227 protein-coding genes and 2 tRNA genes (2 of these 229 running past the window's edge) are annotated in these 224,258 nt (G+C 60.6%); 144 read left to right on the forward strand and 85 right to left on the reverse strand.

The window, feature by feature from the left end; translation table 11 throughout:
* The 22 genes from tsf to ispD all read left to right on the forward strand — a co-directional run.
* Window positions 1–357, forward strand: partial view of a translation elongation factor Ts gene (gene tsf, locus AC1RMX_RS09800; protein WP_096819628.1) — the 3' portion only. It extends 507 nt beyond the left edge of the window; the window shows 357 of its 864 coding nt (coding positions 508–864); the start codon falls outside the window, past its left edge; the stop codon is at window positions 355–357.
* Between the two features lie 210 nt (window positions 358–567).
* Complete coding sequence (pyrH, locus tag AC1RMX_RS09805) at window positions 568–1,311, forward strand: UMP kinase (protein ID WP_003222124.1); 744 nt, start codon at window positions 568–570, stop codon at window positions 1,309–1,311.
* Window positions 1,308–1,865 (forward strand): ribosome recycling factor, encoded by a 558-nt coding sequence (gene frr / locus AC1RMX_RS09810; RefSeq protein WP_096819627.1) that lies wholly within the window; start codon window positions 1,308–1,310, stop codon window positions 1,863–1,865. Before pyrH ends, frr begins: the two co-directional genes overlap by 4 nt.
* Before the next feature lie 14 nt (window positions 1,866–1,879).
* Complete coding sequence (gene uppS / locus AC1RMX_RS09815; protein ID WP_096819626.1) at window positions 1,880–2,635, forward strand: polyprenyl diphosphate synthase; 756 nt, start codon at window positions 1,880–1,882, stop codon at window positions 2,633–2,635.
* A complete protein-coding gene (locus AC1RMX_RS09820) occupies window positions 2,635–3,441 on the forward strand; it encodes a phosphatidate cytidylyltransferase (RefSeq protein ID WP_493071669.1) in 807 nt (268 codons plus the stop codon). The genes uppS and AC1RMX_RS09820 overlap by 1 nt, the downstream gene beginning before the upstream one ends.
* Window positions 3,438–4,628 carry a 1-deoxy-D-xylulose-5-phosphate reductoisomerase gene (gene ispC, locus AC1RMX_RS09825; protein ID WP_096819624.1) on the forward strand — a complete coding sequence of 397 codons (1,191 nt, stop codon included), beginning with the start codon at window positions 3,438–3,440 and terminating at the stop codon, window positions 4,626–4,628. Before AC1RMX_RS09820 ends, ispC begins: the two co-directional genes overlap by 4 nt.
* A 52-nt stretch (window positions 4,629–4,680) precedes the next feature.
* A complete protein-coding gene (gene rseP, locus AC1RMX_RS09830; protein WP_493071671.1) occupies window positions 4,681–6,033 on the forward strand; it encodes a sigma E protease regulator RseP in 1,353 nt (450 codons plus the stop codon).
* 74 nt (window positions 6,034–6,107) lie between these two features.
* Complete coding sequence (bamA, locus tag AC1RMX_RS09835) at window positions 6,108–8,483, forward strand: outer membrane protein assembly factor BamA (protein WP_096819622.1); 2,376 nt, start codon at window positions 6,108–6,110, stop codon at window positions 8,481–8,483.
* 45 nt (window positions 8,484–8,528) lie between these two features.
* Window positions 8,529–9,032, forward strand: a complete 504-nt coding sequence (locus AC1RMX_RS09840; RefSeq protein ID WP_003222140.1) for an OmpH/Skp family outer membrane protein — start codon at window positions 8,529–8,531, stop codon at window positions 9,030–9,032.
* A gap of 3 nt (window positions 9,033–9,035) precedes the next feature.
* Entirely contained in the window at window positions 9,036–10,091 is a 1,056-nt protein-coding gene (gene lpxD / locus AC1RMX_RS09845; RefSeq protein WP_096819621.1) for a UDP-3-O-(3-hydroxymyristoyl)glucosamine N-acyltransferase, read from the forward strand.
* Between the two features lie 106 nt (window positions 10,092–10,197).
* On the forward strand, window positions 10,198–10,638 hold the full coding sequence (gene fabZ, locus AC1RMX_RS09850) for a 3-hydroxyacyl-ACP dehydratase FabZ (protein ID WP_042557884.1): 441 nt from the start codon (window positions 10,198–10,200) through the stop codon (window positions 10,636–10,638).
* Window positions 10,635–11,411, forward strand: coding sequence for an acyl-ACP--UDP-N-acetylglucosamine O-acyltransferase (gene lpxA, locus AC1RMX_RS09855; RefSeq protein WP_085712845.1), 777 nt, complete (start codon window positions 10,635–10,637; stop codon window positions 11,409–11,411). Before fabZ ends, lpxA begins: the two co-directional genes overlap by 4 nt.
* A gap of 2 nt (window positions 11,412–11,413) precedes the next feature.
* Entirely contained in the window at window positions 11,414–12,544 is a 1,131-nt protein-coding gene (gene lpxB / locus AC1RMX_RS09860) for a lipid-A-disaccharide synthase (RefSeq protein WP_096819620.1), read from the forward strand.
* Between the two features lie 11 nt (window positions 12,545–12,555).
* Window positions 12,556–13,182: a ribonuclease HII gene (rnhB, locus tag AC1RMX_RS09865; RefSeq protein WP_085712847.1), complete on the forward strand. Its 627-nt coding sequence runs from the start codon at window positions 12,556–12,558 to the stop codon at window positions 13,180–13,182.
* A gap of 76 nt (window positions 13,183–13,258) precedes the next feature.
* Window positions 13,259–16,780: a DNA polymerase III subunit alpha gene (gene dnaE, locus AC1RMX_RS09870; RefSeq protein ID WP_096819619.1), complete on the forward strand. Its 3,522-nt coding sequence runs from the start codon at window positions 13,259–13,261 to the stop codon at window positions 16,778–16,780.
* Between the two features lie 139 nt (window positions 16,781–16,919).
* Window positions 16,920–17,867 (forward strand): acetyl-CoA carboxylase carboxyltransferase subunit alpha, encoded by a 948-nt coding sequence (locus AC1RMX_RS09875; protein ID WP_085748116.1) that lies wholly within the window; start codon window positions 16,920–16,922, stop codon window positions 17,865–17,867.
* 133 nt (window positions 17,868–18,000) lie between these two features.
* Entirely contained in the window at window positions 18,001–19,329 is a 1,329-nt protein-coding gene (gene tilS, locus AC1RMX_RS09880; protein WP_493071675.1) for a tRNA lysidine(34) synthetase TilS, read from the forward strand.
* Window positions 19,330–19,603: 274 nt separating this feature from the next.
* Window positions 19,604–21,235 carry a CTP synthase gene (gene pyrG, locus AC1RMX_RS09885; RefSeq protein ID WP_096819617.1) on the forward strand — a complete coding sequence of 544 codons (1,632 nt, stop codon included), beginning with the start codon at window positions 19,604–19,606 and terminating at the stop codon, window positions 21,233–21,235.
* A gap of 5 nt (window positions 21,236–21,240) precedes the next feature.
* The gene (gene kdsA, locus AC1RMX_RS09890) at window positions 21,241–22,086 is read left to right on the forward strand and encodes a 3-deoxy-8-phosphooctulonate synthase (RefSeq protein ID WP_007954807.1); all 846 of its coding nucleotides are present in this window, start codon (window positions 21,241–21,243) and stop codon (window positions 22,084–22,086) included.
* A gap of 156 nt (window positions 22,087–22,242) precedes the next feature.
* Window positions 22,243–23,532 carry a phosphopyruvate hydratase gene (eno, locus tag AC1RMX_RS09895; RefSeq protein WP_007954808.1) on the forward strand — a complete coding sequence of 430 codons (1,290 nt, stop codon included), beginning with the start codon at window positions 22,243–22,245 and terminating at the stop codon, window positions 23,530–23,532.
* Between the two features lie 171 nt (window positions 23,533–23,703).
* On the forward strand, window positions 23,704–23,982 hold the full coding sequence (gene ftsB / locus AC1RMX_RS09900) for a cell division protein FtsB (protein WP_003222158.1): 279 nt from the start codon (window positions 23,704–23,706) through the stop codon (window positions 23,980–23,982).
* Window positions 23,979–24,686 carry a 2-C-methyl-D-erythritol 4-phosphate cytidylyltransferase gene (gene ispD / locus AC1RMX_RS09905; protein WP_102621421.1) on the forward strand — a complete coding sequence of 236 codons (708 nt, stop codon included), beginning with the start codon at window positions 23,979–23,981 and terminating at the stop codon, window positions 24,684–24,686. Before ftsB ends, ispD begins: the two co-directional genes overlap by 4 nt.
* Here the strand turns inward: ispD and AC1RMX_RS09910 are convergent.
* Window positions 24,683–25,579, reverse strand: coding sequence for a LysR substrate-binding domain-containing protein (locus AC1RMX_RS09910; RefSeq protein WP_102621420.1), 897 nt, complete (start codon window positions 25,577–25,579; stop codon window positions 24,683–24,685). The two genes, ispD and AC1RMX_RS09910, sit on opposite strands and share 4 nt — an antisense overlap.
* Before the next feature lie 115 nt (window positions 25,580–25,694).
* Here AC1RMX_RS09910 and AC1RMX_RS09915 point away from each other — a divergent pair, with 115 nt between their 5' ends.
* From AC1RMX_RS09915 to rpoS, 8 genes are all read left to right on the forward strand, one after another.
* Window positions 25,695–26,807 carry an S-(hydroxymethyl)glutathione dehydrogenase/class III alcohol dehydrogenase gene (locus AC1RMX_RS09915; protein ID WP_065259207.1) on the forward strand — a complete coding sequence of 371 codons (1,113 nt, stop codon included), beginning with the start codon at window positions 25,695–25,697 and terminating at the stop codon, window positions 26,805–26,807.
* 55 nt (window positions 26,808–26,862) lie between these two features.
* Window positions 26,863–27,708 carry an S-formylglutathione hydrolase gene (fghA, locus tag AC1RMX_RS09920; protein WP_493071677.1) on the forward strand — a complete coding sequence of 282 codons (846 nt, stop codon included), beginning with the start codon at window positions 26,863–26,865 and terminating at the stop codon, window positions 27,706–27,708.
* Window positions 27,709–27,751: 43 nt separating this feature from the next.
* A complete protein-coding gene (gene ispF, locus AC1RMX_RS09925; RefSeq protein WP_007954821.1) occupies window positions 27,752–28,225 on the forward strand; it encodes a 2-C-methyl-D-erythritol 2,4-cyclodiphosphate synthase in 474 nt (157 codons plus the stop codon).
* A complete protein-coding gene (gene truD, locus AC1RMX_RS09930) occupies window positions 28,222–29,280 on the forward strand; it encodes a tRNA pseudouridine(13) synthase TruD (RefSeq protein ID WP_102621418.1) in 1,059 nt (352 codons plus the stop codon). The genes ispF and truD overlap by 4 nt, the downstream gene beginning before the upstream one ends.
* Complete coding sequence (surE, locus tag AC1RMX_RS09935) at window positions 29,268–30,017, forward strand: 5'/3'-nucleotidase SurE (protein ID WP_096819612.1); 750 nt, start codon at window positions 29,268–29,270, stop codon at window positions 30,015–30,017. Before truD ends, surE begins: the two co-directional genes overlap by 13 nt.
* A 41-nt stretch (window positions 30,018–30,058) precedes the next feature.
* A complete protein-coding gene (locus AC1RMX_RS09940) occupies window positions 30,059–30,694 on the forward strand; it encodes a protein-L-isoaspartate(D-aspartate) O-methyltransferase (protein ID WP_173861377.1) in 636 nt (211 codons plus the stop codon).
* A gap of 211 nt (window positions 30,695–30,905) precedes the next feature.
* Window positions 30,906–31,787, forward strand: coding sequence for a peptidoglycan DD-metalloendopeptidase family protein (locus AC1RMX_RS09945; protein ID WP_096819610.1), 882 nt, complete (start codon window positions 30,906–30,908; stop codon window positions 31,785–31,787).
* A gap of 106 nt (window positions 31,788–31,893) precedes the next feature.
* Window positions 31,894–32,901 carry an RNA polymerase sigma factor RpoS gene (gene rpoS, locus AC1RMX_RS09950; protein ID WP_007954831.1) on the forward strand — a complete coding sequence of 336 codons (1,008 nt, stop codon included), beginning with the start codon at window positions 31,894–31,896 and terminating at the stop codon, window positions 32,899–32,901.
* A 488-nt stretch (window positions 32,902–33,389) separates the two neighbouring features.
* Here the strand turns inward: rpoS and fdxA are convergent, their stop codons facing one another.
* Both fdxA and mutS read right to left on the reverse strand, forming a co-directional pair.
* A complete protein-coding gene (fdxA, locus tag AC1RMX_RS09955) occupies window positions 33,390–33,713 on the reverse strand; it encodes a ferredoxin FdxA (protein ID WP_007908827.1) in 324 nt (107 codons plus the stop codon).
* Window positions 33,714–33,876: 163 nt separating this feature from the next.
* A complete protein-coding gene (gene mutS / locus AC1RMX_RS09960) occupies window positions 33,877–36,459 on the reverse strand; it encodes a DNA mismatch repair protein MutS (protein ID WP_096819609.1) in 2,583 nt (860 codons plus the stop codon).
* A 210-nt stretch (window positions 36,460–36,669) separates the two neighbouring features.
* Here mutS and AC1RMX_RS09965 point away from each other — a divergent pair, with 210 nt between their 5' ends.
* The 49 genes from AC1RMX_RS09965 to recX all read left to right on the forward strand — a co-directional run bounded on the left by AC1RMX_RS09965 (window position 36,670) and on the right by recX (window position 75,142).
* Window positions 36,670–37,404: a LexA family transcriptional regulator gene (locus AC1RMX_RS09965; RefSeq protein WP_085729827.1), complete on the forward strand. Its 735-nt coding sequence runs from the start codon at window positions 36,670–36,672 to the stop codon at window positions 37,402–37,404.
* Window positions 37,405–37,552: 148 nt separating this feature from the next.
* A complete protein-coding gene (locus AC1RMX_RS09970) occupies window positions 37,553–37,741 on the forward strand; it encodes a hypothetical protein (RefSeq protein WP_134825654.1) in 189 nt (62 codons plus the stop codon).
* Between the two features lie 194 nt (window positions 37,742–37,935).
* Window positions 37,936–38,367, forward strand: coding sequence for a tail fiber assembly protein (locus AC1RMX_RS09975; RefSeq protein WP_096819608.1), 432 nt, complete (start codon window positions 37,936–37,938; stop codon window positions 38,365–38,367).
* A gap of 153 nt (window positions 38,368–38,520) precedes the next feature.
* Complete coding sequence (locus AC1RMX_RS09980) at window positions 38,521–38,922, forward strand: tail fiber assembly protein (RefSeq protein WP_096819607.1); 402 nt, start codon at window positions 38,521–38,523, stop codon at window positions 38,920–38,922.
* Between the two features lie 141 nt (window positions 38,923–39,063).
* Window positions 39,064–39,483 (forward strand): tail fiber assembly protein, encoded by a 420-nt coding sequence (locus tag AC1RMX_RS09985; RefSeq protein WP_493071681.1) that lies wholly within the window; start codon window positions 39,064–39,066, stop codon window positions 39,481–39,483.
* Window positions 39,484–39,635: 152 nt separating this feature from the next.
* Window positions 39,636–40,070, forward strand: a complete 435-nt coding sequence (locus AC1RMX_RS09990) for a tail fiber assembly protein (protein ID WP_096819605.1) — start codon at window positions 39,636–39,638, stop codon at window positions 40,068–40,070.
* 123 nt (window positions 40,071–40,193) lie between these two features.
* Window positions 40,194–40,532 (forward strand): phage holin family protein, encoded by a 339-nt coding sequence (locus AC1RMX_RS09995; RefSeq protein ID WP_493071684.1) that lies wholly within the window; start codon window positions 40,194–40,196, stop codon window positions 40,530–40,532.
* A gap of 73 nt (window positions 40,533–40,605) precedes the next feature.
* A complete protein-coding gene (locus tag AC1RMX_RS10000) occupies window positions 40,606–41,127 on the forward strand; it encodes a hypothetical protein (protein ID WP_096819603.1) in 522 nt (173 codons plus the stop codon).
* 3 nt (window positions 41,128–41,130) lie between these two features.
* Window positions 41,131–41,739: a phage baseplate assembly protein V gene (locus AC1RMX_RS10005; RefSeq protein ID WP_493071686.1), complete on the forward strand. Its 609-nt coding sequence runs from the start codon at window positions 41,131–41,133 to the stop codon at window positions 41,737–41,739.
* A 14-nt stretch (window positions 41,740–41,753) separates the two neighbouring features.
* Window positions 41,754–42,086, forward strand: coding sequence for a phage baseplate protein (locus AC1RMX_RS10010; RefSeq protein ID WP_102621413.1), 333 nt, complete (start codon window positions 41,754–41,756; stop codon window positions 42,084–42,086).
* The gene (locus AC1RMX_RS10015) at window positions 42,083–43,078 is read left to right on the forward strand and encodes a baseplate J/gp47 family protein (protein WP_493071688.1); all 996 of its coding nucleotides are present in this window, start codon (window positions 42,083–42,085) and stop codon (window positions 43,076–43,078) included. Before AC1RMX_RS10010 ends, AC1RMX_RS10015 begins: the two co-directional genes overlap by 4 nt.
* The gene (locus tag AC1RMX_RS10020; protein ID WP_273539884.1) at window positions 43,075–43,710 is read left to right on the forward strand and encodes a phage tail protein I; all 636 of its coding nucleotides are present in this window, start codon (window positions 43,075–43,077) and stop codon (window positions 43,708–43,710) included. The genes AC1RMX_RS10015 and AC1RMX_RS10020 overlap by 4 nt, the downstream gene beginning before the upstream one ends.
* Window positions 43,711–47,046, forward strand: coding sequence for a tail fiber protein (locus AC1RMX_RS10025; RefSeq protein WP_493071690.1), 3,336 nt, complete (start codon window positions 43,711–43,713; stop codon window positions 47,044–47,046).
* A 10-nt stretch (window positions 47,047–47,056) separates the two neighbouring features.
* Entirely contained in the window at window positions 47,057–47,566 is a 510-nt protein-coding gene (locus tag AC1RMX_RS10030) for a DUF4376 domain-containing protein (protein ID WP_493071692.1), read from the forward strand.
* A gap of 100 nt (window positions 47,567–47,666) precedes the next feature.
* The gene (locus tag AC1RMX_RS10035; RefSeq protein ID WP_039771239.1) at window positions 47,667–47,852 is read left to right on the forward strand and encodes a hypothetical protein; all 186 of its coding nucleotides are present in this window, start codon (window positions 47,667–47,669) and stop codon (window positions 47,850–47,852) included.
* 2 nt (window positions 47,853–47,854) lie between these two features.
* Window positions 47,855–49,021 carry a phage tail sheath protein gene (locus tag AC1RMX_RS10040; RefSeq protein ID WP_096819597.1) on the forward strand — a complete coding sequence of 389 codons (1,167 nt, stop codon included), beginning with the start codon at window positions 47,855–47,857 and terminating at the stop codon, window positions 49,019–49,021.
* Window positions 49,021–49,527 (forward strand): phage major tail tube protein, encoded by a 507-nt coding sequence (locus tag AC1RMX_RS10045; protein ID WP_085712871.1) that lies wholly within the window; start codon window positions 49,021–49,023, stop codon window positions 49,525–49,527. The genes AC1RMX_RS10040 and AC1RMX_RS10045 overlap by 1 nt, the downstream gene beginning before the upstream one ends.
* Window positions 49,528–49,608: 81 nt before the next feature.
* Window positions 49,609–50,190 (forward strand): phage tail assembly protein, encoded by a 582-nt coding sequence (locus AC1RMX_RS10050; RefSeq protein ID WP_493071695.1) that lies wholly within the window; start codon window positions 49,609–49,611, stop codon window positions 50,188–50,190.
* Window positions 50,191–50,318: 128 nt separating this feature from the next.
* Window positions 50,319–52,616 (forward strand): phage tail tape measure protein, encoded by a 2,298-nt coding sequence (locus tag AC1RMX_RS10055; protein WP_493065371.1) that lies wholly within the window; start codon window positions 50,319–50,321, stop codon window positions 52,614–52,616.
* On the forward strand, window positions 52,613–52,996 hold the full coding sequence (locus AC1RMX_RS10060; RefSeq protein ID WP_493071697.1) for a phage tail protein: 384 nt from the start codon (window positions 52,613–52,615) through the stop codon (window positions 52,994–52,996). Before AC1RMX_RS10055 ends, AC1RMX_RS10060 begins: the two co-directional genes overlap by 4 nt.
* The gene (locus tag AC1RMX_RS10065) at window positions 52,989–53,201 is read left to right on the forward strand and encodes a tail protein X (protein WP_493071700.1); all 213 of its coding nucleotides are present in this window, start codon (window positions 52,989–52,991) and stop codon (window positions 53,199–53,201) included. Before AC1RMX_RS10060 ends, AC1RMX_RS10065 begins: the two co-directional genes overlap by 8 nt.
* Window positions 53,202–53,210: 9 nt before the next feature.
* Window positions 53,211–54,239, forward strand: coding sequence for a phage late control D family protein (locus tag AC1RMX_RS10070; protein ID WP_493071704.1), 1,029 nt, complete (start codon window positions 53,211–53,213; stop codon window positions 54,237–54,239).
* Window positions 54,240–54,301: 62 nt separating this feature from the next.
* Window positions 54,302–54,886: a phage tail terminator protein gene (locus AC1RMX_RS10075; RefSeq protein ID WP_493071707.1), complete on the forward strand. Its 585-nt coding sequence runs from the start codon at window positions 54,302–54,304 to the stop codon at window positions 54,884–54,886.
* Entirely contained in the window at window positions 54,883–55,062 is a 180-nt protein-coding gene (locus AC1RMX_RS10080) for a DUF2635 domain-containing protein (protein ID WP_007954893.1), read from the forward strand. The genes AC1RMX_RS10075 and AC1RMX_RS10080 overlap by 4 nt, the downstream gene beginning before the upstream one ends.
* Entirely contained in the window at window positions 55,062–56,558 is a 1,497-nt protein-coding gene (locus tag AC1RMX_RS10085) for a phage tail sheath subtilisin-like domain-containing protein (RefSeq protein WP_096819589.1), read from the forward strand. The genes AC1RMX_RS10080 and AC1RMX_RS10085 overlap by 1 nt, the downstream gene beginning before the upstream one ends.
* Window positions 56,559–56,625: 67 nt before the next feature.
* Entirely contained in the window at window positions 56,626–56,973 is a 348-nt protein-coding gene (locus tag AC1RMX_RS10090; RefSeq protein WP_007908779.1) for a phage tail tube protein, read from the forward strand.
* The gene (locus AC1RMX_RS10095; RefSeq protein WP_003222226.1) at window positions 56,970–57,266 is read left to right on the forward strand and encodes a phage tail assembly protein; all 297 of its coding nucleotides are present in this window, start codon (window positions 56,970–56,972) and stop codon (window positions 57,264–57,266) included. Before AC1RMX_RS10090 ends, AC1RMX_RS10095 begins: the two co-directional genes overlap by 4 nt.
* 130 nt (window positions 57,267–57,396) lie before the next feature.
* Window positions 57,397–59,295, forward strand: coding sequence for a phage tail protein (locus AC1RMX_RS10100; RefSeq protein ID WP_493071709.1), 1,899 nt, complete (start codon window positions 57,397–57,399; stop codon window positions 59,293–59,295).
* On the forward strand, window positions 59,282–60,517 hold the full coding sequence (locus tag AC1RMX_RS10105) for a DNA circularization protein (protein WP_096819587.1): 1,236 nt from the start codon (window positions 59,282–59,284) through the stop codon (window positions 60,515–60,517). The genes AC1RMX_RS10100 and AC1RMX_RS10105 overlap by 14 nt, the downstream gene beginning before the upstream one ends.
* 3 nt (window positions 60,518–60,520) lie before the next feature.
* Complete coding sequence (locus tag AC1RMX_RS10110) at window positions 60,521–61,564, forward strand: phage baseplate assembly protein (RefSeq protein ID WP_273541158.1); 1,044 nt, start codon at window positions 60,521–60,523, stop codon at window positions 61,562–61,564.
* Window positions 61,565–61,592: 28 nt separating this feature from the next.
* The gene (locus AC1RMX_RS10115; RefSeq protein WP_096819585.1) at window positions 61,593–62,102 is read left to right on the forward strand and encodes a phage baseplate assembly protein V; all 510 of its coding nucleotides are present in this window, start codon (window positions 61,593–61,595) and stop codon (window positions 62,100–62,102) included.
* Window positions 62,102–62,500: a phage GP46 family protein gene (locus AC1RMX_RS10120; RefSeq protein WP_096819584.1), complete on the forward strand. Its 399-nt coding sequence runs from the start codon at window positions 62,102–62,104 to the stop codon at window positions 62,498–62,500. The genes AC1RMX_RS10115 and AC1RMX_RS10120 overlap by 1 nt, the downstream gene beginning before the upstream one ends.
* Window positions 62,490–63,533: a baseplate J/gp47 family protein gene (locus AC1RMX_RS10125; RefSeq protein WP_096819583.1), complete on the forward strand. Its 1,044-nt coding sequence runs from the start codon at window positions 62,490–62,492 to the stop codon at window positions 63,531–63,533. The genes AC1RMX_RS10120 and AC1RMX_RS10125 overlap by 11 nt, the downstream gene beginning before the upstream one ends.
* Window positions 63,521–64,120, forward strand: a complete 600-nt coding sequence (locus AC1RMX_RS10130) for a YmfQ family protein (protein ID WP_096819582.1) — start codon at window positions 63,521–63,523, stop codon at window positions 64,118–64,120. Before AC1RMX_RS10125 ends, AC1RMX_RS10130 begins: the two co-directional genes overlap by 13 nt.
* 11 nt (window positions 64,121–64,131) lie before the next feature.
* The gene (locus tag AC1RMX_RS10135; protein ID WP_096819581.1) at window positions 64,132–65,283 is read left to right on the forward strand and encodes a phage tail protein; all 1,152 of its coding nucleotides are present in this window, start codon (window positions 64,132–64,134) and stop codon (window positions 65,281–65,283) included.
* Window positions 65,280–65,795, forward strand: coding sequence for a phage tail protein (locus tag AC1RMX_RS10140; RefSeq protein ID WP_493071713.1), 516 nt, complete (start codon window positions 65,280–65,282; stop codon window positions 65,793–65,795). The genes AC1RMX_RS10135 and AC1RMX_RS10140 overlap by 4 nt, the downstream gene beginning before the upstream one ends.
* Before the next feature lie 140 nt (window positions 65,796–65,935).
* Complete coding sequence (locus AC1RMX_RS10145; protein WP_192559928.1) at window positions 65,936–67,015, forward strand: phage tail protein; 1,080 nt, start codon at window positions 65,936–65,938, stop codon at window positions 67,013–67,015.
* A 7-nt stretch (window positions 67,016–67,022) separates the two neighbouring features.
* Complete coding sequence (locus AC1RMX_RS10150) at window positions 67,023–67,589, forward strand: tail fiber assembly protein (RefSeq protein ID WP_192559929.1); 567 nt, start codon at window positions 67,023–67,025, stop codon at window positions 67,587–67,589.
* 22 nt (window positions 67,590–67,611) lie between these two features.
* Window positions 67,612–68,535 carry a hypothetical protein gene (locus AC1RMX_RS10155; RefSeq protein ID WP_493071716.1) on the forward strand — a complete coding sequence of 308 codons (924 nt, stop codon included), beginning with the start codon at window positions 67,612–67,614 and terminating at the stop codon, window positions 68,533–68,535.
* Window positions 68,535–69,002 (forward strand): phage tail assembly chaperone, encoded by a 468-nt coding sequence (locus AC1RMX_RS10160; protein ID WP_493071718.1) that lies wholly within the window; start codon window positions 68,535–68,537, stop codon window positions 69,000–69,002. Before AC1RMX_RS10155 ends, AC1RMX_RS10160 begins: the two co-directional genes overlap by 1 nt.
* A 41-nt stretch (window positions 69,003–69,043) precedes the next feature.
* Entirely contained in the window at window positions 69,044–69,964 is a 921-nt protein-coding gene (locus AC1RMX_RS10165) for a gp53-like domain-containing protein (RefSeq protein ID WP_493071720.1), read from the forward strand.
* Between the two features lie 2 nt (window positions 69,965–69,966).
* Window positions 69,967–70,407 (forward strand): phage tail assembly chaperone, encoded by a 441-nt coding sequence (locus AC1RMX_RS10170; protein ID WP_096819574.1) that lies wholly within the window; start codon window positions 69,967–69,969, stop codon window positions 70,405–70,407.
* A gap of 12 nt (window positions 70,408–70,419) precedes the next feature.
* A complete protein-coding gene (locus AC1RMX_RS10175; RefSeq protein ID WP_493071722.1) occupies window positions 70,420–71,589 on the forward strand; it encodes a glycine-rich domain-containing protein in 1,170 nt (389 codons plus the stop codon).
* Window positions 71,589–71,843: a hypothetical protein gene (locus AC1RMX_RS10180; protein ID WP_493071724.1), complete on the forward strand. Its 255-nt coding sequence runs from the start codon at window positions 71,589–71,591 to the stop codon at window positions 71,841–71,843. The genes AC1RMX_RS10175 and AC1RMX_RS10180 overlap by 1 nt, the downstream gene beginning before the upstream one ends.
* A gap of 33 nt (window positions 71,844–71,876) precedes the next feature.
* The gene (locus tag AC1RMX_RS10185; protein ID WP_102621389.1) at window positions 71,877–72,440 is read left to right on the forward strand and encodes a glycoside hydrolase family 19 protein; all 564 of its coding nucleotides are present in this window, start codon (window positions 71,877–71,879) and stop codon (window positions 72,438–72,440) included.
* A complete protein-coding gene (locus tag AC1RMX_RS10190) occupies window positions 72,422–72,952 on the forward strand; it encodes a lysis system i-spanin subunit Rz (RefSeq protein WP_493071726.1) in 531 nt (176 codons plus the stop codon). Before AC1RMX_RS10185 ends, AC1RMX_RS10190 begins: the two co-directional genes overlap by 19 nt.
* 68 nt (window positions 72,953–73,020) lie before the next feature.
* A complete protein-coding gene (locus tag AC1RMX_RS10195) occupies window positions 73,021–73,521 on the forward strand; it encodes a CinA family protein (protein WP_096819569.1) in 501 nt (166 codons plus the stop codon).
* Window positions 73,522–73,604: 83 nt separating this feature from the next.
* Complete coding sequence (gene recA / locus AC1RMX_RS10200; RefSeq protein WP_003222269.1) at window positions 73,605–74,663, forward strand: recombinase RecA; 1,059 nt, start codon at window positions 73,605–73,607, stop codon at window positions 74,661–74,663.
* An 8-nt stretch (window positions 74,664–74,671) separates the two neighbouring features.
* Window positions 74,672–75,142: a recombination regulator RecX gene (recX, locus tag AC1RMX_RS10205; RefSeq protein ID WP_493071729.1), complete on the forward strand. Its 471-nt coding sequence runs from the start codon at window positions 74,672–74,674 to the stop codon at window positions 75,140–75,142.
* Between the two features lie 64 nt (window positions 75,143–75,206).
* Here recX and AC1RMX_RS10210 read toward each other — a convergent pair whose 3' ends face one another.
* Window positions 75,207–76,325 carry an LOG family protein gene (locus tag AC1RMX_RS10210; RefSeq protein ID WP_096819567.1) on the reverse strand — a complete coding sequence of 373 codons (1,119 nt, stop codon included), beginning with the start codon at window positions 76,323–76,325 and terminating at the stop codon, window positions 75,207–75,209.
* 353 nt (window positions 76,326–76,678) lie between these two features.
* Between AC1RMX_RS10210 and AC1RMX_RS10215 the strand changes: the two genes are divergently transcribed.
* Complete coding sequence (locus AC1RMX_RS10215; protein WP_096819566.1) at window positions 76,679–76,873, forward strand: hypothetical protein; 195 nt, start codon at window positions 76,679–76,681, stop codon at window positions 76,871–76,873.
* Window positions 76,874–76,889: 16 nt separating this feature from the next.
* On the opposite strand, the gene AC1RMX_RS10220 is transcribed toward AC1RMX_RS10215, so the two are convergent.
* Complete coding sequence (locus AC1RMX_RS10220) at window positions 76,890–77,315, reverse strand: PA3611 family quorum-sensing-regulated virulence factor (RefSeq protein WP_096819565.1); 426 nt, start codon at window positions 77,313–77,315, stop codon at window positions 76,890–76,892.
* 189 nt (window positions 77,316–77,504) lie between these two features.
* Here AC1RMX_RS10220 and AC1RMX_RS10225 point away from each other — a divergent pair, with 189 nt between their 5' ends.
* The 3 genes from AC1RMX_RS10225 to AC1RMX_RS10235 all read left to right on the forward strand — a co-directional run bounded on the left by AC1RMX_RS10225 (window position 77,505) and on the right by AC1RMX_RS10235 (window position 79,566).
* Window positions 77,505–78,248, forward strand: coding sequence for a tRNA-uridine aminocarboxypropyltransferase (locus AC1RMX_RS10225; RefSeq protein WP_273539933.1), 744 nt, complete (start codon window positions 77,505–77,507; stop codon window positions 78,246–78,248).
* A 229-nt stretch (window positions 78,249–78,477) separates the two neighbouring features.
* The gene (gene erdR / locus AC1RMX_RS10230) at window positions 78,478–79,128 is read left to right on the forward strand and encodes a response regulator transcription factor ErdR (RefSeq protein WP_085647827.1); all 651 of its coding nucleotides are present in this window, start codon (window positions 78,478–78,480) and stop codon (window positions 79,126–79,128) included.
* Window positions 79,129–79,203: 75 nt separating this feature from the next.
* The gene (locus tag AC1RMX_RS10235; RefSeq protein ID WP_003222276.1) at window positions 79,204–79,566 is read left to right on the forward strand and encodes a diacylglycerol kinase; all 363 of its coding nucleotides are present in this window, start codon (window positions 79,204–79,206) and stop codon (window positions 79,564–79,566) included.
* Here AC1RMX_RS10235 and AC1RMX_RS10240 read toward each other — a convergent pair.
* Window positions 79,563–80,489 (reverse strand): LysR family transcriptional regulator, encoded by a 927-nt coding sequence (locus AC1RMX_RS10240; protein WP_085729869.1) that lies wholly within the window; start codon window positions 80,487–80,489, stop codon window positions 79,563–79,565. The genes AC1RMX_RS10235 and AC1RMX_RS10240 overlap by 4 nt on opposite strands.
* A 144-nt stretch (window positions 80,490–80,633) precedes the next feature.
* On the opposite strand from AC1RMX_RS10240, the gene fpr reads away from it, so the two are divergent.
* Complete coding sequence (gene fpr, locus AC1RMX_RS10245; protein WP_007908723.1) at window positions 80,634–81,413, forward strand: ferredoxin-NADP reductase; 780 nt, start codon at window positions 80,634–80,636, stop codon at window positions 81,411–81,413.
* A 68-nt stretch (window positions 81,414–81,481) separates the two neighbouring features.
* Here the strand turns inward: fpr and tsaA are convergent, their stop codons facing one another.
* The 6 genes from tsaA to rimO all read right to left on the reverse strand — a co-directional run bounded on the left by tsaA (window position 81,482) and on the right by rimO (window position 86,395).
* Complete coding sequence (tsaA, locus tag AC1RMX_RS10250) at window positions 81,482–82,180, reverse strand: tRNA (N6-threonylcarbamoyladenosine(37)-N6)-methyltransferase TrmO (protein ID WP_176504827.1); 699 nt, start codon at window positions 82,178–82,180, stop codon at window positions 81,482–81,484.
* Window positions 82,181–82,239: 59 nt separating this feature from the next.
* The gene (locus AC1RMX_RS10255) at window positions 82,240–83,010 is read right to left on the reverse strand and encodes an SDR family oxidoreductase (protein WP_096819562.1); all 771 of its coding nucleotides are present in this window, start codon (window positions 83,008–83,010) and stop codon (window positions 82,240–82,242) included.
* A 127-nt stretch (window positions 83,011–83,137) separates the two neighbouring features.
* Entirely contained in the window at window positions 83,138–83,605 is a 468-nt protein-coding gene (locus AC1RMX_RS10260) for a YehS family protein (RefSeq protein ID WP_096819561.1), read from the reverse strand.
* Window positions 83,606–83,678: 73 nt separating this feature from the next.
* Entirely contained in the window at window positions 83,679–84,389 is a 711-nt protein-coding gene (locus tag AC1RMX_RS10265; RefSeq protein ID WP_096819560.1) for an rRNA pseudouridine synthase, read from the reverse strand.
* A gap of 82 nt (window positions 84,390–84,471) precedes the next feature.
* Window positions 84,472–84,945, reverse strand: a complete 474-nt coding sequence (locus AC1RMX_RS10270) for a GNAT family N-acetyltransferase (RefSeq protein ID WP_096819559.1) — start codon at window positions 84,943–84,945, stop codon at window positions 84,472–84,474.
* A gap of 112 nt (window positions 84,946–85,057) precedes the next feature.
* On the reverse strand, window positions 85,058–86,395 hold the full coding sequence (rimO, locus tag AC1RMX_RS10275) for a 30S ribosomal protein S12 methylthiotransferase RimO (RefSeq protein ID WP_096819558.1): 1,338 nt from the start codon (window positions 86,393–86,395) through the stop codon (window positions 85,058–85,060).
* A gap of 350 nt (window positions 86,396–86,745) precedes the next feature.
* On the opposite strand from rimO, the gene AC1RMX_RS10280 reads away from it, so the two are divergent.
* Entirely contained in the window at window positions 86,746–88,587 is a 1,842-nt protein-coding gene (locus AC1RMX_RS10280) for a potassium transporter Kup (RefSeq protein WP_371858323.1), read from the forward strand.
* A 260-nt stretch (window positions 88,588–88,847) separates the two neighbouring features.
* Here AC1RMX_RS10280 and AC1RMX_RS10285 read toward each other — a convergent pair whose 3' ends face one another.
* The 4 genes from AC1RMX_RS10285 to AC1RMX_RS10300 form a co-directional block, all read right to left on the reverse strand.
* Window positions 88,848–90,140, reverse strand: a complete 1,293-nt coding sequence (locus tag AC1RMX_RS10285; RefSeq protein ID WP_096819556.1) for a virulence factor family protein — start codon at window positions 90,138–90,140, stop codon at window positions 88,848–88,850.
* Window positions 90,140–92,779, reverse strand: a complete 2,640-nt coding sequence (gene mprF, locus AC1RMX_RS10290; RefSeq protein WP_096819555.1) for a bifunctional lysylphosphatidylglycerol flippase/synthetase MprF — start codon at window positions 92,777–92,779, stop codon at window positions 90,140–90,142. The genes AC1RMX_RS10285 and mprF overlap by 1 nt, the downstream gene beginning before the upstream one ends.
* Before the next feature lie 287 nt (window positions 92,780–93,066).
* Window positions 93,067–93,140: transfer RNA gene (locus tag AC1RMX_RS10295), tRNA-Met, on the reverse strand.
* Between the two features lie 210 nt (window positions 93,141–93,350).
* Window positions 93,351–93,427, reverse strand: a tRNA-Met gene (locus AC1RMX_RS10300).
* A 280-nt stretch (window positions 93,428–93,707) separates the two neighbouring features.
* On the opposite strand from AC1RMX_RS10300, the gene dinB reads away from it, so the two are divergent.
* Window positions 93,708–94,769 carry a DNA polymerase IV gene (dinB, locus tag AC1RMX_RS10305; RefSeq protein ID WP_096819554.1) on the forward strand — a complete coding sequence of 354 codons (1,062 nt, stop codon included), beginning with the start codon at window positions 93,708–93,710 and terminating at the stop codon, window positions 94,767–94,769.
* A gap of 48 nt (window positions 94,770–94,817) precedes the next feature.
* On the opposite strand, the gene AC1RMX_RS10310 is transcribed toward dinB, so the two are convergent.
* The 4 genes from AC1RMX_RS10310 to AC1RMX_RS10325 form a co-directional block, all read right to left on the reverse strand.
* A complete protein-coding gene (locus AC1RMX_RS10310; RefSeq protein WP_096819553.1) occupies window positions 94,818–95,771 on the reverse strand; it encodes a hypothetical protein in 954 nt (317 codons plus the stop codon).
* A gap of 17 nt (window positions 95,772–95,788) precedes the next feature.
* Entirely contained in the window at window positions 95,789–97,504 is a 1,716-nt protein-coding gene (locus AC1RMX_RS10315; protein WP_102621515.1) for a proline--tRNA ligase, read from the reverse strand.
* A 115-nt stretch (window positions 97,505–97,619) separates the two neighbouring features.
* On the reverse strand, window positions 97,620–99,179 hold the full coding sequence (locus AC1RMX_RS10320) for an AmpG family muropeptide MFS transporter (RefSeq protein WP_096819551.1): 1,560 nt from the start codon (window positions 99,177–99,179) through the stop codon (window positions 97,620–97,622).
* Between the two features lie 43 nt (window positions 99,180–99,222).
* Entirely contained in the window at window positions 99,223–99,606 is a 384-nt protein-coding gene (locus tag AC1RMX_RS10325; protein WP_170929612.1) for an MGMT family protein, read from the reverse strand.
* 135 nt (window positions 99,607–99,741) lie between these two features.
* Here AC1RMX_RS10325 and AC1RMX_RS10330 point away from each other — a divergent pair, with 135 nt between their 5' ends.
* A complete protein-coding gene (locus tag AC1RMX_RS10330; protein WP_096819550.1) occupies window positions 99,742–100,749 on the forward strand; it encodes a DUF481 domain-containing protein in 1,008 nt (335 codons plus the stop codon).
* 60 nt (window positions 100,750–100,809) lie between these two features.
* On the opposite strand, the gene AC1RMX_RS10335 is transcribed toward AC1RMX_RS10330, so the two are convergent.
* Window positions 100,810–102,270, reverse strand: a complete 1,461-nt coding sequence (locus AC1RMX_RS10335; RefSeq protein ID WP_493071733.1) for a toxin-antitoxin system YwqK family antitoxin — start codon at window positions 102,268–102,270, stop codon at window positions 100,810–100,812.
* A 131-nt stretch (window positions 102,271–102,401) separates the two neighbouring features.
* On the reverse strand, window positions 102,402–102,611 hold the full coding sequence (locus AC1RMX_RS10340; RefSeq protein WP_002554837.1) for a cold-shock protein: 210 nt from the start codon (window positions 102,609–102,611) through the stop codon (window positions 102,402–102,404).
* A gap of 354 nt (window positions 102,612–102,965) precedes the next feature.
* On the opposite strand from AC1RMX_RS10340, the gene dcd reads away from it, so the two are divergent.
* Window positions 102,966–103,532, forward strand: a complete 567-nt coding sequence (dcd, locus tag AC1RMX_RS10345) for a dCTP deaminase (protein ID WP_096819549.1) — start codon at window positions 102,966–102,968, stop codon at window positions 103,530–103,532.
* A gap of 106 nt (window positions 103,533–103,638) precedes the next feature.
* A complete protein-coding gene (locus AC1RMX_RS10350; RefSeq protein ID WP_096819548.1) occupies window positions 103,639–103,848 on the forward strand; it encodes a hypothetical protein in 210 nt (69 codons plus the stop codon).
* 98 nt (window positions 103,849–103,946) lie between these two features.
* Here the strand turns inward: AC1RMX_RS10350 and AC1RMX_RS10355 are convergent, their stop codons facing one another.
* The 9 genes from AC1RMX_RS10355 to AC1RMX_RS10395 all read right to left on the reverse strand — a co-directional run bounded on the left by AC1RMX_RS10355 (window position 103,947) and on the right by AC1RMX_RS10395 (window position 114,437).
* Window positions 103,947–104,711, reverse strand: a complete 765-nt coding sequence (locus AC1RMX_RS10355) for an ABC transporter ATP-binding protein (RefSeq protein WP_096819547.1) — start codon at window positions 104,709–104,711, stop codon at window positions 103,947–103,949.
* A gap of 13 nt (window positions 104,712–104,724) precedes the next feature.
* Window positions 104,725–105,843 carry a succinylglutamate desuccinylase/aspartoacylase family protein gene (locus AC1RMX_RS10360; RefSeq protein ID WP_493071735.1) on the reverse strand — a complete coding sequence of 373 codons (1,119 nt, stop codon included), beginning with the start codon at window positions 105,841–105,843 and terminating at the stop codon, window positions 104,725–104,727.
* A gap of 12 nt (window positions 105,844–105,855) precedes the next feature.
* Window positions 105,856–106,566 (reverse strand): ABC transporter permease, encoded by a 711-nt coding sequence (locus tag AC1RMX_RS10365; protein WP_096819545.1) that lies wholly within the window; start codon window positions 106,564–106,566, stop codon window positions 105,856–105,858.
* Window positions 106,563–107,291: an ABC transporter permease gene (locus AC1RMX_RS10370; RefSeq protein ID WP_096819544.1), complete on the reverse strand. Its 729-nt coding sequence runs from the start codon at window positions 107,289–107,291 to the stop codon at window positions 106,563–106,565. The genes AC1RMX_RS10365 and AC1RMX_RS10370 overlap by 4 nt, the downstream gene beginning before the upstream one ends.
* Before the next feature lie 56 nt (window positions 107,292–107,347).
* Window positions 107,348–108,130: a transporter substrate-binding domain-containing protein gene (locus AC1RMX_RS10375; protein WP_096819543.1), complete on the reverse strand. Its 783-nt coding sequence runs from the start codon at window positions 108,128–108,130 to the stop codon at window positions 107,348–107,350.
* Between the two features lie 219 nt (window positions 108,131–108,349).
* The gene (locus AC1RMX_RS10380; protein ID WP_493071738.1) at window positions 108,350–110,038 is read right to left on the reverse strand and encodes an ATP-dependent DNA ligase; all 1,689 of its coding nucleotides are present in this window, start codon (window positions 110,036–110,038) and stop codon (window positions 108,350–108,352) included.
* On the reverse strand, window positions 110,035–111,069 hold the full coding sequence (locus AC1RMX_RS10385) for a ligase-associated DNA damage response exonuclease (RefSeq protein WP_493071740.1): 1,035 nt from the start codon (window positions 111,067–111,069) through the stop codon (window positions 110,035–110,037). Before AC1RMX_RS10385 ends, AC1RMX_RS10380 begins: the two co-directional genes overlap by 4 nt.
* 128 nt (window positions 111,070–111,197) lie before the next feature.
* The gene (locus tag AC1RMX_RS10390; RefSeq protein WP_096819540.1) at window positions 111,198–113,648 is read right to left on the reverse strand and encodes a penicillin acylase family protein; all 2,451 of its coding nucleotides are present in this window, start codon (window positions 113,646–113,648) and stop codon (window positions 111,198–111,200) included.
* Window positions 113,649–113,792: 144 nt separating this feature from the next.
* Window positions 113,793–114,437, reverse strand: a complete 645-nt coding sequence (locus AC1RMX_RS10395; protein ID WP_192559946.1) for a glutathione binding-like protein — start codon at window positions 114,435–114,437, stop codon at window positions 113,793–113,795.
* 147 nt (window positions 114,438–114,584) lie between these two features.
* On the opposite strand from AC1RMX_RS10395, the gene AC1RMX_RS10400 reads away from it, so the two are divergent.
* Window positions 114,585–115,142 (forward strand): cysteine hydrolase family protein, encoded by a 558-nt coding sequence (locus AC1RMX_RS10400; RefSeq protein WP_102621508.1) that lies wholly within the window; start codon window positions 114,585–114,587, stop codon window positions 115,140–115,142.
* A 78-nt stretch (window positions 115,143–115,220) separates the two neighbouring features.
* Here the strand turns inward: AC1RMX_RS10400 and AC1RMX_RS10405 are convergent, their stop codons facing one another.
* Genes AC1RMX_RS10405 through AC1RMX_RS10420 form a run of 4 tightly spaced genes read right to left on the reverse strand, consistent with a single transcriptional unit; the run spans window position 115,221 to window position 116,940 of the window.
* Entirely contained in the window at window positions 115,221–115,424 is a 204-nt protein-coding gene (locus tag AC1RMX_RS10405; protein WP_003198420.1) for an SEC-C metal-binding domain-containing protein, read from the reverse strand.
* A 5-nt stretch (window positions 115,425–115,429) separates the two neighbouring features.
* Complete coding sequence (locus AC1RMX_RS10410; RefSeq protein WP_192559948.1) at window positions 115,430–115,930, reverse strand: LEA/WHy family protein; 501 nt, start codon at window positions 115,928–115,930, stop codon at window positions 115,430–115,432.
* Window positions 115,931–115,961: 31 nt separating this feature from the next.
* Entirely contained in the window at window positions 115,962–116,438 is a 477-nt protein-coding gene (locus AC1RMX_RS10415; protein ID WP_096819536.1) for a YchJ family protein, read from the reverse strand.
* 4 nt (window positions 116,439–116,442) lie between these two features.
* Entirely contained in the window at window positions 116,443–116,940 is a 498-nt protein-coding gene (locus AC1RMX_RS10420; protein ID WP_096819535.1) for a DUF6231 family protein, read from the reverse strand.
* A 199-nt stretch (window positions 116,941–117,139) separates the two neighbouring features.
* Between AC1RMX_RS10420 and AC1RMX_RS10425 the strand changes: the two genes are divergently transcribed.
* From AC1RMX_RS10425 to AC1RMX_RS10440, 4 genes are all read left to right on the forward strand, one after another.
* Window positions 117,140–117,835: a PA1041 family peptidoglycan-binding anchor lipoprotein gene (locus tag AC1RMX_RS10425; RefSeq protein WP_096819534.1), complete on the forward strand. Its 696-nt coding sequence runs from the start codon at window positions 117,140–117,142 to the stop codon at window positions 117,833–117,835.
* Window positions 117,836–117,925: 90 nt separating this feature from the next.
* Complete coding sequence (locus tag AC1RMX_RS10430; protein WP_096819533.1) at window positions 117,926–118,648, forward strand: PA1041 family peptidoglycan-binding anchor lipoprotein; 723 nt, start codon at window positions 117,926–117,928, stop codon at window positions 118,646–118,648.
* Window positions 118,649–118,811: 163 nt separating this feature from the next.
* On the forward strand, window positions 118,812–119,090 hold the full coding sequence (locus tag AC1RMX_RS10435) for a DUF1145 domain-containing protein (RefSeq protein WP_096819532.1): 279 nt from the start codon (window positions 118,812–118,814) through the stop codon (window positions 119,088–119,090).
* Window positions 119,083–119,841, forward strand: coding sequence for a collagen-like protein (locus tag AC1RMX_RS10440; RefSeq protein WP_493071744.1), 759 nt, complete (start codon window positions 119,083–119,085; stop codon window positions 119,839–119,841). Before AC1RMX_RS10435 ends, AC1RMX_RS10440 begins: the two co-directional genes overlap by 8 nt.
* Window positions 119,842–119,891: 50 nt before the next feature.
* On the opposite strand, the gene AC1RMX_RS10445 is transcribed toward AC1RMX_RS10440, so the two are convergent.
* A complete protein-coding gene (locus tag AC1RMX_RS10445; RefSeq protein WP_102621504.1) occupies window positions 119,892–120,356 on the reverse strand; it encodes a CopD family protein in 465 nt (154 codons plus the stop codon).
* Window positions 120,357–120,455: 99 nt separating this feature from the next.
* Between AC1RMX_RS10445 and dinG the strand changes: the two genes are divergently transcribed.
* From dinG to pdxH, 5 genes are all read left to right on the forward strand, one after another.
* Entirely contained in the window at window positions 120,456–122,600 is a 2,145-nt protein-coding gene (gene dinG / locus AC1RMX_RS10450) for an ATP-dependent DNA helicase DinG (protein ID WP_493071746.1), read from the forward strand.
* 95 nt (window positions 122,601–122,695) lie between these two features.
* The gene (locus AC1RMX_RS10455; protein WP_493071748.1) at window positions 122,696–125,050 is read left to right on the forward strand and encodes a beta-agarase; all 2,355 of its coding nucleotides are present in this window, start codon (window positions 122,696–122,698) and stop codon (window positions 125,048–125,050) included.
* Between the two features lie 94 nt (window positions 125,051–125,144).
* Complete coding sequence (locus tag AC1RMX_RS10460; protein WP_493071750.1) at window positions 125,145–126,290, forward strand: serine hydrolase domain-containing protein; 1,146 nt, start codon at window positions 125,145–125,147, stop codon at window positions 126,288–126,290.
* Between the two features lie 112 nt (window positions 126,291–126,402).
* Window positions 126,403–127,512: an OmpA family protein gene (locus tag AC1RMX_RS10465; protein WP_493071752.1), complete on the forward strand. Its 1,110-nt coding sequence runs from the start codon at window positions 126,403–126,405 to the stop codon at window positions 127,510–127,512.
* 24 nt (window positions 127,513–127,536) lie between these two features.
* Window positions 127,537–128,184, forward strand: coding sequence for a pyridoxamine 5'-phosphate oxidase (pdxH, locus tag AC1RMX_RS10470; RefSeq protein WP_096819525.1), 648 nt, complete (start codon window positions 127,537–127,539; stop codon window positions 128,182–128,184).
* 5 nt (window positions 128,185–128,189) lie between these two features.
* Here pdxH and AC1RMX_RS10475 read toward each other — a convergent pair whose 3' ends face one another.
* Window positions 128,190–128,426, reverse strand: coding sequence for a hypothetical protein (locus AC1RMX_RS10475; protein ID WP_096819524.1), 237 nt, complete (start codon window positions 128,424–128,426; stop codon window positions 128,190–128,192).
* Window positions 128,427–128,594: 168 nt separating this feature from the next.
* On the opposite strand from AC1RMX_RS10475, the gene AC1RMX_RS10480 reads away from it, so the two are divergent.
* Window positions 128,595–129,059, forward strand: coding sequence for an outer membrane lipoprotein (locus AC1RMX_RS10480; RefSeq protein ID WP_007918566.1), 465 nt, complete (start codon window positions 128,595–128,597; stop codon window positions 129,057–129,059).
* Window positions 129,060–129,122: 63 nt separating this feature from the next.
* Here the strand turns inward: AC1RMX_RS10480 and AC1RMX_RS10485 are convergent, their stop codons facing one another.
* The 5 genes from AC1RMX_RS10485 to nhaA all read right to left on the reverse strand — a co-directional run bounded on the left by AC1RMX_RS10485 (window position 129,123) and on the right by nhaA (window position 132,406).
* On the reverse strand, window positions 129,123–129,377 hold the full coding sequence (locus AC1RMX_RS10485; RefSeq protein ID WP_096819523.1) for a colicin E3-like toxin immunity protein: 255 nt from the start codon (window positions 129,375–129,377) through the stop codon (window positions 129,123–129,125).
* A gap of 35 nt (window positions 129,378–129,412) precedes the next feature.
* Complete coding sequence (locus AC1RMX_RS10490) at window positions 129,413–129,643, reverse strand: DUF7683 domain-containing protein (RefSeq protein ID WP_096819522.1); 231 nt, start codon at window positions 129,641–129,643, stop codon at window positions 129,413–129,415.
* Window positions 129,644–129,646: 3 nt separating this feature from the next.
* Window positions 129,647–129,895 (reverse strand): pyocin S6 family toxin immunity protein, encoded by a 249-nt coding sequence (locus AC1RMX_RS10495; protein ID WP_096819521.1) that lies wholly within the window; start codon window positions 129,893–129,895, stop codon window positions 129,647–129,649.
* Between the two features lie 17 nt (window positions 129,896–129,912).
* The gene (locus AC1RMX_RS10500; RefSeq protein WP_493071756.1) at window positions 129,913–131,085 is read right to left on the reverse strand and encodes an S-type pyocin domain-containing protein; all 1,173 of its coding nucleotides are present in this window, start codon (window positions 131,083–131,085) and stop codon (window positions 129,913–129,915) included.
* Between the two features lie 133 nt (window positions 131,086–131,218).
* Window positions 131,219–132,406, reverse strand: a complete 1,188-nt coding sequence (gene nhaA / locus AC1RMX_RS10505) for a Na+/H+ antiporter NhaA (RefSeq protein WP_096819519.1) — start codon at window positions 132,404–132,406, stop codon at window positions 131,219–131,221.
* A gap of 246 nt (window positions 132,407–132,652) precedes the next feature.
* Between nhaA and AC1RMX_RS10510 the strand changes: the two genes are divergently transcribed.
* Window positions 132,653–133,747, forward strand: coding sequence for a PLP-dependent cysteine synthase family protein (locus tag AC1RMX_RS10510; protein WP_096819518.1), 1,095 nt, complete (start codon window positions 132,653–132,655; stop codon window positions 133,745–133,747).
* A gap of 66 nt (window positions 133,748–133,813) precedes the next feature.
* Here the strand turns inward: AC1RMX_RS10510 and AC1RMX_RS10515 are convergent, their stop codons facing one another.
* Together AC1RMX_RS10515 and AC1RMX_RS10520 are read right to left on the reverse strand one after the other, a co-directional pair.
* Window positions 133,814–135,427, reverse strand: coding sequence for an NAD(P)/FAD-dependent oxidoreductase (locus tag AC1RMX_RS10515; RefSeq protein ID WP_493071758.1), 1,614 nt, complete (start codon window positions 135,425–135,427; stop codon window positions 133,814–133,816).
* A gap of 95 nt (window positions 135,428–135,522) precedes the next feature.
* The gene (locus AC1RMX_RS10520; RefSeq protein WP_493071760.1) at window positions 135,523–136,176 is read right to left on the reverse strand and encodes a COG3650 family protein; all 654 of its coding nucleotides are present in this window, start codon (window positions 136,174–136,176) and stop codon (window positions 135,523–135,525) included.
* A 162-nt stretch (window positions 136,177–136,338) separates the two neighbouring features.
* On the opposite strand from AC1RMX_RS10520, the gene AC1RMX_RS10525 reads away from it, so the two are divergent.
* Window positions 136,339–136,707 (forward strand): hypothetical protein, encoded by a 369-nt coding sequence (locus AC1RMX_RS10525; RefSeq protein WP_493071762.1) that lies wholly within the window; start codon window positions 136,339–136,341, stop codon window positions 136,705–136,707.
* Window positions 136,708–136,741: 34 nt separating this feature from the next.
* Here AC1RMX_RS10525 and AC1RMX_RS10530 read toward each other — a convergent pair whose 3' ends face one another.
* Window positions 136,742–137,341: a short chain dehydrogenase gene (locus AC1RMX_RS10530; RefSeq protein WP_096819514.1), complete on the reverse strand. Its 600-nt coding sequence runs from the start codon at window positions 137,339–137,341 to the stop codon at window positions 136,742–136,744.
* Window positions 137,342–137,444: 103 nt separating this feature from the next.
* Here AC1RMX_RS10530 and AC1RMX_RS10535 point away from each other — a divergent pair, with 103 nt between their 5' ends.
* Window positions 137,445–138,359, forward strand: a complete 915-nt coding sequence (locus tag AC1RMX_RS10535; RefSeq protein WP_102621490.1) for a LysR family transcriptional regulator — start codon at window positions 137,445–137,447, stop codon at window positions 138,357–138,359.
* On the opposite strand, the gene AC1RMX_RS10540 is transcribed toward AC1RMX_RS10535, so the two are convergent.
* From AC1RMX_RS10540 to AC1RMX_RS10585, 10 genes are all read right to left on the reverse strand, one after another.
* Window positions 138,350–138,823 carry a DoxX family protein gene (locus AC1RMX_RS10540; RefSeq protein ID WP_493071764.1) on the reverse strand — a complete coding sequence of 158 codons (474 nt, stop codon included), beginning with the start codon at window positions 138,821–138,823 and terminating at the stop codon, window positions 138,350–138,352. The two genes, AC1RMX_RS10535 and AC1RMX_RS10540, sit on opposite strands and share 10 nt — an antisense overlap.
* Window positions 138,820–139,578, reverse strand: coding sequence for an HvfC/BufC N-terminal domain-containing protein (locus tag AC1RMX_RS10545; RefSeq protein WP_493071766.1), 759 nt, complete (start codon window positions 139,576–139,578; stop codon window positions 138,820–138,822). The genes AC1RMX_RS10540 and AC1RMX_RS10545 overlap by 4 nt, the downstream gene beginning before the upstream one ends.
* The gene (gene bufB / locus AC1RMX_RS10550) at window positions 139,575–140,462 is read right to left on the reverse strand and encodes an MNIO family bufferin maturase (RefSeq protein ID WP_493071768.1); all 888 of its coding nucleotides are present in this window, start codon (window positions 140,460–140,462) and stop codon (window positions 139,575–139,577) included. The genes AC1RMX_RS10545 and bufB overlap by 4 nt, the downstream gene beginning before the upstream one ends.
* A 25-nt stretch (window positions 140,463–140,487) precedes the next feature.
* On the reverse strand, window positions 140,488–140,796 hold the full coding sequence (locus tag AC1RMX_RS10555) for a BufA1 family periplasmic bufferin-type metallophore (RefSeq protein ID WP_096819509.1): 309 nt from the start codon (window positions 140,794–140,796) through the stop codon (window positions 140,488–140,490).
* Between the two features lie 243 nt (window positions 140,797–141,039).
* Window positions 141,040–141,438 carry a hypothetical protein gene (locus AC1RMX_RS10560; protein ID WP_493071770.1) on the reverse strand — a complete coding sequence of 133 codons (399 nt, stop codon included), beginning with the start codon at window positions 141,436–141,438 and terminating at the stop codon, window positions 141,040–141,042.
* Between the two features lie 180 nt (window positions 141,439–141,618).
* Window positions 141,619–142,320: an ABC transporter ATP-binding protein gene (locus AC1RMX_RS10565; RefSeq protein WP_096819507.1), complete on the reverse strand. Its 702-nt coding sequence runs from the start codon at window positions 142,318–142,320 to the stop codon at window positions 141,619–141,621.
* Window positions 142,321–143,088 (reverse strand): high-affinity branched-chain amino acid ABC transporter ATP-binding protein LivG, encoded by a 768-nt coding sequence (gene livG, locus AC1RMX_RS10570; protein ID WP_096819506.1) that lies wholly within the window; start codon window positions 143,086–143,088, stop codon window positions 142,321–142,323.
* The gene (locus tag AC1RMX_RS10575; RefSeq protein ID WP_096819505.1) at window positions 143,085–144,341 is read right to left on the reverse strand and encodes a high-affinity branched-chain amino acid ABC transporter permease LivM; all 1,257 of its coding nucleotides are present in this window, start codon (window positions 144,339–144,341) and stop codon (window positions 143,085–143,087) included. Before AC1RMX_RS10575 ends, livG begins: the two co-directional genes overlap by 4 nt.
* Window positions 144,338–145,261, reverse strand: a complete 924-nt coding sequence (livH, locus tag AC1RMX_RS10580; RefSeq protein ID WP_085729918.1) for a high-affinity branched-chain amino acid ABC transporter permease LivH — start codon at window positions 145,259–145,261, stop codon at window positions 144,338–144,340. Before livH ends, AC1RMX_RS10575 begins: the two co-directional genes overlap by 4 nt.
* Before the next feature lie 231 nt (window positions 145,262–145,492).
* Window positions 145,493–146,620, reverse strand: coding sequence for a branched-chain amino acid ABC transporter substrate-binding protein (locus AC1RMX_RS10585; protein WP_096819504.1), 1,128 nt, complete (start codon window positions 146,618–146,620; stop codon window positions 145,493–145,495).
* Between the two features lie 352 nt (window positions 146,621–146,972).
* On the opposite strand from AC1RMX_RS10585, the gene AC1RMX_RS10590 reads away from it, so the two are divergent.
* Window positions 146,973–147,278: a DUF2288 domain-containing protein gene (locus AC1RMX_RS10590; protein ID WP_096819503.1), complete on the forward strand. Its 306-nt coding sequence runs from the start codon at window positions 146,973–146,975 to the stop codon at window positions 147,276–147,278.
* Window positions 147,279–147,528: 250 nt separating this feature from the next.
* Here the strand turns inward: AC1RMX_RS10590 and AC1RMX_RS10595 are convergent, their stop codons facing one another.
* Window positions 147,529–149,730 (reverse strand): hypothetical protein, encoded by a 2,202-nt coding sequence (locus AC1RMX_RS10595; RefSeq protein ID WP_493071773.1) that lies wholly within the window; start codon window positions 149,728–149,730, stop codon window positions 147,529–147,531.
* 197 nt (window positions 149,731–149,927) lie between these two features.
* On the opposite strand from AC1RMX_RS10595, the gene AC1RMX_RS10600 reads away from it, so the two are divergent.
* Window positions 149,928–150,824, forward strand: coding sequence for an NAD(P)-dependent oxidoreductase (locus AC1RMX_RS10600; RefSeq protein WP_493071775.1), 897 nt, complete (start codon window positions 149,928–149,930; stop codon window positions 150,822–150,824).
* On the opposite strand, the gene AC1RMX_RS10605 is transcribed toward AC1RMX_RS10600, so the two are convergent.
* Entirely contained in the window at window positions 150,715–152,997 is a 2,283-nt protein-coding gene (locus AC1RMX_RS10605) for a putative bifunctional diguanylate cyclase/phosphodiesterase (protein WP_493071777.1), read from the reverse strand. The two genes, AC1RMX_RS10600 and AC1RMX_RS10605, sit on opposite strands and share 110 nt — an antisense overlap.
* A 164-nt stretch (window positions 152,998–153,161) precedes the next feature.
* Window positions 153,162–153,515 carry a YkgJ family cysteine cluster protein gene (locus AC1RMX_RS10610; RefSeq protein WP_096819500.1) on the reverse strand — a complete coding sequence of 118 codons (354 nt, stop codon included), beginning with the start codon at window positions 153,513–153,515 and terminating at the stop codon, window positions 153,162–153,164.
* Window positions 153,516–153,817: 302 nt separating this feature from the next.
* Between AC1RMX_RS10610 and AC1RMX_RS10615 the strand changes: the two genes are divergently transcribed.
* Complete coding sequence (locus tag AC1RMX_RS10615) at window positions 153,818–155,167, forward strand: spinster family MFS transporter (protein ID WP_493071779.1); 1,350 nt, start codon at window positions 153,818–153,820, stop codon at window positions 155,165–155,167.
* Window positions 155,168–155,268: 101 nt separating this feature from the next.
* Here AC1RMX_RS10615 and rapA read toward each other — a convergent pair whose 3' ends face one another.
* Complete coding sequence (gene rapA / locus AC1RMX_RS10620; protein WP_096819498.1) at window positions 155,269–158,115, reverse strand: RNA polymerase-associated protein RapA; 2,847 nt, start codon at window positions 158,113–158,115, stop codon at window positions 155,269–155,271.
* 241 nt (window positions 158,116–158,356) lie between these two features.
* Between rapA and AC1RMX_RS10625 the strand changes: the two genes are divergently transcribed.
* Window positions 158,357–158,698, forward strand: a complete 342-nt coding sequence (locus tag AC1RMX_RS10625) for an aspartate-semialdehyde dehydrogenase (RefSeq protein ID WP_096819497.1) — start codon at window positions 158,357–158,359, stop codon at window positions 158,696–158,698.
* On the opposite strand, the gene AC1RMX_RS10630 is transcribed toward AC1RMX_RS10625, so the two are convergent.
* From AC1RMX_RS10630 to AC1RMX_RS10640, 3 genes are all read right to left on the reverse strand, one after another.
* A complete protein-coding gene (locus AC1RMX_RS10630; RefSeq protein WP_493071782.1) occupies window positions 158,668–159,879 on the reverse strand; it encodes an aminotransferase class V-fold PLP-dependent enzyme in 1,212 nt (403 codons plus the stop codon). The two genes, AC1RMX_RS10625 and AC1RMX_RS10630, sit on opposite strands and share 31 nt — an antisense overlap.
* On the reverse strand, window positions 159,876–160,346 hold the full coding sequence (locus tag AC1RMX_RS10635; RefSeq protein WP_096819495.1) for a RidA family protein: 471 nt from the start codon (window positions 160,344–160,346) through the stop codon (window positions 159,876–159,878). Before AC1RMX_RS10635 ends, AC1RMX_RS10630 begins: the two co-directional genes overlap by 4 nt.
* 89 nt (window positions 160,347–160,435) lie before the next feature.
* Window positions 160,436–161,302 carry a LysR substrate-binding domain-containing protein gene (locus tag AC1RMX_RS10640; protein WP_096819494.1) on the reverse strand — a complete coding sequence of 289 codons (867 nt, stop codon included), beginning with the start codon at window positions 161,300–161,302 and terminating at the stop codon, window positions 160,436–160,438.
* Between the two features lie 183 nt (window positions 161,303–161,485).
* On the opposite strand from AC1RMX_RS10640, the gene AC1RMX_RS10645 reads away from it, so the two are divergent.
* Together AC1RMX_RS10645 and ccoM are read left to right on the forward strand one after the other, a co-directional pair.
* Window positions 161,486–161,647 carry a hypothetical protein gene (locus tag AC1RMX_RS10645; RefSeq protein ID WP_096819493.1) on the forward strand — a complete coding sequence of 54 codons (162 nt, stop codon included), beginning with the start codon at window positions 161,486–161,488 and terminating at the stop codon, window positions 161,645–161,647.
* 145 nt (window positions 161,648–161,792) lie between these two features.
* Window positions 161,793–161,906 carry a cytochrome c oxidase subunit CcoM gene (gene ccoM, locus AC1RMX_RS10650; RefSeq protein WP_003222396.1) on the forward strand — a complete coding sequence of 38 codons (114 nt, stop codon included), beginning with the start codon at window positions 161,793–161,795 and terminating at the stop codon, window positions 161,904–161,906.
* 566 nt (window positions 161,907–162,472) lie between these two features.
* Here the strand turns inward: ccoM and AC1RMX_RS10655 are convergent.
* Together AC1RMX_RS10655 and AC1RMX_RS10660 are read right to left on the reverse strand one after the other, a co-directional pair.
* Window positions 162,473–163,948: an inorganic phosphate transporter gene (locus AC1RMX_RS10655; RefSeq protein ID WP_096819492.1), complete on the reverse strand. Its 1,476-nt coding sequence runs from the start codon at window positions 163,946–163,948 to the stop codon at window positions 162,473–162,475.
* A gap of 375 nt (window positions 163,949–164,323) precedes the next feature.
* Window positions 164,324–164,524, reverse strand: a complete 201-nt coding sequence (locus tag AC1RMX_RS10660) for a hypothetical protein (protein ID WP_007957826.1) — start codon at window positions 164,522–164,524, stop codon at window positions 164,324–164,326.
* A 642-nt stretch (window positions 164,525–165,166) separates the two neighbouring features.
* On the opposite strand from AC1RMX_RS10660, the gene pcaR reads away from it, so the two are divergent.
* The 11 genes from pcaR to pcaC all read left to right on the forward strand — a co-directional run bounded on the left by pcaR (window position 165,167) and on the right by pcaC (window position 176,016).
* Window positions 165,167–166,009, forward strand: a complete 843-nt coding sequence (gene pcaR / locus AC1RMX_RS10665) for a pca regulon transcriptional regulator PcaR (RefSeq protein WP_096819491.1) — start codon at window positions 165,167–165,169, stop codon at window positions 166,007–166,009.
* Window positions 166,010–166,303: 294 nt separating this feature from the next.
* Window positions 166,304–167,650, forward strand: coding sequence for a 4-hydroxybenzoate transporter PcaK (gene pcaK / locus AC1RMX_RS10670; protein ID WP_096819490.1), 1,347 nt, complete (start codon window positions 166,304–166,306; stop codon window positions 167,648–167,650).
* Window positions 167,651–167,844: 194 nt separating this feature from the next.
* Window positions 167,845–168,702 carry a CoA transferase subunit A gene (locus AC1RMX_RS10675; RefSeq protein WP_003222404.1) on the forward strand — a complete coding sequence of 286 codons (858 nt, stop codon included), beginning with the start codon at window positions 167,845–167,847 and terminating at the stop codon, window positions 168,700–168,702.
* A complete protein-coding gene (locus tag AC1RMX_RS10680; RefSeq protein WP_096819489.1) occupies window positions 168,702–169,481 on the forward strand; it encodes a CoA-transferase subunit beta in 780 nt (259 codons plus the stop codon). The genes AC1RMX_RS10675 and AC1RMX_RS10680 overlap by 1 nt, the downstream gene beginning before the upstream one ends.
* Window positions 169,478–170,683, forward strand: coding sequence for a 3-oxoadipyl-CoA thiolase (gene pcaF / locus AC1RMX_RS10685; RefSeq protein WP_493071785.1), 1,206 nt, complete (start codon window positions 169,478–169,480; stop codon window positions 170,681–170,683). Before AC1RMX_RS10680 ends, pcaF begins: the two co-directional genes overlap by 4 nt.
* Window positions 170,684–170,719: 36 nt before the next feature.
* Window positions 170,720–171,424 (forward strand): protocatechuate 3,4-dioxygenase subunit beta, encoded by a 705-nt coding sequence (gene pcaH, locus AC1RMX_RS10690; RefSeq protein WP_007957831.1) that lies wholly within the window; start codon window positions 170,720–170,722, stop codon window positions 171,422–171,424.
* A gap of 1 nt (window position 171,425) precedes the next feature.
* Window positions 171,426–171,992, forward strand: a complete 567-nt coding sequence (pcaG, locus tag AC1RMX_RS10695) for a protocatechuate 3,4-dioxygenase subunit alpha (protein ID WP_007957832.1) — start codon at window positions 171,426–171,428, stop codon at window positions 171,990–171,992.
* Window positions 171,993–172,103: 111 nt separating this feature from the next.
* On the forward strand, window positions 172,104–173,399 hold the full coding sequence (locus AC1RMX_RS10700; protein ID WP_096819486.1) for an MFS family transporter: 1,296 nt from the start codon (window positions 172,104–172,106) through the stop codon (window positions 173,397–173,399).
* Between the two features lie 46 nt (window positions 173,400–173,445).
* Window positions 173,446–174,810 (forward strand): 3-carboxy-cis,cis-muconate cycloisomerase, encoded by a 1,365-nt coding sequence (locus AC1RMX_RS10705; protein ID WP_493071787.1) that lies wholly within the window; start codon window positions 173,446–173,448, stop codon window positions 174,808–174,810.
* 11 nt (window positions 174,811–174,821) lie between these two features.
* Window positions 174,822–175,613: a 3-oxoadipate enol-lactonase gene (pcaD, locus tag AC1RMX_RS10710; RefSeq protein WP_493071789.1), complete on the forward strand. Its 792-nt coding sequence runs from the start codon at window positions 174,822–174,824 to the stop codon at window positions 175,611–175,613.
* 10 nt (window positions 175,614–175,623) lie between these two features.
* Window positions 175,624–176,016 carry a 4-carboxymuconolactone decarboxylase gene (gene pcaC, locus AC1RMX_RS10715; protein WP_025110738.1) on the forward strand — a complete coding sequence of 131 codons (393 nt, stop codon included), beginning with the start codon at window positions 175,624–175,626 and terminating at the stop codon, window positions 176,014–176,016.
* A 168-nt stretch (window positions 176,017–176,184) separates the two neighbouring features.
* Here pcaC and AC1RMX_RS10720 read toward each other — a convergent pair whose 3' ends face one another.
* The gene (locus AC1RMX_RS10720) at window positions 176,185–177,441 is read right to left on the reverse strand and encodes an OprD family porin (protein ID WP_192559972.1); all 1,257 of its coding nucleotides are present in this window, start codon (window positions 177,439–177,441) and stop codon (window positions 176,185–176,187) included.
* A 586-nt stretch (window positions 177,442–178,027) separates the two neighbouring features.
* On the opposite strand from AC1RMX_RS10720, the gene AC1RMX_RS10725 reads away from it, so the two are divergent.
* The 4 genes from AC1RMX_RS10725 to AC1RMX_RS10740 all read left to right on the forward strand — a co-directional run bounded on the left by AC1RMX_RS10725 (window position 178,028) and on the right by AC1RMX_RS10740 (window position 182,005).
* The gene (locus AC1RMX_RS10725) at window positions 178,028–178,288 is read left to right on the forward strand and encodes an Os1348 family RiPP precursor (protein WP_096819482.1); all 261 of its coding nucleotides are present in this window, start codon (window positions 178,028–178,030) and stop codon (window positions 178,286–178,288) included.
* A 99-nt stretch (window positions 178,289–178,387) separates the two neighbouring features.
* Complete coding sequence (locus AC1RMX_RS10730; protein ID WP_493071792.1) at window positions 178,388–178,864, forward strand: GNAT family N-acetyltransferase; 477 nt, start codon at window positions 178,388–178,390, stop codon at window positions 178,862–178,864.
* 15 nt (window positions 178,865–178,879) lie between these two features.
* A complete protein-coding gene (locus tag AC1RMX_RS10735) occupies window positions 178,880–180,040 on the forward strand; it encodes an aKG-HExxH-type peptide beta-hydroxylase (protein WP_493071794.1) in 1,161 nt (386 codons plus the stop codon).
* Window positions 180,041–180,055: 15 nt separating this feature from the next.
* Complete coding sequence (locus AC1RMX_RS10740) at window positions 180,056–182,005, forward strand: multinuclear nonheme iron-dependent oxidase (RefSeq protein WP_493071796.1); 1,950 nt, start codon at window positions 180,056–180,058, stop codon at window positions 182,003–182,005.
* A gap of 62 nt (window positions 182,006–182,067) precedes the next feature.
* On the opposite strand, the gene emhC is transcribed toward AC1RMX_RS10740, so the two are convergent.
* The 3 genes from emhC to emhA are packed head-to-tail and all read right to left on the reverse strand — an operon-like array spanning window position 182,068 to window position 187,832.
* Window positions 182,068–183,528, reverse strand: coding sequence for an efflux RND transporter outer membrane subunit EmhC (gene emhC, locus AC1RMX_RS10745; protein ID WP_102621469.1), 1,461 nt, complete (start codon window positions 183,526–183,528; stop codon window positions 182,068–182,070).
* Complete coding sequence (emhB, locus tag AC1RMX_RS10750; RefSeq protein ID WP_096819477.1) at window positions 183,525–186,674, reverse strand: efflux RND transporter permease subunit EmhB; 3,150 nt, start codon at window positions 186,672–186,674, stop codon at window positions 183,525–183,527. Before emhB ends, emhC begins: the two co-directional genes overlap by 4 nt.
* 3 nt (window positions 186,675–186,677) lie before the next feature.
* Window positions 186,678–187,832 carry an efflux RND transporter periplasmic adaptor subunit EmhA gene (gene emhA / locus AC1RMX_RS10755; RefSeq protein WP_085712979.1) on the reverse strand — a complete coding sequence of 385 codons (1,155 nt, stop codon included), beginning with the start codon at window positions 187,830–187,832 and terminating at the stop codon, window positions 186,678–186,680.
* A 267-nt stretch (window positions 187,833–188,099) separates the two neighbouring features.
* Between emhA and emhR the strand changes: the two genes are divergently transcribed.
* Complete coding sequence (gene emhR, locus AC1RMX_RS10760) at window positions 188,100–188,732, forward strand: efflux system transcriptional repressor EmhR (RefSeq protein WP_096819476.1); 633 nt, start codon at window positions 188,100–188,102, stop codon at window positions 188,730–188,732.
* Between the two features lie 314 nt (window positions 188,733–189,046).
* Here emhR and AC1RMX_RS10765 read toward each other — a convergent pair whose 3' ends face one another.
* The 4 genes from AC1RMX_RS10765 to AC1RMX_RS10780 form a co-directional block, all read right to left on the reverse strand.
* On the reverse strand, window positions 189,047–189,502 hold the full coding sequence (locus AC1RMX_RS10765; protein ID WP_493071799.1) for a hypothetical protein: 456 nt from the start codon (window positions 189,500–189,502) through the stop codon (window positions 189,047–189,049).
* Between the two features lie 225 nt (window positions 189,503–189,727).
* Window positions 189,728–190,777 carry an alkene reductase gene (locus tag AC1RMX_RS10770; protein WP_192559976.1) on the reverse strand — a complete coding sequence of 350 codons (1,050 nt, stop codon included), beginning with the start codon at window positions 190,775–190,777 and terminating at the stop codon, window positions 189,728–189,730.
* Window positions 190,778–190,809: 32 nt separating this feature from the next.
* Window positions 190,810–191,973: an MFS transporter gene (locus AC1RMX_RS10775; protein WP_096819473.1), complete on the reverse strand. Its 1,164-nt coding sequence runs from the start codon at window positions 191,971–191,973 to the stop codon at window positions 190,810–190,812.
* Window positions 191,974–192,006: 33 nt separating this feature from the next.
* Complete coding sequence (locus AC1RMX_RS10780) at window positions 192,007–192,309, reverse strand: ArsR/SmtB family transcription factor (protein ID WP_007957866.1); 303 nt, start codon at window positions 192,307–192,309, stop codon at window positions 192,007–192,009.
* A gap of 171 nt (window positions 192,310–192,480) precedes the next feature.
* Between AC1RMX_RS10780 and AC1RMX_RS10785 the strand changes: the two genes are divergently transcribed.
* Window positions 192,481–193,053, forward strand: a complete 573-nt coding sequence (locus tag AC1RMX_RS10785; RefSeq protein WP_096819472.1) for an acyl carrier protein phosphodiesterase — start codon at window positions 192,481–192,483, stop codon at window positions 193,051–193,053.
* Between the two features lie 15 nt (window positions 193,054–193,068).
* Here the strand turns inward: AC1RMX_RS10785 and AC1RMX_RS10790 are convergent, their stop codons facing one another.
* Together AC1RMX_RS10790 and olsB are read right to left on the reverse strand one after the other, a co-directional pair.
* Window positions 193,069–193,863 (reverse strand): lysophospholipid acyltransferase family protein, encoded by a 795-nt coding sequence (locus tag AC1RMX_RS10790; RefSeq protein WP_102621465.1) that lies wholly within the window; start codon window positions 193,861–193,863, stop codon window positions 193,069–193,071.
* Window positions 193,863–194,618 (reverse strand): L-ornithine N(alpha)-acyltransferase, encoded by a 756-nt coding sequence (gene olsB, locus AC1RMX_RS10795; protein ID WP_096819470.1) that lies wholly within the window; start codon window positions 194,616–194,618, stop codon window positions 193,863–193,865. The genes AC1RMX_RS10790 and olsB overlap by 1 nt, the downstream gene beginning before the upstream one ends.
* A gap of 153 nt (window positions 194,619–194,771) precedes the next feature.
* Between olsB and AC1RMX_RS10800 the strand changes: the two genes are divergently transcribed.
* The 9 genes from AC1RMX_RS10800 (at window position 194,772) to AC1RMX_RS10840 (ending at window position 203,912) form a co-directional block, all read left to right on the forward strand.
* On the forward strand, window positions 194,772–195,677 hold the full coding sequence (locus tag AC1RMX_RS10800; RefSeq protein WP_493071802.1) for an acyl-CoA dehydrogenase middle domain-containing protein: 906 nt from the start codon (window positions 194,772–194,774) through the stop codon (window positions 195,675–195,677).
* Between the two features lie 31 nt (window positions 195,678–195,708).
* On the forward strand, window positions 195,709–196,788 hold the full coding sequence (locus AC1RMX_RS10805; RefSeq protein ID WP_493071804.1) for a serine hydrolase domain-containing protein: 1,080 nt from the start codon (window positions 195,709–195,711) through the stop codon (window positions 196,786–196,788).
* A complete protein-coding gene (locus tag AC1RMX_RS10810; protein ID WP_096819467.1) occupies window positions 196,785–197,087 on the forward strand; it encodes an amidase in 303 nt (100 codons plus the stop codon). The genes AC1RMX_RS10805 and AC1RMX_RS10810 overlap by 4 nt, the downstream gene beginning before the upstream one ends.
* A gap of 144 nt (window positions 197,088–197,231) precedes the next feature.
* Window positions 197,232–198,407 carry a M20 aminoacylase family protein gene (locus AC1RMX_RS10815; protein ID WP_493071806.1) on the forward strand — a complete coding sequence of 392 codons (1,176 nt, stop codon included), beginning with the start codon at window positions 197,232–197,234 and terminating at the stop codon, window positions 198,405–198,407.
* A gap of 79 nt (window positions 198,408–198,486) precedes the next feature.
* A complete protein-coding gene (locus tag AC1RMX_RS10820; RefSeq protein ID WP_096819465.1) occupies window positions 198,487–199,797 on the forward strand; it encodes a citrate-proton symporter in 1,311 nt (436 codons plus the stop codon).
* Window positions 199,794–201,251 carry an amidase gene (locus tag AC1RMX_RS10825; RefSeq protein ID WP_493071808.1) on the forward strand — a complete coding sequence of 486 codons (1,458 nt, stop codon included), beginning with the start codon at window positions 199,794–199,796 and terminating at the stop codon, window positions 201,249–201,251. Before AC1RMX_RS10820 ends, AC1RMX_RS10825 begins: the two co-directional genes overlap by 4 nt.
* 59 nt (window positions 201,252–201,310) lie before the next feature.
* Window positions 201,311–202,081, forward strand: a complete 771-nt coding sequence (locus AC1RMX_RS10830; RefSeq protein WP_192559984.1) for an IclR family transcriptional regulator — start codon at window positions 201,311–201,313, stop codon at window positions 202,079–202,081.
* An 81-nt stretch (window positions 202,082–202,162) separates the two neighbouring features.
* Entirely contained in the window at window positions 202,163–202,753 is a 591-nt protein-coding gene (locus AC1RMX_RS10835) for a YceI family protein (protein ID WP_493071810.1), read from the forward strand.
* Between the two features lies 1 nt (window position 202,754).
* Window positions 202,755–203,912, forward strand: a complete 1,158-nt coding sequence (locus AC1RMX_RS10840; RefSeq protein ID WP_096819461.1) for a phospholipase D-like domain-containing protein — start codon at window positions 202,755–202,757, stop codon at window positions 203,910–203,912.
* A 69-nt stretch (window positions 203,913–203,981) separates the two neighbouring features.
* Here AC1RMX_RS10840 and bglX read toward each other — a convergent pair whose 3' ends face one another.
* Window positions 203,982–206,273, reverse strand: a complete 2,292-nt coding sequence (gene bglX, locus AC1RMX_RS10845; protein WP_493071813.1) for a beta-glucosidase BglX — start codon at window positions 206,271–206,273, stop codon at window positions 203,982–203,984.
* A gap of 260 nt (window positions 206,274–206,533) precedes the next feature.
* On the opposite strand from bglX, the gene AC1RMX_RS10850 reads away from it, so the two are divergent.
* The 4 genes from AC1RMX_RS10850 to AC1RMX_RS10865 all read left to right on the forward strand — a co-directional run bounded on the left by AC1RMX_RS10850 (window position 206,534) and on the right by AC1RMX_RS10865 (window position 209,871).
* On the forward strand, window positions 206,534–207,142 hold the full coding sequence (locus tag AC1RMX_RS10850) for a LemA family protein (protein WP_096819459.1): 609 nt from the start codon (window positions 206,534–206,536) through the stop codon (window positions 207,140–207,142).
* A 13-nt stretch (window positions 207,143–207,155) separates the two neighbouring features.
* Window positions 207,156–207,908 (forward strand): TPM domain-containing protein, encoded by a 753-nt coding sequence (locus tag AC1RMX_RS10855; protein ID WP_493071815.1) that lies wholly within the window; start codon window positions 207,156–207,158, stop codon window positions 207,906–207,908.
* Window positions 207,909–207,936: 28 nt separating this feature from the next.
* On the forward strand, window positions 207,937–208,554 hold the full coding sequence (locus tag AC1RMX_RS10860) for a TPM domain-containing protein (RefSeq protein WP_096819457.1): 618 nt from the start codon (window positions 207,937–207,939) through the stop codon (window positions 208,552–208,554).
* 90 nt (window positions 208,555–208,644) lie between these two features.
* Window positions 208,645–209,871, forward strand: coding sequence for a class I SAM-dependent methyltransferase (locus AC1RMX_RS10865; protein ID WP_493071817.1), 1,227 nt, complete (start codon window positions 208,645–208,647; stop codon window positions 209,869–209,871).
* Here AC1RMX_RS10865 and AC1RMX_RS10870 read toward each other — a convergent pair.
* The gene (locus tag AC1RMX_RS10870; protein WP_493071819.1) at window positions 209,861–210,775 is read right to left on the reverse strand and encodes a DMT family transporter; all 915 of its coding nucleotides are present in this window, start codon (window positions 210,773–210,775) and stop codon (window positions 209,861–209,863) included. The genes AC1RMX_RS10865 and AC1RMX_RS10870 overlap by 11 nt on opposite strands.
* Window positions 210,776–210,944: 169 nt before the next feature.
* On the opposite strand from AC1RMX_RS10870, the gene AC1RMX_RS10875 reads away from it, so the two are divergent.
* Window positions 210,945–211,526 (forward strand): DJ-1/PfpI family protein, encoded by a 582-nt coding sequence (locus AC1RMX_RS10875; protein ID WP_096819454.1) that lies wholly within the window; start codon window positions 210,945–210,947, stop codon window positions 211,524–211,526.
* A 48-nt stretch (window positions 211,527–211,574) separates the two neighbouring features.
* Here AC1RMX_RS10875 and AC1RMX_RS10880 read toward each other — a convergent pair whose 3' ends face one another.
* The 3 genes from AC1RMX_RS10880 to AC1RMX_RS10890 all read right to left on the reverse strand — a co-directional run bounded on the left by AC1RMX_RS10880 (window position 211,575) and on the right by AC1RMX_RS10890 (window position 215,748).
* Window positions 211,575–214,133 carry a TonB-dependent receptor gene (locus AC1RMX_RS10880; RefSeq protein WP_096819453.1) on the reverse strand — a complete coding sequence of 853 codons (2,559 nt, stop codon included), beginning with the start codon at window positions 214,131–214,133 and terminating at the stop codon, window positions 211,575–211,577.
* A gap of 122 nt (window positions 214,134–214,255) precedes the next feature.
* Complete coding sequence (locus AC1RMX_RS10885; RefSeq protein ID WP_493071821.1) at window positions 214,256–215,215, reverse strand: FecR family protein; 960 nt, start codon at window positions 215,213–215,215, stop codon at window positions 214,256–214,258.
* Window positions 215,212–215,748: an RNA polymerase sigma factor gene (locus AC1RMX_RS10890; RefSeq protein WP_096819451.1), complete on the reverse strand. Its 537-nt coding sequence runs from the start codon at window positions 215,746–215,748 to the stop codon at window positions 215,212–215,214. The genes AC1RMX_RS10885 and AC1RMX_RS10890 overlap by 4 nt, the downstream gene beginning before the upstream one ends.
* Before the next feature lie 157 nt (window positions 215,749–215,905).
* Here AC1RMX_RS10890 and AC1RMX_RS10895 point away from each other — a divergent pair, with 157 nt between their 5' ends.
* A complete protein-coding gene (locus AC1RMX_RS10895; RefSeq protein ID WP_096819450.1) occupies window positions 215,906–216,250 on the forward strand; it encodes a YegP family protein in 345 nt (114 codons plus the stop codon).
* 73 nt (window positions 216,251–216,323) lie between these two features.
* Here the strand turns inward: AC1RMX_RS10895 and AC1RMX_RS10900 are convergent, their stop codons facing one another.
* Complete coding sequence (locus AC1RMX_RS10900) at window positions 216,324–217,205, reverse strand: dihydrodipicolinate synthase family protein (protein ID WP_096819449.1); 882 nt, start codon at window positions 217,203–217,205, stop codon at window positions 216,324–216,326.
* A gap of 26 nt (window positions 217,206–217,231) precedes the next feature.
* Window positions 217,232–218,014 carry an aldolase gene (locus AC1RMX_RS10905; protein ID WP_007957912.1) on the reverse strand — a complete coding sequence of 261 codons (783 nt, stop codon included), beginning with the start codon at window positions 218,012–218,014 and terminating at the stop codon, window positions 217,232–217,234.
* 108 nt (window positions 218,015–218,122) lie between these two features.
* Here AC1RMX_RS10905 and AC1RMX_RS10910 point away from each other — a divergent pair, with 108 nt between their 5' ends.
* Window positions 218,123–218,665, forward strand: coding sequence for a helix-turn-helix domain-containing protein (locus AC1RMX_RS10910; protein WP_085747256.1), 543 nt, complete (start codon window positions 218,123–218,125; stop codon window positions 218,663–218,665).
* Here AC1RMX_RS10910 and AC1RMX_RS10915 read toward each other — a convergent pair whose 3' ends face one another.
* The gene (locus tag AC1RMX_RS10915; RefSeq protein ID WP_493071824.1) at window positions 218,666–219,685 is read right to left on the reverse strand and encodes a DUF4917 family protein; all 1,020 of its coding nucleotides are present in this window, start codon (window positions 219,683–219,685) and stop codon (window positions 218,666–218,668) included.
* A gap of 155 nt (window positions 219,686–219,840) precedes the next feature.
* Between AC1RMX_RS10915 and yiaY the strand changes: the two genes are divergently transcribed.
* Window positions 219,841–220,989, forward strand: coding sequence for an L-threonine dehydrogenase (gene yiaY / locus AC1RMX_RS10920; RefSeq protein ID WP_096819447.1), 1,149 nt, complete (start codon window positions 219,841–219,843; stop codon window positions 220,987–220,989).
* Here the strand turns inward: yiaY and AC1RMX_RS10925 are convergent.
* From AC1RMX_RS10925 to AC1RMX_RS10935, 3 genes are all read right to left on the reverse strand, one after another.
* Window positions 220,986–222,152, reverse strand: a complete 1,167-nt coding sequence (locus AC1RMX_RS10925; RefSeq protein ID WP_493071825.1) for an MFS transporter — start codon at window positions 222,150–222,152, stop codon at window positions 220,986–220,988. The two genes, yiaY and AC1RMX_RS10925, sit on opposite strands and share 4 nt — an antisense overlap.
* Window positions 222,153–222,169: 17 nt before the next feature.
* Entirely contained in the window at window positions 222,170–223,405 is a 1,236-nt protein-coding gene (locus AC1RMX_RS10930) for an aminotransferase class I/II-fold pyridoxal phosphate-dependent enzyme (protein ID WP_493071826.1), read from the reverse strand.
* 209 nt (window positions 223,406–223,614) lie between these two features.
* On the reverse strand, window positions 223,615–224,103 hold the full coding sequence (locus tag AC1RMX_RS10935) for a DMT family transporter (RefSeq protein WP_493071828.1): 489 nt from the start codon (window positions 224,101–224,103) through the stop codon (window positions 223,615–223,617).
* Window positions 224,104–224,181: 78 nt separating this feature from the next.
* On the opposite strand from AC1RMX_RS10935, the gene AC1RMX_RS10940 reads away from it, so the two are divergent.
* Window positions 224,182–224,258, forward strand: the beginning of a protein-coding gene (locus AC1RMX_RS10940; RefSeq protein WP_493071830.1) for a LysR family transcriptional regulator. The gene runs 835 nt beyond the window's last position; the window shows 77 of its 912 coding nt (coding positions 1–77); it begins with the start codon at window positions 224,182–224,184; its stop codon lies off the right edge, out of view.

The following is a 224,258-nucleotide window of genomic DNA, read 5'->3' on the forward strand; positions in this document are numbered from 1 at the left end:
GCGATGCACGTTGCTGCAAGCAACCCTGAGTTCCTGCTGCCTTCGCAAGTCTCCGACGAAGCGATCGAGCGTGAGAAGGCTGTGTTCCTGCAGCTGAACGAAGAGAAGATCAAAGGCAAGCCAGAAAACATTGTTGAGAACATGGTCAAAGGCCGTATCAGCAAGTTCCTGGCGGAAGCGAGCCTGGTTGAGCAGGCGTTCGTCAAGAACCCTGAAGTCAAGGTTGGCGATCTGGCCAAGAAAGCCGGTGCTGAAATCGTTTCCTTCACCTACTTCAAAGTAGGCGAAGGCATCGAGAAGCCGGTCGACAACTTCGCTGAAGAAGTTGCTGCCCAGCTGGCTGCCGCCAAGCAATAAGACGGTTTTTCAACTGTCGCCCGAAAGAGGCTGCCCGCTCACGCGCGCAGCCTCTTTTCAGATAGGGTTACCAATTTTTAATTGGTTTCCCCTTGGAACTGACTTACAAAGCCATGTTCCGATGGCGCTGAAGCAGCGCCAAGCTAGAGTGAACGCCAGCTGTAAACAGCTCGCAAAGAATTTTTAAATACGCCGCAGGAGAGATTCGCAATGGCTCAGCAGGGCAGTGGTTATCAGGCTCGCTATAAACGCATTCTACTCAAGCTTAGCGGCGAGGCCCTGATGGGCTCGGAAGAGTTCGGGATCGATCCGAAAGTGCTGGATCGCATGGCGCTGGAAGTCGGTCAGTTGGTCGGTATCGGCGTGCAGGTCGGTCTGGTGATCGGTGGCGGCAACCTGTTCCGCGGTGAAGCGCTGAGCAAGGCCGGCATGGATCGGGTCACGGGCGACCACATGGGCATGCTGGCCACTGTGATGAACGCCCTGGCCATGCGCGATGCGCTGGAACGTGCCAATATCTCGGCCATCGTGATGTCGGCCATTTCCATGGTGGGTGTGACCGATCACTATGATCGTCGCAAGGCCATGCGTCACCTGAACTCCAAGGACGTGGTGATTTTCGCGGCCGGTACCGGCAATCCGTTCTTTACCACGGATTCGGCAGCCTGCCTGCGCGCAATCGAAATCGATGCGGACGTCGTGCTCAAGGCGACCAAGGTCGACGGCGTCTACACTGCCGACCCGTTCAAAGACCCGCATGCCGAGAAGTTCGATCATCTGACTTATGATGAAGTACTGGATCGCAAGCTGGGTGTAATGGATCTGACGGCCATCTGCCTGTGCCGCGACCACAAGATGCCGCTGCGCGTATTCAACATGAACAAGCCTGGTGCCCTGCTGAACATCGTCCATGGCGGCGCTGAAGGCACCCTGATCGAGGAAGGTCAACAATGATCAACGAAATCAAGAAAGACGCTAAAGAGCGCATGACGAAGTCCGTCGAGTCTCTGGCTCACAACTTCGGCCGCATTCGTACCGGTCAAGCGCACCCAAGCATCCTGGAGGGCGTAATGGTTCCGTACTACGGTTCCGATACCCCGATCAAGCAAGTGGCCAACATCACCGTCAAGGACGCCCGTACCCTGCAAGTGGTTGCGTTCGAGCGCAACATGCTCGGTGCTGTCGACAAGGCGATTGGTAGCGCGGGTCTGAACCTGAACCCGACCAACCTCGGTGAACTGCTGCTGATCAGCATGCCGGCCCTGACTGAAGAAACCCGTCGTGGTTTCACCAAGCAGGCGCGTGACGTGGCTGAAGACGCTCGTGTTGCCGTGCGCAACATTCGTCGCGATGCCAACAGCTCGCTGAAGGATCTGGTTAAAGAGAAAGAAATCAGTGAAGACGAAGAACGTCGTGCCACTGGCGAAATCGACGACCTGACCAAGAAGTTCGTGGCTGAAATCGACGCGAAGCTGGCAGAGAAAGAAAAAGACCTGATGGCCGTATAAGGGTCGAGCTTTAAATGGATAAGACCAAGCAGACTGCGCCGTCCGCGGTGCCGCGCCATGTCGCGATCATCATGGATGGCAACAATCGCTGGGCGAAAAAACGCTTTATGCCGGGTGTCGCCGGGCATAAAGCGGGCGTGGACGCTGTTCGGGCGGTGATCGAGGTGTGTGCCGAGGCGGGGGTCGAGGTGCTGACCCTGTTCGCCTTTTCCAGTGAGAACTGGCAGCGCCCGGCCGATGAGGTCAGTGCCTTGATGGACCTGTTCTTCAAGGCATTGCGTCGTGAGGCCAAGCGCCTCAACGACAACAACATCAGTCTGCGCATCATTGGCGACCGCTCGCGTTTCCATCCCGAGCTTCAAGCTGCCATGCGCGAAGCCGAGGCCATGACCGCGGGCGCCAATCGTTTTGTCCTGCAGATCGCTGCCAACTACGGCGGTCAGTGGGATATCGCGCAAGCGGCGCAGCGTCTGGCTCGTGAGGTTCAGGCCGGGCATCTGCGTCCGGAAGACATCACGCCGGATCTGTTGCAAACCTGTCTGGCGACCGGTGACCTGCCGCTGCCGGATCTGTGCATCCGCACTGGCGGCGAGCACCGCATCAGCAACTTCCTGCTGTGGCAACTGGCCTATGCCGAGTTGTACTTCTCCGACCTGTTCTGGCCGGACTTCAAACACGATGCCATGCGTATTGCGCTGGCCGATTTCGCTTCGCGTCAGCGTCGTTTCGGTAAAACGAGCGAGCAGATCGAAGCTGGAGCCCGGGTTTAATGCTTAAACAACGAATCATCACTGCGCTGATCCTGCTGCCGATCGCCTTGGGCGGGTTTTTCCTGCTCGAGGGTTCCGGTTTTGCGCTGTTCATCGGGCTGGTCGTGAGTCTGGGTGCCTGGGAATGGGCGCGCCTGGCCGGTTTTACTGCGCAATCGTTCCGCGTCGGTTATGCGGCAGTGGTCGCGCTGATGTTGTTCGTCATGTACATCCTGCCGGGGCTGGCGCCTTGGGTGCTCGGCGCCTCGGTGATCTGGTGGGCGGTGGCGACCTGGCTGGTGCTGACCTATCCGCGCTCCAGTGAGCGCTGGGCCAGCGCCGCCAGCAAACTGGTGATCGGTTTGTTGATTCTGCTGCCGGCCTGGCAAGGGCTGGTCCAGATCAAGCAATACCCGCTGGGCAACTGGCTGATCATGGCGGTGATGGTGCTGGTCTGGGGCGCCGATATCGGTGCCTATTTCTCCGGCCGCGCTTTCGGCAAGCGCAAGCTGGCCCCGCAAGTCAGCCCGGGTAAAAGCTGGGAAGGCGTGTATGGCGGTCTGGCGCTGAGCCTGGTGATTACCACGCTGGTCGCCCTGTTTCGTGACTGGGCGGTGGCGCAGTTGTTCAAGGGCCTGATCGGCGCTGCGCTGATCGTGTTCATCTCGGTGGTGGGCGATCTGACTGAAAGCATGTTCAAGCGCCAGTCCGGCATCAAGGACAGCAGTAATCTGCTGCCTGGTCATGGCGGCGTACTGGATCGCATTGACAGTCTGACAGCGGCGATCCCGGTATTCGCGGTGTTGCTGTGGATGGCTGCGCCGTGAGTCGCCCGCAGCAGATTACCGTACTGGGGGCAACCGGCTCGATCGGTCTGAGCACCCTCGATGTCATTGCTCGTCACCCTGAGCGATATCAGGTTTTTGCACTGAGCGGCTTTACTCGTCTCAGTGAGCTGTTTGCCTTGTGCGTGCGCCATGTCCCTCAGTTTGCTGTAGTGCCGGAAGTCGGCGCCGCTCGTGGCTTGCAGGACGACTTGCGTGCCGCGGGGCTGTCGACTCGGGTGCTGGTGGGGGAGGAGGGCCTGTGTCAGGTCGCGGCTGCCCCTGAAGTGGATGCTGTAATGGCTGCCATCGTCGGCGCCGCCGGTCTGCGCCCGACCCTTGCGGCGGTCGAGGCAGGCAAGAAGATCCTCCTGGCCAACAAGGAGGCGCTGGTGATGTCCGGCGCCTTGTTCATGGACGCTGTGCGCAAGAGCGGTTCGGTCCTGCTGCCAATCGACAGCGAGCACAATGCGATTTTCCAGTGCATGCCGCAGGATTTTGCCCGTGGCTTGAGTACTGTTGGCGTACGTCGGATTTTGCTGACAGCCTCCGGCGGTCCTTTCCGGCAGACGCCGATGGCCGAACTGGCGCATGTTTCACCCGACCAGGCCTGTGCTCATCCGAACTGGTCCATGGGGCGCAAGATTTCCGTGGATTCGGCCAGCATGATGAACAAGGGCCTCGAATTGATCGAGGCCTGCTGGTTGTTCGATGCCAGGCCGTCGCAAGTCGAAGTGGTGATCCATCCACAGAGCGTGATTCATTCTCTGGTTGATTATGTGGACGGCTCGGTGCTGGCGCAGTTGGGCAACCCCGACATGCGCACCCCGATCGCCAATGCGCTGGCCTGGCCTGAGCGCATCGATTCCGGCGTGGCGCCATTGGACCTGTTTGCCATCGCGCGCCTGGACTTCGAAGCGCCCGATGAAGAGCGCTTCCCGTGTCTGCGACTTGCGCGTCAGGCGGCTGAGGCCGGCAACAGTGCTCCGGCCATGCTCAATGCCGCGAATGAAGTGGCAGTGGCAGCGTTTCTCGACGGGCGGGTTCGCTACCTGGAAATCGCGAGTATCATCGAGGAAGTGTTGAATCTCGAGCCAGTGGTTGCTCTGAATGATCTCGATGCGGTGTTCACGGCGGACGCGGCAGCACGCGCTCTGGCCGGGCAATGGTTGACCCGTCACGGTCGATAGACCCTGCGGTACAGGCTCCACGCGGCATAGGACAGGATTGCGGAGAAAGTAGATGAGTGCGCTCTATATGATTGCCGGCACCCTGATCGCCTTGGGTGTGCTGGTCACCTTTCACGAATTCGGCCACTTCTGGGTCGCGCGTCGCTGTGGCGTCAAGGTTCTGCGTTTTTCCGTAGGCTTCGGCATGCCATTGCTGCGCTGGCATGACAAGCAGGGGACTGAATTTGTAGTCGCGGCCATTCCGCTGGGTGGCTACGTCAAGATGCTCGACGAGCGTGAAGGCGAAGTGCCCGCTGATCAGCTTCATCAATCCTTCAATCGCAAGTCCGTTCGTCAGCGTATTGCCATCGTTGCAGCCGGTCCGGTCGCCAACTTCCTGCTGGCCATGGTGTTCTTCTGGGTGCTGGCCATGCTGGGCAGCGAACAGGTGCGTCCGGTCATCGGTGCGGTCGAGTCCGGCAGTCTCGCGGCAAAGGCCGGGCTGAGTGCGGGCCAGGAAATCATTGCCATCGATGGCGAGCCGACTTCTGGCTGGGCTGCGGTCAATCTGCAATTGGTGCGTCGTCTGGGGGAAAGTGGTTCCTTGCAGGTGCTGGTGCGCGAGCAGGGCTCCACGGCCGATTCGCCACGTGAACTTGCACTCGATCACTGGCTGAAGGGTGCCGACGAGCCGGATCCGATTCGCTCCTTGGGTATTCGCCCGTGGCGTCCGGCTCTGCCGCCGATTCTCGCTGAGCTCGATCCAAAGGGCCCGGCACAGGCAGCCGGGCTGAAAACCGGCGACCGTCTGCTGGCGCTGGATGGCAAGGCGCTGGATGACTGGCAGCAAGTGGTCGACACCGTTCGTACGCGTCCTGATACCAAAATCATGCTGCACATTGAGCGCGACGGTGCTCAAATCGACGTCCCTGTGATCTTGGCTGCGCGCGGCGAGAGCAAATCGCCAAGTGGTTATCTGGGGGCGGGAGTGAAAGCTGTCGACTGGCCGCCGGAGATGATCCGCGAGGTCAGTTATGGTCCTTTGGCCGCGATTGGCGAGGGTGCCCGCCGTACCTGGACCATGAGTGTCCTGACGCTGGATTCACTGAAGAAAATGCTGTTCGGCGAGCTCTCGGTAAAAAACTTGAGTGGACCGATAACCATTGCTAAAGTGGCGGGCGCTTCTGCCCAGTCGGGTGTCGCTGATTTCCTGAATTTCCTTGCTTATCTGAGTATTAGCCTGGGGGTTCTGAATTTGCTGCCCATTCCTGTACTGGATGGGGGGCATTTGTTGTTTTATCTGATCGAGTGGGCGCGTGGTCGTCCCTTGTCGGATCGGGTGCAAGGTTGGGGGATACAGATCGGTATCAGTTTGGTGGTCGGGGTGATGTTGCTTGCTCTGGTCAACGATCTGGGTCGACTGTAACGCTTCGCTGAATTGCGAATCTGCCGCATTTTGCGGCAGTTTGTTTATTGCCAGTTGGAATAAGAAAGGACTTCATGAAACGTCTGCTGCTAACTGCGGTTCTCACCGTATTGATGATCGCCGAAGTTCACGCCGAGTCCTTCACTATCTCTGATATTCGCGTCAATGGCCTCCAGCGGGTCTCCGCGGGTAGCGTCTTTGGTGCCTTGCCGTTGAACGTCGGCGAGCAGGCGGATGATCGTCGCCTGGTGGAATCCACTCGTGCGTTGTTCAAAACCGGTTTCTTTCAAGATATCCAGCTGGGCCGCGAAGGCAACGTTCTGGTGATCACTGTCGTCGAACGTCCATCGGTCGCCAGCATCGAGATCGAAGGCAACAAGGCGATCTCCACCGAAGACCTGATGAAAGGCCTCAAGCAATCCGGTCTGTCCGAAGGCGAGATCTTCCAGCGCGCGACCCTCGAAGGCGTGCGCAACGAGTTGCAACGTCAATACGTTGCACAAGGTCGTTACTCGGCCACGGTTGATACCGAAGTGGTATCGCAGCCGCGTAACCGTGTCGGCCTGAAAGTGAAGATCAACGAAGGCACCGTCGCTGCCATTCAGCACATCAACGTGGTGGGCAACACGGTTTTCCCTGAAGAAGACCTGACCGACCTGTTCGAACTGAAAACCACCAACTGGCTGTCGTTCTTCAAGAACGACGACAAGTACGCCCGTGAAAAGCTTTCCGGTGACCTGGAGCGTCTGCGTTCCTACTACCTGGACCGCGGCTATATCAACATGGATATCGCTTCGACCCAGGTGTCCATCACTCCGGACAAGAAACACGTCTACATCACCGTCAACGTGACCGAAGGCGAGAAGTACACCGTTCGTGACGTCAAGCTCAGCGGTGACCTGAAAGTCCCTGAGGATCAGGTCAAGTCGCTGTTGCTGGTGCAGAAAGGCCAGGTGTTCTCGCGCAAGCTGATGACCACCACCTCGGAACTGATCACTCGTCGTCTGGGTAACGAGGGCTACACCTTCGCCAACGTCAACGGTGTTCCGCAGCCGCACGATGATGACCACACCGTGGACATCCTGTTCGCTGTCGATCCGGGCAAGCGTGCCTACGTCAACCGCATCAACTTCCGTGGCAACACCAAGTCCGAAGACGAAGTGCTGCGCCGTGAAATGCGTCAGATGGAAGGTGGCTGGGCTTCGACCTACCTGATCGACCAGTCCAAGACCCGTCTGGAGCGTCTGGGTTTCTTCAAAGAGGTCAACGTTGAAACCCCGGCCGTTCCGGGTGTCGACGACCAGGTTGACGTGAACTACAGCGTTGAAGAGCAGGCTTCCGGCTCGATCACCGCCAGCGTCGGTTTCGCCCAGAGCGCCGGTCTGATCCTCGGTGGCTCGATCACCCAGAACAACTTCCTGGGTACCGGTAACCGCGTCAGCGTCGGCCTGACCCGAAGCGAATACCAGAGCCGTTACAACTTCGGCTACGTTGACCCCTACTGGACCGCCGATGGCGTGAGCCTGGGCTACAACGCGTTCTATCGCACCACCGACTACAAAGACCTCGATGTCGACGTAGCAAGCTATGCGGTAGACAGCCTGGGTGCCGGTGTGAACGTTGGCTACCCGATCAGCGAGACTTCGCGTCTGACCTTCGGTCTGTCCGCTCAGCAGGACAAGATCAAGACCGGTACTTACACCGTTGACGAGATTTTCGACTTCGTCAAGAAGGAAGGCGACCAATACCTGAACTTCAAGGCGTCGGCCGGCTGGTCCGAATCCACCCTGAACAAAGGCGTGTTGCCAACCCGTGGCCGTTCCCAGAGCCTGACCCTGGAATCGACCATTCCTGGCAGCGACCTGTCGTTCTACAAGCTTGATTACCGTGGCCAGCTGTTCCAGCCGATCACCGAGAACTACACACTGCGTCTGCATACCGAACTGGGTTACGGCGACGGTTATGGTTCGACTGATGGCTTGCCATTCTACGAAAACTACTATGCTGGTGGTTTCAACTCGGTACGTGGCTTCAAGGACAGCACTCTCGGTCCACGCAGTACGCCAAGCAAGGGTACCAACCCTGGCACCTTGGCAGACCCGGACCAGGATCCGCTTCCGTTCGGTGGTAACGTCCTGATTCAGGGCGGTGTCGAGGTTCTGTTCCCGCTGCCATTCGTCAAGGATCAGCGCTCCCTGCGTACTTCGGTATTCTGGGATGTGGGTAACGTGTTTGACTCGCAGTGCAAGGATACTGTGAACGCCGATGGCTCGAAGTCCAGCACCAAGTGCAACGACATCAGCCTGAGCAACATGGCCAGTTCCGTCGGTGTCGGCGTGACTTGGGTTACCGCACTGGGTCCTTTGAGCTTCGCGTTGGCCACACCGATCAAGAAACCGGATAACGCTGAAACTCAAGTGTTCCAATTCTCCCTCGGCCAGACGTTCTAAGCGTCTGACCCAAGATAACGACAATGGATTTTGTAGGAGTGCATCGTGCGTAAGTTGACTCAATTGGTTCTCCTGGCCTCCGTACTGGTGGCAGGCCCGGCATTTGCCGACATGAAAATCGCTGTTCTGAACTATCAGATGGCACTGCTGGAATCCGACGCAGCCAAGAAATACGCTGTGGATGCCGAGAAGAAGTTCGGCCCTCAACTGACCAAGCTCAAGACGCTGGAAAGCAGCGCCAAGGGCATTCAGGATCGTTTGATGGCGGGTGGCGACAAGATGCAGCAGGGCGAGCGTGAGCGTCTGGAGCTGGAATTCAAGCAAAAGGCCCGTGACTTCCAGTTCCAGTCCAAGGAACTGAACGAAGCCAAAGCCGTTGCTGACCGCGAAATGCTCAAGCAGCTCAAGCCGAAACTGGATAGCGCAGTGGAAGAAGTCATCAAGAAAGGTGGTTTTGACCTGGTGTTCGAGCGTGGCGCAGTGATCGATGTCAAACCTCAATATGACATCACGCGCCAGGTTATCGAGCGCATGAATCAGCTGAAGTAACCCATGACCGTGACTATCAAACTCGGCCAGTTGGCCGAGTTCCTCGGTGCCACCCTGAGTGGCGACCCCGAGAAGCAAATTACTGGGCTAGCCACCTTGCAGGAGGCTGGCCCAGCTCAGTTGAGCTTTCTGGCAAACCCTCAATACCGCAAATACCTCGCTGGCTCGCAGGCGGCGGCACTGCTGCTCAAAGCGGCTGATGCCGAAGGTTATGCCGGTAATGCGTTGGTGGTGCCGGATCCTTATCTGGCTTACGCACGCATTTCCCACCTATTCGATCCGAAGCCGAAATCTGCAGCCGGTATCCATCCGACTGCAGTGATTGCTTCGGACGCCGTGGTCGATTCGACTGCCAGCATCGGTCCCTTTGTGGTGATCGAGGCCGGCGCCCGGATCGGTGCAGGCGTGACACTCGGCGCGCATTGCGTTGTCGGTGCCCGCAGCGAAATCGGCGAGGGTGGCTGGCTGGCCCCGCGGGTGACGCTGTATCACGATGTGCGTATCGGCAAGCGGGTGGTGATCCAGTCCGGTGCAGTGCTCGGCGGTGAAGGCTTCGGCTTTGCCAACGAGAAAGGCATCTGGCAGAAAATCGCCCAGATCGGCGGCGTGACCATTGGCGACGATGTGGAGATCGGCGTGAATACCGCCATCGACCGCGGTGCGTTGGCCGATACCGTGATCGGCAACGGTGTGAAGCTCGACAACCAGATTCAGATCGCCCACAACGTTCAGGTCGGTGATCACACCGCCATGGCGGCGTGCGTGGGGATTTCCGGCAGCACAAAGATCGGCAAGCACTGCATGCTCGCCGGCGGTGTTGGCCTGGTGGGGCACATCGATATTTGCGACAACGTTTTCCTGACCGGGATGACCATGGTGACTCACTCGATTACCGAGCCGGGTGCCTATTCTTCCGGTACAGCCATGCAGCCGGCTGCCGAATGGCGCAAAAGCGCGGCACGCATCCGTCAGCTCGATGACCTCGCGCGACGGTTGAAACAGCTGGAAAAGCGGGCAGGGGAAGTGACCCCTGGCGGTAATGCTTCATCTGAAGGCTGATACCATTTCCATATCAAGAGTGCACAGCCTCTGGACTGCCTCCTTGATTTGCTAGAGGAGTGCGCGTCAGTCGCGCTCCCAATCTTTACATAGGCTTCCCCCCGAAATGATGGACATCAACGAGATTCGCGAATACCTGCCTCACCGTTACCCGTTCCTGCTGGTGGACCGGGTGGTGGACCTGGATACTGAAGGCAAGCGAATTCGCGCCTACAAGAATGTCAGCATCAACGAACCGTTCTTCAATGGTCACTTCCCTGCGCATCCGATCATGCCGGGCGTCCTGATTATCGAAGCGATGGCTCAGGCAGCCGGGATTCTCGGTTTCAAGATGCTCGACGTGAAGCCCGCTGATGGCACGCTTTACTACTTTGTCGGCTCCGACAAACTGCGTTTCCGCCAGCCGGTCAAGCCTGGCGATCAGTTGATTCTTGAGGCCACGTTCATTAGCTGCAAGCGCAAGATCTGGAAGTTTGAATGCCAGGCGTCGGTTGATGGCAAGCCGGTCTGCTCCGCCGAGATCATCTGCGCGGAACAAAAAGTATGAGTTTGATTGACCCTCGCGCAATCATCGATCCTTCGGCCGTACTGGCTGAAGGTGTCGAGGTCGGCCCGTGGTCGATCATCGGCGCAGGTGTGGAAATCGGCGAGGGGACAGTGATCGGGCCACACGTGATCCTCAAAGGCCCGACCCGAATCGGCAAGCACAATCGCATCTACCAGTTTTCCTCGGTAGGCGAAGACACGCCTGATCTCAAGTACAAGGGTGAAGAAACCCGCCTGGTGATCGGTGACCATAACGTTATCCGTGAAGGCGTGACGATTCACCGTGGTACCGTTCAGGATCGCTCGGAAACCACCCTGGGCGATCACAACCTGATCATGGCTTACGCCCACATCGGTCACGACAGCGTCATCGGCAACCACTGCATTCTGGTCAACAACACCGCGTTGGCCGGGCATGTGCACGTCGAGGACTGGGCGATCCTGTCCGGTTTCACCTTGGTGCACCAGTATTGCCACATTGGCGCCCACAGCTTTTCCGGCATGGGCACCGCCATCGGCAAGGACGTTCCGGCGTTCGTCACGGTGTTCGGCAACCCGGCCGAAGCGCGCAGCATGAACTTCGAAGGCATGCGCCGTCGTGGTTTCAGCGAGGATGCCATCCATGCCTTGCGACGCGCCTATAAAACCGTCTACCGCCAGGGACTGACTGTCGAGCAAGCCCTGGCCGAACTGGCCGAGCCTGCCGCCCAGTTCCCGGAAGTCGCGGTGTTTCGTGACTCCATCCAGTCGTCGTCTCGCGGCATCACCCGCTGATCATGGCCAATCTGCGTATTGCGCTGGTGGCGGGTGAGGCTTCCGGTGACATTCTGGGCGCCGGTCTGATGCGTGCCCTCAAGGCACAGCATCCCGCTGTCGAGTTCATCGGCGTCGGCGGCCCGTTGATGCAGGCCGAAGGCCTGAGCTCCTACTTCCCCATGGAACGGCTGTCGGTCATGGGGCTGGTGGAAGTCCTCGGGCGACTGCGTGAACTGCTCAAGCGCCGCAAGGACCTGATCGCCACGCTGATCGCTGAAAAACCGGATGTGTTCATCGGCATCGATGCGCCGGATTTCAACCTCAATATCGAACTCAAGCTGCGTCAGGCCGGGATCAAGACCGTGCACTACGTCAGCCCTTCGGTATGGGCGTGGCGGCAGAAGCGAGTGCTGAAGATCCGCGAAGGCTGCGACCTGATGCTCACGCTGCTGCCGTTCGAAGCCAGATTCTACGAAGAGAAAGGCGTGCCGGTGCGGTTCGTCGGCCATACGCTGGCCGATACCATTCCACTGGAAGCCGATCGCACTGCTGCGCGCGCCGAACTGGGGCTGCCGGACGGCCCGCTGGTGGCTTTGATGCCGGGCAGTCGCGGCGGCGAAGTCAGTCGTCTGGGTGCGCTGTTCCTCGATACCGCCGAACGCCTGCGCGCCATGCGCCCGGGTTTGCGCTTCGTCATACCGTGCGCCAATCCCGAGCGTCGGGCCCAGCTTGAAGAGCTGCTGGCCGGTCGCGACTTGCCGGTGACCTTGCTCGATGGCAAATCCCATCTGGCGCTGGCGGCCTGCAACGCGGTCCTGATCGCGTCCGGCACTGCCACGCTGGAAGCGCTGCTGTACAAGCGCCCGATGGTCGTGGCTTACCGTCTTGCACCACTGACGTTCTGGATTCTCAAGCGCATGGTCAAGAGTCCGTACGTCTCCCTGCCGAACCTGCTGGCCCAGCGACTGCTGGTGCCGGAATTGTTGCAGGACGATGCGACGGTCGAAGCGCTCGCCCAGACCTTGTCGCCGCTGATCGACGGTGGCGAAGAGCAGACACGCGGCTTCGACGAGATCCACCGCACCCTGCGTCTGGACGCCTCCAATCAGGCGGCTGACGCCGTTCTGAACCTGATCGGTCAAACACGATGAGCAAGACAAGCATGCAGATGGGCCTGGATTTCACCCTGGTTGCCGAAGTCGAAGAGTTGGTGGCCGGCGTTGATGAAGTCGGTCGTGGCCCGTTGTGCGGTGCGGTCGTCACGGCGGCGGTGATCCTCGATCCGAACCGTCCGATTCTTGGTCTCAACGACTCGAAGAAACTCACCGAAGCCAAGCGTGAAAAGCTCTACGACGAAATCTGCGAGAAGGCACTGAGCTGGTGCATCGCCCGTGCCGAAGTCGAAGAGATCGACGAGCTGAACATCCTCCACGCCACCATGTTGGCGATGCAGCGCGCGGTGGCGGGTCTGCATATCCAGCCGAAGCTGGCGATGATCGACGGCAACCGCTGCCCGAAACTGCCGATGCGTTCCGAAGCGGTGGTCAAGGGCGACAGCAAGGTGCCGGCCATCGCCGCCGCGTCGATTCTGGCCAAGGTCAGCCGCGACCGCGAGATGGCGGCGTTCGAATTGATCTATCCGGGTTACGGCATCGGTGGCCATAAAGGCTACCCGACGCCCGTTCATCTGGAAGCGTTGGTGCGCCTCGGGCCGACGCCGATTCACCGGCGTTCGTTTGCCCCGGTGCGGCAGGCTTATGAAGCGCTGGAAGGCCTCACGCAGGTTTAGCGGCGAGGCTGATGTTTTGTTCAGGGCCCGGTACAATCCGGGCCTTGTTGTCTCTATGTAACTGGACAGGATCACTATGCCGGCTTCATTCGTTCATCTACGCCTGCACACTGAATACTCCCTGGTCGACGGGCTGGTGCGGATCAAGCCGCTGGTCAAGGCCCTGACCGGCATGGGCATGCCGGCCGTTGCGGTTACCGACCAGAACAACATGTGTTCGCTGGTCAAATTCTATAAAAACACCATGGGCGCCGGGATCAAGCCGATCTGCGGCGCCGACCTGTGGCTGTCGAACAAGGACCCGGAGGGTCCGCTGAGCCGGATCAGCCTGCTGGTCATGAATGCCCTGGGTTATCGCAACCTGACCGAGCTGATTTCCCGTGGCTTCATCGAAGGTCAGCGCAACGGCATGATCATCATCGAGCGCGAATGGGTCGCCGAGGCCAACGAAGGCCTGATTATGCTGTCCGCCGCGAAAGAAGGCGAAATCGGCATGGCCATGATCGGCGGCAACCCCGCTGAGGCCGAGGTCCTGACGCGCGAATGGATGGCGGTGTTCCCGGATCGTTTCTACCTGGAGATTCAGCGTACCAACCGTCCGAATGACGAAGAACAATTGCACGGCGCCGTGGCCCTGGCCGACAAGCTCGGTGCGCCGCTGGTCGCGACCAACGATGTGCGTTTCATCAAGCAGGAAGACTTCGCCGCCCACGAAACCCGCGTCTGCATCGGTGAGGGCCGGGCCCTTGACGATCCGCGTCGTTCGAAGAACTACAGCGATCAGCAATACCTGAAAAGCGCCGAGGAAATGGCCGAGCTGTTCAGCGACCTGCCGGATGCGGTGGAAAACTCCGTCGAGATCGCCAAGCGCTGCAACATTGAAGTGAAGCTGGGCACGCACTTCTTGCCCAACTTCCCGATCCCCGATGGCATGACCATCGATGAGTATTTCCGCAAGGTGTCCTTCGAAGGTCTGGAAGAGCGGTTAACCGTTCTGCTGCCAAGGGACACGACTGAAGACTACGAAGCCAAGCGGCAGGTCTATGTAGACCGACTGAATTTCGAGCTGGATATCATTATCCAGATGGGGTTCCCCGGTTACTTCCTGATCGTGATGGACTTCATCCAGTGGGCCAAGAACAACGGCGTGCCGGTGGGCCCGGGCCGGGGGTCGGGTGCCGGATCGCTGGTGGCCTACGTGCAGAAGATCACCGACCTCGACCCGCTGGAATACGACCTGCTGTTCGAACGTTTCCTTAACCCGGAACGGGTATCCATGCCCGACTTCGACGTCGACTTCTGCATGGACGGTCGCGACCGCGTGATCGACTACGTGGCCGAAAAGTACGGCCGTAACGCTGTGAGCCAGATCATCACCTTCGGTTCCATGGCGGCGAAAGCTGTGGTGCGCGACGTGGCGCGGGCGCAGGGCAAGTCGTTCGGCCTGGCGGATCGCCTGTCGAAGATGATTCCGTTCGAAGTCGGCATGACCCTGGAAAAAGCCTACGAGCAGGAAGAAATCCTGCGCGATTTCATCAAGGTCGATGAAGAGGCGGCGGAAATCTGGGAGATGGCGCGTAAGCTCGAAGGCGTTGTGCGTAACGTCGGCAAGCATGCCGGTGGTGTGGTGATCGCACCGACCAAGCTGACCGACTTCTCGCCGATCTATTGCGACGAGGCCGGTGACGGCCTGGTAACCCAGTTCGACAAGGATGACGTCGAGGCGGCCGGTCTGGTGAAGTTCGACTTCCTGGGCCTGCGAACGCTGACGATCATCGACTGGGCGCTGAAAACGATCAATCGCGACCGCGCCAAGGTCAACGAACCGCCGCTGGATATCGCGTTCATCCCGCTGGATGACAAACCGACGTATCAGCTGCTGCAAAAAGCTGAAACCACCGCGGTGTTCCAGCTTGAATCCCGCGGCATGAAAGAGCTGATCAAAAAGCTCAAGCCCGACTGCCTGGAAGACTTGATCGCACTGGTGGCCCTGTTCCGTCCGGGCCCGCTGCAATCGGGCATGGTGGATGACTTCATCAACCGTAAGCACGGTCGCGCCGAACTGGCCTATCCGCACTCGGATTACCAGTACGAGGGCCTCAAGCCCGTCCTGGCACCTACTTACGGCATCATCCTGTATCAGGAACAGGTGATGCAGATTGCCCAGGTCATGGCCGGTTACACCCTCGGTGGTGCGGACATGCTGCGGCGGGCCATGGGTAAGAAAAAGCCCGAGGAAATGGCCAAGCAGCGCGGCGGCTTCATTGAAGGTTGCGCCACCAACAATATTGACGCGGACCTGGCCGGTAACATTTTCGACCTGGTAGAGAAATTCGCCGGTTACGGCTTCAACAAATCCCACTCCGCCGCCTACGGCCTGGTGTCATACCAGACCGCCTGGCTGAAGGCTCACTACCCGGCGCCGTTCATGGCCGCGGTACTGTCGGCGGATATGCACAACACCGACAAGGTCGTGACCTTGATCGAAGAAGTGCGCACGATGAAGCTGCGCCTCGACGCGCCGGACGTGAATACCTCGGAGTTCAAGTTCACGGTGAACGACGAAGGTCGCATCGTGTATGGCCTGGGCGCGATCAAAGGCGTCGGCGAAGGCCCGGTGGAAGCGATCACCGAGGCACGTCAGGCAGGCCCGTTCAAGGACCTGTTCGACTTCTGTGCCCGGGTCGACCTCAAACGCATCAACAAGCGCACGCTGGACGGCTTGATCCGTAGCGGCGCGCTGGATCGCCTCGGCCCGTACTTCCATGACGAGCAAAAGGCTTATCAGGCCAACATCGACCGCAACCGTGCCGTACTGCTGGCGGCGATGGAGGAGGCGATCAAGTCGGCCGAGCAGACTGCGCGCACCCGCGACAGTGGCCATGCCGACCTGTTCGGCGGGCTGTTCGTCGAGGAAGATGCGGACGTTTACGCGCTGCATCGCAAGGCCAAGGAACTGACCCTCAAGGAACGACTCAAGGGTGAAAAAGACACCCTTGGCCTGTACCTGACCGGCCACCCGATCGACGAATACGAAGGTGAAATCCGCCGTTTCGCCCGCCAGCGCATCATCGACCTGAAACCGGCCCGGGATACCCAGACCGTGGCGGGGATGATCATTGCCCTGCGTGTGATGAAGAACAAAAAAGGCGACAAGATGGGCTTCATCACCCTCGACGACCGCTCCGGGCGGATCGAGGCGTCGCTGTTCGCCGAGGCGTTCCACTCCGCGCAATCGCTGCTGCAGACCGATGCGATGGTGGTGGTCGAAGGCGAGGTCAGCAACGATGACTTCTCCGGCGGCTTGCGCCTGCGGGTCAAGCGGGTGATGAGCATGGAAGATGCGCGCACCAACCTGGCCGAGAGCCTGCGCCTGAAGTTGCAGACCCAGGACCTGAAAGGCGATCAACTACGCTGGTTGGGTGATTTGCTCAAGCGTCACCGCGGGGCGTGCCCGATCACCATGGAATACACCAGCCCTGATGCGAAGACCTTGCTGCAGTTTGGCGAGACCTGGCGGATCGACCCGGCGGATGCCTTGATTCAAGCCCTGCGTGACCAGTTCGGGCGAGACAACGTCTTCCTCCAATACCGTTGACCGGCAGGTGATATCAAACCGCCTGCCCGCAACCTGAATTTTTAATCTCGACCTTAGCGCGCCTCTCCCTTAAGGTAGGGCGCGAATAGACAACCGGCCGGCCCAAGCTCACTTGGGACACGACCCTAGACGGACGCCTATGAACCCGAATTTTCTAGATTTCGAACAGCCGATCGCCGACCTGCAAGCCAAGATCGAAGAGTTGCGCTTGGTCGGTAATGACAATTCGCTGAATATCGGCGATGAGATCTCCCGCCTGCAGGACAAGAGCAAAACGCTCACCGAAGACATTTTCGGCAAGCTGACCAGCTGGCAGATCGCACGTCTGGCGCGTCACCCGAAACGTCCATACACCCTGGACTACATCGAGCACATCTTCACCGAGTTCGACGAACTGCACGGTGATCGTCACTTCTCCGACGACGCGGCCATTGTGGGCGGCGTGGCACGTCTGGAAGACCAGCCAGTGATGGTGATCGGTCACCAGAAGGGCCGTGAAGTGCGCGAAAAGGTACGCCGCAACTTCGGCATGCCGCGCCCGGAAGGCTACCGCAAGGCTTGCCGCCTGATGGAAATGGCCGAGCGTTTCAAGATGCCGATCCTGACCTTCATCGACACCCCGGGTGCCTACCCTGGCATCGACGCTGAAGAGCGCAACCAGAGCGAAGCGATTGCCTGGAACCTGCGCGTCATGGCTCGCCTGAAAACCCCGATCATCGCCACCGTGATTGGTGAGGGTGGTTCCGGCGGTGCACTGGCGATCGGTGTCTGCGATCAGTTGAACATGCTGCAGTACTCGACCTACGCGGTGATCTCGCCGGAAGGTTGCGCTTCGATTCTGTGGAAAACCGCAGAAAAGGCCCCGGATGCCGCTGAAGCGATGGGCATCACCGCCGAGCGTCTGAAAGGCCTGGGCATCGTCGACAAAGTGATTGGCGAGCCTCTGGGCGGCGCCCACCGTGATCCGGCGGCTGCCGCGGCCTCGATCCGTGCCGAGCTGAGCTCGCAACTGGCGATGCTGAAGAAGTTCGACAACGAAGCGCTGCTCAAGCGTCGCTACGATCGTCTGATGAGCTACGGCCTCTAAGTCGACCGCGCAATACCCGATGTGGGGGCGAGCCTGCTCGCGATGAGGGGTAACATTCAACCAGTGCGTTGGCTGTTGCACCATTATCGCAAGCAGGCTCGCTCCCACATTTGATTTGTGCCAAGGGAAAAAAATGGATCAGTCGACGATTGATTTGCCTTCCAGGCTTTTGCGCCATCTCAAGCCCTGGCTCGGTGCTTCCCATTGGCGGATCGCCTACTCGGGTGGGCTCGATTCCACCGTCCTGCTGCACCTTCTGGCCAGTCTCGCCAAAACTGAATCCCTTCCGGCGCTAGGCGCCATCCATGTCCATCACGGCCTTCAGGCTGCGGCCGACGCGTGGCCGGCGCATTGCCAGGTGGTCTGCGATGGGCTGGCGGTGTCGTTGCAAGTGGTGCGTGTGCAGGTGCAGCCGGGGGCGAGTCTGGAGCGGGCGGCGCGGGATGCGCGTTATGCGGCGTTCAGTGCGGCGATTCAGGCCAACGATGTGTTATTGACCGGGCAACACCGCGATGATCAGGCTGAAACACTGCTGTTCCGTCTGTTGCGCGGCGCCGGGGTCCGAGGTCTGTCCGGCATGCCGGCGCAACGAGCGTTGGGGCAGGGCAGTCTGGTTCGGCCCTTGCTCGACGTCACGCGGGCCGAGCTGGAAGTCTATGCGCGGGACCATGGCCTGCGCTGGGTAGAGGATCCGTCGAATCAGGATCGACAGTTCTCGCGCAATTACCTGCGCCATCAGGTCATGCCGCTGCTGACCGGTCGCTGGCCGCAGGCTCACGCCAGCATGGCCCGCAGTGCGGCACATTTGCGTGAGGCGCAAGGTTTGCTCGATGAGCTGGCGCAGATTGATCTGGCTCAAGCGACCTTGTCCGATGATTTCGAGTGGCTGGGTTTGGCATCGCTGGCGTTTGCAGCCATCGCCGGGTTGTCCGATGCCCGCCAGAGAAATGCACTCAGTCATTGGCTGGAACCGCTCACCCGACTGCCGGATGCCGACCATTGGTCGGGTTGGGCGGATCTGCGCGATGCCGGCATTGATGCTTCTCCGGTCTGGCGTCTGGCGGATGGCGAGCTGCACCGCAGCGCCGGTCGTCTGTGGTGGCTCAGCGGGCAATGGTTGCGCGCGCCAGTGGTCAGCAGCGACTGGCATGAGCCGTCGCTGGCGCTACGCTTGCCCGATAACGGGCGTGTCATGTTCAGCGGTCAGACTCCCGCAGGGCCGCTGCGCATCCGCTATCGGCTGGGCGGCGAGGTGATGCATCTGGCGGATCGTGGTCATCGCGATCTCAAGCGCTTGCTCAATGAGCGCGCGGTGCCGGGCTTCGTGCGTGGCAGATTGCCGCTGCTGTTTCGCGGTGAAGAATTGCTCGCCGTGGCGAACCTGCCGGGGCTTGATGGCAACGTGCAGGAAGGCTGGCAATTGCATTGGGTGCCTTTTGATGAAGATCAAGGTTTGAGCTGAAGGGGGCATTCCGGTAGACTACGCTCCCTTCTTGATACAACTTCTGTGGATTCGCCTGAATTGCAGGAGTTGCCGATTACCAAGCAGTCTTTGCTGGGCGATTCCAAAAAATGTGTAGCGAGCAACGTACCGGTGTTTTCACTTCCGGTCTGTCCCAACGCGGCGGTTTTTTTGAAAGGTGCACTGTGATTAATGCAGGTGATCGGGGGCTTCGGCCTTCCTTCGCTTTCCCCGGCGGCTCGGACCGCTTTAACGCAGACTTCTAGGGTTTTTCATGACGCGCTACATATTCGTCACGGGCGGTGTTGTTTCTTCTTTGGGGAAAGGCATTGCATCGGCTTCATTGGCGGCCATCCTGGAGGCGCGGGGGCTTAAGGTCACCATGCTGAAGCTGGATCCGTACATCAACGTCGACCCGGGCACCATGAGCCCGTTCCAGCACGGTGAAGTGTTCGTCACCCACGACGGCGCCGAGACCGACCTGGACCTGGGCCACTACGAGCGGTTCATCCGCACGACCATGACCCAGAACAACAACTTCACCACCGGCCGTGTTTACGAGCACGTGCTGCGCAAAGAGCGCCGTGGTGACTACCTGGGTGCAACCATCCAGGTGATTCCGCACATCACCGACGAAATCAAGCGTCGCATCATCAAGGGCGCCGGCGATGCCGACGTGGCCCTGGTGGAAATCGGCGGTACCGTTGGCGATATCGAATCGCAACCGTTCCTCGAAGCCATCCGCCAGCTGCGTGTGGAAGTCGGTTCCAAGCGCGCGATGCTGATGCACCTGACTCTGGTTCCGTACATCGCCACCGCTGGCGAGACCAAGACCAAGCCGACCCAGCACTCCGTAAAAGAGCTGCGTTCGATCGGCCTGCAGCCAGACGTGCTGATCTGCCGCTCCGACCATCCGGTAGATGTGTCGTCGCGTCGCAAGATCGCGCTGTTCACCAACGTTGAAGAGCGTGCGGTGATCTCCCTGGAAGACGTCGACACCATCTACAAGATCCCGGCCGTGCTGCACGCCCAGGGTCTGGACGATTTCGTCGTCGAGCGTTTCGGCCTGCAATGCAATGGCGCCGACCTGTCCGAGTGGGAAAAGGTCGTCGATGCCAAGCTCAATCCAGAGCACGAAGTCACCATCGCGATGGTCGGCAAGTACATGGAACTGCTGGACGCCTACAAGTCGCTGATCGAAGCGATGAGTCACGCCGGCATCACCAACCGTACCAAGGTCAACCTGCGCTACATCGATTCCGAAGACATCGAGAACCAGGGCACCGCGCTGCTGGAAGGCGTCGACGCGATCCTCGTACCGGGCGGCTTCGGTCTGCGTGGCGTGGAAGGCAAGATCACTGCCGTTCAATACGCTCGCGAAAACAAGGTTCCATACCTGGGTATCTGCCTGGGCATGCAAGTGGCGGTCATCGAGTTCGCCCGTAATGTGATGGGCTGGAAAGATGCCAACTCCACCGAGTTCGATCGTGCCAGCGGCCATCCGGTTGTCGGTCTGATCACCGAGTGGGAAGACGCCACCGGTGCAGTCGAAACCCGTACCGAATCGTCCGATCTGGGCGGCACCATGCGTCTCGGCGCTCAGGAATGCCTGCTCGAAGCGGGTTCCAAGGTGCACGACTGCTACGGCAAGGATGTAATTGTCGAGCGTCACCGTCACCGTTACGAAGTGAACAACAACCTGCTGCCGCAAATCATCGAGGCCGGCCTGAAGATTTCCGGTCGCTCCGCTGATGCTGCGCTGGTTGAAGTGGTCGAAGCACCGGATCATCCATGGTTCGTCGCTTGCCAGTTCCACCCAGAGTTCACCTCGACGCCTCGCGATGGCCATCCGCTGTTCAGCGGCTTCGTCAAAGCGGCATTGGCTCAACACCAGAAGAAGGCGTAACCCCGATGGCACAGAAGATCATCCGCGTCGGCGACATCGAGATTGCCAACGACAAACCCATGGTGCTGTTCGGCGGCATGAACGTGCTGGAAAGCCGTGACATGGCCATGCAGGTTTGCGAAGAGTACGTGAAGGTCACCGAAAAACTCGGTATCCCTTACGTGTTCAAGGCCAGTTTCGACAAGGCCAACCGTTCTTCTGTGACCTCTTATCGCGGTCCTGGCCTGGAAGAGGGCATGCGCATCTTCCAGGACATCAAACAAGCCTTCGGCGTGCCGATCATCACCGACGTCCACGAGCCTGACCAGGCCGCGGTCGTCGCTGAGGTCTGCGACATCATCCAGCTGCCGGCCTTCCTGTCGCGCCAGACCGACCTCGTGGTCGCCATGGCCAAGACCAATGCCGTCATCAACATCAAGAAAGCCCAGTTCCTCGCGCCTCAGGAAATGAAACACATCCTGAACAAGTGCGTGGAAGCGGGCAACGATCAATTGATCCTCTGCGAGCGCGGTTCGAGCTTCGGCTACAACAACCTCGTGGTCGACATGCTCGGCTTCGGCATCATGAAGCAGTTCGAGTACCCGGTATTCTTCGACGTGACCCATTCGCTGCAAATGCCTGGCGGTCGTTCCGACTCCGCCGGCGGTCGCCGCGCCCAGGTCACCGACCTGGCCAAGGCTGGCATGAGCCAGTCGCTGGCGGGCCTGTTCCTCGAAGCGCACCCGGATCCGGACAACGCCAAATGCGACGGCCCTTGCGCCTTGCGTCTGGACAAACTGGAGCCATTCCTGGCCCAGCTCAAAGCCCTGGACGAACTGGTGAAGAGTTTTCCGACGGTAGAAACCGCGTAAACCTCAATTCTCCGGTAAAGTACCGCACGATTTGTCGCTCATGCCCTCGGGTATGAGCGTTGTCGTCTGCAAGCTGCCCGCTGCACACCACTTGCCGACGGTAAAAAGATTTCCTCTAGCTGCGTCGTTTTCGTCAACTTTGGAGTGTTTACAACAATGGCAAAAATCGTCGACATCAAAGGTCGTGAAGTTCTCGACTCCCGTGGCAATCCCACCGTGGAAGCGGACGTGCTTCTCGACAACGGCATCATCGGCAGCGCTTGCGCGCCGTCCGGTGCATCCACTGGCTCGCGTGAAGCGCTCGAGCTGCGTGATGGCGACAAGAGCCGTTACCTGGGCAAGGGCGTGCTCAAGGCGGTAGCCAACATCAACGGTCCGATCCGCGATCTGCTGCTGGGCACCGACCCAAGCGACCAGAAAGCCCTGGATCACGCGATGATCAAGCTTGACGGTACTGAAAACAAAGCGACCCTGGGCGCCAACGCCATCCTCGCCGTCTCCCTGGCTGCGGCCAAGGCTGCTGCGCAGGATCAAGACCTGCCGCTGTACGCACACATCGCCAACCTGAACGGCACTCCGGGTGTGTACTCGATGCCGGTTCCGATGATGAACATCATCAACGGTGGCGAACACGCCGACAACAACGTCGACATCCAGGAATTCATGGTTCAGCCGGTTGGCGCCAAGTCTTTCTCGGAAGGTCTGCGCATGGGCACCGAGATTTTCCATCACCTGAAAGCTGTTCTGAAGGCCCGTGGCCTGAGCACTGCTGTCGGTGACGAAGGCGGTTTCGCGCCGAACCTGGCGTCCAACGAAGACGCACTGAAAGTGATCTCCGAAGCTGTTGCCAACGCCGGTTACAAGCTGGGCACCGACGTGACCCTGGCTCTGGACTGCGCAGCCAGCGAATTCTTCGAAGACGGCAAGTACAACCTGTCCGGCGAAGGCCAGGTGTTCACCGCTGAAGGTTTCGCCGACTACCTGAAAGGTCTGACCGAGCGTTACCCGATCATCTCGATCGAAGACGGTCTGGACGAGTCCGACTGGGCTGGCTGGAAGATCCTCACCGACAAGATCGGCGAGAAGACCCAACTGGTCGGCGACGACCTGTTCGTGACCAACACCAAGATCCTGAAAGAAGGCATCGATAAAAAGATCGCCAACTCGATCCTGATCAAGTTCAACCAGATCGGCACCCTGACCGAAACCCTGGAAGCCATCCAGATGGCCAAGGCTGCCGGTTACACCGCCGTGATCTCGCACCGTTCGGGCGAAACCGAAGATTCGACCATCGCCGACCTGGCGGTGGGTACTTCGGCTGGCCAGATCAAGACCGGTTCGCTGTGCCGTTCCGACCGCGTTTCCAAGTACAACCAACTGCTGCGTATCGAAGAGCAGTTGAATGGCAAAGCCAAGTACAACGGTCGCTCCGAGTTTCGCGGTTAAGTTGTAGATGGTAAAAAGACACCGGATTGTGTCGGAAAAGTCGTGACAGCGATGGATTTGCCACTAATCTGATGCCTTATATGCACAAGCCTGGATATTCCAGGCTTCGTGCTATCAGATGCTTCAAAGTTTTGGCGTGGCTGTCTTTTTTCACTGGATACCTGATATTCGATGCGCAGTCCTTACTGGTTGTTTCTCGTCTTGCTCTTGCTGCTGGCCGGTCTGCAGTACCGCCTGTGGGTGGGCAATGGCAGTCTGGCGCAAGTTGCCGAACTGAATCAGCAGATTGCTGATCAGCACGCCGAGAACGAAGCCTTGCTGGAGCGCAACCGGGTGATGGACGCTGAAGTCAGCGAGTTGAAGAAAGGCATGGAGACCGTTGAAGAGCGGGCTCGTCACGAACTGGGCATGGTCAAGGACGGCGAAACCCTTTACCAGTTGGCCCAATGATCGATTCCCTGCCGGCCTTCTGGGCCGTGATTCCTGCCGCGGGCGTCGGTGCCCGTATGGCCGCGGACCGTCCCAAGCAATACCTGCAACTGGGCGGGCGCACAATTCTTGAACACAGCCTCGGCTGTTTCCTCGATCACCCGAGCCTCAAGGGCCTGGTGGTCAGTCTTGCTGTCGATGATCCTTATTGGCCGAACCTGGCTTGCGTCAGTGATCCGCGGATTCAGCGGGTCGAGGGTGGCGCCGAGCGTTCAGGTTCGGTGCTCAACGCTTTGCTTCATCTGCACGCCCAAGGTGCCGACGATGAGGATTGGGTGCTGGTGCACGATGCGGCACGGCCCAATCTGAGCCGTGACGATCTCGATAAACTGCTGGCTGAGCTGGCGAGCGATCCGGTCGGTGGCTTGCTGGCCGTGCCGGCGCGCGACACCCTGAAACGGGTCGACAAGCACGGTCGAGTGGTCGAAACCGTGGATCGCAGCGTGATCTGGCAGGCCTACACGCCGCAGATGTTCCGCCTCGGAGCATTGCACCGCGCACTGGCGGACAGTCTGGTGGCCGATGCACTGATCACCGATGAAGCTTCGGCGATGGAGTGGGCCGGCATGGCGCCGCGCCTGATCGAGGGTCGCGCGGACAACCTGAAAGTCACCCGCCCGGAAGACCTCGAATGGTTGCGCCAGCGCTGGGCCAACCGTCGTTAAATCCGATACTCCGGCCGTTCGGCCAAGCCTTCCTTGAGAAAATCCACCAGTTTGCGCACCTTCGGCGACAAGTGCCGTTGTTGCGGATACAACGCCCACACCGCCGTATTCGGCGGTTGATGCGCCTCCAGCAGCGAAATCAACGCGCCGCTGTGCAGATGCTCCAACACGTAATAGTCCGGCAACTGACACAGGCCGACGCCCTGTAACGCCGCATCCAGCACCGCTTGCCCACTGTTGCAGCGCCAGTTTCCCTGTACCCGCTGGGAAAATTCCCGCCCGTTCTGTTCCAGTTGCCAGATATCCGAGCTGCCGATCAGGCAGTTGTGCCGGCTCAGTTCCGACAAACTGTGTGGCCGACCGTACCGTTCGAGGTAGGACGGCGACGCGCAGAGGTACATGCGCCGCGGTGCCAGCCGGGTCGCCACCAACCGAGAATCCTGAAGACGCCCGAGGCGGATCGCCAGATCCAGGCCTTCGTGCACCAGATCGAGCTGCCGGTTGGTCAGCTCTATATCGATGCGCAGTTGCGGATAGTGCCCCATGAACCGCGTCACCAGCGGCACGATGAAGCGCTCCCCGTAGGCCACGGCGCAGGTCATGCGCAGCATGCCTTTGGGTTCGCTGGTCAGGTCGCCGACCGCACGCAGTGCTTCTTCGCGACCATCCTGCAGACGCTGGCAATGTTGCAGGAAGGTCTGGCCGGCTTCGGTCAAGGTGACACGCCGGGTGCTGCGATACAGCAGTCGCGTCTGCAAACGCTCTTCCAGTCGTACGATTTGTCGACTGACATGCGAGGAAGAAACACCCAGGCGTTCGGCGGCGGCGGTGAACTGGCTGCACTCGGCAACGGCGACGAACTCGTCGATACCTTCCCAGCGGTTTTCGGACATGGGGATTATCCCTGTATGGCAATAATGTTTTGCTTTTGTCCGGATTATTCATCAGTCAGCGCTGGACTACACTCCCTGTCTGGTTTTTATTCAATGGATTCACTGGAGAGTCAGCATGATCAAGTCGCGCGCCGCCGTTGCCTTCGAGGCCAAGAAGCCGCTGGAAATCGTAGAAGTCGATGTCGCCATGCCCAAGGCCGGTGAAGTGTTGCTGCGCGTGGTGGCTTCGGGGGTTTGCCACACCGACGCCTACACCCTGTCCGGTGCTGACCCGGAAGGTATCTTCCCGTCGATCCTCGGCCACGAAGGTGGTGCCATCGTTGAAGCGATCGGCGAGGGCGTGACCTCGGTGGCCGTTGGCGACCACGTGATTCCGCTGTACACCCCGGAATGCGGCCAGTGCAAGTTCTGCAAATCGGGCAAGACCAACCTGTGTCAGGCGATTCGCGCCACTCAGGGCAAGGGGCTGATGCCGGATGGCACTTCGCGCTTTTCCTACAAGGGCCAAACGATTTTCCACTACATGGGTACCTCGACCTTCTCCGAGTACACCGTGCTGCCGGAAATCTCCGTGGCCAAGATCTCCAAGGATGCTCCGCTGGAAAAGGTCTGCCTGCTTGGTTGCGGCGTGACCACCGGTATCGGTGCAGTGATCAACACTGCCAAGGTCAAACCGGGTGACACCGTGGCCATCTTCGGTCTCGGCGGCATCGGTCTGTCGGCCGTGATTGGTGCAGTGAAGGCCAAGGCCTCGCGCATCATTGCCATCGACATCAACCCGGCCAAGTTCGAAATCGCCAGGCAACTGGGCGCTACCGACTGCGTGAACCCGAAAGATTTCGATCGTCCGATCCAGGAAGTGATCGTCGACATGACCGACGGCGGCGTCGACTTCTCCTTCGAATGCATCGGCAACGTGCAACTGATGCGCGCAGCCCTCGAGTGCTGCCATAAAGGTTGGGGCGAGTCGGTGATCATCGGTGTTGCCGGTGCCGGCCAGGAAATCGCCACCCGTCCGTTCCAGCTGGTGACCGGTCGCGTCTGGCGCGGCTCGGCGTTCGGCGGCGTGCGTGGCCGTACCGAGCTGCCAAGCTACGTCGACATGGCGCAAAGCGGCGAGATCCCGCTGGATACTTTCATCACCCATACCATGGGCCTGGAAGACATCAACAAGGCGTTCGATCTGATGCACGAAGGCAAGAGCATCCGCACCGTCATTCATTTCTGATCAATCGCGATGCCACGGTAGCCAATGTGCAGCCGTGGTTGCGTAGGAGTCGTACATGAGTCTGGAAAACATCTCCTGTCAGAAGAGTTTCGGCGGTTGGCACAAGCGCTATCGCCATCGTTCCGATGTGTTGGGCTGCGACATGGTGTTCGCTGTGTATCTGCCACCGCAGGCAGAGCAGGGCGGCAAGCTGCCGGTGCTGTACTGGTTGTCGGGCCTGACGTGCACGGACGAGAACTTCATGCAGAAGGCCGGCGCCATGCGCATGGCGGCTGAACTGGGATTGATCATCGTGGCGCCGGACACCAGTCCCCGTGGCGCCGATGTACCGGGTGATCCGGATGGCGCGTGGGATTTTGGTCTCGGTGCCGGGTTCTATCTGAATGCCACGCAGGAGCCGTGGTCGCGGCACTATCGGATGCATGACTATGTCGTGCAGGAATTGCCTTCACTGGTTGAAGCGCATTTCCCGGCTGCGGACAAGCGCAGCATCAGTGGCCATTCCATGGGCGGTCACGGTGCATTGGTCTGTGCATTGCGCAACCCTGGGCGTTACCAATCGGTGTCGGCGTTTTCGCCGATCAACAATCCGATGGATTGCCCGTGGGGCCAGAAGGCGTTCTCCCGTTATCTGGGCGAAGACCGTTCGAAGTGGCGCGAGTGGGATGCCTGTGCGCTGATCGCCGAGGCGGACGAGAAACTGCCGTTGCTGGTCGATCAGGGTGACCGCGACGATTTCCTCGCCGCGCAGCTCAAGCCGGAGGCGCTGCAACAAGCGGCAAAACAGGCGGGTCATCCCCTGACGTTGCGCCTGCAACCGGGCTACGACCACAGCTATTTCTTCATTGCGAGCTTCATTGACGACCACTTGCAGCATCACGCACGCGCCCTCAAGGGCTAATGCAGGTAGAATCACGCCCTGACAAAATTCGGGGCGTTTTTTTATGCGTATTGGCCACGGCTATGATGTGCACCGTTTCGCTGAAGGCGATTTCATTACTCTGGGCGGCGTGCGAATCGCACACGGCTTCGGGCTGCTCGCTCACTCCGACGGTGACGTCCTGCTGCATGCCTTGAGCGACGCCTTGCTCGGCGCGGCTGCGCTGGGTGATATCGGCAAGCACTTCCCGGACACCGACCCGCAATTCAAGGGCGCCGACAGCCGAGTGCTGTTGCGTCATGTGGTCAGCCTGATCCACGCCAAAGGCTGGAAAGTCGGCAACGTCGACAACACCATCGTTGCCCAGGCACCGAAAATGGCCCCCCATATCGAATCGATGCGCGCGCTGATTGCCGCGGATCTGCAAGTAGAACTGGATCAAGTGAACGTGAAAGCCACCACCACCGAGAAGCTCGGCTTCGTCGGTCGCGAAGAAGGCATCGCCGTGCATTCCGTTGCCTTGTTGCTGCGCGCATGAACGAACTGCAATTGCTCGGCCCACGGGCCTATGGCGACGCGCTCGGCACCGCGGTACTGAAAGCCATCGCCGAAGATTTCCAGGTCGATGAAGTCCTCGACATTCCGTTCAGCGGTGACGGCGAGCACCTGTGGATCTGGGTGGAAAAGCGCGGTCTGAACACCGAAGAAGCGGCGCGCCGCATTGCCAAGGCGGCCGGTGTGCCATTGCGCACGGTCAGCTATGCCGGCCTCAAGGACCGTCAGGCGCTGACGCGCCAGTGGTTCAGCGTGCAACTGCCGGGCAAGGCCGATCCGGATCTGTCGGCGGCGGAAAACGACACGCTGAAGATCCTCAAGACCACGCGCCACAAGCGCAAGCTGCAACGCGGCGCGCATTCGGCCAATGGTTTCACCTTGCGCCTGACCCAGTTCAATGGCGACAAGGCTGCCATCGACGAGCGCCTGCAACTGATTGCCAAGCAAGGTATCCCGAACTACTTCGGCGCCCAGCGTTTTGGCCATGACGGTGGTAACGTCGTCGACGCTCGGTCATGGGCGGCGCGCAAGGCCCTGCCGGAGCAGCGCAATGTGCGTTCGCGCCTGCTGTCGACTGCACGCAGCTTTCTGTTCAACCAGGTGCTGGCGGCACGGGTGGCTGATGGCACCTGGCAGCGCGCCCAGGTCGGCGATCTACTGGCGTTCACCGACAGCCGCAGCTTTTTCCCGGCGGGTGAAGCCGAGTGCAGCGACCCGCGCCTGGCGATTCTCGACCTGCATCCGACAGGGCCGCAGTGGGGCGAAGGTGACTCACCGGCCGCCGGCGCTGTCCATGATCTGGAGCAGGCAATTGCCGCAGGCGAGGCGGATCTGCGCGATTGGTTGATTAATGCCGGTATGAGCCACGAACGTCGCATCCTTCGACTGCCCATTGGCGGGTTGACGTGGCATTATCCCGAGCCTGACATTCTGCAACTGGAATTCGTCCTCCCGGCCGGATGCTTCGCCACCGTATTGGTGCGCGAACTCGTTGATCTGGTGCCGGTGGGGCAGACGGACAGCCCATGCGTATTCTGATTTCTAACGACGATGGGGTAACCGCACCCGGTCTTGCCGCGCTTTATGCTGCGCTGGCGGATTACACCGAATGCGTGGTTATCGCCCCGGAACAGGACAAGAGCGGTGCCAGCAGTTCGCTGACGCTGGATCGTCCGCTGCACCCGCAATACCTGGCCAACGGTTTCATCAGTCTCAATGGCACGCCGACCGACTGTGTGCACCTGGGGCTCAATGGTTTGCTGGAGCGCGAGCCGGACATGGTGGTTTCGGGCATCAACCTCGGCGCCAACCTGGGCGACGACGTGTTGTATTCCGGGACAGTGGCGGCGGCCCTTGAAGGCCGCTTTCTCGAACGCCCATCGTTTGCCTTCTCGCTGGCCTCCCGGCAGGTGGACAATCTGCCCACCGCTGCCTACTTTGCGCGCAAACTGGTCGAGGCCCACGCCGGGCTCGATCTGCCACCGCGCACGGTACTGAACGTGAACATTCCCAATCTGCCCATCGATCATATTCGCGGCATCCAGCTGACTCGCCTGGGGCATCGCGCCCGTGCGGCAGCGCCGATGAAAGTGGTCGATCCCCGTGGCAAGGCCGGTTACTGGATTGCCGCCGCCGGCGATGCGGAAGACGGCGGGCCGGGCACTGATTTCCATGCGGTGATGCAGGGCTACGTTTCCATCACTCCGTTGCAGCTTGATCGCACCTTCAATGATGCCTTCAGAAATCTCGACGGCTGGCTGGAGGGGCTCAACTGATGGCTCGTGAACAAGACGACCGGTTGCGCAGCGGCATCGGGATGACTTCCCAGCGCACCCGTGAACGCCTGATTCAGCGGTTATATGAAGAAGGCTTGTCCAACGCCAATGTGCTGGAAGTGATCCGCCGTACGCCGCGTCATCTGTTTGTCGATGAAGCGCTGGCGCACCGGGCCTATGAAGACACCGCGCTGCCGATCGGCCACAACCAGACCATCTCCCAGCCTTATATGGTCGCGCGCATGAGCGAGTTGCTGCTCGAGGCGGGGCCGCTGGACAAGGTGCTGGAGATCGGTACCGGTTCCGGTTACCAGACGGCGGTGTTGTCGCAACTGGTCGAACGGGTGTTCTCTGTCGAGCGGATCAAGGTACTGCAGGATCGGGCCAAGGAGCGTCTGGTCGAACTCAACCTGCGCAACGTGGTGTTCCGCTGGGGCGATGGCTGGGAAGGCTGGCCGGCGCTGGCGCCGTACAACGGCATCATCGTCACGGCCGTGGCGACCGACGTACCGCAGGCCTTGCTCGATCAACTGGCGCCCGGCGGTCGGCTGGTGATTCCGGTCGGTTCCGGAGAAGTGCAGCAATTGATGCTGATCGTGCGCGAAGAAAACGGCTTCTCCCGACACGTTCTCGGGGCGGTTCGCTTCGTGCCATTGCTCAACGGGCCGCTGGCCTGAGCATTTGTTTGCCGGCGCTGAATTCCTTGCGAGAGCGCCTGTCTTACAGCGGCATCGATTGTTTAAACAGGATTTATCGTCCATGAGCAAACGTGTGCGTCGAGCGATATCGCTTCATTAAAGGTAAAGCCTGTTTCGCCCGTTATACTTGCGAAGTTACATGCCGGAATCGGCATTCCACATTTTTCAGCCACCACAAAGGGAGCGGCGGGTGAGTCTCACAGTCATTGCGCAGCGTATGGGTAACACGAGCTTTCAGCGCCTGGTGACTGGCCTTGTCTTGAGCACCTTGCTGGTCGGTTGCTCCAGCACCAAATCGAGCAACGTGCGGGTCGTCGATCGCAACAATGCGGTGGCCCAGCGTCCTACAGTGACGACCGGGCAGTATGTAGTCCGTCCGGGCGACACAATGTTTTCGATCGCGTTTCGCTACGGCTGGGACTACAAAGCCCTCGCTGCCCGGAACAATATTCCTACGCCGTACACGATCCATCCGGGTCAGACGATTCGCTTCGATGGCCGCCCTGGTTCAACGTCGACCGCGGTGGTGAGCAACAGCGGTTCTGCGCCGTCTTCGTCGAGCAAAACCACGATAATCCGGCGCCAGGCGAATGGCACGACGACCACCACAACCACCGGTTCCGGGGCGACTTCTGCGGCCGTTGTACCGTCCGTCGCCAACAAGCCGGCACCGGCTCCATTGCCTCCACCGGGCCCGGCCCCGACCGGCTGGGGATGGCCATCTAATGGCATTCTGATTGGTAAATTCTCTTCAAACGGTAGTTTGAATAAAGGAATTGATATCGCCGGGGATTTGGGACAGCCTGTTTTAGCTGCGTCTGATGGGACGGTGGTTTACGCCGGGAGTGGCTTAAGGGGCTACGGCGAATTAGTCATCATCAAACACAGTGAAACCTACGTCAGTGCTTACGGACACAACCGTCGGCTGTTGGTACGGGAGGGGCAGCAGGTCAAAGTCGGACAGACAATTGCCGAAATGGGGTCAACGGGTACAGACCGGGTGAAACTGCATTTTGAGATTCGCCGACAAGGTAAACCTGTAGATCCGCTGCAGTTCCTGCCAAGACGTTGATTTGCAGACCAGCCTGTTCCGTCGCGTAGAGGGGACAGGCTCCAGCGTTGCCAAGGATAAAGGCGTCGCTTGAGCTTGGGGTCGAACTCACCAAAGGACTATAACAATGGCTCTCAGTAAAGAAGTGCCGGAGTTTGACATCGACGATGAGGTTCTCCTGATGGAGACCGGCATCGATTCGGATTCGATGTCGAATGATGAAGGGGCTGCTCCACCTTCCGTTCGTGCCAAATCCAAACACTCCGCTTCACTTAAGCAACACAAGTACATCGACTACACCCGGGCACTCGATGCCACGCAGCTGTACCTCAACGAAATCGGCTTTTCCCCATTGCTCTCCCCGGAAGAGGAGGTTCATTTTGCGCGCTTGTCGCAAAGTGGCGATCCCGCCGGGCGCAAGCGCATGATTGAAAGTAACCTGCGGCTGGTGGTCAAAATCGCCCGGCGTTACGTCAATCGGGGGCTGTCGCTGCTGGATCTTATCGAAGAGGGCAACCTCGGGCTGATCCGGGCGGTGGAAAAGTTCGATCCCGAGCGCGGCTTCCGCTTCTCGACCTACGCGACCTGGTGGATCCGTCAGACCATCGAGCGCGCGATCATGAATCAGACCCGGACCATCCGGCTGCCGATCCATGTGGTCAAGGAGCTCAACGTGTACCTGCGGGCTGCACGGGAGCTGACGCAAAAACTCGATCACGAACCTTCACCCGAAGAAATCGCCAACCTGCTGGAAAAACCGGTGGGCGAGGTCAAGCGCATGCTGGGCCTGAACGAGCGGGTTTCTTCGGTCGACGTCTCGCTGGGTCCGGATTCGGATAAAACCCTGCTGGACACCCTCACGGATGACCGTCCGACCGATCCATGCGAACTGCTGCAGGACGACGATCTGTCGCAGAGCATCGATCAATGGCTCTCGGAGCTGACCGACAAGCAACGCGAGGTGGTGGTACGCCGCTTCGGCCTGCGCGGTCACGAGAGCAGCACGCTGGAAGATGTAGGCCTGGAGATCGGTCTGACCCGGGAACGGGTGAGACAGATCCAGGTGGAAGGCCTCAAGCGCCTGCGTGAAATCCTCGAGAAAAACGGCCTGTCGAGCGAGTCGCTGTTTCAATAAGCGCCTTGCGTGATCGCCACAAAAAGCCCCGACTGGTTCGGGGCTTTTTGTTTTCTGCGGCAAAGCGGTTTGCTTCCCCGGGTTTGTAGTCTCGCGTTGTAAGCCCTGGCTTACTCTTTCGTAAGTGTTCGCTATTTTTACACTGCGGCAGACGTCCATTGAGCTTGCTGAAGATATTCAACTTATTGTTTTACATGGTTATTTTTAAATATTAAGTGCATATGACAGTGTGTTTTAGCTGAGCAGGCCGGTTGCGGCTGTCAGGGAAATCTCTAGTATCTGGGTTGTGTCGACGGACAGACACGCCCTTCAAGGAAGAGGGGAAAGGACATCGCAGGACGCGATTCATCAGGACGATGAAAAGGAACACAGGGAATAGGGAAAAAATGTGGGCGGGTCAAACCGCCCCTTTTTTTTGCCTGAAGAAAAGCAAAACCCGGAAAAGCAAAAAGGCCCGCAAGGGGCCTTTTCTTCAAACGCGGGACAGATCAGCGTTCGAGGTCTTTGATCTTGCCTTTGACGCCATCCCACTCTTCGGCATCCGGCAGTGATTCTTTCTTCTCGGTGATGTTCGGCCAGATCTCCGCCAGCTCGACGTTCAGTTGAATGAACTCTTGCATCTCTTCCGGGACTTCATCCTCGGAGAAAATGGCTACGGCCGGGCATTCTGGTTCGCACAGGGCGCAGTCGATGCACTCATCCGGGTGAATCACCAGGAAGTTCGGGCCTTCGTAAAAGCAGTCCACCGGACAGACTTCTACGCAGTCGGTGTACTTGCACTTGATGCAGTTGTCGGTGACGACGAAGGTCATTTCTAATTTTCTCCTCAGGCGGCGGCAGCGTTGCCCCTTCACGGTTGGGGTCGCCAGGTTCGGGAGCGATGTCTGCCAGCCAGGCTATTAGCCAGCAGCATCCCAAACCGCGCGAGATTCTAACAGCTTGAAGCCTTTTGCGTTATATCCGGTTCGTCGGTGCTTAGATCCGGTTCTTTAGTGCATAGAGCATTTCGAGCGCACGGCGCGGTGTCATGTCGTCTATGTCCAGTTTAGCCAACTCATCCAGCACCGGATGCGGAAGGCTGGCGAACATGTCGCTTTGTTGCGGCGTCGCCGGTTTGCCCTTGGCGGCCGGTTTAGGCGCTTCATGCGGCAAAGCAGTGTCTTCCAGGCGGCTCAGGTGTTCACGGGCGCGCACGATCACTTCGCTCGGCACACCCGCCAGTTGCGCCACGGCCAGACCATAACTCTGGCTGGCCGGCCCTGGCAGCACGTGGTGCAGGAACACGATGCGTTCGTTGTGCTCGGTTGCATTGAGGTGCACGTTGGCCACCAAGGGCTCGGCTTCCGGCAGCACGGTCAGTTCGAAATAGTGCGTGGCAAACAGCGTGTAGGCGCGCAGGTGCGCCAGTCGCTCGGCTGCCGCCCAGGCCAGGGACAGACCGTCGAACGTGCTGGTGCCGCGCCCCACTTCGTCCATCAGCACCAGGCTGCGCTCGGTGGCGTTGTGCAGAATGTTGGCGGTTTCGCTCATTTCCACCATGAAGGTCGAGCGCCCGCCGGCCAGGTCGTCGCTGGAACCGATCCGGGTGAAGATCCGGTCCACCAGCGACAGTTCGCAGCTGGCCGCCGGCACGAAGCTGCCGATATGGGCCAGCAACACGATCAGTGCAGTCTGGCGCATATAGGTGGATTTACCACCCATGTTCGGGCCGGTAATCACCAGCATGCGGGTGTTGTCATCCAGGCTCAGGTCGTTGGCCACGAACGGCGTGGTCAGTACCTGCTCGACCACCGGGTGACGACCCTGAGTAATGCGCATGCACGGTTCACTGACGAAGGTCGGGCAATTCAGGTCGAGATTCAGTGCTCGTTCGGCAAGGTTGCTCAGCACATCCAGTTCAGCCAGCGCGCCAGCGGTGTCCTGCAATGGTGGCAACTGACTGATCAGATCTTCCAGCAGCGCTTCGTAGAGCATTTTTTCGCGAGCCAGGGCGCGGCTCTTGGCCGACAGCGCCTTGTCTTCAAATTCTTTCAGCTCAGGCGTGATGAAGCGCTCGGCACCCTTGAGGGTCTGACGACGAATGTAATCCGCCGGTGCCGATTCAGCCTGCTTGCTCGGCAATTCGATGAAGTAGCCGTGGATGCGGTTGTAGCCGACCTTCAGGTTGGCGAGGCCCGTGCGGGCTTTTTCCCGGGCTTCCAGATCGATCAGGAACTGGCCGGCGTTTTCGCTCAGCGATTGCAGCTCGTCGAGTTCGCTGTCGTAGCCGGTTTTCAGCACACCGCCGTCACGGATCACCGCCGGCGGGTTGTCGATGATGGCTTTTTCCAGCAGCGCCGCCAGTTCCGGGTAAGTGCTGGTGGTGGTTGCCAGACGTTGCAGATGCGGCGCTTCCAGGTCGGTCATCGCCACTTGCAGTTCAGGCAGGGCGCCGAGTGCATCACGCAGGCGAGCGAGGTCGCGAGGACGGGCATTGCGCAGGCCGATCCGCGCCAGAATCCGCTCGATGTCGCCGATTTCCTTGAGCTGCGGTTGCAGGCTTTCAAAGCGATAGCGGTCAAGCAGGCAAGTGATCGAGGTCTGGCGTGCGAGCAGCACGGTCAGGTCGCGTAGCGGACGGTTCAGCCAACGGGTCAGCAAGCGGCTGCCCATGGCGGTCTGGCAACGGTCGACAACCGATTGCAGGGTGTTGTCGCGGCCACCGGCCAGGTTGGTGTCGAGTTCCAGGTTGCGGCGGCTGGCGCCGTCCAGCACCACGGTGTCGTCCAGCCGTTCATGACGCAGGCTGCGCAGGTGGGGCAGGGCGGTACGCTGGGTTTCCTTGGCGTACGCCAGCAGGCAACCGGCGGCGCCGATGGCCAGGGTCAACGTTTCGCAGCCGAAGCCTTTGAGATCCTGAGTGGAGAATTGCTGGCAAAGGCTTTTCAGCGCCGAATCACGCTCGAAATCCCACGGCGCGCGGCGACGCACGCCACGGCGTTTTTCCGCCGGCAGATCCTTTGGCCAGTCATCCGGGATCAACAGCTCGACCGGGTTGACCCGCTCAAGCTCCGCCAGCAGGTTCTCCCAGCCCTTGATCTCAAGCACCGTGAAGTTGCCGCTGGTGATGTCCAGCACCGCCAGACCGAACAGGCGCTCGTCCCCCAGCACCGCCGCGATCAGGTTGTCGCGACGCTCATCGAGCAGTGCCTCGTCGCTGACTGTGCCCGGGGTGATGATTCGCACTACCTGACGTTCCACCGGGCCCTTGCTGGTGGCCGGATCACCGACCTGCTCGCAGATCACGACCGACTCGCCGAGCTTGACCAGTTTCGCCAGATAACCTTCCGCCGCGTGATATGGAATCCCGCACATCGGAATAGCCTGCCCCGCCGATTGCCCACGGGCAGTCAGGGTGATGTCCAGCAACTTGGCCGCCTTCTTCGCGTCTTCGTAGAAGATCTCGTAGAAGTCGCCCATGCGGTAGAACATCAGCTGGTCCGGGTGCTGATTCTTCAGGCGCCAGTACTGCTGCATCATCGGGGTGTGGGAGGACAGGTCGGAGACGGCTTTATTCATCGGATTGTCAGGTAACTCGTTGGAAGGTGTGGGGCAAAAGCGGGGCAGTCGCCGGGCTTTTCCGCGATGGGCGCAAGGTTACCATGGGCGGTCTGTCGGACGCAGGCATCGCGGCCGGGTGACAGGTATCTGGCGCAAAAAGCTCGATTATGCACGATTTATGCAAATCAGCATTTGTCTTCCCGAAAAACTTCAAGCACTATGCGCGTTATGCAAAAACGCAACGTATCCTCCGTCTTAAGAGCACTGCTCGATCAGCACGGGATCTCCCCCACGGAGCTCCACCGTCGCACCGGCGTGCCTCAATCCACTCTCTCGCGGATTCTCAGCGGGAAGATCGTCGATCCTTCGGATAAACACATCTCGAAGATTGCCGAGTACTTCGCCGTGAGCACCGATCAGTTGCGCGGGCGCGCGGATGTTGCGCCGGTCGCCGGCGGCGGGCGCGAGGAGTTGCATTCCGAACTCAAGGACATAAGCCTGTGGGACGATGACACGCCCGTCGATGATGACGAGGTGTCGGTGCCCTTTCTTCGCGAGGTTGAATTGGCTGCTGGATCAGGAAGATTCGTCATCGAAGAGAGCGAGCGCTCTAGCCTGCGCTTTGGCAAGCGCAGCCTGCGCCATAATGGTGTGCAGTTCGACCAGGCCAAATGCGTGACCGTACGGGGCAACAGCATGTTGCCGGTACTGCGTGACGGCGCCACTGTCGGTGTCAACGCGGGCAAGTGCGGGATCGGCGACATTGTCGATGGCGACCTTTATGCGATCAATCACAACGGTCAATTGCGGGTGAAGCAGCTCTATCGCCTGCCTACCGGTATCCGCCTGCGCAGCTTCAATCGCGATGAGCATCCGGATGAGGACTACAGCTTCCAGGAGATCCAGGAGGAGCAGATTGTCATCCTCGGTCACGTCTTCTGGTGGGGCATGTACGCCCGATAACGATCCCTCTCTCAGATAAAACCCGCCCACGGCGGGTTTTTTTTCGCCTGTAGAAAACCGGACAACCCTTGATTGGCGGGGCTTTCATGCGTCCGTGCATTTCTTGTGCATAAATAAATGCATTTGCGCATTGACTGGATATGCATACATGCATATTCTTGCCACCAAGCCGCTCGACAAAGCGGCTGGCAACAACAGCTCTTTAGTTCCACAAGAACAGGCAGCGATGAACCGGCCTCAACGGTTCAGAGGGTTGGCAACTGACCCGGGTGTGCAGCGTAAAGCACCAGAAGCAGTTATCCGGCGGGCAGGGACCGCGGTCGGAAAAACAATTTGAACGGACTCGTACCGCGCCAGTAGCGCCGAAAAGTCAGCTTCCTTCACGTACACAGGATTGAAGGAAGGTAAAGGAGTGCATTACTGAAAAGCCCGGCGCATTGCCGGGCTTTTTGGAATGCTCCTCTGAGCAGATCACCTGCAATGAATATTGTGCAGAGCAGGGCCTGGTTAAATAGACAAAGGGAAATTGGAATGAATCGTTATGCACTGATGGAGTTGATCTCCGGGTACAGCTTTTATCTGGTCAACCAAATCGTGGAGGCTGAAAGTCAGCCGCCACTTCCTGAACAGACAGGACCGATGGACTACTGGATGGATATCACCACAAATCCGGAGGCTCAAGTTGGCTTGATATACAGGTACCTCGGCCCGGAACCTGGCTTCTTTCAAGCCGTTTATAGTGACTACGTTGCCATTGCTGCCGCCCGCAAGAAGCTGCGCCTTGACATTGCGGACAGATGGCTGCCGTTTAACCCGCTGCAATACCGGGTAGAGCTGGGTGCGGCAACCCCGGCAGAGGTGACGCAGTGGCAAGCCTACAAACAGTACATCGTCGACCTGACCGAGATTAACAATCAGCCCGGTTATCCAACGGCGCTCAACTGGCCGGTTGCTCCTTTCTGAGTCACTCGCCTCACAAGACTTCCACAGCGCGTGCACGACTGAAGAGCCCGGCGTAATGCCGGGCCTTTTGAAGTGCCTGGCGGATGCAATCGCTGTGGCAGTACCTCTGGAGATGAACGCATCTTCGTGAAATATCAAACCAAGGAGCAGGGAATGAAGTTGTTTGCGCTCGTAGAAGGATCGAAGGTTACCCGTCTGGTGGAAAGTGAAGAGATGCCGATTGCAACTTCACCCTTTGGTAATTGGGTCGATGTAACCGGAAACACTGAAATCGCAGTGAATGACCGCGCGTCCTTCAATGGCGGCTGGACGTTCACAAAACCAACCAATGAAGAGCTGATCAACGAGATCGAATATGACGCACTGTTGCGATTGAGAGACATTGAAAATCGTCTGTTGAGGAAGTCGTTGCAGTTCAAGGTTGATCTTGGCGTAGCCGAACCTGCCGAAGCGGCGTTGTTGCTGGTTTACAAGCAGTACGCCATTGCCATCAGCGATCTCAACAAGCAACCAGGTTATCCACGGACTGTTGTTTGGCCCGTTGTGCCTCAGTAAGCCGGTTTAACCACTCAATGGATCATTCAGGATCGCATGACTGATTAGCCCGGCCTAAGCGCCGGGCTTTTTGGAATGCCTTGACTGATTCAGGCAGATTTTCAAACAAGCCCGGGTTGCCGGCAGATCAAGGTAATAGTGATGAAAAAGTACGCACGCATTGTCGGCGGTAAGGTCGACAACCTTTTTGAAACCAATAACCCGATTCAAGAAGAATTCCCTGCCGATCAGCTTTGGGTGGATGTCACAAGTCTTTCCATTAAGCAGATCGACTATGACTCGACAGCAGTCAATAACGACGGCGTCTGGACGTTCAGTGCTCCGGACCCAGCGATGCCGAGCTGGTTGTCACTGCGATTGAACAACGAAAGAAACACCCGTCTTGCCAAGTTGAACGATCGCCTGACCGCGACCGCGCTGCCATTCAAGGTCGAGTTGGGTATCGCGACAGACGCCGACAAGGCTTATCTGCGGGCTCACAAGCAGTTCTGCATCGACCTGAGTAATGTGAACAAACAGCCTGGTTACCCACTGACCGTTGTCTGGCCGCCATTGCCATAAATGCAATTGCGGTACTTGCTCCAGCAGTATCGTAAACCGGAGTGCATGACTGAAAGGCCTCTCTAGAGGTTTCTTTGTGATCTGCAAATAAACCCCGGTGGCTGGGGTGCAGATGAATAAATCAGTCTTCTGAAAATTTAGAGAAAAAAACAATGAATCGATATGCATTTGTCCCGACTTTTAGCCAAACACCTTTTTTATTAGTGACTCACGTGCTGGATACAGAAGGAAGCGCTCCAACGACCAGTCCGGATGGGGTTCAGGGGAATTGGCACGATGTAACAGCTAACTCCGGTGTTCAAGTCGGCTGGAAAGTTGAGTATTTCTTCGATAAGGGGCTTGTTTTTACCGAGCTGACTTATGAAGACCATCTGACGCTTGCCTCGATTTACATGCAGCAGCGCTTCGATGAGACCACGCGTCGCCTGATGTTCAATCCATTGCAATGCAAAGTTGATCTTGGCATCGCTACTCCGGCAGATGAGGCAGCATTGATCACTTATAAGCGATACATCATCGCTGTCAGTGAAGTCGTAAACCAGCCTGGCTACCCGTCCACGATCAACTGGCCTGCGACACCTTACTAACAACAAATGAGCACGCATTACTGAAAAGCCCGGCGAGATGCCGGGCTTTTTGGAATGCCTGCCTCGAGAGAAAACGTTTGAACCCAACACACACCACTCATCCATCACACCAGGAGGCGTGACATGACAAACGAGCAACAAGCGTTGGCGGACATGCCGATCTGGCTGGTCATCCTGCTTGCCATGGCGGGCGGGGTCTCCGGCGAAATGTGGCGCGCCGACAAGGACGGCGCCCGCGGCTGGCCACTGCTGCGCCGGCTGGCCCTGCGCTCCGGCGCCTGCATGATCTGCGGCGTCTCGGCGATCATGCTGCTGTACGCCGCCGGCATGTCGATCTGGGCCGCCGGCGCCTTCGGCTGCCTGACCGCAATGGCCGGTGCCGACGTCGCCATCGGTCTCTACGAACGCTGGGCCGCCAAGCGCATCGGCGTCTGCGAAGTACCTCCGCGCGACCCGCAGTAACCCCTTCACTTTCTTGTCTCGCTGCACGCCGTGCGGCGGGACTGCGCGTGGACATTTGAAAAGGAGGTCATGCATGCCCGCACCGATCCGGCAGCCATCGCAGCTGTTCACGGCGATGGCGACAGCCTTGCGCAATAACGTTGACCTGAACATGCAAGTCGGCAATCACGATGACTTCACGGCACCCGGCGACAAGGCCTGGGTGTTGATCGATATCGAACGAAATGCGCCGGGAGAGCGGGCAGCCAACGGGCGGATTGCCCATGTGCTGACGCTGTCGCTGCAGGTCATTCCGGCAGTTTCCGCCACGGCGTTTGCTGCCTGCGACCTGATCGCCGCACTGAAAAACCTGATCACCGACAACCGCTGGGGCCTGCCCGGCGATCAATGTGATCTGCCGATGAACATCGATGGATTGCCGTCCTTGCTCACCCGTGCCGATCAACAGAACAAAGCCTGGACGCTGTCGTTCAACCAGACCCTCTACCTCGGTCCGACCTTGCTCGACGACCCGCTCGGCACACCGAAATTCGCCCGCACCTGGGAAGTCAGCGACATCGACGACCCCGACCAATACACCTCGCTGGAGGCCTGACCGATGTTCGACGCATTACTGCGTATGCAACTGGGGCCGATCATCGAACGCCTGGCCGAGATGGAAGCGGAGATCGAAGACCTGCACCGACGCGCCGAAAGCTATTGCCGCATCGGTATCTGTCAGGAAGTCGATGCGGCGAGCAATACCTGCAAGGTCAGCCACGGAGGATTGCTCACCCCGGCCATCAAGTTCTTCAACCCGAGCGCCGGCGCACAGAGCGAGTCGCGGATTCCGAGCGTTGGCGAACAGTGTCTGCTGTTCAACTACGGCAGCGGCGAAAGCGGTGCGCAAAGCGTGGCGTTGTTCGGCTTGAACAGTGACCGTTTTCCACCCGCTGCCACCGTCCCCACGCTGACGCGACGGGTGCATGTCGATGGCAGCGAAAGTGGCTACGACGATGCCTCTCACACCCTGCACTGGCAAAACGGTCCTGTGGCTTTCAGCGGTTCTCGCGAATCCCTTGAGCTGAGCATCGGCCCCGCACGGCTGGTGATGACACCGCAAGCGATCAACCTGCAACTGGGCGCTGTCGGCCTGACGATCGACACCTCGGGCGTGCACTTCAGCGGCCCGCTGGTGGATCACCAGGGTCGCGTCATCAGCCCCTGAATCAAGAGCCTCCCATGATCGGAATCGATAGAAACACCGGGGCCACGGTCGACGACTGGCTGCAATTCGTGCAGCGCGCGACCCGGGCCCTGACCACGCCTTTGGGCACACGGCAGAAGCGGCCCTTGTACGGGTCGCTGATCCCCACGCTGCTGGGACAGAACCTCGGCGATGACGTTCTGCTTCTGGCGCAAAGCCACGCCGCGCAAGCGTTCTACAACGCACAGAACGGCATCGGCGATTTCCAGCCGCAAGTGATCGTCGCCAGCCGTCAGGGCGCAGGGTTGCTGCTGCGATTTGCCGGCACCTGGAAAAACCGCCAACAGACTTTCGAGGTCGTGACATGAGCATGTTGATCCCTGGCCAGAACCAACTGGCCGAACCTTCACTGATCAAGGTCGAGGCCTTCGAGGATCTGCTCGCCGAGTTCAAGACCTTCGTCCTCGAGTACGTCGGCACCCGTGCGCCGGACAGCGCGGCGAAACTCAAGACCAGCCTGGAAAACGAAAGCGAACTGCTGACCCTGGCCCTGGAGGCTTTCTGCGTTCGCCTGCAAACCCACGAACGCAAATACAACGCCCGGATCAAACAGATGCTGGCGTGGTGGGCGACCGGCAGCAATCTCGATGCACGGCTGGCGGACATGGGTCTGGAGCGACAGTTGCTCGACCCGGGCGACCCGGCGGCGTTCCCGCCGGTGCCGGCGATTTACGAAAGCGACGATGACGCCCGGTTGCGCTATTACCTGGCGCCCCATGCGCCGGCGGCGGGCTCGCGGATGCAGTATCGCCGCGAAGTCTTCACCCTCGGCGAACGGCCGGCAGTGAAAGTCGAATCCACCGATGCCGGCGTCGTCGACGTCACCTACACCTTCGCCCCGGACGGCCTCGCCGCACAGGTCAAGGATGGCAACGGTCGTCGCACCGCACCCGGTGAAGTGCAGGTGACTGTGCTTTCCCGCGACGCCGACGGCACACCGTCCACCGCATTGCTCGACGGCGTGCGCCAACACTTTGCCCGACCCGATGTCTGCCCGGAAACCGACAAGGTCACCGTCAAAGCTGCGGACATTCAGCGCTACAAGATCCGCGTCGTGGCGAAGATCAACTCCGGCCCGGATTCGGGCCTGACCAAAGTCGCCGCGCAACAGCATTTGCAGGCCTACGCCGACAGTTGCCATCGCCTGGAAGGCCGGGTCGATCCGAGCTGGATCGACTACACGCTGCACAGCGCCGGCGCCGTGCAATTGCAGATTCTTGAACCGCTGACACCCATCGTGTGCACCGCGTTTCAAGCGCCGTACTGCACGGCGGTCGAGGTTGAGGTGCAGACACTATGACGGATCAGACACCGCGTCCGACCCTGCTGCCGGCCAACAGCTCGGCGCTGGAGCGGGCACTCGACATCGGCTTCAGCACATTGCTTGACCGCATCGCGCCACCGTTTCCCGAGCTGATGAACCCGAGTTCGACGCCCGTCGCGTTCCTGCCGTATCTCGCGGCGGATCGCGGGGTGGCCGAATGGAGCACCGACGCACCGGAAGCCGAAAAACGCCTGACCGTCGAACTGGCCTGGCCCACCGCGCGCCAGGCCGGCACCCGCAAGGCGCTGGAGAACGCCGCCAAGGGGTTGCAACTGAGACCCGAGATTCGCGCCTGGTACGAACAGACTCCGCCGGGCGCGCCTTACAGCTTCTCCGTGCGGGCCTTCAGCGAACAACCCTACAGCGAAGAAATCGACGCCCGTCTCGACCGACGCCTGGCTGATGCCAAGAGCGAACGGGACGTGCTGTCGGTGTCGGTCGGCCTCAGCGCCTTTGGCTCTCATGTGATCGGCGCCGCGACGTTCTGCGGCGAGCTGACCACGGTCTATCCGGTGTTCCTCGAAGGACTCGAAACCTCCGGCAAAGCCTTCATGGCGGCCGCTCTCTACACCGTCGAAACATCCACTATTTATCCTCAGGGGGCCTGAATGGCTGACTATTACACCCTGCTAACCAACGCAGGGATTGCCTACGAAACCGCCTGCAAGGCAGCGGGCGTGCCGATCAAGCTGACGCAGATTTCCGTCGGTGATGGCGGTGGCGCGGTCTACAACCCGGCCGCGACCGCCACCGCGCTCAAACGCGAAGTCTGGCGCGGTCCGCTCAATGCGCTGTTCCAGGACGAGAAAAATCCGAGCTGGCTGCTCGCCGAAGTCACCATTCCGCCGGATGTCGGCGGCTGGTATGTGCGTGAAGCCGGGTTGTGGACCGACACCGGTATTCTATACGCCATCGTCAAATACCCTGAGTCGTTCAAGCCGGTTCTGGCCACGTCCGGCTCGGGCAAAGAGTTCTACATCCGCTCGATTTTCGAGACCAGTAATGCCTCGCTGGTGACGCTGCTGATCGATGACACCGTGGTCAAGGCTACCCGCGCCTGGGTCATGAGCTACCTCGCCGAAGAACTCGGCAAGCTCGATGGCAAACAGTCGGTACGTGTCGCCGCCACCGCTAACGTGGTGTTGAACGGTGCGCAGCAGATCGACGGTGTGGCGGTGATTGCCGGCGACCGCGTGCTGCTGCCGAATCAGACCCTGGCGAAAGACAATGGTCTGTGGATCGTCGCCAACGGTGACTGGACTCGGGCCAACGATGCCAACGTCAGCGCCAAGGTCACACCGGGCCTGACAGTGATGGTGGAAGAGGGCGCGCTGAACGGCGATTCGCTGTGGCACCTGACCACCAACGCGCCGATCACCCTCGGCACCACCGCGCTGACATTCAAGATGCTGGCCGGGCGCACGGGGATTGCTGCCGGTACTTACAAGAGTCTGAGCGTCGACGAATACGGCCGCGCGACGGCCGGCTCGAATCCCGACACGCTGGCCGGTTTCGGCATCAAGGACTCCTACACCAAGGCTGAAGTCGAAGCACTGATTGCCAAGGCATCGGCGTTGCCGGTGGGGTCGATTGTGGCGTTCCCCGTTGATACGCCGCCACCGGGTTTCCTGGAGCTGGACAACAGCGTCAAGAGCAGCGCGACTTACCCGGACTTGAGCGCCTATCTGGGCGGCAAGTTCAACAAGGGTGATGAGGGTGTCGGGAACTTCCGGTTGCCTGAAGCACGTGGGGAATTCTTGCGTGGTTGGGATCATGGGCGTGGGGTGGATGCCGGGCGTGGTCTCGGCAGCTTTCAGGCAGACGATTTCAAGTCTCACAACCATCCGCCCGGGAACAATCGCCCAGGCTTCATGAGTAACGAATACCCTGTTGTTCAGGCATACCACGGCACTAACTCTTCGGGCACACCATCGTATTCCGGAGAGGGGCAACAGATGGCCACTACCGGCGTACGGGGCGGTAACGAAACCCGTCCACGCAACGTCGCCGTCATGTGGTGCATCAAAGCCTGGAGCGCTCCGGTCAATCAGGGAAACATCGACGTAGCGGCACTGGTCAAGGAAGTGTCACGCCTCGGATCTGCGGTTCCAGTGGGTGCCGTCATGGCGTTTCCTACAGGGATCGTGCCTCCTGGTTTTCTAGAGCTGGATGGCAGTGTGCAGAGCACTGCGACCTATCCGGATCTGGCGGCTTATATCGGTTCAAAATTCAACAAGGGCGATGAGGGAACCGGGAATTTTCGGTTGCCGGAGTCTCGCGGTGAGTTCTTGCGTGGCTGGGACCATGGCCGCGGCATCGACGCGGGACGCGATATTGGCAGCTATCAACTGGGCCAGAACGAAAGCCATAATCACCGCTATTTTGACACTGCAAGAGCCAACATTGACCCCTATGGGGCATCAGCACTAGGCGTCGTCAATGGTGTCACTCAGCCAATCGCTGAAGGTGGCTTTCTGAGCTCCGCAGGTGCTGACAACGCCCAGTTGGTCGCAACCACTAACACAGTTAATTCCGGTGGAAGCGAAGCCCGCCCCCGCAACCTCGCCGTCATGTGGTGCATCAAAGCCTGGAACGCACCGATCAATCAGGGAAACATCGACGTAGCCGCGCTGGCCAAGGAAGTCGCACAGCTGAAATCGTCTGTTCCGGTGGGTGCTGTTCTGTCGTTTCCGACGGGTGTCGTTCCTGCCGGTTACCTTGAACTGGATGGCAGCGTGCAGAGCACTGCGACCTATCCGGATTTGGCGGCGTATCTCGGTACAAAATTCAACAAGGGCGATGAGGGGACCGGGAATTTCCGGTTGCCGGAGTCTCGCGGTGAGTTCCTGCGTGGCTGGGATCATGGTCGCGGGGTTGACGCGGGTCGCGCCATTGGCACTTATCAGAAAGGTTCGTTGCTTCACGGTAATGATGACACTGGTGCCGAGGTTCACGGGCTCAATAATATCAATGCTAGTCGTGCTGGCTTGGGCTGGGATCTTCCGGCGATGGCTGACTATTCTGGGAGCAGCGGGTACACGTCAAGCGGAGTTCAAATTCCCGGATCGCTGTTTACTCAAGCGCACTATGGTGTGGCGCGCCCGCGCAACCTGGCGGTGATGTGGTGCATCAAGGCCTGGAACGCACCGGTCAATCAGGGAAGCATTGATGTCGCTGCGTTGGCTGTTGAGGCCAGACTGGCTCGGCTCAACGGTGCAGAAGTAGGTGCCGCGCGTAACCTGAGAGTATCGCTGCCTGCTGCCGCGTCGGTTGCAACGCTTACCGCTGATCAACTGATTGTCGAGCAACCGGGCATTGCCCAATACAAGTTGTCGGATCTCAATCTTTCGCTGGATCTGACAACTGTCGGTGTGGGCGGCATGGATACCGGTACTGCTCCAGTAAGTGGCAGTGTCGGGATTTACGTTATCTATAACCCGGACTTGAAGGTTGCGAAACTGCTTGCTGTCAATGCTACGTCGAGCGTGATTCCAGAGGTCTATGCAGGCGCAAATATGCCGGTTGGCTATACGGCGAGTGCATTGGTCAGCGTTTGGCAAACCAACGCAAGTAGACAGTTGGTTCCCGGCATTCAACTTGAGCGTTCAATTTCCGTTGCCCAAGTGACAATCCTGGAAAACGGTGTGTCAATGGCATGGACGGCTCTCTCGCTGGCGTCTGTTGTTCCGAAAAACGCTAAAACGGTCGGTGGGTATGTTCACTACATCGCAAGTGCTGTTAGCACCGCCGGCGGTAACTTGAGTCTTGCATCGGATGCCACTGGTATGGGAGCGAAAAATACCGGTATTGGCGGAGCACTCGGTCTGGGCACCAGCGCCCCATTCTCGGACCTGGTCATGATCACCCCGCAGACCATCTACTACACCCTTGATACGACGGTTTCGCGTTTCAATGATGTCCATATCACTCAGTACACTTTTTAAGGAGTTACCTGTGTTGAGAGCTTACTCAAATGTGGGGACGACCTTTCGATGTGTCGCCCCGGGCTGGCCATTGGTTGATGGTGAAATACTGTTTGACCATGAGCCTACCGTCCAGGAGTTGGAGGATGCGTTCGGTTTTGCGAACGGTGAGTTGGTCGTAAAACGCCAAATCGAACTGATTGCTGAAGAGCGATTTCGCCGTGAGGGTTCGGGCATCGTGGTCGATGGCGTCGCTATCGATACTTCCCGCGACAGCCAGTCGCTGATTGCAGGCATGGCAGTTTCAGCCATTCTCGATCCTGCTTACCAATGCAGTTACAAGGCCGTTGCCGGGTTTATTGACCTTGGCGCGCCACAGATTCTGCAAGTCGCAAAGGCTGTCCGATCTCATGTTCAGGCCTGTTTCGACCGGGAAAAAGCATTGTCCGAAGCTGTTCGGGCCGGTACTGACATCAGCGAAATGCTGATTAACGGATGGCCTGAAACCGCGCCGGAAACGCCCCCCGATAACCTTCTGTAAACGCCCCGGAATCCGGGGCGTTTTCTTATCCGCCCTCAAACACTCAACACCCGCCAAGCCCCTCCCCTGAGGGGCTTTCCCGTTTATGGAGAAACGAAAAATGGCAACCCGCCAAACCTACACCGTGCTCGTTCCATTCCCCACCGGCGGTGGGCACTGGTCGAGCGTCGGCCAGGAACTCGATCTGCTCGATGTCGAGGCCAGTGCCCTGCACAGCGCCGGTCGACTGGAGCTGAAAACACCTACCACCAAGGCCGTGAAGGCCGCTGCCAAGAAGGCTGACTGACTATGGCTGAGGTTCTGAACTTCGAGCACAACGGCATTACCGTCAATGCCACCGAATCCCCCGAGGCCATGGGTGGCCTGGGTGACAATGTCATCGGTCTGGTCGGCACCGCGCCGAAAGCCGATCCGCTGATTCCGCGCAACGCACCGTTTCGCATCAACAGCTTCACCACCCACGCGCTGCTGGATCCGACCGGTTCGGAAGAGGGCACCCTGTATCACGCGGTCTACCAGATCCTCAAAGTGGTCAAGGTGCCGGTGTACGTGGTGATCGTCGAAGCGGGCGCCACCCCGGCCGATACCGTCAACGCGGTGATCGGCGGCGTTGAGCCAGCCACCGGCCGCAAACTCGGTCTGGCGGCTCTGGGCAGCGTCCCGGAAGACCTGACCATCATCGGCGCGCCGGGCTTCACCGGCACCAAGGCTGTGGCCGGCGAGTTCGCCTCGTTCGGCAAGCGCATCAAGGCCCGTGTGGTGCTGGATGGCAAGGATGCTTCGGTCGCTGACCAAGTGTTGTACAGCAAGGATCTGGGCGGCGCCGACCTCGGTTTCGACCGTTGCCTGGTGGTGCACAACATGCCGGCCGTGTACTCGAAAGCGGCGAAGAAAAACGTCTTCCTTGCGCCATCCAGCCTGGCGATTGCCGCACTGGCCAAGGTCAAGCAATGGGAAAGCCCGGGCAACCAGGTGACCTACGCCGAAGACGTATCCCGCGTCGTTGAGTACAACATCCTCGACACCTCCACCGAAGGCGATCTGCTCAACCGCTACGGCGTCAGCTATTACGCCCGCACCGTGCTGGGCGGCTTCTCGCTGCTGGGCAACCGTTCCATCACCGGCAAGTTCATCAGCTACGTCGGTCTGGAAGACGCCATCAGCCGCAAGCTGGTGAAGGCCGGCCAGAAGGCCATGGCCAAGAACCTGACCAAGTCGTTCATGGATCAGGAAGTCAAACGCATCAACGACTGGCTGCAAACCCTGGTCGCCGACGAAACCATTCCTGGCGGCAGCGTGTACCTGCACCCGGAACTCAACAGCGTCGAGAAGTACAAGAACGGCACCTGGTACGTGGTCATCGACTACGGCCGCTACGCGCCGAACGAACACATGGTTTATCAACTCAACGCCCGCGATGAAATCATCGAGCAGTTCCTGGAGGACGTTCTCTAATGTTTACCAACCGCAATCGACAGGCCATCGCGGCCACCCTGCAAGGCCTGCCGCTGTCGGCGACCGTGGAGGAATTCACCCCGCCGAAGATCGAATTCGACGTGGAAAACATGACCGGCGGCCGCTTCATCGTCGAGGAAATGGCCAAGAGCGCCAAGGCGCTGGGCGCCAAGTTGATCCTGCAGGGCACCGGCCCGGAAATCATGCTTGCACTGGGTGTGAAGCTGGGCGAAGACATCCTGCTGAACGTGCGCGAAGCCGGTCAGGATCAGGACGGCAACACCTGGTTCACCTACCACACCGTGGGCGGCAAGCTGAAGATCCTCGATGAGGGCACGATCAAAATGGGCGAGAAACCCAAGACCACCCTGGAGCTCTCCTGCCGCACCTACACCCGCCTGGAAAACGGCATCCCGGTGATCGACATCGACGTGCGCACCCAGAAGTTCGTGCTCAACGGCGTCGACATCCTTGGTGATGCCCGTCGTGCGGTGCTGATGCCGTAAGCCTTTTCGGCGCATCAAGCACACACCCTGTGGGCGCTCACGCCCACAGGGATCTTCAAGAATACCCAAGGAATTCCTTTCATGTCGTGGATGCCACCCCAGCATGACCTGTTGTCGCCGATCACAGGTGACGATGGCTCGCAGATCGAATCGATCCAGCTCAAGCCCCTGTTCTACGCCGCCCAGAAAGAAGCGCTGGAACGCGCCGGCGATGACGAAGACGATCAGTTCTTCGAACTGGCGCTGCTGGCCACCGGGTTGTCGGTCAAGGAACTCGACCAGCTCAAGCGTCCGGACTACGTGACCATTGCGCAGTACGTACACGAGATGTCGACCCGTCCGGCGTCGTACTTTCTCGATCAGGTCGAAGACGCGGAAAAAACCGACGATCCCGACCAGGTGCAACTGCTGCAACCGCTCGCCGTCACCGGCCGCACCGTGACCTCGCTGAGCCTGGAAATGCCGGCGCTGCGGGCCACCAAAGTGATGAAGAAACTGAAAACGGCCAAGGAACGCGCCGAGTTCATCACCGCCCATTGCACCGGTCTGATGATCCCCGATCTGGCCCTGATGACCGTCCCGGACTGGACGCAATTGCAGGTGCGCATCGACGATTTTTTAAACCAGCCGGCGGCCTTCTTTCAGAGCGCGACATCGAAGTAATCCTCGATATCGTGCCGCTCATTTACCCGGTAAGTGAGGCGGAAATTCTGGAATGGGACGCCGAAAAGGCGTTGCGCCGCTACGACATAGCGATCACTCGCCTTGGCGTGAAACAGGAGTAGAGCGGCATGGCAGATACGAAGTATGCGCCGATGCTCGCCAGCGAGACTGGAAGCATGGCGTTCGGCAACGCCAGACTGGCGGGCGGATCGATAGCGCCCGACAGCCTCGGCACACCGCTGGTGGATTTGAGTCTGGCACTGGCTATGGCCAGTGCGGATATTCGTTTACTGACCCAGGAACAGATCAAGCTTCGAGAGCTGTTGGCCAATCAGCAATCGCTGTTCAAGGTGAGTGCTGCATCCCCGGCTGCAAGCGCCGAACCAAAGTCAAAACTCAAGGCCGAGATCGAGCAGCGCCCACCTCCTAAGCTCATGCAACCAGCCATGGCCAACGAGACGGCGCTGGTCGAACTCAATCAGTTGCTCAAGCTGAGCAGTGATCAGCTTCAAGCGCACTCGCAGAGCACTCTGGAACTCGCCAGCGAGAAACAGATATCCGCCAGTGGTGCGACCAACGCGGATCTGTTGCAAGTGCAGCTTGCCGGAGCCAGATCCGGCATTGCCGATGGTGCCAAAGGTGACCAGCGGGCGAACGAACTGAAGTGGTTCTCCCATGATGCCGCAATCAACGCATCGGCATTCAGGATGGACGTCAAGACGGCTGGCGAAATGCTCGCCGCGTGGCGTTCCTCGCTGAAGCTGGATCAGTATCAAAGCCAGGATCTTGCGGATGCAACGACCTACCTCGGCAATAGCGGTCTGGATGCCAAGGCCGCCGACATCGGTTCGGTGGTGCAACGTTCCGGCGAGAGTGCGATTGCCGCCGGATTGACGCCCGAACAGGTCGCCGCATTGGCGGCGGCGTTGCTCAATAGTGGTGCGGACAAGGAGGGCGCCAGCGCCGCGCTTAAGGGCATCACCTCGATGCTGGCCAAAGGCGGGGCGGTATCGACTGAGCAGCGAACAGCCTTGACTCAGTTAGGGCTTGATCCTCAATCGCTGTCTGAGGGTATGAGGAAGGATGCGCCTGCTGTCATCAACTCGGTTCTTGCTGCACTTAACGAGCAGCCTGTGCAAGAGCGGGCAGCACTGACGAAGACGCTATTCGGCGAAAACGACACCCGGGTTCTCGAACTGCTGAAGAAGCCGGACGATGTAAAAAACGCCTTCTCGCTGGTAGCCGACAAGCACAAGTACGCAACAACGGAGCTTGGCGCGGGCGAAGGTGCTGCGGCGAAGTCCGCAGAGGCGTTCGGCAATACTTCGCAGGGTCGCTGGAATGCGCTGGACGCAAGTCTGACCCGGTTGACCACTGCATTCGGCACGGCGCTTGCGCCCTTGGCTGACGGTGCCGCCGTAGTGCTCACCGCACTGGTCAACGGTGTGAGCGCAGCGGCAGAAACGTTCCCGGCCCTCACGGCAGGGCTGGTTCTGCTCGGCGTGGCAGCCATGCCGTTTGTGGGGGGGGCGTTGAAGTCCGGCGTGGCCTCGGTGCTCGACGTGGTTTCCACGAAACTATTGCGCCTGGCATCGGCGCGACTGCCGCCGGATATTGCCAATGTGATAGGCGGTGATGACAACGATGGCGACGGTCGCAAAAGCAGGAAGAAGGGGCGTGGATCACGCCGACGCACCCCTTCTGCTGCACGGTCGGCCGGCACCGCTTCCATAACCCGCAGGAGCAGTCGCTTGAGTGGTGTGACGGCCAGAGTCGCACCCATGTTCGACGATGCGCTCACCCGATTCAGAATGGTTGGCGATGTTGTCAAAAGCGCCATGCCGAGTCGGCTGAGCGGGGCTGGCGCGAAAGTCATGTCATTGGCAGAGGGTTTGGGGGGCAAGCTCATGCCGTCGGTTGTCAAGGCATTGCCTGCCATCAAGGTTGGTGCACCTCTGGCCATTGCTCACGCTGCCTATAAAGGGTTGAAAGGCTGGCGCGAAGGTGATGACAAAGCGGTAAAGGGAGCGGCCGGTGAACTGGCCGGAACGGCGATTGGCGCTACGATCGGTACGTTCATTGCGCCCGGTATCGGAACCTTCATTGGTGGCACGCTGGGTGGAATAATCGGGTCCTATGTGGGGGAGCATCAGGCGACGCCGCCTGAGGACAAGCTCGCCCCGCCAGCGGAAGTCGCCAAGGACCTGTCCGCGGCGCAAATGCAAACACCAACGCCACCTCCGCAATTCACCTACGCACCTTCAGTTCATGTCAGCGGCAGCGAAATGCTCAACTCCGAGAAGCTCGGCACGATGCTTTCGCAGGTGCTTGAGTCGCACTTCACGTCCCAATTTGTCCCGGGTGTGGCCGGCAATGCCCTCTCCATACGCCGCGACGCAGCCCTGACCGATGGAGTCGCCCAATGAAACAACAAATGGCACTGGGCAGTTTCATCTTCGGACTGTCCCGGGATTTCGCGTACAGCACGCTGTCGCGAAAATCCGAGGGTGGCTGGACCGAACTGCAGATTCTCAACAGCAAGCCCAAAGCCCATCAGATAGGGCAGAAACCCGAAACCCTGACCATCGGTGGCACCTCGATGTACGCCGCGGCGATGGACCGGCTCGATGAGCTGCGTGCGCTGCAAGCGTTGAGAGTGCCGCTGCCGTTGATTGACGGCATCGGTCGCAACTGGGGGTTGTGGCGGATCACCAGCATCGACGAAAACCAGAGCGAGGTCATCGATGACGGCACCGCGATGGTGATCAAGTGGGTGATCGTATTGGCGGAGTTCAACAATGCGTAAGGTACGAAGCGTGGCTGGCGATTCGGTGAATCTGTTGCTTTACCGCGAAACCGGTCGCTGTGATGACACAGCCGAAGAAGCCCTGTGGAAACTCAACCCGACCCTGGCCGAGCAAGGCCCGATCCTGCCGGCAGGTGTCTGGGTGACACTCCCGGAGCTCGACAGCAAACCCGCCGCGATCAAACCGGTTCTGGCCTGGGATTAAGGAGGCTGCATGGCACAGGGATTTACGCCGGCGATTGAAGTCTACGGGGCTCACGAGGCCCTGCTGAATCAGCGCCTGATCAGTTGGGAACACATTGATGCGGCCGGGATGGAGTCCGATCAACTGACGCTGGTGATTGACCTGGAAGGTCTTGAAGGCTTGCCGACCCTGGGTGGAACAGTCGGTCTGCGGGTTGGCTATCGGGAGTCCGGGCTGGTCGAAAAGGGCCAGTTCAGGATCACTCGACTGACACCGACGCTGTTTCCGCTGCGCCTGACGCTGGTCGCTACGGCCGCGCCTTTCAGTGGCAAGGACGAGACCGGATTCAGGGAGAGGCGCACGGCCAGCCACGGGCCCACAACCCTTGGTGCACTGTTTGGCAAACTGGTCTCGCCGCACGGTTTTTCGCCGCGCGTCGATCCCGAACTGGCGTTGATCAGGATCGCCCATGTCGACCAGTCGAACGAAACCGACATGAGCTTCATCACGCGAATGGCGCGCAAATACGACGCGGTTGCCAAACCGGTCAACGAACTCTACGTATTGGCGAAACCGGCGCAGCTCAAAAACTTTTCAGGCCAGGTGATACCGGACGTCAGGCTGTCGGTAACCAGCAACAATCGGCCGGGCGATCACGCCTTCATCAGCGCCACGCTGGAAGAGACCGCTCGTACCCAGAACCAGGGTTGCAAGACCAGCTTCTGGGACGATGCTCTTGGCAAGCTGCGGGAGGTGATCACCGGTTCCGAGCCTTACAAGGTCATTCGCCAGAAACTGGCCAATGAGGAAGAAGCCAAAACCATTGGCGAAGCCGAAGTGCGCAAGATGCTGCGCGAGAAATACACGCTGAAGGTCACATGCCCGGGCGATCCGCTGCTGGTGGCCGAAGGTCTGTTGGTGCTCGATGACACCTGGCCGGACTTCATGCGCGGTCGCTGGTCGATTGAAAAAGTCACCGCCAGTGGCAAGCGCGAAGAAAGCTATCGCTGCCTGATCGAAGCGAAGGGCCTGGATCCCGAGGCAAAAGCCAAGGACTGATCCACCCGACCTCTCAGCCACAGACATCACCGTGGCCACTCACTAATCCTGGAACGCTCCCCATGAAGATCTCCCCGATCCTCACGCAGCTGCGTGCGCAATGCCCAAGCCTTGCCGGCCATATCGCGACAGGTGTCGACCTGGTGCTTCTGCAAGGCAACCCGAATCTGCCGACACCGTCGGCTCATGTTTTACCGCTGGCCGATCTGGCCAGCGCCAGCACCGCACAGAACTCTGCCAGCCAGCCGATCCGCGACCGTTTCGAAATCATCCTGGTGCTTGATGCCACGGACGCCACAAAAGCGCTGGATCTGTTGCATGACCTGCGCGCCGAAGTGTGGCGGGCGCTGGTGGGTTTCAAGCCCGGTTCCGACTACAGCGCCATCGTTTATGACGGCGGCGAAACGGTCTCGATCAACAGCAGCCGCGCGTTCTACCGGCTGCGCTTTTTTGCCGAGTTCCAGCTGGGCCGCAATCTGCCAAGTCAGCCTGCGGAGAGTTGGCACGAACGTGAACTGGACGGTTTGTCGTCCTTTACCGGGGTCACCGTGCGGGTCGATGCGATCGACCCGGCCGACCCCAACCTGAAACACCCGGGCCCTGACGGGCGCGTGGAAATGACTTTCTCTGGAGACGTAACCCCATGAGCAACCGCATCACCGTAGTGCCGGCCGCTGGCCGTGCCGTGCCGGACCCGGAAGCAGGCGACCTGCTGCCACTGGAAGGCCGTGAAGTGCTGGACAGCGCCTGGTGGCGCCGGCGTCTGGCCGACGGCGATATCACCCTCAAAACCGCAACAGCTAAACAAAAGGGAGCCAAATAATGGCGATCGGATTCAGCAACATTCCTGCGGACATTCGTGTACCGCTGTTCTATGCCGAAATGGACAACTCGGCCGCCAATAGCGCGTCCTCGTCCATGCGCCGCCTGATCGTGGCGCAGGTCAACGACAATATCGCCCCGAGCGAAGTCGGCAAACTGGTGCTGGTTTCCAGCGTGGCACTGGCCAAGAGCATTGGCGGCCAGGGCTCGATGCTGGCCTCGATGTACGAGACCTTCCGCAAGGCCGACCCGATCGGTGAGATCTGGTGCCTGCCGCTGCACAACGCCACCGGTGCCATCGCCAAAGGCGTGCTGACCCTGACCGGCACCGCGACTCAGGCTGGCGTGCTCAACCTGTATGTCGGCGGCGTCCGTGTACAGGCCACCGTGGTCAACGGTGCCACTGCTGCCCAGGCGGCCACCGCTCTGGCACAGAAAATCAACGCCACCGCCGATCTGCCGGTGAGCGCTGCCGCTGCTGAAGGTGTGGTCACCCTGAACGCCAAATGGACTGGCGAGAGCGGCAACGACATCAGCCTGCAATTCAATCGCCTGGGCAAGAGCAACGGCGAAGAAACCCCGGCTGGCCTGACCACCGCCATCACCGCCATGACCGGCGGCGTCGGTGTACCGGATCAAGTGGCTGCCGTTGCGGCACTGGGCGATGAGCCGTTCGAATTCATCACGCTGCCATGGTCCGACCTGGCGACCCTCAACACTTGGCAAGCGGTGATGGATGACAGCACCGGTCGCTGGTCGTGGGCCAAGCAACTGTTCGGTCACGTCTACAGCGCCAAGCGCGGCACCGTCGGTACTCTGGTGGCAGCCGGTCAGGCTCGCAACGACCAGCACATGACCATTCAGGCGCTGGAGCCGGGCGTTCCGCAACCGGTATGGGTACAAGCTGCGGCACTGGCTGCGCGTACTTCGGTGTTCATCTCGGCCGACGCCAGCCGTCCGACCCAGAGCGGCAGCCTGCCAGGCGTCGATCCGGCACCGGCCAGCGAGCGCTTCACCCTGACCGAGCGTCAGTCGCTGCTCAACTACGGCATCGCCACCGCGTACTACGAAGGCGGTTACGTGCGCATCCAGCGCTCGATCACCACCTACCAGAAGAACGCTTACGGCCAGGCCGACAACTCGTACCTGGACAGCGAAACCATGCACCAGTCGGCGTTCATCGTGCGTCGTCTGCAAAGCGTGATCACCAGCAAATACGGTCGCCACAAACTGGCCTCCGACGGCACCCGTTTCGGCGCCGGCCAGCCGATCGTCACCCCGGCGACCATTCGCGGTGAGCTGATCGCCCAGTACGCCAAGCTCGAACTGGAAGGCCACGTGGAAAACGCCGAGCTGTTCGCCGAGCACCTGATCGTCGAGCGCGACGTGCAGGACCCAAGCCGCGTGAACGTGCTGTTCCCGCCTGATTACATCAACGGTCTGCGCGTGTTCGCACTGCTCAACCAGTTCCGTCTGCAGTACGACGACGTCGCCTGATCGGCCCGTTTGACACTGTGATTTCAGCCCACCTCGCGTGGGCTTTTTATTTGAAGGGAGTAACACCATGGGTCAACTGATTGCAGGCACCTGCTACGTCAAGGTCGACGGTGCACAACTGACTATCAATGGCGGCTGCGAAGCCCCGCTGATGGCCGTCAAACGCGAAACCGTCGTGCCGGGTTTCTACAAGGAAACCGACATCGCGCCGTCGTTCAAAGTGACTGCGCTGCACACCGCCGACTTCCCGCTGAAGAAGCTGATCGAAGGCACCGACATCACCGTCACCTGCGAATTCAGCAACGGCAAAGTCTACGTGCTGGCCGGTGCCTACCTGGTCGAAGAGCCAGTCTCCAAAGGCGATGACGCCACCATCGAACTGAAATTCGAAGGCATCAAGGGGACCTGGCAATGAGCGGCGCCGTGAAGCTTCAAGTTGCGATCGAAGCTCACGGCGAGCCCCTGACCGAACTCGTCCTGCGCCGTCCGACGGTGCAGGAGGTACGAGCGATCAAGGCGCTGCCGTACAAGATCGACAAGAGCGAAGAGGTCAGCCTCGACATGGACGTGGCGGCCAAATACATCGCCGTGTGCGCCGGCATTCCGCCGTCGTCGGTCAACCAGTTGGATCTGGCTGACCTCAACGCATTGAGCTGGGCCGTTGCGAGTTTTTTCATGAGTGCGGCGTCGGAGCCATCACCGACCTGATTTCGGTCGCCTATGACCTGGCCTGGTTCTGGAAGGTTGACCCCGAACAGATGATGGCCAGGCCACTGGATGTGCTCCGCGAATCGCTGGAGCACGCGCAACGGATCAATGCGATGCAGCAGGTGCAGTGATGGCAGACGAAGAAAAGAAAGAGAAAACCTCGGTGCTGCTGACGGGCATCGATGAACTGTCGCCCAAGCTCGGTGCCCTGCGAGTAAAGGTCGAGAGCTTCAAGAAAAACCTCGAACAGACCGGCCTCGGCAAACTGGACATCAGCGGTCTGTTCAAGGGCGGCAGCGTGATTACGCCGTTCGTGGACGGCATCAAATCGGCTGCGGCGTTTCAGGGCAAGTTGACCGAAGTCAGCGAAACGGCGAAAACCGTCGATCTGCCGGAAACACCGAAAGCCGCCGCGCAGAACATGAACGTGTTCAGTGCGTCGATGGAAAAGGTCTCCGCCGCGGTGGACGCCGCACTGGTGCCGGCCGTGGGGGCGTTGGTGGTCGGGCTGGAACCGGTGCTGACCCAGGTCGGCAGCCTGCTGGCCGACAACCCGAAACTGGTCGAAGGGCTGGCGGCGGGGGCGATTGCGTTTTCTGCCATGCAAACCGCCGTCACCGGTGCGACACAGGTGTTCGACGTGATGAGCATGGTGCTCAAGACCAATCCGATCATGCTGATCGCCATGGGCATTGCGGTGGCGGCCGGTTTGATCGTGGCCAACTGGACACCGATTTCCGCGTTCTTCACCGGATTGTGGGAGGGCGTGAAAAACGCCGGGGCGAGTGCAATGGCGACGTTGCGTTCGGTGCTCGACTGGCGGCCGCTGGAGGCACTGGCGGCGCTGTGGGAACCGGTCACGGGTTTCTTCTCGGGGATCTGGGACAAGGTCAAGGCTGTGACCGCGCCTGTGATCGACTTCTTCAAGTCGGTTTTCTCGTGGTCGCCCGCGGGCCTGATTCTGGAAAACTGGGGGCCGTTGACCGGTCTGTTTTCGGCGATCTGGGAATTGCTCAAGGCCTTGAGTGTGCCGGTGATGTCGTTCCTCAAAGGTCTGTTCGACTGGACGCCGCTGGGGATGATCATCAACAACTGGGGCGCGATCACCGGCTTCTTCGCCTCGATCTGGGCCACGTTGCAACCGGCGGCGAAAGCCATCAAGGATTTCTTCGGCACCCTGTTCGATCATTCCCCGCTGGGGATGATCATCAACAACTGGGGCGCAATCACCGGCTTCTTCGCCTCGATCTGGGCCTCGCTGCAACCGGCGGCGCAAGCCATCAAGGACTTCTTCGGCACCTTGTTCGACTATTCCCCGCTGGGGATGATCGTCAACAACTGGGGCGCCATCGTGACGTTCTTCGAACCGATCTGGGCCACGCTGCAAGCCTCGGCACAGCAGGTCAAAAGCTTCTTCCAGAGTCTGTTCGAATGGTCGCCGCTGGAGCAGATCGCCCAGTACTGGCAGCCGATCAGCGAAGTGTTTTCGGCGCTGTGGGGCGTGGTGCAGGCGCTGGCCGCACCGGTACTGGAGTTCCTGCACAACATGTTCGAATGGACACCGTTGGGGCAGATCATCAAGAACTGGGGACCGATCACCGAGTGGTTCGGCGAGTTGTGGCAAAAGCTGCAAACCGTCATCGCTCCGATCAAGGAACTGTTCGACGGTGGCTTCGCCGGGCTGATCGCCAAGGTCACCGGCAAGGTCGAAACCCTGACCCAGGCGCAACGCCAGACCAATGCCGAAGGCAAGGGTGAACTGGCGCCGGCATTCTTTGGTGCCAGCCCGAAACCCGAGGGCGGCAGTGCGTTGCAGGGCGGTTCTTTGCCGCAATCCTCCAGCGCACTGATCCAGCAAAGCGCTGCCAACAACCGCACGCAGCTCGAAGGCGGCCTGACGGTGCGCTTCGAAAATGCACCGGCGGGGTTGCGCACCGATCAACCGCAAACCAATCAACCGGGGCTGGCGCTCAGTTCGCGCATCGGCTATCGCTCGCTATCGGCAGGAGGTTCCAATGAACTGGCGTGACCGTTTGTTGCCGGCATCCTTTCGGGGTGTCGGCTTCTGGATCGACCAGGCGAAAACCCCGGTCGGTCGCAAGGGGCAATTGCACGAATACCCGCAGCGCGACCTGCCGTTTTTCGAGGATCTTGGCCAGCAGGCCAAGACCCACGACCTGACGGCGTTCATCATCGGTGCCGATTGCCTGGAGCAGCGCGACAAGCTGCTCCAGGCCCTGGAGCAGGGCAGCGGCGAACTGGTGCACCCGTGGCTGGGGCGCTTGCAGGTCAAGGTCGGCGAGTGCGACATGACTCATACCCGCCAGGATGGCGGGATGGTGACCTTCACCCTGAAGTTCTACCCGGACCGGCCGCTGCCGTTTCCGACGGCGACGGTCAGCACGCAAAAAGTCCTGCTGATCAAGGCCGACGGTTTGCTCGGTTCGGCGGTGGCGCGCTTCGAACAGGCGATGACCCTGATCAAGGCGGCGCGGATCGGCATCGCCAATCTGCGCAACAGCCTCACCGGCGTGTATGACGTGATCAAGGAGCAACTCAAACCGTTGATCGCGCAGTACAAGCAGATCACCGAACTGGTCAGGGCCGTCAAGGAACTGCCCAAGGAAGTAGCGGCGGAGTTCAAGGGTTTGCTCGGCGATATCAAAGAGCTGAAGGAATTCGCGAAGGAGGGCTACCGTGGCGTGATTGCCGACGTGTCCCAACAACTCGAAGCCATCCGCAAGGCCGACGCACCGAAAATCACCACCGGCAAGGACACCAACGCCGCCGCGCAAGCGATGGCCAACCTGGTGCAGGACACCCTGATCGTCAAAGTCGCGCAGTGGGTTGCTTCGATGCCGGTGGCCTCTACGCCGGTAAAACTGAACTCGACCCCCTCGCTGGATCAGCAATCGAAGCAGCCGATCACTCGTCAGGAAGTGCCGGTCACCGACGATCTGCAAGCCCTGCAAAAAGAGCTGATCGAAGCATTGCAAAAGGCCCAGGACAAGGCCGATCCCGCGCACTACCAGGCCATCGCCGATGTGAAGGAAGCGCTGATCGCGCACCTCAAGGCTGTGGCTTCGTCCGGTGTGCGACTGGTCAGCAAAACCTTCCAGGAAACCTTTCCGGCGGTAGTCGTGGCCTACAAACAGTTTGGCGACGCCACGCGGGTGACCGAGGTCATTCAGCGCAACGGTCTGTCTCATCCGAGCTTCTCACCCAACGAAGTCAAAGTTTCCAGGGAGTGAGCCATGAACGAGACTGACAATCGCGTGACGCTGACCGTCGGCGACATGGAATACGGCGGCTGGAAAAGCGTGCAGATCACCGCGGACCTGGAGCGCCAGTTCCGCACCTTCAAACTCGACATCACCTGGCAATGGCCGGGACAGACCGTGGATCAGCGGATCAAGGCCGGCGACCCGTGCGAAGTGCGGATCGGCAAGGATCTGGTGCTCACCGGTTATGTGTTCAAGGCCCCGATCAGCTATGACGGGCGGCAGATCAGCCTGAGCATCGAAGGCAGTTCCAAGACCCAGGATCTGGTGGATTGTGCGGCGCGAAACAACCCCGGCCAATGGCAGGATCAGTCGTTGTTGAACATCGTCCAGGCCCTGGCCATGGAGTACGCGTTGATGGTGGTCAACGAAATTCCCGAGACCGCACGCCTGAGCAAGCACACGATCGTGCCAGGTGAAACGGCGTTTCAGTCGATCGACCGCTTGCTCTCGCTGTACCGGGTGTTTTCCACCGATGACGCCGAAGGCCGGCTGGTGCTCGCCAAACCGGGCAGCGGCGGTCGCGCCAGCGATGCACTGGAGCTGGGGAAGAACATTCTCTCGGCCAATGCACCGATGGATTTCAGCCAGGTGTTCTCTGAATACCGGGTGATCGGCCAGCAGAAGGGCAACGACAAGAAGAGCGGGGCAGCGGTCAGCGAAGTGGAATCGGTGGCGGCCGACCTGAGCTTCAAGCGCCGGCGTACCACGATCATCAACGAAGGCTCGCAACTGACCTTCGAACTGGCCCAGCAACGGGCCCAATGGGAAAGCGCAACCCGTATGGGCCGGGCGCTGACCACCACTTATCAGGTGCAGGGCTGGCGTCAGTCCAACGGTGACCTGTGGCGTCACAACACCCTGGTGCGGGTCAAGGATCCGGTGCTCGGGTTCGATGAAGACATGCTGATTTCCAAGGTGACGTACTCGTTGTCGGCGCAAGGCTCGGTGACCACCCTGCAAGTGGCGCCGCCGCATACCTTCGACGCCAATCCTTCGCCGCCGAAAAAAACCTGAGCCCGACCCCGCCCTTCAAGGAAACCCTATGAGCCTACTGACACGCCTGCTGGCGCGCGGCACTGTCGTGCTCGCCAGTTCGGCCTCCAAGCTGCAATCGCTGCAAATGCGCCTCACCGCCGGTGAAGTGAACGACGACATGGAGCACTTCGAACCCTACGGTTTCACCAGCCATCCGCTGGCCGGTGCCGAAGGCGTCGTCACGTTTCTGGGCGGTGATCGTTCCCACGCCATTGCCCTGGTGGTCGCCGACCGCCGTTATCGCCTGCAATCGCTGGCGGCCGGCGAAGTGGCGATCTACACCGACGAAGGCGACAAGATTCACTTCAAGCGTGGGCGGATCATCGACATCGAAACCTCCACCCTCAACATCCGCGCCAGCACCGCCGTGAACTTCGAGACGCCGGTGATCAACCAGACCGGCAAGATCGTTTCCAAAGGCGATCAGCTGGCTGGCGGCATCAGCCAGATCAAGCACGTGCACGTTGGCGTGCAGGCGGGCAGCGGCCAGACCGGCGCGCCGGCGGGAGGTCAGTGATGCTTTTCAGTCAGAACCTTCACGCCGCGCTGACCCGTTCAGTGCTGATCAGCCTGTTCTCCTGGCGCCGTGCGGCCGACGACGATGCCCTCGACGACGAGGAGCGTTACGGCTGGTGGGGCGACACCTTTCCGACCGTAGCCGACGACCGCATCGGTTCGCGGTTGTGGCTGCTGCGCCGGGTCAAGCTGACCCGACAGACCCAGATGGACGCCGAGTTCTATGCCCGCGAAGCCTTGCAGTGGCTGATCGACGACGGCCATTGCAGCGCCATCGACATCATCAGCGAACGCCTCGACGCCCAGCGCCTGAACCTGCGTACGGTCCTGACCCTGGCCGACGGCGAACGTCTGGACATCAACCCCGATAACAGTTGGCAGGTGATCTATGCCGTTTGAAACCCCTTCGCTGCCGGTGCTGATCAAGCGCACCCAAAGCGACCTGGCCGGCGATTCGCTGCGCCAGTCCGATGCGCAAGTCCTGGCCCGCACACTCGGCGGCGCCGCGTATGGCCTGTACGGCTACCTCGACTGGATTGCCGAGCAGATCCTGCCCGATACCGCCGATGAATCCACCCTGGAACGCATCGCCGCGCTGCGCCTGAACCAGCCGCGCAAACCGGCACAGGTGGCCACCGGCAACGTCAGCTTCAACGCGACGGCGGGCGCGGTGCTGGACGTCGATACGTTGCTGCAGTCGAGCGACGGTCGCACCTTCAAAGTCACCGCCGCGCGTACCACCGTCAATGGCGTCAACAGCACCTCCATCGCCGCGCTTGATGCCGGCAGCCTGGGCAATGCCGAGGCCGGTCTGGCGCTGACGCCGGTGCAGCCGATCACTGGTGTGGTCGGCAACAGCTTTGTGGTGCTGGCGCCGGGGCTCAACGGCGGGGTAGCGCGGGAAAGTCTGGAGTCGCTGCGCTCGCGGGTGATCCGCTCCTATCGCGTCATCCCCCACGGCGGTTCGGCCAGCGACTACGAGACTTGGGCGCTGGAAGTGCCGGGCGTGACGCGCGCCTGGTGCCGTGGCGGCTTTCTCGGGCCGGGCACCGTGGGCGTCTACATCATGCGTGACGACGACCCGCAACCGGTGCCGAATGCGGATCAACTGGCCGAAGTACAGGCTTACATCGAGCCGCTGCGCCCGGTGACCGCTGAAGTGCATGTGCTCCCGCCGGTGCAGAAACCGGTGACCTATCAACTGAAGCTGACGCCCGATACCACCGCGGTGCGCGCCGCTGTCGAAACCCAGTTGCGCGATCTGCATAACCGCGAGGCCGACCTCGGCGCGGATCTGTTGATCAGTCATATCCGCGAAGCGATCAGCAGCGCGGCGGGTGAAACCGATCACGTGCTTTCGGCCCCGGTGGCGAACGTCGCGGCAGGCGACAGCGAACTGCTCACCTTCGGAGGTTGCGTATGGGGGGCATAAGAACCGCCGCGCAATACCAGGCGCAATTGCGTGCCTTGCTGCCTTCGGGCCCGGCGTGGGATCCGGAGCGAGTGCCGGAACTCGATGAGGTGCTGCAAGGCGTCGCCGTCGAACTGGCACGCCTCGACGCCCGCGCCGCCGACCTGCTCAACGAGATGGACCCGGCCGGCGTCAGCGAACTGGTGCCGGACTGGGAACAGGTGATGAACCTGCCCGACCCGTGCCTGGGCGCCACACCGCTGTTCGATGACCGGCGCCTCGCCGTACGCCGCCGCTTGTTGGCGGTCGGCAGCCAGGCCGTCGGCTACTACCTGGAAATCGCCAAAAGCCAGGGCTACCCCAACGCCACCATCACCGAGCTCGAAGCCCCGCGCATGGGTCGTTCGCGCTTTGGTGCGGCGCACTGGGGCACCTGGGAAGCGCAGTTCATGTGGACGCTCAACACCGGCGGCCGCCTGCTGCTCGGTCGGCGTTTCGGTGCGAGTTACTGGGGTGAGCGCTTCGGCGTGAACCCGGGCTCGGCGCTCGAATGCATGATCCATCGGGCAGCACCGGCGCACACCAAGGTGCACATCAATTATGACTAGGGAATAACGCAATGGATTATCCGAAGAGTGTGCCCAGCGCCGGTCTGGTGAATGGGAAATTTGTCGATGAAAACCCGCTGACCGGAACGCCGGGATCGTTGATTCCGGCGGACTGGGGCAACAGCGTCACGCAGGAAATCCTCAGCGTGATCAAGGCCGGGGAGCTGACCCCGGACGAGAAGAAATACGATCAGTTGCTGCAGGCTATTCAGACGGTGACGGCCAAGGGCTGGAATCTGGATTCGGCGTTGCCGATCGGGTCTTTGCCTGCGGCAACCGTGGCCACAGCGGACGGGCGTCTGGCGGTGACGCCAGCCGCGGTGTCGACCAGTGGCGGCCGAGTATCGATCCCGGCAGGCGTATTGGTCAGCCTCGGACAGGAAGTCGTGGCAGGGCAGTTGGGGCGTTCGCGTACGTTCACCACTCAGGCCTGGAGCAGTGCCGACCTGCTGCCGAGTTCGGGTTACTTTCTGCGCGCTCAGGTGATTGGCGGTGCGCTGACCTTTTACATGCAGCGCGGCACAGTCTATGACGCGACACCGGAAGGTTTGAAGGGCACGGTAAATGGCGCAGCGGGTGGTGGCTTCCAGTCGACGCCGCTGGATATCTGTCTGGCCTGGGTTGTCACCGCCGGACCCGGTTCGGTGCCGACTGTCAGGCTGATCTACAACCGAAGCCGGTTGTCGTGGACGCAGACGGTCAATGGCAATGGAGTGGTGTATCTGCCGCTGGATCCACATGCGCGAGCGGCGCGTCTGGTGGTGGGCAATCCCACGCCGCACCCGACCGGCATCACCAGTGTGAACTTCGCGCCGGGCGGATGGCTGGGTGGCAACTATTGCTTCCTCAACCCGACCGTGGGCACCTCCAGCAACTGGGATGGCTGGGCAACGGCCGGCGGCGCCGCGCTTATTTTCTCCAGCAACGTGGTCAGCGATACGACGGTTTCGACATTGACCGCCAGCTTCGACCATAACGAATTGCGCTCACTGTGGCAGGCGTATCAGGCCGAACATACCTGGGGCGCGGGCAATGCCGCCAGTGACGAATTGCTGTTCAGCATGGGGCTCAAGAGCGTCGGTCCGGCCGATTACGCCAGCGGCATCGCGGTCAACTTTGCCGCCGCCGTCAATGTGAATTTTTCCTGGGAGTTGATCCGATGATCATCATTCATGAACTGCATCAGTTCGAGGAAGGCTTGCGTCCTGCACAACCCTCCACCGCACATGTCTGGGATGGCGAGAAGTGGGAGCTGAGTGACGACAGAGTCGCCGCACTGCAGCAGGAAGAAACCGAACGATTGTGCGTCAATCTCGATGCAGTCGCCGACAGCGCACGCACCGTACTGGCCGGTGACCCGCTCAAAGCCCTCGAGTACGCTCAGGCGGCGGTCGACGCTCAGGCCTATCAGGATGCCGGCTACCCGAAAAAGGAAGTGCCGTTGTCCGTTGCTGCCTGGGTAGCCAAGGGCCGGTCGGCAAAACAGTCGGCCGAGCAGATCCTCGACAAGGCTGCCCAACTCAGCGAGAACCTGCTGACCCTGCGGACCGTGCGCCTGAAAGCCAAGACCCAGATCCGTGCGTACGCGAGCAAAAGCCAGATGGATCAGGCTCGCGCTGCCGCCGATGAGGCGCTGCAGGCCATTCGTCAGTTGACGGCCACCCCGGCTCCGTAATCGCCATCCGCTTCACCCAAGCCCACTTTGTTGTGGGCTTTTTATTTTCAGGAACAGAAGCGTTTGCGCCCGCCGTTGAGCAAGCCAAAAGCCCGCGTGCAGCCACGTTTCATTTGTCATTCAAGAGGAACGAACATCCAATGGATTATCCAAAGAGCGTCCCCAGCGTCGGCCTGGTCGACGGCCGCTTCGTCGATGAAAACCCGGTGGCGGGAACGCCCGGGTCGTTGATACCTGCGGTGTGGGGCAACAGCGTTACACAAGAGATCGTCAACGTGATCGCTGGCGCCGGGATGACCGCCGCAGAGGCTGATACAGGGCAGTTGTTCAAGGCAATTCAGTCGATTGTCGGCAACGCCAGCCCGATGCGTTCGGTGGTGACGCGGCTGGCAGCCTCCAAAGCTCTGACCGAACAGGAGCTTGGCCTTGTGCTCATCGACGGCAGCCCGGCAGCCACCACAGTGACCCTGCCGGCAGCCAGCATCGGTCTGGGCGTGCGTGACGTTATCGTTCGCCGCGTCGACAACAGTGGCAATCGACTGGTTGTTCAGACGTCCGGTACTGACCGTATCCGCTTTCATACACACCTTTCGTCCAATGGTTACCCCTTTCTGGTGTTGATGGGCAATGGCGACTGGTGGCATCTGCGCAGTGATGCAGCGGGTAACTGGTGGCCGGTGGGACGCCTGGACGGCTCGTCAGTGGGGCACATTGCCTTCGAGACCACGCTTTCCGTTTTGCCCGGTGGCTATGCCGCTTTGAATGGCTCGTTACTCAGCCGAACGGAGTGGCCGTGGCTCTGGGATCACGCGCAACAGTCCGGCATGTTGCGTTCCGAAGCCGATCGCGCCGGTGCATGGTCCTCTGGGGATGGAGCCACAAATTTCCGCTTGCCAGAAGCCCGTGGCGAGTTCCTGCGGGTACTGTCTGAAGGCGGTTTGATCGATCCGGGACGTGTACCGGGGTCTTGGCAAAAAGGCTCGCTGGTCCAGGGCGACAATGGCGTGGGCGACAATATTCTGTTCGCAACAAACATCATTTCCCAGAAAGCCCTGCTGGGGTTCGACATGGGCAATTACACCGATTACGCGGGCTCCACGGTCAAATACATCACCCCTTCTGAAACCGTTTCGCCGATTTCGGACGCAGATCTTTTGAATCATGGCGGTATCACCCGTCCCCGAAACATTGCCTATCCGGGCCGGATCAAACTTATCTGAGGTGCTCATGTTTAATTATCTGTTCGATCATGTGGGCTGCCTGTCCGGTCCCGTTGAATTTGCCGAGACGCCTGGACTTGGCGTTCAGTTGCCCAGCAATTCAGTGCAATTGCCTTTCGAATTGCCATCGCCTGGAAATGGCCGTGTCTGGGTTCTGGTGAACGGAGTTCCTCGTGAGGTGAGCGATCACCGGGGAGTGGTTCACAGGAAGGACAGCGGTGCGATACAGATCTGGGTTGAACCAGGTGAGTTACCGGATGACCTTACTGCCGATGTCTGGCCAGGAGAGGGATATATCTGGAATGGTCAAGCGTGGATGCTCGATGAAACGGCCCACCTGTCCGCGATCAAGTCTGGCCTTATCGACAAGCGCGACACGCTGCTGCGCGACGCGGTCCTGCGCATCGCCCCCCTGCAATACGCCGAAGACATCGGCGATGCCAGCCACGAAGAAGAGCTGCAACTGCTCGAGTGGAAGCTCTACAGCGTCGAGCTGAACCGCATCGAAAAGCAGACCGGTTTCCCGGAAGAAATCACTTGGCCGGCTGTGCCCGGCACAACCGTCACCAGCTGATTGCAGCACAGGAAGCAGCGCAATGGACTATCCGAAAAGCATCCCCGGCGTCGGCCTGGTCAACGGCGGTTTTATCGATGAAAACCCCGTTGCCGGCACGCCCGGGTCGTTGATCCCCGCCGCTTGGGGCAACAGTGTCACGCAAGAAATTCTCAACACCATCAAGGCGGCCGGACTGACGCCGGACGAGACCAAGACCAACCAGCTGGCAACGGCGATTGGTGCCCTGGTCGATTTCACCAAACTGAAGAACACCCCGACCACGCTGGCGGGCTACGGCATCACCGATGCGGTGGGGCGGTTGCTGGCGGTCCGGCAGATCGACGCGGTCGGGATCACGGTTTACAAGCCGAACCCGAGGGCCAAACGGATTCGCGTGCGGTTGATCGGGGCGGGTGGTTCGGGGGGCGGCTGCGAACCTGTTCCGGCGGGTACACAAATCCTCGGCGGTGGTGGCGGGTCCGGCGCGTATGCGGAAAGCCTGTATGACGTCACCGCACAAATGCTCGCCGGCGTACCGGTTTCGCTGGGCGCCGGGGGCGCCGTCAGCAACACCACGGGCCTTGCGGGCGGCGGAGCCTCCTTTGGTAGCTACATGAGTGTTTCGGGAGGCGGTGGCGGGCAGAAACTGGGGATCGTGGTCACAGGCACTTCGTCAGGATTCATTCAGGGCGGGGTCGGTGGGTTGCTGACTGGCGGCAATCTCTGCAGCGCTCGCGGTATCACCGGAGGTTTCGGAATGAGCAACGCCAATTGGGGGTTGCTGTCGGGTTGCGGAGCTCCGAGTCCGTTCGACGGCGGTGGCCCTTTCAGCGGGTCAAACACCGTTGGCAATGCCGGTGTTCGGGGTTCGGGCGGCAGTGGTTCCTGCTCGGTTCACGCTTCTGCGTCAATCGTGAGCGGCGCCGGCGGCAACGCCTTCTGTGAAATCTGGGAGTACGAGTAATGGCCCGTTATGCCCGTATTGAAAACGGTGTCGCAGTCGAAGTGATCGACACCGGTGACTACGCGATCGAGCAACTGTTCGCGCCTGCGTTTGTCGCGGCGATGGTACCGGTGCCCGAAGGCGTCAACGTCGAAATCGGCGCGTCGATGGATGAGATAGCTCCCGCTATCGAGCCTGCGTACGAACCGCAAAACCCTGTTGTCGCCAAGGCCTCCGTGGTTGAGGAAAACCAGCCTCTGGCGGCGGAGCGTACCTGGCGTCAGTCGGCTCTCGCAGCCACCGAATGGCGGGTCACCCGTCATCGCGACGAGCAGGAGTTGGGACGCGGGACAACGCTCAAGGCCCAGCAATACCTGGAGCTGCTCGAGTACCGCCAGGCATTGCGCGACTGGCCAGATTGCGGCGCATATCCGTCATCCGTTTCGCGGCCCTCAGCACCGCAGTGGCTGGCCGGCGCGATTGGCTGAAGCCATCACGCAACCCATGTTTTCAGATAAGGAGATAAGCCTTGGACTATCCCAAGAGTGTACCCAGCGTCGGGCTGGTCAATGGACAGTTTGCCGATGAGGATCCGGTTGCCGGAAAACCCGGTTCGCTGATTCCGGCGGCGTGGGGCAATGGTGTCACGCAGGAAATTCTCAGCGTTGTTCAAGCCGCTGGCATGACGCCCAGCGAGGCGTCGAACAATCAGTTGATGGGTGCGTTGCGCAGTTCCCGATTGTTTGCGACTCCGCCGCAGTTCGATACCGGAAAAGCGGTGGCCACGCCGGAGTTCGTGCAACGTGCGTTGGGTAACCATGCCAGTGCCCGGAGTCTGGTCGACACGACGCAGCTCACGGCTGCAGATGTGGGGTGCGCATTCGGACTGGGTGGAAGCGCGGCTTACACCGTGACACTGCCTGAGGTTTCCAGTGTCCCCGATGGTGCCACTCTCAGTTTTCATTGCCTCAGCAACTCAGTCATCACGATCGCCAGTAAAACCGGAACACAAATCTGCCCGCAGGGTGCTTACTTGAGTTCGATCACGATCAACGGCGGTGAAAGTGCGCAGTTCGTGAAGGGCTATGGCATCTGGACGGTCCATGGCACTGCGAGCCTGAAATATTCAAACGCCTTTACCTTGCAGCTAGCCAGTGCCGGTTATCAAAAACTGCCCAGCGGTTTGATTCTGCAATGGGTTGTGGGTGGTTCTGACGCCAACGGCATCATGAGCCTGTCTTTGCCGGTCAGGTTCCAGACGGCGATCGTCGGCGGAGTGGCCGATGAGGGGAACCCGTCCGGCTGGAGCGCGGGCAACACGACTGTCTGGGCGTTTGATTCGACCCTTTCAACAACATCGGTAGCTGCGGCGCGGGTCAGGAATGTCGACGGCACGAGTGTGAGACCGGCACCCGGCATCATGGGCCGCATTCTGGTTTGGGGGCGATAACGATGAAGATCTATTTCTTTGCACAGACACTCGGATTTGATCGGGTCGAAAGCCCTTCTCCGGAGTTACCTGAAGGCGCCGTAGAAATCACCCACGCCCAATACGCCGAACTGTTTGCCGGGCAGGCAACGGGCAAGGTCATCAGCGCCAGTGCCAGTGGGCAACCCGTACTGACCGATCCGGTCATCTCCCCTGAGGCTGCGATCACTCATGAACGCGCATGGCGCAATGCTGTTCTTCGCGACACCCAATGGCTGGTATGGCGTGACGCTGAGGAGCTGGAAGTCGGCGACGGCACGACCCTGCGCGCCGAAGAGTTCAAACAGCTTCTCGCCTATCGGCAGGCATTGCGCGACTGGCCCAACGATCCGGAGTTTCCTGATGCGCACGCTCGTCCGGTAGAGCCCGACTGGCTTGAAGGCTTGCTGCACAACGGAAACTGAGGAGATACAAACGTGGATTACCCGAAAAGCGTTCCCGGCATAGGGCTGGTGAATGGCAAGTTCGTCAATGAAGACGTCGTTGGTGGGTTGCCGGGGTCGTTGATCCCCGCGACCTGGGGCAATGGCATCACCGACGAGCTGCTGAATGTCGTCAAGTCTGCGGGCCTTGAGCCGAGCGAAAGCGATGCGACGCAGTTGCTGCAGGCGATCAGGAAAATCAGCCAGGCCGGTGCAGATAAACACGCAGCGGATATCGGCGCTGCCAATCTCTACATGGCCAATTATGTGCCGGCCATCACGACGTTGAAGGACGGTCTGGCGCTGCGTTTCACCGCAGGCAATGCCAACACCGGAGCGAGCACATTTGCACCGAATGGTCTTCTGCCCAAACCGCTATTGAGTCTGGCACAGAGTGCATTACGGCCAGCCGAGATTATTGGCGGCAGTGTGTGTTCGGTGGTGTATAGCGCCGCGCTGGACAGTTGGTTGCTGGTGTATGCCAGCGGTGGCAATGCCTTGAGTGGTCGTTTGTTGAATGTGAAGACATTTGCTGTCAGTGGTGTTTATACGCCGACCGTGGGGATGCGATCCGTATTGGTCAAAGTCGTGGGCGGCGGTGGCGGGAGTGCGGGTATTGCAGCGACCGGTGCGAATCAATATGCCGTCTCCGGTGGTGGTGCTTCCGGCAGTTACGCCGAGGCCCGGTTGCCGAGCGACAGGATCGGTGCGAGCCAGATCGTCACGATCGGTGCCGGTGGGGCTGCCGGAGCCGCACAGACGAACGGCGGCGTCGGAGGAACCAGCTCGCTGGGCTCGCTGGTATCGGCACCGGGAGGTCAGGGTTCCCTCTGGGTCGGTGTTGTTTCCGGATCGTCGGCAGGACTTTGTGTGGGCGGGTATCCCGGTGAAATTGCGTCCGGCGGGAACATCGTCAACTCAGCCGGGGCCCCGGGATCACCGGGCATCTCGGTCAATGGTTCGACGCTGGCGGGGCATGGTGGCAGCTCTCCGTTGGGCAGTGGTGGCCTCGGGTTCGGCACCACCGTCATTACCAGCTTCCCCGGCTACCCCGGCTCGGGATATGGATCCGGCGGCGGCGGGGTCGCTATCGGCCCCAATCTGGCTGGCAAATCAGGAACATCAGGTGCCCCTGGTGTCGTGATCATTTACGAGTACGCCTGATGAAAACCTACGCACGCATCGTCAACGACACGGTGGTCGAACTGTTCTCGACCGACGGAAACATGGTCGAGATGTTTCACCCGGATCTGCTCTGGGTCGATATCAGCGAGATCACTCCAACACCGCAAATCGACTGGATGGCGAATTTCGGCACCCTCGGCTGGGTGTTTTCGTCGCAAGAAGACAGTGCCCCTGATGGCACCCTGAAAACCCTGGCAAAGAAATGGCTGACCGGTCTCGGTCGTCAGTCGTGATTCAATCGGAGCATCCAGGGAGGATTACGCATTATGCAAATTACAGAAGACAACCTTAAAACCATTATGCCCAACGCCCGCTCCCAAGCGGGCGTTTTTGTTTCACCGCTCAACGACGCCATGGCTCGCCATCGCATCGACGCACCCAAGCGCATTGCCGCGTTTCTCGCCCAGGTCGGGCATGAGTCCGGCCAATTGCAGTACGTGCGTGAACTGGGCAACAACCAGTACCTGAGCAAGTACGACACCGGTACGCTGGCCTTGCGTCTGGGCAATACACCGGAAGCCGATGGCGACGGGCAGAAGTATCGCGGCCGCGGGCTGATCCAGATCACCGGCCGCACCAACTATCGCCAGTGCAGCCTCGGGCTGTTCGGCGATGAACGACTGCTGGCCTTGCCGGAGTTGCTCGAGCAACCGCAATGGGCGGCCGAGTCCGCGGCGTGGTTCTGGGAGCAGAACGGCCTGAACGCACTGGCCGACCGTGATGAGTTCAACAGCATCACCCGGCGCATCAACGGCGGGTTGAACGGGTTGCAGGATCGGCTGGAGCTTTGGGGGCGGGCGAGGGCGGTGTTATGCCTGCCTTCAGTCTGAGTATCGGGCGGCTGCTCGGCCTGGTGCTGCTGGCAGCGGGAGCGGCGGCGCTGGCCTGGCAATTCCAGGACTGGCGTTACGGCCGCCAACTGGCTGAACAGGCGCGGCTGCACACCGAAACCCTCAACCAAATGACCCTGGCGGCCGCCACTGCGCAACAGGCCGAGCAGGACAAGCGTCTGGCCCTGGAGCAACGGCTCACGGCCAGTGAGCAAACCCACTATCGAGCACTCAGCGATGCCCAACGTGATCAGGATCGCCTGCGCGATCGCCTTGCCACTGCTGATCTGCGCCTGTCAGTCCTCATCGACGCAGGCGACGCTGCCCAAGGCGGCGGTGTGCCAGCCGCCTCCGGCACCGGCAGCGTGGATCATGCAACCGTACGCGCCCGACTTGACCCGGCGCATGCTCAACGAATTGTCGCCATCACCGGTGAAGGCGACCGCGGACTGATTGCCCTGCGGGCCTGTCAGGCCTATATCAGAGCGCTGGCGCCTGCACATTTTGAATAAGCTTGTGTATTGAAAGCGCAACCGGCTCGTGTACGGTGGTAGACATTCCACCTGATCCGGAGAGTGCCGTGAAAGACCTCACCCAACTGGCGGCCGAACTTGGCCGACGCCTGCAGTTGCTCAATGCCCACGTCACCACGGCCGAGTCCTGCACCGGCGGCGGCATCGCTGAAGCGATTACCCGGATTCCGGGGAGTTCGGCATGGTTCGAGGCCGGTTATGTGACCTACTCCAACCGACAGAAAACCCAGCAACTGAACGTGCCCGTCGAACTCTTCGGGACGGTGGGCGCCGTCAGTCGCGAGGTGGTCGAGGCGATGGTGCGCGGCGCGCAGAAACACAGCCGAGCGCGATTTGCCGTGGCGGTCAGCGGTATTGCAGGGCCGGACGGCGGTTCGCCGGGCAAACCGGTGGGCACGGTGTGGCTGGCGTGGGGTGTGGGCGATGCGGTTTCCAGCGAGGTGCAGCACTTCCCCGGCAATCGCGATGAAGTCCGCCGACAAACGGTGAAGGCCGCGCTAGAGGGGCTCCTGCGACTAGCGGCACGAGAAATCGAAAATCAGGGGTAGGCGATCCGTGAACGCTGTGGAATAATACTGGCTACTTATACAGGTGTTGGCCGTCAGGCCTTATTGATTACGTGAGGACTTTAATGGACGACAACAAGAAGAAAGCCTTGGCTGCGGCCCTGGGTCAGATCGAACGTCAATTCGGCAAGGGTGCCGTAATGCGTATGGGCGATCAGGATCGTCAGGCGATCCCGGCCATTTCCACCGGCTCTCTGGGTCTGGACATCGCGCTCGGCATCGGCGGCCTGCCAAAAGGTCGTATTGTTGAAATCTACGGTCCTGAATCTTCCGGTAAAACCACACTGACGCTGTCCGTGATCGCCCAGGCCCAAAAAGCCGGCGCGACCTGCGCATTCGTCGACGCCGAACACGCCCTCGACCCTGAGTACGCCGGCAAACTGGGCGTCAACGTCGACGACCTGCTGGTTTCCCAGCCGGACACCGGCGAACAGGCCCTGGAAATCACCGACATGCTGGTGCGCTCCAACGCCGTTGACGTGATCATCGTCGACTCCGTGGCTGCACTGGTGCCGAAGGCTGAGATCGAAGGCGAAATGGGTGACATGCACGTGGGCCTGCAAGCCCGTCTGATGTCCCAGGCGCTGCGTAAGATCACCGGTAACATCAAGAACGCCAACTGCCTGGTGATCTTCATCAACCAGATCCGCATGAAGATCGGCGTGATGTTCGGCAGCCCGGAAACCACCACCGGTGGTAACGCGCTGAAGTTCTACGCTTCGGTCCGTCTCGACATCCGCCGTACCGGCGCGGTGAAGGAAGGCGACGAAGTGGTCGGCAGCGAAACCCGCGTCAAGGTTGTGAAGAACAAGGTGGCTTCGCCGTTCCGTCAGGCCGAGTTCCAGATTCTTTACGGCAAGGGCATCTACCTGAACGGCGAGATGATCGATCTGGGCGTGCTGCACGGTTTCGTCGAGAAGTCCGGCGCCTGGTATGCCTACGAAGGCACCAAGATCGGTCAGGGCAAGGCCAACTCGGCCAAGTTCCTGGCAGACAACCCGGAAGTCGCGGCCAAGCTCGAGAAGCAACTGCGTGACAAGTTGCTGTCGCCAGCCGTGATCGCTGACTCCAAGGCATCTGCGGTCAAAGAGACCGAAGATGACCTGGCTGACGCTGACATCTGATTGCACCGATGACAACCGCCGTACTCGATACCCTCGTCGCGGTGCGGCGAACCGCAATGGACCTGCTCGCACGTCGCGAGCACGGTCGAGTTGAGCTGACGCGTAAACTGCGTCAGCGCGGCGCCCCACCCGAGATGATCGAAACAGCCCTCGACCGCTTGACGGAAGAAGGTCTGCTTTCCGAAGCCCGTTATCTGGAAAGCTTTGTTTCCTACCGCGCCCGTTCAGGTTACGGCCCGTTACGGATTCGTGAGGAACTCAGCCAGCGCGGCTTGCAGCGTGCCGATATCGAACTTGCCTTGCGCGAGAGCGGTATCAGCTGGCAGGAACAGCTAGCGGACACGTGGCAACGGAAGTTCTCCGGACAGCTTCCCGTCGACGCCAAGGAGCGAGCCAGACAAGGCCGGTTTCTGGCGTATCGAGGGTTCTCGATGGAGATGATCAACCGCTTGTTCAGCGGCAGAGGGATGGACGATTAAATCGCTCCTGCTTCAATAAAAAAAACGGCCCGCTATTTCGATAGCGGGCCGTTTTTTTTTGCCTTCAGATTACCTTCGAGGGTTCGCGGTTGTGCTGCGCCGTTTGTGGTCTGGACTGGGCCCAGTTTTCCGGCAGGTTGATGAAGTCCACCAGTTCGCGCAGGCGCCCGTGATCCCTGGCGTTGAAGGCGAAGGCCAGTCGCGCCAGATGGCTGAATTGCGCCTCGTCGTGTTCCTCGCCGCTGTAGGCGTGTTGATGGAACCGGTCGCTCAGGCACAGATCGGCGAAGGCTTCCTGCATGTGATCGAGTGCCTGATCGCTTAGCCTGTGGTTCATCCGAATCACGAACTGACGCTTGAGCCAGCGGCTGGAGTGGAAGTTGCTGTAGAACTGGTTGATCTGCTCCACCGCCTCTTCAACGCTGTAGACCAGGCGCATCAGTTTCAGATCGGTTGGCAGGATGTAGCGGTTTTCCTCCAGTTGATGACGGATGAAATCCAGCGCCCCTTGCCAGAACGTGCCGCCCGGCGCGTCCAGCAGTACCACCGGCACCAGCGGACTCTTGCCGGTCTGAATCAGGGTCAGTACTTCCAGTGCTTCGTCCAGCGTGCCGAAGCCGCCGGGGCATAGCACCAGTGCATCGGCTTCCTTGACGAAGAACAGTTTGCGCGTGAAGAAAAAGTGGAAGGGCAGCAGGTTCCCGGTGCCGTCCACAGTTGGGTTGGCGTGCTGTTCGAAGGGCAGGGTGATGTTGAACCCCAGGCTGTGATCACGACCGGCCCCTTCATGCGCGGCGGCCATGATTCCACCTCCGGCACCGGTGATGACCATCATGTCTGATCTGGCCAGAGCCGCGCCCAGTTCACGTGCCATGGCGTACAGCGGATGCTCGACCGGCGTGCGCGCCGAACCGAACACCGTGACCTTGCGCCGGCCCTTGAACTGTTCCAGCGTTCGAAACGCCTGCTCCAGTTCACGCAGGGCTTGCAGGGTGATCTTGGCGTTCCAGCGGTTGTGATCTTCCTGGGCCATGCGCAGCACAGTCAGGATCATGTCACGATAGATGGGGATGTTCGGACTGTTGGGGGAAACCAGGTTGAGTTGTTCTTCGACCTTGCCGGTGAGGTCGTGGCCGCTTTCCTGAAAATGACGGCTGAGCAGGTCATTCGGTTGGTAAGGCATGCAACTTCTCCTTCTGCACAGAGCCTTCGGCCCTGACGTGCGGCGTCAGTGCCGCGCTGCAAGAAAATAAACATCCGGCAGCTCCTTTCCTGCCGTTAATAAAATGATCGGGAATACTTTGAATCTAGACCCTCAAAGCATTTCTCGCTCATTGAGCATTGCGCCGCAAAGTCTTTCCTGGCAACTGCTTATTGTCGCTTTGCGAAGTGTTTTCACCGCTCGTCTGATGCCACGTCGAGGGCTGAATGCTCTGATTTACTAAGTTAAAGGCGCCGTACGACAACTTTGCGTCAACGACCGTACGCAAGGTGCACGCTCTTCAAGGATTTGCGGGTGGCAAGGAGGCGGGACACATGACCAGAGTCATTCTGGAGATCGATACGCAGCTGTATCGAATGCTGAAAGCATCGGCCGAGACCAATCATGTGAGTCTCGAAGAGGAGTGCTGCCGGCGCTTGTCGGGAGGGGATCGCCGTTCGCGTTATCTGCAGGCCTTGCTGGCCGAACTGCGCGCCGAGGATGAACAGCGGCGCGCCAATTCCAGATAGTTACTTTTGCGGAAAGTTATTTTTTCTTCGCCGGTGCGGCTTTCGGGCAATCCGATTCCTGATAGCTGGCGGAACCGATGGCCTTGTTGGTCTTCACTTCGCTGAAGTCGTAACGCATCACGGCACCCTTGGCCATCAGCTTGCGGTACGACGGGTTGTTGCAGACCGAGGCGCCCAGCTGGAAATACACGGCCTTGGGATCGGCACGCATCTTGTCGGCATGGCTTGCCTGCACGCTCAGGTGGTTGATCAGCGTGGTGCCTTCGACGGTGTAGCCCTGATCGAGAATGTCTTCGTTGATCGCTCGTGGCGTGCCGGCACTGCTTTGAGCAGCGACGTTTTGCAGTTCCTTGTTCAGGTTCTGCTCTTTCAGGGACGCAGCCTGTGCGCTGAAGGACAACGCCAGCGCAATGGCCGCGGTAGGAACGATAAGGCGCAGCATGAAACTCTCCTGATTCAGTGACTGGTGGTTCGACCAGCCCCGTGGCTGTGCGTTCAGTGGCGGCGAATTATAGGGGAGCCGGTCGGGAGGGTACAGGCTTGTGCCCGTCGCTCTGATAAACTGCCGGCCTTTATTGCCTTGCCGAGAGTTGTTCGTGTCGAGTTTTCCTGTCAGTCGGCGTCGCCCGCAATGAACCATGCCCCCAACGCCGTGGCCCGCCTGCGTGATCAGCGCGAGGATGAGGGCATCAAGCCGATTCAGGCCCGAGGCTTTCGCTCCGAACGTTGCCGTGACTGTCGGGTGATCATCAGCCATTGCCTGTGCGCCTGGCGCCCGACTGTCGACACCCGTTCCGGTGTCTGCCTGATCATGACCGGCAAGGAAGTGTTCAAGCCGAGCAATACCGGCTGGCTGATTGCCGACATCGTGCAGGACAATCACGCCTTCATCTGGTCCCGGACCGAACCGGACGAGCAACTGCTGGCGCTGCTGAACGACCCGCAATGGCAGCCGTATCTGGTGTTTCCCGGCGAATACGTCGAGCCTTCGCGGGTGACCAACACCGTAGATCTCGATAGCAGCAAGCGTCCGCTGTTCATTCTGCTGGACGCGACCTGGACCGAGGCCCGCAAGATCTTCCGCAAGAGCCCGTACTTCGACCGCCTGCCGATCCTCAGTCTGTTGCCCGACAAACTGTCGCGCTATCGCCTGCGTCGTTCGACCCGCAGCGAGCACCTGTGCACCGCCGAAGTGGCGGCGCTGTGCCTGGAACTGGCGGGCGACACGGATGCCGCCTCGGCGCTGGACGCCTATTTCGATGTGTTCAGCCAGCATTACCTGGGGGCCAAACAGCAGCTTGATGTGAACGTGTCGACGCCGGCCCATGCCGAGTTGCTGCCGTTCATTCGAAATGCGCAGCCGGTGCCCGTCTGATACTGGCCCATACTGCTAAAGCAGTGGCCGTGTTGCTTGACCACCCCGGCTTCGCTGGGCATGCTTGGCGCCGATTGGGGTGCGGCCAAGGTTTGAAACGCCGTTTTTGTCCGTGATTGGCGTTGAACGTGCCCCTGTGGATGCCGCTGCAAAAGCGTCGGCATCTTGAGTTGCCTTGGTGAGACTCGAATGCATCGGGTCTGCCATCAAAAACAGGATCATTTGAAAAATGGCCACATACGACATCCTGATTGCCGATGATCACCCTCTTTTTCGTAGCGCACTGCATCAAGCGGTGACGATGGGCCTTGGCCCGGATGTGCGAATGGTGGAAGTGGCGAGCATTGCCGAACTGGAAGCCCGCCTGACCGAAAAGGCCGACTGGGACCTGGTGCTGCTGGACCTGAACATGCCGGGCGCTTTCGGATTTTCCGGGCTGGTGATGTTGCGCGGGCAGTACCCGCAGATTCCGGTGGTGATGGTTTCGGCGCAGGAAGAAGCTTCGGTGATGGTCAAGTCGCGGGAGTTCGGCGCCAGCGGTTTCATTCCCAAGTCGAGCGACTTGAGCGTGATTCAGGAAGCCGTGCGCAAAGTTCTGGACGGCGACGTGTTCTGGCCGCCCCAGGCGTTCGAAGCGGTCAGCGTCTCCGACGAGGCCAAAGCTGCCAGCGATGGCCTGGCGAGCCTGACGCCGCAGCAGTTCCGGGTGCTGACCATGGTCTGCGAAGGCCTGCTCAACAAGCAGATCGCCTATGAGTTGAGCGTGTCGGAAGCGACCATCAAGGCCCACGTCACGGCGATCTTTCGCAAGTTGAACGTGCGGACCCGGACTCAGGCAGCTTTACTCTTGCAACAACTTGAGTCAATTCCGAGCCAGTAATAGCTGGCGTCTTCACGCTTTTTTGACTTTCGTTGATCTAGCTTCCCCACTTCTTTTTGGTCGGTTATCTACTTTATGTCACCTTTCAAGGGCCAGACGGGCCTGAAACGCATCCTCAACGCTTCCGGTTACTCGCTGGACGGTTTGCGCGCAGCCTTCACCGGCGAAGCGGCGTTCCGTCAGTTGGTGCTGCTTAACGTGGTGCTGATTCCACTGACGTTCTTCCTGAATGTCAGCCGTGTCGAGCAGGCGTTGCTGATCGCTGTGTGCCTGCTGGCGCTGATCGTCGAGCTGCTGAACTCCGCGGTGGAGGCGGCCATCGACCGCATTTCCCTGGAACTGCACCCACTGTCCAAGAACGCCAAGGACATGGGCAGCGCCGCGCAATTCGTGGCACTGAGCATGATTGCCCTGGTGTGGGCGGTGATTCTGCTTTAAGCGATCGTCGGCAGGACGATCTCGTCGCTGCGCTGGACCCCGGCGGTGAAGGCGCGGCACAGATCGAGAAACTCGCGCATGGCGGAGGTCTGGTACTTCTGTTTGTGCCAGATGAAGTAGAACTGCCGCGCCAGATCCAGATCCGGCGTCTCCACCGGCACCAGGCTGCCGCGCCGGAAGGCGTCACGCAGCGCCAGGCGCGAAATACAGCCAATCCCCAAACCTGATTCCACCGCGCGCTTGATCGCTTCGGTGTGCTCCAGCTCCAGACGAATGTTCAGCGCACTGCGATGGTGACGCATTGCCTGATCGAAGGTCAGGCGGGTGCCGGAGCCTTGTTCGCGCAGAATCCACGCTTCGTGCGTCAACTCTTCCATGGTCGCGCTGCCGCGTTTGGCCAATGGATGCTGCGGGGCGCAGAACACCACCAGCTCATCCTCGACCCAGCTCTGCACTTCGATGTCCGGGTGGCTGCAATCGCCTTCGATTAGACCCAGATCAATTTCGTAATGCGCCACTTGCTGCACGATATTGGCAGTGTTCTGCACGTGCAGCTTCACTTGGCTTTCCGGGTGACGCTGCATGAAACCGCCGATCAGCAGCGTCGCCAGGTAATTGCCGATGGTCAGGGTCGCGCCCACCGACAGCGAGCCGAAACCGGATTTGCCGTTGAGCAGGTCCTCGATTTCCTTGGCCTGATCGAGCAGGGCCACCGCTTGCGGCAATAACTGTTTGCCGAGGGCGTTGAGGCTCAGACGTTTGCCGGCGCGGTCGAACAGCTGGCAGCTGGACTGGCGCTCCAGTTCGGTGATGGACGTGCTGGCGGCCGATTGCGACAGGTTGAGCAGACCCGCAGCGCGGGACACACTTTCCTGCTGGGCGACGGCGACGAAGACTTGCAGTTGACGAAGAGTAAATCGCATATCGATATAACCGATAACCCTTATCTTAATAATCCAGTTAACAGATATTGTCGGCGCTATTAGAATGCGATGCAATTGCGCACCGTCGGCATTCTTCAAGACCAGCCGGGCAAGCGCAGATCAATCTCCAGGAGTCCCACGTACATGAGCAACATGAACCACGAGCGTGTCCTCAGTGTTCATCACTGGAACGACACTCTGTTCAGCTTCAAGTGCACCCGCGATCCGGGCCTGCGCTTCGAGAACGGTCAGTTCGTGATGATCGGCCTGCAACAGCCCAACGGCCGCCCGCTTATGCGCGCTTACTCGATCGCCAGCCCGAACTGGGAAGAGCATCTCGAGTTCTTCAGCATCAAGGTGCAGGACGGTCCGCTGACCTCCCAGCTGCAGCACCTGAAGGAAGGCGACGAGATCATCATCTCGAAGAAGCCTACCGGCACCCTGGTGCTGGACGACCTGAACCCGGGCAAGCATTTGTACCTGCTGAGCACCGGCACCGGTCTGGCGCCGTTCATGAGCGTGATCCAGGACCCGGAAACCTACGAGCGCTTCGAGAAAGTGATCCTGGTTCACGGTGTTCGTTACGTCAACGAAGTCGCCTACCGTGAGTTCATCACCGAGCACCTGCCGCAGAACGAGTTCTTCGGCGAGGCGCTGCGTGACAAGCTGATCTACTACCCGACCGTGACCCGCGAACCGTTCGAGAATCAGGGCCGTCTGACCGACCTGATGCGCAGCGGCAAGCTGTTCAGCGACATCGGCCTGCCACCGATCAACCCGCAGGACGACCGCGCGATGATCTGCGGCAGCCCGAGCATGCTCGACGAGACCAGCGAAGTGCTCGACAGCTTCGGCCTGAAGATCTCGGCGCGGATGCGCGAGCCGGGTGATTACCTGATCGAGCGTGCGTTCGTCGAGAAGTAATCCCGACGATGCCAAAGAAAAGCCCGCATTGCCTGAGAAGGCAACGCGGGCTTTTTCGTTTCCGGGATTTAGTCGTTGGCGGGGATGACTTCCAGGACGCGGATCTGCTCCGGCGTCGGATAGTGCCAACGCACATCCAGATCCCAGAACTGCGCACCGTATTCGCGCTCTGGCGCGGGCGTCTGATACGCCGGACGCGGATCCTGGGCCAGACATTGCTCGATCAGCTCGACCAAAGGTTCGGCAAGGCGCTGAGCGTGCGTATGCGCCTGTTGCAGCGCCGCGTCTGTCCACTGCACGTCGATCAGTTGCGGCGCGGCACTGGCGATGCTGTTGGAGGCGTCAGCGATGATGTCGGCGTAGGGCACGTAGGGTTTGATGTCGAGAATCGGCGTGCCGTCCAGCAGGTCGATGCCGGAGATGAACAAGCGATCGGCCTCGACCTTGTCCAGCTTCACCACCGACTGGCCGATGCCGTTCGGCCGGTGGGTGGCGCGGGTGGCGAACACGCCCATGGACTTGTTGCCGCCCAGGCGGGGAGGGCGGACCTTCAGTCGCGGCTTTTCCTCCAGCGCCTGATGGAACAGGAACAGCAGCCAGACGTGACTGACCTGCTCCAGCCCCTGCACCGCATCGCCCTGATCGAACGGCGCCACCAGTTCCAGCACGCCCCGGGCGGCAGGGGCCAGTTGCGGCTGGCGCGGGATGGCGAACTTCTCCTTGAAGCAGGAGCGGACGAAGCCGATGGGGGAGACGCTGTAAGTCATGGTTTGCATTCGAAACGGAGCAGGGCGGGCATGATAACCCGTCCGGGCGCGTCGCCGGTCTACAGACTGAACCCGCCATCCAGCGGAATGATATTCCCGGTCATGTAGGCCCCGGCAGTGCTCGCCAGGCTGATCGCCAGCGCCGCCATTTCTTCTTCGCGGCCCCAGCGTTTCATCGGAATCAGCGCAGTGTCCTCGGCCAGTGCTTGCTGGTCACTGCCGATGTGCTGGGTCATCTTGCTCGGGAAGCGCCCCGGCGCGATGACGTTGACGTTGATGTGCTGGCTCACCAGTTCACGAGCGAGAATCCGCGACAGTTGATGCAGGGCCGCTTTGCTCGGCCCGTAGGCGTAGGCCTGTTCGCCGAAGGAAGAGATTCCCGCCACTGAGCCGATGTTGATGATCCGCGCGGGATTCGCTGCCGAGCCAGCCTTGCGCAGCAAAGGCAGAAACTGCTGGATGCAACTGAACACCGAGGTCACGTTGAGCTGCATGACCTTTTCCCAGCCCTTGACCGGGTAGCTCTCCAGCGGCGCTCCCCAGGTGGTGCCGGCGTTGTTCACCAGAATGTCCAGATGGGTGACCTGTTCGCCCAGTCGGGCTGCCAGTTCTTTTACGCCTTCTTCGGTCGCCAGATTCGCTGCCACGCCCTGGCAGGAGCCCAATGCACCGAGTTCTTCAGCAGTTTGATGACAGGCTTCAGCGTCTCGGGAGCAGACGTACACACGGGCACCAGCCTCGACAAACGCCTTGGCGATCATTTTGCCGATACCACGGGTGCCGCCGGTCACCAGGGCGGTGCGGCCTTGCAGGGAAAAATACGGGTGCATGGCGAATCCTGAGGGCTAGGGTTCAGTACACCCTAGTCGCCGGCCGCGAAAAGCGGAGCCACTATTTTTGCAGGGAATGGAGGGGCATGCATGAAAACGGCGACCGAAGTCGCCGTTCTGAAAAGGATCAACCGCGAACGCGAAGGGTCAGGCCCTTGAGGAAATTGCGCAGCAACTGGTCGCCGCACGGACGGTAGTTGGTGTGGCCGACCTTGCGGAACAGCGCGCTCAACTCAGGCTTGGACACCGGAAACTCGGCGGCCTTGAGAATCGCGTGCATGTCGTCTTCTTTCAGTTCGAAGGCCACGCGCAGCTTTTTCAGGATGATGTTGTTGGTCACTGGCACTTCGATTGGCTGCGGCGGACGGCTTTCGTCCTTGCCGCGCTTGAACACCACCAGGCCGTCGAGGAAGTGAGCGATGACTTCGTCCGGGCAGCGCACGAAACCTTCTTCGTCTTCTTCTTTCTTGTCGAGCCAGGTCACCACGTCGGCGAGGGTCACGTCCAGGCCGCCGAGTTTGATGATCTCGACGACTTTCTTGTCGCTGATGTCGAGCATGTAGCGCACGCTGCGCAATACGTCGTTATGAACCATGTTTGCAGTCCTGATCTTTCGCTGTGGGCACCGCGCAGGCGCGATGCCGGAATGTGTGGCGGCAACAGAGGCCTTAGAACTTCTCTTTGCCGGACAGGTAGCGCCATTGGCCGGCCGGCACCTTGCCGATCGATACGCCGCCGATGCGGATACGGCGGATGCCGACGACCTTCAGCCCGACCGCTTCGCAGAACTGGGCGATGATGCCCGGCTGCGGGTTTTTCATGGCGAAGCGCAGGCGGTTTTCGTTCTGCCAGCTGGCCTTGACCGGCGGCAGCTCCTTGCCCTTGTGGGTGAGGCCGTGCTGCAAGCGATTGAGGCCGTGGGCGACCATGTCGCCTTCGACCTCGACCACGTATTCCTGCTCGATCTTGGCCGCGTCGGCGGTGAGCTTGCGCAGCACCTTCCAGTCCTGGGTGAACACCAGCAGCCCGCTGGCCTTGGGTTGCAGGTCGGCGCTGGCGGTCAGGCGCAGGAAATGCCCGCGCAGTGGACGCTTGCCATAACGGTGTTCTTCGCTGAGGGTTTCGGCGTTCAGCGACTGCATGGCGGTGTCGATGTCCATGCCCGCCGGGACGTTGAGCAGGATGGTCACCGGCTCCGGCGCGGTGGCCTTGGCGTCCTTGTCGAGCTCGACTTTCTGGTCGCCGACCTTGAACTGCGGCTCGTCGATGACTTCGCCGTCCACGGTGACCCAGCCGCCCTCGATGAACAGCTCGGCCTCCCGGCGGGAGCAACCGACCAGTTCAATGAGGCGTTTGGAGAGGCGAATCGGGTCAGTCATGACAGGGCCGTAACAAAAAAGGGGTGGGCATTGTACCTGCCTGGCGCCGGTTAATCGCGATTGCATTTGTACCGTGTGGCTTTTAGCCGCGTACGGCGCGCTGTTCCGGCTGTTTCAGACGCATGTGCAGCAACGGATAAGGCTGGCCCATGCCGTCGACTTCCGACCGGCCGATCACCTCGAACCCCTGTTTGAAGTAAAAACCCAGGGCCTGCGGGTTCTGTTCGTTGACGTCCAGTTCATCGGCGTTCAGGTGCTGCATCGCATAATTGAGCAGCTTTTTGCCCAGGCCTTGGCCGCGATGTTCGGGGTCGATGAACAGCATTTCGATCTTGCCCGCCGCCACGCCGGCAAAACCGGTGATGCGCTGGTGACTGTCCTTGGTGCAGATCAGCATCACCGCATCGAGGTAGCGGGTCAGCACCAGATTGCGCAGCAGCTCGATATAGCTGTCCGGCAGAAAATCATGGGTCGCGCGGACCGAGGCCTCCCAGACCCGGGTCAGTTCCTGATAATCGCTGAGTTTCGGCGTGTGGATGACCGAATGGTGACGCATGCCCGTTAGCCTCTTTGTCATGAATGAGGGGAGTCCTTCCCCCCACAAACGATAGCCGTAAAAAAGCCCCGCATCTCGTAAAAGAGAGCGGGGCTTTTCGTATTTTTCGCGTTTAGATTTGTTCGGCCCAGAGGTCGTATTCGTCGGCGTCGGTCACCTTGCACCAGACCTTGTCGCCCGGCTTGAGGTTGCTGCCGTTGTCGATGAACACGTTGCCGTCGATTTCCGGGGCATCGAAGAAGCAGCGGCCGACCGCGCCTTGCTCGTCGACTTCGTCCACCAGCACTTCGATTTCACGGCCGATGCGCATTTGCAGACGGGCCGAGCTGATTTCCTGCTGGTGCGCCATGAAGCGTTCCCAGCGATCCTGCTTGACGTCGTCCGGAACGATATCGAGGTTCAGGTCATTGGCCGGCGCGCCTTCGACCGGCGAGTACTGGAAGCAGCCGACGCGGTCGAGCTGGGCTTCGGTCAGCCAGTCCAGCAGGTACTGGAAGTCTTCTTCGGTTTCGCCAGGGAAGCCGACGATGAAAGTCGAACGGATGATCAGGTCCGGGCAGATTTCGCGCCAGTTCTTGATCCGTGCCAGGGTCTTGTCTTCGAACGCCGGGCGTTTCATCGACTTCAGGACTTTCGGGCTGGCGTGCTGGAACGGGATGTCCAGGTACGGCAGGATCTTGCCGGCGGCCATCAGCGGGATCAGCTCGTCGACGTGCGGGTACGGGTAAACGTAGTGCAGACGGACCCAGACGCCGAGGGTGCTCAGCGCTTCGCACAGTTCGGTCATGCGGGTTTTCACCGGCGCGCCGTTCCAGAAACCGGTGCGGTACTTGACGTCAACGCCATAGGCGCTGGTGTCCTGGGAGATCACCAACAGCTCTTTGACGCCGGATTTGACCAGACGCTGGGCTTCGTCGAGCACGTCGCCAACCGGGCGGCTGACCAGCTTGCCGCGCATCGACGGGATGATGCAGAAGCTGCAGCTGTGGTTGCAGCCTTCGGAAATCTTCAGGTACGCGTAGTGACGCGGGGTCAGCTTGATGCCTTGCGGCGGCACCAGGTCGATCAGCGGGTTGTGATCCTGACGTGGCGGCACGACTTCGTGTACGGCGTTGACCACTTGTTCGTACTGCTGCGGACCGGTGACGGCCAGCACGCTCGGGTGCACGTCACGGATGTTGCCTTCTTCCACGCCCATGCAGCCGGTCACGATGACCTTGCCGTTTTCCTTGATCGCTTCGCCGATGACTTCCAGCGATTCGGCCTTGGCCGAGTCGATGAAGCCACAAGTGTTGACCACGACCACGTCGGCGTCCTGATAGGTGGACACCACGTCATAGCCTTCCATGCGCAGCTGGGTCAGGATGCGCTCGGAGTCGACCAGTGCTTTCGGGCAACCCAGAGATACGAAGCCAACCTTTGGATTGGCCGGCGCAGGAGTGGTGGACATGTCTAACCTCGGTGTTTTGTGACGCCGCTTGCCTGATGGCGGAAGCCGGCGGACGGGCGCTTGAACTGCGCCTCTGATCAAAAAGTGCGCAATTCTAGCGATGAGCAGCGCACTTGACCAGCTTTATGCAGGGAAATGCGACGAGTGCTGCGCTATGCTTCGCGCCAAGACGCTTTACCAATTTTTTACAGTCAACAAAACGACTGTAACAACAGGTAAAACAGCGCATGCTGCATCAAAAAGCATAGTGCTTCGTTCAAAGAAGCCGGTCTGGAAATCAGGAGTGTTGGATGGGTCAGGCAAGTAGTCACGCGGCAGGCGCCGAGGGTTCGGCCACCAAGCCGCTGAGTATGCTGGTCGCGGCGGTCGGGGTAGTTTACGGCGACATCGGCACGAGCCCGTTGTACACCCTCAAAGAAGTGTTTTCCGGCGGTTACGGCGTACCCGTCAACCACGATGGGGTGCTGGGCATTCTGTCGCTGATCTTCTGGTCGCTGATCTGGGTCGTATCGATCAAGTACATGATGTTCGTCCTGCGCGCCGACAACCAGGGCGAAGGCGGGATCATGGCCCTGACCGCGCTGGCGCGACGAGCAGCGGGGGAGCGCAGGAAGTTGCGTTCGCTGCTGGTGGTCTGCGGCTTGATCGGTGCGGCGCTGTTCTACGGCGACAGCATGATCACCCCGGCGATCTCCGTACTCTCGGCCATCGAAGGCCTGGGCCTGGCGTTTGACGGGATCGACCATTGGGTCGTGCCATTGTCGCTGGTGGTGCTGGTGGGTCTGTTCCTGATCCAGCGTCACGGTACAGCGCGGATCGGCATCCTCTTCGGGCCGATAATGGTCACCTGGTTCCTGGTGCTCGGCGCCCTCGGCGTGTACGGCATCAGCCATTCCCCGGAAGTACTGAAGGCACTGAACCCGATCTGGGCCGTGCGTTTCTTCATGGTGCATGCCGGCATGGGCGTGGCGATCCTCGGCGCCGTGGTGCTGGCGCTGACCGGTGCCGAAGCGCTGTACGCCGACATGGGCCACTTCGGCCGCAAGCCGATTGCCCGCGCGTGGTTCCTGCTGGTGCTGCCGGCACTGGTGCTCAACTACTTCGGTCAGGGCGCCTTGCTGCTGGACAACCCGGAAGCGGCGCGCAACCCGTTCTATCTGCTGGCGCCGAGCTGGGCGCTGATTCCGCTGGTCGGTCTGTCGACCCTGGCCACGGTGATCGCCTCGCAAGCGGTGATCTCCGGCGCGTTCTCCCTGACCCGTCAGGCGATTCAGCTCGGTTACATTCCGCGCATGTACATCCAGCACACCTCCAGCGATGAACAGGGCCAGATCTACATCGGTGCCGTGAACTGGTCGCTGATGGTCGGCGTGGTCTTGCTGGTGATCGGTTTCGAGTCCTCCGGCGCTCTGGCCTCGGCCTACGGTGTGGCGGTGACCGGGACCATGCTGATGACCACGATTCTGGTGTCGGCGGTCATGCTGCTGTTGTGGAAATGGCCGCCGGTGCTGGCCGTGCCGGTGCTGATCGGCTTCTTGCTGGTGGACGGTCTGTACTTCGCCGCCAACGTGCCGAAGATCGTGCAGGGCGGTGCGTTCCCGGTGATCGCCGGTATCGCGCTGTTCGTGCTGATGACCACCTGGAAGCGCGGCAAGCAACTACTGGTCGAGCGCCTGGACGAAGGCGCATTACCGCTGCCGATCTTCATCAGCAGCATCCGCGTCCAGCCGCCACACCGCGTGCAGGGCACCGCCGTGTTCCTGACTGCGCGCTCCGACGCTGTCCCGCATGCGCTGTTGCACAACCTGCTGCACAACCAGGTCTTGCACGAGCAAGTGGTGCTGCTGACCGTGGTCTACGAAGACATCCCGCGCGTCCCGCCATCCCGACGCTTCGAAGTCGAAGCCCACGGCGAAGGCTTCTTCCGGGTGATCCTGCACTTCGGCTTCACCGACGAGCCGGACGTGCCGCAGGCGCTGAAGCTGTGCCATCTGGACGACCTCGACTTCAGCCCGATGCGCACCACCTACTTCCTCAGCCGCGAAACGGTGATCGCCTCGAAACTCGAAGGCATGGCCCGCTGGCGTGAAGCGCTGTTTGCGTTCATGTTGAAGAACGCCAACGGGAATCTGCGGTTCTTCAATCTGCCGTTGAACCGGGTGATTGAGTTGGGGACGCAGGTGGAGATGTAGGTTCCGTCTGAACTGAAAAGCCCCCGTCGGTCTTGTGGCTGGCGGGGGCTTTTTTGTGTTTGTGCACTTATCAGAATCCAGTGGAGATCCCTGTGGGAGCGGGCTTGCCCGCGAATGCGGTGTATCAGTTTACAAATCAGTTGCCTGACCCACCGCCATCGCGGGCAAGCCCGACTCCCACAAGGATCTCGGGCGTTTGCCAAAACGAAAAAGCCCCCGCAACCCTAAGGTGCGGGGGCTTTTCGTTGGGGCGCTTCAGATCACTCTGCCGGCTGATCCTTGGCCTGACGCTTCTCGATCAGATCCACCAGGCGCTTGGCCAGCGCCGGGTAGTTCTCGTCGAAGTGGTGACCGCCAGGCAGTTTCACTGCTTCGCCCACTGCGGTCTTGTCGGTGCAACCGCTCTCGTCGGTTTCTTCCTCACCGTAGATGCAAACGACCTTGGCCGGTGGCAGCTTGGCCATCTCAGGTCCGGTGGCGGCTTCTTTGCCGGCGTTGCCGAGCCAGCCTTCGACTTCGATTTCGAAGCTGCCGGTGCGGGCGAAGGCCAGCAGGATGATTGCGTCGATGCGCTGCTGCTCGGTGTCCGGCAGGCGGTTGTAGATCGCGGGCAGGACGTCGGCACCGAACGAGTAACCGGTCAGGATGAAGCGTTTGGTGCCCCATTTCTGGCGGTAGTGCTGCATCAGTTCGGTCAGGTCGAGCGCACTCTGTTCCGGGCTCTTGTGCTGCCAGTAGTAGCGCAGGGTGTCGATGCCGACGACCGGGTAGCCGATCTTGGCCATTTCACCGGCCACGTCGCGGTCGAGGTCACGCCAGCCGCCGTCACCGGACAGGAACAGGGTCACGGTGTCCTTGGCCTGGCCGGCCGGGACTTCCACAACCGGGATTTGCAGACCGCCAGCGGCTTTGTCGCCACCGACGAGGATCTTGCGCAGTTCGTTGTTCAGCACTTGCGGCAGGTTGATGTCGTAGTCGCTGATGCTGGTTTCGGCGTTCGGTTGATCGCGCACGAAACCGGCACTGGTGTCGTCCGGGTTGTCGTTCCAGGCCACCAGCCAGTGGCCGTGGGCGGCGGATTTCGGCAGCAGGTGGGTGCAGCCGCCTTTTTCCAGCGCCAGGTCGACCGACACGGCCTGGGCCTTGTCGTCTTTCTGTTCGGACAGCCAGCGCCAAGCCAGCACCGCGCCAGGGCCTATGCCGCTGACCAGGGTCGCCGGGCCGTTCAGTTCACGCAGACCGCTTTGCAGTGCGCGGCTTTGCAGCAGGCAGTCCTTGGGCAGAATCACCTGGACGATCTGCGCCGAGGCGCTGCGGCTCAGGGTGGTCAGCTGATTGTCGGAGAGTTTCTTGTCGTCCTCGACCGCCACCAGCACCTGGGCCTTGGGCTTGGTGCCGGGGATGACTCGGGTCATGACGGTGCCGTCAGCCGGCGTGAGCTGTTCGAGGGTCGGTTCCGGTGCCGGGCGTTTGAGGTACCAGTAACCGCCGCCGGCAATCACGGCCAGCACGATCAGTGCGGCCAGGATGTACTTCAGGGAGCGTTGAATCATCAGCGTTTCACCAATCCAGTCAAGCCGCCCGCGATCAGGGCAGCAGTATCGGCCAGTGCCACCAGCGGATCGAGTCCGGCGGGCACCGCCATATAACGGGGTTCCCAGTCAGGCTGGAACTTGTCTTTGAAGCGGCGCAAGCCTTGGAAGTTGTACAGCTGCTCACCACGGCGGAAAACCATCGAGCCCAGACGCTGGGTCAGCGGTGCACCACGCCGGGGTTGCAACCCCGACAATGGCACCATGCCCAGGCTGAAGCGCGCGTATCCGTGACTCTTATAGTGTTGAATCAGGCCGACCATCAGAAACTCCATGGTCAGCTTGGGGGCGTCCGGGTGCGAGCGCATCAGGTCGAGACTGGCCAGGTCATGGCTGTAAGTCTCGAGCAGGTTGGCGAACGCCACCGGGCGGCCTTCGAAGCGAATCACCGCGATGCGGAAATGCTTCAGGTAATCGTCGCTGAAACGGCCGAGGGAGAAGCCTTTCTCGCGCACGTTCTTGCCGGTCAGCCAGGCATCGGAAATCACCTTGAGCTCATCCATCGGCGCCTGGCCCGGCTCAAAGATCTCCAACGACAGACCGTCGCGGGTGCCGCGGTTCCAGGTGTAACGCAGATCCTTCATCTCTTTGCCCTTGGCTTCCAGGTCAAAGCGATGCAGGTCGACCCGAGCTTCTTCGCCGAGCTTGATCGCGGTCAGGCCGATGTCCATGTAGTACGGCAGGTTCTCGGCACGCACTTGATAGAACACGGGACGGGCGTGGTGGATGTCGCACAGGTCGCGGAACTGCCAGATCATTTCCGCCCGCTGCTGGCCGGGACCGATCGGGTCGTACAGCGCCACCAGGCTGCGGCCGCGACGCGCGTACATCAGGAAGGCTTCGTCGTTGGGGTGGAACAGCATCGCCTTGTCACCGGTCAGGGCCAGGCCGCCATCCGGTTGCGAGGAGGCCATCAGGATCTTCGTGGCGCGCTCCAGTTCATCGGGCGTCGGCAGATGAATCACCGGACGTGCGGTGCGCAGCAACCAGGTCAGGGCGATCACCAGCAACAGCACCGCGGCGCCGAGCAACGAACGCAGACCGCGCGGGGCGTCGGCGTCGAGGGTGAACTGCCACCACAATTGATGGCTGTACGGTACGTCCTGATAAGCGAACAACAACAGCCAGGTCGAGGCACCGAGTACACACAGGCTCGCTACCAGATACAGCGGCGAAAACGGCACTTCGGTCAGACGGCTCGGGCGATAGAACGAGCGACGGAACACCCCCAGCAGCGCGGCGGTGAGGGTCATCAACGTGGCTTCTTCCCAGTCGAACCCCTTGAGCAGCGAGAGCAGGGCGCCTACGAGCAGCAGAATGGTGGTCAGCATCCACGCTGCCGACAGTCGGCGACGCAAGCCTTGGGCGAGCATCAGGCACAACACGCCAATCAGGCTGGCGCCGAAGTGCGAGGCATCGACCAGGCGATGAGGGATCAGGTAAGCGATGTGTTCCAGGCGCGTGTCGATTTCAGGCGTCGCGCCGGAAAACAGCAGCACCACGCCGGAAAGAAACACCAGTACCGCAAGGATCGGTGCAGCGAGACCGGAGGCAGCGCGCATGGTTTGAGTCTGGAACAGGCGCTGCCCTTCGTTGATCAGCAGCAGTACGCAGGCCACCAGCAATGGCAGCACCACGTAGATCATGCGATACAGCAGCAGGGCGGCAGCCAGTGGTGCAGCACCGAGCTTGTCGGCGAACGCCGCCAGCAGAATCGCTTCGAAGACACCGACCCCGCCCGGTACGTGGCTGAGGACGCCGGCAGCCAGGGCCAGCAGGTACACCAGCAGGAATGCGCCGAATGGCGGAGCTTCCGGCAGCAGCAGATAAAGCACGGTGGCGGCAGCGGCCACGTCGAGAGCGGTGATGACCAGTTGCAGGAACGTCAGGCGTCGACCCGGCAGGCGCAGGGTGCGGCGCCCGACCTTGACCAGCAGGTTGTCACGGTAAGGCTGCTCCGGCAGGCGCCGACGGTAGATGCCGATGGCCAGAATAGCGCCGAGCAACAGCACGGCAGAGGCAATCGTGGCCAGCAGACCCTCGGACAGGCCCAGGGCCTGGGAGGCGGCCGGCAGGTCACTCAGGGTCGCCAGCGCTGCCAGCGGCGGCAGAGCGCAGCCCAGCGACAGGCTGGCGAACAGGGTCATGTGCGCTACTTCCGAAGCGCCCAGGCCAAGTCGTGCATATAAACGGTAGCGCACCGAGCCGCCGGACAGCATCGACAGGCCGATGGCGTTGCCGATCGCGAAAGCAGTGAAGCCTCCGAGCGCGAGCGTGCGTGGCGGGATGGTTACGCCGGCATAGCGGCTGGCCGACCATTCGTAGCCCAGCAGAATGATGAAGCCGACAACGGTCGCGCCGAAAGCGCCAAGCAGGGCGGGCTTCGGTACATCGAGAATCGAGTCGTGCAAGGCATAGAGGTCGAGTTCGCTGAGCAGATGGCGACAGGCAATCAGCGCGATAGCGAACAACAGCAAAGTGACCGCCAGACCAATCGGTTGCCGGTATTTGCTGATTCGATCCAGCAAGCGCATGCGCTCAGGCTTGATCGGTGGATTCACGGTGAGGGTGTCTTGTGGATCAGACGAGTTGGCGCGCATCAATCACCTCTTGGATTGTGCGCGACAGGATGGGGGTATCCAGCCAAGTTACCAATCCCTGTAGAAAAAAATAATCACAAAATACTACGCCTCTCGTCGGGTATCGGCGAGGGCAGGTCTCGGATTGCAGACGTCTTGCCCGCGACTCAAGCATAGTCGCAACTCGGCGGGTCTGAAGATCCTGAGCGGTTCACTGCACAGTGACAGATCATTGTTGCGAAAGGACTTTTTCCACAGATACAAAAAAGGCCACTCTTTCGAGCAGCCTTTTTTGATGTTTGGTTGCGTTGCGGGAGCCGGATTTGAACCGACGACCTTCGGGTTATGAGCCCGACGAGCTACCAGACTGCTCCATCCCGCGTCTGTGTGGCGGCATTCTACAGGCGAACGGCGGGGTGTCAACCGTTAATCCCGCGAAGGGTCAAATAAGCGTGAAATCGCGTCAATCCGTCGCAGGAGGGCGGTAAGTTTCGGAATTGCAAAGGATTCCTGTTTGGCCCGGAAGGTTGCCCGAATGAAAAACAGACGCGCACAAAAAAGGCCACTCTTTCGAGTAGCCTTTTTTGATGTTTGGTTGCGGGAGCCGGATTTGAACCGACGACCTTCGGGTTATGAGCCCGACGAGCTACCAGACTGCTCCATCCCGCGTCTGTGTGTCGGCATTCTACAGAGGAACGCCGGGGTGTCAACCTTCAATCCGGATAAAATCTGTTCTGGTTCAATTGGTTAGCGACTTTTTGGTAGGGCTGATGGGGCCGCGAGTCAGGCTGGGCAAGGGTTTCAGCTCTATTGGTAGGTTGATTTCGATTGAGAAAATAAATTCAGAGGAAGTTTCCTACCGCTGGAAAAGAACCTTCATACCACTGGTGCTATATACAGGTGTCAGTGAGATACTGCCGATCCGGCTTGCCACGTTTCCTTTTCTGCCATGACTCAGCGAAAAATCATCCACGTCGACTGTGACTGTTTCTACGCCGCCATCGAGATGCGGGACGATCCGCGTCTGGCCGGCAAGCCGTTGGCGGTCGGTGGTTCGGCGGACCGACGCGGGGTGATCGCCACCTGCAACTATGAGGCGAGGGCTTACGGCGTTCGTTCGGCGATGTCTTCCGGGCATGCCTTGAAACTGTGCCCGGACCTGACCATCGTCAAGCCGCGGATGGATGCTTACCGTGAGGCGTCGAAGGAAATTCACACGATCTTTCGCGATTACACCGACCTGATCGAGCCGCTGTCGCTGGACGAGGCCTACCTGGATGTCTCGGACAGCGCGCATTTCGGTGGCAGCGCCACGCGAATCGCCCAGGACATTCGGCGCCGGGTTTCCAATCAATTGCACATCACGGTCTCGGCCGGCGTCGCGCCGAACAAGTTTCTGGCCAAGATCGCCAGTGACTGGAAAAAACCCAACGGCCTGTTTGTCATCACCCCGGACCAGGTCGAAGACTTCGTCAGCGGTCTGCCGGTGAGCAAGTTGCACGGTGTCGGCAAAGTCACCGCTGACAAGCTGGGCAAGCTCGGTATCAACGACTGTCTGCAATTGCGCGAGTGGGACAAGCTGGCGCTGGTGCGTGAATTCGGCAGTTTTGGCGAGCGGATGTGGAGCCTGGCGCGTGGGATAGATGACCGTCAGGTGCATAACGACAGTCGTCGTCAGTCGATCAGCGTCGAAAACACCTACGACGTGGACCTGCCGGATCTGCGCAGTTGCCTGGACAAGCTCCCTGAACTGCTGGAAACCCTGAAAACCCGTATGGCGCGGATCGACAGCAGTTACCGGCCGGGTAAGCCGTTCGTCAAAGTGAAGTTTCACGATTTCACCCAGACCACACTGGAACAGGCCGGGGCAGGGCGGGATCTGGGCAGTTACCAATTGATGCTGACGCAGGCGTTCAATCGCGGTGGCAAACCGGTGCGGCTGCTTGGGGTGGGCGTGCGGCTGGAGGATTTGCGCGGCGGTTTTGAACAAATGGAGTTGTTTGAGCGGTAGCGCGCATAAAAAAGCCCGAAACAGGTTCGGGCTCCTTTAAAGCGGCTTTCAGTTCGGACCTGGATCCGCCACCAGTCGCCCGGCATCCTTGGTCAGAGACTTGAGAAACTCAGCCTGCAACTCGGGATCGTTACGCGTCAGTTCGATCAGGCTTTGCTCCAGCTCACTGGCTTCTTCTTCAAGACCCAATTCCGACAGACGCTTGACCCGGTGAACCCACTGGCTCACTTCGTCGTCTTCCAGATCGTCGTAAATCAGCCCGTGTGCTTCCAGCAATTTGCCGCGCAGATGACTGCTGATCGTCAGGGACGAGTCGGAATGCACGTCATCCTTGGCGTCTTCGACGCTGATCTGCAGTTTGCCCACATGATTCAGATCGTTCTCGGCGAACGGACTGTCCAGCAGGTTCAGGCGCAACACACCGTTACGGTCGGTGGTCATGTCGAAGGTCTGCTTGCCGGCCTTGACCTGTACCGGGCGCTCGCTCCACGGCAGGCTCGAATACTCCATGCGCTTGTCGCGCTGGACTTCATCGATACCGGCCAGGTTCTGCTGTGCACGACCATGGGACTGCACGTTCATGAACGGATTGAGCCCGGCGAATCCGTAGCTCAGCCAGTCCTTGGTCACGCTGTCCGGCAGGGTGCCGAGGGCGAACACGTTGACCACATTCGCGCCGACACCGGCCACCACCGCCACTGCACCCAGCGGAATCTCGTAGATTTCGCGCCAGGGTTGGTAAGGCGTGTAGCGGTCATAACGACGGGTGACTTCGAACTCGGTGACTTCGAAGGTTTTCTGCTCGTTGATCTTCACGCGTCGTTGCGGCAGCTCAAGCACCTTAGGCTCACCGACATCGATCTGCAGGCTGTGATCGAGCAGCTTTCGCTCGACCCGCTCTTCGTGCTCGCTGCGCTGTGACATGTGATTGGCACAGCCGCTGACCAGCAGGGCGCCACACAAGGTGGCGCCTCCGAGGCCTAAGGTGTTTCGCTTGAACATGAGGTCTCTATCTGGTTTCAGCGGCGGATACGGGCCTGAAGGAAGGACAGTACGTCGGCAACCGGCAGCGCTTGCGCCTGGCCTTCGGTACGGCTCTTGTATTCCAGGTTGCCTTCGGCGAGACCGCGGTCGCTGACCACGATCCGGTGTGGAATGCCGATCAGCTCCATGTCCGCGAACTTGATGCCCGGGCTGGTCTTCTTGTCGCGATCGTCCAGCAGCACTTCGAAGCCGGCCGCGGTCAGTTCCGCGTACAGCTTGTCGGTGGCTTCGCGCACCTGCTCGGTTTCATAGCGCAGCGGTACCAGGGCGATCTGGAACGGCGCCAGGGTGTCGCTCCAGATGATGCCGTTTTCGTCGTTGTTCTGCTCGATGGCCGCCGCCACCACGCGGGACACGCCAATGCCGTAGCAGCCCATTTCCAGGGTCACAGGCTTGCCGTTCTCGCCCAGCACTTCGCACTTCATCGCCTTGCTGTACTTGTTGCCCAGCTGGAAGATGTGCCCGACTTCGATGCCGCGCGCGATGTCCAGAGTGCCCTTGCCGTCCGGGCTCGGGTCGCCGGCCACGACGTTACGCAGGTCGGCCACGGTCGGAACCGGCAGATCACGCTCCCAGTTCACGCCGAAGTAGTGCTTGTCGTCGATGTTGGCACCGATGCCGAAGTCGCTCATCAGCTCGACCGAACGGTCGATGATGATTGGCAGCGGCAGGTTCAGCGGGCCGAGAGAACCGGCGCCGGCACCGATGGCGTCACGCAGTTCAGCGTCGGACGCCATGACCAGCGGGCTGGCGACGCCAGGTTGCTGGGCAGCCTTGATTTCGTTGAGTTCGTGGTCGCCACGGATCACCAGAGCGATCAGCTTGCCTTCTTCTTCGGCGTGCACGATCAGGGTCTTGATGGTCTTTTCAATCGGCAGATTGAATTTCTCCACCAGGGCCGCGATGGTCTTGGTGTCCGGGGTATCGACCAGGCGCAGTTCTTCGGCCGGCGCCGCGCGGGAAGTTTCACGCGGTACGGCTTCGGCTTTCTCGATGTTCGCGGCGTAGTCGGAGCCGTTGCTGAAGGCGATATCGTCTTCACCGGACTCGGCCAGTACGTGGAATTCGTGGGAGCCGGCACCACCGATGGAGCCGTTGTCGGCTTCAACCGGGCGGAATTTCAGGCCAAGGCGTGTGAACACGTTGCAGTACGCTTCGTGCATGCGGTCATAAGTGACCTGCAGCGACGCCTGGTCGGCGTGGAACGAGTACGCGTCCTTCATGATGAATTCACGGCCGCGCATCAAGCCGAAGCGTGGGCGGATTTCGTCACGGAACTTGGTCTGGATCTGGTACAGGTTGATTGGCAACTGCTTGTAGCTGCTCAACTCGTTGCGCATCAGATCGGTGATCACTTCTTCGTGGGTCGGGCCCGCGCAGAAATCGCGACCGTGACGGTCTTTGAAACGCAGCAACTCAGGGCCGTATTCTTCCCAGCGACCCGATTCCTGCCACAGCTCGGCCGGTTGGGTGCTCGGCATCAACACTTCCAGAGAGCCGGCGGCGTTCATCTCTTCGCGAACGATGGCTTCTACCTTGCGCATAACCCGCAAGCCCATCGGCAGCCAGGTGTACAGGCCCGAGGCGAGTTTGCGGATCATGCCGGCGCGCAGCATCAGCTGATGGCTGATCACGACCGCGTCGGAAGGCGTTTCTTTCTGTGTGGCGAGCAAAAATTGACTGGTGCGCATGGTTGGCCGTTGTCGGTTGCTATGACTGGAAATGACGGAGCAGTGTACCGGCGAGAGCTGCCGACGTACAGAAGTGCAGGCCCGGCGGGAACCCTCCCGCCGGGTGCGAGATGTCTTACGATTCTTCGGCGACCGGCGTCGGCACGGGTTCCGGTGTCGGCGTCGGGCCTTCGCGACGGCTCTCCTGGAACCAGTGCAAGGCGATCAGCACGAGCGTCGGGACACCCAGTAGTGCGGTGATCATGAAGAAGTTGTGATAGCCGAACTTCTCCACCATCACCCCGGAGTAGCCGCCGATGAGGCGAGGCAGCAACAGCATGATCGAGCTGAGCAGGGCGTACTGGGTGGCGGAGAATTTCAGGTTGGTCAGGCTGGACAGGTAAGCGACGAACGCCGACGTGGCCATGCCCGAACTGAAGTTGTCGAGGGAGATGGTCACGATCAGCATCTTCAGGTTCGGGCCCATGTCGGCCAGCATCACGAACAACAGGTTGGTGCCTGCCGACGCCGCGCCGCCAATGAACAGGATCGGCAGGATGCCGAAGCGCACGATCAGCAGGCCGCCCATGCCTGCACCGACCAGCGTCATGATCAGGCCGAAGATCTTGCTGACGCTGGCGATCTGGTCCTTGGTGAAACCCTGATCGATATAGAACACGTTGGCCATGACGCCCATGACCGTATCCGACATTCGATAGGTGGCGATCAAGCCCAGCAACAGCAGGGCCTGCCAGCGGTAGCGCAGGATGAAGTCGTTGACCGGGGTCAGCACCGGCGCCAGGCCACGGCGACCCATGGTCGAAAGGCACAGGCCGGTCAGCAGGGTATAGAGGATGGCGCGCAGGAACGCCCGGTCTTCCAGCAGCAGGTCCAGCGGGCTCATGGTGCCGAACAGCACGCTGGCGAAATCGGTGTTGTAGAGCTGGGTGAACATGGCCGGTACGGAGACCAGCAGGACGATCAGCACGAACACCGACATCAGTTGATGCATGAAGGTATAGCGCCCGGCCTGCAACTGGGTGCGCAACGGCACGGGTGGCTCGCGCATCAGCAGTGTGGTGAGCAGGGCAGGGACCATCAATGCGCCGAACAGCACGTAGGTGCCGGTCCAGGCGGAATGCTGATAGTTGAACCCGGTGGAGCCGAAGCCTTCGGCGAAAAACAAGGCGCCGGCGGTCGCGAGCAGGGCAGCGACTCGATAGCCGGACATATAACTGGCAGCCAGCGCGGCCTGGCGGTTGTCTTCGGCGATTTCCAGGCGATAGGCGTCGACAGCGATGTCCTGGGTGGCGGAGGCGAAGGCGACGATCACGGCGATGGCGATCAGCCAGGACAGATGTTTCTGCGGGTCGCAGAAGCCCATGCCGATCAAGCCGAGGATCACCAGCGATTGCGAAAGCACCAGCCACGAACGGCGTCGCCCCAGCTTGCCGAGCAACGGCAGGCGCCATTGATCGAGCAGCGGTGACCAGACCCATTTGAAGGCATAAGCCAGACCGATCAGACTGGCATAGCCGATCGTCTCACGGGCTACACCGGCTTCACGCAGCCAGACCGAAAGTGTCGAGAACACCAGCATGTACGGCAGGCCGGCGGCGAAACCCAGCAACAACAGCACGAGCGTCGAAGGACTGGCATAGGCGGCGAGCGCGGCGCGCCAGGTTTTACGGGGCATGGGCTGAAGTCTGCCTCAAGATTGCGAAAACAAAGCGCGCACTCTAACCGCTGTGCTCTACCGGACGCCAGCCATGACGCCGAATATCCACACGATTGTTCAGGATGGTAACGCCTTCCATACGCAATCGTGCCCGCTGCTCATCTCCGGAAGGGCTGCCCACCGGCAGGCTGATCCGACCGCCGGCACCGAGTACCCGGTGCCAGGGCAGCTTCGTGTCGCCGGGTAATTGGCTCAGGGTGCGGCCGACCCAGCGGGCGGCGCGCCCCAACCCGGCGAGTTCAGCCAACTGACCATAGCTGACGACCTTGCCCTCAGGTACCTGGGCAAGGGTCGAGTAGAGTGCCGTGCGTCGGATTTGCGGATCGTTTTCGCAGGCTTGTATCGGGTCTGTCACGTGCGCCGTTCCTGAACAGGGTCGATTCATGGGTTAAAGGTTAATCCGTCATCGGGCAATTGAGAAATGAACTCAACAGAAATAGCCGAGTCATTCCTTGTCAGGGGATTATTCCTACGGATAATGCCGACCCTTTTTTCGCAAACTTGAGCTCCCGATTCGCTTATGTTGTCCAGAACCCTGCTGTGCCTTGCTGTCTTCAGTGCGTCCACGCCCTTGCTTGCCGATACCGTCTGGTTGAAGAACGGTGACAAGCTGAGCGGCAAAATCACCCTGTTCGACGGCGGCAAGTTGCTGGTCCAGACCCAGTACGCCGGTGCGGTCACCATCGACTGGAAGCAGGTGAAGACGCTGGAAAGTGATCAGGAACTGCTGGTCAAGCAGGACGCCTACAACGGCGAGAAAGCCAAGTCGCTGACCGCCGCCGAAGACGGCAAGGTCACCCTGGCCAACGGTGAAGCGCCGAAAACCGTCGAGCTGGCGAGCATCCAGCAGATTCTCAAGCCCAAGCCCGTGGTCGAGGATCTCGTGTGGAAGGGCAATGTCGACCTGGCCCTGGATTATCAGCGTGCTGAAAAAGACACCAATGACTACGACATCGGCTTCAAGACCTCGGCGCGCCATGGCCGTTGGCGTCATACCGCTGAGGGCGAGTACAACCGCGAAGTCCAGGATGAGGTGGTGACCACCAACAACTGGCGTGCTGAATACGCACTGGACCGCTTCCTCACCGACAAATGGTTCTGGCAGGGGCGTCTTAACTACAAGCGTGATTACGTCGAAGAGCTGTCGCGTCAGCGGGTGGTCGGTACCGGTCCAGGCTACCAGTTCTGGGATGACGAGTTGGGGGCGTTCTCGCTCGGCTCACTGCTCAACCGCACCGACTACGAGTACAGCGATGGCGGCAAGGACAACTTCTATTCCGTCGCGATGAAGTGGGACTACAACCGCTACCTGATCGGCAAGAAGGTGCAGTTCTTCACCACCGGCGAGATTGGCAAGCCACTGTCGGACGTCGCCAACTATGCCCTGGATTCGGAAGTGGGCCTGCGCTACAAGGTGACGGACTGGGCCTCGCTCAATCTCAAGGCCGAGCGTGACATCATCAGTGGTACCAAGGATGCTGATCTGAACAAGACCCGCTACACCGCCGGGTTTGGCGTGGCCTGGTAAGGCTGTACTCCGAGGTGGAAGCAAGCCCAGCAGCTTCAGAGTTGCAGGGCTTCTTTGTTTTTATTTCTTCGATTTATCTTCCTTGGCGGAAATGTAGGTACATTTTTCCAGCTTTTTGCCCATCAGGTATTGGCATTCGTAGCTCAGACTGCCGTTGTCTCTCCAGAAGTGGATCGGGCCATGTTCTTTTCCATCTACGTAGCCGGCAGACGACGCCATCTCACCGTTTTCGTGCCACGTAGCGGACGAGCCTTGAAGTTTGTCATCCTGATATTTTTGATGTTCTTTTAGCTGGCCAGATTCATACCACCGCTTGAAGTCCCCTTGCTTGCGGTTTTGTGCGTCCCACTGCCATTGCAGCGTTTGCACGCCTTGCTGAGTCCATTGCTCGTAGCTCAGTCGATTTCCATCTTTGTAGAACTCTTTTTCCTTTACTTTGCCGTCGATGAAATATGTGACCATCCAGCCAACTGGTTTGCCATTCACATCGTTTCGGGTGAACTGTTTTGTTCCATCTTCAAAATAGTAGGTGGTGGGGCCCTCTGATTTGCCGTTCACGAAAAGGGTGCTGTAGCGCAGCTTTCCGTTCGGGAAGTAACCGAGGCTAGGGCCGTCCCACACGTTGTTCCGGTAGCTCGTTCGGCCTATCAGGGCTCCATTTTCATCATATTTGGGGTACTCGCCATCTACTCGTTTGCCTAAATGCCATTTGTAGGACTCGGCAAGCTTGCCATTGTCATGGTAGATGGATTGAGTTCCTTCTAGCTCGTTGTTGAGGTAGTTCTCCCGCTTGATGACGGTGCCATTTTCGGCATACATCATCGCTTCTCCCTGAAGCTGGCCGCTGGCGTCGTTCCGGTAGCTTTTGCGCAGCTTGCCGTTTTGATAGTAGGACTTGTAGGTGTGGACTGGTTTTCCTGAAACGAAATCTTCGTTATCGACAAAGTAGTCGCTGCGCAGGGCCTGGCTGTCCTGATAGAAGATTTGCGCATTCCATGCTTGGAGTTTGCCGTCATAGGTCATCGGCATTTTGAGGTAGTACGACGCCCTGACTCTACCAACGGGAGCGAAGTGTTCGTCGAGATAAAGTTTGCCATCCACTAGGGGAGTCATGAGGTCGACGCATTCTTCAGAAGTACAGGGGCGTACCTTTTTGAAAAAGGCTCGCTTTCGCTCACACGCCGAAAGCGTCAGCAGGAGTGGGACTTTTTGGTCGATCAAGTCCTGAACTTCTCCGAGTGCGCGGCGAAACGATTCGTTGGGAATTCCTAATGACTCCGGCGTGAGGTAGACCTCATTGCTCCCGCATGAGTGAGGCGTTTCAAGGGTCAGTAGTGCGGCAGCTCTAAGCTGCATGGACGCGTGGCCATTTACCTCTGGACCTTTGGCCAGATAGGTTGCTCTAGGGTTCATCCCGACAATTACTGTGGGATGTTCAGGGGCCGGCTCTGCATCGGCGTTGAGTGGTGGCGCCAGTACCAGCAGTAGCGCGTTGAGCGCTTTCCAAGAAATGAACTGCATCCTGCTTCTTCCATGTGAATTCCAGGGCGCGGATCATATAGAGCTGAGGTGCAGGCAGGGGCGAACAAAACTTGCGGACACAAAAAAGCCCCGCTTTTGAGGGCGGGGCTTTTTACTAAAGAAGCTACAAGTTAGATAACTTGTACTTCTTCAGCTTGCATGCCTTTCTGACCGCGGGTAGCGATGAAAGAAACCTGTTGGCCTTCTTTCAGGCTTTTGAAGCCGTCGGATTGGATAGCTTTGAAGTGAACGAACAGGTCGTCACCGGATTGTGGAGTGATGAAGCCGAAGCCTTTTTCATCGTTGAACCACTTAACGGTACCGGTTTGGCGATTAGACATGGTGTAACTCCTTGAACAAAGATAACTGCGACTCAGGAAGAACCCTGGCCGAGACTGAGTGCAAAGAGCAGGAAAAATTCTTGTAGATGGTTGGATCGAAATTCAACATATCGTGTAGAGATTCTCAGTGACACAAGCAGCACAGTGGCGCCACCTTAACCCTTTTTCCGGAACGTGCCAATGCTTCTTGCGAAGGTTTCTCTGTTTTAAGGATCGGCGGTGTGACGGTTCGTCGCCAGGCCGCGTATTTCCTGCACGTTCGGCGAGAATTGCAGCCCGGACTTTGAACCCGGCGGCGCGCCCGGTAAGATGCCGGACAGATTTTTTCCACCTCGCTATTCAGGACACCCCGCCATGAGCATCAAATCGGACAAGTGGATTCGCCGCATGGCGCAGGAACACGGCATGATCGAGCCGTTCGTCGAGCGCCAGGTGCGCGGCAGCGACGACAGCCGTGTGATCTCCTACGGTGTGTCGAGCTACGGATACGATGTGCGTTGCACCAGTCATTTCAAGGTGTTCACCAACATCAATTCGGCCATCGTCGATCCGAAAAACTTCGACGCCGGCAGCTTCGTCGACGTTCACAGTGACGTCTGCATCATTCCGCCGAACTCCTTCGCCCTGGCCACGACCGTTGAATACTTCCGTATTCCGCGCAATGTCCTGACCATCTGCCTGGGCAAAAGCACCTACGCCCGTTGCGGCATCATCGTCAACGTCACCCCGCTCGAGCCTGAGTGGGAAGGCCAGGTGACCCTGGAGTTCTCGAACACCACCAACCTGCCGGCGAAGATCTACGCCAATGAAGGTGTGGCACAGATGTTGTTCCTCGAATCCGACGAGGAATGCGAAGTCTCCTACAAGGACCGTGCCGGCAAGTACCAGGGCCAGCGTGGCGTGACCCTGCCGCGCACCTGAGCCGTCCATCCGGCAGTTACCGGGAATTCTTCGGCGGGTAGACACTCTATGGGGTGTACTGCCCGTTTCGCGAACAGCGCAACGGGCCTTCGCCGAGGAGTGCTCCATGAAGATCGATCCGCAAATCACTGCCGAACTGGCAAGGCTCGAGCCCAATCAGGTTGGCGTATTGGCCTGGTCGTTGCTGGCACACCCGCCCATCACCACGGCCGGCGGAATCCCTCACCAGCCTGATCCCGACACCCCCAACGAAGAGCCGACCGAACCCGGCGAGCCTACGTTGCCGGATAAACCGCCACCGGCGCCCGTTGCCTGATCCGTGAGTGAATGCATGGCCCGTCGGCTGATGTCCTGAAAGACTTCAGCCGACGGGCCATATTTCGTTGTGGGGACCCTGCCGGCAGGGCTGCGGGCTTACTTGAGGTTGCCGCTGAGAAACTGCTTCAGGCGTTCGCTCTTCGGATTACCCAGCACTTCCTCCGGCGCGCCTTCTTCTTCCACCAGCCCTTGGTGCAGGAACAGCACCTGGCTCGACACCTTGCGCGCAAAACTCATCTCGTGGGTCACCATGATCATGGTCCGGCCTTCTTCGGCCAGGCCCTGAATCACCTTCAGCACTTCGCCGACCAGTTCCGGGTCGAGTGCCGAGGTCGGCTCGTCGAACAGCATGACTTCCGGCTCCATCGCCAACGCGCGGGCAATGGCCACCCGTTGCTGCTGGCCGCCGGACAGGAAGGCCGGGTACTGATCGGCCACCCGTGCCGGCAAGCCAACCTTGTCCAGATAACGACGGGCGCGGTCGTCGGCCTCCTGTTTGCTGCAGCCCAGCACCCGGCGCGGGGCCATGGTGATGTTCTCCAGCACGGTCATGTGGCTCCACAGGTTGAAGTGCTGGAACACCATCGCCAGCCGCGTGCGCAGGCGTTGCAGTTCATTGGCGTCGGCGACGTGCATGCCGTGGCGGTCGGTGACCATGCGGATCGCCTGGCCGTCGAGGCTCATCGCGCCGTCGTTGGGTTGTTCGAGAAAGTTGATGCAGCGCAAAAAGGTGCTTTTGCCCGAGCCGCTGGCGCCGATCAGACTGATCACGTCACCGGTCTTGGCCTTGAGCGAAACGCCTTTGAGCACCTGATGGTCGCCATAGCTTTTGTGCAGGCCTTCTACGGTCAGTTTGTACATGGGACAGGCATCCTCAAGGCGAAAGTAAGTAGCCGCTGCGATAGGCTTCGGCGCCCGCGACGTGGGCGATCACCATGCCGGCCGTCGCCATGCGCCGCAGCGAGCGGGCATAGAGCAGACCGGAAGCGGTGCAATGGACTGGCGTGACCCGGTCGGTGATCGGGTCAATGATTTCGGCGATTTTCTGCCCGGCTTCCAGGTACTGGCCAGGCGTGGCTGTGTACACCAATAGCCCGCCGAACGGTGTCACGACCGGCTCTACACCCGCCAGCGGCGTGGCGGGGAGCGGCAGATCCGGCAGGGGTTTCGGCTCGCCGGCGATGGCGCCGAAGTGAATCAGGTAATCGAGCAGGGCTTCACAGTCACGGCTGGCCAGCGGATGGGTGACGTCCCCCTGGCCGCGAAGTTCGACGGTGACCGAGAAACTGCCCAGCGGAATCTCGAAGTGTTCGCCGAAGCGTTCCTTCAATTGCCACCACAGCAGGGTGAAGCACTCATCGAACGACTGGCCGCCTGAATCGGTCGCCAGCAGGCTCGCCCGGGATTCGATGTAGCGCGCGAGCGGCTCGACCTGCGGCCAGGCCTCGGGCGTGGTGTAAAGGTGGACGACGGATTCGAAATCGCAGTGCAGGTCCAGCACCATGTCCGCGTCACAGGCCAGCCGTTGCAGGGTCAGGCGCTGGGATTGCAGTTGAGTCGTGGCGGTGTGCCGGGCGAGGGCGTTGCGCAGGCTGGTGCGGATCAGTTCCAGGTTGCGCTGCGGGTCGTCGCAGAGCTGCAATTCGATTTCGTTGCCGATCTCTTCGCTGAGGTCGACGAACCAGCGATTGAAGTTCTGCCCGCTCTCCAGTTCGTAGCGGCCCAGTGGCACGTCCATCAGCACCTGCTCGAGGCCGACCGGGTTGGCCACCGGCACCAGCACGATTTCGCTGCGCAGGCGGCCAGCGGCTTCCAGCTCCGCCAGGCGCTGCTTGAGGTGCCAGGCCACGAGCATGCCGGGCAGTTCGTCGGCGTGCAGCGAGGACTGGATGTAGATCTTGCCTTGGGCCTTGTCCGGGCCGAAGTGAAAGCTGTGGATCTGTCGTGCGGTCCCCGGCAGCGGGGCCAGCAGGTCATGTATCTGGTGGCGCATTGCAGAGAGGTCCTAGTGAGTCGGCCCGAGGAAGGCCAGCCATCGGCGTTCGGCGAGGCGGAACAGGCCGACCAGCGCAAAGGTGATGGTCAGGTAGATCAGCGCGGCGATGCCGAACGACTGGAACGTCAGGAAGGTCGCCGAGTTGGCGTCCCGCGCGACTTTCAGGATGTCCGGGATGGTCGCGGTGAAGGCCACGGTGGTCGAGTGCAGCATCAGGATCACTTCGTTGCTGTAGTACGGCAACGAGCGACGCAGCGCCGACGGCATGATCACGTAGGCATACAGCTTCCAGCCGGTCAGGCCGTAGGCCTTGGCCGCTTCGACTTCGCCGTGGTTCATGCTGCGGATCGCCCCGGCGAAGATCTCCGTGGTGTAGGCGCAGGTGTTGAGGGCAAAGGCCAGGATCGTGCAGTTCATCGCATCGCGAAAGAAACTGTCGAGCAGCGGTTGTGCGCGCACGGCGGCCAGGCTGTAGATGCCGGTGTAGCAGATCAGCAGCTGGATATAGAGCGGCGTGCCACGGAACAGGTAGGTGTAGAACTGCACCGGCCAGCGGATGTAGAAGTGCGACGAGACACGGGCGATCGACAGCGGAATCGACACGATGAAACCGAAGAAGATCGAAGCGCTGAGCAGCCACATCGTCATCGCCAGCCCGGTGATGTTCTGGCCGTCGGTATAAAGGAAGGCTTTCCAGTAGTCCTGCAGGAGTTCGATCATCGTACGGCCTCCCGGGCACCGGCGGCGTAGCGGCGTTCGAGCCAGCGCAGGATGACGTTGGAAACACTGGTGATCAGCAGGTAGATCAAGGCGGCGAGTACCAGAAAGAAGAACAGTTGATAGCTGCTTTTACCGGCGTCCTGGGCAGCCTTGACCAGATCGGCCAGGCCGATGATCGAGACCAGCGCGGTGGCCTTGAGCATCACCATCCAGTTGTTGCCGATGCCGGGCAGGGCGAAACGCATCATTTGCGGGAACACCACGTAGCGAAAACGCTGTCCGCGCTTGAGCCCGTACGCCGTGGCGGCTTCAACCTGGCCACGCGGTACGGCGAGGATCGCGCCACGGAAGGTTTCGGTGAAATACGCACCGTAGATAAAGCCCAGGGTCAGGACCCCGGCGCTGAACGGATTGATTTCGATGTATTCCCATTCCATGTAGTCGGTGAGCGTCGTCAGCCAGGTTTGCAGGCTGTAGAAGATCAACAACATCAGCACCAGATCCGGCACCCCGCGAATCAGCGTGGTGTAGAGCTGGGCGGGCAGGCGCAGCAGTTTGACTTTTGACAGCTTGGCACTGGCGCCGAGCAGGCCGAGCAACACGGCCACCAACAGCGACAATGCCGATAATTTGATAGTCATCCAGGTGCCTTCCAACAGCAAAGGACCGAAGCCCTTGAGGCTGAAGGCGGAGAGCCCCAGATTTTGTAAGAGGTTTTCGAACATAAATCAGCAACCTGACTGAATGAAAAAGGCGCCCATCGAGGATGGGCGCCGGGGCATTATTTGCCGCTGTACAGATTCAGATCGCCAAAGTGTTTCTTTTGAATCTCGGCGTATTTGCCGTCGTCGTGTAACGCTTTGATACCTTTATCCAAAAGCGCTTTCAGCTCGGTGTTACCTTTCTTAATACCGACAGCGGTTTTGGCTGGCAGCAACGGTGCGTCAACCGGCTCGCTGACTGCGTATTCGGCGCCCTGTGGCGACTTCAGAAAGCCCAGTTCGGCCTGCAGCATGTCCTGAATGCCCGCATCGAGACGGCCGGAAGTCAGGTCGGAATACACCTGATCCTGGTTGGCGTAGGCCTGGGTTTTCACGCCGGCCTTGTCCAGCACGGCTTTGGCATAGGCTTCCTGAATGGTGCCTTGCTCGTAGCCGACGGTTTTGCCTTTCAGGGAGGCCACGTCGTTGGTGATGCCCGAACCTTTCTTCGACACATACGCAGTCGGGCCGGAGAACAGCTCGCTGGAGAAGTCGATGACTTTTTCGCGGGCTTCGGTGACGGTCATCGACGAGATCACACCGTCGAATTTATTGGCCTTGAGGCCCGGAATCATGCCGTCGAAGTCGCTTTCGACCCATTTGCACTTGACCTTCAGCTCGGCGCAGATCGCGTTGCCCAGGTCGATGTCAAAGCCCACCAGACTGCCATCGGCCGCTTTCGACTCGAACGGTGCGTAGGAAGGGTCAACGCCAAAACGCAGCTCTTTGTATTCCTTGGCCAGTGCGGAACCGGCGGCCATGCACAACGCCAGTGCAGAAAGGGTCAGCAATGCTTTTTTCATTATTCAATCCCTAAGAACCAATATGAGCGCTTGTGGCGCAGAATTATTGTTACTGGAACGCTTACGACTTATAGAAAGTAGCAATTTCCGAACCAGAGTCCCGAACAAGTGTTTTAAAAGGTGTAGGAAGTGAGGGCGCAGCCGCAACAGTGCCCGAAAACGGGCACCGAAAAAGCGTTGCACCTTTTAAGCGCAGGAAGGGCTTTTACGGGACAGGAATCAGACCAGCAGATCCTGCAAGGTCGCCAGACTGTCCGCTTCGTCGACGGTCTTGTCCTGGCGCCAGCGCAGCATGCGCGGAAAGCGCACGGCGATGCCGCTCTTGTGCCGGCGCGACAGGGCGATGCCTTCGAAACCCAGCTCGAAGACCAGGCTGGGCGTCACGCTGCTGACCGGGCCGAATTTTTCCACGGTGGTCTTGCGCACGATGCTGTCGACTTCGCGCATTTCCGCGTCCGAGAGCCCGGAATAGGCCTTGGCGAAGGGCACCAGCGCGCGCGGGCTGGCGCCGGGCGGGCCGTCCCATACCGCGAAGGTGTAATCGCTGTACAGGCTGGCGCGCCGGCCATGCCCGCGCTGGGCGTAGATCAGCACCGCGTCGACACTGAACGGGTCGACTTTCCATTTCCACCAAACGCCCATGTCCTTGGTGCGACCGACGCCGTACATCGCGTCCCGGGCCTTGAGCATCATGCCCTCGACGCCCAGTCGCCGGGAGGCTTCGCGTTGACGGGCGAGGTCGAACCAGTCGCTGCCGGTCAGCACCGGGGAGGGCAGCAGCACCGGGTTGTTGCACTGCGCGATGACGTGCTCCAGTTGCTCGCGGCGTCGGGATTGCGGTTGGTTGCGCCAGTCTTCGCCCTGCCATTCCAGCAAGTCGTAGGCGAGGACGACCACAGGCACGTCTTCGAGGATTTTCCTGTCCAGGGTCTTGCGGCCGATCCGTTGCTGGAGCAGGGCAAAGGGTTGCACCGCGGGTGGCGCTGTCGATTGCGGGTCGAACACATCTTCGGTGGTGGGATGCGAGTTTTTCCAGACCACGATTTCGCCGTCGATCACCGTGCCGTCGGGCAAACCGTGGACAAGGCTGTCGAGTTCGGGGAAGCGCTCGGTTACCAGTTCTTCGCCACGGGACCAGATCCACAGGCGTCCATCACGCTTGACCACTTGCGCGCGGATGCCGTCCCACTTCCATTCAACTTGCCAGTTGCTGGCCGGGCCGAGCAGGGCTTCGAACTGTTCGACCGGTTGTGACAGACCGTGGGCGAGAAAGAACGGATAAGGCTGACCGCCGCGCTGGGCGTGCTCGGTGGTGGATTCGGGGGCGATCAGTTTCAGATAACTGGCGGCGTTCGGCCGGTTGGACAGATCGGTGTAACCCACCAATCGTTGCGCCACGCGTTTGCTGTCCAGCCCGGCCATCGACGCGAGGGCGCGGGTTACCAACAGTTTGGACACGCCGACCCGAAAACTGCCGGTGATCAGTTTGATGCACAGCATCAGGCTCGGCCGGTCGAGTTGCGCCCACAGTGCCGGCAACTGTCGGGCCAGGTACTCCGGGGTTTCACCCCGTAGCGGCAGCAGTTTCTGTTCGATCCATTCGGCGAGACCGGCCTCGGAGGTGTGCGGATTTTCCGGCAGTACCAGCGAGATGGTTTCCGCCAGATCGCCGACGGCTTGATAGCTCTCTTCGAACAGCCACGGCTCGAGCCCGGACAACTCGACCGCCAGATCACGCAGAATTCGCACCGGGATCAGTTGCCGTGGTCGTCCGCCCGACAGAAAGTACACCGCCCAGGCCGCATCCTGCGGCGCAGCCGTGGCGAAGTAGCGTTGCATGGCCGCCAGTTTCGCCTTGCTGGAGGTGGTGGCATCGAGTTCGGCGTACAACCCGGCGAAGTCTTTCATGGTTGCACCTCGGCAACGGCGGGTTCGACGGCGATGTTGTCTTGTTCATCGTCACCGTATTCGGTGTTGAAGCCTTGGGCGTCCAGCCCTTGTTCGCGCAGGTGGCGGACCAGCACACCGATCGATCCGTGGGTGACCATCACCCGTTCGGCGCCGGTCTGTTCGATGGCCCACAACAGGCCGGGCCAGTCGGCGTGATCCGAGAGCACGAAACCGCGATCCACGCCGCGCCGCCGACGGGTGCCGCGCAGGCGCATCCAGCCGCTGGCGAAACTGTCGCTGTAGTCGCCGAAACGTCGCATCCAGCTGCTGCCACCGGCCGAGGGCGGGGCGATGACCAGCGCCTGACGCAGCAACGGATCGTTTTTCTTCACGTCGCCGGCGTAGATCGTCGGTGGCAGATACACACCCGCCTCGCGATAGACCCGGTTCAGCGGTTCCACCGCGCCGTGGCTGAGGATCGGGCCGAGGGTTTCGTCGATGCCGTGCAGGATTCGCTGGGCCTTGCCGAAGGAATAGCAGAACAGCACGCTGGCCTTGCCGGCCTCGATATTCGCCTGCCACCACTGGTTTATCTCGCCGAACACTTGCGCTTGCGGCTGCCAGCGGTAGATCGGCAGGCCGAAGGTCGATTCGGTGATGAAGGTGTGGCAACGCACTGGCTCGAAGGGCGCACAGGTGCCGTCGGGCTCGATCTTGTAGTCGCCGGACGCGACCCAGACTTCACCGCCGTATTCCAGACGTACCTGAGCCGAACCCAGAACGTGCCCGGCGGGGTGAAAACTCAAGGTGACACCGTGGTGAGTCAGGCGCTGGCCGTACTCGAGCGTTTGCAGGTTGATGTCCTGACCCAGTCGCGCGCGCAGAACCCCTTCGCTGGCGCTGGCGGCCAGATAGTGGGCGTTGCCGGTGCGGGCATGATCGCCGTGGGCATGAGTGATCACCGCGCGTTCGACCGGGCGCCACGGATCAATGTAGAAATCCCCGGCGGGGCAGTACAGGCCTTCGGGGCGGGCGATAACAAGGTCCATGGCGTTACCGGAATGGAGGGACTTGTTAGCTATGAGGTTTGCGTGAAGTCAGAAGTTCGATTGTTTTTTCGGGTCATCACAAAACCCTTGTGGGAGCCAGAAGACTGGTTCCCACAAGGGGATCGCGCTTACTTGCCGGGAGTGAGGGTCAACCGCGTCTTGCCATACACCCGATCAAAGTTCTGCGGCTGCATCGGCAGACCGATGTACTGGCCCTTGAGCCACGGATCGATGCCGTTCAGGTAGTTCGGGCTCACCGGGTTACCCGATTGCCCCGTACCGTTCTGGCCCATCAGCGGTTCGCTCTGACCGAAGTCGACGATAAAGCGCATCGATGGCGCACGGGTGGTGTTGAAGTCCTGACCCCAGGCAAACGCCGCCGTATTCAGCGTCGTGTGATCGCCACCCGCCGCGAGCGGGCCACGAACGGTCTGGCTGTTGGCATTCTTCCACTCGTAGCGGTGCAGTTTGCCCCACTGCCAGGCTTTGTGATCGCCACCCAACTGACTGTCGCCGGCGCTGATCGCCGCTGCCAGACTGCGGGCGAGGATGGCCGGTTTGTCTTCTTTTTGCGGCGTGCGGGCGTCGTCCCAGAACGGACTGTCTTCGCGGCCCAGCAGGTGGTCGGCCTGGGCGGCGTAGGACAGATCGCCATTGGCGATAAACGCTTTCCACGCCGGGCTGCTTTGCGGGCCAAGCTCGTCGAGGAAGATCTGCTTCATGCTTTCCTGCAGGAACAGCTCGTAGATCGCCGCGTCAGCGGAAGTCGGGCTGAGCTTGCCGTCGAACGCCATCAGACGGGTGAAGGCCTCGCGGGCCTTGCTGCGGTCCGCTTCCGGCAGAGCGTCGATCGCCTGTTTCAGCGGCTGCGCCATGCCCGGGGCTTCGAACATCTTCTTCAGCTTGGTGGCGAAGGTGGTGGTCTGGTCGTACTGCATGGCGATCATGCTGCGACCGTCATGCTTGGCGCCGCCGGCCAGTTCGGCGAGGCGCTCGCCACGTTCCGGCGCTGCCCAGGAGTTGGACAGTTGCATGCCGTAGCCGTGAGGAATGACGCGCTGGTTGGCGGTGCCGAGCCAGCCCTGGCTCGGGTCCTGATCGTACGGGTGCAGCATCGGGTCGGCGTAACCGTCCCAGTCGTAGCGACCTTCCCAGCCCGGCGATGGCAGCAGGCCTTCGCCTTCGCGGCGGTTCGGGAAACGTCCGGTGACTTGCCAGCCAATGTTGCTGGCATCGGCAAACACCAGGTTCAGCGCGATGGCGCGGATTTCCCGGCTCGCGTCGGAGGCGCGTTCAACGGTCTGCGCGCGGCTCAGATCGAAAAACGCATCGAGGGATTTGTCATCGGTGAAGCTCGGGGTCTGTAAGGCCAGGCCGAAACCTGCGCCTTGAGCCGCGGCCTGGGCACTGTTGAGCAGCGCGCCGTGGCGGGTTTCGTATACCGCTTCGCGAATCGGCCGCTGGCCTTTGACGAAATAGGTTTCGTTGCGCACGCCCAGTGGCTGCCATTTGCCGTTGACCTCGTAGGTCAGGCTGCTGCCCTGGCGACGGATTTTTTCCAAGAACAGGTCCTGGTTGTCACCGAACACGCTGGTCAGGCTCCACGCCACTTTGCCGTTGAATCCGCCCAGCACCATCGGCAGACCGGCGACGGTCACGCCGGCGGCCTGATATTTCGGTGCGTGAATCTGCACGAAACTCCACAGCGACGGCGCGGCCAGCGGCCCATGACTGTCGCTGGCCAGCAGGCTCTTGCCGCTGCGGCTGCGTTGCGGGGCAATCGCCCAGTTGTTCGAAGTGCTGGCGCCGAGCAGATTCATCGCCGCCAGTTGTTCGCTGGCGTTGCTCAGTTCGCTCAGGCCGGGAATCTGCCCGTTGAGCTTGATGCCTTGCAACTTGTCGGCTTCGGCCACCGGCAGGTTTTCGTCAGGGGCGGACGGATTCAGCCAGGCGAGTTTGTCGGTGGTGACGGTCTGCGCCAGCACCAGCGAAGCAATTTCTTCCGGCAGGTTGGCCGACTGGCTGAAGTTCAACAGGCAGAAAATCAGCGCCGAATCTTCCGGTTTCCAGTACTCCGGCTTGTAGCCACTGGAGGCCAGATCACCCGGCAACTTGTCGGCGTAGCGGAACAGGTAGGCGTTGACGCCCCGCGCATAGACCTCGAAGAAGCGCTTGAGCCGTGGCGACGAGGCCTTGTACAGCTCGCCGGCGCTTTTCTTCAGGTTGACGGCGCGCATGTAGCGGTCGGCGTCGAGCATCGACGCGCCGGACATTTCCGCCAGACGACCCTGGGCCAGCAGGCGCAGGGTGACCATCTGATTGATGCGGTCGCTGGCGTGCACATAGCCGAGGGCGAACAACGCGTCATGGAAGCTATTGCTTTCGATCAGCGGCATGCCCATGGCATTGCGGCGTACCGAAACGTTCTGCGCCAGGCCCTTGAGCGGCTGCACGCCGGAGGTGGGCGGGAGGGTGTCCTGAGCGTTCCAGGTCTGGCAACCGGAGAGGCTCAAGACACCGGTCACTGCTGCGGCAACGCCGAACCGGGGAAGAAAATGTGAAAGGGCTGGCGAGGCCATGGCAAAGCTCCTGCGGGGGTGTAGAGGCTGGGGGCGCAATAAAGCCGCTACGTTAGTGAGCAGGAGGGGGCCGCGCAAGCGGGGCGAGCGGTTATTTCTTCCCGTTGATCGTTCCCGCGTACGGGAACGATCAGGCCGGGTGACTCAGGCCTTCGGCGGATTGATCTTCTGCACCAACGCGTAGGCCTTCACGGTCGCCGGGCGATCCTTGATGTGGTTGAACCAGCGCTGCACATTCGGGAAGTCTTCCAGGTTCTGGCTCTGCCATTTGTGGGAGACGATCCACGGGTAGATCGCCATGTCGGCGATGCTGTATTCGCTGCCAGCGACGAACTCATTGTGGGCCAGTTGCTTGTCCAGCACCCCGTACAGACGGGCGGTTTCATCGATGTAGCGTTTGATCGCGTAGGGGATTTTTTCCGGGGCGAACTGGCTGAAGTGATGGTTCTGCCCGGCCATCGGCCCCAGCCCGCCCATCTGCCAGAACAGCCATTGCAGCGCCACCTGGCGACCACGCAGGTCCTTGGGCAGGAACTTGCCGGTCTTTTCCGCGAGGTACAGCAGAATCGCCCCGGACTCGAACAGCGACAACGGCTCGCCGCCATCGGCCGGTTCATGGTCGACGATGGCCGGGATGCGATTGTTCGGAGCGATCTTCAGGAAGTGTGGCTGAAACTGCTCGCCCTGGCTGATGTTGATCGGGTGCACGTTGTAGCGCAGGCCGGCCTCTTCGAGGAACAGGGAAATCTTGTGGCCGTTGGGCGTGGTCCAGTAATACAGGTCGATCATGGAAAGCTCCAAATCAGGAAAATGGCTTACGTGCGGACAGCAAACGCCGGCTTCAGGTTGTCCTGTGTGCGTTCGATAGCTTGCTTAGTGGCAGGAAGTGATGCTCAAGTGCGGGAAATTCAATGACCCCGCGTGAGAAAAATCGCCATGGAGCTTAAGGCCAACGCTGCACTGATCATCATCGACCAGCAAAAAGGCATTCTGGAGCCGCGTCTGGGGCGGCGGAATAATCCGTTGGCCGAAGAGCGAATCCTCGACTTGCTGAACTTTTGGCGGCGCAGCGGCCGGCCGGTGATCCACGTGCAGCACTTGTCACACTCGCCGGAATCGGTGTTCTGGCCCGAGCAGTCAGGTGTGGAATTTCAGGAAAGGTTTTTGCCGCAGGACGGCGAATGGCTGATCCAGAAACAGGTGCCGGACGCGTTTTGTGCAACAAAGCTTGAAGCGAAGTTGCGTGAGGCGGGAATCGAGCAACTGGTGATCGTCGGCGTGGCCACCAACAACTCAGTGGAGTCCACGGCGCGCACTGCGGGCAATCTGGGGTTTGATGCGTGGGTGGCGGAGGATGCGTGCTTTACCTTCGACAAGGCCGATTATTTCGGCACGCCGCGTTCGGCAGAAGAGGTGCACGGGATGTCGCTGGGGAATCTGCACGGGGAGTATGCGACGGTGGTCAGCAGCGGGCGAATTCTGGCGGCAGGCTGAAAGCCGCAGGTGACAGTGCTATCGCGAGCAGGCCCGCGATAGCGATCTAACGGGCGAAACGAATGTTCGCCCGAAACATCAAGCGCCGTGGCACTTCTTGAATTTCTTGCCGTTGCCGCATGGGCAAGGGTCGTTGCGGCCGACGTCTTTCAAGGCGTTGCGCACCGGTTCCTGGTGGGCATGGCCGCAGTTCGGGCCGTGAACATGGCCATGGTCGTGATCATGGTGATGGTCATGATCGTGGTTGCAGTCTGGGCCATGGACATGAGGTTGCTGGGTCATCGGGGTCACTCCGTAATCAAATCGGCGGGGATTATCACGCCATTGCGCTCCAGGTGCACGTAGTGGGCGATGAATAAACCGGTTTCCATCTCGCCCTGCAGGCGATAGGGAACCTGCTGGTGCGGATTCTTCAGCATTTTCACCACCTCTTTGACCTTCGGCCACAGGTTGGTGCGGATCGGTACTTTATAGAAAGCACTGCTTTTGGGGCCGACGGTGATCCAGTGCTCATGCTCGCCCTCGGCCAACAACATGTCGGACAGATGCACGCGGTATTCCAGGCCGCGCACGGTCAGGTCACTGTCGTTGGGGTTGTCGATGCGAAAGTGCAGGATGAATTTCTGCTCCAGCAGCTTGGCGCGCACCACTTCGACTTTCACCAGATGCACGGCAGGGTCGAGGGTGTCGTCGGCGAACCATGAAGTGCAGCCGCCAAGCCCCGAGAAGCTGATCCCCAGGAACATGAGCAGTGTGAAAGCCTTGAACGTGCGCCATTGACCGAGCATGGTTTAACTCCCTTTGATGCCCAGTCTAGCCTCAGCTGCCGAAATACCCCGCACAGCACTTCTTGAACTTCTGGCCGCTGGTGCACGGGCAGGCATCGTTGCGCCCCAGTTTGAGCTGCACGGTCGGGTCGATGAAGTACCAGTGACCGGCGTTCTGCACGAACGAGGAGCGCTCGCGGTGGCTGTGCTCACCCTGGCTGTCGTGCCAGCGCGCAGTGAAGGTGACGAAGGCGTGTTCCGGCTGACCGCCGAAGACTTCCGAGCTTTCAACGTCCAGCCCGAGCCATGTGCTCGAAGCACTCCAGGCGCTGATCGACTGACGATCGAGCCCTGTCTGCTGGGCGGGCAGGGTGGTCGCCACCAGATAATCGATCAGGCCCAGCACGTAGGCGCTGTAGCGCGAACGCATCAGGGCTTCGGCGCACGGTGCCGGATGGCCCGCATGATAATGGCCGCAGCAGGCATCCAGCAGGTTGCCGCTGCCGCAAGGGCAAATGGCTGTACTCATTGCATTACCACCAGTATTTCCCGAAGTTTTCCGGATTGGCCCAGAATCGCGAGTTGAGCCAGTCGGGGACTTGTTTGTAGTCAAGCAGATCATAGGTGAACAGGGTCAGAACCTGCTCGTCACGGGCAAAACGCTCGCTGGCTTGCAGGGCCAGTGAATAGAAGTCCGTTTCCTGCCAGCCGCTGGCCGACAGGTCCGCCAGCACCGCGATGCGGCTGGCGTTGAGGTTGCGGATTCCGCCGAGCAGATTCAGGCCGTCGCGCTTGGGCAAATGTTCGAGGCAGTCGACCACCAGCGCCAGGTCGAAACGCTGTGCGGCCAGTTCTGCCGGCAAGGCACCGGGCGCGGCGTGGGCGACGCGGGTGTCCGGGTGCGCGTCCTTGAACGCCGCCAGTGCGGGGAATTCGCTGGCGCCGATCAGCAGCAGACGGGCCGGGGCGTAGCGGTCCAGCAGGGCGGCCAGTGCCTGCTGTGGCGTGCGGGAAGACAGGGCGACGTTCATCGAAGTTCCTCAATCAGATCGCCAAGACTAGCCTGCCCGGGCGTCGAGGCCTAGATCTCTGTCCTGCGGGTTTGCGCCAAATGCGCCGAAGTCCTGTGAACACGCTCGCAAACAGCAGTGGCCTATTGCTGGCGGAGATTAAAACTCCGGTCTTTACTCCCTGAATCGGTTCTAAGCCGATCCCTCAGGAGAAAACTAGATGAGCATAGTTCGGACAGCATTACCCTTGGTTCTGCTAACCAGTGTGTTGACTGGTTGCGCAGGTTTGCAGAAAACCGACTGGCCGACCTGTGCGGCAGTCGGCGGTGTCGTCGGAGCGGGTCTCGGTGCGACGGAAAGCTCTGCATGGGCAGGCTATGGCGCATTACTCGTCGGCGGTACGGCAGCAGCCTATTGCTGGGTGCACGGTGATGGCGATGAAGACGGCGATGGTGTGCCGGACAGTCGCGACAAGTGCCCGCATACGCCTAAAGGCGTGCAGGTCGATGCTGACGGCTGCCCTCCACCAGCCCCTGCACCAGTGGTTGAAGAAGCTGTAGTGGTCAAGGAAGAAACCATCGTCATCCGCGATGTTCACTTCCAGTTCGACAAGGCCACCCTGACGCCTTCCGATAAACAGGTACTCGACAAGGTCGCCACGCGCCTGAAACAGGAATCGAGCACCGCGCGACTGACCGTGACCGGTCATACCGACAGCGTGGGCAGCGATGCCTACAACAAGAAACTGTCGGATCGTCGGGCGCACTCGGTGGTGGAATACCTGATCCATGATGGTGTGCCACGTTCCAGCTTCGTCTCGGTGACCGGTGCCGGTGAAAGCCAGCCAGTGGCGGATAACAAAACCGCCGATGGCCGTGCGCTGAACCGTCGCACGGAAATCAAAATCGAACGCTAGCCCCCCTCGCATCCGCGGCTTGTGCAGTCGCGGATGCGGGTCTTTACTCCTGTGTAACCGGTATGGGCCGGTGACACAGGAGCTTTCACAATGAGTGTATTCTCAAGGTCCGTCTTGCCGGTGCTGCTGCTTGGCAGCCTCTTGACCGGTTGCGCTACTCACAGCGATGGCACTGCCCCCCTCAATCAACGTACCTGGCCGATCTGCAGCCTCATTGGCGGACTGGTCGGCGGCGGTCTGGGCGCGATTGAAAGCGGTGGCTGGGCTGGTGGCGGCGCAGCGCTGGGGATCCTCACCGGCGGATTGATCTGTTACGCCCAGGATGGCGATGAGGACGGCGATGGCGTGTTCGACCGTCGCGACCGTTGCCCTGACACTCCGGCCAATACCCCGGTCGATCACCGTGGTTGTCCGCTGCCGCAATACCCGGTCGCCGAGAAACCGGCCGAGCCGGCCCCGCAATCCGAAGTCATCACCCTGAGCGATGCCGGCAACGTGCTGTTCGACTTCGACAAATCCGACCTCAAACCTGCGGCGAAAAGTCAGCTGGATTCGCTGATGGACAAGTTGCGCAACGCCGATGTGGTGAGCATCAAGGTCATCGGTCACACCGACGGCAAGGGTTCGGACGCTTATAACCAGGCGTTGTCGGAACGTCGCGCGAGCAGCGTGGCGGCCTATCTGCTGAGCCAGGGGCTGGCGCCGGACAAACTCACCAGCGAAGGGCGTGGCAAACGGGAACCGGTCGCCGACAACGAGACTGAAGAGGGACGTGCGCAGAATCGTCGCGTGGAACTGCACATCAATCGTTAGGACGTGTCTGTAGTCCGCAGGCTAGAGCTGTCGGGCGATGTTCATCGTCGCCCCGGCAGACATCCGACGAGTGCCCGGAACTTTTTTATTTCCCCCTCTGGCTTATCCCGTACGGAAGCCGTTACTGTGCGCCCAAAGAATAATTCGCAACACGGGGGAGCGTATGAAGGTGTTCTGTGGGCTGGGGCGGTTGTTGACCCTGGTGTTCTGCTGCGTGGTACTGGCCAATCAACTGGTGCCGTTTGTTCATCCGTTGCATCTGCTGGTCAATCTGGCCGCTGTTCTGCTGCTGGCGATCCATCTGCTGGAAGTGCTGCTGTGCAATCGCAGCCTCAAAGGTCGCCCGCACCCGTGGCGTGATCGTGGCCGTGTCCTGCTGTTCGGTGTTTTCCACCTGCAAACCATCCCGGCCCCGGCCGCTCCGGAGGCTTCCCATGCGTAAACTTTGCCTGCTCGCTGCATTCATCAGTCCTCTGGCCTGTGCCCAGGTGGTGAATGTCGAACCCAATTCCCTGATGCGTTTGCCCAACACCGCCAGCACCTTGCAACTGGAAAAACTGGTGGTCGCCGATTACGGCACCTTGCTGGTGCCCTCCAACGTGACCGAGTTGAGCGTCGGCGAATTGCAGTTGGGCCGCGAAGCGCGCATCGCCATCGTGCCGGGTGAACAGGCGCTGGATCTGAAAGTCACCCGCGCCGCGCTTGCCGAAGGCAGCCGCATCACCGCTCGTGGTGCGCCGGGGACCTATGAAAAAGCGGCCCGTGCCGGACGTAACCTGAATCTGCAATTCAAGGCGCTGAATGCACCGCAGCTGATCGTCGATGCACGCGGCGGTACCGGTGCGCCTGGCTTTGTCGGGCTCGACGGCGCCAACGGTCAGGAACCGGGTTGCACCTGGGGCCAGGCCGGACACGGTTTCGATGGCAGTGACGGCAGCAATGGCCAGCCGGGCGCACCGGGCGCGCTGGTGCGCCTGGAAGTACCCCGTGAGTTTCCGGCCGAGCTGATCAAGGTTGAAGTCGCCGGTGGTGCCGGTGGCCCGGCGGGGCCTGGCGGCAAACCGGGGGCGGGCGGCAAGTCCAAGGGGTGCCTGGTGTATCGCGCCGATGGCGGCAAGAGCGGCAAACCTGGGGCTGACGGGCAGCCGGGGCCTGCGGGGGCGGCGGGGTCTGTCACCGTACAGCGCCTGTAAGCCATCCCCTGTCTGATCGTTCCCACTGAGTGGGAACGATCAGCCTCACTTCAGAACGACGGCCGCGCCGCGGCAATCGCCACCAGCGCCAAACCGACCAACAGATTGAACCCCACCACCTTGCGAATCCGCCCCAGCACTGCCGCACCCGCTGGCCAATCCTTCGCCTGCACCGCCGTGCGCAATTCGGGCAGCATCAATGCTTGAATCCGGATGAACAGCGCTGTCATCACGATGTACAAGCCCATCATCACCTGCACGTACTTCGGTGCCGTCTCGAAGCCGATGTGCTGCAGATGCAACATGCCCACCCCGGTCACCGGCAGCAGAATCACCGCGCCCCACACCCAGCGGAAAAAACCTTGAAACACTTCCACCCACAGGGTCAGGCGGCCGGGGCCGTCCAGAGCCTTCACGGCCGCCGGGCGCAGCACCATCCAGGCGAAAAACATGCCGCCGACCCACACCAGGGCGGCGAGGACATGCAGGGGGTAAACGAGGCTAAAAGGTGTCATTGGGGTACTCCGTTCTGCGCGGGACTGATTAGCGGGGTATGATAGCGGCCGATCCGAACCACTGAAAATTTATCCAGCGTTTTTTGCGCCCGACACTCAATGATCAGCACTGAACTCAAAACCACGATCCAGGGCGCCTATTCGCGTTTTCTAGAGGCCAAGAGCCTCAAGCCGCGTTACGGCCAGCGCCTGATGATCGCTGAAATTGCCAAGGTCCTCGGGGATATCGACACCGACGACGAAGGCCGGCGCAGTGGCGACCCCGCGATTGTCGCGGTGGAAGCCGGCACCGGTACCGGCAAGACTGTGGCTTACAGTCTGGCCGCAATTCCTACGGCGAAACTGGCCGGCAAGCGCCTGGTGATCGCCACCGCGACAGTCGCCCTGCAAGAGCAGATCGTCTACAAGGATTTGCCCGACCTGATGCGCAACAGCGGGTTGAACTTCAGCTTCGCCCTGGCCAAGGGCCGTGGCCGCTACATGTGCCTGTCCAAGCTCGATATGCTGTTGCAGGAAGGCCACGCACAGACCGCCACGGCGCAGTTGTTCGAAGAAGAAGGCTTCAAGATCGAGGTCGATGAGGCCAGCCAGAAGCTGTTCACCAGCATGATCGAGAAACTTGCCGGCAATAAATGGGACGGCGACCGCGACAGCTGGCCCAACGCGCTGGAAGACGCCGACTGGGCGCGCCTGACCACCGATCACAGCCAGTGCACCAACCGTCATTGCCCGAACTTCGGCCAGTGCGCCTTCTACAAGGCCCGCGAAGGCATGGGCAAGGTCGACGTGATTGTCACCAACCACGACATGGTGCTGGCCGACCTGGCACTGGGCGGCGGGGCGGTGCTGCCCGATCCGCGCGACACCATTTATGTGTTCGACGAAGGTCATCACCTGCCGGACAAGGCCATCGGCCACTTCGCCCATTACACGCGTCTGCGTTCCACCGCCGACTGGCTGGAAACTACCGCCAAGAACCTCACCAAACTGTTGGCCCAGCATCCGCTGCCGGGCGACCTCGGCAAGCTGATCGAGCAGGTGCCGGAGCTGGCGCGGGAGATCAAGACCCAGCAGCAATTCATGTTCACCGCTTGCGAGCAGATCGCCGATTTCAAGCCCGGCGAAGACGTCGAGGGCCGTGAGCGCCCGCGTCATCGCTTCATCGGCGGGGTGATTCCCGAGCACATGCGCGAGATGGGTATCGAGCTGAAAAAAGGCTACGCCCGTCTCAACGACCTGTTCACCCGCCTGACCGACCTGCTCAAGGAAGGCATGGACGGCGAGGTCAACATCGGCATCGCCAGCAATCAGGCCGAGGAATGGTACCCACTGTTCGGCAGCCTGTTGTCCCGTGCGTCCGGCAACTGGGAGCTGTGGACCGCGTTCACCGCCGAAGACCCGGAAGACAACCCGCCGATGGCCCGCTGGCTGACGCTGGCGGAAAGCGGTTCGCTGTTCGACATCGAGGTCAACGCCAGCCCGATCCTCGCCGCCGAAACCCTGCGCCGCAGCCTGTGGAACGTGGCTTACGGCTGCCTGGTGACCTCGGCGACGTTGACCGCGCTCGGCACGTTCGATCGTTTCCGCATGCGCTCCGGCCTGCCGAAGAAAGCCGTCACCGCCGTGGTGCCGAGCCCGTTCCATCACGCCGATGCCGGTGTGTTGCGGGTGCCGGACCTGAAGGCCGATCCGCGTGATGCTGCCGCTCACACCGCCGCGATCATCCGCGAGTTGCCGGATCTGGTCGAAGGCTCGCGCGGCACGCTGGTGTTGTTCTCGTCGCGCAAACAGATGCAGGACGTGTTCGACGGCCTCGACCGCGACTGGCGCAAGCAAGTGTTCATTCAAGGCAACCTGTCGAAACAGGAAACCCTGAACAAGCACAAGGCGCGGGTCGATGGCGGTGATTCCAGCGTGCTGTTCGGCCTCGCCAGTTTCGCCGAAGGGGTGGACTTGCCGGGGGCCTATTGCGAGCACGTGGTCATCGCCAAGATTCCGTTCTCGGTGCCGGACGATCCGGTCGAAGCCGCACTGTCTGAGTGGATCGAAGCCCGGGGCGGCAATCCGTTCATGGAAATCTCGGTGCCCGACGCCTCGTTGAAGCTGGTTCAGGCCTGCGGCCGTCTGCTGCGTACCGAAGAAGACCGCGGCACCATCACCTTGCTGGATCGGCGGCTGGTCACCCAGCGCTACGGCAAGGCGATCCTCAATGCGTTGCCTCCTTTCCGTCGTGAAATATCCTGAGACATCGGTGGGCAGTTTTGCCCGCCGCGTTGTCTATCTCTGCGCCATCGCTTTTCCATTGGCCATTGTTGGTCGTTAGGGAGAAATCCGTTCTCATGATTCGTCGTTCGTTGCCTGCCGTTTTTGCCCTGGTTTTCGCTGCGCCTTTGCTGGCGGCACCTGCCGGGCAGCAGACCTTGTTCAACTTTGTCCGCCCCGCCGACGTGGTGAAAGTCGCGACCGAAAACGCCGACCTGCCGCAAACCAACGCCGAGCAGACCCCCGAAGGCGAAGTGCTGCGCCGGGTGACCTTCAATCCGGTGGCGCGCCCGACCTTGCGCCTGAGCCCGCAGACCGGTGCCTGGGACTGGTCGCAGTCCGGCATGATGAGCCTGCGCATCCAGAGTGCGATGAACTGGGCCGTGACCGTTTACGTACAAATCCAGAGCAACGACGGCAAGACCCTGGTCAGCCGCGTTGATCTGCCGGCCGGCCCGGCGCAGACCTTGCTCGTGCCGTTGACCGCGACCTCGCCGCTGAGCCAGGGCATGAAGGCCGGGCCGCTGATGCCGATGACCATCGACGGGCAGCGCGTGTTGCTGGCCAGCAGCAACGGTGAACTGGACCGCAGCCAGGTGGTGTCCGTCAGCCTGTCGATGGACCAGCCGAAAGTCGCGCAAAGCCTGTTGCTGGAGCGCTTTGGCGTGCAGGACGAGGGCGAGGTGATCAAAGCCGCCTACGGCAATCTGGTGGATGCCTACGGTCAGTCGACCCGCAGCAAATGGCCAGAGAAAGTCGCCAATGACGAACAACTGAAATCCGCCGCCGCCAAGGAACAGCAACAGCTGAAAACCTGGCTGGCCGAGCGCGAAAAATCGTCGCTGGACAAGTTCGGTGGCTGGAGCAAAGGCCCGGTATTCAAGGCCAGCGGCTTCTTCCGCACTGAAAAACGTGATGGCCGCTGGTATCTGGTGACGCCGGAAGGCCATCCGTTCTATTCCCTGGGCGTGAACACCGTCAGCCCGGAGGTCAACCAGACCTACGTGGCCGGTCGCGAGTACATGTTCGAATCCCTGCCAAAACCTGACGAGCCACTGGCCAGTCACTTCGGCGAGGGCGACAACCGTGGTGGTAATGGTTCCGATCAGGGCCGTGGCTACGGCAACGGACGCTGGTATGACTTCTATGGCGCCAACCTGCAACGCCTTTACGGCGAACCTTGCGTGACTCCGGCGGCGACTGAGCAAGCGCCTGCCACCCCGTGCAAAGCCACCATCGACGAGCAGAAGTGGGCCAGCCACACCCTCGACCGTCTGCAGGCGTGGGGCTTCAACACCGTCGGCAACTGGAGCGCACCGCAACTGAGCGACGCCGAGCGTGTGCCGTACACCTTGCCGCTGTCGATCGTCGGCGACTACACCAGTATCAGCACCGGCAACGACTGGTGGGGCGGCATGCCTGACCCGTTCGACCCGCGTTTCGCCATGGCCACCGAACGTGCCGTGGCGATTGCCGCCCGCGATCACCGTGACGATCCATGGCTGATCGGCTACTTCGCCGATAACGAACTGGCCTGGGCCGGTCCCGGTGATGATCCGAAATCGCGTTACGCGCTGGCCTACGGCACGTTGAAAATGACCACGGACGTTCCGGCCAAACGCGCGTTCCTCAAGCAATTGCGCGACAAGTACCGCAATCAGGCGGGGCTGTCGAAGGCCTGGGGCATCGATCTGCCGGCCTGGGAATTGATGGAGGATCCGGGTTTCGAAGCGCCGCTGCCGAATCCGGAGCATCCGGAAATCGAGGCCGACTTCAAATACTTCCAGAAGGTCTTCGCCGACACCTACTTCAAGACCATTTCCGATTCGCTGAAATGGCACGCGCCGAACCAGTTGCTGCTGGGCGGCCGGTTCGCCATCAGCACGCCGGAAGCCGTGGCCTCCTGCGCGCAGTATTGCGACGTGCTGAGCTTCAACATGTACACCCTGCAACCGCAGGACGGCTATGACTTCGCCGCGCTGCGCAGCCTCGACAAACCGGTGCTGATCACCGAGTTCAACTTCGGTTCGACCGATCGCGGCCCGTTCTGGGGCGGTGTGACGCCGTTGAACAAGGAAGAAGACCGTGGCCCGGCCTACGCCAACTTCCTCAAGCAGGCGCTGAGCGAACCGTCGATCGTCGGTGTGCACTGGTTCCAGTACCTCGACCAACCGGTGACCGGACGTCTGCTCGATGGTGAGAACGGCCACTTCGGTCTGGTCGGTGTGACCGACTTGCCGTACCAGGGATTTGTCGAAACCGTGCGCAAGAGCAATCTGGCGACGATCGATCAGCTTGGCAAAGAAGCCGCGAAGGCCGCGGCGGCGGACAAGGCCGGTCACGAAACCGAAGGCGGACGCAAAGGCGAGGCCGGAAAAGGCCCGGGGCAGGGCGCCGGCCATACCGGCGGGCATTCCGGCAACGGCCACTAAGACAGAACCGCCCGGCCCGCCGCTGTTCCCAAAACCCTCAAGGGCTGGAACAATGCGGGCCACTTTGTAGAGCGTTTTCGCGGGGGAGTTGCGGGTGCAGATTCAGGGACATTACGAGCTTCAATTCGAAGCGGTGCGCGAAGCCTTCGCGGCACTGTTCGACGATCCCCAGGAACGTGGCGCCGCGTTGTGCATCCGGGTCGGCGGCGAAACCGTCCTCGACCTCTGGTCAGGTACCGCCGACAAGGACGGCGCCGAAGCCTGGCACAGCGACACCATCGCCAACCTGTTTTCCTGCACCAAGACTTTTACTGCCGTCACCGCGCTGCAACTGGTGGCCGAAGGCAAGTTACAACTCGATGTTCCGGTCGCCCGCTACTGGCCGGAATTCGCCGCCGCCGGCAAGGAATCCGTGACCCTGCGTCAACTGCTCTGCCATCAGGCCGGTCTGCCGGCCCTGCGCGAACTGTTGGCCCCCGAAGCCCTGTATGACTGGCAAACCATGGTCGACGCCCTCGCGGCCGAAGCGCCGTGGTGGACGCCGGGCACCGGTCATGGTTATGCCGCGATCACTTACGGCTGGCTGATCGGCGAGTTGCTGCGGCGTGCCGACGGTCGCGGGCCGGGGGAGTCCATCGTGGCGCGGGTCGCCAAACCGCTGGGGCTGGATTTCCATGTCGGCCTGGCCGACGAAGAATTCCATCGCGTGGCGCACATCGCACGGGGCAAGGGTAACGTCGGCGATGCCGCCGCCCAGCGCCTGTTGCAAGTGACCATGCGCGAGCCAACAGCCATGACCACTCGCGCCTTCACCAATCCGCCGTCGGTGCTTACCAGCACCAACAAACCGGAATGGCGCCGCATGCAGCAACCGGCGGCCAACGGCCACGGCAATGCACGCAGCCTGGCCGGGTTCTACGCCGGTCTGCTCGACGGCAGCCTGCTGGAAAGCGAAATGCTTGATGAGCTGACCCGCGAACACAGCCTCGGCGAGGACAAGACCTTGCTGACCCGCACCCGTTTCGGTCTCGGTTGCATGCTCGATCAACCTGACGTGCCAAACGCCACCTACGGCCTCGGCCCGCGGGCGTTCGGGCATCCGGGGGCGGGCGGTTCCATCGGTTTTGCTGATCCGGAGCACGATGTGGCCTTCGGATTTGTGACAAATACCCTGGGGCCGTACGTCTTGATGGATCCGCGCGCGCAGAAGCTGGCGCGGGTACTTGCCACTTGTCTGTAAAGCGTTACCAGAGGTTCCAGGGCCGGAACCTCGACCGGTTTTTCGATTCAAAGCGTCTGTTTATCCGGGCGAAAGTCCTCTGATTGTCCATTACTTATTTTGTGGGTTTCCAATGTCGTCCAAACAAACTCTCGCCCTGGCCCTGTGTTTCGCGATTACCGGTTGTGCACAGACTCCGAAGAATGACGCCGATGGCGGCAGCTGGTGGCCGTTCGGTTCTTCCGACAAAGTCGCGGCCAAGGAGCCGGCTCCGACCCCTGCACCGTTGAAACCGGCCGCCACCGCGCCGGTCGCCAAGACCGAGAGCAGCAGCCATTGGTACTGGCCGTTCGGTTCCGATGACTCGGCGGACAAGGCCAAGGCCGACGTGAAGCCCGAAGTAAAACCTCAAGCCAAACCGGCTGTTGTCGCCAAGGCTGATGCCGACACGGGCAGCAAGTGGTGGTGGCCGTTCGGCGGCAAGTCTCAGGACACCGCCAAAGTCGTGCCGATGCCGGATCCAAAGGTCACTCAGGCCTGGCTGGATGACTACGAGCCGCGCCTGCGCACCGCGATCAAGGACAGCAATCTGCAACTTGAACGCCGTGAAAACGTGCTGGTCGTGATCGCACCGGTTGAAGGCTCGTTCAACCCGGATCGTCCGGCGATGCTGCTGCCGGTCACCCTTGGCCCGTTTACCCGCGTGGCAAAAATTCTCGAAGCCGACCCGAAAACCGCCGTGCTGGTGCTCGGTCACAGCGACACCACTGGCGCAGCCCCGGCGAACACCAAACTGAGCCAGGAACGCGCTCAGGCCGTGGCAGCGATCTTCCGTCTCAGCGGCTTGCAGCGTGATCGCCTGATGCTGCGCGGCATGGGCTCCGAAGCACCGCGTGCGGCCAACGACAGCGTTGAAGGCCGTGCCCTGAACCGTCGTGTCGAACTGCTGGTGACCCCGCAAAACACCATGGTTGCACTGCTGAGCAAGTACAACATGCCGGCTCCGGCACCAGTGACCATGGTCGCTGCCCAGGACGTCAAGCCTGTCGCCAAACCGGTCACCCCGGCGCCGGCGGCGAAGAAAGCCGCAGTACCGGCGACCAAAAAGGCTCCGGCCAAGAAAGCGGCTGCCAAGGCGCCAGCGAAGAAGGCACCAGCGAAGACTCCGGCCAAGAAAACCGCTCCAGCCAAAGCCGCCGCAAGCGACAAGAAAGTCGTTGCGACCGACGCGGCAAAACAGTAATCCGCTAACGAAAAGGAATGCGCCATGACCCAGGCTCTGGCAGATATGCGTCGTGATTACACCCGGGATGGCCTGACCGAGGCGCAAGCCCCGGCCGAGCCTTTCGCGCTGTTCCACCAGTGGTTTGCCGATGCGGTGAAAACCGAGCAGGCCCCGGTGGAAGCCAACGCCATGACCCTGGCCACGGTCGATGCGGACGGTCGTCCGCACTGCCGCATTCTGCTGCTCAAGGGCTTGGACGAGCAGGGCTTCACCTTCTTCACCAACTACGAAAGCGCCAAGGGCCAGCACCTGGCCGCGAATCCGTTCGCGGCCATGACGTTCTTCTGGCCGACCCTGGAGCGCCAGGTGCGTATCGAAGGGCGGGTGGTGAAGGTCACGCCCGAGGAGTCCGACGCGTACTATCAAGTGCGCCCGCTGGGCAGCCGACTGGGTGCCTGGGCGTCACCGCAGAGCCGGGTGATCAACGGCCGCGGTGAACTGGAAGATTTGCTCAAGGCTACCGAGCAACGCTTCACCGACACCCAGCCCGACTGCCCGGAACACTGGGGCGGCTATCGCTTGCTCCCCGAGCGCATCGAATTCTGGCAGGGCCGCGCGAGCCGTCTGCACGATCGCCTCAACTACCGTTTGCAGGGCGCCGACTGGATTCTTGAACGTCTGGCACCTTAAGCAGTCTACCGAGCGGGATAGCCTGCCGCAGCGGCCTCAAGCCACTTCGGCAGGTCCCGACGCCTGATCTTCTGCGATCGGGCTTGCGCCAGCCGTTCGAGCATGAAGGCGCGTTTGCCTTCATCCTTGCCGGCCAGTGACAATGCCAGATCGCGGTCCATCCAGCGTTTGATCCGCACGTACAACCACCAGTGGAAGTACAAACCGGCGACGGTTGTGACGACAATGATGAAGTAATCCATGAAAATCCTTGGGGTCGGCGGCGCAAGCTATGTATTTTGGCGCTACTGTTGGGTGAGTTCGTGGAGGCCCTGTACCGGGCCTGAATGAAACCAAATTTATCCGGGCGGCGCCGTGACAGGCGTCAAGCTGCGGAGTTTAATGAATACCTGTCCTTTGGAGTTGATCCTATGCGTAAGTCTGTTCTGCTGGTTGCTTCCTTTTCCACGATGGCGATGTTGCTTACCGGCTGCCAATCGAGCCTGACCGGTGACTCCTACTCCCGTGACGAAGCGCGTCGCGTGCAGACGATTCGCATGGGCACCATCGAATCCCTGCGTCCGGTGAAAATCGAAGGCACCAAGACCCCGATCGGCGGCCTCGCCGGTGCAGCGGTGGGTGGTGTCGGCGGCAGCGCCATCGGCGGCGGTAAAGGCAGCATCGTTGCAGCCGTTATCGGTGCTGTGGCCGGCGGCCTGATCGGTTCGGCCACCGAAGAAGGCCTGACCCGTACTCAAGGCGTTGAAATCACCGTGCGCGAAGACGACGGCAGCATGCGCGCCTACGTGCAGCAAGTGCAGGAGAATGAAGTGTTCCGCGTCGGTGAGCGGGTACGGATTTCGACTGTCGGCGGGACCAGCCGCGTTTCGCACTAAGCGCGAACGAGCGGTAAAAGAAAACCCCGATCAGGTGACTGGTTGGGGTTTTTTGTTTGGTGTTTACCAGTGATCGCAGTAGTCGAACGAGACCTGGTAGTCATACAAAGCTAAATTGATGGCATGAGTGAAATGGGTTTGAAGAATATTTGCCCAGTCGTTGATAACGTTAAAACTGCCGTTGTTTATGTTGTTTTCTATTGGTATGCCCAGCGCCTCGATCACGGAGCCATCGTCACCGAAGTCTTTCGATAACTCTTCTCCGAGGCCGAGACTAGTTTCTTTGTCATACCAATCGAGTCTGACTTTCAAACCCACAAGGTTCTCCTGGAACTCTCACAGCGTAGAGTGTTTTATATATTGCAAGTTAATTGGAAGTAGAAATCCTGATTCACAATTGATCTACCTATAAGTTTTTCGATCGCTTGTATCTGTTGGGGGTTTAAATCGTAACCTTCCCAGCCGTGTTGCTCTTTTGTCCAACCCATGATGGCTTTTATTTGCTCATCACATCCCGCTGGCAACTCAATCACGAAAGCCTGGAAGTCTGTTTTTTTGTCAAAAGCTTCTACTAAAAATCTCAAGGTTCAGCCTTTACTGCAAAGTCCAATGCAGTACATCAAGTCGTTCCTGAAGGGGGAGCCAATGATTTCCATCGCCGCTCTGGCTTGTGTGTCGGTTAATTCATGCTCGCCCATCGGGACGTCTTTTAAGGATGACCACCCCATAACGTTAAGAACATCCAGTTCTAAAGCTTGTGGGACAGATTTCTGATACTGCAATGAATTATCCGGGTTCGGTTCAGGGAAAAAGCCAGTGAGGGCGATAAAAATCATAGTTGAACTCTCATTCGTTATTTGGTTGAGGTGCGTCGTTTAGATCTTGCTTTGCCAGTTTTTTCGCCTGTGTGTATATCGAACTCACCGAGATGGTCTCCTTCCCAGTTGTAAACCTCGACGGCTCCGTGTTGATAGTCCCACTCGTAAATGCGTTTCTTGCTTTCCCAGCGCTTGCGATGGCTTTTTTTACGAACAAGTACAGCATCGGGAAAGGCCGGTAGAACGTCCGGTGGAACATGATAGACATGATCCCCAGAAACCGGACGTGCAACCACTATGTACAGCGGCCGAACTCCAGAGTCCGCCGGAAACACCAATATGAAATCCCGATACTCCGGCGGATAAACCGGATTCACCAGAATCCCGTCCGCCGCTTTCGTCGGCGGGTACACCCAGATATGCGGTGCCTGCGGAGCAGCCTCCAGTGCCGGAATACCGAGGATGTCGGAACCGTCCACGGCGGGCGTCCAGATCAGTTCGATGCCTTCGCCGAGGTCAGCGACAAACCGGTTACCACGTGCGGTGAACTGCGCGACATCAACCATCTCCCAGTCGCGATTCTTGCCGGTGTAGAAGCCGTAACCCTTGAGGCTGCCGTCGGCCTGTTGTTCGACACGCAGGCGCACGCGGGTTCGGGCCTGTTTGAGGGCGAGCAACTGGTCTTCGGTGTAGAGGGCGCTGTCGCCCAGGTTCGATGGCATGAGCAACGCCACCAGCCCGACCAAAGGGGTCATGACGGCGGCGGAGGCCATGGCCGGGAATGCCTTGAAAGCTTCGCCGGCAAGGGCAAAGCTGCCCAGGCCCAATGGAATGGCAGTGCCGCTGATTTTCTTGAGCGCAACACCCCCGCTGTCATCGGCTTCACGGCCACCGAGCAGGATCAGGTCGCCGTAATCTTTCAGGCTGTCAGTCGGCACCATCCCCGAAGGATTCGAGTAATCGATGATCGCGTCCGGCAACTTGCAGGACTTGGCGAACACGCAGCCGGCACGCACCGGCTCAGGCCTGTTCGACGCGACCTCACGGCTGCGTTCGAAAGCATCCTGCCGCGCCAGCATGGCGTCGTACTTGTCTTGTCGCGTTTGCTGATCGGCCAGTTCGGTGGCCGTCATGTAGCGGTAGGTGACGCGATGCCCGTCGCCTGCCGGTGGGTTGGGAACCCGGGGAATGTCCTTTTGACCAGCCACTGATTGTCCTTTCGTTCATGCATCGGCAGCCCCTCGTAAGGGGCTGCACGACGTTAACGAAGCAGGAAAATCGTGGCTGTAGGACGCGTCTCTAAAGACGTGGGGATTGTTCGCTACGGCGATCCATGGCCTATCAGGAAGGCAGTGCGGTGTTCTTTCTGCTTGCCGCCAATGTCACCGCATAACCGATCAATGCAGCGAACACTGAGCCGGTGAGAATGCCCATCCGATCCATTCCGGCGTATTCACTGGCACCCGGCACGAACGCCAGCGAGCCGACAAACAGACTCATGGTAAAGCCGATCCCGCAGAGGATCGCCACGCCCAGCACCTGGCCCCAGTTGGCGCCTTGAGGCAGTGCGGCGATGCCGGTCTTGACCGAAAGCCAGGTCAGGCCAAACACGCCAACGGTCTTGCCCAGCAGCAGGCCGACGGCGATGCCCATCGGTACATGGTGCGTGAAGCTTTCGGCGGTCACACCGGTCAGCGACAGACCGGCGTTGGCGAAGGCGAACAGCGGCAGAATGCCGTAGGCCACCCACGGGTGCAGCGCGTGTTCCAGGGTCAGCAGCGGCGAAGGCTCGGCGTTTTTGGTGCGCAGCGGGATGCAGAACGCGAGGGTCACGCCGGCCAGCGTCGCATGGACACCGCTCTTGAGGACGCAGACCCACAGGATCAGACCAATGATCATGTACGGCCCGAGCTTGACCACCCCGAGCCGGTTCATCGCTACCAGAGCCGCGATGCACGCCGCCGCCAGGCCCAGCGACAGGGTCGAGAGTTCGCCGGAATAGAAGATCGCGATGATCACGATGGCGCCCAGGTCATCGATGATCGCCAGGGTCATCAGGAACAGCTTCAGCGACACCGGCACTCGCTTGCCGAGCAAGGCCAGCACGCCGAGGGCGAAGGCGATGTCGGTGGCGGTCGGAATCGCCCAGCCGTCGAGGGCGGCCGGGTTGTCGCGGTTGAGGAACCAGTAGATCAGCGCCGGCACCAGCATGCCGCCAATCGCGGCCGCACCGGGCAGGACGATCTGCGACGGTTTCGACAGCTGACCGTCGAGGACTTCGCGCTTCACTTCCAGGCCGATCAGCAGGAAGAACAGCGCCATCAGGCCGTCGTTGATCCACAGCAGCAAGGGCTTGGCGATTTTCAACGCGCCGATCTGCGCCACCACGGGGGTATCGAGCAGGCCGCTGTACAACCATGACAGCGGCGAGTTGTTGATGATTAAAGCCAGGATGGCCGCGGCGATCAGTAACAGACCGCTGGCAGCTTCCAACTGAAAGAAACGCGTGAAAGTGCTACGCAGAGGCAAGGTCGCTCTCCATCGATAAAGTCAAAAGGTGGGACACCCTAACCCGTACCGTTAGTTGTTAAAACAAAAGTTATATTCTTTTTTGTTATATGTGGTTACAGAGCGCCCAGTCGACGTGCAGCAGAGCCTAGCAGTTGCCCAAGGGATTGAAGCTCAGCTGTATCTGTCGGTGCCGTAGGTTTTTTCCTAAGCTTGGGGGCTGAGCCTGTGAAGGCACTTCTGCCCGATTCAACGAGATCAACAGCCATGAGCGACAACCGACAGTGGGCCCGCGAAGCCATCCGGATCATCGAAGCTGACTTCCAGCGCAGCGCCGACACGCACCTGATCCCCTTGCCGCTGCCGGGGTTCCCGGGCATCGAGTTGTACTTCAAGGACGAGTCCAGCCATCCCACCGGCAGCCTCAAGCACCGTCTGGCCCGTTCGCTGTTTCTCTACGCCTTGTGTAACGGCTGGCTCAAGCCAGGCGCGCCGGTGATCGAGGCGTCCAGTGGTTCGACGGCGATTTCCGAAGCGTACTTCGCGCGGATGCTGGGGCTGCCGTTCATTGCGGTGATGCCGGCGACCACGTCCAAGGAGAAGATCGCCCAGATCGCGTTCTATGGCGGCAAGAGTCATCTGGTGGACGATCCGACCCAGATCTACGCCGAATCCGAACGTCTGGCCCGCGAACACGATGGGCACTTCATCGACCAGTTCACCTACGCCGAACGCGCCACCGACTGGCGGGCGAACAACAACATCGCCGAGTCGATCTTCCAGCAGATGCGCTACGAGCAGCACCCGTGCCCGGCCTGGCTGATTTCCAGCCCCGGCACCGGCGGCACCACCGCAACCCTCGGCCGTTATGTGCGCTATCGCCAACATTGCACCCGCGTGCTGTGTGCCGATGCCGAGCGTTCGGTGTTCTTCGACTTTTACCAGACCGGCGATGCCAGCTTGCGTCTGGATCACGGTTCGCGGATCGAAGGCATCGGCCGGCCACGGGTGGAGGCGTCGTTCCTGCCCAAGGTGATCGATGCGATGGTCAAGGTGCCGGATGCCTTATCGCTGGCGGCCATGCATTACCTGGCGCAGCGTCTGGGGCGGCATGTGGGTGGGTCGAGCGGGACGAACCTGATCGGCGCGCTGATGGCGGCGCAGCAGATGAAAGCGGCGGGGGAGTCGGGGTCGATCGTGGCGATTTTGTGCGACGGCGGCGAGCGCTACGCGGACACGTATTACGATCAGGCGTGGCTCAAGGCGCAGGGCTATGAGCTGGATGGGTTGATGGCGGCGGTGGCAGCGAGTGCCGAGAAGGGTGAAGCGCTGCCAGCCTCGGTTCTGCGTGCCAATATCTGACGCCGAATACGACTGTGGGAGCGAATTCGCTCCCACAGGTTTTTGCATTGTTTCAGGTATTGCAGATCAGTCTTTCAGACCGAGGATGTCGCGTGCGACAGCTTCCGCGATGCGAATCCCGTCAACACCCGCCGACAGAATCCCGCCCGCATAACCCGCGCCTTCACCGGCCGGGAACAGACCTTTGACGTTCATGCTCTGCAGCGTCTCATCACGAGTGATGCGCAGCGGCGACGAGGTGCGCGTCTCGATCCCGGTCAGCACCGCATCGTGCAACGAATAACCGCGAATCTGCTTCTCGAACGCCGGTAACGCTTCGCGAATCGCTTCGATGGCGAAATCCGGCAACGCCAGAGCCAGATCGCCCAGCGCTACACCCGGTTTGTACGACGGTTCGACTTCGCCCAGTTCGGTCGAAGGAATGTCGTTGATGAAGTCGCCGACCAGTTGCGCTGGCGCCTTGTAGTCGCTGCCGCCGAGGATGAAGGCGTGGGACTCCAGACGCTCCTGCAACTCGATCCCGGCCAGCGGTCCGCCCGGATAATCGACTTCCGGGGTGATGCCGACGACGATGCCGGAGTTGGCGTTGCGTTCGTTACGCGAGTACTGGCTCATGCCGTTGGTGACCACGCGATTCGGCTCGGAAGTCGCCGCGACCACGGTGCCGCCCGGGCACATGCAGAAGCTGTAGACCGAACGGCCGTTCTTGGCGTGGTGCACCAGTTTGTAGTCGGCGGCTCCCAACTTGGGGTGACCGGCGTACTTGCCCAGTCGCGCACGGTCGATCAGCGATTGCGGGTGCTCGATACGGAAACCCACCGAGAACGGCTTGGCTTCCATGAACACGCCACGGCTGTGGAGCATGCGGAAGGTGTCGCGGGCACTGTGGCCGAGGGCCAGGACCACGTGTTTCGAATGCAGGGTTTCGCCGCTGGCCAGCTCGACGCCGACCAGTTGGCCGTCTTCGATCAGCACGTCGGTGACGCGCTCCTGGAAGCGCACTTCGCCGCCCAGGGCGCGGATCTCTTCACGCATGGTCTCGACCATGCCGGTCAGACGGAACGTACCGATGTGCGGCTTGCTGACGTAAAGAATCTCTTCCGGGGCGCCGGCCTTGACGAACTCGTGCAAGACTTTGCGGCCGAGGAATTTCGGATCCTTGATCTGGCTGTACAGCTTGCCGTCGGAGAACGTGCCCGCGCCGCCTTCGCCGAACTGCACGTTGGACTCGGGGTTGAGCACACTTTTGCGCCACAGGCCCCAGGTGTCCTTGGTGCGCTGACGTACTTCGGTGCCGCGTTCGAGGATGATCGGCTTGAAGCCCATCTGCGCCAGCAGCAGGCCGGCGAAGATTCCGCACGGGCCGAAACCGACCACGATCGGACGCTGGCTCAGGTCGCTCGGCGCCTGGCCGACGAATTTGTAGCTGACATCCGGCGCCACGTTGACGTTGCGGTCATCGGCGAACTTGCCCAGCACTTTCGCCTCGTCGCGCACTTCGAGGTCGATGGTGTAGATGAAGCACAGTTCGGAGGACTTTTTGCGCGCATCGTAGCTGCGCTTGAACAAGGTGAAATCGAGCAGGTCATCGCTGGCGATGCCCAGGCGTTGCACGATGGCAACGCGCAGGTCTTCGTCGGGATGGTCGATCGGCAGCTTGAGTTCAGTGATTCGTAACATGACAGGATCCGGTTCGCGGGGCGCACAACTGCGCCAGGGCGTTTGAAGGCGGCGATTATAAGCCGCAACGGCCGGATCCCGTGAGGGTAAAACGATCAGTCGTTGCGCGAACCGCCGAAATACCCGCAACCACGCTGCACCTTGCCGTCGATCCGCAGCTCGGCACTCATGTGCTGCACGCTGCCGGTGTTGCTGTCGACGCAACGCTGCGGCGCCACCCACAGCTCGAGGCGCTGGTTGTTGGCTTCGCTGCTGAGATTGAAACGGCCGTCGCCCAGTTGTTCTTCGACGTAGGGCACGGCGAGCGGTGGCTGGCCTTCGCGGTCGATGACCATGCCTTTGCCGCTGACCTTGACGTTCCATTCCGGGCCATGGCCGGCAGCGCGCAGGATCAGTTGCTTGAAGTTCGGATCATCGCAGGCAGTGCCGGAACGTTCGACGCGATACAACTGGGTCAGGTCGAGGCGGTCACCGGCGATCTTTCCGCGCACGTCGGCGAACAGCTTGTCCTGTTGATCGGCCAGCGTGGCGGCCTCTTGCAGGACGCTGGTACCGCCGATGTCGTTGACCACGTATTGGCGCTGCTCGCCGCAAGCCTGGAACACCAGTTTGCCGTCGGCAGCGGTCAGTTGCCCCTGCATCCGCGTCTGGCCGACGTGGGAGGCGCTTTCCCGCGCGCCATCGAACAACTGGCACGCGGCAAACAGAGGGAGCAGGGCAACAACGATCAAGGAACGGGCAACACGCATCTTTGGCTCTCCAGACAAGTGCCGCCACGTTACGCAGGCTGACCGCTTATCACAACCATGAGTTGGACTTGCCACATACTGGAAACATTTGGCTTAACTTTGGGAGTCGGGACGAAGGGTATTTGGCCGTACCTTGTCCGCCTTTTAGAGAGGAGAGGCGTTATGAAAGGATCAGGCAGGTTGCTGTTGGCGGCACTGGGAATGATGGCGTCGCTGCAGTCGATAGCGGCAGACATTGCTTTTTCATCCGGTGCGGATTTCTCCGAAATGAGCCTTGAGCTCAGACGAAAAGATGATCCGAATCCGCAATCCATCGTGCTTGATGTCACGTTGAGCCCGGATGCACAGCGTCGTTTGGAACGGGTGACGACTGAGGCAATGAACCAGCGCCTGCAGTTGTCCATCAACGGCGTCAAAGTATCGAACTCGACGGTTATGTCAGTGGTCAAGGGCCCGGGTCTGAGGATAAGCGTGCCGCGCGAGGTCGCAAGGGACCTGTTGCCCACGCTGCTGGAGCCTTTGACACCTTGATGCGACGCTGGCCCAGCGCCGCATGCCGAGGTTTTCAACCCACGTGAAATGTCTGACCTGTCTGCAAGCCTTCGACACTTTTGGCGTAGGCCAATGCCACATCCGCCGCAGGAACCGGTTTGTAGCCGCGGAAGTACGGGGCGTAGCTGCCCATGGCTTCCACCAGCACGGTCGGGCTGATCGAGTTTACGCGCAGGCCGCGTGGCAGCTCGATGGCGGCGGCGCGGACGAAGCTGTCGAGCGCGCCGTTGACCAGTGCAGCCGAAGCACCGCTGCGGATCGGGTCGTGGCTCAGTACGCCGGTGGTGAAGGTGAACGAAGCGCCGTCATTGGCGAATTCGCGGCCGATCAGTAGCAGATTGACCTGGCCCATCAGTTTGTCCTTGAGGCCGAGGGCGAAGCTGTCTTCGTTCATTTCACCCAGTGGGGCGAAGGTGACGTTGCCGGCGGCGCACACCAGCGCGTCGAACTTGCCGGTCTTTTCGAACAGCTTGCGGATCGATGCGCTGTCGCTGATATCCACCTGGAAATCGCCGCTGCTGCGGCCGATGCGAATGACGTCGTGACGCTGCGACAGTTCTTTGTCCACGGCCGAACCGATGGTGCCGCCTGCGCCGATCAACAGAATTTTCATCGTGCTTGCCTCAAGTGATTGAACGAGGTTTCAGTCTAGAGTGGTTTTTTCCGCTGATAAGCGCGCTAATGGGCAACCTTTGGTTTTCAAATGGAAACAATCCATGAGCGAGATGGATGATCTGGCGGCGTTCGCGGTGTTGATCGAGGCGGGCAGTTTTACCTTGGCGGCGCAGCAACTGGGGTGCAGCAAGGGGCAGTTGTCCAAGCGCATCAGTCAGCTGGAAACGCGGTTTTCCGTGGTGTTGCTGCAGCGCACGACGCGTCGGCTGAGCCTGACAGCGGCGGGGGCGGCGCTGTTACCGCAGGCCCAGGCGCTTGTAGTCCAGGTCGAAAGGGCGCGTCAGGCATTGGCGCGATTGAAGGACGACATGGCCGGTCCCGTGCGTATGACAGTGCCGGTGTCGCTGGGGGAAACGTTCTTTGATGGACTGTTGCTGGAGTTTTCCCAGAAATACCCGGAAGTGCAGATCGAGCTGGAGTTGAACAACAGCTACCGCGATCTCTCCCGCGATGGCTTCGATCTGGCTATTCGCACGGAAGTCGCCAACGACGAGCGACTGGTAGCCAGGCCCTTGCTTGCCTGGCAGGAAATGACCTGTGCCAGTCCGGCGTATCTTGAGCGTTTCGGCGAGCCGCTGACACCGCAGGCACTGGTCGAACACCGTTGCCTGCTCAACAGTCATTACAGCGGTCGCGAAGAATGGCTGTATCACCAGCAGCACGAATTGTTGCGGGTGCGGGTATCGGGGCCGTTCGCCAGCAATCACTACAACCTGTTGAAGAAAGCCGCACTGGCCGGCGCCGGCATCGCACGCTTGCCGTCCTATCTGTTGCAGGCGGAATTGGCTGACGGCCGATTGCGCTGGCTCCTTCGTGATTTTCAGACCCGGCGCATGCCGATGTACCTGGTGCATCCGTATCAGGGCGGGCTGCCGAAACGTACCCAAGTGCTGGCGGACTACCTGATTGGCTGGTTCAAGCGCAGCGGCGAGGCGCTGGACCGGCTTCAGCGGTAACGTCGGGCGATCAGATGATCGATCGACAGTTTGCCCGGCCCGGTGGTCATCAGGTACAGCAGAACGGCGGCCCAGGTGCCGTGAGTCGGGTAGGCGTCGGGGTACACGAACAACTCGATGACCAACGTCATGCCCAGCAATGCGAGTGCTGAAAACCGCGTGGCGAAGCCGACGAGGATCAGGATCGGGAAAAAGTGTTCGGCGAACGCTGCCATGTGAGCGGCAATTTCCGGTGACACCAGCGGCACGTGGTATTCGCTCTGGAACAACGGAATCGTCGAGTCGGCCAGGTGCGGCCGGCCGATCTGGAAGGTGCCGTCGATCAGGTCGATGGCCAGACCCTCGACCTTGGTCTGCCCGGATTTCCAGAACACCGCCGCGATGGAAAAACGTGCGATGAAGGCGATCAGGCTGTGTGGGATTTTTTCCAGCAGTGCAATGGCACGGGCAACGAGGCTGTTCATGGCGAAACCTTGTGATGTAAATGGGTGATGGCATGACGGCTGATCAACAGGGCCAGGGTCTGGCTGAGATCGAAGGCTTCTGTGGATTCCAGTGCCTGGGTGAGTGAGAGGCCGGCCTTGAGTTGGCGAATGAACTGGCTGGCGCCGTGATCCACGGCGAACACCTCGACCTCCAGCCCGTTGCGCAGGACCAGCGCCTGTTGGGCGTGATTCAGATCGATACCGGCCAGCGTGTTGTCGTGCTGGTGCGCGGCCCAGATATCCACCACGGCAAAGGCTGAATCGAGCACATGCAGCGACGGGTGCAGACCGATTTGCAGATTGCTCAGAGCCTCTTGATCAGCGAATGCAGCAGCAATCTGTTCCTGGCTCAACGGCGATGCATCGGCGGCGTGATAGGCCAGCGTGCGCAAGCGCTCCAGCCGCGCGACATCGGCGAGGTAAGGAACGCTCGACGCCGGTTCGAATCCGCTGATGAAGTCCGCCAGATCACTGCCGTAGTCGCTCATCAACGGACTGTGTGGTGGATGGTTTTGAATGAAAACTCCGGCCATGGCGCGGAAGAATTCCTCTCCTACCAACTGCATTACCACGGGATAACTGTCGGCCAGTGCATTGCTCAACGAACCCTGCACGTTGTTGCGGTACACCGCGAATCGATTGGCCGGATCGGCCCCATTGGGGCTGCACAAGCCGTCGGGGCAAGGCTGGCTAATGTCGAGGAGTGCTGCGCTGAAAGTGGCTTGGATACTCATCGCCGACCTCCTGCGCAACGCAGAAGCTCATCGGCCTGTTGCGCCTCGGCAAACAGCACGTTGAAGGCCGGCAGCTGATTGTCCCGCTCGATCAACGTCGCAACCGGGCCGACGCGTTCCAGTGCTTGCCGGTACAACGACCAGACGGCCTGATCGATCGGTGCGCCGTGATCGTCGATCAGCAGGCGATCACCGAGGCTGTCGGAATCTTCCGCAAACCCGGCCAGATGTATTTCGCCCACCGCGTGCAGCGGCAGTGCGTCGAGATAAGCCAGCGGATCGCGTTGATGGTTGATGCACGAGACATAGACGTTGTTGACGTCCAGCAACAAACCGCAGCCGGTGCGCCGGATGACTTCACGGATGAAATCCGCTTCGTCGATCGTCGAGCGCTGGAATGCCAGATACGTCGCCGGGTTTTCCAGCAGCATTGGGCGCTTGAGGGTGTTCTGCACCTGGTCGATGTGATCGCAGACGCGGTTCAGCGTCGGCGTGTCGTAAGCCAGGGGCAACAGATCATTGAGAAACACCGGGCCGTGGCTCGACCAGGCCAGGTGTTCGGAAAAGGAGTGGGGTTGATAGCGCTCGATCAGCGTGATCAGGCGTTTGAGGTGTTGAACATCCAGCGGGCCTTCTGCACCGATGGACAGGCCGACGCCATGCAGCGACAGCGGATACGCCTCGCGGATCAAACCCAGAAAGTGATGGAACGGGCCGCCGGCCACCATGTAGTTTTCGGCGTGGACTTCGAAGAAACCGATGTCCGGTAAAGAACCGAGCACTTCACGAAAGTGCCCGGTCTTGAGCCCCAGCCCGGCACGGGGCGGGAGCCCGGGGAGGGCTGCCCGAGTGCGGGTGGAGGCATGGTCGCAGGAAGTGATCATGATCGACACTCGGGCAGCCGCCGGATCAGGACTTGGCCTTGAAGGCTTCCATCTGACCGAAACCGGTCGGCGAGGTTTTGCTTTCGGTGGTGGCGCAAGTGCCTTTCGGAACGAACTTCCAAGAGTTGGCCTGGTAATCCATTTTCGCCGTGCCTGCGCAGGTGGTGCCGGCGCCGGCGGCGCAGTCGTTATGACCTTTCATGGCCACGCCGAAGCATTTTTCCATGTTGGTGTTGTCGGCAGCCTGGACGGTCGAAACGGCGGCCATGCTCAGGGCGGAACCGAGGGCCAGAACCAGGGCGGTGGCGGACAGGGTGCGGGTGGTAGCAGTCATGATGTTTCTCCGGTTTCAACTTGGGTTGGAACAAGCGATGTGCGCTTGCTTACCCCACTAGAGAAACGACCTGGCGATGCGTTACAGCGATCGACAAATTTTTTTTGCCGGGCAAAAAAAACGGCCCGAAGGCCGTTTGTTATTGGGCGCAATCTCTCTGCTCTCAAACTGCGGCTTTTGCACAGTTGGGAAATGAGCAGGAGAACGCTTATCTGATTTTTATACACAGAAGATTATCTAGGTTCACCAGTCGGAGTTGATTCTGAATTCCGCGCCTTTAAACGGTGGCTGGTCAACGCCTGATAAATTGCTGGCAGAACCTCTAAGCACTAATGCTCCTGAACTATATTGATCGAGTTGTAGAATGCCCCCGGTTATAGCTCCACCTTTGTCTACCTTGCCCGTCTCGTTCTCGATCACGATGAAATACGCAAAAATGTCATCCTTCCCAAACTCATAAGTCCCTGGACCATTGGTACGGGGGCCGAGCACCATGCTAAATAGAAACGTATGCGTCTGGTTTCGGACAATGGCGGCATGTACATAATCAGACTTGTCAGAACCACGACTTATTCCATGAACGGTTGATTCGATTACCTCATTTGCGTAGTGGAGTTTGCAGTAGTCGTTTGCATTACTCATGTTTGTATCTCCAGGCAGATATCAGGTTTGTTACGCCATGGAATGTTACGAGCCGGCTGGTTTCTGGTGGTACTGTCAGATTTGACAGGTTTTTATAATCGTTGGCGATACTGTCAATAGCAAAAAAAATGCCCGCAACTTTCGATGCGGGCATTTCATTTTTTGCAGCAGATTCCGTGATCAACCGCCGAGATACGCCTCGCGCACTTTCGGATCGGTGAGCAGCGCTTCACCGGTGCCTTGCATCACCACCCGGCCGTTCTCCAGAACGTACGCACGGTCAGCGATTTTCAGCGCCTGGTTGGCGTTCTGTTCGACCAGGAACACCGTCACACCGTCCTTGCGCAGCTGTTCGATGATGTCGAAGATCTGCTGGATGATGATCGGTGCCAGGCCCAGCGACGGTTCGTCGAGCAGCAGCAGTTTCGGCTTGCTCATCAGCGCCCGGCCGATGGCGAGCATTTGCTGTTCGCCGCCGGACATGGTGCCGCCGCGCTGGTTGAAGCGCTCTTTCAGGCGTGGGAAAAGTCCGAGAACCTTGTCCATCTGTTCCTGATAGTCGCCCTTGTCGGTGAAAAATCCGCCCATGGACAGGTTCTCTTCGACGGTCAGTCGGGCAAACACCCGACGGCCTTCCGGCACCACGGCAATGCTCTTGCGCATGATCTGCGACGATTCCTGGCCGACCAGTTCCTCACCCATGTAGCGGATGCTGCCGCTGTGCGCCTGCGGCGAACCGCACAGCGTCATCAGCAGGGTGGACTTGCCGGCACCGTTGGCGCCGATCAGGGTCACGATCTCGCCCTGACGGACTTCGACGTTGACGCTGTGCAGGGCCTGGATCTTGCCGTAGAAGGTGGAAACGTTTTCGAACTGCAGCATTTACGCTTCCCCCAGGTAGGCTTTGATCACTTCAGGATTGTCGCGGATCTGTTCCGGCGTGCCGTTGGCCAGAGGCGTGCCCTGGTTGATCACGACGATGTGGTCGGAAATGCTCATGACCAGTTTCATGTCGTGTTCGATCAGCAGCACGGTCACGTTGTGCTCTTCACGCAGCACGCTGATCAGCGCCTTGAGGTCTTCGGTTTCCTTCGGGTTCAGGCCGGCGGCCGGTTCGTCGAGCATGAGGATCCGCGGACGGGTCATCATGCAGCGGGCGATTTCCAGACGACGTTGCTGACCGTAGGCCAGGGTGCCGGCCGGACGGTTGGCGAATTCCTTGAGGTTGACCTTGTCCAGCCAGTATTCGGCGTATTCCATGGCCTCGCGCTCGCTTTTGCGAAACGCCGGGGTCTTGAACAGACCGGCCAGGAAGTTGGTGTTCAAGTGACGGTGCTGGGCGATCAACAGGTTCTCGACCGCCGTCATGTCCTTGAACAACCGTACGTTCTGGAAGGTGCGCACTACGCCTTTGAGGGCGATCTTGTGGCCCGGCAGGCCTTCGATCGATTCGCCGTCGAGCACGATGCTGCCGCCGCTCGGCTTGTAGAAACCGGTCAGGCAGTTGAACACGGTGGTCTTGCCCGCGCCGTTCGGCCCGATCAGTGCAACCACCTCTTTTTCCTTCACGGTCAGGGCCACGCCGTTGACCGCCAGCAGGCCGCCGAAGCGCATGCTCAGATTTTCGACTTTCAGGATCTCGCGGCTCATTTGCGCAGCTCCATGTGAGGACGTTGCATGGGCAGCAGACCTTGAGGTCGCCAGATCATCATCAGCACCATCAGGGCGCCGAACATCAGCATGCGGTACTCACTGAACTCACGCATCATTTCCGGCAACAGGATCATCACGACCGCGGCCAGTACGACGCCCAGCTGCGAGCCCATGCCACCCAGCACCACGATGGCGAGAATGGTCGCCGACTCGATGAAGGTGAAGGACTCCGGCGTCACCAGACCCTGACGGGCGGCGAAGAAACTGCCGGCGAAACCTGCGAAGCAGGCACCCAGGGTAAACGCCGAGAGCTTGATGATCGTCGGATTCAGGCCCAGCGCGCGGCAAGCGATTTCGTCCTCGCGCAACGCTTCCCAGGCACGACCCAGGGGCATGCGCAGCAAGCGGTTGATGACGAACAGCGCGAACAGCGACAACAACACCGCGATCAGGTAAAGGAAGATCACCTTGTTCACCGGGTTGTAGGTCAGGCCGAAATACTCGTGGAAGGTCTGCATCCCTTCTGCGGCCGTCTTGTCGAAGGTCAACCCGAAGAGGGATGGCTTCGGAATGTTGCTGATGCCGTTCGGGCCGCCGGTGATGTCGGTGAGGTTACGCAGGAACAGACGGATGATTTCACCGAAGCCCAGCGTCACGATCGCCAGATAGTCACCGCGCAGACGCAGTACCGGGAAACCGAGCAGGAAGCCGAAGGTGGCCGCCATCAGTCCGGCGATCGGCAGGCAGATCCAGAAGCTCAGACCGTAGTAGTGCGACAGCAGCGCATAACTGTAGGCGCCGACGGCATAAAAGCCGACGTAACCGAGGTCGAGCAGGCCTGCCAGGCCGACCACGATGTTCAGGCCGAGGCCGAGCATCACGTAGATCAGCACCAGCGTGGCGATATCCACCGCGCCGCGAGAGCCGAAGAACGGCCAGACCAGTGCACCGATGATCAACGCAATGATGATCCAGCGCTGGGTGGTCGGCAGGGTCAGGAAGCTACTGGCCTTGGCCGGCATTTTTGGCAGGTTCGGTGAGGATTTCCACGCCGCACCGATCTGCTGGTCGAACAACACTCGCAGGAACATCAGTACCGAGCAGACGGCAATGGTGATCAATGTCGAGGTACTGGTGCCATGCACTTCGAGGTTGATGCCGACGATGGTCAGCTTCAGACCGAGTACCGGGTAGGCCACCGCCCACACCAGCAGGGCGCTGAACAGCGCCTGTTTAAGATTCCTAGTCATACTTTCTCAACCTCCGGACGACCCAACAGGCCGGTTGGCCGGAACAACAGCACCAGAACCAGCAGGCCGAACGCCACGACGTCCTTGTACTGGTCGCCGAAGATATCGGCACCAAAGGCTTCCGCCACACCGAGCACCAGCCCGCCGAGCATGGCGCCGGGGATGCTGCCGATGCCGCCCAGTACCGCGGCGGTGAAGGCCTTGAGGCCGACGAGGAAACCGGCGTTCGGGTTGATCACGCCGTATTGCATGCTCAGCAGCACGGCCGCGATGGCCGCCAGCGCAGCACCGATGACGAAGGTCAGGGCGATGATGTTGTTGGTGTTGATGCCCAGCAGGTTGGCCATCTTGATGTCTTCGGCACAGGCACGGCAGGCGCGACCCAGGCGAGAGCGGGAGATGAACAGCGTCAGGCCGAGCATGGCGACCAGGGTCACCACGAACACCACGATTTGCATGTAGGAAATCAGCACTTCATGTGCGCCACCTGGCCCGATGGAGAAGTTGCCGGGGATCAGGTTGGGGATGGATTTGTCCTTGGAGTCTTGCGCCAGCAGAACCGTGTTCTGCAGGAAGATCGACATGCCGATGGCGGAAATCAGCGGGATCAGACGGTTGCTGCCGCGCAAGGGGCGGTAGGCGACGCGTTCGATGCTGTAACCGTAGGCACTGGTCACGACGATGGTTGCGAGAAAAGCGGCGGTCATCAACAGTGGAACACTGTCGAGTCCCATCATGGACAGCCCGGCGATGGCGATAAAGGCCACGTAGGAGCCGATCATGTACACCTCGCCGTGGGCGAAGTTGATCATTCCAATGATGCCGTAGACCATCGTATAGCCGATGGCGATCAGGGCATACGTGCTGCCAATGGTCATGCCATTAACCAGCTGTTGGAAGAAGTGATAGATGTCAGGCATTACAGCGCTCCTAAAAACCTGATACGCATTTCACTGGTGGAGTCATTTTCCCGCCCGGCCCCGTGGATCTTTATCCACTTCGAATCCGGGTTTTGCCAGCGAACCGCTGATGACGGTTTTGAGATTTTCAGGTGGGGAGACTGGCGGATCACGCCAGCGCGGCCCAATACATTCGTAAAACAAAGCCCACGGCACGCCGTGGGCTTTATTGGCAGTCAGTCAGGCAGCGCCTTACTGAGGCGAAACTTCGGTTTTAGGTTTGCCGAAGTGCCACTCGTAGACCACGAATTTGAAGTCCTTCAGGTCGCCCTTGGCATCGAAGCTCAGGTCGCCGGTAGGGGTCTTGAAGGTGCCGGCGTGAATGGCGGCCGCCACTTTCGCAGGGTCTTCGGATTTGGCAGCGGCGATACCGCCGGCAATCACTTCAACCGCCGAGTAGGAAGGGAACACGAACGGGCCGCTCGGGTCTTCTTTCTTCGCCTTGAATGCATCAGCCAGAGCAACGTTGGCCGGATCCTGGTCGAAGGACTTCGGCAGGGTCACCAGCAGGCCTTCGGACGCGTCCTTGGCGATCTGCGAGATGGAGTCGTTACCCACGCCTTCCGGACCCATGAACTTGGCTTTCAGGCCTTTTTCCTGGGACTGACGCAGGATCAGGCCCAGCTCTGGGTGGTAGCCGCCGTAGTAGACGAAGTCGACGTTGGCTTGCTTGAGCTTGGAGATCATCGAGGAGAAGTCTTTGTCGCCGGCGTTGACGCCTTCGAACACGGCAACCTTGACGCCTTTGCCTTCCAGGGTTTTCTTCACGGCGGTGGCGATGCCTTCACCGTATTGCTGTTTGTCGTGCAGAACAGCAACGATTTTCGGTTTCACGTGATCGGCAATGTAGTTGCCGGCGGCAGGGCCCTGGGCGCTGTCCAGACCGATGGTGCGGAACACCATTTTGTAACCACGGCTGGTGATGTCCGGGCTGGTGGCAGCCGGGGTGATCATGATCACGCCTTCGTCTTCGTAAACGTCCGAAGCAGGCTGAGTGGAGCTGGAGCACAGGTGACCGACCACGAACTTGACGCCGTCGTTGACGACCTTGTTCGCTACGGCTACCGCTTGTTTCGGATCGCAAGCGTCATCGTATTCAACGGCTTCGAGCTTCTTGCCGTCGACGCCGCCCTTGGCGTTGATCTGTTCGATGGCCATTTTGGCGCCACTGAACTGCATGTCGCCGTACTGGGCTACCGGGCCGGTTTTAGGGCCGGCGATACCGATCTTGATGGTGTCAGCTGCGAACGAATGGCTGGCAACCCCGGCCAGTACCATAGCGGCAAACAGTTTGGAAATCTGCTTAGTAGCCTTAGTCATAGTGCTCCACTCTTACTGTTGTATTTTTTTAGAGTCCTGACGCCGTAGCAGCAGAACCGGGCCAGATATCATCGCGATATCGTCCGGAAATGCCCCCGGCAACTGTACCGGTACAGTGTAGAGCGCCGGTTGTTGGCCTGGGAAGCTGGCGCCCAGGGGCAAATTCTGGAGATGTCGCTTTAATGAAAGAAAAAGACAGAATTGCGGCGGGACGTTCAGAGGGCTTATACCCCAATCATCAGCATTCCCTGGCCTTCCTGCTCTTTTCGTTCGGTACAGCCTTTTGCTACCGGGTTTTTCTGCCGGACCACCGACGTTATCATTCGCGCCGATTTCTTTTCCGGACAGTCCCATGAATCAAGAACCTAGCACCCTCTATGCCAAGCTGCTTGGTGAAACCGCATCTATTACCTGGAAGGAGCTGGAGCGCTTCTACGCCCAGGGTGCCCTATTGTGGGTCGACGCTGACCTGGATTTGATCGCCGTGGCCGAGGCCGTGGCATCGGATCAAGGCGAGAAAGTCGCTGCCTGGCTGGCCGAAGACAAAGTCGCCAAGCTGTCTGAAACGCGGGCGCTGGATATTTTTGAACGTGATCCGCAGATGTGGGCGGTCGTGGTTCGGCCATGGATTCTGGTCCAGGAAAGGGCGTCCGCCTGAGGTGGTGCGCCTTGTTGGTGCGCGCGATCACCGAGGAAAAGTGTGTAGCCGAGTAGCGTGATGGCACGTTGCCGTAGAGAAATGCCACAAGCGGGGGTGGCATAACGGTGACGTAAACGTAACGGGCACAGTTTAGTAAGCAGCCTAACGGCTGCTTAATTGTTTCTGGATGTTGGAAAGGCTGAATAAATCGGGGAATTCGAGGACTCCATCGCGAGCCAGCTCGCGATGGAGTCGCCTCGGTCTTCGATCAGACCGAGTAAGTCTTGCCAGTATGGTTATTCAGCGAGATGACCTTGGTCTTGCCGATCCGGTGACGGTAGATCTCGCGCAGGTACTTGATCGACTTCTTCACGCAATCGCGCGACAGGCGGATGTCGTTGATCGAGACAAACTTCTCTTTGTCGTTGATCAGCTCGCGGTACTTCTTCTCGTACATCGGCTTGATCGCGTACCAGTTGGTATCGAGGATCTTCGCCGGGTTCTCGAATTCGTTGAGCAATTCGTCGATACGGTCTTCGTCGAATTCTTCATTGATGATGAAGTCGAGGATCGAGTTGTCCAGGGTCTCGTCGAAACGGTACGGGTTCTTCGCGAAGCAACGCTTGATGAACGCCACGATCAGGGTCAGGAAGTCGTCCGACAGGCACGGGCTCTTGGCGATCAGGGTGGTCAGCGACAGGTTCGCCGAGGCGCCGATCACCAGTGCGTAACGCTTGAGCGTGGTGTTGGGGAACAGGCTGTTGAGGTGGGTCTTCAACCGGTTCAGGTCCATGTACGACAGTTTGTAGTCTTTCGGCAGCGAAACGATCGAGACCACCGACGAGCAGTTCTTGAAGAAGTGCAGGTCATGCAGCGCAGCGGCGTCGTAGCCGGAGTTCTTGTACTGCTCGAGCGAGGCGCGATAACGCTTGGATTCGATCGGCAGCAGGCTGATGCCTTCGATGGCCTGGGTGACCTTGTTGAAGTGCGGCAGGTCGATCGAACGGAAGAACAGGTCGTCGATGTTCAGGCGCTGTGGCTCTTTGTCGAACACCTTGAACTTGTCGCTGCTCGGCGGCGGCGTTTCCGGCACTACCGATTCTGCGTAGGCAATCGCCACCGGGCCGGCCAGACTCATGAACAGGTCGTTGGCGTCCAGGCGAATGGTCTCGCCGATGTCGATGCCGGCACGACGGAAATAGTTCTGGTCGTAGTCGGTCGTGACTGCCTGGGCCGTCAGAATGTTGAAGATCTGCTGCGAGATGTACTGGTTGGCGTGCTTCTCCATCGCATTGACATCAATGTTCTGGATGTTGCCGTCATCGCTTTCTTCGGCGTAACGCATGATGTCGTTGGAGATCAGCATCATCGCGTTCCATGGGCGGATACGGCCCATGACGCTGGCTTCGCTGCTGTCTTCGTTGGCGAAGTTGTACGAGAAATCCCATTCTTCCGAGAGGTATTTGCACAGCAGGCGACCGGCGTTGATGTGCAGCGCCTCGGACATTTCGCTGCGGTGGTCGGAAATGTTCGGCAGCACGCAGATGCCGCTGGTGAAGATCGGCTCGAACACGAACGAATGACCGCTCTTGCCGTCATGTTCGTCCATCGGCTTGGTGTCGAACGTCTTGTTCATGTACGAGTGCTGCTGGGCCAGGCCGAATTCCGAGGCCATGCCCGAACCGGTACCGCCGCCGGCACTGAAGATCGAGAAATACAGGCGCGACTGGTTGGCCTTGATGCCGCAGCTGTCGATCAGGTACGAGTGGATCATTTTCCAGTCAGGGCTGGAGAAGCGCTGGGTGTCCTTGTTCAGGATGATCTTCGCCAGGTACTGGCCGAGGATTGGCGCGTTACCGGCGCCGCCGGCGTGGACTTCGGACAAGTCCATGATCTTCATTTTGCTGTAGTCGCGCAGGAAGCCGCTCTTTTCGCCCTTGCGCGAGAAGCGGATGCGTCCGGCGATGTCTTTGTCCAGGTCGCCGAGCATCACCAGCGGCTCGACCAGGAACACCGGTTTGGTCGACTTGTTCGGGCCGATCCGCAGGTTCTGCTTGATCCACTGGGCCGGGCTGTAGCCTTTGTCGGTCGCTAGACGCCGGTCAACCGCGCGATCTTCGTTGTTGAATTCGTTGAGGTAGAACTTGCGTGCGTTGTACACCAGCTCCGCCACGTCGAGGGCGATGTTGGAGCCGCAGCGACCGAGGCCGATCAGGCACACCGACGGGAATTCCTGATCGTTGTGCTGCTCGTTGTCGCCTTCCAGGTGCGGCGGGCGCGGGAACACCAGGTCACGCAGGCCATCGAGGTTGTCGAGGATGCGGTCGGTGTTGGTTTCGGTGAAATACAGGTATTGCTGGGTGCCCAACGGGCGCGAAGGAGGCAATGGCTTCATCGGGGCAGGGCTGTTCGCTGCTGGGCTCAGGGTCAGATCGGATACCGCAGTGGCCGGATTGTTTTTAGAAGTCATTGTGCGCCATATACCTGGACTGGTTGGTTCGGCGACCGGTGTCGTCGAGCCTCACGGAATGGGAATCTCGCGTCTTTTTACTGCGCGTATTTGGCCCGTGCGTCAGGGTTCTGGCCTGAGTGCCGCGCGGGGGAATCCTTTCCTGATTGATGATGGATCGGCCATTATTCGGCGATCTTTAATCAAAAGGAGGCTAAATGATGTCAACGCTACCTTCGTTGGGGTTTGCCGGAATCGGTCTGATGGGCCTGCCGATGTGCCGGCGTCTGCTGGCAGCGGGTTATCCGCTGACCGTGTGGAACCGCAATCCGGACAAATGCGCGCCGCTGGTCGAGGCCGGTGCCCGGCAGGTGGCGACACCCGCCGAGCTGTGCCGGCACGCCGATGTGGTGATGCTGTGCCTCGCCGACACGGCGGTGGTGCGTGAGGTGGTGTATGGCCCGGCCGGTGTCGCAGAAGGGGCGAAGCGTGGTCAGTTGCTGGTGGATTTTTCCAGTCTGGAACCGACGGCGACTCGCGAGATGGCGGCTGAGTTGGCCGACAGGACTGGCATGACGTGGCTCGATTCACCGGTGTCCGGCGGCGTGGTCGGGGCCGAGGCTGGCAGTCTGGCGATCATGGTGGGTGGTGATGCAACGGATCTTGATCGCGTACGCCCGGTGTTGCTCGCCCTCGGTCAGCGCGTCACGCACATGGGCGGCGTCGGCGCCGGCCAGGTGACCAAGGCCTGCAACCAGATGATCGTCGCGTGCAATGCGCTGGTGATTGCCGAAGTGGTCGCGCTGGCCGAGCAGTCCGGGGTCGACGCCAGTCTGATCGCCGAGGCACTGGCCGGTGGTTTCGCCGATTCGAAGCCGTTGCAGATCCTCGCCCCGCAAATGGCCGAAAGCCGTTTCGAACCGGTGAAATGGCACGTGCGCACGCTGCTCAAGGATCTCGACACGGCGGTGAAGTTTTCTCGCGAAGTGGGCTCGGCCACGCCGATCAGCGGATTGGCCGCACAACTGATGCGCCTGCATGGGGCGCAGGGCTTTTTGGCGAAAGATCCATCAACACTGGTGAAAATGTACCGCGAGCCAGCGTCAGCGGATTGACCGCGTGGGCGTGTTTGCGCTGATTGATCTCTTCCAGGACCGGGCGCAGTTCGTCCAGCGGCACCGGACGGCTGAGCAGGTAGCCCTGAATGAAGTCGCAGCCCGAACGTTCGAGGAATTCGTATTGCTCCAGGCTTTCCACGCCTTCGGTGACCACCTGCAAGTGCAGGGTGTGGGCCATGACAATGATCGCCTGGACGATTTCCATGTCGGCGGTGGCTTTGGGAATATCGAGGATAAATGAGCGGTCGACTTTCAGTGTGTTGAGCGGCAGTCGCTTGAGGTAGGCCAGCGACGAATAGCCGGTACCGAAATCATCGATCGACAACGACACGCCCAGGGCGCGGATCTGCCGCAACAGCACCAGCGTGTTGGCGATGTTGCCCATCAGGGCATTCTCGGTCACCTCCAGCTCCAGCCGTTCGGGGGAAACGCCGGCACTGCGCAAGGCGTGTTCGATTTCATTGGCCAGTTCTTCCCGGGCCAGATTCAGCGGTGAGCAGTTCCAGGCGATCTTCAGGTCATCACAGCCATGGCGCGACAATTCGCCAAGGTCTTCACAGGCCTTGCGCAACACCCAGTTGTCCAGTTCGGCGATCAGGCCGTTGTTTTCGGCGATGGCGATAAAGCGATCCGGGGTCAGCAGGCCGTGCACCGGGTGCTGCCAGCGAATCAGCGCTTCAAGCTTGGTGACCTTGCCGGTCTTCAGTTCGAAGATCGGCTGGTAATACAGCATCAGCCCGTTCTCTTCGCGCAGGGCAAGACGCAGTTCTTCTTCCAGTTGCAGCTCCAGGCTTGCGCGGTTTTTCAGGTTGGAATCGAAAAAGTGCACGCCGTTGCGTCCAGCACCTTTGGATTGATACAGCGCCAGGTCCGCGTGCTTGAGCAGTTCATCACAGGTGGTGCCGTCTTCGGGAAACAGGCTGATGCCGATGCTGGTGGTCATCACCATGCGCCGCCCGGCCAGTTCGATCGGCTCCTTCATCTTGAGCATGATGCGCTGGGCCAGGTTGCGGGCTTCTTCTCGGTCGCGCAGGCCGATCAGGATGCAGAATTCGTCGCCGCCGAAACGGGCGACCACGTCTTCATGGCCGCGCACCGAACCTTTGATGTGTTGGGCGATGACTTTGAGCAGTTCGTCGCCGGCATCATGGCCGAGGCTGTCGTTGATGCGTTTGAAGTGATCGATGTCGAGAAACATCACCGCGAGCATGCCGCCCTCGGTGGATTTCTGGCTGAGCTTTTCAGCGAAGAGCTGGTTGAAACCGCGACGGTTGATCAGGTTGGTCAGGGCGTCGTAATTGGCCGCCTGCTGCAGCGACATCCGCGCCTGATCGAGCTGGCTGAGCAACATGTTGACCCGGCGCAGGTCTTGTTCCTTGTTCTGCAGTTTCTTGTCGGCCAGTGCGGCGCTGATGGCGCTGCCGAGGATCAGCAGGGTGATAAAGGCGACGGTGAGCCCCAGTTGCAGATGGCTGGAGTCGACCTTCAGTGTGGGAATGCTCCCCTCCGGGAGGACCAGATGCAAGGCCGCCATGCCGGTAAAGTGCATGCTGATGATGCCGGCCCCGAGAATCAGTGTGGCCACGTATTTGAGCATCTGGTTGTGCAGGCCGCTGCCTTCACGCAAATTCCCGGCCACCCACAGGGCGGCGAAACTGGCACCGATTGCAATCAGGATCGACAGTCCGAACAGGGTCGGGTCGTAGTAGGCCGTGGCCGCCGATTGCATGGCGGCCATGCCGACGTAGTGCATGCCGGCGATGCCCAAGCCGATGACGATGGCGGTCTTGAGGTATTGCAGCAGACTGGGCTGTGGCTCGCTCAGCGTGTGCATGGCCAGCCAGGAGGCCAGCACGGCGATCAGCAGGGAAAACAGGGTGATGGACTGATCGTACTGGATGTCGATCGGCGTCTGGAACGCCAGCATGCTGATGAAATGCATGGCCCAGATGCCACCGGCCAGGCAGGTGGCCCCGATCCAGCGCCAGATCCTGCGTGATCCGGGATCTTCGGCATGGCCGACGCGTTCCGCCATGTCGAGGGTAGCGAAGCTTGCGGCGCAGGCCACCAGATAGGCGATCAGCACCAGCAAGGGATTGTGTGTGCAATTGAGAATGACCTGCCCGCTCTCCGGCAGCTCGGCAACAAACTGCAAACCAAGCCACTCCATAGCATGCCCCGTCTCTGAGTGCTTCCTTACTGCGTCATCAACGCAGGCGAATGAATGCAGTATAGAGGCCGATTTCGGGGCGCAAGCGGTGGTGGCACATTGGCTCTAATGATTTTGGCATGAGCGTCATAGCGATTGGCGCTAAGCCTCGTACGCTCGGTAGCTCAGGCGACTTCGTTCCAGTGCGGTTGCAATGGCGGCAGGCCAAAACGGGCACGCGCCTTGTCGCAGTCGGTGTTCTGCTCGCCGTTTTCCCACGACGCCTCGAACTCGCGGCAGGGGCTGGAACGCTTGTCGTAGATCGTGCAGGCCACCGATTTTCCGACTTCGCCTTCCAGCGCGGTGCAGCGCGGCGCTTTGCGGTCGGTACCGATCATCGCGACCCGGCTGGGCGTGATTTGGGTGACCAGTTCGTCGGGTACGGTCCCGCCGGAGGATGCGCATTCCCCCCAGAAAAATGAAACACGAAAATGGGAACAGCAGGCACCGCAACTCAGACACGGACTGACTTCGGACATTAGGGGGGCATCAAAGGGATTGATCGGCAGGATCCGGACGGATCCGGCGGCCATTCTAGGCTTTGCCACGGCGTTGGGAAGGGGGGCGTGAAAGTATTTTTTCATTGCCGGATTTTTCCGCAAAACCCCCGGTTTTCGGGGGATTCGAAGCATTTCAAGGGCTTACGTTTCGTTACACGGCCATGGCCCGTCATCAGGCTGACGAATGATCACAGACAGTCCCGACGAGCGTGACTAGATTGCAGGTTCCGGGCTCGGATGCGTCGGCAGTGAAGCCCTATAACAATAAAAGAGACGGACCCATGCAGAACTCGACCCAAGCGGCGAATGCCTGGCGCATTCTGTTCCTGCTGTTCCTCGCCAACCTGTTCAATTTCTTCGATCGCACCATCCCCGCGATCATCATCGAGCCGATCCGCATGGAATGGCACCTCAGCGACTTTCAGCTGGGGATCGTCGGCACCGCGTTCACTATCGTCTATGCCATTGCCGGCCTGCCGCTGGGGCGCATGGCCGACACCGGCTCGCGCAGCAAGCTGATGGGCTGGGGGCTGGCGACCTGGAGCGCGTTGACGGCGGTCAACGGCCTGGTCGGCAGTTTCTGGAGTTTCCTGCTGGTGCGCATGGGCATCGGCATCGGTGAGGCCAGTTACGCGCCCGCCGCCAACTCGCTGATCGGCGACCTGTTCCCGGCGCACCGTCGCGCGCGGGCCATGGGCATCTTCATGCTGGGCTTGCCGTTGGGGCTGCTGCTGGCGTTTTTCACCATCGGCGCGATGGTCAAGGCGTTCGACAGCTGGCGTGCGCCGTTCTTTATTGCTGCCGTGCCGGGGTTGCTGCTGGCGGTGTTCATGTTTTTCATCAAGGAACCCAAGCGCGGCGCGGCGGAGACCGTGCAAGTGTCGCAGGAGAAAGTCGACAAGCCGGTCCGCCGGATTCTCGCGGTGCCGACTTTTCTGTGGCTGGTGATGGCCGGGTTGTGCTTCAACTTCGCCACCTATGCTTGTAACTCGTTTTTGGTGCCGATGCTCCAGCGCTATTTTCTGATGCCGTTGCAGGAAGCGGCAGTGGCCACGGGGCTGATCGTCGGCGTGACCGGACTGATCGGTCTGACGCTCGGCGGCTGGATCGCCGACAAGATCCATCAGCGCGTGGCTAACGGGCGGCTGCTGTTTGCGGCGTTCAGCCTGAACATTTCCACCGTGTGCACCGCTTGGGCACTGCACGCCGGGCGGATCGAGATCGGTGTGTTTGTCGCGTTGTTCAGTGTCGGCTGGCTGTTTGCCTATAACTTCTACACCTGCGTGTACACGGCGATTCAGGACGTGGTCGAACCGCGCCTGCGGGCCACGGCGATGGCGCTGTTCTTTGCCGGGTTGTATTTGCTGGGCGGTGGTCTGGGGCCGGTGGTGGTCGGTGGTTTGTCCGATCACTTTGCCAAGTCGGCCATGATTTCGGCGGGCGCCGAGCAGATGACCGAGGCGTTCAAGGCGGTCGGCCTGCATGACGCGATGTACCTGATCCCGGTGGCACTGTTCCTGACCATGGTATTTCTGTTTCTGGCGGCGCGGTGTTTTGTGCGGGATGCGAAGCGGATGAAGGAGGACTTGGTGGCGGTGGTTGAGACTGAGGTGGCAGCGGTCACGGCCTGAGGATGGTCGTTCCCACGCTCTGCGTGGGAACGATCTACGGTGTACAAAAAAGGCCCGCATCGCTGCGGGCCTTTTCATGTGTGGCGGAGGAGCAGGGCGGTTTAACCCGCTACCAGCACCCGAATCGCTTCCAGTCGCAGCGCCGCCTTGTCGAGCATGGCCAGGCCTTGCTCGCGCTGTTTGCGCAGGGCAACCAGTTCGCTGTCGCGCACGGTCGGGTTGACCGCTTGCAACGCGGTCAGGCGTGCCAGTTCTTCGTCGGTGTCGGCCGCCAGACGACGGCGGGCCTCGGCCACGCGCTCGGCGTGACGCGGGGTGATCTTTTCTTCACCGGCGTTGATCCGTGGCGTCAGCTGATCGCGCTGGGCCTGGATGAACTTGTTGGCGCTGGCGCGTGGCACGCTTTCCAGTTGATCGTTCAGGGTTTCGAACGCCACACGGGCCGACAGGTCGTTGCCATTGGCATCGAGCAGGCAGCGCAGGGCGGCCGGTGGCAGGTAGCGGCCCAGTTGCAGGGCGCGCGGAGCCACCACTTCGCTGACGTACAGCAGTTCCAGCAGGACAGTGCCCGGCTTGAGTGCCTTGTTCTTGATCAGCGCGACGGCGGTGTTGCCCATCGAACCGGACAGCACCAGATCCATGCCGCCCTGCACCATTGGGTGTTCCCAGGTGATGAACTGCATGTCTTCACGCGACAGCGCCTGGTTGCGGTCGTAGGTGATGGTCACGCCTTCGTCGTCGCCCAGCGGGAAGCTGGCATCGAGCATCTTCTCGCTCGGCTTGAGGATCAGGGCGTTTTCCGAATGATCTTCGCTGTCGATGCCGAACGCGTCGAACAGGGTTTCCATGTAGATCGGCAGTGCGAACTGATCGTCTTGCTCGAGGATGTCCTCGACCAGCGCTTCACCTTCGCCGGCACCGCCGGAGTTCAACTCCAGCAGACGGTCGCGACCGGTGTGCAGCTCGGCTTCCAGACGCTCACGCTCGGTGCGCGCTTCGTCGATCAGCGTCTGCCACTCGCCATCGTCAGCCTCTTCCAGCAGCGGCAGCAGGCGCGGGCCGAACTGATGCTGCAAGGCGTTGCCGGTCGGGCAGGTGTTGAGGAACGCGTTCAGTGCTTCGTGATACCACTGGAACAGACGCTCTTGCGGGCTGGTTTCCAGGTACGGCACGTGCAATTCGATGATGTGTTTCTGGCCGATCCGGTCCAGACGACCGATGCGTTGTTCCAGCAGGTCCGGGTGCGACGGCAGATCGAACAGCACCAGGTGGTGGGCGAACTGGAAGTTACGACCTTCACTGCCGATTTCCGAGCAGATCAGCACCTGCGCGCCGAACTCTTCGTCGGCGAAGTAGGCGGCGGCGCGGTCACGCTCAAGGATGTTCATGCCTTCATGGAACACCGTGGCCGGGATGCCGGAACGTACGCGCAGGGCGTCTTCCAGGTCCATCGCGGTTTCGGCGTGGGCGCAGATCACCAGCACCTTGGTGCGCTTGAGCATTTTCAGCTGATCGATCAGCCACTCGACGCGCGGGTCGAATTTCCACCAGCGTTCTTCTTCGCTGGCATCCGGCTGGGCCTGGAAGCTGACTTCCGGGTACAGCTCGGCGTGATCGCCCAGTGGCAGTTCGAGGTATTCGTCCGGGCACGGCAGCGGGTACGGGTGCAGTTTGCGCTCCGGGAAACCCTGCACGGCGGCGCGGGTGTTACGGAACAGCACGCGGCCGGTGCCGTGACGGTCGAGCAGCTCACGCACGAGGCGGGCGCTGGCTTCGGTGTCGCCATCGTTGACGGCGGTCAACAGGGCTTCACCTTCGTTGCCGAGGAAACCGTGGATGGTCTTGTGTGCGGCAGGCGACAGGCGCCCCTTGTCCAGAAGCTCCTGAACGGCTTCGGCCACCGGGCGATAGTTCTCGCTTTCGGCGCGGAAGGCTGCCAGGTCATGGAAACGGTTCGGGTCGAGCAGGCGCAGACGGGCGAAGTGGCTGTCCTGGCCGAGTTGTTCCGGGGTGGCGGTGAGCAGCAGCACGCCGGGAATGACTTCAGCCAGTTGTTCGACCAGCGAGTATTCCGGGCTGACTTTTTCTTCGTGCCAGACCAGGTGGTGTGCTTCGTCGACGACCAGCAGATCCCAGCCGGCAGCGAACAGGGCGTCCTGGGCCTTTTCGTCGTCGACCAGCCACTCCAGCGCCACGAGGGCAAGCTGGGTGTCTTCGAACGGGTTGACGGCATCGCTTTCGATGAAGCGTTCTTCGTCGAACAGCGCGACCTCAAGGTTGAAGCGGCGGCGCATTTCCACCAGCCACTGGTGCTGGAGGTTTTCCGGCACCAGGATCAGCACGCGACTGGCGCGACCCGACAGCAGTTGGCGATGGATCACCAGACCGGCTTCGATGGTCTTGCCCAGACCCACTTCGTCCGCCAGCAGTACCCGTGGCGCGATGCGGTCGGCGACTTCACGGGCAATGTGCAACTGGTGAGCGATTGGCTGTGCACGCACGCCACCCAGGCCCCACAGCGCAGACTGCAACTGGCGGCTGGTGTGTTCCAGGGTGTGGTAGCGCAGGGAGAACCACGACAGCGGGTCGATCTGGCCGGCGAACAGACGGTCGCTGGCCAGACGGAACTGAATGAAGTTCGACAGCTGGGTTTCCGGCAGGGTGACGGCTTCGTTCTCGGCGTTCAGACCGTGATAGACGAGCAGGCCATCGGCATCCTCGACTTCGCGCACGGTCATCTTCCAGCCTTCGAAGTGGGTAATGGAGTCGCCCGGCGAGAATCGCACGCGGGTCAGGGGCGCATTCCTTAGCGCGTACTGGCGGGTTTCGCCAGTGGCCGGGTAAAGCACGGTCAACAAGCGGCCGTCCTGTGCCAGAACGGTGCCTAAACCAAGCTCTGCTTCGCTGTCACTGATCCAGCGTTGCCCCGGTTGATACTGCTGCGCCATGCTGCCTGACTCCCACCTTGAAAAAGCGGGCTATCTTAACGGAATGAGGCCCTGAGGCCAAAGGATTAGGCGTCGCGTGCGGCTATTAAATGCCGACGGCCAACTGAAGGAAGATTAGGTCATGCGTCGGTTTTACGAGCGATTGCGGCACAACCGAGTGCCGATCCGGTCACAAGTTTGCGACCGATGGCTCAAGGCGCCGATGCCGCAGCCGATAGCCTGCTGACAGGAGACCCTTCATATGCTGCCACCGATGCTCCCCTTGAGCGCCGTGCCGATCACTTCCCAGCAGGACCCGATCCGCCAGCGGCCGGACATTCCTCCGGTGGTGCCGGTGCAGGAAAGCTCCAACGAAAGCACGATCGACCTGCAAAAGCGCGATCCGGAAGAAGACGGTTATCTGCTGCGCGAAGAGCAGCGCCGCCAGCAGGAGCGTGATCGTCGTCGCCGTGAAGCCGACGACGACCCCGAAGCGCACCTCGCCGTACCGGGCACCGAACTCAATGCCGACAACACCGTGCCGGTAGTGCCGCTGATGGAAGACCAGCCGCGTCAGGGCTTGTGGGTCGACATCGAGATCTGAGGCTGCGCGGCCAGTTCAGCCAGATTCGTCAGCAATATTTCGATTTCTTCTGCGGTATTCAGATAACTTACCGACACCCTCGCAATCGAGTTCAGCCCGCGCGCCTGCATGTCCAGCGGCGTGTAGGCCACGCCATTGGCGCCGATATTGATTCGCCGTTCGGCCAGCGCCTGCTTCAGCGCCACGCAATCCCAGCCTTCCAGCGTGAAGGCGATCAGTCCGGATTGTTCGTTGGCGGACCCCAGATCTAGCGGTGTCAGCCCGGGAATCTCCTTCATACGCCGGCGCAGTGGTTGGCTCAGCTCAACGATCCGCTTTCGGATTGCCGTTGCTCCGATGCGCTCATGTTCCTCCAGCGCATTGGCCAATCCGGCGAGTAGCGCCAATGACACTTCACTGGTTTCAAAGCGGCGGGCGTCGTCGCGCAAGGTAAAGCGCTGGCCATCCCACGGTGCCGAGAGTACGTCGCGCTGCACGGGCAACAGTCGTTGCAGGAATTCTGGCCGGATGTACATCAACGCCGTACCGCGCGGCCCGCGCAGGAACTTGCGCCCCGCACCCTTGAGCATGTCGCACTGCAAGGCCTGGACGTCACAGGGCAATTGCCCCAGCGCCTGGCCGGCGTCGATGAAATAGGGGATGCCGTGACGTCGGGCTATCGCTCCGATCTGCGTCGCCGGGTTGATCAGGCCACCATTGGCCGGTAGCCAGGTCAGGGCGATCAGGCGCACATGGCGGTCAATCATTTGCGCCAGAGCTTGTGGATCGACGGCGCCACGGGCATCGCAAGGGATCACTTCCAGTCGCGCACCGGCCTTCACCGCTTCGGCCATGCAGGCCAGGTTGCCGGCCCACTCATGGCGTCCGACCAGAATCCGTTCGCCGGGATGCCACGGCCCCAATGCGTTGAATGCCTGGCTCCACGCCGCCGAACCGCTGCTGGCAAAGGCGATGTCTTCGGGTTGGGCGTTGAGCAGGGTGGCTGCGGCACTGCGCGCGCGATGCTGCACTTGTATGTCCGCCGTCTCCATCGGCCCGCCGAGCGCTTCGCGTTGCAGTTGCCCGATCACCGCGTCGAGGGTGGCCTGACTCGGGAGTGAGGCCCCGGCGTGATTGAAATGGATCACCTGCGCGCAGCCGGGCGTGGCGTCGCGCAGGCGCAGGACTTCGTCGACGTTCACGGCTTGAGCTCGAAGATCGCGTCGACTTCCACCGCCACGCCGGCCGGCAGGCTCGACACCCCGACGGCGGTGCGCACATGGCGGCCCTTGTCGCCGAGGACGTTGACCAGCAGGTTCGAGGCGCCGTTGGCGATCACGCCCTGGCGCGGGAAGTCCGGGGTGCTGGCGATAAACGCGCCGAGCCGGATGATCCGCACCAGTTTTGACAGGTCATCGCCCAAGGCATCGCTCAGCTGAGCCAGCAGGCCTAATGCGGCAAGTTCGGCGGCGTTGACCCCTTCTTCGTCGGAGATCGCTTCGCCGAGGCGCCCGAGAAACGCAGGTTTGCCATCGAGCATGGGAATCTGCCCGGCGATGTACAACTGATTCTGACTGATCACGTGGCTGACGTAGTTGGCCACCGGCTGGCTTGGTGCAGGCAGTTGCAGGCCGAGTTGCTGGACGCGTTGTTTGATTGAGTCGGTCATGTGGAGTCCTCGTGAATGAGGACTCCAGCATGTTGGTGCAGGAGGGTGGGCGACAAACGGATAGATTTGATTCGACGTATCCAAAAAACTCATGCGTCGACGATTTGCTCCAGCCATTGGCTGAACGCCTGTGCCGCCGGGCTTGGCGGGCGCTCCGGAGTGACCAGCCAATAGCCGATTTCGCCGGACATTGGCGGAGTGTCGAAGGCTGGCACCAGTGCGCCTTCCTTGAGTCGACGATCAATCAGGCATTGGCGACCCATGGCGATGCCCTGGCCGGCCACCGCCGCTTCTACCACGATGTTGTAGTCGTGGAGCATGACGCTGGGCACTTGCGCCAGGACGATACCGCTGTGTTGCTGCCAGTCGATCCATTCGAACGGCTGGTGCGACTTGGCCATCAGCAGCGGGCCGTTTTGCACGCCGCGGGTCTTGAAGGCCGGGCTGCACACCGGCGTCAGGGTTTCCGTCATGAACCGGCGTGCCTGGACTTTCGGCCAGCCGCCCTTGCCGTAGCGGATTGCCAGGTCCACCTCGCCGCCGTCGACATCGGCCAGTTGCACGGCGGGCAGCAGTTCGACGTGGATGTTCGGGTATTTGGCGTTGAAGTCCGCCAGGCGCGGCGCCAGCCACAAGGTGGCGAAGGAAGCCAGTAGGCCGATGCGCAGGGTGGCGGGGCGCTCGCCGCGCAAGTCGTGGGTGGCGGAGGCAATCGCGGCGAGGGCGGGCTCGATCTGTCGATAGTATTGTTCGCCGGCCGGCGTCAGGTCGATCGCGCGGGTGCGGCGCACGAACAGCGGCTGATCGAGGAACTCCTCGAGTTTGTGCACCTGATGGCTGATCGCACTTTGCGTCACCGACAGTTCGTCGGCAGCCTTGATGAAGCTCAAGTGACGGGCCACGGCCTCGAAGGCGCGCAGGGCCATCAGCGGCGGCAGATCCTGATGCAAGGGCACGGCAGACATCCTCGGAACAGTGCAAAGCGCAGAGTGTGCGGGCAAAAGCGCTGGCCGGTACACGATTTGTTGTATAGCGCCTGCGCCGATGGCTGGTCAGCGCCGGCGCGAGGCCGCATTATTGGCGCAGTCCTGTCGGTGATCCGGCAGTTGTGATTCAGTCCAAGCGATGCACCGAACGCCATGAGCCAAGACGACAAACTGATCGACCTCAGCACCGAACGCGCCAAGCGGGTTCATGACCTCAACGAGAAGCGCCTGAATGAAGTGCGACAGGCGTTCGAGCAGGCCATGCCGTTGGGCAAACCGAAGAAAAAGTCGAAAAACAAACCGAAAAAGCGTTGATCTCCCCTGCATCCGTTGATGCAGGTCAGTTATTCCCCCTCCTTTCTCCCGCGTGTTGACCGGCATTGATCCCGGTCAATTCCTGCGCCTGCCTGATTGGTTAACTTAGTTCCATCGCAGCAGAGCAGGGGCCAGGAGGCCAGTCATGTTTTTCGATAACGTGGTGTTTGCCGGGGTCCTGACCGTGGGCCTGATGGTTCTGTTTTTTGCAGGGTTTGGATTTTTTATCTGGAAAGATGCGAATAAGCGCAAGAAGTAAGATTGGGTCTTTCTGGATTTGATGAGCACGCAAGGCATTTTGGGGCGACTTCGGTTGCCCCTTTTTTTTGTCTTCTTGGCGGCCTCTGGGCCGACCATGTTGTGGGTGTTTTTTGTGAATATCCGTTGCTTCGGGTGTTGCTGCTGGCGGTTTCGCCCTTACGGCGAGTCACTTTGGCAAACGCCCCAAAGTAACCAAAACGCTGGGCCCCGGCGTTCGGCGCCTCGCTGAGGCTCGACGTTCCTTCGTTCCGGGATTCATCCGGGGGCATCGCCTCCGGTTTGCTTCGCTGCACCTCCTCTCGATGTGTTCGACTTCGTCGAACGGCGCTACGCGCCCACCCCCGGATGAATCCCTCCACTCAGCCTGCCGAAGGGGCCGGCACGTCAAAAGCGGTACTCGAGCTAACGCTCATCGTGTTGAGTGGTGGGAAGCGGAAGCTAACAGCTTGATCGTTCCCACGCTCTGCGTGGGAACGCAGCCCGGGACGCTCCGCGTCCCATTTCTGAAGCCAACAAAAAAGGCGTGATCCTCTCGAATCACGCCTTCTTCACTACATCAATCTATCAGCTACCCAGCGCCTTCGACGCCAGCCAGAACAAACCAGCCGACAGGGCCACGGTGGCTGGCAGGGTCAGGACCCAGGCCAGCAGGATGGTTTTCACCGTGCCGCCTTGCAGGCCGCTTTTGTTGGCGACCATGGTGCCGGCCACGCCCGAGGAGAGGACGTGGGTGGTGGACACCGGCAGGCTGAAGATGTTGGCCAGGCCGATCAGGCTGGCGGTGGTGATCTGGGCCGACATGCCTTGCGAGTAGGTCATGCCTTGCTTGCCGATCTTCTCGCCGATGGTCAGTACCACACGTTTCCAGCCAACCATGGTGCCCAGGCCCAGGGCCAGGGCGACCGCCAGAATCACCCAGAACGGGGCGTATTCGGTGGTGGTGGTCAGGTCTTTGCGCAGTTTATCCAGGTCGGCTTTTTCACGAGCGGCGAGGCCTGGCAGTTTGCTGACTTTCTTCGCGGTGTCGTCCAGGCAGAGCAGGTAGCGACGCACTTCGATGCGGCTTTCCGACGACAGCGAGTGGTAGTCCGCTACACCCTTGAGGGTGTCGAGCAGGGCGTTGATGGTCGGTTCGGTCTGTTGCGGGTTGCAACGGAATTTCTCCGGCAGGTCGCCTTCCACGCTTTTGCCCAGCGCCAGGAACTCGCCCAGGGTATCGGCGTTGCGCTTGTAGAACTGGCTCAGGTGCAGGGTCGCATCGCGAGTACGTTCGATCTGGTAAGTGGTGCTGTTCAGGTCGAGTACGAACTGCGCAGGCACGATACCGATCAGTACCAGCATGATCAGGCCGATGCCTTTCTGGCCGTCGTTGGAACCGTGCACGAAGCTCACGGCCATGGCCGAGATCACCAGGACCAGACGGTTCCAGAACGGTGGGTGCTTCTTGTCGTCGATCTTGCGGCGCTGTTCAGGCGTCTTGTGCATTTTCGACAGCGGGCGCCACCATTTCAGGCCGATCAGGATCAGCGCGGCGATCAGGAAACCGGCCATCGGCGAGAACACCAGCGAGGCGCCGATGTCGATCGCTTTCTGCCAGTTGACGCCGTCGGCCAGTGGAATCTCGTTGATCAGGGCGTTGGCCAGACCGACACCGAGGATCGAACCGATCAGGGTGTGGGAGCTGGAGGCCGGGATACCGAAGTACCAGGTGCCCAGGTTCCAGGCGATGGCGGCGGCGAGCAGCGAGAACACCATTGCCAGACCATGGCCGGTGTTCACATTGATCAGCAGTTCTACCGGCAGCAAGTGGACGATGGCATACGCCACGCCGACACCGCCCAGCAATACGCCGAGGAAGTTGAACACGCCCGAGAAGAACACCGCCAGGTGAGGCGGCATCGCTTTGGTGTAGATAACAGTGGCTACCGCGTTAGCGGTGTCATGAAATCCATTGATGAACTCGAAGGCGAGGACAAATGTCAGGGCGAGCAGGAGGCTCACAAGCACCCAGGCATCCAGTCCGCTGAATAAATCGATCATGAAGGTTTTCTGACCCGGTCATAAGGGGGCGCGATTATGCCAGAAAAGACTGGAAATCGATCCCCTACCTGCTCATCGGTAACCTTCTTCGCCAAATTAATTTGTATCAAGGTGCATTACCCAAGCTTTTTACAGGGTTTTGCAAGGTGTTGATTCAATTGGAAAAAATGCGAAGCGTCGGCGGATTGGCCGGTGTGCGGGAGGGGGCAGAAGCGTGTATGAAATATCTGAGAAACGTGTCTGACATGCTCCAAACCTGTGCAATACAGGGGAGTTGGCCGCTGCCCGCGGGTAGCGGGCGCGCAAGGCATCGTCAGTCCACCGTGCTTGTAACCCGGTGAGTACGCTTACCCTCGAAAGTCTCAAAGGAAGGCATCAAGGCTCTTCGGCTTTGAGTTCCTCTTCCATTTTTTTCAGTTCTTGCTGGAAGACCTGATCCTGGACGGTGGGGCGTTTACGCCAGGCTTTGCGTTCCGGTTCGGGCTGGGCGGCGTAGGTGGTGACTTCCCCGCCGTAAACTTCCTTGTAACGTTGTTCCTGGCGCTCAAGTTCCGCGCGCAGTTCGTCTTTCGTCACAGTGCTACCTGTATGAGTTGAGATAAATGTCTGGTGAAACGCACTGCAACGAATCGATTGAACCGGTTCGCCAACAAGCCACGGCCTGAACAGGCAGTGGTGTTATCGGCAGGGCGGTCAAGACTTCCATGTTGCAGGCGGCTACGGCACCAGATTAAAACTGACGCAGCATCAGTTTCCTGTTTCAGCGAGCGCGCTGGCGGTGCATGGGTGATGATCATCAGGCGCTGGCCGGGGCTGAAGGCAATGGACATCGCCTCAGCGAATGGCGTCGACGGCAAATAAAAGTGCGGCGCCACTGAGGTGCATTATAGCGGCCGATTCGGGATTGACTATCTTTGCCAAGTTAAAAACGGTTCCGGATGTGTGATTGTTTTGTGACTCGCAACTTTTACCCATAGTTGCATCGTTGTTGTCGGGTGTTGTGTTTCTGGCGCCATTTAGCCGAACAACTAAGGCGCCGGGTGCATGAGGTGATACCGAGTTTAAAACGGTCGTGAGCGATTCCCGCCGGGACGCAGGGATCGTTGCGATTATCGGTCGACGGTTCGATAATCGCCCGGTGTTGGCGATCTGGCGCTTGTGCATCTGTCTGCGAGCCGCTTGTATAGCCGTCGATCCGTACAGGAAAAAGGACCTGACATGAACGATCAAATGCGCAATTCCTTTACGTCGGTGGCGCCGCCGATCGTTGCTTCACCGGCCAAACGCATCCAGGCCCTGACAGGCGATCCGGACTTCATGACCTCCCTGGCCCGTGGCCTGGCGGTGGTCCAGGCGTTTCAGGAGCGCAAGCGTCACTTGACCATCGCCCAGATCAGCCACCGTACGGAAATTCCCCGCGCCGCCGTGCGCCGTTGCCTGCACACGCTGATCAAGCTCGGCTACGCCACCACCGACGGCCGTACTTATTCGTTGCTGCCCAAAGTGCTGACCCTCGGCCACGCCTATTTGTCTTCGACGCCGCTGGCGGTTTCCGCCCAGCCTTACCTCGACCGCATGAGTGAGCAACTTCACGAGGCCTGCAACATGGCCACGCTGGAAGGTGACGACATTCTCTACATTGCCCGTTCGGCCACGACTCAACGCCTGATCTCGGTGGACCTGTCGGTGGGCGGGCGTCTGCCGGCGTATTGCACGTCCATGGGGCGGATTCTGCTGGCGGCGCTGGACGACACGTCGTTGCGCGAATACCTCGACCACGCCGAACTGGTGGCCAAGACCAGCCGCACGCTCCACACCCCCGACACCTTGCTCGAGTGTTTGCAGGAAGTGCGGCAGCAGGGCTGGTGCATCGTCGATCAGGAGCTGGAGCAAGGCCTGCGTTCGATTGCGGTGCCGGTGTATGACGCCTCCGGCCAGGTGGTGGCCGCGCTCAACGTCAGCACCCACGCCGGTCGCGTCAGCCGTACCGAACTGGAACAGCGCTTTCTGCCGGGCCTGTTGAGTGCCAGCCGCGACCTCAGCGCGCAGTTGTTCGCCTGATGAAGCTGTTCGATAAACGCACAGAGTTGCGTTTATCGAATTGACGCTAAAACCCCCGGATCATTAATGTCGCGGCAGCGTCATCCGGCGCTGTTGTGAATGAGCCCGCCGGATCGTCGACTCCCATAATAATGACAAGAGGCAACATCCCATGCGCACGTTCCCCGACTGTCGCCGCTCCCGTTCCTGTTGCCGGTTTTAGCGCAACGCCTGATTCCCCCCTTATATGCTTGTGTCCGTGCCAGTCTTTGGCCGGTCGCCGTTCGACTGCGTTTTTTGCGTGGAATAAAAATAATGAACCAGCCTCAGTCCGCTGTGGGTAACTGCCTCGACGTGCAGTCCTTCATCAACGCCCAACCGATCTCGCGCTATCAGTGGCGCGTGGTGATTCTGTGTTTTCTGATTGTGTTCCTCGATGGCCTCGACACCGCGGCCATGGGGTTTATCGCACCGGCCCTGTCCCAGGACTGGGGCATCGACCGCGCCAGCCTCGGCCCGGTGATGAGCGCCGCGTTGATCGGCATGGTCTTCGGCGCACTGGGCTCCGGGCCGTTGGCTGACCGCTTCGGGCGAAAGGTCGTACTGGTCGGTGCGGTCTTTCTGTTCGGTGCTTTCAGCCTGGCGTCGGCCTACGCCACCAACGTCGAGCAATTGCTGGTGCTGCGTTTCCTCACCGGTCTGGGATTGGGCGCGGGCATGCCGAACGCCACCACGCTGCTGTCGGAATACACCCCGGAGCGCAAAAAGTCGCTGCTGGTGACCAGCATGTTCTGCGGTTTCAACCTCGGAATGGCCGGCGGCGGGTTCATCTCGGCCAAGCTGATTCCGGCGTTCGGCTGGCACAGTTTGTTGCTGATCGGCGGGATTCTGCCGCTGATCCTCGCCGTGGTGTTGCTGGTCTGGCTGCCGGAGTCGGCGCGTTACCTGGTGGTGCGTAATCGCGGTACCGACAAAGTCCGCAAGACCCTCGCGCCGATCGACCCGGCCACCGTCGCCCAGGCGGCGAGTTTCAGCGTGCCGGAACAGAAAACCGTCAAGGCACGCAACGTATTCGCGGTGATTTTCTCCGGCACCTACAGCACCGGCACGCTGTTGCTGTGGCTGACCTACTTCATGGGGTTGGTGATCGTGTACCTGCTGACCAGTTGGCTGCCGACCCTGATGCGCGACAGCGGCGCGAGCATGGAGCAGGCGGCGTTCATCGGCGCGTTGTTCCAGTTCGGCGGGGTGTTGAGCGCGGTCGGCGTAGGCTGGGCGATGGACCGCTTCAATCCGCACAAGGTCATCGGCATTTTCTACCTGCTGGCCGGGGTGTTTGCCTACGCGGTCGGGCAGAGCCTGGGCAACATCACGCTGCTGGCGACGCTGGTGCTGGTGGCGGGCATGTGCGTCAACGGCGCGCAATCGGCGATGCCGTCGCTGGCAGCGCGGTTTTACCCGACTCAAGGCCGGGCGACCGGTGTCTCGTGGATGCTCGGGATTGGCCGGTTCGGTGCGATTCTCGGGGCGTGGATGGGCGCGACCCTGCTGGGCCTGGGCTGGAATTTCGAACAGGTGCTGACGGCGCTGGTGATCCCGGCGGGGCTGGCCACGGCTGCGGTGGTGATCAAGGGCCTGGTTAGTCACGCGGACGCGACCTGATATCCACTCCACTCACTCCCGTACCGGGTGCGGGAGTGATCATTAGGTTGATAACAATCTGTTCGATAAACGAACGCTCAGTCGATTATCGGATTGTTTGGCGAAAATCAGCGGCTTAATCTTCAGTGACTCCGGCGCACAACCTCGCGCCTTTTTATCACTGGCGATCCACTACAAAAACGGGAGCCCGCTCCATGGCTGAGATCCTTTCGCTGCACGACGCGGTGAAGCAATTCGTCAACGACGGCGACACCGTCGCGCTCGAAGGCTTCACTCACCTGATCCCTACGGCGGCGGGTCATGAAATCATTCGTCAGGGCAAGAAAGATCTGACCCTGGTGCGGATGACGCCTGACCTGATCTACGACCAACTGATCGGCGCCGGCTGTGCACGCAAGCTGATTTTCTCCTGGGGCGGCAACCCTGGCGTGGGTTCGCTGCACCGTCTGCGCGACGCGGTCGAGAAACAATGGCCGCACGCGCTGGAAATCGAAGAACACAGCCACGCCGACCTGGCCAATGCCTACGTCGCCGGTGCCTCCGGCCTACCGTTTGCGGTGCTGCGGGCCTACGCCGGTTCTGACCTGCCGAAGGTCAACCCGTTGATCAAATCCGTAACGTGCCCGTTCACCGGCGAAGTGCTGGCGGCGGTGCCGTCGGTGCGCCCGGACGTGACGGTGATCCACGCCCAGAAAGCCGACCGTCAGGGCAACGTGTTGCTGTGGGGCATCCTCGGTGTGCAAAAAGAAGCCGCGCTGGCCGCCAAGCGTTGCATCGTCACCGTCGAAGAAATCGTCGACAACCTCAACGCGCCGATGAACGCCTGTGTGCTGCCGACCTGGGCCCTGAGCGCGGTCTGCCATGTGCCCGGTGGCGCGCATCCGTCCTACGCCCACGGTTACACCGAGCGTGACAACCGCTTCTATCAGGCGTGGGACCCGATCGCCCGCGACCGTGAGACGTTTACCGCGTGGATCAACGAATACATCCATGGCTGCGCTGACTTCAGTGAGTTCCAGGCCAAATTGGCCGCTGCTTCGGAGGCCAAGTAATGACTTACACCACCAATGAAATGATGACCGTCGCCGCGGCCCGTCGCCTGAAGAACGGCTCGGTGTGCTTCGTCGGCATCGGCCTGCCGTCGAAAGCCGCCAACCTGGCGCGCCTGACCTCTTCGCCGGACGTGGTGCTGATCTACGAGTCCGGCCCGATTGGCGCCAAACCCAGCGTATTACCGCTGTCGATCGGTGACGGCGAACTGGCGGAAACCGCCGACACCGTCGTACCGACCGGTGAGATTTTTCGCTATTGGTTGCAGGGCGGACGCATCGACGTCGGTTTTCTCGGCGCAGCGCAGGTCGACCGTTTCGGCAACATCAACACCACCGTGGTTGGCGACTATCACCAGCCGAAAGTGCGCTTGCCGGGTGCCGGTGGCGCGCCGGAGATCGCCGGCTCCGCGAAAAGCGTGCTGATCATCCTCAAACAGTCGGCGCGTTCGTTTGTCGACAAGCTCGATTTCATTACCTCGGTCGGCCATGGCGAGGGCGGCGATTCGCGCAAACGTCTGGGCCTGCCGGGCGCCGGCCCGGTCGGGATCATCACTGACCTGTGCATCATGGAGCCGGAAGAGGGCACCCACGAATTCGTGGTCACCGCACTGCACCCGGGCGTGACCCGCGAGCAAGTGGTCGCCGCCACCGGTTGGGCGATCCGTTTTGCCGACAGCGTTGCCACCAGCGCCGAACCCACCGAGGTCGAGCTGACCGCCCTGCGTGATCTCGAAGCGCGTACCGCGGCGGCCCACGGCCAGGCACCGGGAGAAGCATGATGCGCGACGTTTATATCTGCGATGCGATTCGTACCCCCATCGGTCGTTTCGGTGGCGGTCTGGCGGCTGTTCGCGCCGACGACCTGGCCGCCGTGCCGATCAAGGCCCTGATGGAGCGCAACCCGTCGGTGGACTGGAGCGCCATCGACGAAGTATTCCTCGGCTGCGCCAACCAGGCCGGCGAAGACAACCGCAACGTGGCGCGCATGGCGCTACTGCTGGCCGGTCTGCCGGACAGCGTTCCGGGTGTCACCCTCAATCGCCTCTGCGCGTCGGGCATGGACGCGATCGGCACGGCGTTCCGCGCCATCGCCAGTGGCGAAATGGAGCTGGCGATTGCCGGCGGTGTCGAGTCGATGTCCCGCGCGCCGTTCGTGATGGGCAAGGCTGACGCGGCGTTTTCGCGCAACATGAAACTGGAAGACACCACCATCGGCTGGCGTTTCATCAACCCGTTGATGAAGGCGCAGTACGGCGTCGACGCAATGCCGCAGACCGCCGACAACGTCGCCGACGACTATGAAGTGTCGCGCGAGGATCAGGACGCTTTCGCCTTGCGCAGTCAGCAACGGACGGCCGCCGCCCAGGCTGCCGGCTACTTCGCCGAGGAAATCGTCGAAGTGCGGATCGCCCACAAGAAGGGTGAAACCGTGGTCAGCCAGGACGAACACCCTCGCGCCGACACCACTCTTGAAGCCCTGACCAAGTTGAAACCGGTCAACGGCCCGGACAAGACCGTCACCGCCGGCAACGCTTCGGGCGTGAATGACGGTGCCGCCGCGCTGATTCTGGCTTCGGCTGAAGCAGTGAAAAAACACGGTTTGACCGCCCGCGCCAAAGTGCTCGGGATGGCCAGTGCCGGCGTTGCACCACGGGTGATGGGCATCGGCCCGGTGCCGGCGGTGCGCAAACTCACCGAACGCCTTGGCGTGGCGGTCAGCGATTTCGATGTGATCGAACTCAACGAAGCGTTTGCCAGCCAGGGCCTGGCGGTATTGCGCGAGCTGGGGCTGGCGGACGACGCAGCCCAGGTCAACCCGAACGGCGGCGCGATTGCCCTCGGTCATCCGTTGGGCATGAGCGGCGCGCGCCTGGTGCTGACCGCCCTGCATCAGCTGGAAAAGACCGGTGGCAAGAAAGGTCTGGCGACCATGTGCGTCGGTGTCGGCCAGGGTCTGGCCCTGGCCATCGAACGCGTCTGACGCAAGCCGTGACGAACAAGAACAGAGGAAAGCGAAATGACTGACAAGCCTGGTTACCGCCGCCCGCAGGAAGGCACCCAGCCGCCGTACCTGCACCCGAATTATCAATCCACCAATTTGCGCTCGCCGTCCAAGCCGTTGGTGTTCCTGCCGCATTCGCTGTCGGAAATCACCGGCCCGACCATCGGCGCCGAGCGTGTGGCCGACACCGACAACGATCTGACTGCCCAGCATCAGGGCGAGCCCCTTGGTGAGCGGATTATCATTCACGGCCGTGTACTCGATGAAGACGGTCTGCCGGTGCCGGGGATTCTGGTGGAGATCTGGCAGGCCAACGCCGCCGGTCGCTACAACCACGCCCGTGATCTGCACGACGCACCGCTGGACCCGAATTTCACCGGCACCGGCCGCACCGTGACCGACGCCGACGGCTGGTATCAGTTCCAGACCATCAAGCCCGGCGCCTATCCGTGGGGCAACCACCACAACGCCTGGCGCCCGGCGCACGTGCATTTCTCGCTGTTCGGGCCGAGCATCCTGACGCGTCTGGTCACGCAAATGTATTTCCCCGGCGACCCATTGCTGCCGTATGACCCGATCTACAACTGCGTGCCGGACACCTCGGCCAAGGAACGCCTGATCGCCGCTTTCGATCTGGAAAAAACCATTCCGTCCTACGCCCTCGCTTATCGCTGGGACATCGTGCTGCGCGGCCGCGAAGCCACGCCGATGGAGAAATGAGATGACCCTGACTGCGACCACGTCCCACACCGTCGGGCCGTATTACCACATCGGCCTGACCTGGCTGAACCGCGAAAACCTCGCCAATGAACTGACCCTCGGCCAGCGCGTGGCGATCAGCGGGCAAGTGGTGGATGGCAACGGCGATGTCGTCAACGACGCCATGCTCGAAGTCTGGCAGGCCAACGCCGCCGGCAAATACGATCACCCGGAAGACGAACAGGCCAAACCGCTGGACCCGAATTTCGAAGGTTTCGGCCGGGTGCCGGTGGATGCCGAAGGGCGCTTCCGTTTCACCACGATCAAACCGGGCACGGTCGAAGGCCTGAAAGGCTCGACCCAGGCGCCGCATCTGGTGGTGCTGGTGTTTGCGCGCGGGTTGGTGAAGCACTTGCTGACGCGGATTTATTTCGAGGGCGATCCGGCGAACGTCAATGATCCGCTGCTCGAATGCGTACCGGCCGAGCGCCGCACCACGTTGCTGGCCAAGCCGGATGCGGCGGGCGTTTATCAGTGGAATGTGATCCTGCAGGGCACTGACGCGGAAACCGTGTTCTTCGATTATTGAAAGAACACTGCACCTTCCCTGCCACAGGGAAGGTGGGTCGCTGATCCAATGTGGAACGGGACTGTTGCGAAGTGTGTCTAGACTCTCACTGTCCCTATCGAGTGAAAAACAATGACAACCACCACAGCTCATTACACCGGTGAGGAGCGCAGCAAGCGTATCTTCGCCATTGTCGGCGCCTCGTCCGGCAACCTGGTCGAATGGTTCGACTTCTATGTCTACGCCTTCTGCGCGATCTACTTCGCCCCGGCGTTTTTCCCCTCCGACAACCCCACGGTGCAGTTGGTCAACACCGCAGGCGTGTTCGCCGCTGGGTTCCTGATGCGACCGATCGGCGGCTGGATCTTCGGCCGGGTGGCGGACAAGCACGGGCGCAAGAACTCGATGCTGATCTCGATTCTGATGATGTGCTTCGGCTCGTTGCTCATCGCCTGTCTGCCGACCTACAACAGCATCGGGGTCTGGGCGCCGGTGCTGTTGCTGTTCGCGCGCCTGTTGCAGGGCTTGTCGGTGGGCGGTGAGTACGGCACCACCGCGACCTACATGAGCGAAGTGGCACTCAAGGGCCAGCGCGGTTTCTTCGCTTCCTTCCAGTACGTGACGCTGATCGGCGGGCAACTGCTGGCGGTGCTGGTGGTGGTGATCCTGCAGCAATTCCTCTCTGAAGATGAACTGCGGGCCTACGGCTGGCGGATTCCGTTTGTGGTCGGGGCGGTGGCGGCGCTGATTTCGCTGTTCCTGCGTCGCGCCTTGAAAGAAACCACCAACAAGGAAATACGCGAACACAAAGACGCCGGCAGCATCCGAGCGCTGTTCCGCGATCACAAGGCTGCGTTCATCACCGTCCTCGGCTATACCGCCGGTGGCTCGCTGATTTTCTACACCTTCACCACGTACATGCAGAAGTACCTGGTGAACACCGCCGGCATGCACGCCAAGACCGCGAGCTTCATCATGACCGGCGCGCTCTTCTTATATATGTGCATGCAGCCACTGTTCGGCATGCTCGCCGACAAGATCGGCCGGCGTAACTCGATGCTCTGGTTCGGCGCTCTCGGCACGCTGTTCACTGTGCCGATCCTGTTGAGCCTGAAAAGCGTCAGCAGCCCGTTCCTGGCCTTCGTGCTGATCACCGTGGCGCTGGCGATCGTCAGTTTCTACACCTCGATCAGCGGCCTGGTGAAAGCCGAAATGTTTCCGCCGGAAGTCCGCGCCCTCGGCGTCGGCCTGGCCTACGCGGTGGCTAACGCGATCTTCGGCGGTTCGGCCGAATACGTGGCCCTGAGCCTGAAAGCCGGGGGCATGGAAAACGCCTTCTACTGGTACGTCACGGTGATGATGGCGGTGGCGTTCCTGTTCAGCCTGCGCCTGCCGAAGCAGGCCGCCTACTTGCACCACGATCTCTAAACCGAAGTGCGCGGGTCACAACGGCCCGCGCCTGCAAGGACTGTTTATGACTCAGCGACCGGGCAATCAATTGTTCGATGCCTATTTCACTGCCCGCGATATGCGCGACGTGTTCTGCGATCAGGGCCGGGTGCAGGCGATGCTCGACTTCGAAGCGGCGCTGGCCCGGGCCGAAGCGCGGGTCGGGGTGATTCCGGCGAGTGCTGTGGCATCCATCGAAAACGCCTGTCGCGCCGAGCTGTTTGATTTCGCCGCGTTGGGCGAAGCCATCGCCACGGCGGGCAATTCGGCGATTCCGCTGGTCAAGGCGTTGGGCAAACGGATTGCCGCAACCGATGTCGAGGCCGAGCGCTATGTGCATCTGGGCGCCACCAGCCAGGACGTGATGGATTCCGGGCTGGTGCTGCAATTGCGTCAGGCGCTGGAACTGATCGAAGGGGAGCTGGCGCAACTGGCCGAGGCCCTCGCGGCCCAGGCGCAACGTTACTCGGCGACGCCACTGGCCGGGCGCACCTGGCTGCAACACGCGACGCCGGTGACCCTCGGCATGAAGATCGCCGGCTGGCTCGGCGCGGTCACCCGCAGCCGTCAGCGTCTGTGCGAACTAAAGCCGCGCCTGCTGGTGCTGCAATTCGGCGGCGCCTCGGGCACCCTCGCAGCGCTGGGCGAACAGGCATTGCCGATTGCCCATGCGCTGGCCGAAGAACTGCAACTGACCCTGCCGGAACAACCGTGGCACACCCAGCGTGATCGCATCGTCGAGTTCGGCGCGGTGCTCGGTCTGATCGCCGGCAGCCTCGGCAAATTCGGCCGCGACATCAGCCTATTGATGCAGACCGAAGCGGCAGAAGTATTTGAACCTTCAGCACCGGGCAAGGGCGGTTCCTCGACCATGCCGCACAAGCGCAACCCGGTAGGCGCGGCGGTGTTGATCGGCGCGGCCACCCGTGTTCCGGGCCTGGTCTCGACTTTGTTCAGCGCCATGCCTCAGGAGCACGAGCGCAGCCTCGGCTTGTGGCACGCCGAATGGGAAACCTTGCCGGACATCTGCTGCCTGGTGTCGGGCGCGCTGCAACAGGCGCGGCTGCTGGCCGACGGTCTGGAAGTCGATGCCGCGCACATGGCCCGCAACCTGGAATTGACCCAAGGCCTGGTGCTGGCCGAAGCGGTGAGCATCGTCCTTGCGCAACGGGTTGGCCGCGACACCGCGCATCATCTGCTCGAACAATGCTGTAAACGGGCGGTGGCCGAACAACGCCATCTGCGTGCGGTACTCGGCGACGAACCGCAAGTGACCGCCGAACTCAGCGCTACCGAACTGGATCATCTGCTCGATCCCGCCCATTACCTTGGCCAGGCGCGGGTCTGGGTCGAGCGTGCGGTGGCCGAACATCACGCGTTATCTGTCTGAAGGAGAGGGCTGTGGCTTTCGTTCAACTCGCCGATGGCGAACTGCATTACTCATTGGAAGGCCCGGTCGATGCGCCGGTGCTGGTGCTGTCCAACTCGCTGGGCACCGATCTGCACATGTGGGACGCCCAGATGCCGGCGTTCACCGAGCACTTTCGCGTGCTGCGTTTCGACACCCGTGGCCACGGCCAGTCGCTGGTGACGCCGGGCCCTTACAGCATCGAGCAACTGGGCCGCGACGTGCTGGCACTGCTGGATGCGCTGCACATCGAACGTGCGCATTTCTGCGGTCTGTCGATGGGCGGCTTGATCGGCCAGTGGCTGGGGATCAATGCCGGTCAACGTCTGAACAAGCTGATCGTGTGCAATACCGCCGCGAAAATCGGCGATCCGTCGGTGTGGAACCCGCGCATCGAAACCGTGCTGCGCGACGGCCCGGCGGCGATGGTCGCGTTGCGCGATGCATCGATTGCCCGCTGGTTTACGCCCGATTTTTCGGCGGCCAATCCGGCAGCGGCCAAGCAGATCACCGACATGCTGGCCGCGACCAGTCCTGAAGGTTACGCCGCCAACTGTGCGGCGGTGCGCGATGCAGATTTCCGTGAGCAGTTATCGTCGATCAAGGCGCCGCTACTGGTGATCGCCGGTACTGAAGACGCAGTGACGCCGCCGTCCGGCGGACATTTCATTCAGGAGCATGTGCGCGGCGCCGAGTACGCCGAGTTTTATGCCGCACACCTTTCCAACGTTCAGGCCGGCGACGCGTTCAGCGACCGCGTTCTGACATTTCTGCTGGCCGCTTGAGGGGATTTCCGTGGACGAGAAACAACGTTACGACGACGGCATGCAAGTACGCCGTGCGGTCCTCGGCGACGCCCATGTCGATCGCAGCCTGACCACGCTGACCGAGTTCAACTCGGAGTTCCAGGAAATGATCACCCGTCATGCCTGGGGCGACATCTGGACCCGTCCGGGCCTGCCGCGCCACACCCGTAGCCTGATCACCATTGCCATGCTGATCGGCATGAACCGCGAAGGCGAACTCAAGTTGCACCTGCGGGCGGCCGCCAACAATGGCGTGAGCCGTGGCGAGATCAAGGAAGTGATCATGCAGAGCGCGATCTACTGCGGAATTCCGGCGGCGAATGCGACCTTCCATCTGGCCGAGTCGGTGTGGGATGAGTTGGGTGTCGAATCCCGAGAGTGAAAGCGTTCAAGCGGACGCCATCGCTAGCCGGTTCGCGATGGCGGCCGTGGCTCTGATCAATCAAACCCTGGGAAGCGAAGAGGGTGGGTCACCTGAGTCCTTCAGGTGCTCCCTCTCTACCTCGGCGGCTGGCGGCGTGCCATTAATCCTGACGGATGGCACAGCGACCTAGAGCAGGCTGATCGGGTAACTGATGATCAACCGGTTCTCGTCGAACTCGTTGTTGCTGAAGTCGCGACGCATGGTCGAGTTGCGCCATCTGACGTTCAGATTCTTCAGCGTGCCGCTCTGCACGGTATAGCCCAGTTCCGATTCGCGGCCCCATTCCTTGCCGTCGGTGATGGTGCCGGTGTGCACATTGTCGCCGCTGATGTAGCGGTTCATCAGGGTCAGGCCGGGCACGCCGAGGGCGGCGAAGTTGTAGTCGTGGCGCAGTTGCCAGGAACGTTCCCGGGCGTTGTCGTAGCTTGAGTTGTAGCTGTCGTTGGCGAGGGTGCCGCCGCTGGTGCCGTTGACCCGCATCCAGGCGCTGTCGCCCGTGAGTTTTTGCAGGCCGACGTAGAAGGTGTTGCCGCCGTATCGCGCGGAGAACATCCCCGACCAGGTCTTGTTGTCGAGCTCGCCGGCCCGGGCGCTGCCGTCGTCCTTGCCGTAGAAGAAACCGAGGTTGGCGCCCAAGGTCCAGTCGCCCAGCGGCTGGCTGTGGATCAGATTGACGTACTGCTGGCTGTAGATGTCCTTGAGTTCGGCGTTCCACAGGCCGATCTGTGTGCGCTTGTCGTTGAATACATATTCGCCGCCCTGGAAGTTGAAGCGATCCGAGGTGAACGCCGCTTTGCCGAACATCGACATGTCGCTCATGCTGCTGTCGTCACGGGGGCTGTTGGCGCGGAACTGGCCGCCATACAGGGTCAGGCCGGCGATTTCCTTCGAGGTGATCTGCCCGCCGCGAAAGGTCTGCGGCAGCGAGCGGCCGTCGTCCGAACGCAGGATCGGCAGCACCGGCATCCATTCTCCGACCTTGATTTCGGTCTGCGACAGCTTGGCCTTGAACGCCACGTTGGTGCGACCAAAGTTGTCCGCCGGGCGACCGTCATGATCCAGCGGCAACAGTTGCGTGCCGCCGGTGCCTTTGCCGCCATCGAGTTTCACCGAGTACAGCCCCAAGACGTCCATGCCGAAACCGACGGTGCCTTGAGTGAAACCGGACTTGGCATCGAGGATAAAGCTTTGCGTCCACTCTTCGGCCTTGCCCTGAGCCTTGGTCGGGTTGGTGAAATTGCGATTGATGTAGAAGTTGCGCAGGTTCAGGTCGGCCTTGGCCCCTTCGACGAAACCGGCTTCTTCGGCCACGACGGGCAAAGCGGCGCCGGCCAGTGCCAGGGCGATCAGGCTGAGTGCGTAAGGTGTTGTGGAACGTGTCATGGGCTCGGGTCTCTCTAATTGTTTGGGATGAAGCAGTTCGCAGCCGCAACCGGAGGTTGCAGACAAGAAACGGACTCGATGAAACGAAGGGCGGGATCAGCCCGAGCGGGGAGGACGCGTGGTCATGGGGATGAACCTGTTTTTATTGGTTTTGTTGGTGTGGGCAATGGTGAGGGGGATCGGCACGGGGATTCAATCGGGGTAAACAGGGTTTTGTGCGATTATCGAACGCTAATCGGCGAGGGTTTTATTTTCCGTTCTCAGCGCATTCTTAATGAAATCCCGTGTTTATGTTTCGTATTAACGAGTTGTTCCGGCGGCGTTCTATTAATGGCGATTGTGGATGTGCTTATTTCTTTAGTTGTAGGAAATTACCTACAGTAATTGTTGTAATAAAGGCTCTCTCAATTATCGCGGGTTCAACTTAATAATTGGCGTTATCGCTTATCGTGAAAAGGTTTAACGGGAAGCTGCGTTGTAACTGGCAAAGGAAACAGGCATTGCTATATTCAAAATTCTCGAAAGGGGCAGGGAGATTTGTTGTCGCTCTCGAGAGAATTAATTATTGATAACAAGGAGAGATAACATGCCTGCAAAAGTGAATCAGGAACGTCTCGCGACGGTGGTCGGTCGTGCCCTTATTGATAAGGACTTTGCGGAACAGTTGCACAAGGATGCTGAAGGCGCGGCCAAGGGCATTGGTGTGCACTTGAGCGCAACCGAACTGAGCGCCGTCAAGAATATTGATGTGGCAAAACTGGGCACCGCGGGGGCGGGTATTCGCGACAAACTGGGAACGGCTGCGATCTTTGACCAGCAACAACAGATTCAGGCACGGATGGACTGATGCCCGGGGGGCTGTTTGGCGTGTCGTGGAGCGGCGATCCGGCTCTGTGCGCGCCAAATGGCCCGATTGCAAAGTGCATGCAGAGGGAGTGAGCGACGTATGTCAGTCACCTTGATTCCCATGGACGACGCGGACTTTGTGACGTTCACCGAAAGGGCGGTCGACGAGTATGCCCAAGGCATGGTCGCCTCGGGAGAATGGAGCCAGGCAGAAGCCTCGCACCGATCCGCCACGGCTTTCGCGCAGTTGCTGGACAAGGGACGGCTGACCGAAAACCATCAGCTCTGGGTGATCCGGGACAGCCAGCGACGCATCGGCGAGTTGTGGATCGCCCGTCGACATGTCGGCACGAAGCCGATTGCTTTCATCCTGGATATCTACATCGAGCCTGGCGAGCGCCGTCAGGGGCATGCCCGGCAATCGATGCTGGCCGCCGAAAACTGGGCGCGCCAGAACGGCTGCGAGGAAATGCGTCTGCATGTGTTTGGCCGCAACCTGCCGGCGCGTGGTCTTTATGAACAATTGGGCTATGACATCGCCAGTCTGACCATGGCGAAACCATTGCCGCCTGCCTGAAAGGATGGTTGAAAAATGGATATTGGAAACCAAGGCGAATTTGATTCGACGGTTGATGACTTGTTTAAAGGGAACACATTTCTTGCTGATGCCAGATATTCAAGATTTGAAATATTACTTGAACATGTCAGTCGCAATCGTTTCACCATCTTCATGGTTTTATATGCCGAATTATTCAAGTTGTTTTCCGGGGAGTCGCGGTGTTCGGTGTTTTTCGATCAGGCGGTGGAACTTGTATTGCTACCACCCCGTGAGCAGGCTTCGATTATCAATGACCCGGTCTTTCAGATATGGACCGGGCAGGCGTTTCGTTTAACCAATCACTTTCTGGTCGGAAAGTCAGAGAGTACTGCCGAACTGGAAAAGACATTATTCGAGTTTCCCGAGATGCTCGACAGGGTCAAGGCCCGGAGCAAGTCGGTCGTGGTTCAGAACGACCCGCCGGTCTACCGGTTCGACGCCGATCCGCTGATCATGCAGGCCACGCCGCCCAGTTATGAATTCCCGGAAGACGAAGCGACCCGCAAGCGTCTGGAGCGCGGCGGTGTTTCCAGTCGGTTCTTCGCTGACGTGGTAAAGATTGCCTTGTTGCGGATCGAGCACACCTGGCCGGCCTGCCGCGAACAGATGAAGTCTCTGATCAAATCCATTTGTTACCTGCCGGACGGTACCTTTCGCAGTTGTTCGGCTTCGCGCTACACCGGCGTCATCCTTCTGGCGAGCCGGGATGACTCGATTCTCGATCTTGAGGAATCCCTGGTGCATGAGGCGACTCATCAGTTGCTTTATCACGTCGTCGAGGTGTCGGCGGTCGTCGACCCCGATGCTTCGCAGGAGGCGTCATTCAGCTTGCCGTGGTCGGGCCAGAAACGTGACCTGTATGGCTACTTTCATGCGTTTTACGTGTACATCGCGCTGGTCAAGTACATGGAACGGGTGCGGTCGCGTTCCGACGAGGAATTGCAGCGGGCGCAGAACCGTCTGCTGTTCATTCTGCGGGGGTTGATCCGGGCCTTGCCGGACCTTCAAGGCAGTGAGGATTTCACGCCCCACGGGCGCCAGTTGCTGGAAAACCTTGCCGCCGAGGTGCGGGCCATGGAGAGCAAATACGCCGGGCGGCTGGCCGCTGCGGCGCCATTGACCACGACGCCGCCGGTATTGGGTGCAACGGCCTGAGCCCGGGAGGCAATCATGACGATGTTCGATGCTTCGCGGTTTCCCGAGGCCGGGGTAGGGCTGGAGTATCACTTGCCCCGGCACCGGGTTGCGGATCATGCAGTCGATCCGACTCTGGAGCGGATCCTCGCCGAAGGCCTGCCATATTTCGATTACCTGGAGTTTCAGCCGACCCACAGCATCCTCGAGCCGCGACTGCTCGAAGTCGGGGAGCAGACGCCCAGTCTGTTGCATTCCTCCAGCCTGTCTCTCGGCAGTGTGGGCATCGCGATGGATCGCGAGTTTCTGCAGATGACCCGACGGCTGTGCGACAGAACCCGATCACCCTGGCTGGCCGAGCACATTTCCTGGTCGCGGTTTCACGGCGGCGACACCCAGCACTTCATCTTGCCGACCCTGGCAGCGGAAGTGGCCGACACGGTGGTTGCCAACGCCCTTGAACTGCAAGCGCTGACCGCGACACCGCTGGTGCTGGAAAACGCGCCACGTCTGTTTTCATTGGCCGACGCCCCCGAGCAGTCGGAAGGCGAATTCATTTCAAGCGTGGTGCAGCGCAGCGGTGCGGGGTTTCTGCTGGATCTGGATAGCGCCATCACCACCGCCAAAGCGCTGGGTTACGACTTCAAGGATTATTTGCGTTCGTTGCCGCTGGATCGGCTGATTGAAATCCACACCGGGCATCCGCGCCGGGACTGGGACCTGTTGGCGCAGCTGTTTGCGGTGTCCCCGGTCAGGGCGGTGACGCTGGAATGGGACATCGCCGACAGAGCCGACGATGCGCAACTGGAAGTCCTGATTCGCGACATCAAGCGTCTCAAGCCCAGGGATATGTTCTGGCAGGGCCGCGAGCCGCCGCCAGCGCCGGACACTCAGGCCCTCGAGCCCGGCTCGTTGCTCAAACTCAGGGAAAGCGTGTGGTTCAGTGTCGGGTCTTCATCATTCGTGCTGCGGGATCGGCAGTCAGGCCTGAGTCTGGATTTCTGCCTGACGTTGCTGCCGTTGTTGAACCACTTCATGACCCCGCATTCGCTTGAGAGTGCGCTGATGCTGCCGGGCGTTTTGAATAGCCCGGAGCAGGGCAGTCATCTGGCTTTTTTGCAGGCGCTGGTGAGTCACGGGATTGTGCAGCCTGTCGCAGGTCCGCGGGACAGGGTGCACAGGCAACCGCTCAAGCTCTGGTCGCGCTGGGAGGCGGCGCTGGAGTTTTACCTCAGCACCCGCACCGGTTTGCAGACGCCCTACGTCAGCGTCGTCGAGCTTGAGGCCGAGCTTGAACAGAAGGCCTCGCAGCAGCGTCAGCCGTCATCCTTCAAGGACTATCACTCTCATCCTTTCATTGCCCTGGAAAACCCGCTGCTGGTGCCCGGCGAGACCCTCGCCGAAACGACACTGCTTGATTCGCTGTGCGCCCGGCGTACGTCTCGGGCGTTCAGCGGCAAGCCGTTGACCCCGACGCAATTGTCCCTGCTGCTCTATTACACCTGGGGCGTGACCGCGATGGAGCCGAACGGTATGGGCGATTATTTCCTGAAGAAAACCTCGCCCTCCGGCGGCTCGCTGCAAGCCACCGAGGTGTATGCGGTGCTGATGAATGTGCAGGGTTTCGAACGGGGGCTTTATCACTACTCCGTACGTCGTCACGGATTGGAGTTGCTGTCGCGGGAAGATCCTAGAACCTGGATCAGCGAGGCCAGTGGCGGGCAACCCTGGGTGAAGGACGCGGCCGCGGTGTTCGTGTCCACCGCGCGGGTCGAGCGGTTGTCCTGGAAGTACGAGTTCAGCCGGGCGCTGCGGGTAGCGCTGATGGATGCCGGACACCTGAGCCAGACGTTTTCACTGGTGGCCACCGCGCTGAACCTCGGGTGTTTCACCACGGCGGCCCTGCGCGATGAAATGTTCGAAAACCGCCTGGGGCTCGATTATCTGGAAGAACCGGTGTTTCTGCTCAACGGTGTCGGCGGCTGAAGGCGTTGCGCAGACAACAAAAAGCCCACCGAATGGTGGGCTTTTTGTTTATCGCGAGACGATCAGAACAACTTCATCTTCGGCGCTTCTTCTTTCAGCGGCTCGTTCTGCGCGGTTTGCGCATTCCAGCCACCACCCAGTGCCTTGTACAGGTTGACCGCACTGGTCAGTTGCGCAAGGCGGTCGGTGATCAGGGCCTGTTGGGCGCTGAACAGCTGACGCTGGGCATCGAGGAAGGTCAGGTTGCTGTCGACGCCAATGCGGTAGCGACGCTCGGCCAGACGGTAGTAATCCTGGTTGGCCTGAACGAAGTCACGCTGCGCCTGCAACTGCTCGGTGTAGGTCTGGCGCGCGGCCAGGCCATCGGCGACTTCCTGGAAGGCCGTTTGAATGGACTTCTCGTAGTTCGCCACGCCAATGTCCTTCTGGATCTTGGCGTAGTCGAGGCTGGCGCGCAGGCTGCCGGCGTTGAAGATCGGCAGGTTGATCTGCGGCTGGAACAGCCACGTGCCCGAACCGCCCTTGAACAGGCCGGACAGGTCCGGGCTCAGGCTGCCCGCGTTGGCGGTCAGGCTGATGCTCGGGAAGAACGCTGCGCGGGCCGCGCCGATGTTGGCGTTGGCCGCCTTCAGGTTGTACTCGGCCTGAAGGATGTCCGGACGACGTTGCAGCAGATCCGACGGCAGACCGGCCGGCACATCGCTGAGCAGGTCATCCGACAGCGGTTTGGCCGCTTGCAGGTTGGCCGGCACGCCGGTGCCGAGCAGCAGAGTCAGGCTGTTTTCGTCCTGAGCCACCTGGCGGGTGTAGCGCGCCAGTTGTGCACGGGCGTTTTCAACCGAGGTGCGCGACTGCGCCAGGTCCAGCGCCGAAGCCACACCGACTTCGTTGCTGCGGCTGGTCAGCTTGTAGCTTTCCTCGAAGGCACCGAGGGTGTCCTGAGTCAGCTTCAGCAGTTCCTTGTCGGCCTGCCAGGTCAGGTAGGCGTTGGCCACGCTGGCCACCAGGCTGATCTGGGTGCTGCGGCGCGCTTCTTCGGTGGCGAAGTATTGTTGCAGCGCTTGTTCGCTCAGGCTGCGAACCCGACCGAACAGGTCGAGTTCGTAGGCGCTGATGCCGACGGTGGCGGTGTACGAACTGGTGATGTTCGCTTCACCGGTCTGCGACGCACGGGCCGGAACCCGCTGACGGCTGCCGCTGGCATTGGCCGACACTGCCGGGAACAGATCAGCACGCTGGATGCGGTACTGAGCGGCATAGGCGTCGATGTTCAGCGCCGCGACACGCAGGTCGCGGTTGTTTTCCAGGGCGACCTGGATCAGCTGTTGCAGGGCAGGGTCATGGAAAAACTGCTTCCAGCCTTGCTCGGCAGCGGCCTGCGCCGGTGCCTGGGCCGGCGAGTACGCCGGGCCCTGCGGGAATTGCGCGGCCACCGGTGCTTGCGGCTGCTGATAATCCGGTATCAGCGAGCAACCGCTCAGCACGAAGGCGGCGACTGCGATGGAGAGTAGCGACTTGCTCATTGGCCAGCCTCTTTAGGAGTTTCTATGGCGTCATCCTTGCCGGCGTTTTTGCGCTGGCCCATGGACGACACAGTGACGAAGAACAGTGGGACCCAGAAGATCGCCAGGATCGTGGCCGTGAGCATACCGCCAATCACGCCGGTACCGATCGCGTGTTGACTGCCCGAGCCTGCGCCGGTGGAGATCGCCAACGGTACAACACCGAGGACGAAGGCCAGCGACGTCATGATGATCGGTCGCAGACGCATGCGGCAGGCTTCGATCGCTGCATCGCGCAGACTGCGCCCTTGCTCGTGCAGCTCCTTGGCGAATTCGACGATCAGAATGGCGTTTTTAGCCGCCAGACCGATGGTCGTCAACAGACCTACCTGGAAGTACACGTCGTTCGACAGGCCGCGCAGGCTGGTGGCCATCAGCGCACCGATGATCCCCAGCGGCACCACGAGCATGACCGCGATCGGAATCGACCAGCTTTCATACAGCGCCGCCAGACACAGGAACACCATCAGCAGCGACAGAGCGTACAGCGCTGGCGCTTGCGAGCCGGACAGACGTTCCTCGTAGGACAGACCGGTCCAGGAGATACCGACACCTGGCGGCAGCTTGGCGGCAATCGCTTCGACTTCGGCCATCGCTTCACCGGTCGAGTAGCCCGGCGCCGGAGAACCGAGGATCTCCATCGCTTCTACACCGTTGTAGCGCGCCAGTTTCGGCGAACCGTAGATCCACTCGCCCTTGGCGAACGCGGAGAACGGAACCATGGTGCCGGCGCTGTTGCGCACGTACCACTTCTTCAGGTCTTCAGGGCTCATGCGAGCACCGGCCTGACCTTGCACGTAAACCTTCTTCACACGACCGCGGTCGATGAAGTCGTTGACGTAGCTACTACCGAAGGAGATCGACAGGGTGCTGTTGATGTCGGAAAGGCTCAAGCCCAGGGCACGGGCCTTCTCGTCGTCGATTTCCAGATGGTATTGCGGCTCGTCGTTCAGGCCGTTCGGACGGACCTGGTAGAGCACCTTGCTCTGCGCGGCCATGCCGAGGAACTGGTTACGGGCTTCCATCAACTTGTCGTGACCGATACCGGCGCGGTCCTGCAGGAACACGTCGAAACCGGTGGCGTTACCCAACTCCAGTACGGCCGGCGGGGCGAAGGCAAACACCATCGCATCGCGGAAAGTGAAGAAGTGCTGCTGGGCGCGTTGAGCCAGGGCAAACACGCTGTTGTTCGCGTCACGCTCGTGCCATGGCTTGAGCATGATGAACGCAAGACCCGAGCTCTGGCCGCGACCGGCGAAGTTGAAGCCGTTCACGGTGAACACCGAGGCTACCGAACTGGATTCTTTATCCAGCAGGTAGGTACGCATTTCATCGATCACCACCTGCGTGCGTTCGGCACTGGAACCGGCAGGCGTCTGTACCTGGGCGAACAGTACGCCCTGGTCTTCTTCCGGCAGGAACGCGGTCGGAATGCGGGTGAACAGCCAGATCATGCCGACCACGATCAGGATGTAGGCCAGCAGGTACGGCGCCTTGCGCTGCAGGATGTTGCCGACGCCGCGCTCGTAGCTGCGAACGCTACGGTCGAAGTTGCGGTTGAACCAGCCGAAGAAACCGCGTTTCGGCGTGCCGTGCTCGCCTTTCGGAATCGCCTTGAGCATGGTGGCGCAGAGTGCCGGGGTGAAGATCAGCGCGACCATTACCGACAGGGCCATGGCCGAGACGATGGTGATCGAGAACTGACGGTAGATCACACCGGTGGAACCGCTGAAGAACGCCATCGGCAGCAGTACCGCCGACAGTACGAGGGCGATACCGACCAGTGCGCCCTGGATCTGGCCCATGGACTTCTTGGTCGCTTCCTTCGGTGACAGGCCTTCTTCGGCCATCACCCGCTCGACGTTTTCCACCACGACGATGGCGTCGTCCACCAGCAAGCCGATGGCCAGCACCATACCGAACATGGTCAGGGTGTTGATGCTGAAACCGGCGGCCGCGAGGATGCCGAACGTACCGAGCAATACCACCGGCACGGTCATCGTGGTGATGACAGTGGCGCGGAAGTTCTGCAGGAACAGGAACATCACCAGGAACACCAGCGCGATCGCTTCGACCAGGGTTTCAACCACACCCTTGATCGATTCGGTCACCACCGGGGTGGTGTCGTACGGGAACACCACTTCCATGCCTTGCGGGAAGAACGGCTTGAGGTCGTCAATCGTCTTGCGCAGGGCCTTGGCGGTGTCGAGGGCGTTGGCACCGTTGGCCAGTTTCACCGCCAGACCGGAAGCCGGTTTGCCGTTGAACTGCGCCGCGATACTGGAGTTCTCACCACCCAAGCCGACGTCGGCAACATCGCCGACACGCACTTGCGAGCCATCCTGGTTGACCTTCAGCAGAATCGCCTTGAACTGCTCGGCAGTCTGCAGGCGGGTCTTGCCGATGATCGTGGCGTTCAGTTGCTGGCCTGGCAGCGCCGGCAGACCGCCGAGCTGACCGGAGGAAATCTGCACGTTCTGCGCCGAGATCGCGGCGCTGACATCGGCCGGGGTCAGGTTGTACTTGTTCAGCTTGGCCGGGTCGAGCCAGATGCGCATCGCGTACTGGGCACCGAAGACCTGGAAGTCACCGACACCGGCAGTCCGCGAGATCGGGTCCTGCATGTTCGACACGATGTAGTTGGACAGGTCGTCCTTGGACATGCTGCCGTCACGCGATACCACGCCGATTACCAGCAGGAAGTTCTTCACTGCCTTGGTCACGCGGATACCCTGTTGCTGCACTTCCTGCGGCAACAGCGGGGTGGCCAGGTTCAGCTTGTTCTGGACCTGGACCTGCGCGGTGTCGGAGTTGGTGCCTTGCTCGAAGGTCGCGGTGATGGTCATGCTGCCGTCGGAGTTACTTTCCGACGACACATAACGCAGGTTGTCGATACCGTTGAGCTGTTGCTCGATCACCTGTACCACGGTGTCCTGAACCGTTTGTGCCGAAGCACCCGGGTAGGTCACGGAAATCGCAATGGCCGGTGGCGCAATGCTCGGGTACTGGTTGATCGGCAACTTGAGGATCGATAGAGCCCCGACCAGCATGATCACCAGGGCAATTACCCAGGCGAAAATCGGACGGTCGATAAAAAATTTCGACATGAGTTACTCCCCTTTGCCGCCGTAGGCTTTGTCAGCTGCCTTGGCGGGTGCCGGGTTCTTGGCTACGTTGGTCGCTTCGGTCGGGTTGACCTGAACACCAGGGCGGACGAATTGCAGCCCTTCGGTGATCAGGCGATCGCCGGCTTTCAGGCCGTCTTCGATCAGCCACTGGCTGCCGACGGTACGGCTGGCCTTGAGCTGACGCAGTTCGACCTTGTTGTCCGCACCGACGACCAGCGCGGTCGGCGTGCCCTTGAGGTCACGGGTCACGCCTTGTTGTGGCGCCAGGATGGCGGCGGCGTTGACACCGGCCTGCAGCTGGGCGCGGACGAACATGCCTGGCAACAGGGTGTGATCCGGGTTCGGGAACACGGCGCGCAGGGTCACGGAACCCGTGGTCGGGTCGACCGACACTTCGGAGAATTCCAGCTTACCGTCGAGCTTGTACTGGCTGCCGTCTTCCAGGGTCAGTTTGACGGCGGCGGCGTTGTCGCCGGCCTTCTGCAGGCGGCCGCTTTCCAGTTCGCGACGCAATTCCAGCAATTCGACCGAAGACTGCGTGACGTCGACGTAGATCGGGTCCAGTTGCTGGATGGTCGCCATCGCATCGGCCTGGCCACTGCTGACCAGTGCGCCTTCGGTGACCGAAGAACGACCGATGCGCCCGGAGATCGGCGCGTAGACCTTGGTGTAACGCACGTTGATCTGCGCGCTCTGCAGCGAAGCTTCCGATTGCAGGCGATTGGACACGGCCGTGTCGTATTCCTGACGGCTCACGGCCTGTTCGTCGACCAGTTGCTTGTAGCGGTCGGAGATCGACTTGGTCGAACGCAGGTTGGCTTCGGCGCTTTTCAGGGTCGCTTCATAGACCGACGGATCGATCTGATACAGCTGCTGGCCGGCTTTGACATCGCCGCCTTCCTTGAACAGACGCTTGAGAATGATGCCGTTGACCTGCGGACGGACTTCAGCAATGCGGAACGCACTGGTGCGCCCCGGCAGTTCCGACGTGAGGGTAAAGGCCTGTGGTTGCAGGGTGACGACGCCGACCTGAGGAGGTGGTGCGGCGGGAGCCGCCTCTTCCTTTTTACATCCGCTGAGCAGCGATGCCAGGGCGACGGCAGTGACCAGAGCGGTAACAGCTGGCTTGAATTGCATGAAGATCCTCGGGTCAGGCGCGCGAAAAGCGCACAAGAAGTGTGGAAGGGTAAAAATAGGGTACCGGGTGGATAAGTAGCTTGCTAAGGAATATACTTACGTTCATGGTTGTTTGTAAATACCTTTGCCGCGTACCCACCTGGTTACAAAAGTCGTCGCAAGGTCTGAAATTGTAGGCCGGGGGAGTCGATCCGCGAGAGATCCACCCCTTTTTATTCAGCGGATATTCAGCCATCCCTGAAACATCCTGTTTGAGGTTTTACTGCCATGGTCCGTCGTACCAAAGAGGAAGCTCAAGAGACACGAAGCCAGATACTCGAAGCGGCCGAGAAAGCTTTTTATGAGCGGGGCGTTGCGCGCACGACGCTGGCGGACATCGCGACGATGGCCGGCGTGACGCGCGGCGCCATCTACTGGCACTTCAGCAACAAGGCCGACCTGTTGCAGGCGATGCTCGATACGCTGCATGAGCCGCTGGACGAGTTGGCCAAGGCCAGCGAAAGCGAGGACGAGCCAGACCCGTTGGGCTGCATGCGCAAATTGCTGATTCATTTGTTTCATCAAGTTGCGCTGGACCCGAAAACCCGGCGTATCAACGAAATTCTGTTTCATAAGTGCGAGTTCACCGATGAAATGTGCGACCTGCGCCAACAGCGTCGGACGGCCAGCCTCGATTGCAATGTGCGGATCGCGCTGACGTTGAGTAATGCAGTCAATCGTGGGCAGTTGCCGCAAGACCTCGACACCGCCCGCGCGGCCATCAGCATTCACGCCTTTATCGATGGCATCCTGTATCAATGGCTGCTGGCCCCGGACAGTTTCGAGCTGTATGCCGAAGCCGAGCGCTGGGTCGATACCGGGCTGGACATGCTGCGCCTGAGCCCCAGCCTGCGCAAATGAAACAAAATTCGTCATTAACACGGTCGCGCCGATCAACCTGCATTTATACAGGTTTGCGGCGCGAAGTTTATACGTAGCGGGCTATGTATTTTGTAGGGAAATTGTGTTGGTTCTGTGAAGGGACGCCAGCAGCAATAACTTGTCCATGGCGTCAAATATCAACACAGACCTTTGAATCTATCGATGCCGACAGTCAAGTGGATGTATAAGTAGCCGAAATATACCCTGCGAAAATCAGCCCTGCTTCTTTCAGAGTCGAGCTGATTTCGGATTGGCTATTTATCAGAGAGTAAGGCGGTTTTTCAGCGTTGAGTTTATTTTTTTAAGTCTCCCATGGAGATGTTTACATTGTAGCTATAAGGTTGGTTTTTGGGCTGTTCAATATTCCCAGTGGAGCAGATGGCCGGTGTCTTGCCTGTTGTTCGAGCTTCACCTTGAATGATCGGAGAGATAACCCCATTCAATTTTGTAAGGGTGATACTGCTCGAGAAGTAACAGGACTTGTCCCCCGATGTGAGTAGGAAGGCGTGGCCGAAGCCTGCACTGTCTCCTTCTCGTAAGCTGCTGATTTTCAAGTCTTTAGAGAACTTAAGGATGTCGAATTCGTACGGTTCGATTTTACTCCCGTCGCCCGGTTTTATTTCGATCGCACTGCTGCTGACATTATTGACGGTGAAGGCGATAACGGTTTCCTGAGGTTGAGCAGCAAAAGCACTCCCAGATAAAACGCCGATCAGGGAGAAAAGGGCGAGCAGTTTTGGAGAGTTCATGATTTATCTTCCTTGAATGTTTGGTTTGTTCGTTGGATCCAAGATGTCAGGAGTAGCTATAGTGATCCGTACATCTTTTTTTATTGTGGCGGGTTGAAAGTTAGTTGCTGAAGATTTTCAAGGGAAGTTGAAAAGGGTTTCGCTGTATTGCAATGAAAACGCTTCAATAAATAAAAAGCCCCCGACTCGTGAGAGTCAGGGGCTTTTGTGTTTCTGCAGTGTGGCTTACAGCGTCGGGTAGTCGAGGTAGCCGACCGCGCCTTTGCCGTAGAAGGTTTCCGGGTGCGGTTGGTTCAGCGGTGCATCGGCCTTCAAGCGTGCCGGCAGGTCCGGGTTGGCGATGAACGGCACACCGAATGCCACAGCGTCAGCCTTGCCCTCGGCCAGCCACGCGTTGGCGCTGTCCTTGGTGAAGCGTTCGTTGGCGATGTAAGCGCCGCCGAAGGCTTCTTTCAGTTGCGGGCCGAGGCTGTCGGCGCCTTCTTTCTCGCGGGAGCAGATGAAGGCGATGCCACGCTTGCCCAGTTCGCGGGCGACGTAGGTGAAGGTTTCGGCCAGATTGTCGTCGCCCATGTCGTGGGAGTCGGCACGCGGAGCCAGGTGTACGCCGACACGACCGGCGCCCCAGACTTCGATCGCCGCGTCGGTCACTTCCAGCAGCAGGCGGGCACGGTTTTCCAGGGAGCCGCCGTAATTGTCGGTGCGCTGGTTGGTGCTGCTTTGCAGGAACTGGTCGAGCAGGTAGCCGTTGGCGCCGTGGATTTCCACGCCGTCGAAACCGGCAGCCTTGGCGTTTTCTGCGCCGACGCGGTAGGCGTCGACGATGTCGGCGATCTCAGCGGTTTCCAGCGCGCGAGGCGTCGGGAAGTCGGCCAGTGGACGCACCAGGCTGACGTGGCCTTTAGGCTGGATGGCGCTCGGTGCAACCGGCGCTTCGCCGTTCAAGTACGACGGGTGGGAAATTCGCCCGACGTGCCACAGTTGCAGGACGATCTTGCCGCCTGCCGCGTGAACGGCCTTGGTCACGTTGGTCCAGCCGCGCACTTGATCATTGGACCAGATGCCCGGGGTGTCCGGATAGCCGACGCCCATAGGGGTCACCGAAGTGGCTTCGCTGAGGATCAGGCCGGCCGAGGCGCGTTGTACGTAGTACTCGGCCATCAGCGCGTTCGGTACGCGGCCTTCGTCGGCGCGGCAGCGGGTCAGCGGCGCCATGATGATGCGGTTGGACAGTTCGAGATCGCCCAGTTTGATCGGATCGAAAATTGTTGCCATGAGATACAACCCTCGTGAAGTAAGTGAGTGAATCAGTTAGCGGTGGCCAGCTCGGGATTGCCGTTCCGGCGGAATGTGATCAGGGTGACCAGCAGTGCCAGGATCGCGAGCGCCGCAGCAGCAAGAGGTACGCTGGTCAGGCCGTAGCCGTGGGCGATGACGCTGCCGCCGACCCAGGCGCCGAGGGCGTTGCCGACGTTGAAGGCGCCGATGTTCAGGGTCGAGACCAGGTTCGGTGCGGCCTGGCCGTAGGTCACGACGTTCACTTGCAGGGCTGGCACGGCGGCGAAACACGCGGTGGCCCAGAGGAACAGGGTGATCTCGGTCGGGATCAGCGCGATGCTGGTCCAGGTCAGTACGGTGGAGGTCACGGCCATGGCGATGAACACGCCGATCAGCGTCGCGGCCAGGCCTTTGTCGGCCATCTTGCCGCCGATGATGTTGCCGACGGTCAGGCCCAGGCCGATCAACATCAAGGTCCAGGTCACGCCACGGGGCGAGACGCCGGTGACATCGCCCAGCAGCGGTGCGACATAAGTGAACAGGGTGAACACCGAGGCGGCGAACAGTGCGGTCATGCTCAAGGACAGCCAGATCCCGGCGCCTTTGAGCGCAGCCAGTTCGGCGCGCATGTCGAGTTTTTCTTCGTCACGCTTGGCCGGCAGGAAGCGGATCAGGCCGATCAGCGCGATCACACCGATCACGGTCACTGCCCAGAAGGTCGAGCGCCAGCCGGCTTCCTGACCGAGTGCGGTGCCCAGCGGTACGCCGAGTACGTTGGCCAGGGTCAGACCGGTGAACATCAGGGCTACGGCCGAAGCGCGTTTGTTCGGTGCCACCAGGTTGGCCGCGACCACCGAACCGATGCCGAAGAACGCACCGTGGCACAGGGCGGTGACGACTCGGGCGAACATCAGCACCTCATAGTCAGTGGCGATGGCGCAGAGCAGGTTGCCGATAATGAAGATGCCCATCAACGCGACCAGTGCAGCCTTGCGCGGCAGTCTTGCGGTGGCCATCGCCATGAACGGTGCACCAATCGCCACGCCCAGGGCGTAACCGGTCACCAGCCAGCCGGCGCCGGGAATCGACACACCGAGGTCGGCCGCCACATCGGGCAGCAGGCCCATGATGACGAACTCGGTGGTGCCGATGGCGAAGGCGCTCAAGGCGAGTATGAGGAGCGAGAGGGGCATCGTTGGGTCCTTTTGGCTGGCTGACGTTAAGGGTCAGAGCTCTTTGCTGAGGGTGCTGAGGAACGCCTGGATCACGTCCTCGTTGCGTTTGAAAAAGTGCCACTGGCCGGCTTTCTGGCTGCTGATCAGCCCGGCGCGTTGCAGGGTGGCCAGGTGCGCGGAGACGGTCGATTGCGACAGGCCGCAGCGTTGATCGATCTGCCCGGCGCAGATGCCGTACTCGTGGTTGTGGATCTGTTCCGGAAACTGGGCTTTCGGGTCTTTCAGCCAGTTGAGGATGTCTCGCCGTACTGGGTGTGCCAGGGCTTTTATTATTTCGTCGAGGTCGATGTTCATGGCTGGTTGCTCGTGATGTGTGTAGCGCTATATCGCGATGAGGCGAACTTTAAATCGGTATTTCGCGATATACCAATATGAATTCGATCTGACGACCGCATAAATCGGTATATCGGGTTATAACGATATGTGAGGTGTAAACATACGCGGCCGCGGTGCTAAGCTGCGCCCATGAACTATCTCGCACATTTGCACCTCGGTGGCCAGCGTCCCGGTCAATGGCTCGGCAGTCTGTATGGCGATTTCGTCAAAGGACGGCTGCAAGGGCAGTTCGATCCGGAGATCGAAGCGGCGATTGCCTTGCATCGTCAGATCGATGTCTTCACCGATCGCCACCCGTTGGTGGACGCTTCATTGGCGCGTTTTTCCACGACCCGTCGCCGTTACGCCGGCATCGTCCTCGACGTGTTCTTCGACCATTGCCTGGCCCGCGATTGGGCGCTCTACGCCGACCGACCGCTGGCGCAATTCACCACTGACGTATACCGAGTGCTGTCCAGCGAGCGGCAATTGCCCGAGCGCCTGGCGAAGATCGCCCCGCACATGGTGGCCAATGACTGGTTGGGTTCGTATCAGGAATTTGAAGTGCTGGAGCAGGTGCTGCGCGGGATTTCCCGGCGCCTGAGCAAACCTGAAGAACTGGCGGGGGCGATGCAGGAATTGCGGCGTTTGTACGAACCGCTCAGTGACGACTTTCGCTTGTTCTACCCACAGCTGCAGGACTTCGCAGGCCGGCAGCTGTAGGGCAGATGTTGACGATCAGGCAGCGATCAGCTCGCCTGCACGACGCGGTTCGGCTGGTTTGGCCACCTCGCCGAACAACGCTTTCTGCACCGCTTGCTGGGCTTCGTACGCCAGCGCCGCGCGTTCCCGACCCTGGCAGGCAATCGGCTTGAGCAGATGAACTTCCACATCGCCGCAGTCGTTGCTGAACAGACGCATCAGGTGTGACAGCAGATCGTCGTCGCCAATGAACGGTGCCAGCGAATCGATCTCGCCATTGCGCAGATAACGGATCGCCACCGGTTGCAGCTTCACTTCCGAATCAATCGCCGCCGACAGCAGACGACCATGGAAGGTACGCAGCGAACGGCCATCCGTGGTGGTGCCTTCCGGGAACATCAGCAGCGGATGATCGGTTTGCAGGTGACGGGTCATCTGCTTGCGGATCAACTGGCTGTCGCCCGAACCGCGACGGATGAACAGACTGCCGGCCTTCGCCGCCAGCCAACCGGCCACCGGCCAGGTGCGCACTTCGGCCTTGGACAGAAACGACAGCGGCGTGAGCATTCCGAGCAGCGGAATGTCAGTCCACGACACATGGTTGCTGACCCATAGCATCGGCTGCTTCGGCAGCTCACCGTGGACGGTCACGCGAAAGGGCAGGGCATTGCTCAGGCGCGCCATGAAAAACCGCGACCAGCGCTGCCGGCGTTGCATCGAATGGGCCAAGCCCAGACGCTCGAAAACTCCGAAGACACTGGCCATGCTCAAACCCAGCGTCACCACCAGCAGCACCCGCGCGATCCGCGCGTACACCCGCAGCCGGCTCATCACACGGCCGCCTTGAAGTGCTTGGCGTAGCGCGGGCAGAGTTCGTCGCGCTTGAGCAGGATGAACACGTCGGCGACCTGGAAGTCTTCGTCCCAGCACGGCTCGCCGCAGATCTTCGCGCCCAGGCGCATGTAGGCCTTGAGCAGCGGTGGCATTTCGGCGATCACGTTCGATGGAATGTCGAGTGTCGGCAGCGGATTCTTCGGTTCGGCGCGCAGGTGTTCGGTGCACAGATAACGTTCGCGCAGGCGCTGCATGATCGCGTGGGCCTGCACGCCGCCGTCCTGCATCGGGATGCTCGCGCAACCCATCAGATAGCTGTAGCCGCCCTGATTGAGGACTTCGGCCAGTTCGCCCCAGAGCACGGCGATAGTGCCGCCGTTGCGGTAAGCCGGGTCGACGCAGGTGCGGCCGATTTCGAGAATCGGGCCTTGCAGACCGGCGAGGCCGTGCAGGCTGAATTCTTCTTCGCTGTAGAACTTGCCCAGGCTGCTGGCGGCGGTGTGATCGAGCAAACGGGTGGTCGCCACCAGGCGGCCGGTGTTCAGGTCACGCACGCCGATGTGGCTGCAGTGAACATCATAGTCATCCATGTCCAGACCCAGTTCCGCGCCTTTCAGCTTGGCGTTGAACTCGCCGCTGAACACGTTGAAACGCAAGGCCTGGGCTTGCTGCAAGGCCTCGGCGCCGATCAGGCGTTCGGCTTGCAGACGGCGTTCATTGCCGGTGTCGCTGATGCGGGCGATCTGAGTCATTTGAATCTCCGTACGGGCCTTTAACCCGTCGTGGGTTACAGCCGATCGACTTTCTTTATGCAGCCGTGTTGTGCAAAGTCAGGCTATGTAGCCCCGGTGTCATCGCCATGAATGTTTGGTGATGCTTATATGACAGCCCACGAGGAGCCTCTGATGACCTGGTCGACCCTGCTTGAATGTCGCGAACGCCTGCCCGCCGTTGCCGATCTGGCGGAGGGTTTCGCCACGCTGCTGCATCAACTGGGCAGCGTCACGCCGTTCGAACTGGCGGTGGTGGGAGGGCGGCGGATGGCGACGCCGGGGCTGGCGTTTCTGGTGGGCTATCAGGCGGCGTTGCGGATGCTCTGGCCGAGCGCGCCGCCGAGCCTGGGGGCTTTGTGTGCGACCGAACAGCGCAGCCTGCGACCGGCGGACATGCAGACCCGGCTCACGGATCTGCGCCTTAGCGGGCAAAAGGATTTCGTCACCGCCGGCGATGCAGCGGACTGGCTGTTGATCGCCGCCCGCAGTGAGCAACCCGGCGAATCGCCGCGCCTGAGCCTGGCGGTGGTGTACCCCGGCGAATCCGGCGTGCGCGTGGAAAAGCTCCCACCGTTGCCGTTGATGCCGGACATCAGCCATGGCCGCCTGTATCTCGACGACGCTCTGTGCGAACTGCTCGCCGGGGACGGTTGGGATGCCTACGTCAAACCGTTCCGCAGCCTTGAAGATGTCTATGTGCTCAGCGCAATGACCGCGTGGCTGTACGGCGTCGGTCAGGGCAGCGGCTGGCCGCAGCCGCTGCAATTGCGCTTGCTGGCGCTGTTGGCCGGTTGCGCGGAGGTCAGTCGGCAGCCACCGAACAATCCGGCGGGGCATGTGTTGCTCGGAGGCTTGTTTGCGCAGTTCGACGGGCTTAAAGCGGAAGTCGATCAGGCGCTGCTCGACGGCAATCCGGAGTGGGCAGCGATGTGGCAGCGCGATCAGTCGGTCATGCAACTGGCCGCAGGTGCGCGGGCCAAGCGTCTGGCCAAGGCGTTGGCGGCAAGTCAAAACACATCTGTCATGAACGCCGGCTAGTCTTGTCAGGTTCATCCCCAGAGCCCTCACCATGTTCAAAGGCCTGTCCCTGTTTCTGCTGCTGATCAGCTTCACGGTTCAGGCCGAACAATGGCCGGGCGAGCAGTGGCCGAGCGGCCCGAAACTCACCGGCCCGGCCGTCGATGCAATGGAGGCCTACGCCTTCCCGACCCGCGATGACAACACCCGCCAGGGCATCCGCACCGACGCCTTGCTGGTGATCCGCGACGGCCAGCTCATCTATGAACGCTACGCCGCTGCGACCACCGCCGACACGCCGCACCTGACCTGGTCGATCAGCAAAAGCCTGATGGCCACGGTGTTCGGCGTGGCGTACGGCGAGGGCTTGTTCAAGCTCGATGATCCCGTCGCGAAGTTTTACCCGGTGCTGGAAAAACACCCGGCCATCACGATCCAGGATCTGCTGCACTGGGCCTCGGGTATCGACTGGCAGGAAGACTACGAATACGCCCCGCTGAAATCCTCGGTGGTGGCCATGCTCTACACCCGTGGTCATCGCGACATGGCCGCCTTCACCGCCGACCACGACAGCTACGCACCAGCGGGTCAGGCGTTCCGCTATTCCAGCGGCGACAGCAATCTGTTGGCAGCGGCGCTGAAAACCATCGTCGGCCCGCAGCGGTATCCCGACTATCCATGGACGGCACTTTTCGATCCTTTGGGCATCCGCCATGCCACCTGGGAAACCGATGCCACGGGCACCTTCGTTGCGTCTTCATACGCTTACCTGACGGCCCGGGATCTGGCGCGAGTGGGCCTGTTGATGGCGCGAGATGGACGCTGGAATGACCGGCAGCTGTTGCCCAAGGATTGGGTCGCCTTCAATCGCCAACCCTTCGCCGGCTACAAGGCTAATCAGGACGAAGCCGTGCCCGGCGGCCACTGGTGGCTCAATCGACCGGCGGACGGTGCCCCCTCGCCATGGCCCGACGCACCCCCCGACACCTTCGCCGCCCTCGGCCACTGGGGCCAGGCGCTGTACGTGATCCCGAGCGAAAAACTGGTGATCGTGCGCTACGGCGATGACCGCGACGGCAGCTATCGCCACAACGAATTGCTCAAGCGTGTGCTCGGGGCGGTGCGGCCATGAAGTTGTTCAGACGAATCCTGCTGGTGCTGCTGGTCGTGCTGCTGGGCTGGGGCTGGCACGAGCGCGAGAATCTGTGGGCCTTCCCGGACATTATCAGCGCCTACACCGCCAAGGAATATTGCTCGTGCCGCTACGTCATGAACAACGACGCCGAGTATTGCCGTGGCTACGTGAAGCAATGGTTGCCCAGCGAACTGACCGATGACCGCACGCAAAAACTGGTTACCGCCAGCGGCATGGGGCGTAGCAACAGCGCCCGGTGGCAAGGCGAACGCCAAGGCTGTCGCCTGCAACCCTGATCCGGTTCCACCCTGTGGAACCACATTCGATTGTCCTCTCGCGTGTCTCGCGGTTATCTGGCGGTGAGCACGACCTGCCGTTCATGTGTCGTGAAACAACACCGAACAACAAGACCGGGAAACACCCGCGCGAGGAGAACCGTCATGCCCCGACATCAGCATATTCTGGCCTGGCTCAACGACGTGGCCGGCGACCTGCACGCCACCCGCCAGGACATTCACGCTCACCCTGAACTCGGTTTCGAAGAAAGCCGCACCTCGGCGCTGGTCGCCCGCTCGCTCCAAGAGTGGGGCTATGAAGTCCACACTGGCGTCGGCAAGACTGGCGTGGTCGGCGTGCTGCGCAACGGCAGCAGCACACGCAAACTCGGGCTGCGGGCCGACATGGATGCGCTGCCGATCATCGAGAACACCGGCGTCGCCTACAGCAGTCGTCATCAGGGCTGCATGCACGCCTGCGGGCATGACGGGCACACCGCGATGCTGCTCGGCGCCGCGCGTTATCTGGCGGCGACCCGTCAGTTCGACGGCACCCTGACGCTGATTTTCCAGCCCGCCGAAGAGGGGCAGGGCGGGGCCGAAGCGATGCTCGCCGATGGCCTGCTCGAACGCTTCCCGTGCGATGCGCTGTTCGGCATGCACAACATGCCGGGCCTGCCGGCAGGGCACCTGGGCTTTCGCGAAGGGCCGATGATGGCTTCGCAGGATCTGCTCACGGTGACCATCGAAGGCGTCGGCGGCCACGGATCGATGCCGCATCTGGCGGTGGATCCGCTGGTGGCGGCAGCGAGTGTGGTGATGGCTTTGCAAACCGTGGTCGCGCGCAACATCGATGCACAGCAGGCGGCGGTGGTGACCGTTGGCGCGTTGCAGGCCGGCGAAGCGGCAAACGTGATTCCGCAACAGGCGATCCTGCGCCTGAGTCTGCGTGCGCTGAACGCCGAAGTCCGCGTTCAGACACTGGACCGCGTGCGCTCGATCATCGAAGCCCAGGCCGAAAGCTTCGGCTGCACCTCGACCCTCGAACACCGTCCTGCCTACCCGGTGCTGGTCAACCACGCCGCCGAAACCGAGTTCGCCCGTCAGGTCGGCGTCGAACTGGTCGGCGCCGATGCCGTGGATGGCAACACACCAAAACTGATGGGTAGCGAGGACTTCGCCTGGATGCTCCAGCGCTGCCCCGGCGCCTACCTGTTCATCGGCAACGGCGTGGCGCGGCCGATGGTGCATAACCCGGCCTACGACTTCAACGACGACATTCTGCTGACCGGCGCGGCGTATTGGGGCGCGCTCACCGAGAGCTGGCTCAAGCCGGCCTGATTTCTTCACTTTTTGCTGCCGCTGAAGCGCAGGTGCGCACGTGCCTGCGTGGTCAACCCACAGCTTCTGGAGAATCCCCATGCAGATTTCGAACGCAGGCGTTTCGCGCACCCGGCAAGTGGTCGCCGCCGTCATCGGCAACGCCCTGGAATGGTACGACTTCATCGTTTACGGCTTTCTGGCGAGCATCATCGCCCGGCAGTTTTTCCCGTCCGACGACGACTACGCCTCGCTGCTGATGGCGCTGGCGACTTTCGGCGTCGGCTTTTTCATGCGCCCGGTGGGCGGCATCCTGCTGGGCATCTATTCCGACCGCAAAGGGCGCAAGGCTGCGATGCAGATGATCATCCGCCTGATGACCGTGTCCATCGCCCTGATCGCGTTCGCGCCGAATTACGCCGCCATCGGCATGGGTGCGCCGTTGCTGATTGTGGTGGCGCGGATGCTTCAGGGCTTTGCCACGGGCGGTGAATACGCCAGCGCCACGGCGTTTCTGGTGGAGAGCGCGCCGGCCCATCGCAAGGGTTTGTATGGCTCGTGGCAACTGGTCGGGCAATGCCTGGCGGTGTTCAGTGGTGCGGCGATGGTGGCGCTGGTCACGCACCTGTTTTCCCCCGAAGCGCTGGACAGTTGGGGCTGGCGGATTCCGTTCGTGCTCGGTCTGCTGATCGGCCCGGTGGGCTTGTGGATTCGCAAGCACATGGAAGAGCCGGAAGAGTTTCTTGAAGCGCGCAAGAAGGCCAAAGGCGCAGCCCCCGGCCTGTGGCAGGTGTTGCGCGAACATCGCCGCAGCCTGCTGGTGTCGATGGGCCTGGCGTGCGGGGCGACGGTGTCGTTTTACGTGGTGCTGGTGAACATGCCGACCTTCGCCCACAAGAACCTCGGCCTGCCGCTGGATCAGGTGTTGCTGGTGCAGATGCTTGCGGTGGGGCTGATGACCGTGGTGATTCCGCTGTCCGGTGCCCTGTCCGATCGCCTCGGTCGGCGGCCGGTGCTGATGGCGTTCACCCTGGCGTTTTTCGTCATGGTCTATCCGCTCTATGTGTGGGTCGCGGCGGCGCCTTCGATCGAACGCTTGCTGGTGATGCAACTGTTGCTGTGCACGGCGATTGGCGGGTTCTTCGGCCCGGCCCCGACAGCGCTGGCCGAGCAGTTCCCGATTGAAGTGCGCTCCACTGGCGTGTCGGTGGCCTACAACGTGGCGGTGATGGTGTTCGGTGGTTTCGCGCCGCTGATCGTCACCTGGCTAAGCAAAGTTCTGAACACCCCGGTGGCGCCGTCGTTCTATGTCTTGTTCGCTTGCCTGCTGACCCTGCTCGGTACTTACTGTTTGCAGGAGGCCCCGCGTGCAAAGAAACCCGTTGCGCTCAACCTGGGAGTGAAACCGTGAGTCCGTTAGCCATTGATCCGATTGTCGCCCTTGATGCCGATGCGCTGTCCCGGGCGATCCATGCCCGCAAGGTGTCGTGCCGCGAAGTGATGCAGGCCTACCTGACGCACATCGAACGCTTCAATCCGGCGGTCAACGCGCTGGTCTCGCTGCGTCCGCAGGACGTGCTGTTGCGCGAAGCCGATGAATGTGACCGGCAACTGGATCACGGCGAGTCCCGGGGCTGGATGCACGGCATGCCCCAGGCGATCAAGGACCTGGCGGCCACCGCCGGGTTGCGCACCACCCTGGGGTCGCCGTTGTTTGCCGAGCAAGTGCCGCAGCACGACGCGATCAGCGTGGCGCGGGTGCGCGATTGCGGGGCGATCATCATCGGCAAGAGCAACGTCCCGGAGTTCGGCCTCGGTTCGCAGACCTACAACAGCGTGTTCGGCACCACCACCAACGCCTACGATCCGGGCCTGATTGCCGGCGGCAGCAGCGGCGGGGCGGCGGTGGCGCTGGCCCTGCGTCTGCTGCCGGTGGCCGACGGCAGCGACATGATGGGCTCGCTGCGCAACCCGGCGGCGTTCAACAACGTGTTCGGCTTCCGCCCGTCCCAGGGCCGCGTGCCCCATGGGCCAGCGCCGGAAGTGTTCGTCCAGCAACTGGCCACCGAAGGGCCGATGGGGCGCACGGTCACCGACGTCGCGCGATTGCTCTCGACCCAGGCCGGTTACGATCCGCGCGTGCCGCTGTCGCTGGCCGATGAACCTCGGGATTTCGGACTGGATCTGCAACAGGACTGCAGCGGCCTGCGCCTCGGCTGGCTCGGCGATTACAACGGCTATCTGCCGATGGACGATGGCGTGTTGAGCCTGTGCGAATCGGCGCTGGCGGATTTCAGTGCATTGGGTTGCCACGTCGAAGCCTGTCAGCCGGAGTTTTCCATGGAGCGCTTGTGGCAGACCTGGCTCACGCACCGGCATTTCCTGGTGCAGGGCAGCCTCGGCGCGGCCTATGCCGACCCGCAAAAACGGGCGCTGCTCAAACCCGAAGCACAATGGGAAATCGAGGGTGGTTTGCGTCTGACCGCTGCCGAGGTCTATCAGGCATCGGTCGCGCGCAGCGAGTGGTATCGCGCGGTGAGCGAGCTATTCGAGCGTTACGATTTCCTGCTGCTGCCCACCGCCCAGGTGTTCCCTTTTGATGCACAGCAACCGTGGCCGCGAGTCGTCGGCGGGCAGACCATGGACACCTATCATCGCTGGATGGAAGTGGTGATCGGCCCGACACTGGCGGGGTTGCCGAGCATCAGCGTGCCGGTGGGTTTCAACCCGGCCGGGTTGCCGATGGGCCTGCAAATCATCGGCCCGGCCCAGGCGGATCGGGCGGTGCTGCAACTGGCCTATGCTCATGAGCAACTGACGCGCTGGGTCGAGCGGCGACCGCCGGCATGCCTGCAATCGGCCTGAGCGGCCCGCATCTTGCTGCACGAAGTGATCTTTCACCCGCATCCACGGAGGTCGAACACATGGGCAGCAAGGCAGACACCGGCAGCGTGCGCTCGGTCGAACGGGCGCTGGCCATCGTCGAGTTGCTCGGCGAGCATCAGGCGTTGGGACTCGAAGAGTTGCACTACCTGACCACCCTGCCCAAAGCCACGGTGTCGCGGATGCTCGCCACCTTGCAGGAGCAGGGCTGGATCTATCGCGGCCTCAGCGACCGTCGCTACCGGTTGTGCGCCAAGCGGCTGTTCGGTGATCGTCAGCAACGCTTCAAGCGCCATCTGGTGGAAAGCGCCGCGCCGATGCTGCTCGAACTCAGCGAGCGCACCGGGTTGGTGGCGGATCTGTCGTGCTTCGACGGAGAACGGGTTGAAGTGATGGAAAGCGCGATCCCGCAAGTGCTGCGCAAACGCTATCCGAACAACTGTCAGATCGTCGGTCATCACGCGAGCCTGTTTCATTCGGCGATGGGCCGGGCCTGTCTGGGAGAGCTCGACAGCCAGGACGTGCAGCGACTGGCCGAGCGCGAACAACTGGCGGATGACGGTGTGTTCCAGGCCACCGAGCAAGCCCTGCATCAGGGTTTCGGCCAGCGCACCGAAGGCTATTGGGAATACCCGGTGCGCCTGCCGTTCCTGATTCGCGCGGTGGCGTTGCCGATTCGTGCGCAGGGGCAACTGGTCGGCAGCATGGCGCTGCATTGGCCGATGGATCAGGCGCCGGTGGAGCGGGTGCTGAGCCTGCACCTCAACAGCCTCGCGGCGACTATTGGCCAGGTGCAGCAGGCGTTGGTCTGAGCCTTTGCACAGACTGACAGTTTGCAATAGCGCCACGGCCAGTTAAGGTTCGTGCAGGTTTATCGGCCCCACGAGTCTTCAATGTTCAACCGTTCTCTGTGCAACGCCTTCGCCGGCCTGCTGCTGGGCGCCGTCGCGCTGCCGGCCCAGGCCAACTGGTATCTGGACGGCGAGTCGTCGCGGCTGTCGTTCGTCAGCACGAAAAACGCCAACGTGTCCGAAGTGCAGCGCTTCCTGGTGCTGCACGGCAAGGTCGATCCCGATGGCCGCGCCGAAGTCGAGGTCGAGCTGGACTCGATCAACAGCGGCATCCCGCTGCGCGACGAGCGCATGCGCAAGGAACTGTTCCAGATCGAGCAATTTCCCGAGGCGACCATCACCACGCAAATCGACCTGCGCCCGATCAACGATCTGGCCCCCGGCGCGCAACTTGAGTTGCGCCTGCCACTGACCGTCAACCTGCACGGCAAACAGCACGAATACCCCGCTGAACTGCTCGCCACTCGGCTTGATGACCGACGCTTTCAAGTGGTGACGCTAGAGCCGCTGGTGATCAGCGCCGAGGATTTCGATCTGCTGCCAGGGCTGGAAAGCTTGCGCAAAATGGCCGGCCTGTCGGCCATCAGTCTGTCGGTGCCGGTGGGTGCGGTGCTGATCTTCACGGCGCGCTGACATGCGCGGCGCAGTGTTCCCGTGGCGTGACGGCAATCGCTTCGAACTGTTGATCGACGGCCCGCAATTCTTCCCGCGCATGCTTGAGGAAATCGCCCGCGCCCGGGAGCAGATCGAACTGGAGCTGTATCTGGTAGAGGCCGGCGCCTGTGCCGAAACCGTGGTTCAGGCGCTGGTGCTGGCAGCCGAGCGGGGCGTGCGGGTGCGCTGCCTGTTCGATGATTACGGCAGCCTCGCCTTCACCCTGACCTTGCGTCAGCGCCTGACCCTCGCCGGTGTCGAGCTGCGTTTCTACAATCGCCTGAATTGGCGGCGCTGGGTCGGCAACTTCTATCGCGATCACCGCAAGCTGTTGCTGGTCGATCAACGTTTGGCGGTGGTTGGCGGCACCGGGGTGACCGACGAATTCTGGACGCCGGGCCACGACACCAGCGAATGGCACGAAGTGATGGTGCAGATCACAGGCCCCTTGGTGCTCGACTGGCAATTGCTGTTCGACCGCCAATGGATCGCCAACCGCCATCGCCGGGCCTGGAAACCTCACGCGAATTTCGGCCTGCCGCGATTGCCGCGCGTACCCGACACCGGCGAGGGCATGGGCCGTGTGGCCTACGCCGACGCCCGCCAGCATCGCGACATTCTGCAATCGCTGTTCCGCGCACTGAACAGCGGCCAGAAGCGCATCTGGCTGGCCACGCCGTACTTCCTGCCGACCTGGAAAATCCGCCGCTCCCTGCGCAAGGCCGCCGCCCGTGGCCTCGACGTGCGCCTGCTGCTGACCGGGCCGCGTACCGATCACCCGTCGGTGCGTTACGCCGGGCATCGCTATTACCCGCGCCTGCTCAAGGCCGGGGTGAAGATCTTCGAATATCAGCCGTGTTTCCTGCACCTGAAAATGGTGCTGGTGGACGATTGGGTGAGCATCGGCTCATGCAATTTCGACCATTGGAATTTGCGCTTCAACCTTGAGGCGAATCTGGAGGCGCTGGATCCGTCACTGACAGCAGCGGTGGTGGCGAGTTTCGAGAAGGACTTCGGCCTGAGTCAGCAGGTGAGTCTGGAGGAATGGCAGCGCCGGCCGTTGTGGCGGCGGGTGAAGCAGCGGATCTGGGGCTGGGTGGATCGGGTGGTGGTCAATCTGCTCGATCGTCGGGGCTGATTCAACACCGCAAAAACAATGAGGGAGCTGGCAAGCCAGCTCCCTCAGTTTTATGTGTAGCTTTAACAGTTACAGCAATTCAAAGCTCTGCTGCGTCACGTCCTGGGAATCCAGGCCGATCTGCACGTTGAACTTGCCAGGCTCTGCCGCGTATTTGAGCTGGGCGTTGTAGAACTTCAGGTCATCTTCGGTGATGGTGAAGTGCACGACTTTCTGTTCGCCGGCCTTGAGCATGATCTTCTGGAAGTTCTTCAGCTCCTTGACCGGACGGATCATCGAACCGGTGACGTCCTGGATGTACAGCTGCACCACGGTTTCGCCGTCACGCTTGCCGGTGTTTTTCACCGTGACACTGGCGTCGAGCTTGCCGGTGGTGTTCAGGGTGGTCGACGACAGCGCCATGTCGCTCAGGCTGAAATCGGTGTAGCTCAGGCCGTAACCGAACGGGAACAGGGGCCCGGTGGTGTCATCGAAATACTGCGAGGTGTAGTTGCCCGGTTTGCCCGGCGTGAACGGCCGGCCAATGCTCAGGTGGTTGTAGTAGGTCGGGATCTGACCCACGGAGCGCGGGAAGGTCACCGGCAGTTTGCCCGACGGGTTGTAGTCGCCGAACAGCACGTCGGCGATGGCGTTGCCGCCCTCGGTGCCGCTGAACCAAGTTTCCAGAATCGCGTCAGCCTGTTCCTTTTCCTGAAGGATCGTCAGCGGACGGCCGTTCATCAGCACCAGCACCAACGGCTTGCCGGTGGCTTTCAGGGCGCGGATCAACTCACGCTGGTTTTCCGGGATGTTCAGGTCGGTACGGCTCGACGACTCGTGGGACATGCCACGGGACTCGCCCACGGCTGCAACGATTACGTCAGCGTCCTTGGCGGCTTTCACCGCTTCGTCGATCAGCACGTTGGCCGGGCGCGGGTCATCGACCACTTCCGGCGCATCGAAGTTGAGGAAGTTCAGGTAGTCGAGGACCTTCTTGTCGCTGGTGATGTTGGCGCCACGGGCGTAGATCAGGTTCGACTTGTCGCCGATCACGCTGCTCATGCCGTCGAACAGGGTGACCGATTGCGCCGGACGGCCAGCAGCGGCCCAGCTACCCATCATGTCGATCGGGGCCTTGGCCAGCGGACCGACCAGCGCGACTTTCGCGGATTTCTTCAGCGGCAGGGTTTCGTTCTGGTTCTTCAGCAGCACCAGGCTGCGACGGGCGACGTCACGAGCGTCGGCGCGGTGCAGGCGGCTGTCGGCGTAGGTGTCGGCCGGATCGTCTTCGGCCTTGCCAATGCGCAGGTACGGGTCCTTGAACAGGCCCATATCGTACTTGGCCCCGAGCACTTCGCGCACGGCGTTGTCGATGTCTTTCTGTTCGATCTCGCCGGACTTGAGCAGCCCCGGCAGTTCTTTGCCGTACAGGGTGTCGTTCATGCTCATGTCGATGCCGGCCTTGATCGCCAGCTTCGCCGCTTCACGACCGTCGGCTGCCACGCCGTGCTTGATCAGTTCGAAGATCGCGCCGTGGTCGCTGACCGCCAGGCCCTTGAAGCCCCATTCCTTGCGCAACAGGTCGTTCATCAGCCAGGTGTTGGCGGTGGCCGGGATACCGTTGATCGAGTTCAGCGCGACCATCACGCCACCGGCGCCGGCATCAATCGCAGCGCGGTACGGTGGCAGATAGTCCTGGTACATCTTCACCGGGCTCATGTCGACGGTGTTGTAGTCGCGACCACCCTCGACCGCGCCGTACAGGGCGAAGTGCTTGACGCTGGCCATGATGCTGTCGGCCGCGCTCGGGGTTTCGCCCTGATAGGCCTTGACCATGACTTTGGCGATGCGCGAGGTCAGGTAGGTGTCTTCACCGAAACCTTCGGAGCTGCGGCCCCAGCGCGGGTCGCGGGAAATATCGACCATCGGCGCGAAGGTGATGTCGAGGCTGTCGGCTGCGGCCTCTTTGGCGGCAACGCGCCCGGACTGGCCGATGGCGTCCATGTCCCAGCTCGATGCGAGGGCCAATGGAATCGGGAAAATCGTACGGTGGCCGTGGATCACGTCGTACGCGAAAAACATCGGGATCTTCAGGCGGCTGCGCATGGCAGCGTCCTGCATCGGACGGTTTTCCGGGCGGGTGATCGAGTTGAAGGTGCCACCGATGTTGCCGGCGGCGATCTCTTTGCGGATCAGTTCGCGCGGCATCTCCGGGCCGATGCTGATCAGGCGCAACTGGCCGATCTTCTCGTCGAGGGTCATTTGTTTCATCAGGTTACTGATGAACGCATCCTTGTTTTCCAGGGGTACCGGGGTCGTGGCGGCCAGTACTTGATGACTGGCCAGGCTGACGAACAGGCCCAGCAAACACAGCTTCTTCATGAATAGTTTTCTCAAGGGCCTAAACGGCGTTGCAATGCCGGCCAGCCAAAATTTAGGGAGCGACTATTGTTGTTCGGGTGCTGATTCAGAAAACGACAGCCGAATGTACATCGTCAGTTTCGACGACGTGATCGCGCAGGGCCTCTTTTTAGCCCATCGGCCCGCCGCAATCCAGTGGCGCGGGCGATTATGCCCCAACCGCCGGCTGAGAATGTTTCGCGAGTCATTATTCATGAAATGTGCAAGGGAGCACCCGTCCGATGAATGTCAGTCCTGTCTACCGCTCGCGTTTGCAGGTCGCCACCTTGCTGGTGCTGGCCACGCTGTTGACCGCCTGCGGCATCAACAACATTCCCACCCTCGACGAACAGGCCAAGGCGGCCTGGGGCCAGGTGCAGAACCAGTATCAGCGCCGCGCCGACCTGATCCCCAACCTGGTGGAAACCGTGAAGGGTTATGCCAAGCACGAGGAGGAAACCCTGACGGCGGTGGTCGAGGCCCGGGCCAAGGCGACGTCGATCCAGGTCGATGCCAGCACCCTCGACAACCCGGAAAAGCTCAAGCAGTTCCAGCAGGCCCAGGATCAACTGACCGGTGCCTTGAGCCGATTGATGGTGGTGTCCGAACGTTATCCGGACCTGAAGGCCAACCAGAACTTCCTCGCCCTGCAATCGCAACTTGAGGGCACGGAAAACCGCATCGCCGTGGCCCGCCGCGACTTCATTCTGGCGGTGCAGAAATACAACACCGAGATCCGCACCTTTCCCGGTCGCCTGTGGCACAGCGTGATGTACAGCGACCTGCCGATCCGCGAGACCTTCGAAGCCACCAGCCCCGGCGCGGACAAGGCCCCGGAAGTGAAGTTCTGAGCCGGGGATGCCCATGCGTGTGTTGAAGATGGGCCTGGTGCTGATGCTGTGGCTGTTCGCCGTCAGCGCCCGGGCCGAGTTGACCTTTCCGGCGCTGACCGGGCGGGTGGTGGACGACGCGCAGATGATCGAGCCGTCGGTGCGCGCGCAGCTGAACCAGCAGTTGCAGGCCCACGAACAGGCGACCGGCGAGCAGTTGGTGGTCGTGACCTTGCCGAATCTGCAAGGCTCCACTATCGAGGACTACGGCGTCGAGCTCGGCCGGCACTGGGGCATCGGCCAGAAGGACAAGAACAACGGCGCACTGTTGATCGTCGCCCGGGACGAGCGCAAATTGCGCATCGAAGTCGGCTACGGGCTGGAGGATCGCCTGACCGATGCCCAGAGTTCGGTGATCATTCATCAGGTGATCACGCCGTCGTTCAAGGCCGGCAATTTCAGCAAGGGCATCAGCGACGGTGTGGCGGCGATGCTGGTGGTGCTGGGCGGCAATCCACTGGACGAACCTTCCACGGTGTATGAATCGGCCGGCGATCCGTCGGACGATTTCGTCTCGCGGCACCCGGCGTTGTTCGTATTTCTGGTGATGTTGTTCATCCTGACTGTTTTTATCTGCCAGATGCTCGGTATCCTTCCCGCCGGCCGGGGCGGCTCCGGAGGAGGGGGCGGCTTTGGTGGCGGTGGTTTTGGCGGCGGCGGTGGAGGCGGGGGCTTCAGCGGCGGCGGTGGCAGTTTCGGCGGGGGCGGGTCTTCCGGCGGCTGGTGATAACAATAATGAGCAGGCACTTCACGACATGGCATTACTGACTGAACACGAACAACGCAAGGTCGCCGAGGCCATCGCCCGGGTCGAACGCGACACCGACGCCGAACTGGTGACGGTGCTCGCGGCACGCGCCGACGACTACGCGTACATCCCGCTGCTGTGGGCCAGCCTGCTGGCGCTGGTGGTGCCGGGCATCGTGCATTACCTGACCGGCTGGCTGACGATGCACAGTCTGCTGCTGGTGCAGTGGGTCAGTTTTGTCGTGCTGTGCCTGGTGTTTCGTCTGCCCAAGGTCACCACCCATCTGATTCCGCGCCACGTCCGCCACTGGCGCGCCTCGAACCTGGCGCGTCGGCAGTTTCTCGAACAGAACCTGCATCACACGGTAGGCAGCACCGGCATGCTGATTTTTGTCTGCGAGGCCGAGCGGTACGTGGAGATTCTGGTGGATGAAGGGATTTCCAGAAAACTGGATAACAAGAGCTGGGATTCGATTGTCGCGGCGTTTACCGAGCAGGTGCGGCAGGGCCAGACGTTGCAGGGATTTGTCACCTGCATTGACGCGTGCGGCGAGTTGCTCAAGGTGCATGTGCCGGTGACGCAGGTGCGCAATGAGTTGCCCAATCGTCTGGTGGTGCTGGGATAAGCCGTTCGGGAAATTAGCCGTGCCCTCGAACGCCATCCCCCCTAAACTAGCGGCCATTCCCGATTTGCCCGTCCGAGGCCGCTTTTTCTCATGTCCGTTACCGTCCCATCTGCCAAACCGGCGCCCGATCACCACGCCCAGTTCATCGAGCTGCTGCAAGCCAGCCTCGAACAGAACGGCTTCATCAAACTGGTGCTGGCCAAGTACGTCGGCGAAGAAGCGGACCTGCAGCGGATCATCATCAAACCGGTGACGGTCAAGGCGCAGCCATGCCTGTCGTTCGTTTATCGCTACAAGACCCGCGACATCACCAAGAACCTGCCGTTGGACGAAGCTGTAACGACGATCGCCGAGCTGCTGCCGGCGGCGTTCAAAAATGCGCATTTGCTCACGCTGACCGACGAAGCCCAGCTCGAATACAGCAAAAAGGGCAAGAGTTCGCTGTTCATGAGCAAACCCCAGCAATTGCGTGAAGTGCCGTCCGCCGAGCATAACCGCGAGAAAAACCGCTTCCTCGATCTGAACCGACCGTTCCTCAAGGATCTGGGCGTGACCAACGCGCAACACGAGTTGATCCCGGCGATGTCGCGCAAGTGGAAGCAGATCAACAAGTTCATCGAAGTTTTCAGCCACGCCCTGACATCCTCGCCGCTGGCTCTGGACAAACCGGTGCGGGTGGCGGATTTCGGTTCGGGCAAGGGCTATCTGACGTTCGCCATCCATGACTATCTGCGCAACACCCTGAAGGCCGAAGGCGAAGTCACCGGCGTCGAGCTGCGTGAAGAGATGGTCAATCTGTGCAACACCGCCGCCGCGAAGCTGGAACACCCAGGGCTGGTGTTCAAGTGCGGCGATGTGCGCAGCGTGGCGCCGAGCGAGCTGGAAGTGATGATCGCTTTGCATGCCTGCGACATCGCCACCGACTATGCGATCCACACCGGCATCCGCTCGGGCGCATCGATCATCATGTGCTCGCCGTGCTGCCACAAACAGATCCGCTTGCAGATCCAGAGTCCGACGCTGCTCAAGCCGATGCTGCAATACGGCCTGCACCTGGGCCAGCAGGCGGAAATGGTCACCGACAGTCTGCGTGCGCTGTTCCTCGAAGCCTGCGGTTACGAGACCAAGGTGTTCGAGTTCATCTCGCTGGACCACACCAACAAGAACAAGATGATCCTCGCCGTGAAGCGCGCCGAGCCGGTGGACCCGGCCCAGTTGCTGGTGAAGATTCAGGAGCTCAAAGCGTTCTACCACATCAGCGAGCACTGCCTGGAAACCCTGCTGCTCGCCGATGGCCTGCTGCCGCTCAAGGCTTGAGCTGAACTCCGGCCGGTAACGTGCCCGGTTGAGCCGGGCGCACTGCGGTCTTGCGCCCGAGCATCACTGTCGCGATCACCCCGCAGGCGAACAGCCAGGTGATCGGCTCCACGTGTTCGCCGAAGAACAGCGCGGAAAACGCGATGGTGAAGAAGATCTGCAACAACTGGATCTGACTGACCCGGGCAATGCCGCCCATGGCCAGCCCGGCGTACCAGGCGAAGAAACCCAGGAACTGCGAAAACAGCGCGACGTAACCGAAGGCCCACCAGGTTTTCGTCGAGACCGCGCCCTGATGCTGGATCGCCAGATACAGCACCGGGCCGATCAGCAACGGCGTCGACAGCACCAGCGCCCAGCAGATCACCTGCCAGCCGCCCATTTCCCGGGCCAGGCGTCCGCCCTCGGCATAACCCAGACCGCCCACCGCAATCGCGCCGAGCATCAGCAAATCCCCGGCCTGAATGCTGCCGGCACCGGTGTACAACGCATAACCCAGCACCAGCGCGCTGCCCAACGCAGCGCAGGCCCAGAAGGCTTTCGACGGACGCTCATGGGACAGCCACGCCGCGTACAGCGCCACGCACAGTGGCTGCAAACCGTTGACCAGCGCGCCGTGGGACGCCGGCAAGGTCTGCATGGCCCACGCGGAGAGCACCGGGAATCCGAGAATCACCCCGGCGATCACCAGGCTCAGGCCTTTGACTTGCTTCCAGGTCGGCCACTTTTCCCGTCGCCACAACAACAGTAACGCCGCCGGAATCGCCGCGAACAACGCACGGCCGAGGCCGTTGAGCAGTGGGTGAAGTTCCTGCACCACGATACGGGTGAAGGGCAGGGTGAGGCTGAAAATCACCACGCCGAGCAGGCCGAGGGCCATGCCGGTGTTTTCGCGCGAAGACATGAGGGCAACCCGATTAGAAGGTGGCAGGGAGGTGGCTTCATCTAGCCACAAACCTTGCGCATCGTGCTGTTACAGTCAGGCGCAGAGTTATCCATACAGTTTGCGGACGTCATCGCGAACCTTGGACTACTTTGAATACTCCTGTGCATTCACCAGAGGAGTCCTGTCCATGGCCGCGAAAAAGATTCTGATGCTGGTCGGCGATTACGTCGAAGACTACGAAGTGATGGTGCCGTTCCAGGCCCTGCAAATGGTCGGTCACACCGTGCACGCCGTGTGCCCGGACAAGGCCGCCGGTAAGACTGTGCGCACCGCGATCCATGACTTTGAAGGGGACCAGACCTACAGCGAGAAACCCGGTCACCAGTTTGCCCTGAACTTCGATTTCGCCAAGGTCGATGCCAAAGACTACGACGCGTTGCTGGTGCCCGGTGGTCGTGCGCCGGAATACCTGCGGCTGAACGAAAAAGTCCTGGAACTGGTGCGAGCCTTCGACAAGGCCGGCAAGCCGATTGCTGCTGTCTGCCATGGCGCGCAACTGCTGGCGGCGGCGGGGATTCTCGAAGGCCGCGAGTGCAGCGCCTATCCGGCCTGTGCCCCGGAAGTGCGGCTGGCCGGTGGCACCTACATCGATATTCCGGTGACCGAGGGCCACGTCCAGGGCAATCTGGCTACCGCCCCGGCCTGGCCGGCGCATCCGAACTGGCTGGCCGGTTTCCTCGGGTTGCTCGGAACCAAAATCACCCTGTGAACGAGAGGCCCATCGCGAGCGTGTTCGCGATGGGCAAGCCCGGACGGATCAGAAGAACCGCGTCACGCTGACCTTGGCATTGCGTCCCTGACTGTAAGCCCGATCACCGCTCAGCGCCGGGCGGTAATCCTCGTTGAACAGGTTGTCGACGGTGAGGTTGACCTCGGTGCCCTTGAGGTACGGCTGCTGCGGTTTCCACTTGGCGAACAGACCCTGCACGTTGTAGCGGTCGTTGGCGTACTGGTCGTAGAACACGTCACCCAGGGTGTTTTTGCTCGAACCGTACTTGTCGCTCGGCAGGCGATCGGTCTGGCGCACGAACTCTCCTTGCCAGCCAACCTGGGCATCCCAGCTAGGAATCTTCACGCCGAGCACGGCAATCCATTTGCTCGGTGGAACGTCCCGCACCCAGACGTCCGGTCCCCATGGATTGGTGTAGGCACCTTCGTGCTTGCCGGTCATCCACGAGTAGGACAGCGAACCGAACAGGTACGTCGAGTCATAGAAGCTTTCGACTTCAAAGCCCTTGATGGTCAGCCCGCCGATGTTGCGGTAGTTGCCCATGGGGCCGGAACCCTTGCAGTCCGAGGCGATGCTGCCGCCCTTGATGGCCTGGTTCTCGCAGCCGATGCCGGTGGCCTTGAAGATCTCGTCGTCGATCTTGTTGCGGAACAGCGTGGTGCGGACCTGCACGTTGTCGTGGTCGGTGAACACGTTGGCGAAGTGGCTGATATTACCGGCACGCCAACCGGTGATGCGTTCCGGGTCGAGGTCGACGCTGGTGGCGGTGCGGCTGCCCAGGCCCTGCACTTCGTACTGCTCGTCGATGACCGGCGCGCGCCAGGTCTTGCTGTAGTCGACGAAGAAGCCGACGTCCGGGGTCATCCGCCAGAACGCCGACAGGCGCGGCGACCAGCCGGTGTAAGTGCGGTCGCTGTAGTCGTGGCCGAAGCTCGGGTCCGGGTTGTCGTAGTAAGGCGCGTCGTTGGCTTCGCCGCGATTGCGCACATGGTCGTAGCGCACGGACGGGGTCAGGGTGAAATCGCCCAGTGTGATCGCGTCTTGCAGATAAACGCTGTTGGTGTCGACCTTGCCCTGGGGCATGAAACTCGGCTGGAAGTAGCCGTAGTTGTACTTCGGCACTTCGTAGGTCTTGCCCGGCATCCACATTTCGGTGTCGCGGCTGTGCTTGCGGATTTGCACACCGCCGGTGACCGCGTGAGACAGCACGCCGGTTTCGAACAGGCTGATGTTGCTCGCCTCGACGATGCGGTCCTTGTAGGCGGTGTCCATCTTGCGTCCGCCGGTGGACGTCTGGAAGAACGCCGTGGCATCACGCTCGTCGGTCTGATCGGTGTTGGATTCGGAATAGCTCAGCTTGAAATCGATCAGGCGATTGTCCAGCGGCTGGTACTGATACTTGGCTGACCATGTGGTGTCGGTGGTCTCGCGGTTGGCGAGGAAACGCTTGAGGGCGTTTTCGTAGCCGTATTGCTTGATGTTGGCGCGGGTCGGCGGGGTCGGATAACTGGCCGACGAAAACGGCGCCCAGCGCTCGCTTTGCGAACGCGAGTACGACAGGCCGACGCTGTGTTCGTCGTTCAGGTGCAGGTTGAACTTGAGCAGTTGGCCGTCCAGATCCAGCGCGCTGTTGGGCAGGCGCCGAGGGTTGATCGGGTACTGATTGTCCGGATCGGGCGGGGTGCCGGCCAGCTTCATGTCGCCGCCATCGCGCTTGGTCAGGTACACCAGCGCATCGGCGCGACCGTCGTCGGTGCGACCGAACACGGCACCGGTGTAGGTTTGCTGATGGTCGTTGCTGGCGTAACCGTACTTGACCATCGCACCGCTGTTGCGACCTTCCTGCAACAGGTCCGGGGCGTCTTTGGTTTCCATGTGCACGGTGCCACCGAAACCGCCGTTGCCGGTGAGCATCGAGTGCGGGCCTTTTTCCACTTCAATGCGTTTGATCAGCTCCGGTTCGATGAAAATCGTGCCTTGCTGGTAGCGCTCGAAACCGCTTTTGGTGGCGCCGTCGACGGTCAACGGCACGTCCTCGGCATCGCCCAGGCCCCAGATGTTGATGGTCTGGCCGCCCGGTTTCATCGAACCGCCCATGCTCACGCCAGGCAGGGTCGCCAGCAGGCTGGGAATGTTGTTTGGCTGGTGGCGGTCGATGTCGGCCTGGGTCAGGGTCGAGCGGCCGACGGTGCTGGAGTCGACTTCGGTACCGCTGCCGATCACGCTCAGGGCGTCGAGCTGGATGCCGTCACCGCTGCTGGTGACCGGCTCTTCCGGGCGCACGACGTAGGTCTGGTTGACCTTGATCAGACCGAACTGGCTGTTGTCGAGCAACGTGCGAATCGCCGCTTCCGCGCTGTATTCACCGTCGAGGGCCGGGGCCTTGAGGTTGCGCAGTTGCGCCTCATCGAACAGCAACTGGATCTTCGCCTGTTGGGCGACCTGACTCAGCGACGTTGCCAAGGGTTGCGCCGGCAAATGCAGGCTCAGGTCAGCGGCATGGGCTTGTACGCTGAACGCCAGGCAAGTGGCGAGCAGGGTCGGTCGAAGGCAAGTGAGCGGGTACGGCGAAAACACGCGAAACATGGAATCCCCCAGGGCGGCGAAAAGGCCAGAAAGGCCTGCGTACGAAGCGCAGACCGGAGGAAGACGCGGCAGGTAAAAAAAACCTCACATGCGAATGCAAAATATTCTCATGTAAGGTTTTGTCAGCGGTTTTCGAGGCGGATACTGCCATCGGCCAGCGCGACGGTTTTCACCGGTACCAGGGCTGGCAGGGCGTTGATCAGGGCGTCCGGGTCCTCGACGTCGAGGTTGCCGGAGACCTTGATCTGCCCCAGTTTTGTGTTGGCCAGCAGCACCGGACGCGGGCGATAGAGGTTCAGCTCATCCACCAGACTGGCCAGCTCACGGTTGCGAAAGGACAGATGCCCGGTGCGCCAGTCGGCCACCTGACTGGCTGCAAGACTGTGTTGCTGCAAGGCGCCGCTGGCCAGGTCGACCGCGACTTGCTGCTGTGCGCCGAGCAGCAGCGGTGCGCGGCTGTCCGGTGTGAACGCGACCTGGCCGTGGGCGACGCTGACCACCAGTTGTCGCTCGCTGCGCCGCACGTCAAAGCCGGTGCCGACCACGCGGATCGTGGCGTCGCCGGTCTGCACCCACAGCGGCCGTTCCTTGTCCGGCGCAACGTCGATGTAGAACTGTCCGCGATCGAGAATGAGCCGGCGCTGGTGGCTGTCGAAGTCGACACGCAGTTGCGTGTTGGCGTTCACCGACAAGGTGCTGCCGTCGGGTAATTCGAAAGTGCGCAGGCCTTTGGCGTGGGTAGCAATCTGCTGCTGATAGACCTCATGTGACGTGCCCAGAGGCGTAGCCAGTACCGCAACGATCAGCGCGGCGGCCATCGCCAGCGCGGGTCGCCAGCGGTTTTTTGAGCGATTTACCGGCAGCGACGTTGGCCGGTTCAGTTGCTGCAATTCACCAAGCTCGGCCCACAACACTTCAAATGAACGATAGGCGCTGGCATGCGCCGGCTCGCGCAGCCATTGTTCGAATGCCTGGCGCTCTGCGGGCTGCTGATCCTGACGATTGCGGGTAAACCAGGCCGCGGCTTGAGCGTCGATGCTGTCGTCGGGCAGTTCCTCGGTGAAGTCGTGAGAACGGTTCATTCTGGCTGCTCCATGCCGTTGTCGTGATCCAGGCGTTGCTTGCAATGCAGCAGTGCGAAGGCAATGTGTTTTTCCACCATGCTCAGCGAAATCCCCATGCGCTCGGCAATCTGCGCCTGACTCAGGCCTTCGAAGCGGTGCAGCACAAGCGCCTCGCGCCGACGTGGCGAGAGTTCGCCCAGCACGGCTTTGAGTTGCTCCAGCCGTTGCTGGCGCTGCGCGGCCGCCATCGGATCGTGATGCTCATCGGCCAGTGGTTCGGCATCGTTGTCTTGAGTGGGCTGCACGATGTGCCGCACCTTTTGGCGGCGCCAGTGGTCACGCAGCAGGTTGCGCGCCATTTGAAACAGAAAGGCCCGCGGTTGCTCGACCTTGGCCCGGTCGCGATAGTCGAGCCATTGGGTGAACACGTCCTGGGTCATGTCCGCCGCGTCACTGGGATTGTCCGTGCGTTTGCGCAGGTAATGCAGGATGTCCCCGTAAAACCGGCGAAACGAATCGGCCGACAGAGGATCGGGCGTGAGGCGGGGCATGACTATCCTTCTCGACGAAGCGGGGGGTGCAGAAAGTCGCGGATGATATGAGAATGATTGTCATTTGTCATGTTCACATTCGCGCCTGTCAGTGCGGAGTGGCTAAACCGTCGAAACGGTCTTTACTTGCGGGGATTCAATCGACAGGAGCAGCGACATGTCCGGATGGTACGAGTTGAGTAAAAGCAGCAACGGCCAGTTCAGGTTCGTGCTGAAAGCGGCAAACGCCGAAACGATTCTGACCAGCGAGCTGTACACCACCCGCAGCGCCGCCGACAACGGCATCGCCTCGGTGCAGGTCAACAGCCCGCTGGACGAGCGTTACGAGAAGAAATCGACGAAGGACGGGCATCCGTATTTCAACCTCAAGGCGGCCAATCACCAGATCATCGGCAGCAGTGAATCCTATTCGTCCGAGGCAGCGTGCGCCAAAGGCATCGCCGCCGTGAAGGCCAACGGGCCGACGACGGTGATCAAGGACAAAACCCTGCCGGTGCTCTGAGTTCACCTCCAGCACAAAAAACTGTGGGACCGGCAGCGTGCCGATCCCACAGGTTTTTTGTCGTGCTTGAAGGTCAGCGCAGGGTTTTGAGAATGGCCTGCAACTGGTTGCGCCCGGCCTCGCTCAACGGGAACACCGGCAAGCGTGGATCGCCGACTTCCAGCCCGGTATCACGCAGACCGGCCTTGATCGTCGCCGGCAAACCGCCCTTGAGGATGAAATCCAGCAGCGGCAACTGGCGGTAGAACAGTTCCCGCGCCTTGCCCAGATCCCCCGCCAGTGTGGCCTCGTACAAATCCAGATTGAGTTGCGGAATCAGGTTCGGTGCTGCCGTGCACCAGCCCTTGGCCCCGGCCGCAAAGGCTTCCAGCGCCAGTGGATTGCAGCCGTTGTAGAACGGCACCTGGCCTTCGCCGAGCAGTTGCAGCTTGTGCATGCGCTGGATGTCGCCGGTGCTCTCCTTGACCATGGTCACGTTTTCCACGCCGTTGACGATGCGCAGGATCAGCTCTACCGACATGTCGGTGCCGCTGGTGGCCGGGTTGTTGTAGAGCATGATCGGCACGCCGATGCTGTCGCCGATGGCGCGGTAATGGGCGAGGATTTCCGCCTCGGTCAGCTTCCAGTAGGACGCCGGCAGCACCATCACCACGTCGGCGCCGTGGGCTTCGGCAAAACGTGCGCGACGCACGGCTTTGGCGGTGGTCAGGTCGGACACGCTGACCACGGTCGGCACGCGTTTGGCCACGTGCTTGATGCTGAATTCGGCGACCTGGTCCCACTCCGCATCGCTCAGGTAGGCGCCTTCGCCGGTGCTGCCCAGCGGCGCGATGGCGTGGACGCCGCCGTCGATCAGCCGATCGATCGAACGACCGAGGGCCGGCAGATCAAGACCTTCGCCATTGGCGCCGAACGGGGTGATGGTGTAGCCGATGATGCCGTGAATGTTGGACATGAGAGTGCTCCGCAAGGATGAGTTGTTCAGTTCAGGCAATCGGCGTGCTGACGCAGGTTCTGCCGGGCGTAGTAGTTGAATGCAGCGGCGTGGCGTTTGGGTTTCGACACCCAGTCATGGGCCTCGCGACCCAGCTCGGGAATGATCGGTTTGATCGTCCCGGCGGCCATCGCCAGCAATTGCAGTTTGGCGGCGCGCTCGATCAGTTGCGCGATGACACAGGCTTCCTCGATGGTCGTGCCGGTGGACAGCTGACCGTGGTGGGAAAGCAGGATCGCCCGTTTATCGCCCAACGCCCCGGCAATCAATTCGCCTTCTTCGTTACCGACCGGCACGCCCGGCCAGCCCTCAAGGAACGCGCAATCGTCGTACAACGGACACAGGTCCATGTGGGAAATCTGCAACGGTACTTCCAGCATCGACAGCGCGGCAATGTGCGTCGGGTGGGTGTGGATGATGCAGTTCACGTCCGGCCGTGCGCGGTACACCCAGCTGTGGAAACGGTTGGCCGGGTTGGCCATGCCGTGGCCTTCGAGCACTTCCAGGTCTTCGTTGACCAGCAGCAGATTGCTCGCGGTGATTTCGTCGAAGCCCAGCCCCAGTTGCTGAGTGTAGTAAGTGCCCGGCTGCGGACCACGGGCAGTAATCTGCCCGGCGAGGCCCGAGTCGTGGCCGTTCTCGAAGAGGATCCGGCAGGTCAGGGCCAGCTTTTGCCGGTCCGTCCACGTATTATCCGCCAGGCTTTTTTGCATCTGGGTCAGCGCTTGCTTGACCAGTTCGTCTTTGGGTAGTGCTAATGTCTTCGCCATATCCGTGTCCTGTGGTGGTTGCCATGGATGACACTTAAGAGGCTATATGACACTTTGTGTCATTGGCAAGGACAAATCGTCTTTCCTTTGCTGGATTAATCGCTTCGCATGTCTATCCGTTTGAAATTATTGAGAAAAAAACTTGGCGTAACCCTTGAGGCACTGGCCGAGAAATCCGGCATGACCAAGAGTTACCTGTCGAAAGTCGAACGCGGGTTGAACACGCCGTCGATTGCCGCCGCGTTGAAACTGGCGAAAGCGCTGAACGTGAAAGTCGAGGAATTGTTCTCCGAAGACAACGTCAGCCTCGACAGCTACAGCCTGGTGCGCAGCCACGAGCGCCAGTCGCTGGCGGCCAACGATCACAGCCCGGGTTATGCGGTGCTGGCCCATCAGGTCAGCGAGCGCAGTCTGCTGCCGTTCATCATTTACCCGCCGAGCGAGTTCACCGACAAGACCTTCAAGGAACACTTGGGCGAGGAGTTCCTGTTCGTCCACGAAGGCCGGGTCGAAGTGGACTTCGTGAACGAACGGGTGCTGCTGGAGCGGGGCGACGCGCTGCACTTCAATGCGCAGAAACCCCATCGCATCCGCTCAGTGGGCGAGGTGCAGGCGCAGTTGCTGGTGGTGGTGCACAGCAGCGAGGAGTGATCAGTCCTCGACTGGCACCGACAGCTTTGGATTCCCCAGCGCATGGCTCTTCGAATCAAAGAACCGCAACTCGGCGCCTGTGCTTTCGAACACTTTTGCGTAGTGGCGCTTCTGGTGTTGGATGAACGCCGCGCTGCGCGGATAGATCGAAATCGCCACGGTCTTCGGTCTGGCCAGACGCAGGGCGCGGACGATGTGATCGTCCTGCTCGCCCAGGGCATGGCCGAAGATGCACAGACTGTTGCCGTGCGCGAGTAGCTGGTCGTAGCAGAACGACAGGTAATCGGAACTGCGGATGGTTTTGAGCTTGTCCGCGCTCGGCCCTTCGTTGACGAACAGCGGCACATCATCAAGCGTCTTGATCGTGTTGTTGATCGCAAAGCTGCCGAGCAGCGTGCCCTCGGTGGCAGTCATTTTGCGGGCGCTGCCGTTCAGGTTGCGCACCAGATGCAGACCGCCGTGCAGGTACAGCAGGCGCGGTTTTTCAGTGTGGCTTTCGCACAGGTCAAAGCTCGCGTCGGGACCGTTGAACAGGTCGTCGATGGCCTCGCCCTGATGTTGCAGGGCCCAGTAGTTGAGCAGGTCGTAATTGGTGGTGAACACCGTGCGGTAACTCGCCAGTTCGCGGTTCAGAATGCTCAGGGTCGAGGCGTCGACCAGTCGCCACGGAATGTGCAAATCGTGGACGGCGTTGATCAGCGCTTCCTTGATCGCGTAGTAGCGGTTGCGCGGCGCGGCCGAGCTGACGGCCAGTGCCTTGTTGACCCGGCTGGTGGTTTTCAGGGCGCCAAGTACCTGTTCGAAACTGCGCGTCTGCATCGCGTCGAACACGCTCAGTTCCGACGGGCTCAGGGGTTTTTCTTCCACCGTGCGGGCGCTTTCGAACAGCGAGTCGTAGCCGAAATCGTCCCACACCGCGCGGCTGGCGCCGTTGCCCACCAGCAAACCGCTGAAGTCGGTGGTGGCGCGCAACGCGTTCCAGTCTTCGAGTGTGGCGTCGACATCCAGAAAATCGGTCATTGCAGGGCACGTCTCAAAACTAAGGGGCAGATGGGCGGCGACTTTATCACGAGCGGGCATTGAGCCAGATCAACATCCGCCGTGACCGATCGGTCGATCCTGTATGCATCCGCCGAATCGCAGGAGTCGATTCGGCCCCTGTCAGGAGACGCACCATGAGCAGCACCTTTTTCATTCCCGCGGTCAACATCATGGGCAGCGGCTGCCTCGACGAAGCCATGAATGCCATCCGCAACTACGGTTTTCGCAAGGCGCTGATTGTCACCGACGCCGGGTTGGCCAAGGCTGGCGTGGCAACAATGATCGCCGAGAAACTGGCGATGCAGGACATCGATTCGGTGATCTTCGACGGCGCCAAGCCGAATCCGAGCATCGCCAATGTCGAGGCCGGGCTGGCGCTGCTCAAGGACAGCCGCTGCGATTTTGTCGTGTCACTCGGCGGCGGCTCGCCCCACGACTGCGCCAAGGGCATCGCCCTGTGCGCGACCAACGGCGGGCAGATCCGTGACTACGAAGGCGTCGATCAATCGACCAAGCCGCAATTGCCGCTGATCGCCATCAACACCACCGCCGGCACGGCCAGCGAGATGACCCGTTTCTGCATCATCACCGATGAAACCCGCCATGTGAAAATGGCCATTGTCGACCGTAACGTCACGCCGCTGCTGTCGGTCAACGACCCGGCGCTGATGGTCGCCATGCCGAAAAGCCTGACCGCCGCCACCGGCATGGACGCGTTGACCCATGCGATCGAAGCCTATGTGTCCACCGCCGCCAACCCGATCACCGACGCCTGCGCGTTGAAGGCGATGACCCTGATCAGCAACAACCTGCGCCTGGCGGTTCGCGACGGCAGCGACCTCGCCGCACGGGAAAACATGGCGTATGCGCAGTTCCTCGCCGGCATGGCGTTCAACAATGCATCGCTTGGCTTCGTGCATGCGATGGCGCACCAGTTGGGCGGTTTCTACGATTTGCCTCACGGGGTGTGCAACGCGGTGCTGTTGCCGCATGTGCAGACATTCAACGCGCTGGTCTGCGCCGACCGCCTCACTGACGTGGCCCACGCTATGGGTGCCGATATTCGCGGCTTCAGCCCGGAGGAGGGCGCGCAAGCCGCGATTGCCGCAATCCGTTGCCTGGCCAAGGACGTCGACATCCCCGGTGGCCTGCGTGATCTCGGCGCCAAATGCACCGACATTCCGGTACTTGCCGCCAATGCCCTGAAAGACGCCTGCGGTTTGACCAACCCTCGGGCGGCGGATCAACGGCAGATCGAAGAGATTTTCCGCAGCGCGTTTTAAGCGGGCTGGCGACCGGGCGCGAACCTCGTGCAGAGCACCGCGCCCAACGCCAGAGCACAACACAACAGCGACAGCGGCCACGCTTGTGGACTGGCGAACAGGCTGGCCACAGCGCCGATCAGTGCGGCCATCAACTGGTGGATGAAACCGCTCAGGGCCATCGCGTAGGCGCCGGCAATCGGTGCTCCATCGTTGGCCCGTGACAGGCTGATCGGGTAGTTCAGCGACTGGCCGAACACGGCGACGCAGTAAGGCAGCCAAAGCAACCAGGCCATCGAACTGGCCAACAGGCTGCCAGCCAGCATCACCCCACTGCCGGCCAGCACCAACCCCACCCCCAATGCCATCAACCAGTGCTGACCGGTGCGCAGGACGAATCGGTTGACCGCCAGCGCACCCAGAAAATACGCCGCGCTGATCGGCCAGCCCAACAGTCCGTATTCGGTCGTCGACCAATTGAACGGGCCTTGCAGAATCAACGGCGCGGCGCTGTTGAACGCGATGATCACGCCATAACCCAGACCTCCCGCGAGCGCCGGCAGAAGAAACGCTCGATGGACCAGAATCATTCGATAGACCGCCCAGGGCGAAGCGGTTGTAGGCGCTTCGACAAGTTCTGGAAAATTCAGGCGCGAGACAATCGCCGCCATCAACAGACTGACCGCACCCAGCAGATAAAAGATCGCCTGCCAGCCCAGCGTCACCTGAATGAGCGAGCCGGCGTATTGCCCGATCCCGAGCGCGACAACGAACGAAATCGAAATCCACGACAGCGCTTTCGCCAGCAGATCACCCCGGAAACTGTCTCGAATCAACACCCGCGCCATCACCGAAATGCCGCTGGCGCCAATCCCCTGAAGCAGTCGCATCAGCAGGAACGACTCCAGTGTCGAGCCCAGCGGCAGCGCCAGATTCGCCAGCCCATAAATCCCCAGCGCCGCCAACAGCACCGGTTTACGGCCGATGCGCTGCGCCAGACTGCCCCAGAGCAGCATCGGCAGCGCCATGCCGATCAGGTACAGCGACAAGCCCCAGGCCACCTGCGGTGCATCGACCTGCAAGTGCCCGGCGATCTGTGGCAACGCCGGCAGGTAAATGCTCATGCCCAGTTGGGCGAGAAACACGGTGGAGCAGGTGATGAGCAGGATGAGGCTGGGGTTCATGAGTCGTCCGTGAAGGTTCAGCGGTCGCGATGGCCGCCGTGAGTCAGTAACAGTTCGATGATCAGATCACAGAAATGGTGGATCAATGGGGTTTCCATGTCGGCACGCAGAGTAACGCGGATCGCGGCTTTACCTTGAGCCACCACCGGGAAAAATACCGCGCTGGTGAAAAAACCGTGTTCGGCCAGTTCAATGGCGATTCGAGTGGCCAGGCCGGCCTCGCCGCAGTTGATCAGGCGGATGGCCATGGGGCTGCCGTGTTGTTCGGTGCTCAGCAGGCTGTCGAACAGGCGAATATTGGCCTGGAGCCGAATCTGCAATGCACGCAGCTCTGCACTGCGATGCAGTTGGATCGACGCCAGACCCGCACCAATGGCAGCGCAATTGAGGCTTTGCGACCAGTTGCTCGGACCGCCGTAACGCTGGATCAATTTTTTCTGGCGCTGATTGCCGAGCATCACCAGACCGCCGCTGGCGCCGAACGATTTGGCCAGCGAGGCGACGATCAGGCAATCCTCTTCCAGCGCCGGCATTCTTGGCCGCACAAGACCGGCACCGTTGCTGCCGACCGCCGACAGCGCGTGGGAATCGTCCAGGTACAGGAGCAGGCCATAGCGTTCCTTCAGATACAACAGACCGTCCAGATTGGCGACACCACCCATGCTGTAGGCACCGTCGGCGATGTAGGCGACGGTGGTGTGGCGCTGGCACACCGATTCGAGAAAATCCATGTCGTTGTGGGGCGATGTCAGCACTTGAGTTTCATCGGCGCAGCTGGCTTTCAGGTGATGCATCGAATAGTGGGCCAGGCGATCGAACACCATCACCGGCGGGCGGTTTTGCGTGAACACGCCACTGGCCAGCAGCGGCAGGATGCCGGCGCTCGCAGCGCTGCAGGACAGACTGCTCAGACACACCGCGCCAAACAATTGCGACAGCTCGCTTTCGTATTGATCGAGCAGCGCCAGCTTGCAGCGGTTTTTCGAGTTGGCAACGCGCAGTGTGCCGGTTTCCCGCAGGGCCGATATGGCACCTTCAAGCAGGGCCGGGTGATGGTCGAGGCCCAGATAGGACGTGGTGCAGAAGTGATGGAATTGACGTCCGTGTTGATCGAGCAAGTGGTTGCAGCCTTTGACCTCGACATTGAGAGCCGCGATTTTTCCGGCTTCGGCAGCCTCCCAGTCGTGGTCTGCCAGCGCGATGACTTTGCGATAGTTGGAGAAGGTGTTGAGGGAATCCGTCAGATGATTCAAAGGCAGCTCTCCTTGAGCATGGCAATCCATGGGGTGTTTCAATTTGTGTGTGTTGCCAGACTTTACAGAGAGCTTTGCAGGGTCAGAATCGGCTGTATCCGATAGTGCTGAGGGCTGTTGGAGTTTTGCTTGTAGGGCGAAGGCTTGCCGGGTTGTGAGGTGAGGAAACGCCCGACAACCCTTGTAGTGAAGGGCTTACCTTTGCCCTGTTATCCAACGGCTGCGGCGCTCTTTTCCAGCGCCGGGGAATACTGGATCAGCACCACGCCCGCCATCAACAGCACCGCGCCGAATACCCGAGACAATGTGAGTTGCTTCTCCAGCAGCCCGAACAACCCGAAGTGGTCCAGCACCATCGACGCCAGCACTTGTCCGGCCAACGCGAGCGCGACAAACCCCGATGCCCCGAGTTTCGGCACCAACACCACCGCCAATGCCACAAAACACACCCCGAACGCGCCACCGGCCCACATCCACAGCGGCGCCTTACCGATGAACGCCAGAGATGGCAATGGCAATCGCAGCGCGACGATCACCGGCAACAACACCAGAACGCTGACCAGCAATGACGCCAATGTCGCCCACAACGGATGGCCCAGGCCCCGGGCCAGATTAGTGTTGATTGCACTTTGAAAGGGCACTACTGCCCCGGCCAGTGCCGCCAGCAGCAACAGACCGGCCCACTGCAACGTACTCATGATCGTTCTCCAGCAAGGTTTTTCTGGACTCTAGGGTATTCGTCGCGCAGATTTAAATTCTGTTTTGTCATCAGGAACATGCATCAGATGAATGATCTGCGGCGCATCGATCTCAACCTGCTGGTGATCCTCGACGCCTTGCTCAGTGAGCAACA

It is taken from the genome of Pseudomonas sp. GW822-FHT03F04, from assembly GCF_058801405.1.

Coding starts and splice junctions, on each gene's coding strand:
- AC1RMX_RS10775 (WP_096819473.1), bottom strand. CDS start 191,973: ATGCCCCTCTCGCTCCTCATACTCGCCTTGAGCGCCTTCGCCATCGGC.
- kdsA (WP_007954807.1), top strand. CDS start 21,241: ATGGCACAGAAGATCATCCGCGTCGGCGACATCGAGATTGCCAACGAC.
- uppS (WP_096819626.1), top strand. CDS start 1,880: ATGGATAAGACCAAGCAGACTGCGCCGTCCGCGGTGCCGCGCCATGTC.
- AC1RMX_RS09985 (WP_493071681.1), top strand. CDS start 39,064: ATGAAAAAGTACGCACGCATTGTCGGCGGTAAGGTCGACAACCTTTTT.
- lpxB (WP_096819620.1), top strand. CDS start 11,414: ATGGCCAATCTGCGTATTGCGCTGGTGGCGGGTGAGGCTTCCGGTGAC.
- ftsB (WP_003222158.1), top strand. CDS start 23,704: ATGCGCAGTCCTTACTGGTTGTTTCTCGTCTTGCTCTTGCTGCTGGCC.
- AC1RMX_RS10495 (WP_096819521.1), bottom strand. CDS start 129,895: ATGATTTTTATCGCCCTCACTGGCTTTTTCCCTGAACCGAACCCGGAT.
- rpoS (WP_007954831.1), top strand. CDS start 31,894: ATGGCTCTCAGTAAAGAAGTGCCGGAGTTTGACATCGACGATGAGGTT.
- AC1RMX_RS10390 (WP_096819540.1), bottom strand. CDS start 113,648: ATGGCCTCGCCAGCCCTTTCACATTTTCTTCCCCGGTTCGGCGTTGCC.
- AC1RMX_RS10725 (WP_096819482.1), top strand. CDS start 178,028: ATGCCTGCAAAAGTGAATCAGGAACGTCTCGCGACGGTGGTCGGTCGT.
- mprF (WP_096819555.1), bottom strand. CDS start 92,779: ATGCGCGCCAACTCGTCTGATCCACAAGACACCCTCACCGTGAATCCA.
- AC1RMX_RS09820 (WP_493071669.1), top strand. CDS start 2,635: ATGCTTAAACAACGAATCATCACTGCGCTGATCCTGCTGCCGATCGCC.
- AC1RMX_RS10025 (WP_493071690.1), top strand. CDS start 43,711: ATGGCTGACTATTACACCCTGCTAACCAACGCAGGGATTGCCTACGAA.
- AC1RMX_RS10260 (WP_096819561.1), bottom strand. CDS start 83,605: ATGGTTCATAACGACGTATTGCGCAGCGTGCGCTACATGCTCGACATC.
- emhB (WP_096819477.1), bottom strand. CDS start 186,674: ATGTCGAAATTTTTTATCGACCGTCCGATTTTCGCCTGGGTAATTGCC.
- AC1RMX_RS10255 (WP_096819562.1), bottom strand. CDS start 83,010: ATGCACCCGTATTTTTCCCTGCAAGGCCGCACCGCCCTGGTGACCGGC.
- AC1RMX_RS10350 (WP_096819548.1), top strand. CDS start 103,639: ATGAAGATCGATCCGCAAATCACTGCCGAACTGGCAAGGCTCGAGCCC.
- dinG (WP_493071746.1), top strand. CDS start 120,456: ATGATCAGCACTGAACTCAAAACCACGATCCAGGGCGCCTATTCGCGT.
- AC1RMX_RS10040 (WP_096819597.1), top strand. CDS start 47,855: ATGGCTGAGGTTCTGAACTTCGAGCACAACGGCATTACCGTCAATGCC.
- AC1RMX_RS10625 (WP_096819497.1), top strand. CDS start 158,357: ATGCTGCCACCGATGCTCCCCTTGAGCGCCGTGCCGATCACTTCCCAG.
- AC1RMX_RS10880 (WP_096819453.1), bottom strand. CDS start 214,133: ATGTTTCGCGTGTTTTCGCCGTACCCGCTCACTTGCCTTCGACCGACC.
- fdxA (WP_007908827.1), bottom strand. CDS start 33,713: ATGACCTTCGTCGTCACCGACAACTGCATCAAGTGCAAGTACACCGAC.
- AC1RMX_RS10330 (WP_096819550.1), top strand. CDS start 99,742: ATGTTGTCCAGAACCCTGCTGTGCCTTGCTGTCTTCAGTGCGTCCACG.
- AC1RMX_RS10075 (WP_493071707.1), top strand. CDS start 54,302: ATGAAGATCTCCCCGATCCTCACGCAGCTGCGTGCGCAATGCCCAAGC.
- AC1RMX_RS10720 (WP_192559972.1), bottom strand. CDS start 177,441: ATGACACGTTCCACAACACCTTACGCACTCAGCCTGATCGCCCTGGCA.
- AC1RMX_RS10035 (WP_039771239.1), top strand. CDS start 47,667: ATGGCAACCCGCCAAACCTACACCGTGCTCGTTCCATTCCCCACCGGC.
- recA (WP_003222269.1), top strand. CDS start 73,605: ATGGACGACAACAAGAAGAAAGCCTTGGCTGCGGCCCTGGGTCAGATC.
- AC1RMX_RS10335 (WP_493071733.1), bottom strand. CDS start 102,270: ATGCAGTTCATTTCTTGGAAAGCGCTCAACGCGCTACTGCTGGTACTG.
- bamA (WP_096819622.1), top strand. CDS start 6,108: ATGAAACGTCTGCTGCTAACTGCGGTTCTCACCGTATTGATGATCGCC.
- AC1RMX_RS10235 (WP_003222276.1), top strand. CDS start 79,204: ATGTCACCTTTCAAGGGCCAGACGGGCCTGAAACGCATCCTCAACGCT.
- AC1RMX_RS10895 (WP_096819450.1), top strand. CDS start 215,906: ATGTCCGGATGGTACGAGTTGAGTAAAAGCAGCAACGGCCAGTTCAGG.
- AC1RMX_RS10100 (WP_493071709.1), top strand. CDS start 57,397: ATGGCAGACGAAGAAAAGAAAGAGAAAACCTCGGTGCTGCTGACGGGC.
- AC1RMX_RS10170 (WP_096819574.1), top strand. CDS start 69,967: ATGAAGATCTATTTCTTTGCACAGACACTCGGATTTGATCGGGTCGAA.
- ispF (WP_007954821.1), top strand. CDS start 27,752: ATGCGTATTGGCCACGGCTATGATGTGCACCGTTTCGCTGAAGGCGAT.
- AC1RMX_RS10215 (WP_096819566.1), top strand. CDS start 76,679: ATGACCAGAGTCATTCTGGAGATCGATACGCAGCTGTATCGAATGCTG.
- AC1RMX_RS09915 (WP_065259207.1), top strand. CDS start 25,695: ATGATCAAGTCGCGCGCCGCCGTTGCCTTCGAGGCCAAGAAGCCGCTG.
- AC1RMX_RS10185 (WP_102621389.1), top strand. CDS start 71,877: ATGCAAATTACAGAAGACAACCTTAAAACCATTATGCCCAACGCCCGC.
- AC1RMX_RS10135 (WP_096819581.1), top strand. CDS start 64,132: ATGGATTATCCGAAGAGTGTGCCCAGCGCCGGTCTGGTGAATGGGAAA.
- AC1RMX_RS10405 (WP_003198420.1), bottom strand. CDS start 115,424: ATGACCCAGCAACCTCATGTCCATGGCCCAGACTGCAACCACGATCAT.
- ccoM (WP_003222396.1), top strand. CDS start 161,793: ATGTTTTTCGATAACGTGGTGTTTGCCGGGGTCCTGACCGTGGGCCTG.
- AC1RMX_RS10055 (WP_493065371.1), top strand. CDS start 50,319: ATGGCAGATACGAAGTATGCGCCGATGCTCGCCAGCGAGACTGGAAGC.
- AC1RMX_RS10005 (WP_493071686.1), top strand. CDS start 41,131: ATGTTCGACGCATTACTGCGTATGCAACTGGGGCCGATCATCGAACGC.
- AC1RMX_RS10120 (WP_096819584.1), top strand. CDS start 62,102: ATGCTTTTCAGTCAGAACCTTCACGCCGCGCTGACCCGTTCAGTGCTG.
- AC1RMX_RS10700 (WP_096819486.1), top strand. CDS start 172,104: ATGACAACCACCACAGCTCATTACACCGGTGAGGAGCGCAGCAAGCGT.
- frr (WP_096819627.1), top strand. CDS start 1,308: ATGATCAACGAAATCAAGAAAGACGCTAAAGAGCGCATGACGAAGTCC.
- AC1RMX_RS10140 (WP_493071713.1), top strand. CDS start 65,280: ATGATCATCATTCATGAACTGCATCAGTTCGAGGAAGGCTTGCGTCCT.
- ispD (WP_102621421.1), top strand. CDS start 23,979: ATGATCGATTCCCTGCCGGCCTTCTGGGCCGTGATTCCTGCCGCGGGC.
- AC1RMX_RS10565 (WP_096819507.1), bottom strand. CDS start 142,320: ATGCTGCAGTTCGAAAACGTTTCCACCTTCTACGGCAAGATCCAGGCC.
- AC1RMX_RS10925 (WP_493071825.1), bottom strand. CDS start 222,152: ATGAACCCCAGCCTCATCCTGCTCATCACCTGCTCCACCGTGTTTCTC.
- AC1RMX_RS10840 (WP_096819461.1), top strand. CDS start 202,755: ATGCGCGGCGCAGTGTTCCCGTGGCGTGACGGCAATCGCTTCGAACTG.
- pyrG (WP_096819617.1), top strand. CDS start 19,604: ATGACGCGCTACATATTCGTCACGGGCGGTGTTGTTTCTTCTTTGGGG.
- AC1RMX_RS10160 (WP_493071718.1), top strand. CDS start 68,535: ATGGCCCGTTATGCCCGTATTGAAAACGGTGTCGCAGTCGAAGTGATC.
- AC1RMX_RS10015 (WP_493071688.1), top strand. CDS start 42,083: ATGAGCATGTTGATCCCTGGCCAGAACCAACTGGCCGAACCTTCACTG.
- AC1RMX_RS10615 (WP_493071779.1), top strand. CDS start 153,818: ATGCAGAACTCGACCCAAGCGGCGAATGCCTGGCGCATTCTGTTCCTG.
- AC1RMX_RS09990 (WP_096819605.1), top strand. CDS start 39,636: ATGAATCGATATGCATTTGTCCCGACTTTTAGCCAAACACCTTTTTTA.
- AC1RMX_RS10735 (WP_493071794.1), top strand. CDS start 178,880: ATGGATATTGGAAACCAAGGCGAATTTGATTCGACGGTTGATGACTTG.
- AC1RMX_RS10150 (WP_192559929.1), top strand. CDS start 67,023: ATGTTTAATTATCTGTTCGATCATGTGGGCTGCCTGTCCGGTCCCGTT.
- rseP (WP_493071671.1), top strand. CDS start 4,681: ATGAGTGCGCTCTATATGATTGCCGGCACCCTGATCGCCTTGGGTGTG.
- rapA (WP_096819498.1), bottom strand. CDS start 158,115: ATGGCGCAGCAGTATCAACCGGGGCAACGCTGGATCAGTGACAGCGAA.
- AC1RMX_RS10885 (WP_493071821.1), bottom strand. CDS start 215,215: ATGAACCGTTCTCACGACTTCACCGAGGAACTGCCCGACGACAGCATC.
- olsB (WP_096819470.1), bottom strand. CDS start 194,618: ATGACTCAGATCGCCCGCATCAGCGACACCGGCAATGAACGCCGTCTG.
- AC1RMX_RS10400 (WP_102621508.1), top strand. CDS start 114,585: ATGGAGCTTAAGGCCAACGCTGCACTGATCATCATCGACCAGCAAAAA.
- AC1RMX_RS10050 (WP_493071695.1), top strand. CDS start 49,609: ATGTCGTGGATGCCACCCCAGCATGACCTGTTGTCGCCGATCACAGGT.
- AC1RMX_RS10535 (WP_102621490.1), top strand. CDS start 137,445: ATGAGCGAGATGGATGATCTGGCGGCGTTCGCGGTGTTGATCGAGGCG.
- erdR (WP_085647827.1), top strand. CDS start 78,478: ATGGCCACATACGACATCCTGATTGCCGATGATCACCCTCTTTTTCGT.
- AC1RMX_RS10905 (WP_007957912.1), bottom strand. CDS start 218,014: ATGGCGAAGACATTAGCACTACCCAAAGACGAACTGGTCAAGCAAGCG.
- AC1RMX_RS10560 (WP_493071770.1), bottom strand. CDS start 141,438: ATGAGTAATGCAAACGACTACTGCAAACTCCACTACGCAAATGAGGTA.
- AC1RMX_RS10430 (WP_096819533.1), top strand. CDS start 117,926: ATGAGTGTATTCTCAAGGTCCGTCTTGCCGGTGCTGCTGCTTGGCAGC.
- AC1RMX_RS10480 (WP_007918566.1), top strand. CDS start 128,595: ATGCGTAAGTCTGTTCTGCTGGTTGCTTCCTTTTCCACGATGGCGATG.
- AC1RMX_RS10340 (WP_002554837.1), bottom strand. CDS start 102,611: ATGTCTAATCGCCAAACCGGTACCGTTAAGTGGTTCAACGATGAAAAA.
- AC1RMX_RS09980 (WP_096819607.1), top strand. CDS start 38,521: ATGAAGTTGTTTGCGCTCGTAGAAGGATCGAAGGTTACCCGTCTGGTG.
- AC1RMX_RS10130 (WP_096819582.1), top strand. CDS start 63,521: ATGGGGGGCATAAGAACCGCCGCGCAATACCAGGCGCAATTGCGTGCC.
- fabZ (WP_042557884.1), top strand. CDS start 10,198: ATGATGGACATCAACGAGATTCGCGAATACCTGCCTCACCGTTACCCG.
- AC1RMX_RS10675 (WP_003222404.1), top strand. CDS start 167,845: ATGGCTGAGATCCTTTCGCTGCACGACGCGGTGAAGCAATTCGTCAAC.
- rimO (WP_096819558.1), bottom strand. CDS start 86,395: ATGTCCACCACTCCTGCGCCGGCCAATCCAAAGGTTGGCTTCGTATCT.
- yiaY (WP_096819447.1), top strand. CDS start 219,841: ATGAGCAGCACCTTTTTCATTCCCGCGGTCAACATCATGGGCAGCGGC.
- AC1RMX_RS10145 (WP_192559928.1), top strand. CDS start 65,936: ATGGATTATCCAAAGAGCGTCCCCAGCGTCGGCCTGGTCGACGGCCGC.
- AC1RMX_RS10600 (WP_493071775.1), top strand. CDS start 149,928: ATGATGTCAACGCTACCTTCGTTGGGGTTTGCCGGAATCGGTCTGATG.
- AC1RMX_RS10425 (WP_096819534.1), top strand. CDS start 117,140: ATGAGCATAGTTCGGACAGCATTACCCTTGGTTCTGCTAACCAGTGTG.
- AC1RMX_RS10850 (WP_096819459.1), top strand. CDS start 206,534: ATGAATGTCAGTCCTGTCTACCGCTCGCGTTTGCAGGTCGCCACCTTG.
- AC1RMX_RS10815 (WP_493071806.1), top strand. CDS start 197,232: ATGCCCCGACATCAGCATATTCTGGCCTGGCTCAACGACGTGGCCGGC.
- rnhB (WP_085712847.1), top strand. CDS start 12,556: ATGCAGATGGGCCTGGATTTCACCCTGGTTGCCGAAGTCGAAGAGTTG.
- AC1RMX_RS10115 (WP_096819585.1), top strand. CDS start 61,593: ATGAGCCTACTGACACGCCTGCTGGCGCGCGGCACTGTCGTGCTCGCC.
- AC1RMX_RS10270 (WP_096819559.1), bottom strand. CDS start 84,945: ATGCGTCACCATTCGGTCATCCACACGCCGAAACTCAGCGATTATCAG.
- emhR (WP_096819476.1), top strand. CDS start 188,100: ATGGTCCGTCGTACCAAAGAGGAAGCTCAAGAGACACGAAGCCAGATA.
- AC1RMX_RS10090 (WP_007908779.1), top strand. CDS start 56,626: ATGGGTCAACTGATTGCAGGCACCTGCTACGTCAAGGTCGACGGTGCA.
- AC1RMX_RS10875 (WP_096819454.1), top strand. CDS start 210,945: ATGGCCGCGAAAAAGATTCTGATGCTGGTCGGCGATTACGTCGAAGAC.
- AC1RMX_RS10810 (WP_096819467.1), top strand. CDS start 196,785: ATGAAGTTGTTCAGACGAATCCTGCTGGTGCTGCTGGTCGTGCTGCTG.
- AC1RMX_RS10445 (WP_102621504.1), bottom strand. CDS start 120,356: ATGACACCTTTTAGCCTCGTTTACCCCCTGCATGTCCTCGCCGCCCTG.
- AC1RMX_RS10790 (WP_102621465.1), bottom strand. CDS start 193,863: ATGAGCCGGCTGCGGGTGTACGCGCGGATCGCGCGGGTGCTGCTGGTG.
- AC1RMX_RS10265 (WP_096819560.1), bottom strand. CDS start 84,389: ATGACTGACCCGATTCGCCTCTCCAAACGCCTCATTGAACTGGTCGGT.
- AC1RMX_RS10680 (WP_096819489.1), top strand. CDS start 168,702: ATGACTTACACCACCAATGAAATGATGACCGTCGCCGCGGCCCGTCGC.
- AC1RMX_RS10575 (WP_096819505.1), bottom strand. CDS start 144,341: ATGACTAGGAATCTTAAACAGGCGCTGTTCAGCGCCCTGCTGGTGTGG.
- lpxD (WP_096819621.1), top strand. CDS start 9,036: ATGACCGTGACTATCAAACTCGGCCAGTTGGCCGAGTTCCTCGGTGCC.
- AC1RMX_RS10800 (WP_493071802.1), top strand. CDS start 194,772: ATGACCTGGTCGACCCTGCTTGAATGTCGCGAACGCCTGCCCGCCGTT.
- AC1RMX_RS10000 (WP_096819603.1), top strand. CDS start 40,606: ATGCCCGCACCGATCCGGCAGCCATCGCAGCTGTTCACGGCGATGGCG.
- AC1RMX_RS10365 (WP_096819545.1), bottom strand. CDS start 106,566: ATGATCGAACTCCTGCAGGACTACTGGAAAGCCTTCCTTTATACCGAC.
- AC1RMX_RS10325 (WP_170929612.1), bottom strand. CDS start 99,606: ATGAATCGACCCTGTTCAGGAACGGCGCACGTGACAGACCCGATACAA.
- AC1RMX_RS10070 (WP_493071704.1), top strand. CDS start 53,211: ATGGCACAGGGATTTACGCCGGCGATTGAAGTCTACGGGGCTCACGAG.
- pcaF (WP_493071785.1), top strand. CDS start 169,478: ATGATGCGCGACGTTTATATCTGCGATGCGATTCGTACCCCCATCGGT.
- AC1RMX_RS10080 (WP_007954893.1), top strand. CDS start 54,883: ATGAGCAACCGCATCACCGTAGTGCCGGCCGCTGGCCGTGCCGTGCCG.
- AC1RMX_RS10765 (WP_493071799.1), bottom strand. CDS start 189,502: ATGAACTCTCCAAAACTGCTCGCCCTTTTCTCCCTGATCGGCGTTTTA.
- AC1RMX_RS10835 (WP_493071810.1), top strand. CDS start 202,163: ATGTTCAACCGTTCTCTGTGCAACGCCTTCGCCGGCCTGCTGCTGGGC.
- AC1RMX_RS10220 (WP_096819565.1), bottom strand. CDS start 77,315: ATGCTGCGCCTTATCGTTCCTACCGCGGCCATTGCGCTGGCGTTGTCC.
- recX (WP_493071729.1), top strand. CDS start 74,672: ATGACAACCGCCGTACTCGATACCCTCGTCGCGGTGCGGCGAACCGCA.
- bufB (WP_493071768.1), bottom strand. CDS start 140,462: ATGATCACTTCCTGCGACCATGCCTCCACCCGCACTCGGGCAGCCCTC.
- AC1RMX_RS10020 (WP_273539884.1), top strand. CDS start 43,075: ATGACGGATCAGACACCGCGTCCGACCCTGCTGCCGGCCAACAGCTCG.
- AC1RMX_RS10855 (WP_493071815.1), top strand. CDS start 207,156: ATGCGTGTGTTGAAGATGGGCCTGGTGCTGATGCTGTGGCTGTTCGCC.
- AC1RMX_RS09940 (WP_173861377.1), top strand. CDS start 30,059: ATGACTTCCCAGCGCACCCGTGAACGCCTGATTCAGCGGTTATATGAA.
- AC1RMX_RS10465 (WP_493071752.1), top strand. CDS start 126,403: ATGTCGTCCAAACAAACTCTCGCCCTGGCCCTGTGTTTCGCGATTACC.
- AC1RMX_RS10375 (WP_096819543.1), bottom strand. CDS start 108,130: ATGAAAAAAGCATTGCTGACCCTTTCTGCACTGGCGTTGTGCATGGCC.
- dcd (WP_096819549.1), top strand. CDS start 102,966: ATGAGCATCAAATCGGACAAGTGGATTCGCCGCATGGCGCAGGAACAC.
- AC1RMX_RS10705 (WP_493071787.1), top strand. CDS start 173,446: ATGACTCAGCGACCGGGCAATCAATTGTTCGATGCCTATTTCACTGCC.
- AC1RMX_RS10770 (WP_192559976.1), bottom strand. CDS start 190,777: ATGGCAACAATTTTCGATCCGATCAAACTGGGCGATCTCGAACTGTCC.
- AC1RMX_RS10315 (WP_102621515.1), bottom strand. CDS start 97,504: ATGCGCACCAGTCAATTTTTGCTCGCCACACAGAAAGAAACGCCTTCC.
- AC1RMX_RS10085 (WP_096819589.1), top strand. CDS start 55,062: ATGGCGATCGGATTCAGCAACATTCCTGCGGACATTCGTGTACCGCTG.
- AC1RMX_RS10780 (WP_007957866.1), bottom strand. CDS start 192,309: ATGAACATCGACCTCGACGAAATAATAAAAGCCCTGGCACACCCAGTA.
- AC1RMX_RS10515 (WP_493071758.1), bottom strand. CDS start 135,427: ATGTTACGAATCACTGAACTCAAGCTGCCGATCGACCATCCCGACGAA.
- AC1RMX_RS10935 (WP_493071828.1), bottom strand. CDS start 224,103: ATGAGTACGTTGCAGTGGGCCGGTCTGTTGCTGCTGGCGGCACTGGCC.
- AC1RMX_RS10475 (WP_096819524.1), bottom strand. CDS start 128,426: ATGGATTACTTCATCATTGTCGTCACAACCGTCGCCGGTTTGTACTTC.
- AC1RMX_RS10590 (WP_096819503.1), top strand. CDS start 146,973: ATGAATCAAGAACCTAGCACCCTCTATGCCAAGCTGCTTGGTGAAACC.
- lpxA (WP_085712845.1), top strand. CDS start 10,635: ATGAGTTTGATTGACCCTCGCGCAATCATCGATCCTTCGGCCGTACTG.
- tsaA (WP_176504827.1), bottom strand. CDS start 82,180: ATGACTTACAGCGTCTCCCCCATCGGCTTCGTCCGCTCCTGCTTCAAG.
- AC1RMX_RS10785 (WP_096819472.1), top strand. CDS start 192,481: ATGAACTATCTCGCACATTTGCACCTCGGTGGCCAGCGTCCCGGTCAA.
- AC1RMX_RS10180 (WP_493071724.1), top strand. CDS start 71,589: ATGAAAACCTACGCACGCATCGTCAACGACACGGTGGTCGAACTGTTC.
- AC1RMX_RS10730 (WP_493071792.1), top strand. CDS start 178,388: ATGTCAGTCACCTTGATTCCCATGGACGACGCGGACTTTGTGACGTTC.
- AC1RMX_RS10555 (WP_096819509.1), bottom strand. CDS start 140,796: ATGACTGCTACCACCCGCACCCTGTCCGCCACCGCCCTGGTTCTGGCC.
- AC1RMX_RS10225 (WP_273539933.1), top strand. CDS start 77,505: ATGAACCATGCCCCCAACGCCGTGGCCCGCCTGCGTGATCAGCGCGAG.
- AC1RMX_RS10110 (WP_273541158.1), top strand. CDS start 60,521: ATGAACGAGACTGACAATCGCGTGACGCTGACCGTCGGCGACATGGAA.
- AC1RMX_RS10435 (WP_096819532.1), top strand. CDS start 118,812: ATGAAGGTGTTCTGTGGGCTGGGGCGGTTGTTGACCCTGGTGTTCTGC.
- AC1RMX_RS10385 (WP_493071740.1), bottom strand. CDS start 111,069: ATGGACCTTGTTATCGCCCGCCCCGAAGGCCTGTACTGCCCCGCCGGG.
- emhA (WP_085712979.1), bottom strand. CDS start 187,832: ATGCAATTCAAGCCAGCTGTTACCGCTCTGGTCACTGCCGTCGCCCTG.
- pcaG (WP_007957832.1), top strand. CDS start 171,426: ATGACCCTGACTGCGACCACGTCCCACACCGTCGGGCCGTATTACCAC.
- AC1RMX_RS09975 (WP_096819608.1), top strand. CDS start 37,936: ATGAATCGTTATGCACTGATGGAGTTGATCTCCGGGTACAGCTTTTAT.
- AC1RMX_RS10190 (WP_493071726.1), top strand. CDS start 72,422: ATGCCTGCCTTCAGTCTGAGTATCGGGCGGCTGCTCGGCCTGGTGCTG.
- livH (WP_085729918.1), bottom strand. CDS start 145,261: ATGCCTGACATCTATCACTTCTTCCAACAGCTGGTTAATGGCATGACC.
- AC1RMX_RS10320 (WP_096819551.1), bottom strand. CDS start 99,179: ATGCCCCGTAAAACCTGGCGCGCCGCGCTCGCCGCCTATGCCAGTCCT.
- AC1RMX_RS10910 (WP_085747256.1), top strand. CDS start 218,123: ATGTCTATCCGTTTGAAATTATTGAGAAAAAAACTTGGCGTAACCCTT.
- AC1RMX_RS10155 (WP_493071716.1), top strand. CDS start 67,612: ATGGACTATCCGAAAAGCATCCCCGGCGTCGGCCTGGTCAACGGCGGT.
- AC1RMX_RS10065 (WP_493071700.1), top strand. CDS start 52,989: ATGCGTAAGGTACGAAGCGTGGCTGGCGATTCGGTGAATCTGTTGCTT.
- AC1RMX_RS10045 (WP_085712871.1), top strand. CDS start 49,021: ATGTTTACCAACCGCAATCGACAGGCCATCGCGGCCACCCTGCAAGGC.
- AC1RMX_RS10415 (WP_096819536.1), bottom strand. CDS start 116,438: ATGAGTACAGCCATTTGCCCTTGCGGCAGCGGCAACCTGCTGGATGCC.
- AC1RMX_RS10240 (WP_085729869.1), bottom strand. CDS start 80,489: ATGCGATTTACTCTTCGTCAACTGCAAGTCTTCGTCGCCGTCGCCCAG.
- AC1RMX_RS10455 (WP_493071748.1), top strand. CDS start 122,696: ATGATTCGTCGTTCGTTGCCTGCCGTTTTTGCCCTGGTTTTCGCTGCG.
- livG (WP_096819506.1), bottom strand. CDS start 143,088: ATGAGCCGCGAGATCCTGAAAGTCGAAAATCTGAGCATGCGCTTCGGC.
- AC1RMX_RS09875 (WP_085748116.1), top strand. CDS start 16,920: ATGAACCCGAATTTTCTAGATTTCGAACAGCCGATCGCCGACCTGCAA.
- AC1RMX_RS10740 (WP_493071796.1), top strand. CDS start 180,056: ATGACGATGTTCGATGCTTCGCGGTTTCCCGAGGCCGGGGTAGGGCTG.
- AC1RMX_RS10870 (WP_493071819.1), bottom strand. CDS start 210,775: ATGTCTTCGCGCGAAAACACCGGCATGGCCCTCGGCCTGCTCGGCGTG.
- AC1RMX_RS10820 (WP_096819465.1), top strand. CDS start 198,487: ATGCAGATTTCGAACGCAGGCGTTTCGCGCACCCGGCAAGTGGTCGCC.
- AC1RMX_RS10545 (WP_493071766.1), bottom strand. CDS start 139,578: ATGAGTATCCAAGCCACTTTCAGCGCAGCACTCCTCGACATTAGCCAG.
- pcaR (WP_096819491.1), top strand. CDS start 165,167: ATGAACGATCAAATGCGCAATTCCTTTACGTCGGTGGCGCCGCCGATC.
- tilS (WP_493071675.1), top strand. CDS start 18,001: ATGGATCAGTCGACGATTGATTTGCCTTCCAGGCTTTTGCGCCATCTC.
- truD (WP_102621418.1), top strand. CDS start 28,222: ATGAACGAACTGCAATTGCTCGGCCCACGGGCCTATGGCGACGCGCTC.
- AC1RMX_RS10635 (WP_096819495.1), bottom strand. CDS start 160,346: ATGACCGACTCAATCAAACAACGCGTCCAGCAACTCGGCCTGCAACTG.
- AC1RMX_RS10525 (WP_493071762.1), top strand. CDS start 136,339: ATGAAAGGATCAGGCAGGTTGCTGTTGGCGGCACTGGGAATGATGGCG.
- AC1RMX_RS10510 (WP_096819518.1), top strand. CDS start 132,653: ATGAGCGACAACCGACAGTGGGCCCGCGAAGCCATCCGGATCATCGAA.
- AC1RMX_RS10355 (WP_096819547.1), bottom strand. CDS start 104,711: ATGTACAAACTGACCGTAGAAGGCCTGCACAAAAGCTATGGCGACCAT.
- AC1RMX_RS10395 (WP_192559946.1), bottom strand. CDS start 114,437: ATGATCGACCTGTATTACTGGACCACGCCCAACGGCCACAAGATTTCC.
- AC1RMX_RS10655 (WP_096819492.1), bottom strand. CDS start 163,948: ATGATCGATTTATTCAGCGGACTGGATGCCTGGGTGCTTGTGAGCCTC.
- AC1RMX_RS10410 (WP_192559948.1), bottom strand. CDS start 115,930: ATGCTCGGTCAATGGCGCACGTTCAAGGCTTTCACACTGCTCATGTTC.
- fpr (WP_007908723.1), top strand. CDS start 80,634: ATGAGCAACATGAACCACGAGCGTGTCCTCAGTGTTCATCACTGGAAC.
- dinB (WP_096819554.1), top strand. CDS start 93,708: ATGACTCAGCGAAAAATCATCCACGTCGACTGTGACTGTTTCTACGCC.
- eno (WP_007954808.1), top strand. CDS start 22,243: ATGGCAAAAATCGTCGACATCAAAGGTCGTGAAGTTCTCGACTCCCGT.
- AC1RMX_RS10595 (WP_493071773.1), bottom strand. CDS start 149,730: ATGACTTCTAAAAACAATCCGGCCACTGCGGTATCCGATCTGACCCTG.
- AC1RMX_RS10830 (WP_192559984.1), top strand. CDS start 201,311: ATGGGCAGCAAGGCAGACACCGGCAGCGTGCGCTCGGTCGAACGGGCG.
- AC1RMX_RS10860 (WP_096819457.1), top strand. CDS start 207,937: ATGGCATTACTGACTGAACACGAACAACGCAAGGTCGCCGAGGCCATC.
- AC1RMX_RS10540 (WP_493071764.1), bottom strand. CDS start 138,823: ATGAACAGCCTCGTTGCCCGTGCCATTGCACTGCTGGAAAAAATCCCA.
- AC1RMX_RS10585 (WP_096819504.1), bottom strand. CDS start 146,620: ATGACTAAGGCTACTAAGCAGATTTCCAAACTGTTTGCCGCTATGGTA.
- pcaK (WP_096819490.1), top strand. CDS start 166,304: ATGAACCAGCCTCAGTCCGCTGTGGGTAACTGCCTCGACGTGCAGTCC.
- pcaH (WP_007957831.1), top strand. CDS start 170,720: ATGACTGACAAGCCTGGTTACCGCCGCCCGCAGGAAGGCACCCAGCCG.
- AC1RMX_RS10805 (WP_493071804.1), top strand. CDS start 195,709: ATGTTCAAAGGCCTGTCCCTGTTTCTGCTGCTGATCAGCTTCACGGTT.
- bglX (WP_493071813.1), bottom strand. CDS start 206,273: ATGAAGAAGCTGTGTTTGCTGGGCCTGTTCGTCAGCCTGGCCAGTCAT.
- AC1RMX_RS10010 (WP_102621413.1), top strand. CDS start 41,754: ATGATCGGAATCGATAGAAACACCGGGGCCACGGTCGACGACTGGCTG.
- emhC (WP_102621469.1), bottom strand. CDS start 183,528: ATGAGCAAGTCGCTACTCTCCATCGCAGTCGCCGCCTTCGTGCTGAGC.
- AC1RMX_RS10420 (WP_096819535.1), bottom strand. CDS start 116,940: ATGAACGTCGCCCTGTCTTCCCGCACGCCACAGCAGGCACTGGCCGCC.
- AC1RMX_RS10530 (WP_096819514.1), bottom strand. CDS start 137,341: ATGAAAATTCTGTTGATCGGCGCAGGCGGCACCATCGGTTCGGCCGTG.
- AC1RMX_RS10105 (WP_096819587.1), top strand. CDS start 59,282: ATGAACTGGCGTGACCGTTTGTTGCCGGCATCCTTTCGGGGTGTCGGC.
- AC1RMX_RS09965 (WP_085729827.1), top strand. CDS start 36,670: ATGCAAAAACGCAACGTATCCTCCGTCTTAAGAGCACTGCTCGATCAG.
- AC1RMX_RS09970 (WP_134825654.1), top strand. CDS start 37,553: ATGCATATTCTTGCCACCAAGCCGCTCGACAAAGCGGCTGGCAACAAC.
- AC1RMX_RS10605 (WP_493071777.1), bottom strand. CDS start 152,997: ATGGAGTGGCTTGGTTTGCAGTTTGTTGCCGAGCTGCCGGAGAGCGGG.
- AC1RMX_RS10865 (WP_493071817.1), top strand. CDS start 208,645: ATGTCCGTTACCGTCCCATCTGCCAAACCGGCGCCCGATCACCACGCC.
- AC1RMX_RS10280 (WP_371858323.1), top strand. CDS start 86,746: ATGCTGGTCGCGGCGGTCGGGGTAGTTTACGGCGACATCGGCACGAGC.
- fghA (WP_493071677.1), top strand. CDS start 26,863: ATGAGTCTGGAAAACATCTCCTGTCAGAAGAGTTTCGGCGGTTGGCAC.
- AC1RMX_RS10125 (WP_096819583.1), top strand. CDS start 62,490: ATGCCGTTTGAAACCCCTTCGCTGCCGGTGCTGATCAAGCGCACCCAA.
- AC1RMX_RS10310 (WP_096819553.1), bottom strand. CDS start 95,771: ATGTTCAAGCGAAACACCTTAGGCCTCGGAGGCGCCACCTTGTGTGGC.
- AC1RMX_RS10440 (WP_493071744.1), top strand. CDS start 119,083: ATGCGTAAACTTTGCCTGCTCGCTGCATTCATCAGTCCTCTGGCCTGT.
- AC1RMX_RS09910 (WP_102621420.1), bottom strand. CDS start 25,579: ATGTCCGAAAACCGCTGGGAAGGTATCGACGAGTTCGTCGCCGTTGCC.
- AC1RMX_RS10360 (WP_493071735.1), bottom strand. CDS start 105,843: ATGCGCCACCAGATACATGACCTGCTGGCCCCGCTGCCGGGGACCGCA.
- AC1RMX_RS10890 (WP_096819451.1), bottom strand. CDS start 215,748: ATGCCCCGCCTCACGCCCGATCCTCTGTCGGCCGATTCGTTTCGCCGG.
- AC1RMX_RS10285 (WP_096819556.1), bottom strand. CDS start 90,140: ATGATTCAACGCTCCCTGAAGTACATCCTGGCCGCACTGATCGTGCTG.
- surE (WP_096819612.1), top strand. CDS start 29,268: ATGCGTATTCTGATTTCTAACGACGATGGGGTAACCGCACCCGGTCTT.
- AC1RMX_RS10060 (WP_493071697.1), top strand. CDS start 52,613: ATGAAACAACAAATGGCACTGGGCAGTTTCATCTTCGGACTGTCCCGG.
- AC1RMX_RS10915 (WP_493071824.1), bottom strand. CDS start 219,685: ATGACCGATTTTCTGGATGTCGACGCCACACTCGAAGACTGGAACGCG.
- pyrH (WP_003222124.1), top strand. CDS start 568: ATGGCTCAGCAGGGCAGTGGTTATCAGGCTCGCTATAAACGCATTCTA.
- AC1RMX_RS10380 (WP_493071738.1), bottom strand. CDS start 110,038: ATGAAAGACTTCGCCGGGTTGTACGCCGAACTCGATGCCACCACCTCC.
- pdxH (WP_096819525.1), top strand. CDS start 127,537: ATGACCCAGGCTCTGGCAGATATGCGTCGTGATTACACCCGGGATGGC.
- dnaE (WP_096819619.1), top strand. CDS start 13,259: ATGCCGGCTTCATTCGTTCATCTACGCCTGCACACTGAATACTCCCTG.
- AC1RMX_RS10520 (WP_493071760.1), bottom strand. CDS start 136,176: ATGCGTGTTGCCCGTTCCTTGATCGTTGTTGCCCTGCTCCCTCTGTTT.
- AC1RMX_RS10095 (WP_003222226.1), top strand. CDS start 56,970: ATGAGCGGCGCCGTGAAGCTTCAAGTTGCGATCGAAGCTCACGGCGAG.
- AC1RMX_RS10645 (WP_096819493.1), top strand. CDS start 161,486: ATGAGCCAAGACGACAAACTGATCGACCTCAGCACCGAACGCGCCAAG.
- mutS (WP_096819609.1), bottom strand. CDS start 36,459: ATGAATAAAGCCGTCTCCGACCTGTCCTCCCACACCCCGATGATGCAG.
- AC1RMX_RS10210 (WP_096819567.1), bottom strand. CDS start 76,325: ATGCCTTACCAACCGAATGACCTGCTCAGCCGTCATTTTCAGGAAAGC.
- AC1RMX_RS10370 (WP_096819544.1), bottom strand. CDS start 107,291: ATGTTCGAAAACCTCTTACAAAATCTGGGGCTCTCCGCCTTCAGCCTC.
- AC1RMX_RS10900 (WP_096819449.1), bottom strand. CDS start 217,205: ATGTCCAACATTCACGGCATCATCGGCTACACCATCACCCCGTTCGGC.
- AC1RMX_RS10610 (WP_096819500.1), bottom strand. CDS start 153,515: ATGTCCGAAGTCAGTCCGTGTCTGAGTTGCGGTGCCTGCTGTTCCCAT.
- AC1RMX_RS09995 (WP_493071684.1), top strand. CDS start 40,194: ATGACAAACGAGCAACAAGCGTTGGCGGACATGCCGATCTGGCTGGTC.